This window comes from Rhizobium herbae (assembly GCF_019511375.1).
GTDB classification, from domain to species: domain Bacteria; phylum Pseudomonadota; class Alphaproteobacteria; order Rhizobiales; family Rhizobiaceae; genus Pararhizobium; species Pararhizobium herbae_A.
The window spans coordinates 280585-509787 of the sequence record NZ_JAEUAO010000001.1 but is presented as its reverse complement, the minus strand read 5'-3'; the positions used below and the strand labels follow the sequence as shown (position 1 = coordinate 509787).

Genomic DNA, 229203 nt, shown 5'->3' with positions numbered 1-229203 from the left:
CCGTAATAGACGATGAACAGCGTCAACAGTTCCGGCAGTCCGCGGAAGATGGTCGTGTAGATGTTGGAGGCAAGCCGAAGCGATTTTTCCTCGGACTGCTTGGCCAGCGCTATGAAGAAGCCGAACACGAGCCCGACCGGCAGCGTCGCGATCGCCAGCGTCGCGGTAACCATGAAGCCGTAGGAGATCTCGTCGCCCCAGCCGGCATTGTCGCAGGCGAGCAGCGTGCCGGAGCCGAACAACCGGAAAATTCCGATTGGACCGCATAGCGGGTCGATCACCGAGGCGAGCCACGCCACGGCCGAAGAGAGGGCGGCAAACAATCCGCTCATGCCAGAACATTCCCCTTTGAAGCGTTTTTTGATGAGCCTCTTTTTATATAGTTCTTGTCAGACAAAAACGGCGGAAGGGCAAGCTTCCGCCGTTGCATTTTCGTCATTGCTCGATGCTTTTCGCGAATGTGGGGTGCACAGCCGCGCTCCGGTTCAGCTGCCGTAAACGTCGAAGGGGAAATACTTGTCGTTGATTTCCTTGTACTTGCCGTTCTTGCGGATTGCGTCGATCGCGGCGTTGAATTTTTCGCGCAGCGCGTCGTCACCCTTGCGCACGGCAATCCCGGCACCTTCGCCGTTGATGACCGGGTCGATCGGCAGCACGCCGAGCAGCTTGCAGCAGGCGCCATCGGCCGTCTTCAGCCATTCCGACAGCACGACGACGTCGTCGATGACGCCGTCGATGCGGCCATTGGCGATATCGAGCTTGTATTCTTCCGAGGTCGGATAGAGCTTGAGTTCCGACTTCTTCAAATGCGCTTCCGCATAGTTGGAGTGAGTCGTCGCAGACTGCGCGCCGAGCGTCTTGCCGTCGAATGCATCTTCCGTCGCTTCGGTGATCGGCGAATCCTTCGGGACGACGATGGCCGGCGGCGTGTTGTAATACTTGTTCGTGAAGTCGACCTTTTCCTTGCGCTCGGCGGTGATCGACATCGAGGCGATGATTGCGTCGAACTTCTTCGAGATCAGCGCCGGGATGATGCCGTCCCAGTCCTGCGTCACGAACGTGCATTCGGCCTTCATCTCTTCGCAGAGCGCCTTGGCGATGTCGATGTCGAAACCGGTCAGCGAACCGTCCGACTCCAGGTTGTTGAAGGGCGGATACGCGCCTTCCGTGCCGATCACGATTTTTTCGCCTGCAGCCATGGCGCTGCTGGCCATCAATGCAACTACGGCTGCCGAAGCGGCCATGGCAAGACGTCTGGAAATACGCATATTGGTCCTCTCTGTTGGCTGGCGGGGCGTTTTTTTCTTCTTCGCGGCCGCCGATATGCCGGCCATCGTTGCGGCCGGGGTGCGCGGATATTCGTACGCTTTACGCGAAAAAATCAACAGGAAAGCAGCGGTGACCTCATGAAAACTCTGAACCTTATCGGGGCGAAGCCGTTTGTGATGATTGGCGGCGCATGCCTGGGAAAGATGAACGGTGCATTCATGCTGAGTTAATGCACATTTCGCTAATCCTCGTGGGCTGATTTGGCCGGTGTGCCTTTTTTTGACCGCCTTTGGACGGCTTGGGTCTGCCGAAACGGTGAAGAAAGAAGAAGGCCGGGACGTCCTACCGGTTGAAAACGACAACGGGACCTCTGAAGGAGGAAATACATGACCATTCGATCCAAACTCTTCGCGACCGTCGCATTTCCAATGCTGTCGATGTCGATCGCCATCCAGCCGGCTCTGGCCGACAGCCTGATGAAGCCGTTCGAGGTTGCGCAGGAAGACGGCATCGCCCAGGAAGGCGGCGAACAGTCACCGGAAGAGCTGCTGCGCAAGAAGCGCAAGCAGCGCGCGCAGCAGCAGCAGGAGCAGCAGGAACAGCAGCAGAGCGAAGAGGCCCAGCCGTCGCAGGAAGAGCAGCCGAGCCGCGCCGAACGCCGCAAGAAGCGGCAGGAGGCGGAGCAGCAGCAACAGCAGGAGGCCCAGCCTTCCGCCGACGACGAGGCAGCCCGCCAGGCGGCCGAGGAAAAGCAGCGCATCCGCGCCGAACGGCGCAAGAAGCGGCAGGAGGCCGAGCAGCAGCAGCAGGAGGCTCAGCCTTCCGCCGACGACGAGGCTGCAAAGGCTGCCGAGGAACGGGCAAAGATCCGCGCCGAGCGCAAGAAACGCCAGCAGGCCGAACAGCAGCAGCAGGAAGAGGCTCAGCCGTCAGCCGACGACGAGGCAGCGAAGGCTGCCGAGGAACGGGCAAGGATCCGCGCCGAGCGCAAGAAGCGCCAGGCCGAACAGCAGCAGCAGGAAGAAGCCCAGCCTTCCGCCGACGATGAGGCTGCGAAGGCTGCCGAGGAGCGGGCAAGGATCCGCGCCGAGCGCAAGAAGCAGCGGCAAGCCGAACAGCAGCAGCAGGAGGAAGCCCAGCCTTCCGCCGACGACGAGGCCGCGAAGACTGCCGAGGAGCGGGCAAAGATCCGCGCCGAGCGCAGGAAGCGCCAGCAGGCCGAACAGCAGCAGGAAGAAGGCCAGCAGCCCGCGACCGAGGACGCATTGCGCCCGGCGATTGACGGTGACGCCGAAGCGACCGAAACGCCTCGCAAGCGACGCGACCGCCGCCAGCCCATCCCGGAAATCGTCGATACGCGCAGCGAGGAAGAAAAGCAGGAGATTGCCCGCGATCCGGCTGCGACGGATGAAACGGTCGTCCTGCCGGTCGAGAAGGGCGCTGCGATTCTTGACAGCGACAAGGACGCCGACAACGCCGACAGCAATGCCCGTGAAAGACGCCGTAGGCTGCGTGAACGTGCCCGCGCCCAGGAAGCAAACGTCGAGGTTCCGAAGAGCGACGAGGAAGCCCAGTCAAGCCGCAGGGACCGCCGTCCGACCCAGGAGGAACTGGAAGCCAACATCAGGGAAGAAGGCCGTCGCGTCGAGCGGGTGCCGGAATTCAATGCGAATGACCTGATCGATGCCTTTACCGGCAGCGACAGCAGCCTCCGGCCGCGGATCGAGGAGACGCGTGACAGCCGCACCGTTCTCGATTTCGGCGACCAGATCATCGTGCGCGGCGACGATCGTCCGCGTCTGCGCCGCAATGCCCAGCAAACCTACTATGAAGAACTGTCGCGTAGCCGGTACCGCGAGGTCATCGAGCGGCCGAACGGGGTGCGCATCATCACGATCTACAATCGCTACGGTGACATCGTGCAGCGTTCGCGCATCGATCGGGACGGACGCGAATATCTGATGATCTACGCTCCGGAGGTCGATGCCGGCCCGCGTCCGCCGTTTTACGACGTCGGTGAGGATCTGCCGCCGATGCGCCTGCGCGTGCCGGTTCGCGACTACATCATCGATACGTCGAGCGAGCCGGACCGTGACTACTACGACTTCCTGGCCGAACCGCCGGTGGAGCAGGTCGAGCGCGTCTATTCGATCGACGAGGTGAGGAACTCGGCCCGTATCCGCGACAAGGTGCGCCGCATCGATCTCGATACGATCACGTTTGCGACCGGCAGCGCCGAAGTGCCGATGTCGCAGGCGAAAACCCTGCGCAAGGTCGCCGACGCCATGCTGCAGGTGATCGAGAAGGATCCGGGCGAGACCTTCTTCATCGAAGGTCACACGGACGCGGTCGGCAGCGACGAATCGAACCTCGTCCTCTCGGACGAACGGGCCGAATCGGTCGCCTCGCTGCTGACGGAGGTCTACGACATTCCGGCCGAAAACCTGGTAACCCAGGGCTATGGCGAGCGCTTCCTCAAGGTTCGCACGCTGGAAGCCGAACAGGAGAACCGCCGGGTAACGATCCGTCGGGTGACGCCGCTCGTCCGTCCGGTGGCCCAGAACTAACCATAGTCCGGCCTCTCATCGAGATGTGACGGCCCGGTGCATTAAGCACCGGGCCGTTTTGCATGCGCGCCGGTGCAGCCAGACGGGCTGACGTGGCCTTGCGAATCGAAGTGCGGGATCACTCCGGGTGTTTGGAAAGCCCGGTGGTGGCCTCGATGAAATCGGCGATCGCTGTCGTGTCGTTAAGATCGAACAGCTGCAGACCCTGATCCTTGACCGGATGGTCGGACGCAATGGCGACGATATGCGGATCGGTGGGGGCGAGCGGTTCGCGGTTTGCCGCTTCCAGTCGCCGCGCCTCGATCTTGGGTATCGGCTCGCGCTTGTAGCCCTCGATCAGGACGAGATCGCACGGGGCGAGGCGGGCTAGAATTTCCGCAAAACTCGGCTCGGGCGCGCCGCGCAATTCGTGCATGATGGCATAGCGGGTGCCGGAAACGATGGTTACCTCATGGGCGCCTGCCTCGCGATGGCGAAAGCTGTCGGCGCCGACCTTGTCGATATCGAAATCATGATGGGCGTGCTTGACGGTCGACACGCGGTAGCCGCGCCGCGTCAGTTCGGTGACCAACCGGACGGCGAGGCCGGTCTTGCCTGAATTCTTCCAGCCGGCGATTCCAAAGATCTTGGGTGACGTCATCTTTCCATGTCCTCGATGAGCGGCAGCCAGCGCTCGGCCGTTTCCAGGTCCGCCGGCGTATTGATGTTGAAGAAGGGGTCGACCGAGCCTTCCGTGGTGTCGATCAAAGGGAAATCGACCGCCGCCATGCTATGGCTCTCGATAAAGCTGCGCACGCGCCGCTTCTCGTCCGTCGGCAGCCAGTGTTCAAGCTCATCCGCCAGGCTGATCGGCCACAGCGCAGAGACCGGATGCATGATGCCGGCAGAACAGGCAACGGCGATCTGCGCCGGCTCAGTGAGCGCTCGTTGAAAGCGCTCGACCAGGTCGCGTGGGACGAACGGGGTGTCGGTCGGGACCGTGACGACATGGCTTGCGGCGGGAAAGCACGCAGCTGCGTGACGCATGGCCGAGAGCACGCCGGCCATGGGGCCGGCATGGCCGGGAACGGTATCGGCAAAGACCGCAATGCCGGGGGCGAAGTCCAATCGCGCGATGATGTTGCTGTTGATGCCGACCCCGGCAGCCTGTGGGGCGAGGCGATCGATGATGCGGCTGAGAAGCGGCCTGCCGCCCAGCAGTAAAGCCGCCTTGTCGCTGCCCATGCGCGACGACCTGCCACCGGCAAGGATCACGGCGGGCGGGCGATCTGGCGATGCGTTCATCGAATGCCTGTCGTTGAGTCCGCTCATTTCGGCGATCCGGGGTCCGATTGCTGCGCCACGGCCGCCGCCCGACGTTTGTTTTCGCGGGCGAAGGCGTAGAGGCCCGAGACAATGATAACCGCAACGCCGGTGACCATCCAGAAATCCGGTTCCTCGGCAAAGAACAGGACGCCGATGCCGATCGACCAGACGAGGCTGGTATAGCGGAAGGGAGCGACGATGGCGATTTCGCCGTTTCGCATGGCAAGCACGATGCACTGATAGCCGACGAGGAGCAGCAGGCTTGCGGCGCCGAGATGGCCGACGGATACCAGCGTCATGGGTTGCCAGCCGCCGAGCGGCACGACAAGGGCGGCGCCGACAAGGGTGATGACCACTGCGGTGACGACGGAGATGAAGAGGGATGGCACGGCCGGATCGATCCGCCGCGTGCACAGATCGCGGATCGCCGCGCAGACGACGGATGCGACCACGCTGAGTGCCGCGCCGGTAAACCCTTCGGGCCCGGGGCGAAGCACGATCAGCACGCCGACGAAGCCGGCAAGGATCGCCAGCCAGCGCCGCCAGCCGACCGGTTCCGACAAGAACAGGGCGCCGCCGAGCGTCACGGCAAGCGGCAAGGCCTGCAGAATGGCCGAGGCGTTGGCAAGCGGGATCTGGCCGAGCGCCATGATATAGGTGATGGAGGCAAAGACTTCGGCGACGATGCGCAGCGCGATGACGGGGTTCAGGACCAGGCGGACCGAACGCAGGGCGCCGAAATGACGGGCAAGCAGCAGCAGGAGCACGGAGGTGAAGAAGCCGCGCACCAGCATGATCTGGCCGACATTCATGACGCCGGTGACCGATTTCACCAAAGCGTCGTTGCAGGTGAAGCCCGCCATGGCGAGGCACATGAAGATCGCGCCGCGAAAATTGGCATTGGATCGCATTATTTTTATTGGCCTGTTCTCGCCGGCATCCAGCCTCGCGGTCATGGAATGCAGCTGATTCGAAAGCACATAGGGTGGCTTGCCCATCTCTAAAGCATCGGCCTGACTTTTGTGCAACGTCTATCGGGTGGCTGTCCCGTTTATGGGCATATCTGCAACAACAGCCGTTGCCATCAATATTCTAGAATATGCAAACAAGACTGGGCGCAATTTCGCGCCTCAGCCTAAGCCACCGGATTTTTTGGGGAAATATTAAGTTTCGCTGCCTATCGTGCCGATATTCCGCTGCCCTTCGCATGATGCGATATGGTTGATCGAGCGCTTCTGTTTCCGCTCCGGTCGCCGGGTGACTCGCCGGACACGCGCCATGGTCGCGCCCCGGCATGTTCGTTCTCCACCGTGAGAGCAGTCTGGCGGGAATGTCCGATTTGCTCAACACCTGGAGTTCGGAATGTCCCTGATCGATCGTTCGCTGCAGCGTCTTCGCATTGTCACCAAGGTTCTCCTGTTCGTCGTGCCGCTTGTGGCTCTCATCGCCGGGATCGGCCTTGTCGGCTATTTCACCGCAAGCACGCTCAACGGACACATGACCGTGACGCGCGAAACGATTAACAACCTCTCCGATTTCCAGGCGCTGCGCAGCGGACTGCAGAGCTTCGTCGACAATCCGACCGAAGAGACGCGCACAACGCTGATCGGCCGGATCGATGAGCAGCAAGGGGGCATCCGCGCGCTGAACGACCTGCTGACGGCTGAAGACGACAAGGCCAAGATCAGCTCTGTCGTTGCCCTTGCGGAAGCAATGCGCCAGCAGCAGGAGAAACTCTGGGCGATCAAGACCGAGCGGGACAGCGTCACGGCGTCCCTCGATGCCGCCCTTGCCGATATGACGGCGCAGGGCAATGCCGCCTTCAAGCAGATCGATATCCTGCACAAGCAATCCGGTGAGAAGGAGACCTTCGCCAAGGCGCTGCTGTTCGATGCTGCGGCCTATCAGGGGCTTGCCGAGCGCATCAAGAAATTCCGCCTGCCGGTGACCATGGCGATCGCGCCCGATGCCAAGGTGCAGCAGGCGACCAATCTTCTGCCGCATCTGTTGAAGCAGATTGCCGAAGCGGAGAAGATCGCATCCGACAAGGTGCAGAAGAAGATCGTTGAGGTGAGGGCGGACACGCAGAAAATCGAAGCTATCCTGAAGAGCACTGATACCAACGACGTCAAGAAGGGCCTGCTCAGCACGGCTTTGATCAAATTCTCCAAATACGAAGCCGATTTCGCCAAGGAGGCAGCGACCAATTCGGACACGGCTGCCAAGCGCTTCGTCAGCATGGACAGCGAGATCTCTCGGTTGAAGACGCTGATCGATCTGATGAATGAAACCTTCAAGGGGCTCGACGATACGCGTCTGCACATCAGCGAGCTGCATCGCAAACTCGATGAACCAAGCCGCGAGAACGTGATTGCCGACATTGCTGCGGTGCGTGCGACCGTCACCAGGCTTTCGGAAATGGGCGGCAAGAACGCGGCCCTGCGCGACCTTGCCAGCAAGCTGAAGCCTTCGCTTGAAGCCATCGACACGGGCACCGCACAGCTGATCGACGTCGGCGCACGCTGGCAGGCCGCCAAGGGCGAGGCTTCGACGCTGGTTGCCGATGCCAGCCAGACGCTGGAAAGCTTCGTCAGCAGCGCTCAGGAAGCGGGCAAGCAGGACAGCCAGCGCTCCGCCGATGTCTCGATCATCGCCATGGTCGCCGGCACGCTGCTGGCCATCATCGGCGGGCTGATGCTGATCGAAACCCTGCGTGGCCCACTGAAGCGCGTGACGGAGACGATGACGCGGCTTGCGCAAGGCGACCTCGAAGTCGCGATCGAAGGCCGCAACCGCGGCGACGAGATCGGCGACATGGTGCGCTCGGTGGCGGTGTTCCGCGACAATGCGGTGGAGAACGTCCGGCTCGGACAGGAAGCCGAGGCCGCCCGCACGCTTTCGGCAGAAGAAGAGGCCCGCCGCCGCCAGGAGCGGGCCCGCATCGAGGCCGAGCAGATGGCGGCGCTGACCGCTCTCTCCGACGTGCTGGCCAAGCTTGCCGATGGCAACCTGGAAGAAGGGATGGCCGAAAACCTCTCCGAGGACTACATCGTCATGGCCCGCACCTACAACAATGCCGTCGAGGCGCTGCGCGCGACGCTGATCGATGTGCGCATGGTGACCGACGAGATCACGGGCGGCACCGGCAATCTGGCCTCGTCGGCCGATGACCTTGCCCGCCGCACGGAGCAGCAGGCCGCCGCCCTGGAGGAAAGCTCGCGCGCTCTGGGCCAGCTGACCGAAATCGTCCGCTCGACCGCCGAAAGCGCCCGCAAGACGACGGTGTCTGTCGACGAGACCCAAAGCTACGCCAAGCATTCCGGCGAAGTCGTCGGCAAGGCGATCGAAGCGATGGCAGCAATCAATCGTTCGTCCGACAAGATCAGCACGATCATCGGCGTCATCGACGAGATCGCCTTCCAGACCAACCTGCTCGCGCTGAACGCCGGCGTCGAGGCGGCCCGTGCCGGCGAGGCAGGCCGCGGCTTTGCGGTCGTCGCTCAGGAAGTCCGCGAGCTTGCCCAGCGCTGCGCCGGTGCTGCCCGCGAGATCAAGGGGCTGATTTCCGAAAGCTCGGCGCAGGTCCGCGGCGGCGTCGAGCTGGTGCAGGAAACCGGCAATGCGCTGACCGTCATCAACGACCACATCTCGACGATCCACCAGCTCGTCAGCAATATCGAGGCGGCCGCCGCCGACCAGTATCGCGGTTTGAACGAGGTCAACCAGGCCGTCCACGAGGTCGAACTGCTGACCCAGCAGAACGCGGCGATGGTCGAGGAGAACACCGCCGAAATCCATGGCCTGCGCCATCAGGTGGAGGCGCTGAACGAGAAGATCGAGCGCTTCAAGACGGGGACCAGCCGTTCGATGGCCGGTGGCCGGGCCCAGGGATACGCCAGAAGCTACGCAGCCTAAAGTGCCCCTCAACGCAGATCAAAACCCGCGCCGGTATGCGCGGGTTTAGTCGTTCCAGCCTGGCGGCTGTGAGACTGGACCGCCGGGCGGCAGGCCGAAGAACACCTCGACCGAATGGATCTGGCCTTCCGATGCCTCGAAAAGTTCGGTGTTCCGCGCCCGGTTTCCGTTCCTCCACGTCGCATTGTAGGTCACGAAGCATCGGTTTTCAGAAACGACGAGATGCTGCAGGTCAAGCGATTCGAACGTGCCGGCGATGGGCCAGCAGCGCTCCAAATAGGTTTTACGGTCGATGTGGTCGTCGTAAGGGCTGGTGAAGGTGAAGTCCTGTGCGAGCAGCATTTCCAGACGAAGCCTGTCGGCCGTCAGGTAGCAATCGAAACAGCTGCGCACCAATTCCTCGATGGAAGCGAACATGGCGGCGTTCCACAGATTGCGTTGATCGGTTTTAACCCAACGTGATTGCAGAAAGGTTTGTTCCGTTTTTTGCATCCGTCGCCGCCGTGAGGGACGAGGTGGCTTTCCCTGTATCCTGGACGCTACTCTGGCCAGGCACGCTCAGCCGCCGGTGACGCTCATGTGGCGGGCGACGGCGGGTTTGTTGCGGGTGCGGTCGATGATGAAGTCATGGCCCTTCGGCTTGCGGGTGATCGCCTCGTCGATGACGCGCGACAGGTAGGCGTCGTCGTCGGAGGCGCGCAGCGGTGTGCGCAGGTCGGCGGCGTCATTCTGGCCGAGGCACATATAGAGCGTGCCGGTGCAGGTGAGGCGCACCCGGTTGCAGCTCTCGCAGAAATTATGGGTCATCGGCGTGATCAGCCCGAGCCGGCCGCCGGTCTCGGTGACGCTCAGATAGCGCGCCGGGCCGCCGGTCTTGTAGGCGATGTCCGAGAGGGTAAACTCGCGCGCGAGGCGATCGCGCATTTCCGAAAGCGGCATGTAGTGGTCGGTGCGGTCCTCGTCGATCTCGCCCATCGGCATGGTCTCGATCAGCGTCAGGTCCATGCCGCGACCGTGCGCCCAGCGCAGCATGTCTGGAATCTCGGCGTCGTTGAGGCCCTTCAGCGCAACGGCGTTGATCTTGACGTGGATGCCTGCGGCCTGCGCCGCGTCGATGCCTTCCATCACTTTCGACAGTTCGCCCCAGCGGGTGATCTGCTTGAATTTGGCGGCGTCAAGCGTGTCGAGCGAGACGTTGATTCGCCGGACGCCGCAATCGGCGAGTTCAGAGGCAAAGCGCGATAGCTGCGAGCCGTTGGTGGTCAGGGTCAGTTCATCGAGCGAGCCCGAATGGACGTGCTTGCCGAGCTCGCGGACCAGGAACATGATATTCTTGCGTACCAGCGGTTCGCCGCCTGTTAGTCGCAGCTTACGAACGCCCTTGGCGATGAAGGCGGAACAGAGCCGGTTCAATTCCTCCAGGGTGAGGAGGTCCTTCTTCGGGAGGAAGGTCATGTTTTCCGCCATGCAATAGGTGCAGCGGAAGTCGCACCGATCCGTCACTGAAACCCTGAGATAGGTGACGGCGCGGCCGAACGGATCGATCATCGGCGCTTTTGCGCCAATGAGCTTCTCAGCGCCGGCCTGGTCGATGGTGACGGTATTCAACGAAATTCTCCTGTTGCATCAATGTCGTGAGCAAAACGGGCGGCGTCAAGGCGAAAGCACTTAAAACCATCCGAAAACCGACGAAATACTTTCTTTCAGGCGAGGGAAGCAAGGTCATGATTTCCTCCGGCAAAAATCTGCGCTAGTGCTCGGATAAAGCAGGGAGACCGAAATCATGAGCGACATCTGGCCGACCGAATTGCGCGTCTCGAAGGACCGCCACCGGCTGACGGTGACTTTTAATGACGGCGCCTCTTTTGATCTTTCGGCGGAGATGCTGCGTGTGCTGTCGCCATCCGCCGAAGTTCAGGGCCATGGGCCGGGCCAGGGACTGACGGTGCCGGGCAAGCGCAATGTCTCGATCATCTCGATGACGCCGACCGGCAATTATGCAGTGCGGATCGGCTTTGACGATTTCCATGATACCGGCATCTTCACCTGGACCTACCTGCGCGAACTGGGAGAGAACGGCGAAACCCTGTTCGCCGCCTATGAGCGCGATCTCCTTGAAAAGGGCATGACCCGCGACAAGGCGGAAAAGCCGCGCTAACGGCCGGCACCGTCAGTCGAGATCGGTTTCCTCCTTCAACAGGCGGGCGATCAAACGCTCCATCGACTGGGCGACAATCAGGCACTCCTCGATCGGCTCGTTGTCCAGCGAATTGCCGATCAGCGTGGTCTGGATTTCCATCGCCTGCTCCGTCAGTTCCCGGCCGCTTTTGGTCAAGGACAGCCGCAAGACGCGCTTGTCCTTCTCGTCACCGCGCCGCTCGATCAACCCGCGTTTTTCGAGCTGGGGCAGAAGCATGCTCATGTTCGATCGCCCGACCAGAAGTTTTCGCGCGAGCTCCTGCTGCGAGATGCCCTCGAAGCGATAGAGGTTGATCAGAATGTCGAGATGCGGCGGCTTGATGTCGAGATCGGCAAGCGCGCGCGTCAGCGTCTGCTGCATCAGCTGGCAGGCGCGGGCGACTGCGATCCAGCTGCGGAAACGCGGATGGTCCCAGGGAAAATGATGCTGTTCGATCGTCGGCTGCTTCTTGTTCATGGTTATACAGCAATGTTCATAATTGAACATTTAAAGCGAATCCCACTATGGCATCCTTTGCGATCGAGGTCACCCGCCTCGCGCTCGAATGCACCTTGCTTGCTCAAGCCTGGCCCTGGCCGGACACCACGGCTGCCGTCATTCCGGAAGTCCCGCCAGCCGATAGCCTTCGATAAAATGCCGACGCACGTCTTCATCGCGGAAAGGTTGCGACGCGGACCAGTGCCGGATGGAGAAGCCCGGATTGCTCATCATGAACATTTGCGCCTCACGGCGGGCGTCGTCCAGCCGCCCGAGTTGCGCCAGGCTCGCCGCGAGAAAGCGGCGTGATGCGTTGCGATAGGTTTCGGGCCTGCGCAGCGTCTGGACTGCGGACTCGTAGTCGCGAAGCGCATATTGGGCCTGCCCCAGCATCCAATAGTACCAGCCGGGAGGATACGGATTGAGTCTCAGCGCCTTGCGCACGTATTCCACGGCCTCGGCCGGCTGGCCCTTCAGCGTAAGCAGATCGGAGCGCATCGCCCAGGCATCGGCGTAATTCGGGTCCAGCCTGACCGTGGCGTCGAACTCGGCATCCGATTCCGCCCAGCGGCGCTCATGCCCGAGAATGATAGCCAATACCCAGCGGTTCCCGGCGTCGTTGGGGTCCAGCGCCACGGCCCGTTGGGCCTCCGCCAGAGCCCTTGCCCGATTGGGATCAACCGGCGCGTCGAAGAATTCCCATCCCAGCCAGAGGTTCAAGGCCAGCCAGCGATGCGCCTCGGCATAGCGCGGATCGAGCGCGAGGGCCCGCTCCAGCAGGAAAATCGCCTCTCTCGCGGTGATCGCGGTTTGAAAGCTCAGCGCCCGCGCCCGAACACAGAGCTCATAGGCCTCCAGGTTCGCGGGGCGGTTGCGGGCCGCGTGCGTCGTCAAACGACCGACAAGGGCCTCGACGATCTTGCCGGTCACCTCGTCCTGCACGGCGAAGATATCCTCCAAGCTGCGGTCGAACCGTTCGGCCCACAGGTGGTCGCCTTCGATTGCATCGATCAATTGCGCATTGATGCGAACCCGTCCCGCAGCCCGCCGGGCGCTGCCCTCCAGGAGATGGCGCACGCCAAGTTCGCGCGCGATGCGGCGCACGTCCATGTGCCTGCCCTTGTACGCAAAGACCGAGTTGCTGGCGATGACGAATAGCCCGCTGCTCCGCGACAGGTCGGTAATCAGGTCCTCGGTCAGGCCATCGACGAATTCCTCCTGCATCGGGTCGTTGCTCATGTTTGTGAATGGCAGGACAGCGATGGAGGGTTTGGCGGGCAGCGGCAACGGCGCCCGCTCCGCCGGTCCGCGAGACGCCCAGCCAGCCAGCGTTTCGATGCGGTAGACGGTGACCGGCTCGGCGACGATCTTGATCGCTTGCGGGCCAAGATCGTCGAATTGGACGTCAAGCTTGCGCTTGACCTGGTCGTAGACGCTGCCGGAGATGCAGATCTCTCCAGGCCCGGCCATGGCCTGAAGCCGTACGGCGACAATGACGCCGTCACCGAAGAGATCGCCGTCTTCGACGACGACATCCCCCAGATTGACGCCGATGTGCAGGACAATCCGGCGGTCGTCGGGGCGATCCTCGTTCGCCGCCGCCATCCGCCTCTGGAGTTCGACGGAGCAAGCCACGGCGTTCACCGCGCTGGCGAACTCCACCAGAACGCCGTCACCCATCATCTTGACGATACGACCGTGATGCTGGCGAACGAGCGGCACGAGGATTTCCTTGCGCCTCTCCTTCAGCGCGACCAGCGTGCCCTGCTCGTCAAGATCGACAAGCCGACTGTAGCCGACCACATCGGCAGCCATTATAGCTGCGAGACGGCGCTGGGCGTGCTCTTCGGCCATGTCGCATTCGCTTTCACAGAATGCAGGACATTGAATTGTATGGGTGACCCTCGCAAAAGTCTATCGGATTGCAGGTGTCCCGCCGACCGAAGCGGCAGCGAAGCCGACGATGCTGTCAGCACTTGCTTTTTGTTCATGGTTGTACAATTATGTTCAACATTGAACATTTAAGGGGAATCCCACTATGGCATCCATTGCGATCGAGGTCACCCGCCTTGCCCTCAGATGCGTGTCGGCCTTTTCTCCGGAGACCGCGGGACGGCTGGCGTTCCGGCTGTTCAGCGTCACGCCCTCGCGCAAGCCGTCGAACGCCAAGGAAAAGGCAGCGCTCACGGCGGCGGAACCCGTCATGGCCGGCGCTCATCGAGTTACGCTTTCATATGCCGGCGGCTGGGTGGTGGCAAAGCGCTTTCGCGCGCCGAGCGACGGCGCGGCAAAGCGCGTGCTCCTCGTTCATGGCTGGGGATCGCGCAGCGACTATCTGGCGGCGATGATAAAGGGCCTTCTGGCAGGAGGCGCCGAAGTCATCGCGCTTGACTGGCCGGGACACGGCGCCTCACCCGGGCGAACGCTGACGATGCCGGCGGCGGTGCGCGCGATCGACGCCGCCTGGCGGCACTTTGACGGGTTCGATGTTGCCGTGGGTCATTCCTTTGGCGGTGCCAGTCTCGCCTGCGCTGCGGGCGGCCTGGTCTGCGACGTGCCGTCCCGTATCGCCGGAAGCATGGTGCTGATCGGTGCGCCGAGCGAGATGACTTGGCTTTTCAAAGGTTTCGGAAAGCTTCTTCGTCTTTCTCACAAGGCCCAGGCAGCGCTCGAAGGCATGGTCGTGCAGCTGTCCGGGCGGCGAATCGAGGACTTCGATGCAGCCCGTATTCTCGGCGTGCTCACCGTGCCGGTGCTGGTGATCCATGCGGAAGACGACAAGGAGGTTTCTGCCGACCATGCGCGCCGCTATGCTGCGGCTGGAGCGAATGTCGAACTCCATTGGGCCAACGGTCTTGGCCACCGCCGCATCGTTTCGGCGCCGCCCGTGATCGAGCGGATCAATGCCTTTATTCATGCGGAAGAGAGAAGGGCTGCAGCCTAGCAATTTTTTGCGGGTGCCGTCATGACGGCGTCATGCTATCCGTCGAAGGATCCTGATTTCTGGGAGAACGGCATGACGATCATTCGCTCGGTCGAGGAACTGAACACGCTCTATGGGGCAGCCGGAGAGGCGTCGCTGGTCAAGGTGACAAGCAAGCTGACGCCGGATTATGCGCGGATGATCGAGGCTTCTCCATTTGCCGCGCTTGCCACTGTTGGTCCCGAGGGGCTCGATTGTTCGCCGCGCGGAGACGACGGCAATGTCGTCAGGATAGTAGACGAGAAGACCGTGATTTTGCCGGACTGGCGCGGCAACAATCGAGTCGATTCGCTCGCCAACATCGTCCGCGACCCGCGCGTCGCGCTGATGTTCCTCGTTCCCGGCTCGAACACGACCATGCGGATCAACGGCACGGCCGTCGTCAGCGTCGATCCGGACCTAATCAAATCCTTCGAGGTCGACGGCAAGCATCCGCGTAGCGTCATCGTGGTTACCATCGGCGAGGTCTATTTCCAATGCGCCCGTGCATTGATCCGCTCGCAACTCTGGAACCCCGAGCGCTTCATCGATCCACGGTCGCTGCCGACGCCGGGGGCGCTGCTGAAGGCTGCCAAGGCCGATTTCGATCGGGAAACCTACGATCGCGAATGGCCGGAGCGTGCCGCCAAGACAATGTGGTAACCGCTGCTCAACTTCGAATGAAACGAGGCAACGTGCTGATAACGTGCAGGTCTTTCGCGGCGCCGGCGGTGATTATATCAATGTCACGCTCGCTTGACCGGGCGCTTGTCTTCGCCGCGATGCTGCTCTTGGCTGTCCCGGCTCAAGCGGACGAACTCAGTCTTGCGCGAAAGGTAAAGCTGCTCATCGACGCCTATCCGCAAACCCTTGTCGGGAGCGAGGGTGGATCAATCCTCTTTGGCGACGGCGAACCGGCCTTGCCGATCGATGACGGCACGGCCAAGGACCACGCGCGGAAACTCGCGTCCGGCGATATCGAGGACAGCCTGTCGCAAATCTATCCGGCGGGACCCTGCGAAACCCGCCCAACGGTCAATTTCGATCCGGGCCGCATTCGCAGCGAGGCCCTGATGAAGCGCCTTTACGGCGGATCGGCGCGCGAGGTGGAGGCGTCGCTGGTGGAGATCGACTGGTTCGGGGTTAAGTTGCCGGTGACGAAGAGGCAGGGCGTCGCGCAGGCGCTGGAGAAGGTTCGTGACGCGCTGAAAACAATGCCCGACCTGAAGATCTTTCTGACGCCTTCCGCCGGTACCTTCAACTGGCGCAAGGTTGCCGGCGCCTCGAACCTGTCCGTGCACAGCTTTGGTGCGGCGATCGATCTCAATAGCCGCTACGCCGACTACTGGATCTGGGCGGGCGGCAAGCCGGGCCGGGTGCAGCGACGCGACAACAAATTTCCGATGACGATCGTCGATGCATTCGAGCGCAACGGCTTCATCTGGGGCGGGCGCTGGTATCACTACGACACGATGCATTTCGAATACCGGCCCGAACTCCTGGCCATCGCCAAAGCGGCAGGTGCAACCGCCTGCCGCCAAACATCTTCAAACGCGAATTCGGTCAGTCGCGGACGATGACCCTGGTGCCGATCGTCACATTGGCGTACAGGTGCTCGACGTCCTCATTGGCCATGCGGATGCAGCCGGAGGACATCGCCTTGCCGATCGAGGACGGCTGGTTGGTGCCGTGGATGCGATAGATGGTCGAGCCGAGATACATCGCACGTGCGCCCAGCGGGTTTTCGATACCGCCCTTCATGCTGACGGGCAGGATGTGGCCTTTTCTGGCTTCGCGGGCGCGCATCTGTGCCGGCGGGTTCCAGGTCGGCCATTCGGCCTTGCGGCTCACCGTATTGGTGCCCGTCCAGATGAACCCCTCGCGACCGACGCTAACGCCGTATTGCATGGCGATGCCATTGCCGAGCACGTGGTAGAGGCGGCGGTCGGAATTGTCGACGATGATGGTGCCGGGCGCGACGTTTTCGCCGAAGGCAACCAGTTCACGCGGGATCGGCGATCGGTTGATGTTCTTCGTCGCGGTCTTTGCCTTTGTCTGCTTGCCCTGCGACAGAATCTGCAACCAGCCGGTCTTTTCGGCCGAGGACTGGAGCGAGGCGACTTCGAAGGATCCGCTCGCGCCGGCTGCCTGTGCAGAGGGGGCAAGAAGGGCGGTAGCGATCAGGGCTGCTATGATGGTTTTCATGTCGGTATCTCCCGGTTTGTGCGGGAGATTTTTCCGGTTTCCTCCGGCTGGCTCCCTTGTATGGAGCCTTTCTAGGCAATCACCGGGTGAGCGGCTGTTTCCTGGGGAACGCAAGAAGAGGACGGCGAAAGCGCCACTTGGGCACCTTCAGATTTGCTATTTGCGATAGATCAGCCAGCTCTTGCCGGTGTCTTTCTTCATGCCCTCTTCAAACAGCATGGATCGGTTGCGGCCGGCATTCTTGGCGCAGTAGAGCGCGATGTCGGCCTTGTTGTAGAGGTCGACCGGATCGTCGGCCTGCGTTGCCTGGCAGACGCCGACGGAGAGCGTGATCGGGCCGTAATTGACGCCGGTCTTGGAGTTCTTGAAGGGGGTCGTTGCAAGCGCGGTGCGGATGCGCTCGGCCACCTGCAGGCTTTCCTCGAGCGTGTTGTCGTTGAGAATAATGGCGAATTCCTCGCCGCCGGTGCGGGCGACGAAGACGTCTCGGCGAAGATTGGCGCGGATGACCGTGCCGACCGTCGCCAGAATCTTGTCTCCGACCGGATGGCCGTAGCTGTCGTTGATCTTCTTGAAATGATCGATATCGGCGACAAGAAGGCTCGTTTGCGAGCGGAGTTGCTCGGAATTGTAGATGGCGGCGAGCTTCTCGTCGAAGGCCCGGCGGTTGGCAAGGCGCGTCAGCGAATCGGTGTTGGCGATGCGCTTGTACTCATCCAGTTCCTGCCGGATGACCTCCATCTCGAAGGATTTCAGCGAGACGTTTTCGGCGCGTTCCTTGCCCTGGTAAATCGTGTCGGCCGTCGCTTCGGTCAGGATGCTGACGGCCTGTCGCAGGATTTCGGCACTGGCGTTGCTCCTGCCCGTTATGTTCTTATAGGTTTCGTCCAGCAGCCGATTGTAGTTTTCAAGCGCGTCCTGTTCCTCCCGCAGAAGCCTGAGAAGATCGCCCAGTTCGCTTGCCAGGTGCGTATGCGCCCGGTCGATGCCGGCGGCGTGGTGCACATGGGCGAAGTAGCGTGCGCCGATCTCGTCCAGTTCTTCCTGGTTGGCGCGGCTGCCGAGTGCTGCCAGTTCCTTGGTCAGCTTCGGATTGGAGCCGATATAGGCTTCGTAATAGAGCTCGTAGTTTCGCGGAAGGGGGGCAATTCCCATGATGCGCATCGCATAGGTCACCTGCGCGGCGATGTCCGGTATCTGCGCCTTGCTCAAAGCCGCCTGCATCACGGGCTCCTGTCTTATTGCTACCGCCTGCAAGTTTTAGGGGTAAAAGATTTTGGAAGGCTTAACATTTGGCAAAATCAGTCGGTAAGATTGAACGCATATGTGGCCCGCGGCCAACCGATATCTCGCCGCCTCAGATTGCTGACAAACCTCAAAACATCCGCGACGTCACCCTCGGCCTTGTGCCGAGGATCTGCCCGCTAAGCTGTTGAGTATGATAGCCCTCAAGCTCATTCACGCACTTGGATGCTCGGGACAGGCCGGAGCACGACGGAAGCGGGATATGGCCGACTTTGTCGCCTGTCAGGCAGCGATGTCTCGCTGCCTGACAGTATGTTGCTGAACAGCTTCCGGCGACGGCCTCAGGAAGGGCTGATCATCGTTTCGGGGCGGACGATGGCGTCGAATTCCGCGTCGGTGACATAGCCACCGCCGACGGCTTCCTCGCGCAGCGTCGTGCCGTTCTTGTGGGCGGTCTTGGCGATCTTGGCGGCATTGTCATAGCCGATCTTCGGGGCAAGGGCGGTCACCAGCATCAGCGAGCGATCCAGCGCCGCCTTGATGTTGGCCTCGCGGGCCTCGATGCCGACGACGCAATTGTCGGTGAACGACACGGCGGCATCGGCCAGCAGCTGCACCGACTGCAGGAAATTATAGGCCATCAGCGGATTGTAGACGTTGAGCTCGAAATGGCCCTGGCTGCCGGCAAAGGTCAGAGCCGCATTGTTGCCGAACACCTGCACGCAGACCTGTGTCAGCGCCTCGCACTGGGTCGGGTTGACCTTGCCCGGCATGATCGACGAGCCGGGTTCGTTTTCCGGCAGCGACAGTTCGCCGAGGCCGGAGCGGGGGCCGGAACCAAGCAGGCGGATGTCGTTGGCGATCTTGAACAAGGCGGCGGCAGCAGCGTTGATCGCGCCATGGCTGAACACCATCGAATCATGGGCGGCCAGCGCCTCGAACTTGTTCGGCGCGGTGACGAAGCCGATGCCGGTGATCTTGGCGATTTCGGCGGCGACCTTCTCGGCAAAGCCGATCGGCGCGTTGAGGCCGGTCCCGACGGCGGTGCCGCCCTGCGCCAGTTCGCAAAGGCCGGGCAGGGTCATTTCGATCCGCTTGATCGAGGAGGCGACCTGGGCCGCGTAACCGGAGAACTCCTGGCCAAGCGTGAGAGGCGTGGCGTCCTGCGTATGCGTGCGGCCGATCTTGATGATGTGATCGAAGGCCTTCACCTTCGCTTCGAGCGCCGCATGCAGATGCTTCAGGGCCGGCAACAGGTCGTGAACGACGCGCTCGGCGCAGGCGATATGCATGGCCGTCGGATAGGTGTCGTTCGACGACTGGCTCATGTTGACGTGGTCGTTCGGATGAACCGGCCTCTTCGAGCCCATGACGCCGCCGAGCATTTCGATCGCCCGGTTGGAGATCACTTCATTGGCGTTCATGTTCGACTGGGTGCCGGAGCCGGTCTGCCAGACGACGAGCGGGAAATGATCGTTGAGCTTGCCATCGATGACCTCCTGGGCCGCCTCGATGATAGCGTTGCCGATCGTCGGGTCGAGGCCCTGCAGTTCCATGTTGGCGCGGGCGGCGGCCTGCTTGACGATGCCGAGTGCGCGAACGATCGACAGCGGCTGTCTTTCCCAGCCTATCTTGAAGTTGCCGAGCGAACGTTGCGCTTGCGCGCCCCAATAGCGGTCGCTGGCGACTTCGATCGGGCCGAACGTATCTGTTTCCGTGCGCGTTGATGTCATGGTAATCCCTGCTTTCGTCATGCGGTCTCGAGACCGGAGGTGATGGGCCGTCGTCCGGCGGCCTTCTGAAGCTGTGATGCGGTTCTCTCTGGCCCAGGTGCGCGGTGCTTGTAAAGAGGTTGCGAGGGGCCGGCGCATGCTACAATCGTTTAAAATGCGGCCCTTTGCCCGAGCCACGCGTCTTGGGGTTGGCGGGCCGAGCCACGGCGGCGATGTGCCTTTTCAGACACATGTGCACGGATAGTTTCGTCGCGCTTGTCTGCAATTTTCCCGAGCTGTCGCAACCTTTTCAAGGTGCGGAAAAATAATTGAAGGAATTCAAATTTTTGGCGGTGCTCATCCGTCTTTTTGACCGAGATCTTTTGCGGACCACGAAGGGCCGCGACGGTCTCGAAAGGCGTGGCGTTTCCTTTTCATTCACCATCCTTTCTTATAAGTACCCAAGCTCGGTGACATGAAGGGCATCGGGCGCGGACCGCTGATGGCGGCAATGCGATACGGGGACGTGTGAGCCAATGAAATTGATGAAAACTGCAGCGATCGTGACACTCCTGGCCGGGTGCGCGTTCACCTCTTTCGGAGTACAGGGCGCAGAGGCGTATACCTTGATGGATCTCTTCCGCAGGAAGAGGCAGCCCGTGGAAGAGATGCAGGTGTGGCCGCGCTACGGCGGCATGCAGGAAACCCGCCCGGCGGAAAAGCCCGTTGCCCTGCCGCGCGTGACCTCGCCCCGTTACTATACCTACAAGGCCGAAGCGCTGCGGCGGATCGATACGGCAAAGCTCCTCGATCCGGTCGTGACCGGTTCCGTGGGCAGTGACGTGCAGCCGGCACAGGGCGCGTCGCTTGCTGATTTCCGCCGGTTTCTGCCCGATGTGACCGCCTATGCGCCGTCGGACGTGGCCAAGGCCGTCGAGGCGTTCTACGCAGGCCGGGAAGGATTTGTCTGGATTGACGCGAATGGCCCGAACGCAGCGGCAAAGGCTGCGCTCGCTGTCCTCGGTGATGCGGCCAGCGTCGGGCTTGATCCGCAGGATTACGCGGTTGCCGTGCCGTCCGATACGTTCGACAGCGCCGACACGACGGCGCGTGAGAAGTCGCTGGTGGATTTTGAGATCCGCCTGTCGGCTGCGACGTTGACCTATGTGCAGGACACCGTTCGAGGGCGCATCGATCCGAACAAGATTTCCGGCTACCACGACTTCAAGCGCAAGAGCGTCAATCTGAAGGGCAAGTTCGAGAACATTGCCCGCAGCCATGATGTTGCGGCCTACCTCAATTCCCAGACGCCATCCGGTCCGGAATTCCTGGCCCTGAAGCGGGAACTGCAAACGCTTAACGCAAAGGCGGGCGATGCGCCACGGATCGCGATTGCGCCAGGCACGCTGCTGAAGCCGGGAATCAGCAATCCCGAACTGGCCAACATCATCGCTGGCATCCGGCAAAAGGGTTCCGACGCGCTGAAGGTCGAGCACGCGCTCACACTTTCCGCCTATCAAGGAACGCCGGACTATACGCCGGAGTTGGTCGCACTGGTCGAAGGGTTCCAGAAGGAAAACGGCTTGAAGCCGGACGGCGTCGTCGGCAAGGCGTCGATCCGCATCCTGACCGGTGGCGATACGACCCAGAGCAAGATCGAGAAGGTGCGCATTGCCATGGAGCAGGCGCGCTGGCTGCCGGCCGACCTCGGCAGCCGCTACGTCTTCATCAACCAGCCCGCCTTCATGGTCTATTACCACGACCAGGGTGCCGAACAGTTCTCAATGCGCGTGGTTGTCGGTTCGAAGGCGAACCAGACCTATTTCTTCGAGGACGAGATCCAGACGGTGGAGTTCAATCCCTATTGGGGCGTGCCGCAGTCGATCATCATCAACGAGATGCTGCCGAAGCTCAGGAGCGACCCCGGCTATCTCGACCGCCTCGGCTACCAGGTGGAAGTGGGCGGCCGTGCCGTCTCGTCATATGACGTGAACTGGAACGGTTCGACCAACGGCGTTGCCGTGCGCCAGCCGCCCAGCAGCGACAATGCACTCGGCGAATTGAAGATTCTCTTCCCGAACAGCCACGCGATCTACATGCACGATACGCCGTCGAAGAGCTTCTTCAAGAAGGACCAGCGCGCGCTCAGCCATGGCTGTGTGCGTCTTGCCGATCCGCGCCGGATGGCCGCCGCCGTGCTCGGCACGACGGTCGACGACGTGGCCGCGCAGATCGCCGACGGTCGCAACAAGGGCGTTCAGGTGCCGCAGCGGATTCCGGTCTATGTCGCCTATTTTACCGCCTGGCCGAACAAGGACGGCGCGGTCGAATATTTCGACGATGTCTATGAGCGCGACATGTATATGGGGCGTGCGTTTGAAGCGACGCGGCTTGCGCGACGCGCCGAAGGCTGAGAGCGGAAGATCGATGACGCGGGAAAGGCGGCGAGAAGGCCGCCTTTTTCATGCCTGCGCGATCAAACGCTCGATCAGCTCCGGTGTCAGTTCGTTGAAATGGCGAATGACGAGATCGGGCGCCAGGCTTTCGACCGGCACATCGGAGTAGCCGAAGGGCACGCCGATCGAGCGGACGGATGCGTTGCGGGCAACGAGGATGTCGTTCAGGCTATCGCCGATCATCACCGATTTTTCCGGCGCACCGCCGGCAAGGCGGATGGTGGACAAGAGGTGTTCGGCATCCGGCTTGCGCACATGAAACGTGTCGCCGCCGGTGATTGCGGCGAAGCGAGAGGTGAGTGCGAGCCCTTCCAACAGGCTTTTCGCCAGCATTTCCAGCTTGTTGGTGCAGACGGCGAGGGTGTAGCCAGCTTCGGCGAGCCGGTCCATGGCCGCGATGACGCCGGGATAGGGGATGGACTCACCCGGCATCGAGCCGTGGTAGAAATCGACGAATTCCTTCATCTGCCAGTCGAGATCGTGGGCGCTCAGCGGCCTGCCGCGCAGGGTGAACGTGCGCTCGATCATCGCCTTGGCGCCGTGTCCGACGAGGTGGGTCAGGTCGTGATAGGTTACGGGCGCAAGGCCTGCCTGGGTAACAGCATGGTTGAGGCTTGCGACGAGATCCGGTGCGGTATCGACCAGGGTTCCATCAAGATCAAAGACGACAACAGGGGCGGACACGAAAACCTCTCACTGCGACAAGACAACTGTTCGGGTAGGGGAGCCGGCGGGAAAAAGCAATCGCCACTTTCCGATAAGCTGCGGTGGCATTTGTGTCTCGCCCGCTATTTGGGCTTTTGTTTGCCGTGGCAGCCGTGTAAACGTCTCATCGGAACAAGGGACCCGAGGCTTTTTGCCGGGTCCGTGGGATAAGATGTTGAGGAGTGCGTGGCGCATGGACGCCCGTGAAATGAAGATCAAGGCTGCTGCGGCAGCGCTCGACTATGTCGAAGACGGCATGCGGCTCGGCATCGGGACAGGCTCGACCGCGGAGGAGTTCGTTCGTCTGCTCGCCGAGAAAGTGGCGTCTGGCTTTCGCATCGAAGGCGTGCCGACGTCGGAACGGACCGCGCGGCTTTGCGTTGAACTCGGTGTGCCGCTGAAATCGCTGGACGAGCTTCCCGAACTGGATCTGACAATCGACGGCGCCGACGAGGTGGACGGCAGGTTGCGCCTCATCAAGGGCGGCGGCGGCGCGCTGCTGCGGGAAAAGATCGTTGCCTGCGCGTCCTCCAGGATGATCGTGATCGCCGACGAGACGAAGGTGGTCGACACGCTGGGCGCCTTCAAGCTGCCGATCGAAGTGAATGTCTTCGGACTTGCCGCAACGCGTATTGCTGTTGAAAAGCTCGCCTCGCGGCTCGGTCTTTCCGGCGAAATCGCGGTGCGCGCCTCCGGCGATGGAACTTTCATGACCGATGGCGGACATTTGATTCTCGATGCATCTTTTGGCCGTATTCCTGATGCAGATGCGCTGGCACACGAACTCAATGCTATTCCGGGCGTGGTCGAACACGGGCTTTTCATCGGCATCGCATCGCTTGCCATCATTGCCGGTGCGGCAGGGGCGAGGGTGATGACGGCTTAGCCTGTCTCTTCGCGCGCCAGGCGATGTTGGCAGAATTTCCGGTCGCGGCGCAAACAGGCCCGGCAGAGTGTTACAACAACGTTGCCGTCCCAAGGCGGGGCTGGGACCCGATGGTGGCGGCGGCTTTGAAATTGGATTATGCGGGGTTCGCAGGTGCAGGAGCGCACGCGGCCCGGCATCTAACTGACAGGAGCGTTTCAGATATGATCAATCTCGCAGGTCTCGGCCGCACAATGGCTGCAACTGCCATCATTCTTTCCGCCGTCATGGTTCCTGCCTTGCGGGCGCAGGATGTGACGGATGAGCAGGTCAAGGCTGCGCGCGCCGCGATCGAGGCGGTCGGCGCCACCAACGGTTTTGACAATATCCTGCCGAATCTGGCCGAACGCCTGAAGACGACCTTGATCCAGTCTTCGCCGAACCATCAGGAACTGATCACCAAGACCGTCGATGAAAAGGCGCTCGAGCTTGCCGTGCGCCGCGCTGATCTGGAACGCGAGGCAGCGACGATCTATGCCAAGACCTTTACCGTCGAGCAGCTGAATGCGATCACGGCATTCTATACGTCGGATGCCGGCAAGAAGCTCCTGAAGGATGGCCCGATCGCGTCCCGCGAAATGATGAAGGCTGCCGACATCTGGGCGGCGGGCATTTCTCGCGACCTCAATGCGGCTGCAACCAAGGAGCTTGACGCTACCCTGACGGCTGGACAGCAGCCGTTGCCGGGCGCCGAGAAGCCTGCTCAATAAGCAGCCTGCCGGTTGCGGCGCAAAGTTCACGTCGAATTGCAAAGCCCGGATCATTCCGGGCTTTTCATTTGATATCGCTCGACCCTATATCAGCGTCACATGGCGGGAATCGCTGCGATGGCGCCGTGTGGTCATCCGACCGCACCTCGCAGACGATCCGCTTCCTCGCTCACGACCCGTCCGGGAGTTTTTCAGCATGACGTCTTTCGACTATGACCTTTTCGTGATTGGCGGCGGCTCCGGTGGGGTGCGCGCCGGCCGCCTCGCAGCTGGCATGGGCAAGAAGGTCGCCATTGCCGAGGAATTCCGCTATGGCGGCACCTGCGTCATTCGCGGCTGCGTGCCGAAGAAGCTCTATGTCTATGCGTCGCAGTTTGCCGAGCATTTCGAAGATGCGGAGGGGTTCGGCTGGAGCGTTGGTGAGCGCGCATTCGACTGGAAGAAGCTCGTCGCCGCCAAGGAGAAGGAAATCACGCGGCTGGAAGGCCTGTATCAGAAGGGGCTCGCCAATGCCGGCGCGGAAATCCTCAACACGCGGGCGGAACTGACCGGGCAAAACAGCATCCGGCTCGTCGCCACCGGAAAGACCGTGACGGCGGAGCGTATCGTCATCGCTGTCGGCGGCCATCCGACGCCGCATGAGGCGCTGCCCGGCCATGAGCTGTGCATCACCTCGAACCAGGCCTTCGATCTGCCGGAACTGCCGAAATCGATCGTCATTGCCGGCGGTGGCTATATCGCGGTCGAATTCGCCAACATCTTCCATGGCCTCGGCGTCGAGACGACGCTGATCTATCGCGGCAAGGAAATCCTGTCGCGTTTCGACCAGGATATGCGGCGCGGCCTGCATGCCGCGATGGAACAGAAGGGCATCCGCATCCTGTGCGAGGACCTGTTGCAGTCCATCGCCAGGACCGCCGACGGCCGGCTGGCCGCCGAAACGATGAAGCACGGGACGTTGACTGTGGATCAGGTGATGCTGGCGCTCGGCCGCGTGCCGAACACCAGGGGGCTCGGCCTCGAGGCGGCGGGGATTGCGATCAACGAGCGCGGCGCGATCGTCGTCGATGCGTTTTCCCGCACCAGCGCGCCGGGCATCTATGCGCTCGGCGATGTCACGGACCGCGTTCAGCTGACGCCGGTCGCCATCCACGAGGCCATGTGCTTCATCGAAACGGAATACAAGCACAACCCGGTCTCGCCGGACCACGACCTGATCGCCACCGCCGTCTTCTCGCAGCCTGAAATCGGCACCGTCGGGCTCTCGGAGGAGGATGCGGCGAAGAAATACGACGAACTTGAAGTCTACCGCGCGGAATTCCGGCCGATGAAGGCGACCCTGTCGGGGCGCAGCGAAAAGACGATCATGAAGCTGATCGTCACCGCCGCCGATCGCAAGGTCGTTGGCGTCCACATTCTCGGCCATGAGGCGGGAGAAATGGCACAACTGCTTGGAATCACGCTGAAAGCCGGCTGCACCAAGGACGACTTCGATCGCACCATGGCCGTGCATCCGACGGCGGCGGAAGAACTGGTGACGATGTATGCGCCGAGCTACCGCGTCAAGAACGGCGAGAGGGTCGGCTAGGCCTTCACCTCGGCAATGGATGTGTTGCCGGCAAAGTGCGCGCTAAAATCCTGCGGCCCGCACTTTGCTGGAACAATCGCTTTTCAATCCCCATGTTAACGTTTATAAGCCCGCATCCGCGAAATCGGCGTTCCTCCCGCAGGGAGAAATGCGGGCGGGAATTGTTTCGCTGACAAGCGACCCAAATCCGGTTTATGGCGGCATTGTATGGGACGTTCCGGCGATGCGACGGCCGGGCGGACCTTGCGCAAGAGAACAGGTGATCGACATGGCACAGAATTGGACCCCGAACAGCTGGCGGCAGAAGCCCATCCAGCAGGTGCCGGACTATCCGGATTTGGCAGCGCTGAGCGCGACCGAAGCGCAGCTTGCGACCTATCCGCCACTGGTCTTTGCGGGGGAAGCGCGCCGCCTGAAAAGCGCACTTGCCAATGTTTCGGAAGGCCGCGGCTTCCTGCTGCAGGGCGGCGATTGCGCCGAGAGCTTCGCCGAACACGGCGCCGATACGATCCGCGACTTCTTCCGCGCGTTCCTGCAGATGGCTGTCGTGCTGACCTTCGGCGCGCAGCAGCCGGTCGTCAAGGTCGGCCGCATCGCCGGCCAGTTCGCCAAGCCGCGTTCGTCGAACATCGAACGCCAGGGTGACGTCGAACTGCCGAGCTATCGCGGCGACATCATCAACGGCATCGAGTTCAACGAGAAGGCCCGTGTCCCGGACCCGGAACGCCAGGTCATGGCCTACCGGCAGTCGGCTGCGACACTCAACCTGTTGCGAGCCTTCGCGATGGGCGGCTATGCCAACCTCGAAAACGTGCACCAGTGGATGCTCGGCTTCGTCAAGGATTCACCGCAGGCCGAGCGCTACCGCAAGCTCGCGGATCGGATCTCCGAAACCATGGACTTCATGAAGGCGATCGGTATCACCTCCGAGAACCATCCGAGCCTTCGCGAAACCGATTTCTTCACCAGTCACGAGGCACTGCTGCTCGGCTACGAGCAGGCGCTGACCCGCGTCGATTCCACCTCCGGCGACTGGTACGCGACCTCCGGCCACATGATCTGGATCGGCGACCGTACGCGTCAGCCCGATCACGCGCATATCGAATACTGCCGCGGCATCAAGAACCCGCTCGGGCTCAAATGCGGTCCGTCGCTGACGGGTGACGGGTTGATCGAACTCATCGATCTGCTCAACCCGCAGAACGAAGCCGGCCGACTGACGCTGATCTGCCGCTTCGGCCACGACAAGGTTGCAGAGCATCTGCCGCGGCTGATCCGTGCCGTCGAGAAGGAAGGCCGCAAGGTCGTCTGGTCCTGCGATCCGATGCACGGCAACACGATCACGCTCAACAACTACAAGACCCGGCCGTTCGAGCGGGTTCTGTCGGAAGTCGAGAGCTTCTTCCAGATCCATCGCGCCGAAGGCACGCATCCGGGCGGCATCCATGTCGAGATGACCGGCAACGACGTGACCGAATGCACCGGCGGCGCCCGCGCGCTTTCCGGCGCCGATCTCGCCGATCGCTACCACACGCATTGCGACCCGCGTCTCAATGCCGACCAGGCACTTGAACTGGCCTTTCTTCTTGCCGAGCGCATGAAGGGTGGCCGCGACGAGAAGCGGATGGTCGTCAACGGCTGATCTACTGCATGTTTCCTTAAATCGTTGCCGATTTAAGGACCAAACCATGCAGCAATTCAAAGTGCTACAGCGACCTTTGCGCGTCTGATAAGACGCGCGGCGCTGTAGGCTGATCAGCGCCGCTGATCATTGGCTGAATCTATTGAAATTGACAGAACCGGGCCCGCTCAAGATGCTGGCCCGGTTTTTTCATGCCCGCAAGACGGGCCAATAATAGTGTGAGGGATGAACATGGCGGAGGAACACAGCGGTTCGTGCAATTGCGGCGCGGTCCGTTTTCGCACGCGGGGGGAGCTGCGGGAGGTGATCGGCTGCCATTGCTCGCAGTGTCGCAAGCAGACCGGGCTCTATTATGCGGCCACCAACGTTCTCGACAGCGAACTGGACATCGAAGGGGCGGGCAATATCACCTGGTATCACTCGAGCCCGCAGGCGCAGCGCGGCTTCTGCAAAACCTGCGGTTCGGCGCTGTTCTGGAAAAGCGGTGGCCTCGACTATACCTCGATCATGGCCGGAGCCTTCGATCCCCCCACCGGTCTTTCGTTCGGCTACCACATTTTCTGCGCCGACAAGGGCGATTTCTACGAGATCGACGACGGGCTGCCGCAATACAGGCAGTCAAAGGCCTGAGGGGGTTGCGCCGGTACCCGTTGTTCCGGAGGCGTGGTTCTCAGCCTCGATCGAGCGGGCTGCTTCGCCGAAGGCCTGGTCCAGTGCGCAGAACTTGATCGACTGCCAGCGCTTGTAGTCTTCAACGAACGAAACCGTGACCCAGACCTTGTTGCGATTGTTGTTCCGGTCCTGCCAGCCCAGCGATCCAAGCGCTTCGGCACGCGTGAACAGGCGTCGGATATGCGTGCGCGACAGAGAATAGTGGGCGGACAATTCTGCAAAGCGCAGGTCTTCGACCCAATGGTAGCCGTCCTTTGGTACGGCATTGACGATCCGCGAGAAGAAATCGTCGAGAATCAAGCCGCCATATTCGGTCCAGACGAAACAGGAGATGCTGGGTGGCGGCTCCCGCCATGCCCTGTCGGCAATCAGGCGCTTGGCCGCGATCGGCTGGGCGCGGCGAAAAAGCTCCGGATTGGCCTCCAACCGAGCGACGCGCTCGCCGCCATCGAGAAGGTCAAGGCTGCGCATCTGCCCGCGAAACCACAGCATCATCGCCTCGTGGCTGATCTCCGTCGGCTCCAGGGGGCGGCTGCGCTTGCTGGGCGATCCCGGTGTATCGCGGATCAGCTTGTACGCAAGCAGCTCGGCCAGAAAGGCTGTCGCCGTGTTGCGGCTGGCCGCGCCGAATTCGCCGATGATGTCGAGAAGCCGCGACGCCGTGATGCCGGAGAGGGGATCAGCCGGATTACGCTGCAAGTGCAGCGCATAGGCGGCCTGCGTGAGGAGCCATTTCTGCTGGGCGGCAACCAGGCGACCGATCCGTGGAAAATGGTGATAAAGCTCGATCATGTGGCGTGCGCCCTGCTGCAGGACGGCAAACAGGGCCGGATTCGACGCAAATGCCTCGATCTGGGCGGCGGAGCCGGTCTGCGGGCTTTCAATCTCTGATGGTGGCACACCGGTCATGACTTTGTCGAAGGTCCAATGGATGGATGTATCCGTTTAGCACGAGAAGAGCGCACGTTACGTTGCTCGTCAAACGCGTAAAGTCCCTATTTCGTTCAGGATCCGGCCGATTTGGATACTGGGGCTGCTTTTGGCGACATGCATCATGCGTTTCTCCTGAAACAAGGCGAGCAAACGACGCTGGCTTGCTCCAGCCCGCGCGTCATCGTTGAAATTCGACAGGGGGGCGGCAGAAGCAAAACCTGACGCTTTCACCTGCCGAGAGCCCCTCTTGATCCATCATCACATTGGAGGATGGTACCTGCTCCTCTTACCACCTTTGGGAGTGTCCTGCAGACCGATTGCCAAGGTTTGTGACCGGTTAAAAGCTGGCAGGATGCGCTTTTAGAAGCTTGATATGGCCGGTCCATCTTGGGCCGCAGCTACGTGGTTTGAGAAATTCGACGCGGCCGCAAGGCCGACCAGACATCCCAACATCATCCAAACCGTCCGAGAAGCACCATGAGCCACACTCGCGAGATCGCTTTCATCGACCCCGCCGTAACGGATTTCGAGACACTGATTGCCGGTCTGCGGCCAGATGTCGAGCCGGTCGTGCTTTCGCCCGACGAACCAGCGTTGGCTCAGATGGCGCGAATGCTGGAGGGGCGGGCCGATCTCGACGCGATTCACGTGATCGCCCATGGCCGGCCCGGTGAACTGAGTTTTGCGGCAGGCGCGGTGTCGTATGAGACGATCGAGGACGATGCTGCCGATCTTCCCGCCTTCGGCGCCGCTCTTGGAACGGAAAAGGCCCTGCTGGTCTGGGCATGCGAGACCGGCGCCGGGAAACGGGGCGCCGCCTTCGTCGACACTCTTGCCGCTCGGGCAGGCGTTCGCGTTCTCGCTGCAAGTGGTATCGTCGGATCGGAACTTTGCGGCGGAACCTGGTCATTGGATCGCGGTGACGGTGCCGGTGGTCCGCCGCTGTCGGCGGAAGGCATGATCGCCTATTCCGGGATCATGGCGACGTTCACGGGTACCAGCGGCACCGACAGAGCGAACGCGACGACAGGAACGCTCACCGGCTTTTCCGGCGGCACGGTCGCTCAGCTTCAGGACGCCAGCGGCGATACGTTCACTGGCGGCGGTGGCGCAGATGAAATCGTCGCCGGTAGCGGCGACGACACGATCAACCTGGGTGCCGGCCAGTTCGTTGCCGGCGAGTCGATCGACGGCGGAGGCAACAGCGCCAGCGGCACGCGCGACCAGATTGTGCTGACGGCCGGCGGCACGACCAACCTTTCGGTCGGCACGGTTACCGGCATCGAGACGCTGACGGGAAGTACGAGCAGCGATACCGTCACGATGACCGCGTCGCAATGGGCCGGATTTGCCACGATCAATCTCGGCAGCGGCTTGCTGACGACAGACGTGCTGAACGTCCGGGCGAGCGGAAACATCTCGGCGCTCACCATGCCGACAGTCGACAATGTCGAAACCGGTAACCTCACCGGTACGTCCGGCACCGATACGGTGACGCTCAGCGGCGCCCAGTTGAATGCGATCCTCATCGGCTCCGGCACGGTCAATCTCGGCTCTGGAACCGGCGATACAATCAACCTGACCTCGACATCGAGCGACCTAAATACGCTTGGCGCGACGGATGGATCGATCCAGGGCGTCGAAGCGATCTCGGCCTCAGGCGCCGCAACCGGCGTCACGATCACGCTGGGCGGCCAGAGCGAAGCGATCGCGATTACCGGTAGCGCTCAGGCCGACACGGTCACCGGCGGGTCCGGGGGCAACACGATCGTCGGCGGCGGCGGAGCCGACACCCTAAGCGGCGGGGCAGGCAACGATACGATCACCTATGACGCCTCGGATGTGTCTATCGCCGGCGGGACAAACACCGACACCCTGGTGGTCACCGGAGCGGCAGCCATCAATCTCGCGTCTGCGGACCAGAGTTCCGGCGATACCGCGAACACGACCGGCTTTGAGAACGTGAATGCAGGCGGCTCAAGCGCGGCCGTCAGCCTCACCGGCGACGGCAATGCCAACGTCCTTACCGGTGGCGGCGGAGCCGATACGATAGTCGGCGCAGCCGGCGCCGACACGCTCAACGGTGGCGCAGGCAATGACATGATCACCTATGATGGCTCGGACGTGTCGATCGCCGGCGGGGCCGACATCGATACGCTGCTGGTCAACGGTGCAGCAACGATCAACCTGTCGTCCGTCGACCAGAGTTCCGGCGATACGGCCAATACGACCGGCTTTGAGAACGTCAATGCGAGCGGATCGAGTGCGGCCGTCAGCCTGACAGGCGGCAGTGGCGCCAATGTGCTCACCGGCGGGTCCGCAAACGACACGCTTAACGGCGGCGGCGGCAATGATACGATCGATGGCGGGGCCGGAACAGGTGACACCGTGATCTTCAGCGGCGCGCGGGCGAACTATACGATCTCGCTTTCGGGGGTCACTTACACGATTGCAGACACCCGCAGCGGCTCTCCAGACGGAGCAGACACAGTCACCGGTGTCGAGAATTTCCAGTTTTCCGATGGAACGCGCACTGCAAGCCAGCTCAACCCGGCCCCAACCACTACGAACAAGATTGTCCTGGAAAACCAGAAGCAGGGCAACCCTGTCAGCGAATGGGGCATCGATGGTGATGGCGACGGCAACATCCAGGGCTTTGCAACCGAGATCAGCACGAATATCGGCCAGACGGTCAGTTTCAAGATCGCGACCGATTCGACCAACTACCGGATCGATATCTACCGGCTCGGCTATTACGGCGGCGACGGAGCCCGCAAGGTGGCCACCGTTGACGTCAATCTCGCATCCGCGCAGGTCCAGCCACATCCGATCGTCGACATGTCGCGCGGCCTGATCGACGCGGGCAACTGGGCAGTCTCGGCGAGTTGGGCTATTCCCTTCGATGCCGTCTCCGGCGTTTACATCGCCAAGCTCGTCCGCGAGGACGGGACCGTGGGCGCCAGCCACATCCCCTTCATTGTCCGGGATGACAGTGCGGCCAGCGATATCGTCTTCCAGACGTCAGACACCACCTGGCAGGCCTACAATGAATGGGGTGGGGCGAGCCTCTATTTCGGCGACGTGCCGGTCGATCCCGCCAATCTGATCGGCTATCTGCCGCCCAATTGCGGCTGCGGGGTAAACTCGATCGGCCGTGCCACCGCGGTGAGCTACAATCGTCCGTTCGTCACCAACACGAGCGTGAAGGGCGGGACGCACGACTTCATCTTCGGGGCGGAGCATTCGGCGATCCGCTGGCTCGAGCAGAACGGCTACGACGTCTCCTACATCTCCGGCGTCGATGCGACGCGAAGCGGAAGCCTGTTGCTCAATCACGAGGCTTATCTTTCGGTCGGTCATGACGAGTACTGGTCGGCCGAGCAGCGCACCAACGTCGAAGCGGCGCGCGACGCGGGCGTCGACCTTGCCTTCTGGAGCGGCAACGAAGTCTACTGGAAGGTTCGCTGGGAAACCAGCATCGACGGCAATGGTACGCCTTACCGCACCATGGTCTGCTACAAGGAAACCTGGGGCGGGACACCCGACCCAACCTCGACGGGTACCGGTACCTGGCGAGACCCGCGATTTGCCGATCCCGGTCAGGAGCCGGAAAACTCGCTCACCGGCACCATGTTCACGGTCGACAGCTACCGGCTCGACACGATCACGATCCCTTACGACTATTCCAACCTTCGGTTCTGGCGCAATACCGACGTTGACGACTTGCAACCGGGCCAGACCTTCTCTCTCGTCCAGAACCTGCTGGGATACGAGTGGGATTCCGACGTCGAGAACGGTTACCGGCCCGCCGGGCTGATCAACATGTCGCTATCGACGGTTTCGGTCGATACCTATCTGCGCGACTATGGCACGTCGATCGGGCCCGCCACCGTGAACCACAGCCTGACCATGTACCGGGCCGAGAGCGGCGCGCTCGTCTTCGGTGCGGGTACCGTCTTCTGGTCATGGGGTCTTGATTCGAACCATGAGGGCGCGGCCACGCCAACCGATCCGAACGTCCAGCAGGCGATGGTCAACATGTTCGCCGACATGGGCATTCAGCCCGGAACGCTCGACGCAAGCCTGATCCTGGCGACGCAATCGACCGACACCCTCAAGCCGACCTCGACCATCACCTCTCCGAGCGTGGGCGCGAGCTTCGTCGAAGGGCAGAAGGTCACGGTCACCGGCACCGCACAGGATACCGGCGGCGGCATCGTCGCGGGCGTCGAGGTGTCGCTTGACGGCGGCCAGAGCTGGTGGAAGGCAACCGGCCGCGAAAGCTGGAGCTACAGCTGGGTCGTGCAGGCGTCCGGAACCTACAGCATCATGTCGCGCGCCGTGGACGACAGCCTCAACCTGGGCAATCCTTCGGCGAGTAGACAGGTCACGGTCAACCTGCCTTCGACGTCGAGCCTCTGGACCCTTGCCAGCAAACCGCAGGTGGAAACCAATCTCGATCGCGACGGCGTGGAACTCGGCGTCCGCTTCCAGGCGGCGACGGACGGCGTTATCAACGGCATTCGGTTCTACAAGGGTTTCTACAATGTCGGCCAGCACGTCGTCAGCCTGTGGACATCCACCGGGACGCGGATAGCCACCGGCACGTCCTCCGGCGAATCCATAACGGGGTGGCAGACGGTAACGTTCTCGAATCCCGTGCGGATTACTCCCGGAACGACCTATGTGGCGTCCTACCATACCGGTGGATACTATTCGTCGAGCGATACCTATTTCTCGTCAAGCTACACGAACGGCCTGCTCAATGTTCAACCCGGCGGCGGCGTCTATGCGTACAGTGCCGACAACAACGGTGTATTTCCGGGTAACAGTTCCAACGCAAATTACTGGGTCGATGTCGTTTTCACGCCCGATCCCAACCAGGCACCGACGGCGGTCGCCGATTCGGGGTTCTCGGTCGGCAAGGACGGGATGCTCCCAATCTCCTTCACGGCACTTGTGGCGAACGACACGGATCCGAACAACGACCCGCTGACCGTCAGCGCGGTCGGCAATGCGACCAACGGGACCGTGGCGCTCGACACGCAGACGGGCAATGTCATCTACACGCCGAACGCCGGCTATAGTGGGCCGGCAAGCTTCACCTACACGGTTTCGGATCAGCGCGGCGGCACGTCGACCGCCAATGTGACCCTGACGGTCGAACAGGACCCGGCCGGCGTCTCGCTGTTCCAGTGGACCGAGGGGCCCACAGGGGCGGCGGTCGTCGATAACGCACCGCTGGAGCTTGGAATGAAGTTCACCGCATCCGTCGTTGGGACGATCACGGGCATACGCTTCTACAAGCCGGCGAATGCGACCGGAGCGCATACAGGCTCGCTTTGGTCGTCGACGGGCACGCTGCTCGCCACCGTCAACTTCACCAACGAGTCTACCAGCGGCTGGCAGACCGCCACCTTCTCGAATCCGGTTGCGATCACGGCGGGGACGACCTATGTCGCCTCCTACCACACGACCGGGGTCTATGCGGCCACCGCGAACTATTTCAACAGCGCGAAGGTCAACGGATCGCTGACGGCTCCTTCCTCCGCGACAAGCGGCGGAAACGGGGTCTATACCTATTCGTCTGGCACCGCATTTCCGACGAGCAGCTTCCAGGCCTCCAACTATTGGGTCGACGTCGTCTACAAGCGCTCGACTGCCAACACCGTGCCAGTCGCCAGCAACGACAACGGCTTTACAGTCTCCAACAGCAACTCGATTAACATTGCCGCAGCGACACTGCTTGCCAACGACAATGATCCCGACGGCGATCCTTTGACCATCACCGGTGTGGGCGGTGCCACAAACGGCACGGTGGCGTTCAACAACCAGACCAATTCGGTGACGTTCACGCCGACTTCGGGCTATATCGGGCCTGCAAGCTTCTCCTACAACATATCGGACGGCCGGGGCGGAACGGCATCCGCAGTCGTGAGCCTGACGGTCGGCCAATCGCAGACGACGGTGAACCTGTTCTCTCCGTCCAATGCGCCCAGCGTCACTTCCGTCAACGACCCCGAGGCCGTGGAATTGGGAGTGAAATTCGTCGCCTCGTCGGCCGGCTTAATAACCGGATTGCGCTACTACAAGAGCGCCCAGGATACCGGCACGCATACCGGCTCGTTGTGGACCAGCGGTGGCAATCTGCTTGCGTCCGCAACATTTACCAACGAGAGCGCCAGCGGCTGGCAGACCGTGACCTTCGCCCAGCCGGTGTCGATTTCCGCAGGCACGACGTACGTTGCCAGCTATCATTCCAATGGCTTCTATGGGGTGACGCCGAATTTCTTCGCCACGAGCTACACGAACGGCCCGCTGTCGGCGCCGTCCAGTGCGTCGAGCGGCGGCAACGGCGTCTATGCCTATGGCGCGGGCGGACTTTTCCCGTCTGCGACCTACAGCGCAACGAATTACTGGGTGGATGTGCTCTACGAACAGGCGACGGGAAACCTCAGCCCTGTCGCACTGGACGATTCCGGGTTCTCGACTCAAGCCAACACGGCCTTTACTGTTCAGGCGAGCACACTGCTTGCCAATGACAGTGACCCGAATGGCGATCCGATAGTCATTACCGGTGTCGGAAATGCGGTGAACGGCAGCGTTGCCTTCAACAGCCAGTCGAACACCGTCACCTTCACGCCGACGAACGGCTACACCGGTGCCGCGAGCTTTACCTACTCGGTCTCAGACGGACAGGGCGGAACCGACACGGGCCTTGTCTCGCTCAATGTCGTTCCGCAGGATGAACAGAACCTGTTCTCGTCGAGCGCCACGCCGACGACCGTGACTGAAAACGACCCGGGCGATGTCAATCTGGGCATGAAGTTCCAGGCGGATGTTGCCGGTTGGATTACCGGGTTCCGCTTCTACAAGGGCCCAAGCAACACGGGCCCGCATACCGGATATCTCTGGACGTCGACGGGCACGCTGCTCGCGAGCGCAAACTTTACGAACGAAAGCTCGAGCGGCTGGCAATCGGTCAGTCTTGCCCAGCAGGTGGCGATCCAGGCAAACACGACCTATGTCGTCTCCTACAGCACCAATGGGTTCTATTCGGCGACCGGCAACTTCTTTGGTTCACAGGTCTCGAACGGCAATCTGCACGGGCTGTCATCGGCGCTCAGCGGCGGCAACGGCGTCTATGCCTACGGCTCGGCCGGGCTGTTCCCGACGAACAGCTACAATAGCAGCAACTACTATGTCGATGTGGCGTTCAGGCCGCAGTTGGCGGCGTAGGGGCGTTTTCATGGAAAAGGCCTGACGGTCGCGTGACTGATGGAGGAACCGATGAGCAGCGAACTGTACGTCGACGGCATCGGTGAAATCACCATCACCAACTCGATCGTCAGGATCGATATGATGAGCCTTTCGGCCACCGAAAAGGACGGAGAAAACAATCCGAAACCGGTTTTCCGCCAGCGGATCATCATGCCGACCGATGTCTTCGCCAACGGCGTCGAGCTGATGCAGCAGGCATTGAACGGCCTGGTCAATGCCGGTGCCGTTCACCGGTTTTCCGACGTCGAAAAAGTACCGCGGCTTGTCCCCACCAACGGTGTAGCCGGATCCTAGCCGCGACCGTACCGATCAACATCGTTGCGTCACGAACTCCAACGCGCCGCCGTGGAAGAATTGCCGCCGGTCGCCGCCTCTGACACATCGACGACCTTTCCAACGCGGACCAGGCCTGCGGGCTGGGAAATGCCTAGCTAGGGAGCAGCCGCAATGGCGTTCGCAAACAGATCCGCGTGCGACTGGAAGAACCGGTCGGTTCCGAACCGCTTACCGAACATCATGTCGTGCTGCAGGAAGCGATAGTCGCGGATAAGGGGCGGCGTGGTCTTCTGCCGCGACCATGCGGCGGTGTCCTTGCCGGCGTCATCTATGAGCATATAGCGATCGATGACGTGATACTGGTCAAAGACGTTGCCGAGGAAACCCGTGTAATAGGGATGCTCGAAGCCGCCCTGCTTGAGGATATGATAGGACAGGAAGGCCGGGCTGATCGTGCCGATATCCTTGACCGGGCCGGTCTTGTTCGACCAGACGACCAACGGTGTCTCGTGCTGGTCCTTCATCTGCTCGAGCGAGCCCTTGCGCGAGGCCGTGACGTCGTTCATGTAGCCGGTGTTCGGGTAGACCGTGTTTAGCGGCGGCAGATGGTCGCCGAAAAGCACGATGATCGTCTCGCGGTCGCGCTTCCTCGCCCATTTCATCAGCATCTTCAGGCTGTCGTCGGCTTCCTTGATACCTTGCGCATAGGTCGCCAGGACCTGCCTGTCGGCCTCCGGAAGGTTTCCTTCGACCTTGATGGTATTCCTTGCGTAGCGGTTGGCTTCATAGGGGCCATGGCCCTGCAGCGTGACGGTGAAGAAGAAGAACGGATCGCGCAGTTGATCTGCTTGGCGGATGATCTCCTTGGTCAGCGATTCATCCGAGGCGAAGATGCCGCGCTTCTGCATCACCGGCATGTTCTCTTCGGATTTGAACTGCTCGAAGCCGAAGGCCTTGTAGACGGCGCTGCGGTTCCAGAACCATTTCTGGAACGGATGAACGGCACGCGCAACATATCCTTCGCCACGGAAGAAGGTGGCAAGCGACGGGATCGGGTTGCGGATGTACTGCTGGTAGGGAATGCTGCCATAGGGCAGGAAGGCATTCGAAAAGCCGGTCAGTGCTTCGAATTCCACATTGGCGGTCATACCGCCGAACTCCGGCGAGAACACGTTGCCGGACTGCATCTTGCGAATGGTCGGCATCGGATCGGGCGACAGCTTGACGTTCGGCAGGCGCGTCGGATCCCAGAAGGACTCGCTCATCAGCACGATGACATCCGGCTTGCCGCGATGCGTCGTTCCGGCCGGCACCGGCTTCGTCGGGATCTTGTCGATGGCATCGGCCATATAGCCGGCCGGTGCCGTGACGTTGGCCATCGGCAGGTTGAGGGCGAAAGCCATGACGAAGCCGTTGTGGCGATAGTTTTCCGTCTGGTCCCACATGATCGGAATGACCTTCAGCCGGTCACGGATCCACGAGAAATTGTTGTAGTCCATGATGTGGTAGAAGGACGCGAGCAGCGGCAGGGCCACCGCCAGCCGGGTCAGCCGCTGGCGGCGCGTCATCACCGGAAAACGCCGCCAGGCAAAATGGGAAAGCCAGATCAGGCCAGTGATCGAGACGACGAGACCGATGACGATGCCGACCGCGGTCCAGGGGCGGTCCCGCACCAGAACGGGCATCAGTTCCATGATCTGTCGGCCGAACAAGAAGTCTGTCGGATAGAGCGGGTCGGAGAGGAAAATCTGCTTCTGGCGGCTGACCAGAGCCGGGATCAGCGCCAGCGGCGCAATCAGGATGACGCTGTAGTTTTCCCGTCCGAACGCAGCATCGACTGCAAGAAAGAGGAGGAAGAAAATGCCGGCCGTCGTCCAGGCCGGGCGCATCGGATCAAGGAAGTACGATAGCGACTCGGACGCCGAATCGCGGGTGATCCATTCGATCGCGAAGATCAGCGCCATAGACAGAAGCAGAGATAGGGAAAGGCGGCCCGCGATCGACAGCGCCCTGTTGTAGCGGGCGCCGAAAGCGATTTGCGGGCCGTAGACCTCGGTGGCGGTGGCAGCGCGCACTGCCGATTCGAAACTGGCCAAGGCCTTCTCCAATTTTCATAAAACTGTCGTCTCAATGTCATACAGGCGTCATGTTGAACGGGGGATGAATGAGTGTGTTAAGGCTTGCTGGCGCAATTTTTAGGGGTTCCCTGGCGTGAAAACCGCGTGCCGACGCGCCATGTGGTTGTGTCAACGGACTGAAATCAACGCGGACGCTTTTTTTCCATTTTCACGACAGGCACGGGTTTTTTTGGCGCGGAATGCGTTAGATATCTCTGCGCGGTTGTTGCTGCATCCGCGATAGGAAAATTCAGTACGGGCCTGTTTGATGACCGCGCAAAAGACCATTTCGACCACGTTCCGCATCGCCGTTGCCCAGCTCAACCCGGCTGTCGGCGATGTCGCCGGCAATTTAGCGAAAGCACGCGAGGCGCGCGCCGACGCGGCCCGCAGCGGGGCCGACCTGCTTCTCCTGACGGAACTCTTCATCTCGGGCTATCCGCCGGAGGATCTGGTCCTGAAGCCGGCCTTTCTCAAGGCATGCCAGAAGGCGGTCGATGCGCTTGCCGCCGACACGGCGGATGGCGGGCCGGGTGTCATCGTCGGTTTTCCGCGCCAGGGCGAAACGGGGCGCCACAACTCTGTCGCCGTTCTCGACGGCGGACAGGTTCTGGTCGTTCGCGACAAGGTCGATCTGCCGAATTACGGCGAATTCGACGAAAAGCGGGTCTTTACCGAGGGCGCGATGCCGGGACCGGTCAATTTTCGCGGCGTGCGGCTCGGCATTCCGATCTGCGAGGAAATCTGGAACGACATGGGGATCTGCGAAACGCTGGCGGAAAGCGGCGCAGAAATGCTGCTCGTGCCCAACGGTTCGCCCTATTATCGCGGCAAGATCGACGTGCGCCACCAGGTCGTGCTCCGCCAGGTGATTGAGACCGGCCTGCCGATGATCTTCGCCAATCAGCTCGGGGGCCAGGACGAGCTGGTCTTCGATGGCGCGAGCTTCGCCTTCAATGCCGATCGGCAGCTCGCTTTCCAGATGAGCCAGTTCGAAGAGGGCATATCCGTCTCCGAATGGAGCCGGACCAGTGAGGGCTGGGTTTGCCCGCAAGGAATGATGTCGCGTCTGCCGCAGCAGGAGGAGGCGGACTACCGCGCCTGCATGCTCGGCTTCCGTGACTACGTCAACAAGAACGGGTTCAAGAACGTCGTGCTCGGCCTCTCGGGCGGTATCGACTCGGCGATCTGTGCGGCACTTGCGGTCGATGCGCTCGGTGAGGAGCGGGTGCGCACGGTGATGCTGCCCTACCGCTATACGTCCTCGGATTCGTTCAAGGATGCGGAGGAATGCGCCAAGGCGCTCGGCTGCCGCTATGACGTCGTGCCGATCGAGGAACCGGTGCAGGGCTTCCTGGGCGCGCTTTCGGAGATGTTCGAGGGTACGGAGCAGGGCATCACCGAGGAAAACCTGCAAAGCCGCACCCGCGGAACCATCCTGATGGCGCTTTCCAACAAGTTTGGTTCGATGGTGGTGACGACCGGCAACAAGTCGGAAATGTCGGTCGGCTATGCAACCCTTTACGGCGACATGAACGGGGGCTTCAATCCGATCAAGGACCTCTACAAGATGCAGGTCTACAGCCTGGCGCGCTGGCGCAATACGACGGTGCCGCCCGGTGCGCTCGGTCCCTCCGGCGAGGTCATCCCGAAGAACATCATCGACAAGGCGCCGTCGGCAGAACTGCGCCCGAACCAGACCGACCAGGATTCACTGCCGCCCTATCCGGTGCTTGACGACATTCTCGAATGCCTCGTCGAAAAGGAGATGAGTACCGAGGAGATCGTTGCGCGCGGCCATGACGAGGCGACCGTGCACAGGATTGAGCATCTGCTCTATATCGCCGAATACAAGCGCCGCCAGTCGGCGCCGGGGGTGAAGATCACAAGGAAGAATTTCGGCCGCGACCGCCGCTACCCGATCACCAACCGCTTTCGCGACCGGTAAACGAGGAAGCAGGAGGCGACATGCGCAGTTCGGTCGAAATCCATACGCTTGAGACCGGCGAAAGCCGGGTCGTCTGGCAGACGGAACAACTGGTCGAGGCGCCGAACTGGTCGCCGGACGGACGGTCGCTCGTCATCAATGGCGACGGGCTGCTCTACCGGCTGCCGCTTGCGGGTGGCGAGCCGGCGTTGATCGACACCGGCTTTGCCCGCACCTGCAACAACGACCACGGCATCTCGCCCGACGGCAAGACGATCGTCATCAGCGACAAGACGCAGTACGGCGCCTCCACCATCTATACGCTTCCGGCGACGGGCGGCCAGCCGAGACAGATAACGCAGAACAGGCCGTCCTACTGGCACGGCTGGTCGCCGGATGGAAAGACGCTTGCCTATTGCGGTATCCGCGACCAGGTGTTCGATATCTACACGATCCCGGTCGACGGCGGCGACGAAACGCGACTGACCTTTGGCGAGGGCCGCAACGACGGGCCCGACTACAGCCATGACGGCGAGTGGATCTACTTCAACTCAAGCCGGACGGGGCGCATGCAGATCTGGCGTGTTCGCCCGGACGGTTCGGATGTCATGCGCATCACCGACAGTGAATTCGGCGATTGGTTTCCGCATCCGTCGCCCGACGGAAAGCACCTGCTCGTGCTGTCCTATGACGGCGAGGTCTTCGACCATCCGCGCGACCTTGACGTGCGGCTGCGGTTGATGGATCCCGACGGTGGCAATGCCCGCGTCCTGTTCGAGCTGTTCGGCGGGCAGGGCACCATCAACGTGCCCAACTGGTCGCCCGACGGCAAGGCGTTCGCCTTCGTGCGGTATCAGCCGGTGCCTCGAGAGGTATAAAATACGCCTTTCGGCGGTTGTGTCTGACCCTTGTACGCAATCATTCCTGATCCTATTGTTTCTAAAACAGGGGAACGGGAAATGCCCATTCATCACCGAGTGGCCGTACTGATCGATGCGGAAAATGTGCCCGGAGATTTCGCCCCGCCCGTTCTGCGGGAAGCCGGCGCATATGGAGCGACGGTGACACGCCGCGCTTACGGCGATTTTGCGCAAGGAAGATGCTCAGGCTGGCTTGTGGCAGCAGCGCCCTATGCGGTCGACACCATCCAGGTTTCAAGCCCGAACAAGGCCAAGAATTTCAGCGACATTCGCATGACGATCGACGCGGTGGAACTGATGCTTGCCGACAGGGTTGATGTTTTCTGTCTTGTGTCCTCGGATGGTGATTTCACGCCACTTGCCATCTATCTGCGTGGAGCCGGCAAGCTTGTCGTGGGCATCGGCGCGAAGCCGGCATCCGCATCGTTTCGTGAAAGCTGCGATGCGTTCCACATTGTCGGCCAGCAGGCAACCGCTCCGGCTGCAACAACCTCGAAGCCTCCAGCGAAACCGCGGGATCAGCCGGCCAAGCAAATGATGTCGCTGCCACTTTTGAGCAAGGCCTTCAAAAGACTGGGTGCTGGCGAAGGCGACGGATGGGTTTCACTTTGTGCGCTGGGAGTGGCGCTGCGCGAAGTTGAGCCGAACTTCACAGTGAAGTCGTATGGCTCAGCCGGTTTGAAGAAGCTTCTTCGTCAGGAGCCGTCGCTCGAATTGCAACGACATCGAGAGATTGACGTCGTCCGCGTGAGGCCCGGGATCGCAATGATGTCCGCGTCCCTTTCTTAAAGGCCGCATCGCCCGCCTGTGCCAATCATGGCCATGATCGCGTCGGGCGATCTAACGAACCCTTGCAGCTATGTTGCGCGGAGTGATCACTTCCACCGCCGGGAGGTGGCCCGTATAGTCAGGCCATCGAACGGCATCCGGCGGAGGAAAACGATGAAAACCGACGATGCCTGGAAACAGCGGGCGGACCGGGTGTGGCTGACGCAATCAGCCTGCGATCTGGAGGATTTCCGACGCGAGGTGGAGCGGACGACGCAGATTGGCGACTATCCACACGCAGCGGGCGTCGAGAAAAAGAAACTGACGGCAGCGCAGCCGGCATGGCAGACGTCCGGCCAGTTTCCGGGCGGACGTTTTTGACGAATCAACTGAAAACGGAGGAAACGGAATGAGCAAGGATTATGGCCGCCTCGACGGCAAGATCGCTATCGTGACCGGCGGCACACAGGGGCTTGGGGCGACGATTGCGACCCTGTTTGCCGAACGGGGTGCCGCGGGCATCGTCATCTGCGGGCGCAATACCAGGAAAGGCGAGGCCAAGGCGGCCGAGATCGGCAAGGCGACCGGCGCGAAAGTAATCTACGTGCAGGCGGATCTCGGCGAGGTGGAGGATGCCCGCAAGGTCGTCGCGGCCTGTGACGCCGAGTTCGGCCGTGTCGATGCACTGGTGAATGCGGCTGCGATTACCGATCGCGGCACCATCCTCGATACAAGCCCGGAACTGTTCGACCGCATGTTCGCCGTCAACGTGCGTGCGCCGTTCTTCCTGATGCAGGAGACGATCAGGATCATGCGGCGGGAACATATCGAGGGTACCATCGTCAATATCGGCTCGATGTCGGCCAAGGCCGGCCAGCCGTTCATCGCGGCCTATTGCGCCTCCAAGGGGGCGCTGGAAACGCTGACCAAGAACACCGCCTATGCGGTGCTGCGCAACCGCATTCGCGTCAATGGGCTCAACATCGGCTGGATGGCGACGGAAGGCGAGGATCGCATCCAGCGCGAATTTCATGGCGCGGCCAGGGACTGGCTGGAAAAGGCGGCGGCGAGCCAGCCCTTTGGCCGGCTGGTTGATCCCGCCGAGGTGGCGCGGGCCTGCGCCTATCTGTCGTCGGCGGAATCCGGCCTGATGACCGGCTCTGTCATCTGCTTCGATCAGTCGATCTGGGGCGCTTACGACGGCTCGCCGCATCCGGTTGCCGCCCTGTAAGTCGTATTGGCGGGCCGCTTGCATTCGGCGGCCCGCTATGCCTTTATCACGACAGTTCAGGTGCCCGTGAAAACGGGAGAATCGGGAATTCGGCGAAAATCCGGAACGTGCCCAACGCTGTGACGGGGACTGTCTTGCTACATTGAATTTCTGAATTTTTTCAGAAATGTGCCACTGAATCCTCGCGTGATTTGGGAAGGCGGCAAGACGGGTTGATCCGCAGTCAGAAGACCGGCCTGACGAGATAGACCAGCCCCGCGCGGACGGCGGGAGGTTTCGCATTGTTGGGGAGCAAACGATGCAAATGGAACCGCAAGACCGCCTTGTAAGGGCGGAGGCATTTTCACCGGACGAGCGCGCCGCCGTCTATCGCGTCATCGAAACCCGCCGCGACGTGCGCGATCAGTTCCTTCCGACACCGCTGCCGGACGATGTGATCGCGCGGCTGCTTGCCGCCGCCCACAGCGCGCCATCCGTCGGCTTCATGCAGCCATGGAACTTCATTGTCGTGCGCGATGAAGACAGGCGCCGGAAGGTGTTCGAAGCCTTTCAGCGGGCCAATGAGGAGGCGGCGCTGATGTTCGAGGGCGCCGCACGCGACACCTACCGCTCGCTCAAGCTCGAGGGCATCCGCAAGGCGCCGGTGAGCCTGTGCATCACCTGCGACCCGACCCGCGCCGGCAAGGTCGTTCTCGGCCGGACGCATAATCCGCGCATGGATGCGTTTTCGACGGTTTGCGCGGTGCAGAACCTCTGGCTTGCCGCGCGGGCGGAAGGTGTGGGGGTCGGCTGGGTCAGCATTTTCCATGAACAAGACGTCAAGGCGGTGCTCGGCATACCCGATCACATCGAGATCATTGCCTGGCTTTGCCTTGGCTATGTCGATCAGCTCTACGTGGAACCCGAGTTGGCCGTCAGGGGCTGGCGGCAGCGCGTGCCGCTCGACGAACTGGTCTTTGCCGATGCTTGGGGCATCAAACAGGGCGCTTGATCAGTTGGTCTGCTGCGGCTGGTATGCGGGGCCGGTCGGATGCTTCAGGTCGATCGACGATTCCTGAGGCAGGAAGCGCGGTCCGACAACGCGTACCCTGGTGTTCTGCGGGTCATAGGGACGGTCGGCAATCGTCGCCTTTGCCGGGGCCTTGTCAGCCTTGCGGGTCCGGATTTCAACAACGCCGCTGGCATCTGCCGGCGTGCTCTGATGCGTTACGGCCTGCCGGGCGGGTGCACAGCCGCACTGGCCGGGTTTGCCGAAGTCCCGTGTCTTATAGGCGAAAGCCGTCGGCAGCTCGCTGTAAGGCTCGCCCGTCGACGCCGAGACCATCTGATCAGTCTCTTCGGTCTCAAGCGCATGGTAGTAGAGCGCTGTTTGCGCACCCGGGCATCGGCGCTGGCAAGCCTCGGCATCACGCTGGAAATCGGCGGGCGTGGCGCTCGACGAGATCGGGAAGAATGCGCCGTCGCAGGTGCGAACGCACAATGTCCGCAGGCTGCCGCCATAGCCATCGCCCGGGTCGGTAATACCGGAGAAATCGGCACCGTCGCGCAAGGCCGGGTCGCTGCCGCTGATCGGCGGCAGGTCTCTGAGGATGTTGCGGTGGATTTCGGGTTCCGCCGCCGCCGCTCTCAGGATCTCGTCCTGCTCCTCGGCGCAGCGATTGACCTCGAGGGCATTCATGATCCGGCGACGGCTGATCTCGATGTCACCGCCGGCGGCGACATGGCGGCGGGCCTTCAGCGTTTCGAGATCCATCTCCATCCGATCGATCAACGAGTCCAGACTTGCGCAGGCCTCGTCGTTCGGGCCACCGACGACAAATACGCTGCCGGAACTGCATCCAAGACGTCGCCGGTCGCTGCGCGCCTTGCGCAGTTCGAGATTCTGCCGTGAAATGGCCGCGGCATAGTCGCGCAGATTGGCATTGGAGGCGACGACCTTCGGCAGATTGGACAGCCGCGCATTCAGCCGTTCGCACACCCTCGAGGCGTCGGCCGTTGCCGCCATGACCAAAACAAGCGGAGCGATGAGCGCCGCGAAGCGAACCGATCGGAAAATCACTGTTTTCTCTCGTCTGAGCGAAGTGGCAATCCAGCGGGCGCGGGCTTTCCGCGCTCCCAGCCATGTGCCTATCATACCGCCATTCGAAAGAGGCGCAACGCAGTCTGCTCGCCAGCGTTAACGCCAGCCCGAGGAACGTCCGCCGATGTGGCCGGAGAGCCGCGGTTGCCGCCCTCCGGGGCCGGCGTCAGGCCGCGCGAGCGTGTTCGAGCGACATCGGCCTTTCGAGAACCGATCCACCGATTTCGGCAACGGCTTTCATCGTCTCCAGCAGTTCGGTCGTTACCTCCCAGGCGACGGCGACGGCATGGACCGAACCGATGCGCTGCGGTTCGCCGATGCGCTCCCCCGGGCAGCCCATGCGGCGGAACATCCGCTCCAGGAAAACGTCCGTTACGGTGACGATATGGCTGAGGCCGGAGGACAGTCCGAGTTCTCCGACACCGCACATCAGCTCCGCCGCGGCGATGGTTACGTGGTTGGAGCCACGATCCTGCGAGATCGTCGGATCGATGCAGAATCGGCTGGATTCCCAGATGGCGGCGCTGCGAATCTCCGGATTGTCGCCGAGCAGGATCGGGAAGGTGTCGTCGAGCATGTTCGGCCCCAGTGTCGGAAGCAGCCTCAGCGCGCCGCGCAGCATTCCTGTCTCGTCCGAATAGGACAGGACATAAAGCGGGTTGGCGTCGTCGTAGTGGTCGATCTCCCAGTCGCCGCGTACCGACACATCCCATTTCAGCAGATCGTGGAAAACACGCTTGCGCAGCCTGAACATGGCGTCGATGTCCTGGGGAAACTGTTTGCGGCTGTTGCGGTTAAAGATCCTGATCATTTTTTTGCTCCTGTAATCGCCAATGCGAGGGGCAAATGCTGTCAGTGATCGGCGGCCGGCAAAACTGTCGGTAGTGACAGGTTTCGGATGCACGTCGCTATATGGTGAAATCCAGTGCGTCCTTTTGGACGCACTGAGGTGGCGATTCCGGCTTGGGGAAGGGATGGGGAGCGGCCTGGGAGACGCTCATCGGTCGCGTCAGAATGTCGGTATAAGATCGCGCCGGACGGCCTGGGCGACAGCCTGGGCGTTGGAGACAACGTTCAACTTGCGGCGGGCATTGGTCATGAAAAAGCGCACGGTGCGTTCGGAGATGCCGAGTATGGTACCGATTTCCCAATAGCTTTTGCCGGCCGCTGCCCAGCCGAGCACTTCCGTCTCCCGATGTGTCAGTGTCTTGTCGCCGTGCTCGGAGAGGTGGTCGTCGTTTTCCAGAAGGGAGGCATGAAAAAGATTGGCGAGCAGCTGGAAATCACGCAGATGGCAGCGCCGATAAGCCGGCCACTCTTCTGCGGGCACATCGGCGTGGATGGCGAGAAAGGCGAGGCGGCGCGTCGGTGTCGCGAGCGGCAGGGTCACGCCGTCGGTCCCAGCCCCGAGCCGCTTCAGCGCGCGAAAGAGCGGTTCGCTTTCGGGGTGAAGCTCGCGGGCGGTTGCCCAGTCCACCGGCCTGACCCCACTCATGATCGAGCGAAGGACCGGATCGATCCGCAGAAATCCTTCATCGAGATAGGTTCTGACCGCGCTGACGCTGAACGTATGGTGGAGCCTGTGCACGACGAAGCCCGATGTTAATATATCAACATCGGCGTAAAGTAGATTTGCAATACTGAAAGTGCTGCGCATCAGGGCGAAAAACCGTTTTGCTTCAACGAGTTTCTCGTTTTCCATAATGTCCAGCAGGTCAAAGAACGCCTGTTGGTCAGTCATGTTGCAAATACCCTGTTATTTAAAGGTATTTTACCATGATAACTGTTTATACTCTTTGTCTAGCGCAATCTTTGGTTAACGGAAAGTTTCCAGGTTTTTCAACGTAAAGTTGTGTTTTTGAGCGGATCCATTGTGTCGATCGAGCCGGGTGTGGTCCGGCTCAATCGATCTGCCTCACGCCGGATGCGAGGCTTCGACGACCGCGAGTGCCGCCATGTTGACGACACCGCGCGAGGTGACGGATGACGACAGGATGTGCGCTGGCAGGGCAGTACCGAGAAGGATCGGCCCGACATGCAGGCTGTCGGTCATGGTCTGGACGACACCGAGTGTAATGTTGGCGGCATCGAGATTGGGGAAGACGAGCAGGTTGGCTTCGCCGGTCAGCGTGGTGTTTGGCATCACGCGCTTGCGCAGGATCTCCGAAATCGCAGAATCACCGTGCATTTCGCCATCGGCTTCAAGGTCCGGCGCGAGCTCGCGCACCATCTGCATCGCCTTGCGCATCTTGGCGGCGCTGTCGGAATCCCTCGATCCGAAATTCGAATGGGAGACAAGGGCTGCGCGCGGCGTGATACCGAAGCGACGGATTTCCTGGGCGGCCATGACCGTCTTCTGCGCGATCTCTTCGGCCGTCGGGTCAAACGTCACGTAAGTATCGGTAAGGAAGGTCGTGCCGCGCTGCGAGATCAACAGGCTGAGCGCCGAGAAGTCGAGCACGCCTTCACGTTTGCCGATGATTTGAGAAACGGCACGCAGATGGGCGCTGTAGCGGCCTTCGACGCCGCATATCAGCGCATCGGCTTCGCCGCGCCGGACGGCCAGAGCCCCGATGACGGTCTGGTTGGTTCTGACGATCGTGCGGGCAGCCTCCGGAATGACGCCGAGGCGACCGACCAGCGAGAAATACTCGTCGACATAATCGCGGAAGCGCGGATCGCCTTCCGGATTGACGACCTCGAAGTCCGTGTCCGGCCGGATGCGCAGGCCGTAGCGCTTCAGCCGTGTCTCGATGATGTGCGGACGGCCGATCAGGATCGGCCGTGCCGTGCCGTCCTCGAGCAGCACCTGGGCTGCGCGCAGCACGCGCTCGTCCTCGCCTTCGGAGAAGATTACCCGATTCTTCTGGGCGTTCTTGGCGGCGGCGAAGATCGGCTTCATGATGAAGCCTGATCGGAAGACGAAGCGGTTGAGCTGGTCGAGATAGGCGTCGAAATCGTTGATCGGCCGGTTGGCAACGCCAGTGTCGGCGGCAGCCTTGGCGACGGCCGGCGCAATGCGCAGGATCAGCCGCTGGTCGAACGGCGAGGGGATCAGGTAGTCCGGACCGAAGACCGGCGTTTCGCCGGAATAGGCGCGCGCGGCGACGTCCGACGGCTCTTCGCGGGCAAGCGCTGCGATAGCGCGCACGGCGGCCATCTTCATTTCCTCGTTGATCGTGCGGGCGCCGCAATCGAGCGCGCCGCGGAAGATGTAGGGGAAGCACAGGACGTTGTTGACCTGGTTGGGGAAGTCCGACCGGCCGGTGCAGATCATCGCGTCGGGACGCGCAGCGCGGGCAACTTCCGGCATGATTTCCGGATTGGGGTTGGCAAGCGCCATGATCAGCGGCTTCTCGGCCATCTGCACCAGGAGTTCCGGTTTCAGGACGCCGGCTGCGGAGAGCCCGAGGAAGACGTCGGCACCGGCGATACTGTCGGCGAGCACCCGGTTTGCACTATCCTGCGCATAGATCGACTTCCACTGGTCCATCAGCACTTCGCGGCCGACATAGACGAGGCCTTCGAGATCGTGAACCCAGATGTTTTCGCGCCGCGCGCCGAGCCTGACGAGAAGGTTGAGGCAAGCAAGGGCCGCAGCCCCTGCGCCCGACGTGACGATCTTTGCCTTGGCGATATCCTTGCCGGCGAGTTCAAGGCCGTTGAGAATGGCGGCGGCAACGATGATTGCGGTACCGTGCTGGTCATCGTGGAAGACCGGGATGTCCATCGTCTCGCGCAATTGGCGCTCGACTTCGAAGCATTCCGGCGCCTTGATATCCTCAAGGTTTATGCCACCGAAGGTAGGTTCCAGCGCTGCCACGACATTGACCATCTGGTCGATTTCGGGTGCATCTATCTCGATATCGAACACATCGATGCCGGCGAACTTCTTGAACAGGACGGCCTTGCCTTCCATGACGGGCTTGGAAGCGAGCGGGCCGATATTGCCAAGGCCGAGAACGGCCGAGCCGTTGGAAACGACGGCGACCAGGTTGGCGCGGGCCGTGTAGTCGGCGGCCGTGGACGGATCGTCGCGGATGGCGAGGCACGGGGCCGCGACGCCCGGCGAATAGGCGAGTGCCAGGTCACGCTGGTTGCCGAGCGGTTTTGTCGGCTGGATCTCGAGCTTGCCGGGGCGCGGATAGCGGTGGAAGAAAAGCGCCTGTTCGTCGAGCTCGCCGCTTGCTGGAACCGTTGGGGTCTTGGCCTTGTCGCCAGTGCTCATATTCGTGAATCCCTACCTTATCGTCGAGGCTCTTTTTGCACGAAACGGACGCCCCGTACAGTTTGGAACTGCCCGATTATCCCTGGTTCTCCGCGACAGCCGTTTCAATCGAAAAATGACTATCCACCGTCTGTCATTCTCCTGAAACAAGAGTCTGTTTTTGACAGGGGAAGAGAGGCCCGATAGATCCGCGAGGCAGCATGACCGAGAAAGAGCAAGACCCGCCCGTCCGTCGTTTCAGGACCCTGTTCATTTCCGATGTGCATCTGGGATCGAAGGCTGCCAAGACCGACTATCTCCTGGATTTTCTGCGGGTCACGGAAGCCGAGACGATCATCCTCGTCGGCGACATCGTCGACGGCTGGCGGCTGAAACGCAGCTGGTACTGGCCCCAGTCGTGCAACGATGTTGTGCAGAAGCTGTTGCGCAAAGCCCGCAAGGGCAGCCGCATCATCTACATACCCGGCAACCACGACGAATTCATGCGCGATTTTCCGGGCGTGCATTTCGGCGGCATCGAGGTTGCCCAACGGCATATTCACGAGGGCGCCGATGGCAAGACATATCTGGTGCTGCATGGCGATGAATTCGATGTCGTGGTGCGCAATGCGCGGCTGCTCGCCTATCTCGGTGACTGGGCCTATGACATGGCGATCCTCATCAATGTCGGGCTGTCGGCCGTGCGCCGCCGTCTCGGACTGCCTTACTGGTCGTTCTCGGCCTGGGCGAAGCTGCAGGTCAAGCATGCGGTCAATTTCATCGGCGAATTCCAGCGCGTGGTCGCCGATGAGGCGCGACGCGAAAATGCCGATGGCGTTATCTGCGGTCACATCCATCATGCGGTGATGGAGGATATCGACGGTGTTCGCTATATCAATACCGGCGACTGGGTGGAAAGCTGTACGGCGATTGCCGAACATCACGACGGCACGATGGAACTGATCACCTGGCGTGAGCTGAGCGGCGTTCCTGTCGTTCGCGAGGATACGACCGAGGTCGAAGCGATGATGGCGCGGGCACTTTCGCAACAGGCGGCATAGAAGCGGCGCCGCAACGGCTGTAGGGAAATCTAGCTTCTAGCTTCGTTCGGCGGCGCTGTGATAAATCATGGACGTATAAATCAGGTCCCTCCATGATTCCCTCGTCCCCGCCTCCTTACCGAGAGGTTGCGCCGGCCTATTTCGTGCCGCGCATGGCCTTGCTCTTCTGCGCGCCATTGATCGTCAATGGTTTTGCCATGCCGTATTTTCCGGTATGGCTCAGCACGCTGTCGCTCAGCGATTTCGAAATCGGCATCGTTCTCGCGGTGCCGATGTTCATACGCGTCATTACGGCGCCGCTGGCCGGGCTTCTGGCGGACAGGATCGGCGAGCGGGCCCGCGTGCTGATCTGGTCGGCGATGCTGTCGCTGCTGACGGCGCTGGCGCTGTTCGTGTCCCACAGTTTCTGGTTCGTGCTGGTCATCTACGCGTTGCAGGGCGGGGTCTATTCGCCGTATCTGCCAATCGTCGAGGCGATTGCCCTGACCGGCGTGCGGCGCTGGGGATTCGACTACGCCAGCATGCGCCTCTGGGGTTCCGTTGCCTTTATCGGCGCGACGATGTTCGGCGGCGTCATGATCGGTGTGTATGGCGGTGCCATGGTGTTGCCGGCCATGGCCTGCGCTTTCCTGCTGATGATCCTGTTGACCCTCATTGCGCCGCGCGTCGGCCGGCCGCGGCGTCCCTCGACGCTGACGACGCTGACGGAGCCGCCGCCAAAGGCCTTGCGCAAACTCGACCTGCAAATGCTTCTGATCGGCGTGACCCTGGTCAACGGCAGTCATGCGATGCTGTTTGCCTTCTCGGCGATCTATTGGCAGCATATCGGCTTCAGCGGCACGCAGATCGGCCTGCTGTGGAGTGCCGGCGTCGCAGCCGAAGTGGTGATGTTTGCCTGCGCCAAGGCGATCATCCGGCGCTTCAGCCTGTGGACGATGATCTTTTCCGGCGGCGGCCTTGCGGTCGTGCGATGGATCATCTTCCCGATGGATCTCGGCTTCTGGGGCTATTTCGTGCTGCAGTGTTTTCACGCCTTCACCTACGCGATCATGCATACGGGCATGCAGATCATGCTGGTCCGGCGGGTGCCGGAGGAGCAGGAGGCTTCTGCGCAAGGCCTGTATTTCTTCTATACCGGCGTGTTTACGGCGATCTTCACCTTTGCCTCCGGCTATTTTTACAGCTGGTTCGGCGTTGAGGGTTTCTATTCGATGTCTGCGGTCGCTCTTGTCGGGTGCGGCTCGGTGTTGGCGGCCTGGTCTCTTCAGCCCCAGAGGGCTGCAAGCGGCGGAAAGACCTTGGAGGCTTCGTAAAGCAGGCCGGGCTCCCGGTCGCGGGAAAGAAGCAGCGGGCCGTCGAGATCGACGAATTCGGCTCCTTGTGCCAGCAGAACGGCCGGCGCCATCGCCAGCGAAGTGCCGACCATGCAGCCGACCAGGATCTTCAGGTTCAGGGCGCGCGCCGCGTCCCGCATGCGCAGCGCCTCCGTCAGGCCGCCGGTCTTGTCGAGTTTGATGTTCACGGCATCGTAGAGCCCGGCCAGTTTCGACAGGTCTTCGGTCTTGTGCACGCTTTCGTCGGCGCAAACGGGAACGGGACGGGACACGGACGCCAGCAGGCGATCGTGACCGGCGGGAAGGGGCTGTTCGATCAGAGCGATGCCCTCTCCGGCGCAGACGCCGAAATGATAGGCCAGATTGGCTTCCGTCCAACCCTCATTGGCATCGAGAATGATGGCGCTGTCGGGGGCTGCTGCTCGCACCGCGCGAATGCGGGAGGCATCGTCGGCGGTTCCCACCTTGATCTTGAGCAGCGCCCGATGGGCGTGTCGCTCGGCCTGGGCTGCCATTGCCTCCGGCTCGCCAAGGGAGATGGTATAAGCGGTGGTGAGCGGCGCCGGTTCGGCGAGATCTGCAAGGGCAAAGGCGCGTTTGCCGGAGGATTTCGCTTCAAGGTCCCAGAGCGCGCAGTCGACGGCATTGCGTGCCGCGCCGGCCTTCATGGCGCGCAGCAAGCCTTCGCGGTCAAGGTCCGCCTCGATTTCCGAACGGATCGCTTCGATTTCGGCGATCACGCTGTCGATGGTCTCGCCGTAGCGACCATAAGGCACGCATTCGCCGATGCCGGCAGCGCCGTCCTTTGAAATGCGGCAAGTGACCACAGAGGCCGTTGTCTTGCTGCCGCGCGAAATCGTGAAGCTTCCGGCGATCGGGAAGTGTTCGACGGCAGTGGCAAGCAAACGGGTCATCGGTGTCTCCTGTGGTATCCATAGCGCAGCGACCAACCGTTTGTTTCAGAAACGTTTCAATCGGTGACAGATGGGGCCCGAACGGCTATGAGTCGCTGACGTTTTATCAAATGCAGCCATCTCCGAAAGAGCCAACAGACGTGACGCGTTCGCAAATGAAAACCGGCACCGACGTGCAACTGGACGAGGCGGGCAAGAGCGGAACCCGGATCTACCGGTTCAGCGGCGATTGGCGCAGCGCATCCGTGCATACGATCATGTCGCGGTTGAGCGAGCTTGCTACCAAAGACGGCAAAGCGGCCGAATTCGATCTGAGTGACATCACGGCGATGGATACGGCCGGCGCATGGATCATCAGCCGCCTTATGTCCAGGATAGGCGACGTCAAGCTGACCAGCAACAATCCGCGTTATCTGGAGCTTCTGGGTGCCTTGCCTGACGAATTGCCGGAGCCGGGCGCCGAGCCGAAGCAATTCACCTCCCGTTTCGCGCGCTTCTTTGCCCCTATTGGCGAGGCTGTCTTGTCTGCCTGGGAAGATACCGTGGCGGCGATGTTCATTCTCGGCTCCGCCGTTCGCGGCGCGCAACTGAAGTTGGGACGTCACAGCGGCCTGTCTCCGGCTTCGATCGTCAACCAGATCGACCGGATGGGTGTGCAGGCCGTTCCGATCATCACGCTCATGTCATTTCTGATCGGCGCGATCATCGCCCAGCAGGGCGCATTCCAGCTTCGCTATTTCGGCGCCGAACTGTTCGTCGTCGATCTGGTTGGCATCTTGCAGCTTCGCGAAATTGGCGTTCTGTTGACGGCTATCATGATCGCCGGACGCTCCGGCAGCGCCATCACGGCCGAAATCGGCTCGATGAAGATGCGCGAGGAGATCGATGCGCTGAAGGTGATGGGGCTGAGCCCTATCGGGGTACTCGTATTCCCGCGACTGGTGGCGCTGACGGTGGCATTGCCGCTGTTGACCATCGTCGCCAATTTCTCTGCGTTGACGGGGGCTGCCATCGTCGCCTGGGGTTACTCCGACATTACCTTCGCTACCTTCCTGGCGCGGTTGCAGGAGGCGGTCGATTTCTCCTCCGTGCTGGCTGGCATGATCAAGGCGCCGTTCATGGCGTTGATCATCGGCGTCGTCGCTGCGGTGGAAGGCTTGAAAGTCGGCGGCAGTGCGGAATCGCTCGGCAGGCACGTGACGCAATCGGTGGTGAAGTCGATCTTCGTGGTCATCCTGGTCGACGGCCTGTTTGCGATGTTCTACGCATCGATCGATTTCTGATGGAAGAGGTTTGGCCGGTGGAGCCGAGAGACGACGCAACGATAAACGAGAAAGAGGCGCGCGGCGGAGATGGCGCGGAAATAATTCTGTCCGTGAAAGACCTGACGGTCGGGTTCGGTTCCAATATCGTGCTCGACAAGCTCAATCTCGATATCTATCGCGGCGAAATCCTCGGCTTCGTCGGTGCCTCGGGTACCGGCAAATCGGTGCTGATGCGCACGGTGCTGCGCCTGCTGCCGCGCCGATCCGGCTCGATCAAGATCCTCGGTGTCGAATATGACGAGGTCAGTGAAGAGGAGCGCATGGAACTCGATATGCGCCTCGGCGTGCTCTTTCAGCACGGCGCGCTGTTTTCCTCGCTGACGGTCATGGAAAACATTCAGGTGCCGATGCGGGAATATCTGAACCTGCCGCAGGACCTGATGGACGAATTGGCGCGGCTGAAGATCGACATGGTGGGTCTGGCGCCGGAGGCTGCGGACAAGTTTCCTTCGGAGCTCTCCGGCGGCATGATCAAGCGTGCAGCGCTGGCGCGGGCTCTGGCGCTCGATCCGGACCTGGTTTTCCTCGATGAGCCGACCTCCGGCCTCGATCCCATCGGCGCCGCCGAGTTCGACAACCTCATCGCCAAACTGCGCGACACCCTGGGATTGACGGTGTATATGGTGACTCACGATCTCGACAGCCTGTTCTCTGTCTGCGACCGGATCGCAGTGCTCGGGAAAAAGCGGGTTCTCGTCGAAGGCACGATTGAGGATATGCTGACCTGTGACGACGATTGGGTGAAGTCCTATTTCCGCGGCAAGCGTGCGCGCTCGATTGTCCGTGGCGGCGACAGGAAGGCCTCCTGAGTGCCGCTCATGATTTTGATTGAAGCAAGGAACCGCGCTTGCGGCCTCCTCGAAGGATACCGGTAGCAATGGAAACAAAAGCCAACTACGCGATCGTCGGTTTTTTCACCGTCATGGTCATCTTCGCGGCCTTCGGCTTCGTATACTGGATGTCGCAATACGGGCGCAGCGGCGAGATGGTGGAACTGGTGATCAGCATTCCCGGTTCGGCCAATGGATTGAGCGTCGGTTCTCCGGTGCGGTTCAACGGTATTCCCGTCGGTTCCGTACGCAGCCTGGCAATCAATTCCAACGATCCCCGCTATTCCGTTGCCGTGACCGAAGTCTCTGCGGACGCACCTGTTCTCAAATCAACGACTGCGACCCTTGAAATCCAGGGCCTGACCGGTGCGGCCTATATCGAGCTCAGCGGTGGCAACAAGGGCGAGGAAAACATCCTGCGCAAGGCGCTGGAAGAGGGCAGGTCGGCGCAGATGACCGCCGACCAGTCCAGCGTCACGAGCCTCCTGGCGACAGCCGACAAGATCATGGACCGGGCGAATGCTGCGATCGGCGATATCCAGGGATTCGTCAGGGATGTGCGTGGGCCGCTGACCAGCACGATCTCCAATGCCGACCGCTTTTCCAGAGCCCTGGCAGACAACTCCGATGGCATCGATGCGTTCCTGGAGAGCGTCAGCGCGTTGTCGACATCGATCACGGCGGCGGCCGGCAAGCTCGATTCGACGCTGACGTCAGCCGATGCTCTGGTGAAAGCCGTCGATACGAGAAAAATCGATCATATCGTCAGCAATGTCGAGAAGATGAGCGAGGACCTGCGCGCGGCCTCCGGCGGCGTGGCCGATACGATCGCCAGCTTCCGCAAGACCGCAGAGACCTATGAGCGCCTTGGCCAGAATGCCACCGCGACGCTGAGCCGCGTCGATACGCTGCTTGCGGCGGTAGACAGTCAGAAGGTGAATGGCGTCGTCAACGACGTGTCGGCCGCAAGCGCCGATGTCCGCAAGACGGCCGCCTCCATCAGCGACTTCGCCGAACGGATCAAGGGCCGCCAGAACGACATCGACCAGACGATCACCGACGTGACCCAGATGGCCAACAAGCTGAATGCCGCATCGAGCCGTGTCGATGGCATTCTGGTCAAGCTGGACGGTTTCCTCGGCGATGCCGACGCGCCGTCCCTGTCGGCCGATGCCCGTGCAACGCTCGCCTCCTTCCGCAAGATGGCGGACAATCTGACCGCGCAGATCGGTCCGATCGCCGACAATCTGAAACGGTTCTCCGGCTCCGGGTTGCGGGATGTCGAGGCGCTGGTCACCGAGACGCGCCGGACGGTCCAGAACCTCGATGCCACGATCTCGACGTTCGACAGGGATCCGCAGCGGCTGTTGTTCGGAGGCGAGACCGTCAAACAATATGACGGCCGCACTCGCCGTTAATCTCTGCATGTCGTTTCTGTTTTTGCTTCGATATTTCCCGCTGACTTAGCTCGCGAATCGCGTATGGCTTTCTACACGTCGATTGTGCGTGGCAAGGCTGCAAGCCTTGCCGGAATTCTGCCGTACCTGCGGAGGCTTGGCAGCAATTTGGCTTGTTTTGACCAGATGAGCCTTTACGTTGCTGCTGATTGGCGAAGGATAATGTTTGAAAATGAATTTTCCGGACGCGCTGTTTGGTCGAAAGGCAGGATTGATCCGGGCCTGCACCGTTTTTTTCCTGGCCGCCATGATCTCAGCCTGCGCCGGAAAACCCAGCAACGACACCTTTAGCCTTTCTTCCGCGCCGGTCATCGAGGGGCCGGCGTCTACCGGCAAGCAGATCCTCGTTCCCGAGCCGTCCGCACTGAAGGCGCTCGACGGCGATCAGATCGTTATCCGGCTGTCCGGCTCCGAAATCCAGTATCTGGCCAAATCCCAATGGAGCGACAGGCTGCCAAAAATGGTTCAGGCGAAGCTGGTCCAGACCTTCGAAAATACCGGCAAGGTCGCCGGCGTCGGCAAGCCGGGCCAGGGGCTTGCCATCGATTACCAGGTGATCACGGATATCCGGTCGTTCGAAATATCGACGGATGGCGCCGATACGGCCGTCGTCGAGATCTTCGCCAAGCTCCTTAACGACCGCAACGGTACGGTGACAAAGCAAAAGGCCTTTGCCGCGACGGTTCCCGTGCGTGGCAGCGGGCAGCTCGCTTTCGTCGCTGCGCTGGACGGCGCTTTTGCGCAGGTCGCCGCCGATATTGTTGCCTGGACGCTGACGGCGATCTGATCAGGCGACCGAGATGCTGTTGACGATTTCGTCGACGCCCTCGACGGTGCGCGCGGCTTCTTCAGCTCTTTCCACCTCTTCGATGGTCGAAACACTACCGGTCAGAAGGATCGTGTTTCCCTTGGCGATCACTGAGACATCCGAGGCGTCGAGCCCATCAACCGTTGCCAGGCAATTGGCGACGCGCGTCTCCAGGTCCGCCTGGTCCTGCGGAAAAAACTCTTCCGGCGTTTCGCCGTAAAACGTCCGCTCCTTGAACACCATTACGCCAATCCTCCGAAACAGGGCTAGCAAAACAACGCGCCAGCGGGGCTTTTGTTCGGCCCTGTTCCGTTCGAAACAGCGCAAATGCGTGCCGCATGAGAATGTTGGGTCACTGGATGAGACACACTCATCAGCAACCAACAGAGGAGAACATCATGCGCAAGTTCGTCATTTCCGCCACCGTCGCTGCAATCGCCGCCATCTCGTTCGCCGCGCCGTCCTACGCCGGCCACTATGGACACCATCGTCATCACCACGGGCACTACCATGGCGGCTTCTCGATCGGCTTCTATGACGGCGGCTACTACGGTGGTTACTACGAGCCGTCCTGCTACATCAAGAAAGTGAAGCGCTGGGACCGCTGGGGCAACCTGCGCATCAAGAGGATCAGAATCTGCGACTAAATACGCTTCCCATCAACGAAAAACCCGGCCGTCTGCGCGGCCGGGTTTTTCGTTCGCAGAACCGGACGTATATCAGGGCCAGCGCACCACCGGCGGCAGCGACGACAGGATCGACTCGACATTGCCTCCGGTCTTCAGGCCGAAGATCGTTCCCCGGTCGTAGAGCAGGTTGAATTCGACGTACCGGCCGCGGCGCACGAGTTGCTCGTCGCGGTCCTCCTCCGTCCATGGCTTGTTGAAGTTCGTCCGCACGATCTTCGGGTAGATCAGGCTGAAGGCCTTGCCGACGTCCTGGGTGAAGGCGAAATCGGCATCCCAGCCGCCTTTCTCTTCCTCCGAGTGCAGCCAGTCGTAGAAGATGCCGCCGATCCCGCGCGGTTCGTTGCGGTGTTTCAGGAAGAAATACTCGTCGCACCATTGCTTGAAACGCGGATAGTCGGCAACCGGGTGGCGTTTGCAGGCGATTTCCATGCCCTTGTGAAACAGCATCGTGTCCGGATCGGTCTGTGTTCGGCGGCGATCCAGCACCGGCGTCAGGTCGGCGCCGCCGCCGAACCAGTGGCTGGTGGTGACGACCATGCGGGTATTCATATGGACGGCCGGCACGTTCGGATTGACCGGATGGGCAATCAGCGAAATGCCCGACGCCCAGAACCGCGGATCCTCGTTCGCGCCCGGAATCTGGCTGCGGAATTCCGGCGAGAATTCGCCATGGACGGTCGAGGTGTGAACGCCGACCTTTTCGAAAACGCGGCCTTCCATCATCGACATGCGGCCGCCCCCGCCTGACCCTCCGTCACGCAGCCAGTCCTTCCCGACGAAGCGGCCGGGTTCGCGGTCGGACAAGGGACCCGTGAGGTCGTCCTCGACGGTTTCAAATGCGGCGCAAATCGTGTCGCGCAGGCTTTCGAACCAGGCTTTCGCCTTTGCTTTCTTGTCCTCGATATCCGCGGGCAGTCCCTGCGGCAGGTCCGGTCGTTCCATCGAAATCATCCTGTTTGGCGGGGATCGGGGGTTAAGCCCCGCCGATATGTCGCGATTCTGGGAAAGATCATATTTGTGCCATGCTTGGCAACGGCACCAGGCGGTTTAGGGTCAGTCTGCCACAGCGCATGCGGCTGAAATTCAGACTCGCAAAAACAGGACCATTTCCCTATCTTTGTTCCTGAAGGCTCGACTGGCGAAAGGAGGGCTTGATGGCAAAAATTCCAGCGGGGCCGCCACTCGAAGGCTTGCGACGCCAGATTGCCCGGCATCGCAGCGGCGGCACGCAAAGAAAAGACGGCCTGTTCGTGCGCGAGACATTCCGCCTCGATCGCGCCCACGCGCGGCAAAAGGCGCAGGAATGGTTCGATAGATGGCCCAAGGCCGCATACTGGACGGAGGTCGAAAGCTGGCGCCAACTCGAGGGCGATGAAATCGAGTTCACCATGCGGCGCCTGCCAAGCGCGGATTGATTGCAGGGCTGCTGGCTTTTCTACCGCCTGAGCGCATAATCGAATCGATCCTTCCCGCCCGATTCGGGCCGTTTCCAAAGATTTCGCTGTGGCTTTTCCGTGCTCGCCGATTACGCGCTCCGTTGTCATCCTTTCGATAACCCAGATCATCGGCTGGGGCGCGCTGTTCATGGCGATCTCGGTGACCGGCGAGGCGGTCGCCGCGGACCTTGGCCTCAGCCGTGCAACGGTCTTTCTCGGGCCGACGCTGATGCTGGTGACGATGGCGGTCTGCTCGCCGCCGGTCGCGGGGCTCTATCGGCGGTATGGCGCCCGGCTGGTGCTGGCCGCAGGCTCGCTTCTTGCCGTTCCGGGGCTCTTGATGCTCTCGGTCGCCGGCGGACCCGTCGGCTATTTCATCGCCTGGGCCATCTTCGGGATTGCCGGCGCCGCCTGCCTGACGACATCGGCGCATGTCTTTCTGGCAGAACTCGCGGGCGAGGGTGCCAGGCGGGCGATCAGCGCCCAGATGCTGTTCATGGCGCTGGCGCCCAGCCTGTCCTGGCCGGCGACCGGTTTGCTGGAGGCCCAGATCGGTTGGCGCGGCGTGTCGGTCGTCTACGGCGGCCTGATGCTGCTCGTCTGCGTGCCGCTCCATCTCTTTGCATTGCCGAAGATGCCAGTTGCTGCACCCTCTCGTGAAAGCAGAGGAACCGTCAGCCCAAGGCCAGGCAGAGGGCATCGCCGCATCATCGCGCTGATCACGGCCGCGATCGCACTCAACGGCTTCATCACCTGGGGTTTTCAGCTCGTCGTCGTCGATCTGTTCCGGAGTTTCGATGTTGCCGACTATCTGGCCGTCGGCTTCGGATCGGCGATCGGCGTCGTACAGATGTCGGCGCGGCTGTTCGATTTCCTGGGCGCCAACCGGTGGAACGGGCTGACGACCGGACTGGTTGCTGCCCTGATCATGCCGGTCTGTCTCACCGTCCTTTCGGTGGGCGGCGGGACGGCATGGTCGATCCTGGTTTTCCTGCTGCTCTACGGGCTTTCGAGCGGTGCGATGTCCGTCAGCCGGGCAACGCTGCCGCTGGTATTCTTCACGCCTGCCGAATATGCCAGCGTCGCCGCGCGTCTGGGTCTGCCGCTCAATCTCGCTTTCGCTGCGGCGCCGCCGTTCTTCACCTATGTGCTGAGCACCCATGGCAACGGCGCGGCGCTCGCCATCGCCTTCGTCGGTTCGCTCGGCACGCTTTTCAGCATGCTGGCACTGCAGCGCCTCGTTCAAAAAACTGCCGGCGCGTCGGCCTGACCATCATTCGCCGGCGTGTTCGATCAGATAGGCGCCGGTGCCTTTTTCCGACAGCGTGTCGTGTGGATTGCGCAGCGGACAATCGCGCATGGAAAGGCAGCCGCAGCCGATGCAGGAGGTGAGCTGGTCGCGCAAAGCGGTAAGCTTGGCAATGCGCTCGTTGAGATCCGCCTTCCAATTTTCCGACAAGCGTTCCCAATCGCTGGCCAGGAGCTGGCGGTCATCCGGCAGCGCGTAGAGCGCCTTCTGGATATCGGCGAGCGGGATGCCTGTGCGCTGGGCGATCTTGATGACGGCGATGCGGCGCAGCACGCTGCGGGGATACCGGCGCTGGTTGCCGCGGCTGCGCATGCTCTTGATCAGGCCCTTGGTCTCGTAAAAATGCAGCGTCGAAACCGCGACGCCGCTGCGGGCCGCGACCTCTCCGACACTGAGTTCGCGGGGCGGCAAATCGGCTTTGCTTTTTTCCATGGGGCGTATTGACCTCAAGTTTAGTTGAGGTTTTATACCAGTTGCTCCAACCGATCAACAACGGAGCAACCCCAAGTATGAACGAGAAAATGACCATCGCCGTCGTCTATGGCAGCGCGCGGCAGGGCCGCTTTTGTGACACGGTCGTCAACTGGGTCCTGAACGAGCTCTGGGGCGAAGGCGGCATAACGGTGACGCTGGTCGATCCCCGGCAGCTCAAGGGGCCGGCAGAAGAGGCGGCCGTCAATGTCGCCGCGCTGGAGGAGAAGATCGCCGAGGCGGACGCCTTCCTCGTCGTCACACCCGAATACAATCACGGCTATCCGGCGGCGCTGAAGGAGCTGATCGATTCGTGCTACGAACCGTGGCACGCCAAGCCTGTGGCGTTCATCTCCTACGGCGGCGTGTCGGGCGGGTTGCGAGCCGTCGAGCAGCTGCGCCAGGTCTTTGCCGAACTGCACACCGTGACCATCCGCGATACAGTGAGCTTCTCCAATGTCTGGTCGCAGTTCGATGCCGCCGGCAATCCGTTCAAGGCGGCAGAAGCCAAGGCCGGCCTGCTCGTCATGTTGCGGCGGCTCAAGTGGTGGGCAGGCGCTCTGAAGGCGGCCCGGGCTGAAAACGCCTATGGCGGTGTGGCCGCATGAGGGGCGCCGGCGGGCGTCAGATCGACATCTGCCGGATGGCTTCGCCCGCAATCATCGCCACCGACATGGCGACGTTGAGCGACCGCTGGCCCTGGATCATCGGAATTATGATCCGGCCGTCGGCCTTGTCATGGACGCAGTCGGGAACGCCGGCGCTTTCGCGGCCGAACAGCAGGGTGTCGCCGGGCAGGAAGCGGAAGCGCGTATAGGGTTCGGCGGCCTTGGTGGAGGCAAGCACCAGCCGCCGGCCCTGCGCCAGCCGCGCTTCCTCGAAGCGGTCCCAGCTGACGTGTCGCGTCAAGGTAACGGAGGCGATGTAATCCATGCCGGCGCGTTTCAGGTTCTTGTCCGACAGGTCGAAACCGGCGGGCTCGATGATATCGACGCCCAGGCCGAGACAGGCGGCAAGTCGCAGGATCGTGCCGGTATTGCCGGGAATGTCCGGCTGGTAGAGTGCGATGCGGAGTGGGTGTGCGGACATATCAACACGGCTTATGGCGTTCATCACCGGCCGTAATCAATCTGTGCCGTAATGGCAACAGAAACCGGCGCGAGCGGGAAAATGATGAAAAAAGTGCCTGCGACAATCTGGCATATCGGCGCAAAACATTCTAAGTCTTTTGCATCTTCAACGCGAACCGACGGAGGCATGCATGGATTACCGAATGATCGCCAGCCTCCAGGCTGTGTCTCCAGTCCTGATGGACTGACCGGTTTCGCGCTTTTCCTTCCTGGCATGATTGCGCACGACCGCCCGCTTTCCGGACGAACACGTCTCGCGTGCATCATTGCGCTGTCCCTCCGGTCTTAGAATTTCGAATCGATGAATGCGGGTTTTTCCCGCCTTCCTTCACTGGATTCCTGAAGGAGCTTGATAATGTTCGGCTGGTTTGAATCCCGCCTCAATCCCTATCCCGTCGAGGAGCCCAGGGTTCCGCCGCAGGGACTGTTTGCCTTCTGCTGGCACTATACGAGGCCTGCGGCGCCCTGGCTGCTGACCATGGCGGTCTGCACCATGCTGATCGCCATCGGCGAAGTGGCGCTGTTCCAGTTCCTCGGCAATGTCGTCGATTGGCTGTCTTCGGCCAGAACGGACACGTTTCTGGAGACCGAGGGTGCGAAGCTGTTCTGGATGGGCGCGCTCATCCTGATCGGCTTGCCGTCGATTGTCGCCTTGGATTCGCTGATCATGCATCAGATCCTGCTCGGCAACTATCCGATGATCGCGCGCTGGCAGATGCACCGTTACCTGCTGCGCCAGAGCATGACGTTCTTTGCCAACGAGTTTGCCGGCCGTGTCGCCACCAAGGTGATGCAGACCTCGCTTGCCGTGCGCGAAACGGTGATGAAGATCCTCGACGTCTTCGTCTATGTCGTCAGCTATTTCGCCTCGATGCTGGTGGTCGTTGCCGCGGCCGACTGGCGGCTCGTCGCGCCGCTGGTGATCTGGATCGCCATCTACGTCTCGATCGTCAGCTACTTCGTGCCGCGCCTGCGCAAGATCTCCAAGGATCAGGCCGATGCCCGCTCGATGATGACGGGCCGTGTCGTCGACAGCTACACGAACATCGCCACCGTGAAGCTATTTTCGCATGCCGGCCGCGAGGAGGTCTATGCCCGGGAAAGCATGGACGTGTTCCTGCAAACCGTGCACCGGCAGATGCGCAAGGTGACGCTGTTCCATGTGCTCGTCTACGCGAACAACTGCATTGCGCTGTTTTCGGTCTCGGCACTTGGCATCTATTTCTGGATGAGCAGCGGCATGTCGGTCGGCTCGATTGCGATTGCCGTGGCGCTTGCCATGCGCATCAACGGCATGTCGCAATGGGTGATGTGGGAAGTCTCGGCGCTGTTTGAAAACATCGGCACAGTCTATGACGGCATGGGCATGATGACCAAGGCGCACGACATCGTCGACAGGCCGGATGCGCCGGCACTCACGGCGCCGCAAGGGGCGATTACGTTCGAGAACATCCGCTTCCACTACGGCAAGAACAAGGGTGTCATCGACAATCTCTCGCTGGTCATCAAGCCGGGCGAGAAGATCGGTCTTGTCGGCCGCTCCGGCGCCGGCAAGACCACGCTGATGAACGTGCTGCTGCGGTTCTATGATCTCGAAGCGGGCACGATCCGTATCGACGGGCAGGATATTTCTGCAGTGGCCCAGGATAGCCTGCGCGCCAAGATCGGCGTCGTCACCCAGGATACTTCGCTGCTGCACCGCTCGATCCGCGACAACATCGCCTATGGCCATCCGGAAGCCACCGACGCCGACATCATCGCTGCCGCCAAGCGGGCCAATGCCTGGGACTTCATCGAGCTGCTCGAGGACAACCAGGGTCGCAAGGGATTGGACGCGCAGGTCGGCGAACGGGGCGTCAAGCTCTCCGGCGGCCAGCGCCAGCGGATCGCGATCGCGCGCGTCTTTCTGAAGGACGCGCCGATCCTCATCCTCGACGAGGCGACCTCGGCGCTCGATTCGGAGGTGGAAGCCGCAATCCAGGAGAACCTCTTCGCCCTGATGACGGGCAAGACGGTGATCGCGATCGCCCACCGCCTGTCGACACTGACCGAGATGGACCGGCTCATCATTCTCGAAGCCGGCAGGATCGTCGAGACCGGCAGCCACGCCGAACTGGTCGCCAAGCAGGGGCTCTATGCCGATCTCTGGTCCCGGCAGTCCGGCGGCTTCATCGCCGACGAGCCGGAAAAGGAAGAGGCCGCGGAATAGCGCGGCTCGTCCCTCTCCGTCATCGCGGGGAGGGACGATGGTTCGAAATGGCCGGCCGGTCGCATTACGCAATTGTAATCCGGCCGGCTCGCATTCCGCATTGCCGCATTTTTCAGAAGGGCTATATCGGACACATGCTGCGCGCCCTGTTTGCCTTTTTCGAGAACTGGATACAGCCTTTCGCGGCGCGCGAAGGACTGCAGCCGCCGGCCCGGCTTATCCCTTACGTCTGGTTCTATATCCGGCAGGCGAAAGCGCCGTTTGTCGCCATGCTTGTCCTCGGCGGCATGACGGCGGCGATCGAGGCAACGCTGTTCTGGTTCGTCGGCCGTCTGGTCGATATCCTTGCGACGGTCAAACCGGGCGAGGGCTGGAGCGGCCTGCTCGCGGCCCATGGAGCCGAGTTGTTCGGCATGCTGGTCCTGATCGGCATCGTGCGTTTCCTGGTTTCGCTGTTGATGGCGCTGGTCGACCAGCAGATCATTACGCCCGGTTTCTACAATCTGGTGCGCTGGCAGTCCTATCTGCATGTGGCGCGGCAGTCGCTGTCCTTCTTCCAGAACGATTTCTCCGGCCGCATCGTCACAAAGGTCTGGTCGGGCGGGCAGGCGGTCGGCGACGTCGTCACATCCTTGATGGAAAGCGTCTGGTTCGTCGGCATCTATTCCGTTTCGACGCTGGTGCTTGTCGGGCAGCTCGATACGTCGCTTGCCGTCGTCGTGCTGCTCTGGCTGATCGGCTTTGCGTTCCTCGCGCGCTATTTCGTGCCGCGTATCCGCGAGCATTCGCGCGAGACCGCGGAAACCGCCTCCATGCTGAACGGCCGCATGGTCGACGCCTACAGCAACATCCAGACGCTGAAGCTCTTTGCCCGCGATGAAGAAAATGACCGCTACATGCGGCAGGGCTTCGACATCTATCAGGATACGATCATCCGCTTCACCCGGTTCATCACAGGTGTGCGCGCCTCGATGGCGCTTTTGTCGGGGATCATGATCGTGACGATGGCGGGGCTGAGCTTGCACCTGTGGCTTGCCGGGCTGATAAGCTCCGGTGCCGTCGCCTTCACCATGGCGCTCATCCTGCGGCTGAATTTTCTCCTGAGCCGCATGATGGTTCAGTTCAACGGCATCATGCGTCATATCGGCACGATCCAGAATGCCGCCGACATGATCTCGCAATCGATCCAGCTGGTCGATCGGCCGGGCGCCGCAAATCTCGTCATCACCAGCCCCTCCATCCGTTTTGAGAATATCCGTTTCCACTACGGCAGGGGCAACGGCGTCATCGAGGATCTGTCGCTCGTCATCCGACCCGGCGAGAAGGTCGGCATCGTCGGCCGATCCGGGGCGGGCAAGACGACGCTCGTCAATCTGCTCTTGCGATTCTACGATCTGGAAGGAGGCCGCATTCTGATCGATGGACAGGACATCGCCGCGGTCCGGCAGGAGTCCCTGCGCAACCAGATCGGTGTCGTCAGCCAGGATACGTCGCTTCTGCACCGCTCCATCCGCGACAACATCCTCTTCGGACGACCGGACGCGACGGAGAGCCGCCTGCGCGATGCGGCAAGAAGGGCCGAGGCGCTGGAGTTCATCGAAAAACTGCAGGACCAGCGCGACCGCCGCGGCTTCGATGCCCATGTCGGCGAACGCGGCGTCAAGCTGTCGGGCGGCCAACGCCAGCGGGTGGCGATCGCCCGCGTGATGCTGAAGGACGCGCCGATTCTGGTTCTGGACGAGGCAACGTCCGCGCTCGATTCGGAAGTGGAAGCGGCGATCCAGTCCAATCTCGACCGGTTGATGCATGGTAAGACCGTGCTTGCGATCGCGCACCGGCTTTCCACCATCGCTGCACTCGACCGCCTGATCGTCATGGACGAGGGCAGGATCGTAGAGGACGGGACGCATGAACAGCTGATTGGCATCGGCGGTCTTTACGCGGATCTCTGGCTGCGCCAGTCCGGCGGCTTCCTTGCCCGCGACGCGGCTGCCGAATAAGCGCTTCGAAACCGGTCGTATGCAAGCGCAAGAACGCCGTGTCTCGACGGGGTCAGAGCGTGAAAAGCGGTTTGCGAACATTGGCTTCGGTTTTCCCGCGACATTGTGGCCCACCTGCCGCCCTGAAGGCTAGACATCCCTTGCGATCAAGCATAGAACGCGCCGGATTGCCGGGGAATCTGCCGTTTCTTCAACGCGTGGGATTCGCCCGGTTTTGATGCATGAGGTGGAGGGGCGAAAGTTTTCTTCAAATCGTGCATCGGCTTATTGATTTGGCGCTGTTCTTTCGCTCAAGTGGCAGCACAAGAGCGGGTCGACGCCGGGGACAGTGCGGTTTCCGCAAACATTGCGTGAGAGGATGGTTTAGCCGTGAGCGAACACGAGACATCAAGCGAAACCCTGGGCGAGCCCACTCGCCGCGACTTCCTATATCTGGCGACCGGCATGGCGGGCGTCGTTGGCGCGGGTGCGGTCGCATGGCCGTTCATCGATCAGATGCGGCCCGACGCTTCGACACTGGCGCTCGCTTCGATCGAGGTCGATGTCTCCAGCCTGCAGCCAGGCATGTCGCTGACGGCGAAATGGCGCGGCAAGCCGGTGTTCATCCGCAACCGCACCGACAAGGAAGTCGAAGAGGCGAAAGCCGTCGCTCTCGCCGACCTGAAAGACCCGGTCGCGCGCAATGCCAATCTTCCGGCCGATGCCGCGGCGACCGATCTCGATCGCTCCGCCGGCAAGGACAAGGAAAACTGGATCGTCATGATCGGCTCGTGCACGCATCTCGGTTGCGTGCCGCTCGGCCAGGCTGGCGATTTCGGCGGCTGGTTCTGTCCCTGCCATGGCTCGCACTACGATACGGCCGGCCGTATCCGTAAGGGCCCGGCGCCGGAAAACCTCGCCGTACCGACGTTTGCTTTCACTTCCGACACAGTCATCAAGATCGGTTGAGGGGAATACTGATTATGAGTGGTGATCATTCAACCTATATGCCGACGACCGGGATCGAGAAGTGGGTCGATTCGCGCCTGCCGCTGCCGCGGCTGGTGCACGACAGCTTCATTTCCTATCCGGTTCCGCGCAACCTGAACTACGCTTACACATTCGGCGCCATGCTGTCGGTCATGCTGATCGTGCAGATCCTGACAGGCGTCGTTCTGGCCATGCACTACGCGGCTGAGACGACGGTTGCCTTCAATTCCGTCGAAAAGATCATGCGCGACGTCAACCACGGCTGGCTGTTGCGCTACATGCATGCCAACGGCGCGTCGTTCTTCTTCATCGCCGTCTATCTCCATATCGGCCGCGGTCTCTACTACGGTTCCTACAAGGCGCCGCGTGAAATCCTCTGGATTCTCGGCGTCGTCATCTACCTGCTGATGATGGCAACCGGCTTCATGGGCTATGTCCTGCCCTGGGGGCAGATGTCCTTCTGGGGAGCCACGGTTATCACCGGCTTCTTCTCTGCCTTCCCATTGGTCGGAGAGTGGATCCAGCAGTTCCTGCTCGGTGGTTTTGCCGTCGATCAGCCGACGCTCAATCGCTTCTTCTCGCTGCACTATCTCTTGCCCTTCATGATCGCCGGCGTCGTCGTCCTGCACATCTGGGCCCTGCATGTCGTCGGCCAGACCAACCCGACCGGCGTCGAAGTCAAGACCAAGACGGACACGGTTGCCTTCACGCCTTACGCGACCCTCAAGGATGCGCTTGGTGTATCGGTGTTCCTGTTGGTTTACGCCTGGTTCGTCTTCTACATGCCGAACTTCCTCGGCCATCCGGACAACTACATCCCGGCCAATGCCCTGAAGACGCCCGCCCACATCGTTCCGGAATGGTATTACCTGCCGTTCTACGCGATGCTGCGCGCCATCACCTTCAACATCGGCCCGATCGACTCCAAGCTCGGCGGCGTTCTGGTGATGTTCGGTGCGATCATCGTCCTGTTCTTCCTGCCCTGGCTCGATACCTCCAAGGTGCGCTCGGCCGTCTACCGGCCGTGGTACAAGCTGTTCTTCTGGCTCTTCGTGATCAACGCCATCATCCTCGGCTGGCTGGGCTCGCGTCCGGCGGAAGGCCTCTACGTGGTGATGTCGCAGCTCGGTACCCTCTACTACTTCGGCTTCTTCCTCGTCATCATGCCGGTCCTTGGCCTGATCGAAACGCCGAAGCGCATCCCGAATTCCATCACCGAAGCGGTGCTGGAAAAGCAGGCTGCGAAGAAGAAGCCCGTTGCCGCGTGATGTCTGCGAAGTTTAAGGAACCCACAACAATGAAAAAGCTTGTTACAGGCATCTTTTCGCTCGCAGTCGTCGCCGGACTTGGTGCCGGTATCGTGTTCGCCCAGGAAACCGGCGAACACAAAGCCGAAGGCGCTGCGGCAGAGGAACATGCTGGCGGCACCCCGCATTTCCCGATCCATAAGCCGGAGCAGGTAGAATGGTCCTTTTCCGGTCCGTTCGGCCATTATGACAAGGGTCAGCTGCAGCGCGGCCTGAAGGTCTACACCGAGGTCTGTTCCGCCTGCCACTCGATGAACCTTGTCGCCTTCCGCACGCTCGAAGGACTTGGCTACTCCGAAGCGCAGGTGAAGACCTTCGCAGCCAACTACGAAGTCCAGGACGGCCCGAACGCCGACGGCGAGATGTTCACCCGCAAGGCCGTGCCTTCGGACCATTTCCCGTCGCCTTATCCGAACACCGAAGCAGCCGCTGCCGCTAACAACGGCGCTGCCCCGCCGGATTTCTCGCTGATCGCCAAGGCACGCGGCGTCGAGCGCGGCTTCCCGACTTTCATCTTCGACATGTTCACGCAGTATCAGGAAGGCGGCCCGGACTATATCCATGCGCTCCTGAACGGCTATCAGGAACCGCCGGCCGGTACCGAAGTGGCTGAAGGCACACACTACAATCCGTATTTCGCCAACGCCGCGGCGCTCGCCATGGCAAAGCCGCTCTCCGACGACCAGGTCACCTATGACGATGGTGCGCCGCAAACGGTCGAGCAGTATTCCCGCGACGTTGCCGCCTTCCTGATGTGGGCCGCAGAACCGCATCTTGAAGACCGCAAGCGCACCGGCTTCATGGTCATGGTTTTCCTGCTGATCTTCACCGGCCTGATCTACCTGACGAAGAAGTCGGTTTACGCCAACAAGGAACACTGATCCGGTCACGGATTTTCTGCCCACGATCCAGACCTCCGGCTCCGCCGGAGGTTTTTTTGATTCGGGGGGGTGTTCGGCCTCCTGCCGGACATTGCCGATGCGTGCAGCACGCGCAGATGCTTGGCGAAGGCCACGAGCCAAGCGTTGTCGGCGGCGGCCATGCACGCCGGTAGCAGGGTCGCAAAGGTCGGTCCCCTGGCGATGCTTGCCGGAACGATCCGCTTGCGCATCGGGCCGGTGCAGCAACCGTCGCGGCGGCATTTTCGAATGCGGCAGAAGGTGTGGATGTCCATGTCAGTCGCCGTTACTCGGCTGATCCGCTCGAATTCGACTTGCGTCAAGGGTTCGGTATTGTCCGGCCTGATTTCGTCCATTGGATTTTTCTCCTTTCGGCGGGCAACCGACGGCGTTCACGCGGCGGCTTTCCGTCCGTGTTTTGCTTCCCGTCTCTATGTCCCATGACCAAGATCGGCCGGGGCCCGGCATGTGCCGTGACAAAGAGAATTGAACTGACACGATGCCGTGCCCCGTTCGGTGTCTTTTGCCGCGCCTCTAGGTTCTTCTGCGTCCTTCGCCCTTGCGGCCAAGGATTTGTGTGCCCGTGGCAGGGGCCGCTTATCCGCCCCGCCTTTCCGTCGGTAGGCCATGCCCTGGACCAAGTTGGCGTGGCATGCCCGGCACGCCCGGCCTCTTGCATCTCGAGACCGGAGGAGAACCACCTTCCGCGCAGCCCCTGAAATCCGGCGTGCGTTTGCACCGAAATTCCAGGGCACCGGTCCCGCCTCGCCGGCAACGCTCACCGGTGTATCCGCGACAGGACACAGGCATTGTAGGCGCGGGCTGCGGGGCGGGGAAAACGGAAGGGTGCTTTTGTTGATTTTATTGAGTTGTTTGCAACGCCAGTGCTCGCGAAGTGGGCGCGGAGCCTCACCGTCGATAGGCAACGATACTCTCGCTCGTGTGATCCGGTGCGAACGCCGGTGAAATAGACTTTATCGGCGAAGCCGCAGCCAAAAGCGGCATACACCACGTACGGCCGATATTCCTCGACGGAGCGGCCTGCATTCTCCTGCGCACTCCGTGCAGCACCCATATCCGAAGCGGGGAAGTGCGGAGCATTTCGGCGCCAGCCGCCCCTTGTCCGGCGCTCGGCGGCCAGGGTGGCCGCCTTTTTTGTTGCGTTTGAAATATCGGTCTGCGCTGTACTCAGAAAAGAAAAAGGGCCCATCGTTTCAGATGGGCCCTTTGAGGTGATTGCGTTTTTGGCTGATGCTCAGCTGAACCGCCCGGCGGCATGTGCCAGCATCGTATAGACCTTGCCGGTATCAGACGTCAGGTAGCTCTGCGTTATCACCTTGTCGCGATCATTGCGCGACACGTCGCCGAGCAGTTTTTCGAAGTCGGCGATATAGCGGTCGACGGCGGTGCGGAACTCCGGTTCGCGGTCGTACTTGCGCTTGATCTCGTCGAAGGTCTGCTGGCCCTTCAGCGTGTAGAGGCGGCGGGTGAAGACGTCGCGCTCGCCGCGCTGGTAACGCCGCCACAGATCGACTGACGCGTCATGGTCGATGGCGCGGGCGATGTCGACGGACAGCGAATTCAGCGATTCCATCACATGGCGCGGATTGCGGGTGTCGCCGGCGCGGGCGGCAGGCTGCGCTTCACTTGGCCGTTGTGCCGGGACGGGCGCCGAGGCCTCCTCATCGCGGGATGCGCCGCGCAGCAGGTCACGCATCCAGCCGCTGCCTTCCGCGGACTGCGGACGCGCTGTTACCGCGGCCGGCTCCTGCTGCCGGAGAACCGGCTGCTGGGCGGCCGGGCGTGGCTGTTCAAGGCCGAGGCTTCCACGCAGCAGGGGCTCCTGCTCCGGGCGGCGCGGCTCTGGGGCCGGCTGCTGTGCCACGGTGCGGACCGGAGCCGCTGCCACCGGCTGCTGCTGTGCGACCGCCTGCTGGCGGGGCTGGGCGATCTCGAGCTGGCCGGAAGACTTGCCGATGATGTCGGAGAGTTCCTGCAGTGCCTTGATCTGTTCGGCAACGGCGCGGCGCATGACCGAGGCGTTTTCCTTGGCTTCTTCCGGCAGGTCGAAGGCGCCGCGCTTCAGTTCGTCGCGGGTCATGTCGAGCTCGCGGCGGATCTCGTTGGCCGCGCGGCGGATTTCGTCGGTTGCGCCGCTGAAGCGTTCGACCGCTTCTTCGACGGCCTGGCGGATAGATTCGCCTATCTGCCGGGCGGCACCGTCCGACTTCTTGCCGGTTTCGGTCATCATCCGGTCGATATCGGAGAGCGAGGCGCCGACGCTGCCGCGCAGGCGCGAGGCTACTTCCTTGGAACGTTCCTCGGCGCGGGTAAAGGCACCCTCGACGGCAAGGCCTGCGTCCTCGCTGGCCTTGGCGACTGCGGCGCGCATGGCCTCGCTCGCCGACGTTGCACGAGCTTCGGCCTCCGACAACGTCTTGCTGACATCGGTGAAGGAAGCCTCGACGCCGGCGCGCAGGTTGCTGGCGATCTCGCTCGAGCGCTCCTCGGCACGCACGAATACCGATTCGACCGACATGCTGGCCTCGCTGCCTGCCTTGACGACGGCATTGCGCATCGCCTCGGCAGCAGCGGCGGCGCGCTGTTCTGCGTCTGTCAGGATGCGCCCGACATCGTTGAAGGATGTCTGGATGCCCGAGCGCAGATTGCCGGCGATTTGCGCCGACCGCTCTTCCGCGCGCTGGAACGCGCCGTCGACGAAGCCTTCGAGGGCATGCATGGTCTTCTCGATCTCTTCCGAGCGGCTGACAAGGCCGACGGAGAGGGTGCGCAGCGCGTCCTGCCGCTCTTCGAGGGTGCTGACCAGATTGGACTGCGCCGCGCCCAGGAGATCGGATGCCTGGCTGAGCACCTTGGAATGGTCCTCGAAGCGACCGACGATGCCGCCGATCTGCGACAGGGTCGAACCTGAGATCTCGGCGAGCTTGGCGACCTTGCCTTCGAGAAGGCGGGTCGAGGTGGACAGCATCTCGGACGCGCGATTGGCCGATTCCGAGAACCGCGCTGTGGTCGATTCCAGCTGTTCGTCCATGGCGCCGAGGTTGGCGCTTGCCTGCTCGATGACGCCGGCGATCGACGAGTTGCTCGCCGCCAGCTGATCGATGAGCCCCAAGGCCGTCGATTGCAGTCGGTTCTCGACCATCTTCATTGCCTTGGCGGTTTCTTCCGCGCGGCTCGAGATGGCATTCAGCGTCTCGCCGGTGCGGGCGGTCAGGCTCTCGAGCAGCGTCGCATTCTCGGCGCGCAGACGTTCCGCGCTCTCGCGGGCGACCTCGCTGATGCGGTCGGCGGCTTCCTTGCCGGTGGCGGCATATTGATCGATGACCGGGCGGGCCTTCTCGTCGATCAGGCGCGACAGCTCGGCCGAACGGCCGGCGAGCATCGAGTTGAGTTCACGCGTGCTGTCGTCGAGGGTGGTGCGGATCGTGTTGCCGCGCGCCTCCAGGGCCTTCTCCACGTCGGTAAGGCTCTGCTGCAGCGACGATGCCTGTTCCGCCACGCGGGCCTGGGTCTGGGCGATCCGGGCGGCCGCACCATCGGTGGCTTCTCCGACGGAGCGCGCCAGTTCGGCGCTGCGCATCGCGGCGGTTGCGGCGGTCTGCTCGATGCTGGACTGGAAATCGGCCTGGCGTGCGGCCATTGCCTGGGCGAAATCGTCGCCAGCCTTGGCCAGGAGCTCGGCGGAGCGGACGGCTTCGGCGTCGATCCCCTGTGCCGCATCGCTGACGGCGCCGCGCAGGTTGGTGACGAGACCGGCGGCCTTGCCTTCGATCGTCCGGCTGACGTTGTCGAGACCGATCGACAGGGCACGGTCCATGGTGCCAAGCCGCTCTTCGATGCGGCCCGTACCGCCCTCGATGCTGGCTTCGATACGAGCGGCCGCTTCATCGCTGACCCGGCTGAGTTCAGCGGTGTGGCTGGACAGCGTATCGGCAATGCGGGTTGCGGCCGCGCCGCTGATACGGTCAATTTCCGAGGTGCGCCCGGCCAGGCTGTCGGTGATGCGGGCTGCCGCCGTCGCGCTGACCCTGTCCAGCTCCGCCGTGCGGTCCGACAGCGTTTCGGCGATCCGCGCTGCGGCACTATTGCCAATGCGGTCGATCTCTTCGGTGCGGCTGGCGAGGCTGTCGGCGATCATTGCAGCGGCAGCGGTGCTCACCTGATCGAACTCGGACGTGTGGTTGGAGAGAGCGTCTGCGATCCGGGCCGCAGCGACGCTGCCGATCCGATCGATTTCTTCGGCGCGTCCGGCAAGGCTGTCGGCAATGCGCGCGGCGGCCCTATGGCTGGCCTCATCGAATTCCGAAACTCTCTCGGAGAGGGTGTCGGCGATCTTCTGGCCGGCGGTGTCAATGAATTCGCTGACGCCGCCAACGCTGTTGCGAATCCTGCCTTCCAGCACACCAAGGGTGTTCTCGATGCGTGCCCCGGTTTCGTCGACGCTGCTGTTGATGTTGGAGAGGGACGTGTCCATCCGATGCGACAGCGTATCGGCGGCGCGGCTGATCTGATCGGCGCTCTCACCGAGCTGATTTGCCACGTGGCTGGTGCTTGCCAGCATGCGCTGTTCGAGTGCCGCGGCGCTCTTGTCGATGACGTTGCCGAGTTCCGCCTGGCGCTCCTCCAGCGTCATTTCCAGCATGCTGGCGCTGGTGGCGAGCGTCGTGGCAATGGAGGTCGCCTGTTCGCCGAGGACCTCGGAAAGCTGGTCGGTGCCATGCGTCACGGCAACATTGATCGCGTTGAGACGATCGTCCAGCGTCGCCCGGATCTGCTCATGGGTGGAGGCAAGCGATGTTGCCAACTGACCGGCCCGGCCGGACAGTGTCTGTTCGATATCGGACGCCTTGTCTGCCATCGACATGGCCAGCTCCGAGGCATGGCTGGAAAGGGCAGTGGCGATCTCGGCCGAAGTGCTGGTCATCGTGCCGGCGATCTCGCTGACGCGGCCGCTGAGGTTTTCGGCGATCGCTCCCACGCGACCGGAGAGCTGCTGCTCGATATCGCTGACCCGGTCGGCCATGGTCTCCGCGATCGCGCTGGCGCGATAGGACAGGCCATCGGCGATTTCTTCCGTGCGGCTGCTCAACGTATCGACCATTTCGTTTGCGCGAGCGGACAAGGTGCCGGTGATCTCCGCCGAGCGCTCGGAAAGAATGGTGTCGAGCGTCGCCGTCTGGCTGGCAAGCGTGTCGCCGAGCGTGCGGCTTTGTTCGGACAAGAGCGTTTCCAGCCGTTCCGTGGTGCCGCCGATTGCGCTTTCGATCGCGCCCGCCGATGAGGTGAGAACGTTGGCGAGCGAGCCGGTGCGCTGTGCCAGCATCGCATCGATGCGTTCGGCCGTGCCGTCGAAGGCACTGTCGATTGCGGTCGTCGACGAGGCGAGCACGTTTTCGAGCGCACCGGTGCGTTGCGACAGGATCGCATCGATGCGTTCGGCCGTGCCGTCAAAGGCGCTGTCGATTGCTGCCGTTGAGGAATTCAGCACGTTGGCGAGCGCGCCGGTGCGCTGCGACAGGATGGTATCGATGCGTTCCGCGGTGCCCTCGAAGGCGCTGTCGATGGATTCCGAGCTTGCGGCAAGCAGGCTCGAAAGTTCGACCGTGCGCTGCGAAAGCGTGTCGTCGAGGCGCAGCTGGCTTGCGGCGATTGCCGTGGTGATCTCGTCGGCGCGGTTGATCAGCGTGTCTTCGATACGGCCATGGATGGCCTGCAGCCCGTCGATGAGGCCGCTGGTTTGCGTAACGATATTGTCGGCAAGCTGCTGGTTGCTGGTCGTGATCGCATTCGTGCGGGCGTCAAGCGTTTCGGCGAGCCGCTCCTGGCTTTGCGTCAGAGCGGTTTCGAGCGAACCGGCGCGCTGCGCAAAGCCGGATTCGATCCGGTCCTGTGCCGCGGTGAGTGCGCTCATCAGCGTGCTGGAGCGTTCGGACAGGACGCTGTCGATGCGGGTGTGCGCATTGCCGATCGCATCGCTGAGCTCGGCGGTCTTGCCGCTGATCGTGTGCTCGATGAAGTCCTGTGTCGTACCGAGCGTGGTGGCGAGCGTCAGCGACTGTTCGGACAGGGCGGATTCGAAGCGCTCGATACCGCCGTCCAGCATGCTGCCGATCGATTCGGCACCGCCGCTCACCGACTGGTTGATGCGCGCGAGGCTTTCCATGAGCTTGGAATCAAGCATGCCGGCGCGCTTGTCGAAGGCGGTCGCGAATTCGTGGAAACGCGAATCGAAGGCCGTCGCCAGCTGTCCGACCGTCGTTTGCAGCTTCTCCTCGAAGAAGCCCGAGCGCAGGTCGAGATCCATGATCATGTCGTCGGAACTGCTCTTCAGGCTCTGGCGGAAGCTTGCGCCCTTTTCGTCCAGCGTGGCGTTCAGCGTGTTGAGAATATCATCGAGACCGCCGGTGATGGCCTGCTGGCCGACATTGAGGCTTTCGTTCAGATCGCGCGTGCGGGCAATCAGCGTCTCGTTGAGCTGGCGGGCGCGCTCGTTCAGCGCGGCATTGAGCTTCTCGGTATTGGCGTCGAGCGTCGAGGCGCGTGTTTCGAATTGACCAAGCAGTTGCTGGCCGCGCTTGGCCAGCGTCTGGCTGAGATTTTCGAGGCGGGTGTCGAACTCGTTGCTGAGCGACACGCCGGCGGTGGTGAGGCCCGAGAGCAAGGCATCGGTGCGGGTCGACAGCATCGCCCCGATCGTCTGCGTTGCGCTGTTCGAGCGCTCCATCAGGGCGGCGGCGCGAGTTTCGATCATCGAGGCGAAGGCCTCGCCCGACGTTGCGATACGGCTGGAAATTTCATCGCCTGCGGTTGCAAGCTCGTCCTTCAACTGCGTGTGGGCGCCGGCGATCGACGAGCGGATGCGCTCGGCGTGGCCGACGATGGCCTCCCGCTCCAGTCCAAGTTCCTGGACCAGCGTGCGCACCCTAAGCTCATTGTCGCTGTAGCTGCGCTCGAGCGCGTTGACCTCGGAATGCACCAGGGTTTCGAGCTCGGTGGCACGAGCGATGGTACGCTCGATGCCTTCGTTCATCGCGGAGACTTCGCGGCGAACCGCCTGGCCGACCGTCATGATGCGCTCGGTAGCCGCCGTTTCGGGTTCGGCAAGGCGCAGGGCGACCTCGGCCATCGACCGGGCGGCGCTGCGCAGTTCCTGCGCGCGCGAAATCATCATGGCGAAGGAGAAGAACAGCATCACCGGCAGGATGATGAAGATCGCCGCGCCGATGGCGCCCGGCATGGCCGACAGGTCGCCAAGCGAGCGAATCTGCCAGATTTCCGGGCCATAGAGCAGGTTGGCGACACCGAGGCCACCAATCGTCCAGAGCGCGGAGACGGCGGCTGCAATCCGCATCGCCGAGCGGCCGGAGCGCACGTCCAGCGAGCGCAGGATGGCGGCGGGCGTTCTGCGGCCATCGTCATTGGCAGGCGCGAAGGAAGGGGCCTTGGGGGCCGGTTCTGGAGCGAGGCTTCGTGGCGTTTCCGTCGTGCGTGCCGAGCGGGCTGCCTCATCCTTGGATTTGGTCGTCTTCGCCTGGCCGGGTGCCGGTGCCTGGCTCACTGCTTCAGACACTTTTCCCTCCGGATCATCCAGGGACGTCTTGTCGTTGAGGGCAGACTTAAGCTCGTCAAAGTCGATTTTCAAAGCGTCTTCCAACGCCTGAAATGCCTTGTCGTCGATCGACTCGTTGCTTTTATTTGTCGCCATGCGGATACGCCTCGTTACTAAACTGTCCCTTTCGGAAGGACCCTTTGCAACACCGCCTGCATTGGGAGCACCTCCGATACTCGGACGGTGACGGCAGGATACGCGCATCACATCTGCGCAGGACCCGACATGCACCCATTTCAACCACGCACCGACGGAACAGCACATCAGCCCCGTAGGTGCTTCATTCGATGCCGCTTTCCGTCAGGACTGTCTGCACCTTAAGGCATGAACATATCCCTCAACGTACCGTAGTGACACATTCACCGGTGTCTTACAATTAAACGCCCCGGGCATTCGTTAAAATCCTAACAAGTTCTTAATGAAAAATGGACCGATTTCCGGCAGAAACCCTTGTAATCAGGCGGTTTAATGGCCGTTAACCATGCCGAGAAAAACCTGCCCTCTTTGCGCCGCGTTTTAATCGGATAGCAGCGCCCGATCCGGCCTAATGGGCTCCTGAGACGAGCGCAAGGACAGCCGGACAGGCATCGGGAGGGTAACGCCCGCACCATCTTCGAGCCTCATGATAGCCTGACGGGTCAAGCACTTCCAGACAAACCGGCGGCAAATCCGGTCTGGTGGGAAGGCAGAACTGAAAAAACACGATGTCACCGGTGACGGGCCGGTTGCGTCAGAAAAAAACAGAGTAAGGATATTGGCACATGGCGGCACTCAAGATCGCGTTCGAAGCACCCGACAATCTCGGCGGGGCATGTCCCGCGAAGGCGCGGGCGATCGATCTGGTTCACCTTGCGAACCAGACAATGGGCGACAAGCTCCTGGAAATCGAAGTGCTGCAGATGTTTGCCCGGCAGGCGCGGCAGCTGATGAAGGAATTGTCGTCCGCCAGTGCCGACATGTCCGGGGCGATCGCGCACCGCCTCAAGGGGGCAGCCCTTGCCGTCGGTGCTTTCGGTGTTGCCGAGGCAGCCGGCGCTGTCGAGGCCGAGCCGGAGCAGGCCGACCATCTTGCAGCGCTGAGCGCGGCCGTGATCGAGGCCGAACTGTTCATCCTGAAGCTCTGCCGTTAGCGGCAGACTTTCCCGGAAACCCCGCAGCGACGAAGGGTCGCGGCAAGAGGCCGGATGCGAAGTCCCTTCGTGTTGACTGGTGTTGCGAATTGTTGGAAGAAACCGGATGAATTTGCCGCGCTCCGCCGCCGCCTCTGCTATGAGGGGCGGCGTGATTGTTCCTGCGGCATACCGATACAACGCCAAGCATCCGGAAAACCAAATGCCCAAACTGACCATCATCGCCTTCGACGGCACGCAGTATCACTTTGACGTTCAAAACGGCTCGACCGTCATGGAAAATGCCGTGCGCAATTCGGTTCCCGGCATCGAGGCCGAATGCGGCGGCGCCTGTGCCTGCGCGACCTGTCATGTCTATGTGGACGAAGAATGGTCGGCGACGGTCGGTGCCCCCGAGGCGATGGAAGAGGACATGCTCGATTTCGCCTACGATGTGAAGCCGACCTCGCGGCTCTCCTGCCAGATCAAGATGAGCGAAGGCCTGGACGGGCTCGTGGTTCACGTTCCCGAGCGCCAGGCCTGACCTTCGGGCGACCGTTCGGTCCTCCCAAGAAAGAGCCCCACTGGTCGCGATCGACGAGCGGGGCTAGGAGGGCGCATCGCAACAGATGAGGGAGGGGAACATCTGCTGCTTCATGACACGCCAGGAGAACGCCACATGCGCAATAACCCGCGCGGCTGAACAATCGGCCGAACACAACAGTCAAGCGCGAAACAATACTTCCAGTTCAAAGTGTCCCGCATGAATGCGGGCCAACCAGGTCCGGGGTGAAGGTGAAGACAGCTCGTTTTTTCTGTTCTTCACTCAATGGTTACACTATATCTGATTCGTTCCATGTTGTTGCATGGTAAAAATCACCAGTGATATTCTGTTGACACTGCAATTTTTTGTGCTGGCGGATGACCTGTGCGCCTGCAGGCTTTGGAACGCCCTAAGAGGTCCCGAAAAAGTGTCCAACGGTTTTCCGATCCAAACCCGCGACAAAACAGGAGAGCCAAGCAGATGAAGCGCTGGCTCGCCGACGACAGACCGCTCAGCGCCGGGCCTTCGTCATCCCGTCGAGTCGGTACTGCAGCAGCCGGATCATGCGGCGGTCGAAATTGGCCGCCTCGGTCCGGTCGAAGCGGGCTTGATCGCGGTCGTGCTGCTGGATCGCCGTCTCGCTCAACCGAGCGACACGCGCCTGCATCCGCTCGCAATCCGATTCCGGTTTCAGGGCCAGAAAATCCTTCTCCAGTTTGCGGGCATGGTTGCGGGCGATCTCGGCGTGACGCTCCTCATGGCGCTTGATATCGCTTGCCAACGTGTCCCAGACCAGCGCCAGATCCCGGTTTGCGGTTTTGCGGTTCTTCCAGCGCGGCAGGATGAGCCTGGTGCTGAGCGTCACCTTGGCGCTGCCGACGGCGCAGCGATTGCCGTGCTTGACATAGGTTACCGTGCCGCCGAACTTGATCCTGGTGGCGCCGGGATGTCGCGCGCCGGTCGAATTCATCATCGGACCGCGCTCCGAAAGCGCCTTGTCCAGTTCTTCGGCCGTGCGGCCCCCTACGGAGAAATAGGTGATGCTCTTGCTTATCACCGTGTCGCCGTATGCCGACGAGGAATGGCCCGCGACGATACTCAAAATCAGAAACGCGGCGAAGGAAATGCGGCCAGTCATCATAGCTTTACAGGTCTCGGCAGTTGAACTTCTCTGGAGCTTGGGGCATAGCCAGCCGCAGCGCAACAGCAAATAGCCGGCATCCCGGACAAAGCGGAAAACAAGAGAACAATCCGAGCCTTTGCCGCAAGGTGTGGCACATTGGCCCTCATTTGTGGTGACGTTGTGTCTGCTGAGGGTGAGGAGGGAGTGAAACCATCATGGACAACGCCTTCGATCCCTTTGAATGGAAACTGGCCCATGGCCGAAAACTCACCCTGGGGCCGGCCGGGCTGCTGATGGCAATCATCAATGTGACGCCGGATTCGTTTTCGGACGGCGGCGCCTATGACGATACGGAAGCCGCAGTCTCGCAGGCCCTGCACTGCCTTGATCAGGGCGCCGCAATCCTCGATATCGGCGGCGAGTCGACACGACCCGGCGCTGCCCCGGTCACGGCGGCCGAAGAGCAGGCGCGCGTCCTGCCGGTCATTGCGGCGCTTGCCGAGCGAACGGATGCGATCGTCTCCGTCGATACCTACAGGGCCGAGACCGCGCGGCTGGCGGTTGCCGCCGGTGCGCATATCATCAATGACGTCCACGGCCTGCAGCGTGAGCCCGATCTTGCGAATGTGGCCGCAGCGACCGGGGCAGGGCTTTGCATCATGCATACCGGCCGCGACCGCGAAAAACTCACAGATGTCGTGCGCGATCAATATCATTTTCTCGAGCGCTCGCTGGAGATAGCGGCTGCTGCCGGTGTCGCGCGTGACCGGATCGTTCTCGATCCCGGCTTCGGTTTTGCCAAGGACACCGACGAGAACGTCGAACTGATGACGCGTTTCAGTGAGCTGCGAGGTTTCGGACTGCCGCTTCTGGCCGGTACGTCGCGCAAGCGCTTCATCGGTGCGATCACCGGCCGCGACGCGCCGGAGCGGGATGTCGGCACGGCAGCCACGACCGCATTGCTGAGAATGGCGGGTGCAGCGGTTTTCCGGGTACATGATGTCGCAATCAACAGGGATGCGCTTCTGGTGGCGGATGCTATGGTGGCGATAAGAAGACGGGCGCAGGAAAAAAACGGGACGGAAAATCAGCCATGACAGCGATCTACACGATCACCCTCAAGAATTGCGCCTTCTTTGCCCGCCATGGCGTTCACGACGAAGAGGAATTTCTCGGGCAGCGATTCTTCGTCGATGCCGAGCTGGATGTCGAGCAGGGAACCGCTCTGATTGAGGATTCCATCGACGATACAGTGCATTACGGTGTCGCCTTCACCGAGATCGAGAAGATCATCACTGGCCGTCGGCGTTATCTGATCGAAGCGCTGGCGCTTGAGGTTGCCACCACGCTCTGTACGGTCTTTCCGCAGATTCGCCGCGCGAAAATATCGATCCGCAAGCCGAACGCACCGGTTCCCGGTGTTCTCGACTATGTCGAAGTGACGGTCGAGCATTTTGCCTGAGATGCCTTCCCATCTGGCGACGCTCGGCCTTGGCGGCAATATCGGTGATCCGGCCGCCTCGATGGCGCGCGCACTGGTGCTTCTCGACACGCGGCCGGACTGCCGGGTGACGCATGTCTCGAAGCTCTACCGGACACCGCCGTGGGGCAAGACGGACCAGGCCTGGTTTTTCAATGCCTGTGCTGCGGTCGAAACCTCGCTCCTGCCCGACGAGCTGCTCGATGCCTGCCTGTCGATCGAGCGCCAGATGAAACGGGAGCGGCTGGAGCGCTGGGGGCCGCGCACGATCGACATCGATGTGCTGACCTATGATAGCCTGAGCCAAAGTTCCCGGACGCTGGAAATACCGCATCCGCGCATGATGGAGCGCGGGTTCGTGCTGAAGCCGCTCGCCGATTTCGCCCCGGACCTTGTCGTGGCCGGCAAATCGGTGGCCGAATGGCTCGAGAGCGCCGATGTCGCGGGCATCGAAGTGGCCGATCCGCGCAGCGATTGGTGGCGGCAGGGCGCGCCTCAATCGGCCGTTTGAAACGCAAAAGAGCCGGACGAGCCGGCTCTCTGCAAACGCCGCTAAAACGCCGGCTATCTCTTGATCGAGCCGACGGCGACGGTATCGAGCTGGCGGTTAAGGCTGACGCCGATTACCGGCACCATCGTGTCCTCCACCTTCACCGAAATGGTGATGTTGAGCGTCGATTCGCCCTGCAGGCGGGCGATCATCGCGCCGTTCAGCTTCTTGCGGTTGATGCCGACGACGACCTTGTCCTTGCCGACATTGCCGGAGACGATATCAAGGCCCTTGCCGTCGGCGCCATCGAGGAACTTGCCACTATAGCTTTTGCCGGACTGGGTGATGACGGCGGACATCGGCTGCTTGAAGACGCCGACGCGGCAGAAGCCGTCGAGCTTGATGCCGGCGGAGCTTCCGTTTGCTTCACCGGTCAGGTCGCAAGTGAATTTCGTGCCCTTGTATTTTCCCGCGACGATCTCGCCCGGACCTTTCCACTGGCCGGAAACCTGCTCGAAAAACGCCTTGTCGTTGGCGCCCGCGAATGCCGGAGAAGCTGCGCAGGCGAGAGCTGCAAGCGAGGCTGCGGCAATGCCGCGAGCGATCAAAGAAGGGCGCGAAAACATAAACGATCCTTGATGGTCGATGTCAGGAATGTGAGGTTACATTTGCACTTAAATGGTTAATGGAGTGTTGCTTCGGCCCTTCGAAAGGTCGGCTTTGAGACTCACGAAATGTTTCATGCGGACTTTCTACCACGCCTGAAATCCTTGGCAATCCTGGGCTTTCACGCGCGCCTCACCGGGATGTGTGCGCGGGTGAGCGGAGTTGCGTTGAAACCGGATCAGGGTTTGTTACGTAGATGCTGATATACAGCGCCGCGCGTCTTATCAGACGCGCAAAGGTCGCTGTACCATTTGGAATCGCTGCATAATTTTATCCTTAGATCGAATAGGGTCTAAGGAATTATGCAGTAAGGAGGCTTGCCATGACCATCATCGACGACATCGAATCGCGTTTGACGCACCATGGTGGCAAGGGCAAGGTGATCTACCGCCACCGGATTGCCACGCGCATCACGCACTGGACCTGGGCGATCGCCCTGTTCTTTCTGCTTTTGAGCGGGCTGCAGATCTTCAATGCCCACCCGGAACTCTATATCGGCAAGCAATCGGGCTTCGAGTTCGACAACAGCGTGCTGTCCATGCGCGCCATGCAGGCCGCCGACGGCAAGATCGACGGTTACACCACGATCTTCGGGCAAAGCTACAGGACGACCGGTATTTTCGGAATGAGCGGACCGGCGGACAATCCCTCCTACCGCGGATTTCCGGCCTGGGCGACGCTGCCATCCTACCAGGATCTGGCGACCGGGCGGGTCATCCATTTCTTCTTTGCCTGGTTCTTCGTGGCGGCTTTCCTCGTCTGGTTCGTCGCCAGCCTGATCAGCGGCCACATTAGCCGCGATATTCTACCGTCCCGCGCGGATATCAGGGGCTTGCCGAAAAGCCTTTCCGATCACCTGCGGTTCCGCTTTCATCACGACGGCCGCTACAACGTCCTGCAGAAGATCGCCTATGCCGGCGTCCTGCTCGTCGTCTTCCCGCTGATCATCCTCACGGGCATCACCATGTCGCCGGGCATGAATGCCGCCTGGCCGTGGCTCCTCGACGTTTTCGGCGGACGGCAGACGGCGCGCACCATCCACTTCGTCTGCATGGCGCTGCTCGTGGCCTTCTTCCTGATCCACATCTTCATGGTCGTTGCAGCCGGTCCGCTTAACGAAATGCGTTCTATCATCACGGGCTGGTATCGCACCGACCCTGAAAAGGAAGAGGAGCACACGGCATGAGCGGGTTCATCATCAATCGCCGCAGGTTCCTCACGCTTGCCGGGGCGGCGGCCTCGACCGTCACGCTCTCCGGCTGTGACGCGTTGGACGGTTTCCTGTCCAGCCAAAGCCCCGTGCGGGATGTCCTTGCTTCGGCAAACAGCCTCACCTACCGGGTCCAGCGCATGCTGATCGATGCCGATGCACTTGCGCCGGAATTCTCGGCGAGCGAGGTGCGTCAGGGACAGCGGCCGAACGGCTCGACCGATCCTACCGATGCGGACTATCTGGGCCTCAAGGAGAAGCAGTTCGCCGACTACCGGTTGACCATCGGCGGGCTGGTCGAAAAGCCGCTGAGCTTCAGCCTGGATGAACTGCGCAACATGCCGGCCCGCACGCAGATCACCCGGCACGACTGTGTCGAGGGTTGGAGCTGCATCGCCAAATGGACCGGCGTGCCGCTCGCAACGATCCTCGACGAGGCCGGGGTGAAGCCGCAAGCGCGCTTCGTCGTCTTCCATTGTTATGACAGCATGGACCTCGGCCTGTCCGGCGCGGTGCGCTACTACGAATCGATCGACCTGATAGACGCACGCCATCCGCAGACCATTCTTGCCTATGGCTGCAACGACGAGGCGCTGCGTGTGGCCAACGGGGCGCCACTGCGAGTGCGCATCGAGCGGCAGCTCGGCTACAAGATGGCAAAATACATCAAGGGTATCGAACTTGCCTCGACGCTCGCGCCGTATGGCAGCGGCAAGGGGGGCTTCTGGGAAGATCTCGGTTACGAATGGTATGCGGGCATCTAAGCAGACTTTCGTTGGCAAGCCAACGATTCATCTGCTTAGCTTTTCTTGGTTGGTTGCAGGTTTTGATCGGAAAACCGTGGAACACTTTTCCGAAACCTGCTTAGCCACCGGTATCGTCGGCGGCTTTCGACCGGGCCGCCCCAGGCGCCAGATCGCCGATGAAATCGCCGATGCCGGGGCGTTTCAGCGCCCGAAACGGCATCGGCCGGCAGAGGTCCATCGCGGCGATGCCGATACGAGCCGTCATCAAGCCGTTGATGACGCCTTCGCCCAGCCGGGCCGACAGTTTGGAGGCCAGACCGTGGCCGAGCACCTGCTGGATCAGGCTGTCACCGACGGCGATCGAGCCCGTGACGGCAAGATGGGCGATGACGTCGCGCATCAGCCGCAGCAATCCGAACGTGCCTGGACGCCCACCGTAGAGGTCGGCCATCGCCCGGATCAGGCGGGCGGACTCATAGATGACGTAACCGAGATCGACCAGCGCACGCGGGCTGACCGCCGTGACGATCGAGACGCGTTTCGAGGCGTTGAGGATGAGCGTGCGGGCTTCGCGATCGAGCGGCGTCAGCAGTTCGCGCTCGGTCAGGTCAAGCAGGTGAGGGCCGTCGATGATTTCGGGTTCGGTTTCCTTGAGGCGCAGGCGTCCGCGTGCCGTCTGCGGTTTGGCGGCAAGCAGATGCGCGAGATGGGCCATCACCTTGCGCGCCGGCTTTGGCGTCGGCGCCAGGCGCGCGTCGATTGCTTCCTGCTTCAGCGCCTGGACGGCGTTCAACCGCATGATACCGGCCAGTTCCCGGGAAATGACGATGAGGAAAGCCAACAGGCCGATTGCGACGACGGCAATCGCGAGATAGCCAAGCCAATCGGCGCGGCTGAAGAGATCGCGCACCAGGCTGTCGAGCCAGAGCCCGACGGCCAGCGAAACCAGAATACCGAAGGCGCCCAGGGCGAGTTTGCCGAAGGAGAAGCGGCGGCGGCGCGGGGTCGCCTCCGCCGGCGCAGGCAGGGCGCTGGTGGTCGCAAGGAACGGGTCGTCGGCATCGGGTGTCATGACGATGTTTTGGTCGAAACTGGCCGGCGAGCGGCGCGCCGGTTCTCGCCGGGCGGGCGCCGTCGATGGTTCGCCTTCGACAGTAAAAACGGCCGGCTTTCGTCTTGGCGTTTTTGGCGTATCGCTCATGCCAGCCGGTCTCCGAACAAAAATTGCATAGTCCGGTCGAGCCTGATGTGCGGCACCGACAACTTCAGTCCGCCGCCGGTTTCCTCGATATGCGGTGGCCGGAAGCGCACGAAGCGCAGGTCGGGAACCAGGCTCTCTTCCGGTTTGGATTCAAGATCCTGAAAAAGTGAATCAGGATTCTCCGGTAAGTCTCCGGTAAATATGGCTGTTTTCCGTTCACCGTCAAAGGTTTCGCCGTTGATCGTCTCGCCGTTGATCGGCGTGCCGACGATAACCGGCAATACATGGCCATCGTGGTTGACCGTCGCCTCGCGGGTTGCCCGGACGGAGGCGATAGCCATCACCTCGAGCCCTGCGCCGCTCACGCCGATGCGCTCGATGGCGCGCTGCACGAGCCGGGCGGCGATCCGTTCCAGGCGATCATGGCTCTCATGGTGCAGATGATCGGCCTTGGTCGCGGCGATCAGCACCTTGTCGATACGCTTCGTCAGGAAGGACGACAGGAAGGAATTGGTACCCGGCCGGAAACTGGCGAGAACATCAGCCAGCGCACCTTCAAGGTCGAGCAGCGACTCCGGGCCGCGGTTGATCGCCTGCAGCGCGTCGATCAGGACGATCTGCCGGTCGATCCGGGCAAAGTGTTCGCGGAAGAACGGCTTGACCACATGGGTCTTGTAGGCCTCGTAGCGTCGCTCCATCATCGCCCAGAGCGAGCCTTTCGGGGCGCGGCCCTCGGGGAGGTTGGCGAGCGGCGAGAATGTGAGAGCCGGTGAGCCTTCCAGATCACCAGGCATCAGAAAGCGGCCCGGCGGCAGCGTTGACAACGAGCGCTCGTCGGATTTGCAGGCCTGCAGGTAGCCGGTGAAGGCTTCCGCCAGCCGCTGCGCGTCCGCCTCGACGGCGGGCGCCGTGAGGTCGAGCGAGGTTGCGAGTGAAAGCCAGTGGGCGGAGAGCTCGGCGCGGATGCCGGTTTTCGCCCGCCCCGCCGTCTTGTTGCTGTACGCGCGGAAGTCCTGGGTCAGCAGCGGCAGATCGAGCAGCCATTCACCCGGATAATCGACGATGTCGATCGAGAGCCGGCCTGGTGAGAACATCCGGTTCCAGCCGCTGGCGCTTTCGTAGTCCAGCGTGATGCGCAACTGCGAAATTGCGCGGGTGGAATCCGGCCAGACGCGATCGCGGACAAGGGCTGCAATATGATCCTCATACTGGAAGCGCGGCACCGCGTCGTCCGGCTGTGGCTCGAGCCTTATCTTCGACACGCGGCCGGAGCGGACAGCCTCGAAGATCGGCAGGCGGCCGCCATTCAGGAGATTGTGGACGAGGGATGAGATGAACACGGTCTTGCCGGCGCGCGAAAGCCCGGTCACGCCGAGCCGCAGCGTCGGATTGACGAAACCGGAAGCGCGATCTGTCAAGGTACCGAGTGCAAGCCGGGCGTCATCGGAAAGGCGGGTCAGGAGTGATGGCAAATTTCGGGCCTCGGAACGCGTTGGCATCTGGCCCGGAGGCCAGCCTGGTCATTTGCGATATAGGACGCCGAAGCGGCCGAAAAAAGTATTGCCACGCGGCATTTACCGGGCATGACATGCCGGATCGAGCCATGCCACAAGCTTACCTGGCGGCAAAATGCCGGCCTGTGGTCGGTCGGGGAAGTCAATCACCGCAAGCGCGCCGGGCGGATATCCGTAAGGGATCGCTGCGGCCTGTTCGCCGAGGACTTCGCGCAGGATTTCCTCGATCACCGGATTGTGCCCGACCACCATCAGCGACGCAGCACCGCTCTGCCCGAGGATGATGTCGCGATAGGCATCTTCGGCGCCGGTATAGAGGGCTTCGATATAGCGGATAGTTCTGTCTTCGCCCATTGCGCACCGGAAAGCCTCTGCCGTCTGCCGGCAGCGAACGGCGGGAGAGCTCAGAAGAGCCGCCGGCGCAAAACCGCGATCCGCCGCCATTCCGCCAATCATTTTCGCGGCGGCAAGACCATCGTCGTCAAGCGTCCTGTCAAAATCCTTCTGACCCGGAAGTGCCCAGCCGGCCTTGGCGTGTCGGAGAAGGTAGAGCCGGAAAGCCGGGGCAGGTGGGGTAGGCATAGGGCGGGATCCCGAAAATGGATCGACGGCAACCGCGTCGATCGCTCGGCTTCAGACGAACTTTGTCCGCTGGCCTTGCGCAAAGATCAAGCCACGGCGATTTGTTTTTCAACAGGCCGGTTATCAGTTGTGTGCCGGAGTGTCGGTTTCAGAACACTGATGCCCGATATGGCGCGTTGGCGTCTTCTTCAGCAGGGGAATTATGCGCCCGTTTTTTGGGCGTCTGCCGTGCCGAAATCGGGCTGTTGCGGATTTTTCCGATCCTGCGCCCGCAACTTTCGGCATGTATGGCTGCTATCGGTTGCAAGACAATTTCGCGAAAAATTTTGAACCTGTAATTTTGATGAAATATTAGCCCGTTAGCCTCGGCACTAAGCAAAGCTTAAAAAACGGTGTGGTATTTTTCAGAGACTTGAAACGGCGCCTGCATGGGTCTATACACCGCCGCAATGAGATGTTCTTCAGGAGAATCGCGTTGAGTGAGAAGATCGATCTTAGTTCCTTTGTCCTGTCCGAGACCGAGGAATTCATGAATACCAACCAGCGTGCATATTTTAGAGCAAAGTTGAACGCTTGGAAAAACGACATCCTGCGCGAGGCGCGTGAGACGCTCGGGCACCTCGCCGAGGAAAGTGCAAACCACCCCGATCTTGCAGACAGGGCATCTTCGGAAACCGACCGGGCGATCGAGCTTCGGGCCCGTGACCGGCAGCGCAAGCTGATTTCCAAGATCGATGCAGCCCTGCAGCGGCTGGATGAGGGAACCTACGGCTACTGTGAGGAGACGGGCGAGCCGATTGGATTGAAGCGTCTCGACGCACGGCCAATCGCCACACTCTCGATCGAAGCACAGGAACGCCACGAGCGACGCGAAAAAGTCTATCGTGACGAATAAGCTTCCGGTCCCAACATTAAAAAAACGGCGCGAACCTCGCGCCGTTTTTTGTTGTCCGGACTGTTGTGGCACGCAACCCGTCAGTTCTTCCGGTTGACGGCAATCTCGTTCAGCATCCGGTTCATCTCGTCTTCCAGCGTCGGTTCCGTCCTCGCGCCCGCAACGCTGCCCAGCCGTGGTTCCTGCCGGATCATGGCGCTCTGCGAAGCCGCGTTCGCGCGCTGGTCCTGATCAACGCGCACGTCGTCGGCCGTCAGCTTGCCAAGGTCACCGGTGATCTGGGCGTCGAGAATACGTTCGAATTCGGCGACGGAGCTGTCTCTCTGGCTCGGCGCGGGCTGGGTGGTTTGCGTGGCGGATGCGACCGGTACCGGGTTTGTCTGCGTCAAGGGACGCTGCCCGGAAGCCGGTGGTGTTGCGGCCAGCACACGTGTGCGCGCTGCATCCAAAATGTCCTCCGGTGACCCGGCCCGCTCGACCGCGACCGTCGGTATGGTATTCGAGGTCACGGGTTGAAGGCGCGGCTGGGCAACCATACGCTCGGGCACTGCCTCGCGAACCTCCGGCTGCGCCCGTAGCTGGGCGCCTCTGGCCGTCGGTGCCGGGACCTGGTCAATGTTTTCGCCATAAAGCACCTGGCCCATCGCAGAGACGGGCGCGGTCCGGGTTTCTGCCGCCGGTGCCGCACGACGTTCCGCGACCGGGCTCGCGGCGATGGCTTCGGGAAGAGACGAGGCGGCGCCGGCCTGCGGGGCTGGCTGGGCACCGATGCGGCTTTCGATGACGATGTCCGTCGGGCCGCCGATCATGATCAGGTGCTCGACATCGTCCCGGCGGACCAGAACCAGACGCCTGCGGGTATCGACGGCTGCGGCATCGAGCACGGCGAGCCGCGGCTGCCGGTTCTTGCCACCGCGGATGAAGGGAGAAGAGGGGCGGTTGCGGATGAACCAGAGCACCGCCACGAGGCAAAAAAGGCCAAGAGCCACAGCGCCCGCGGCAATGATGAAACGGGTACCGTTGTTACCAACGATATCTTCGATCATGTGCGTTCTCCTTCGTGATTATCCTGACCTGCGCCCATTTGACGGCTTTTTTCAGATCGAGACAAGCGATGTTGCTCTTTGTCCAAGTCTGATTGGTTTATCATAGATCTAGTGCCGTTGTGGGCTTTGGCGACATCAGGCTGGACATTCCCTGTGAATTCACGCCAATGGCTTTCATGCAAGTGCTTTCTGCACTTCCCTGCGGCTGTTAAAGATGATTCCTGCTTGGTGTTTCGCTGTCCGCCGGCGCGGATTGCAGATCCGCCCGAGCTGCCGCCAAGCGGAGCAGATGGACCGAACCCGCGCATTCATTCCGGAGGCGCGCGGCACCGGTTGCAAACGAGGGCCCTATGACGAAATTGCAGCAGGCAGGTGACTATCACATGCCGATCGTGGACCGTGGAAGCCGGCCGGGCACGGTACTGCGGATCATTCTGCTCGCCATCGTCCTGACCGGTTCAGCCGTTGCCTTCGTCGTCTTCAAGAACCAGCTCGAGAATGAGATCGTGCTCGGCATTCTCGGCGTGCTGGCGATGGTCGGTATTTTCTTCCTGGTGTCCTCGGTCATCGGCTTCATCGAGGTCATGCCGCAATCCCGCCCGGACGAGCTTGCCCGGGCCTTTCTCGACGGCCACCAGGACGGTACGCTGGTGACCGACCGCAAGGGCCGGATCATCTATGCCAATGCCGCCTATGGCGCGCTCACCGGGGCGACCAAGGCGACGGAAATCCAGTCGCTCGAAACGATCCTGTCGCGCAACAGAGAGGCGACCGAGGCGATATACCGCCTGACCAACGGCCTGCATGAAGGCAAGGCCGGCCACGAGGAATTCCGTCTGCTGAAGCCTTTGAACCCGGGCGGCGGTTCTGCCGGATCGGGCGCCCATTGGTTTAGGCTGAAGGCCCGCGTCTTGCCGCTCGAAGACGGTGGTCGCAACCCTCTCTACATCTGGCAGATTTCCGACATCACCTCCGAGCGTGACGATCAGGAGCGCTTCTTCAAGGAATTGCAGAACGCCATCGATTATCTCGATCACGCGCCGGCCGGGTTCTTCTCCGCCGGCAAGAAGGGCGAGATCTTTTATATCAACGCGACGCTCGCCGATTGGCTCGGCCTCGACCTGACGAAATTCCAGCCCGGATCGATGACCATCGCCGATCTGGTGGCGGGCGAGGGGCTGGCGCTCGTCCAGTCCGTACAGGCCGAACCGGGCCTGAAAAAGACCAAGACACTCGACCTCGATCTCAAGAAGGCCAACGGCCAGAGTTTTGCTGTGCGCATGATCCACCGCGTATCCTCGACCCGGGACGGTGCTCCCGGCGAGAGCCGGACAATCGTGCTTGCCCGCGCCACGGATGACGAAAGCGATCAATCGGCCTCGATAGCCGCCATGCGCTTCACCCGTTTCTTCAACAACACGCCGATGGCAATCGCCTCCGTCGATGGCAACGGACGGATCTTGAGAACCAACGCGCCCTTCCTCAAACTGTTTTCTGGCGTCGTGTCGCAGGACGACATGGAGCATGGGGCATTGCTCGAAGCCGTGGTGCATGAGATGGAGCGGCCGCAACTGCGCGAGGCGCTCGAGGCCGCCAAGGACCGGCAGGGCGATATCGCCCCGATCGATTCGCTGCATCCGACCGATGAGACGCGGCATTTCCGCTTCTATGTGAATGCCGTCATCGACCAGAGCGATCAGGCGCCGGAAGAGGCGGCGATCGTCTATGCGGTGGAGATCACCGAGCAGAAGGCGCTCGAGACCCAGATGGCGCAGACGCAGAAGATGAATGCCGTCGGTACGCTGGCAGGCGGCATCGCCCATGACTTCAACAACGTGCTGACCGCGATCCTGCTTTCTTCGGATCACCTGCTTCTCTCGGCCCGGCCCTCCGACGCGAGCTTTGCCGACCTGATGGAAATCAAGCGCAACGCCAACCGTGCTGCCGTTTTGGTTCGCCAGCTTCTCGCCTTTTCGCGCAAGCAGACCATGCGGCCAACGGTGCTCAACATGACCGACGTCGTCGGCGATCTGCGCATGCTGGTCGACCGCATGACTGGAACCAACGTCAAGCTGGAGGTCGACTACGGCCGCGATCTCTGGCCGGTGCGCACCGATCTCGGCCAGTTCGAGCAGGTCATCCTCAACCTTGCGGTCAATGCCCGCGATGCGATGCCCAATGGCGGCGTCATCACGCTGCGCACGCGCAACCTGCCGGCCGCCGAAGTCGCGGCGCTGAACCGGCGTGAACTGCCGGAGGAGGATTATGTGATGGTTGAGGTGTCCGACCAGGGCACCGGCATTCCACCCGAGATCCTCGACAAGATATTCGAACCCTTCTTCACAACCAAGGAAGTCGGCAAGGGGACCGGCCTTGGGCTGTCGATGGTCTACGGCATCATCAAGCAGTCCGGCGGCTATATCTATCCCGAATCCGAGGTCGGCAAGGGCACGACGTTCCGCATCCTGCTGCCGCGCTATGTCGAGGAAACGCTGCTGCCGGGCGAGGTGGCTGACGTGCCAGCCGCCACCATGCTCGGAACCAAGCCCCCCTCCAAGGCGGAGGAGCCGACCGACCTCACCGGCAACTCGGCAGTCGTGCTCTTGGTGGAAGACGAGGAAGCGGTTCGCCGGGGCGGCAAGCGCATGCTGGAGACCCGCGGCTATACCGTGCACGAGGCAGGCTCTGGCGTCGAGGCGCTCGAGATCATGGAGGAACTGAACGGCGCGGTCGATATCGTCGTCTCCGACGTCGTCATGCCCGAAATGGACGGGCCGACGCTGCTTCGGGAAATCCGCAAGAACTATCCCGACCTTAAATTCATCTTCGTCTCCGGCTATGCCGAAGACGCCTTCGCCAAGAACCTGCCGGCCGACGCCAAGTTCGGCTTCCTGCCGAAGCCGTTTTCGCTGAAGCAGCTTGCGGTTGCCGTGCGAGAAATGCTCGACAGCTGAGGAGAAAACGGCCGGACATCACTCCGGCCCAGACTGCTGATAAAGCCGGTTATCTGCCAATTCCGTCATGCTTGGGCTTGTCCCAGGCATCTAAGCCTGTCAGAATTTAAAAATAAATAATTAAGCTCAATAGCTTAACGGGCGTGAGGCAGATCCTCGGCACAAGGCCGAGGATGACGTCAGGGGGTGTTGTGAGGTTTGTCAGCGATCTGAGGCCGGACATCACTCCGGCCTTTGCTTTCTGCGTACCGGTGAACTATTCCAGCGCAACGGCGATTTCAGCGGCAAGCCGCGCATTGTTTTCGACCAGCGCAATATTGGTTTCGAGGCTTCTGCCATCGGTCAGCCCGAAGATGCTGTCGAGCAGATAGGGCGTGACGGCCTTGCCGGAAATCTCGTCGCGTTCGGCATTGTCGAGCGCGCGGGCGATGTAGATCTCCATTTCGTCGCGCGGGATCTCGCTTTCCTCCGGCACCGGATTGGCGATCAGCATGCCGCCGTCGACGCCGAGCAGGTCGCGCATCCTCTGGAAATTGGCGATTGCCGCCGGGCTATTGAGCATCAGCGGGCTCTTCAGTCCGGAATCGCGCGACCAGAAGGCCGGGAAGATGTCGCTGTCATAGGTGACGACCGGAACGCCTCGCGTTTCCAGCACTTCGAGCGTCTTGGGAATGTCGAGGATCGCCTTGGCGCCGGCTGAGACGACGATCACGCCGGTGCGCGCCAGTTCGTCGAGGTCGGCGGAAATGTCGAATGTCTCCTCGGCCTTGCGATGCACGCCACCGATGCCGCCGGTGGCAAAGACCCGGATGCCGGCGCGCGCCGCGGCAATCATGGTTGCGGCGACAGTCGTTGCGCCCGTGCGGCGTTCGGCAATCGCAAAGGCGAGGTCGGCGCGCGACAGCTTCATCGCGCCTTCGGTCTGGGCGAGCGTTTCGAGCTGCGCGTCTTCCAGGCCGATGTGCAGGATACCGTCGATGACGGCGATCGTCGCCGGTACTGCGCCTTCCTCGCGGATGATTGCCTCGACGCTGCGGGCCATGTCGAGATTGCCGGGGAAGGGCATGCCATGGGTGATGATTGTCGATTCCAGCGCCACCAGCGGCGCGCCGCGTGCCTTGGCGGCCGCGACTTCGTCGGAATATTCCATCGGCAGTAGGGGTGAAAACGGCTTGGTCATCGCATGTCCTTTGTGGCTCTCTCGGGCGCGTTCATGACAGGATTTCGGCTGGCGGCACAAGCCGAATTGCCTCCCCAAGCATCTCGCGCGACATTTTTTCCGATACGGCAAGCGGCGAGCGCACGGTGATGCCGGCGGCAGCGACCCCTGAACGCAGGCACATGTCCAGCGGTTCGCCGCCGAGGTATGCCGCCAGGAAACCGGCGGCCAGCGCGTCTCCGGCGCCGGTTACATCGCCGAGCGCATCGAGGGCAGGCGGGGTGACGGCAACGGCCTGCCCCTGGCGAAAGGCGAGCGCCCGCCTGCCGCCGCGGGTGATGACGCCGCCGGAAAGACCGGCAGCCTGCAGAAGCGCGGGCCATTCTGCCGCTTCCGTGACGTCGCTGCCCGTCAGGGCGCGCGCTTCCGCCTCGTTCATGAACAGGAAGCTGAGGCCGGCGAGACTGTTTGCAAGGCGCACCACCTTGGCCGGAGAAATGGCGATGGCCGCGATCGGCTTTGCTTCCTGCGCGGCCCGTTCGATGAGGCTCGCAAGCGTTTCCTCCGGCAGGTTGGCGTCGGTGACGATCAGATCGCTCGCGGAAACAAGCTCCCGCATGGCGCGCTGCTGCAGCCGCCGTGGGGAGAACAGCCGGTAGAGATCCATGTCGGCAAGCGCGATCACCAGATTGCCGTCGTTTTCGAGAATGGCCGTGTAGCTCGGCGTCTTGCGATCGAGGAAGACGAACGGGTTGTCGATCACGCCCGCTGCAGCGGCGGCTTCTGCGACCGTGTTGCCCGCAGCATCGCCGCCGCGCGGGCTGATCATGCATACCTCAAGCCCGAGCCGCGCCAGATTACGCGCCGCATTGAAGCCGCCGCCGCCAGCCTCCTCGAACCAGCTGCCCGGATTGCTGGCGCCCGGGGCCGTCGCGCCGGAGATGCGCCCGCGCCGGTCAATATGCGCGCCGCCGAAGATGGAAACTTTGCTGCCTGTCATGCGTTTTCCCGTGTGCCCCTGAGATCCGATTCGTTGTGTCCGTTATTCGAGGGTGTCCGCTATCCCGCTTTTTTATGGGCTTCTGAAAGAACGGGAACAAGAAACGAACACGCCGTCATTTTTTCCATGGAATCAGCTGTATAGGCGCCGCTTGCCAAATGAGAACAAAAAGTGTACATAGCTTTCATCGGCAGCTTCATTGCCTCGGCAGCTTCCATAACCTAAAGGTGGATCAAATGGCACAAAACTCTTTGCGGCTCGTAGAGGACAAATCGGTGGATAAAAGCAAGGCACTTGAAGCGGCACTTTCCCAGATCGAACGGTCGTTCGGCAAGGGATCGATCATGAAGCTCGGTGGAAAGGACAGCATCGTCGAGATTGAAACCGTTTCGACGGGCTCCTTGAGTCTCGACATCGCACTCGGCATCGGCGGACTGCCCAAGGGGCGTATCGTCGAAATCTACGGACCGGAAAGCTCGGGCAAGACCACCCTTGCGCTGCAAACGATCGCCGAGGCCCAGAAGAAGGGCGGCATCTGCGCCTTCGTCGATGCGGAACACGCGCTGGATCCGGTCTATGCCCGCAAGCTCGGCGTCGATCTGGAAAACCTTTTGATCTCCCAGCCTGATACCGGCGAACAGGCGCTTGAAATCACCGATACGCTGGTGCGCTCGGGTGCGATCGATGTTCTCGTCGTCGACTCCGTGGCGGCGCTGACGCCGCGAGCTGAAATCGAAGGCGAAATGGGTGACAGTCTGCCGGGTCTGCAGGCGCGCCTGATGAGCCAGGCGCTGCGCAAGCTGACCGCATCGATCTCCAAGTCGAACTGCATGGTGATCTTCATCAACCAGATCCGCATGAAGATCGGCGTCATGTTCGGTTCGCCGGAAACGACAACGGGCGGCAACGCGCTGAAGTTTTACGCCTCGGTGCGCCTCGACATTCGCCGCATCGGCTCGGTCAAGGAGCGCGAAGAGGTCGTCGGCAACCAGACCCGCGTCAAGGTCGTCAAGAACAAGATGGCGCCTCCCTTCAAGCAGGTCGAATTTGACATCATGTATGGCGAGGGCGTTTCCAAGACCGGCGAGCTTGTCGATCTCGGCGTCAAGGCCGGCATCGTCGAAAAGTCTGGCGCCTGGTTCTCCTATAACAGCCAGCGTCTCGGCCAGGGCCGCGAGAACGCCAAGTCCTTCCTGCGCGACAATCCGGATACGGCGCGCGAGATCGAACTCGCCCTGCGCCAGAATGCCGGTTTGATCGCTGAAAAATTCCTTGAAAACGGTGGACCGGAAGCCGGAGACGACGATGACGATGCGGCTTTGGCATAAGTTCGCGTGATTTTACTGAATGTCTTTGCCGGCCGCTCCTTGACAGGGCGGCCGGTTTGCTTTTGCCGTCTGGACAGGGGTTGGCGCGGACGATAAAAGCCTGTGTTCCAAACGGGCGGGAGCAGGATCGGCGAATATCGGCGATCGGCGATTTTCAAGAGTTTTCCGGTTCGCGGCTCGGCCAGGGCTGCGGACATCTGATGCAGAGGTAAGGGCGCACTATGAACGGCGTGAATGAAATCCGGTCGACGTTCCTCGACTACTTCAAGAAGAACGGCCATGAGGTCGTGCCGTCGAGCCCGCTGGTGCCGCGCAACGACCCGACCCTGATGTTCACCAATGCCGGCATGGTGCAGTTCAAGAACGTCTTCACCGGCCTCGAGCAACGGCCCTATTCCACGGCCGCCACCGCGCAGAAATGCGTGCGTGCCGGCGGCAAGCATAACGACCTCGACAATGTCGGCTATACTGCGCGCCATCACACCTTCTTTGAAATGCTCGGCAATTTCTCGTTCGGCGACTATTTCAAGGAGCGGGCGATCGAGCTTGCCTGGAACCTGATCACCAGGGATTTCGGCATTGACGCCAAGCGTCTGCTGGTCACCGTCTATCACACCGACGACGAGGCGTTCGGCCTGTGGAAGAAGATCGCCGGCTTCAGCGACGACCGGATCATCCGTATCCCGACCAGCGACAATTTCTGGGCCATGGGCGATACCGGTCCCTGCGGGCCCTGTTCTGAAATCTTCTACGACCACGGCGACCATATCTGGGGCGGCCCCCCGGGTTCGAAGGATGAAGATGGCGACCGCTTCATCGAAATCTGGAACCTCGTTTTCATGCAGTACGAGCAGGTGACGAAGGAACAGCGCGTCGATCTTCCGCGTCCGTCGATCGACACCGGCATGGGCCTCGAGCGGGTCGCGGCCCTCATGCAGGGCAAGCACGACAACTACGACATCGACCTGTTCCGCGCGCTGATCGAGGCGTCGGAAGAGGCGACCGGCGTCAAGGCCGAGGGCGACCGTCGCGCCAGCCACCGCGTCATCGCCGACCATCTGCGGTCCTCCGCCTTCCTGATTGCCGATGGCGTCCTGCCGTCGAACGAAGGGCGCGGCTACGTGCTTCGTCGCATTATGCGCCGTGCCATGCGCCATGCGCAGCTGCTCGGCGCCAAGGAGCCGTTGATGTGGAAGCTCCTGCCGGCCCTGGTCGGCCAGATGGGCCGCGCCTATCCCGAGCTGATGCGCGCCGAAGCGCTGATTTCCGAAACCCTGAAACTCGAGGAAACCCGCTTCCGCAAGACGCTGGAGCGGGGCCTCGGCCTTCTCGCGGATGCGACGGCGGATCTCTCGGAAGGCGACCGGCTGAACGGCGAAACCGCCTTCAAGCTCTACGATACCTACGGCTTCCCGCTTGACCTGACGCAGGACGCGTTGCGCGCCCGCGGCATCGGCGTCGATACGGACGCATTCTCCGCGGCCATGGAGCGGCAGAAGGCGGAGGCTCGCGCCTCCTGGTCCGGCTCCGGTGACAAGGCCACGGAAACCATCTGGTACGAACTCAAGGAAAAGCTCGGGGCAACCGACTTCCTCGGCTACGACACCGAGACCGCTGAAGGCGTCGTTCAGGCGATCGTGCGCGACGGCAAGGCGATCGAGACCGCTGCGAAGGGCGAGACGGTCCAGCTGGTGCTCAACCAGACGCCGTTCTACGGCGAGTCCGGCGGCCAGGTTGGGGATACCGGCGTGATCTCGACCGACGGCGCCAGGCTGACGGTGACCGACACGCAGAAGCGTGGCGAAGGCCTGTTCGTCCATGCCTGCGTCGTGGATGAAGGCATGGTGAAGGTCGGCGATGCCGCTGCGCTCACCGTCGATCATGCCCGCCGCTCGCGGTTGCGTGCCAATCATTCGGCGACCCATCTTCTCCACGAGGCGCTGCGCGAGGTGCTCGGCACCCATGTGGCGCAGAAGGGTTCGCTGGTCGCGCCCGAGCGCCTGCGCTTCGACGTTTCGCATCCGAAGCCGATGACGGCCGACGAACTGAAGCTGGTCGAAGACATGGCGAACGAGATCATCGTGCAGAACTCGCCCGTCACCACCCGCCTGATGAGCGTCGACGATGCGATCGCCGAGGGCGCGATGGCGCTGTTCGGGGAGAAATACGGCGATGAGGTCCGCGTCGTGTCGATGGGGCAGGGCATTCATGGCTCCAAGGCCAACCGGCCCTATTCGGTCGAACTCTGCGGCGGCACCCATGTCGGCGCCACGGGCGAAATCGGCCTGGTGCGGATCGTCGGCGAAAGTGCCGTCGGTGCCGGCGTTCGCCGCCTCGAGGCGTTGACCGGTGCGTCGGCGCTTGCCTACCTCAACGAGCAGGACGAGCGGGTCAAGTCGCTTGCCGCGACGCTGAAGGTGCAGCCGGCAGAGGTGTTGAGCCGCGTCGAAACACTGATGGACGAGCGCCGCAAGCTGGAGCGCGAGCTGAACGAGGCAAAGAAGAAGCTGGCGCTCGGCGGCGGCGACGCCAATGGTTCTGCCGATCAGGTGCAGCAGATTGGCGGCGTCAAGTTCCTCGGCAAGGTCGTGACCGGCGTCGAGCCGAAGGATTTGAAGAGCCTCGCCGATGATGGCAAGAAGAGCCTCGGCTCCGGCATCGTCACCTTTGTCGGCGTTTCCGCCGATGGCAAGGCGAGCGCCGTCGTTGCCGTCACCGACGACCTGACCGGTCGCTTCAGCGCCGTAGACCTGGTCCGCGTCGCCTCCGCAGCACTCGGCGGCAAGGGCGGCGGCGGTCGCGCCGACATGGCGCAGGCCGGCGGCCCGGACGGTGCCAAGGCCAAGGATGCCATCGATGCGGTCGGCGCGGCGCTGGCGGCGTAATAGCAACCTGCGCTGATATTGACCGATTTCGTGGGCCTGATGCGGTCGTCCGGCTAGGAGCAGAGCGACGTTTCAGGCATCGGTCGAGGATTGCGACGACGCCGGTGGCCGACATCCGGCCCACCCGAAGTGCCGGGCGCTTTTGGCCTCCGGGCAGCGTCGAAAATCCTCGCCGGACGGCTTCCTCCTTACCTGAAACCAGAATCGCTCCGGCGAAATCGGTCAATATCAGCGCAGGTTGGTATAAGCCGGCTTCAACGGAATTGTTTGAGAGACGAGAACCGGGCTGAGAGGTCCGGTTTTTTCTTTGGCCGATGCTCGCGCATGTTCAAATCTGCCGCTGCAACTTCGCAGGATTTGTCAAATCCCGATATGGTTCTGTCTCCCTGTTCGGCTTGCATGAGGATCGACATGAGGGAAGAGGGCATCTGGGCGGTTTACGAGCAGCGCTTGCGGCGCGTATCGGCCTATATCCACGACCATCTGGATGAGGAGCTCGATCTCGATCGGCTTTCGCAGATTGCTTGTCTTTCGCCGCATCACTGGCACCGGATCTACCGGGCCGTGCACGGCGAAACACTAGCCGCGACCGTCAAGCGGCTCAGGCTGCACAGGGCCGCCGGCGATCTCGTGCGCACCAACCTCTCCGTCGAAGAGATTGCAAGACGAACCGGCTATCCCAATCTCCAGTCCTTCAACCGGATTTTCAAATCTGTGTTCGGCATGCCGCCGGCCCGGTATCGCAGGGAGGGGAGCCACACGATCTTTGAATCTGTGTCGAAAAAAGGAATTGGCGACATGTATGACGTAACGACGAAAACCCTGCCGGCCCGCAAACTGGTCGGCGTCAGCCACACAGGCTCCTATATGGCAATCGGCCGTGCCTTCGAAACGCTTGGGGGCACGCTGCAGGCACGACACCTCTTCTCACCGGAGATGAAGATGATTGGCGTCTATCTCGATGATCCGGAACTGGTGCCGGAAGACAAGCTGCGGTCGTTTGCCTGTGTGACCGAAGGTGAGCATGTCCCGGCGGAAGCACCGTTGGTCCACCTGCATCTCGATGGCGGCGAATATGCCGTGCTGCGGCACAAAGGCCCCTACGCTGAACTGCACAGGGCCTATCGCTGGCTTTATGGCGAATGGCTGCCGCAGTCCGGCCGCGAAGTCCGTGACACTGTGATGTTCGAGGAATACATCAACAATCCGCGTGACGCCGCGCCGACGGAGCTGCTGACTGATATCCATCTGCCGCTGAAATGAGCGGATCGCAGCGCCCGGAGCGTGAGGCGGGTGCTGCGTATTTTATCCCGTCAGAGGCGCTCATGGATTTTTCGCGCCGAAGACACCCCAGTGCATCAGTCCTTCCAAGACGCCATCCGCCATCAACCCTTTGGCGCGATAGACATCCGGCCGTTCCGCGGCAATTTCCTGCAACTCCGGAAGGGCATTGCCGACGACGATACCGCGCACGCCCGGCAGGTCAAACATGGCGCGATCATTGTTGGTGTCGCCGGCAACGACGACATCGTCGTGCGAAAGTCCAAGCTGGCGGCAGAGCCAGGTGAGTGCCGCCCCCTTGTCGACGCCCGCCGGCAGAATGTCGAGATCGCGGTTGCTGGAATAGACCAGGCGGGCCGGTATCCCCGCAGCTGCCAACCGTTCCTCGATGCTCGCCAGCATCGCCGTGTCCGCGTCGGGCAGGTACCAGCTTGACTTGTGGGCGTGCTGATACGGGTCGGGCTGGACGACGACATCGGCGAGGTCGGCGAGTGCTGCGGCAATCAGCGTCCGGTCGAAACCGGCACCGATGGAGCGGGTATAGAGCATCGCGTGGGATGGATCCCTCTCATTGTGCAGCATGGTCCCGACGCCGCCGATATAGACATCCGGTGGGGGCAGGGCCCTGGTGGCGAAAAAGGCCCTTTGGTCCTCGATCAGCCGGCCGCTGTTGACGACGAGCAGTGGCCGATCTTCCTGCGGAAGGCTTTGCCAGGCCTCACAAAATCGCACCTCCGCGGCCTGGTCGCCTGCCAGCGTGCCGTCGATATCGCTGCAGAGCAGCCGCACGCGTCTCAATCTCCGTCCGTCCATGGCTCGGCCCATTCGTTGTCGTCGACAGCCTGCGGCATCGGGCGTCCCTCCACGACGCCGATGAGTTGCTGAGCAATTCCGGTCCAGGTGAAGAGGCTGCGTGCCTTGTGGGCGCCCATGCGCGACAGGCGGCCATAGAGCCGCTCGTGTTTCAACGGCTTCATCATGGTAATGCCGAGATCGTATTTATCGAAGGGATCAGCAAACAGCGCATGGCGCCCGTAGGTGACCGCTCGAAACAGCCCGCCATGAATGGTGATGATTGTCGGCGTGCCGCTGGCCATGGCTTCGATCGCCGTCATGCCGAAGGGCTCGTAGCGGCTGGAGAGAACGAAGATATCCGCGGCGCGGTAGAAGTCCGGCAAATCCTCGTCCGTCACGAAGCCTGAGAAGACGACCTTCTCCTGCAATCCGAGGGCGGCGACGCGATCTTTCAATTCCTGAAGCAGCCCCGCCTCGTGCTCGTCCATGTTCTCGCCGCCGACGGCGAGATGAAGCCGCGCCTCCGGTTCGCGCTCCGCGAGCACGGAAAATCCGTCGATCAAGAGATCGTAGCCCTTGTTGGTCGCAAGCCGCCCGAGCGCCATCACCACCTTGCCTTCGAAACCGAAGCGCTGGCGCGCCATGTCGCGGGTCGCCTTGGAGACGGGGTAGAAGCGGTTGTCGTCATAGCCGGGCGGGATCATGTGCACCCGGTCGCGCGGCAGGTTGTAGTCGTTGACGAGCACTTCCACCTGGATCGGTGTCGTGGCGATCACCATGCTGCACGAACGATAGATGATCAATTCGTGCTTGATGCGTTCGGAGAAGTTGAATTCCCTTTCGAAAGTATCCGCCTTGTCCGGGTAATCCGTCTCCATCTGCCGCTTCTTCCAGAGGCCGAGCGAATGCGGCGTATGGATGTGGGTGACGCCTAGCGCTTCCGACAAGCGCTGGCCGGCAATCCCGGCGTCCCAATAATGGCTGTTGATCAGCGTGTAGGTGAAATTATTCCGGCGGATGAAGCGCGCGGCATTCTCGCACCACTCCATCAGGTGCCGGTAGAGATATTCTTTCGCAATGAACTCTCTGCCGCCGCAGGGTATGCGGATGACGCGCACGCGTTCGTCGACTTGGTCGAATTCCGGCTGGTCCTCGAAGCGGCGCGTGTAGATATCGACCTCATGACCGAGGAGCGCCAGTTTGCGGGCGAGTTCGATGACGTAGACCACCTGGCCACCGGTATCGGCAGCGCCAAGCGGCGGTTCGGCGGCGACGTATCCGTGGGTTGATACAAGCGCGATGCGCGGAAGGTGCGAATGGGATCTGTCAAGAGCAACGGTCATTTATCAGCTGTCACGATCTTTTCTGGGAGGTGAAGCGTGCCCGGCACGCAGAAAGGTTCAGGTCGCGAACGATCGGGAGCGGAAAAGGTTCCAAATAAAAATGATGCGTGTGCTGGGGGATGTTGCGCAGCCTCTGGTTTAGAGTTTACTGTGTGCCGCGCGTTTATGGCAACGGCGGTTTGGAGAGCCGCTTGCAGTTGGGGAAAGATTCAATGACCGAGAACGCTCTGGCAATCCATCGATCGAAGACGAAGACGTTGCTGCTTTTTGGCGGTGCAGTGGCCTTCGTTGCGCTTGGCGCGTTCATTGCGAAGACAACCTATGCCGAACAGGGGGCCGGTGCCTTTGGGGTCTTCATCGGCCTTGTCTCCATCGTCTTTTTCGGTTTTTGCGGCATCCTCATCCTCGTGAAGGTCTTCGACGGGCGTCCGGCGGTCGAATTCCTGAAGGAAGGTCTGCTGGTGCCGGATATTTCGCCCAAGCCGATCAACTGGCCGGACATTATCGCCGCACGGCTGATCTCCTATCGCAACCAGCCCATCGTCGAACTGATCCTGTCTCCGCAGGCCGAGCAGTCTTTGCCCTTTACGCGCGTTGTGCGCTACACCCGGGCGGCAAACCGGGGACTGGGCATCAACGGCGTCTGCCTGAGCGCGGCGGGGCTTCAGATGCCGGCGCCGGATATCGTCGATCTGATCGGCGAGTGGGCGCAAAAGGCTCAGTCTGCCGAAACCTGACGTCCGAAATGAAGAACCCGGCACGGAGCCGGGTTTCTCAAGTCGCTGTTGTTGACCGCGATCAGGCGGCCATTGCCTTGCGCAGGTTCTCGTCGATCTTGTCGAGGAAGCCGGTGGTCGAGAGCCAGGGCTGGTCGGGTCCGATGAGAAGTGCCAGGTCCTTCGTCATGAAGCCTGCTTCCACGGTATCGACGCAGACCTTTTCAAGCGTATCGGCGAACCTTGCGAGCTCAGCGTTGTCGTCGAGCTTGGCGCGGTGGGCGAGACCACGGGTCCAGGCGAAGATCGAGGCGATCGAATTGGTCGAGGTTTCCTCGCCCTTCTGGTGCTGGCGGTAGTGGCGGGTGACGGTGCCGTGGGCCGCTTCGGCTTCCACCGTCTTGCCGTCCGGCGTCATCAGTACCGAGGTCATCAGGCCGAGCGAGCCGAAGCCCTGCGCGACGATGTCGGACTGGACGTCGCCGTCATAGTTCTTGCAGGCCCAGACATAGCCGCCGGACCACTTCAGCGCCGAAGCGACCATGTCGTCGATCAGGCGGTGCTCGTACCAGATCTTCAGTTCCTTGAACTTGTCGGCAAATTCCTCGTCGAAAACTTTCTGGAAGATGTCCTTGAAGCGGCCGTCATAGACCTTGAGGATGGTGTTCTTGGTCGACAGGTAGACCGGAACCTTGCGCTGCAGGCCGTAATTCAGCGAGGCGCGGGCGAATTCGGTGATCGATTCGTCGAGGTTGTACATGCCCATGGCAACGCCAGCCGCCGGCGCGTCATAAACTTCGTGCTCGATTTCCTTACCGTCGTCGCCGACGAACTTCATGTAGAGCTTGCCCTTGCCGGGGAACTTGAAGTCGGTGGCGCGATACTGGTCGCCGAAGGCGTGGCGGCCGACGATGATCGGCTTGGTCCAGCCGGGGACGAGGCGCGGCACGTTCTTGCAGATGATCGGTTCGCGGAAGATCACGCCGCCGAGGATGTTGCGGATCGTGCCGTTCGGCGACTTCCACATCTTCTTCAGCTTGAATTCCTCGACGCGGGCCTCGTCGGGGGTGATGGTCGCGCACTTGACGCCGACGCCGTGCTTCTTGATGGCGTTGGCCGCATCGATCGTCACCTGATCGTCGGTAGCGTCGCGGTTTTCCATGCCGAGGTCGTAATATTCCAGATCGATATCCAGATATGGATGGATCAGCTTATCCTTGATGAACTGCCAGATGATGCGGGTCATCTCATCGCCGTCGAGCTCGACGACCGGATTGGCGACCTTGATCTTTGTCATGATGCAAACCTCTGCATGGGGTTGGGATGGAAACGGGATTGCGCCCCTATAGCATCCAGTTCACGACAGGCAAAGGCATGGCGGCGTGATTTCGTCAGCGCTTCGTGCGGGGTGGGAGAGCCGCCTAATGACCGCGTGCAGCCCTTGGGAAATAGCCCGCGGGAGACTTTGGATAGCCGCGTTTCTCCTGCGCCAGGACGGCCGGCGCATCGAGGGAGGCGATCGGCGCGTCGCGGCCCGTCGGCACAAGTCCGTCCAGTTGCAGTGCAAGGTAACGCCCGCAGCAGACCCGCAGGAACGAGGTGAAGTTTTCAGGCGGATGTCCTTCCTCGAGCGATTCCGTGTAGAGCCGTCCGATCAGGCGGCCGACCGACATGCCATCGCGTTCGCCAATGTCTTCGAGGATCGACCAGAAGAAACTTTCAAGCCGGATGCTGGTCGCCACGCCGTCGATCCGCACCGAACGCGTCACACTCTGCCACAGCGCCGGATCGGCGCCGATGAATAGTCTGCACATCTATTCCTCCCAGGGCTCAGCCATGATGCCGCGCAAAAATGCTTTCGCGCGTTTCGAGCGGCATCAAGGCCCGGAGTGTCCGCCCTTTGCTGCGATCTGACAAGGCTTGTCAGGCCGCCGAGCGCGTCAGGGAGGGGCTATGGCTTATCTCGGTGCCTAGAACCTTGAGGAACTGGCCGATCCAGGCGGGATGGGCAGGCCAGGCGGGGGCCGTCACCAGATTGCCGTCGGTGACGGCCTGGTCGACCGGGATATCGGCGTAGCGACCGCCAGCGAGTTCGACATCGAAACGGCATGCCGGATAGGCCGAGCAGGTTCGCCCCTTCAGCACGTCGGCTGCAGAAAGAAGCTGTGCGCCATGGCAGATGGCTGCGACCGGTTTTCCGGCATCGAAGAAATGCCGAACCATGGCGATCACGGCCGCGTCGAGCCGCAGATATTCCGGGGCCCTTCCACCGGGGATCACCAGCGCATCGTAGCTATCGGCCCTGGCGTCGGCGAAGGTGGCGTTCAGCGTAAAATTATGGCCGCGCTTTTCCGAATAGGTCTGGTTTCCCTCGAAATCGTGGATCGCCGTGGCGATCTGCTCGCCGGCCGTCTTGCCGGGGCAAACGGCGTCGACGGTATGGCCGACGGCGAGAAGCGCCTGGAACGGCACCATGGTCTCGTAGTCTTCGGCAAAGTCGCCGCAGATCATCAGAATTTTCTTGCCGCTCATCTCATCCTCCATCGTGTTGCGTGCGAAAAAACAATGCCATGTGCGCCTTGCGGCCGGGTATTAGCCGGTTACTACATCGACAGGCGGCGTGCCGCCGTGGTGCGCAAGACTGGCCTCGCATGAGGCCAGGAAAATGGCTATGACCGTGACAGGACGGTGCTGGCCGCCGGTCAGCGACGGGAATCGGGAGAAAGTTATGAAACGCTTGGTACTGGTGCTTCTTGCCTCATGCGCGGTCTCGATGGCCGAGGCTGCCGATCCGGCAGCGCCCGTCAACGAGATCATGCAGGAAGCGGTCAGGGGCTGGGCGGAAGATGCGCAGACGGGCGAGGACTATTTTTCCGAGGCGCGCCTTCAACGCATCTACAGCCAGGATTTTGCCAAGGCCTACCGCGAAGCGGCGAAGTTTCCGGCCTATGACGAGGGCGATTCCCCCTTCGACTACGATGTTATCGTCAGCGGCCAGGACAGTTGCTCGATCAAGGACCTGAACGTTTCGGCCGGTCCCGCCGTGGAGGGCAAAAGCGATGTCGCCGTGACCTTCGACAACACCCATTGCCTGGGCGAGCGCGCGGCCGACTGGAAGCCGAGCGAATTGCATTTCCTCGTGATCGAAGAAGCCGGCCATCCGGTTATCGACGATATTGTCAGGCCGAACGGCGTGGGCTCGCTGAAGGTGGAACTAGAGGGCATTGCAAGCCAGGGGGCAGGCGAGCAGTAGCGGGCTCGATGGTGCGGCCTTCAAAATCGGCGTGTGGCCGGTTGTCGCCGATCGCCGATTCGCGCTAAACGCCTCTGGGTGCGGTGAGGCGAAAGCAGGAGCGCTGGATGAAGATGAAGGCGGCATGCATGGCGGCGTCGATCGTGCTGGCTGGACCGGCTCTCGCAGATGGGCGCGAGGACTTGGTCCGCAGCTATGTCGACCGGATCGTCGTCAATTCGCTGGACGAGCCGGATCGTTATGATCCCTATTTCACCGAGATCCAATTGCTGAACGACTTCAGCGGTAATTTCGTCAATGCTTACACCGAGGCGCTGAAGGAATCCCGCAAGCGGGGCGATGCGACGTTGTTCGAGACCGATCCGATGACGGGGGATGCCAACAGATGTCCCATCGGCAAAACCGGCATCGTGGACCGTACGCGCAGCGACACGCGCAACATGCTCGAGGCGACAATGGATCTGCCGGCTTGCGATGGAGCCCCCGCGCGTTCGATCCGCCTGATGTTCTTCCTTGAAAAGGACGGTTCGTCCTCAGGGACGTACCGGATCGACGACGTGCTGCGCTTCGTCGCGGAGGGAAAGTGGTTTTCGCTGCAGGCATGGCTGGAGCGGCGGGCGCGGCCCTGATGCAGCCTTTCATCATCCGTTTTGATTTTCTCGCTGCTTTGTGCCAGTGAAGCGCCCTGATCTGCGGGAAGGCGAAGGCATGGCAGGAACCAACAGCGAGCGCGAACTATTGACGGAGGGCCCGGCGATCATTCTGGTGCACCCGCAGCTTGGCGAGAACATCGGCATGGTGGCACGCGCCATGGCCAATTTCGGCCTTGCCGAGCTGCGCCTCGTCAATCCGCGTGACGGATGGCCGAGCGAAAAGGCGAAATCGGCCGCCAGCCGCGCGGATCACGTCATCGAAAACGCCAAGCTCTATGCTTCGACGGAGGAGGCCATCGCCGATCTGAATTTCGTCTATGCAACAACTGCGCGTGATCGCTATGGCTATAAGCCGGTCCGGTCTCCGGTTGTCGCGGCCGAAACGCTCCGCCAAAAATTCTCTGCCGGGCAGGCGACAGGCATTCTTTTCGGTCGCGAACGCACGGGTCTCACCAACGAGGAAATCGCGCTCGCCGACGAGATCGTCACCTTTCCCGTCAATCCGGCCTTCGCTTCGCTCAACCTGGCGCAAGCGGTCCTCCTGATGTCGTACGAGTGGCTGAAGACGAGCATGGCCTCGCCTGAGGAAACGTCGTTTCAGGCGCTCTCGCAGAAGCCGGCGACGAAGCAACATCTGCAAGGCCTGTTCGATCACGTCGAGGAAGCACTCGATGCCCGCGGATATTTCCGTCCCGTCGCCAAAAAGCCGAAATTGGTGGAAAATCTGCGCGCTGTCCTGACCCGCCCTGCCTTTACCGAATCTGAAATCCGTCTTGTGCGAGGCGTCATCTCATCGCTTGACCGCTTCACCCGCGAGGCACCTCGCGGTGCCGGAGCACCGGAAAACTCGCGCGCGAAAAAGGTAGACAATGCCGGTGACGACCTCTGAGCTGAAGCCCATCCTCGTCTTCGATAGCGGAATCGGCGGGCTCACCGTGCTGCGCGAGGCGCGCGTGCTGATGCCCGAGCGGCATTTCATCTATGTCGCCGACGACGCGGCTTTTCCTTACGGTGGCTGGGAAGAGCCGGCCCTGAAGGAGCATATCATCAAACTCTTCGCGCAGTTGCTTGCCGCGCACGATCCGGAAATCTGCATCATCGCCTGCAATACAGCATTCACCCTCGTCGGGGCGGATCTGCGCGCCGCCTTTCCGGACATGCGTTTCGTCGGCACCGTCCCGGCAATCAAGCCGGCAGCGGAGCGCACTCGCACAGGACTGGTTTCCGTGCTGGCAACGCCCGGGACGGTCAAGCGCGCCTATACGCGCGATCTCATCCAGTCGTTTGCCTCGCAGTGCAATGTTCGGCTCGTTGGCTCGGAAAATCTGGCGCGGATGGCGGAAGCCTATATTCGCGGCGAGGTGATCAGTGATGCGGCGGTACTCGCCGAGATCGAACAGTGTTTCGTCGAAGAGGACGGCCGCAAGACCGACATCGTCGTGCTGGCCTGCACCCACTATCCCTTCATGGCCAATGTCTTTCGCCGCCTCGCGCCCTGGCCGGTGGACTGGCTCGATCCGGCAGAGGCGATCGCGCGCCAGGCGCGCCGGCTGGTGCCGCTGCCGGACGGTTTTGAACCGCTGAACGGGATCGATCCGGCTCTATTTACGTCGGGCAATCCGGATTTCTCGACGCGTCGGCTGATGCAGGGCTTCGGACTTACCGTACGGTAAACGAAATCTTTCTTAGCTGTGGGTTTTGGTTGCATCGGGGCGAAAACCTGCCGAAACGGTGCTAAGGCTTCCTGCTTGCGGGTTCGTGGCGGCGCATTCGGCATGGCATTTGAAACGAGGTGGATATGAAAGTCGGCATCGATATGGGGACGGCGTCCGATGGCGCATCCGTTCCGCTCGATATCGAGGAGCTTCTGGCGACGCGCCTTCTGGTGCAGGGCAATTCAGGCTCAGGCAAATCGCATCTCCTGCGCCGCCTTCTCGAACAGTCGGCCCCCTGGGTGCAGCAGTGCATCATCGATCCCGAAGGCGATTTCGTCACGCTCGCCGACAAGTTCGGCCATGTCGTGATCGAGGGCGAGCGGACGGAAGCCGAACTGATCGGTATCGCCACCCGCATTCGCCAGCACCGCGTTTCCTGTGTCCTCTCGCTCGAAGGTCTCGATATCGAGCAGCAGATGCGCAATGCCGGTATCTTCCTCAATGCGATGTTCGATGCCGACCGCGACTATTGGTATCCGGTTCTGGTCGTCGTCGACGAGGCGCAGATGTTTGCGCCTTCCGTTGCAGGGGACGTCTCGGAGGAAGCGCGCAAGATCTCGCTCGGTGCCATGACCAATCTGATGTGCCGCGGCCGCAAGCGGGGGCTGGCCGGCGTTATCGCGACCCAGCGACTGGCAAAGCTTGCCAAGAACGTTGCGGCTGAAGCCTCGAACTTCCTGATGGGCCGCACCTTTCTCGACATCGACATGGCGCGCGCCGCCGACCTGCTCGGCATGGACCGGCGCACCGCCGAAATGTTCCGCGATCTGAAGCGCGGTTCCTTCGTGGCGCTCGGGCCGGCCCTTTCGCGCCGTCCGCTGCCGGTGACGATCGGCAATGTGGAGACCTCGGCCCGCTCCACCAGCCCGAAGCTGACGCCGTTGCCCGAGGCGGTCGCGGATGTGGAAGATCTGATCTTCACGCCGGACCCGGAAGAACTGATCCGCCCGATCGTCCGCCGTCCGAGCGCCCAGCCGCGGCCAGCCACAGATATTCTGGCGGAGTTGTCGCGACCGCGTCCGGAGCCAACGGCTTTGATCGAACCGAGGGCGCCGGTGCCGGAAATGCCCGCAGGAGAGCGTGAGGCCCTGCTTGACGGCCTGCTCGCAGAAATCCTCGAAAACCCGGAAGCCGCCTTTCGTGCCGATGCCGAACTGTTCCAGGATTTCCTGGTGCGCTGCCGCATCCGCCGTGTCCCCGGTGCGCCGCTGTCGCTTGCCGCTTTCCGTCGCAAGATGGCGGTTGCGCGTTCGGGCGTCGATGCGGAAACGGCCGAGAGCGAGATCTGGACGTCCGCGCTGGAACTGTCGCGGCAAGTGACCGAAGACCTGCAGGGCGTCTTCCTGCTCGTTGCGCAATCGGCCGTGCGTGGCCTGCCGTGTCCCTCGGACGCGATGATCGCCCGAGCCTACGGCACGCACTCCACGCGACGAGCCCGCCGCCTGCTCGGTTATTTCGAAGAGCAGGGGTTGATCGTCGTTCACAGCGACCTCTCCGGCAAGCGGATCGTGGCTTTTCCCGACCTGCAGGCGGAAACGGCCCCCGGCGCTGCCGACGCAGCCCATGATGACGCGAGAAGCCGCAGCGCTGCGGAATAGGGCGGATTTACGGGATTATTTCTGCCGGTCGTTGACAAATTTGTGAAACTTACCTAAAGACCCGCTCAACGCCGGGCCGAAATGCCCGGTGTTACTTTTTAATGGCGCATATGCCTTATCTTTCCGGCCGAGCCGGAAAGGGAAATGCGCGAACCGACATGTCCCGTGGCTTCTCCATTAGCGTAATGTGAGAAACCTGTCAGAGCTTCTAAAACGAGGTTCAGAGGAGGGCGTGTTTCCTTGATCCGGTTTGGCAACAGACCGGTGTAACCGTTTGAAAGGAAATGCGATGAGCAAGCGCGAATCGTCCAAGTACAAAATTGACCGCCGTATGGGCGAAAACATCTGGGGTCGCCCGAAGTCCCCGGTCAACCGTCGCGAATACGGCCCGGGCCAGCACGGCCAGCGCCGCAAGTCCAAGCTCTCCGACTTCGGCGTTCAGCTGCGCGCCAAGCAGAAGCTCAAGGGCTACTACGGCGACATCCGCGAGAAGCAGTTCCGCGCGATCTACGACGAAGCCAACCGCCGCAAGGGCGACACCTCGGAGAACCTGATCGGCCTGCTCGAATCGCGTCTCGACGCGATCGTCTACCGCGCCAAGTTCGTTCCGACGGTCTTTGCTGCCCGCCAGTTCGTCAACCACGGCCACGTCAAGGTCAACGGCGTTCGCGTCAACATCGGTTCCTACCGCTGCAAGGCCGGCGACGTCATCGAAGTCCGCGAGAAGTCCAAGCAGCTCGTTTCGGTTCTCGAAGCCGTCCAGCTCGCCGAGCGTGACGTTCCGGACTATATCGAAGTCGATCACAACAAGATGGTTGCGACCTACACTCGCGTTCCGGGCCTGACCGACGTTCCGTACCCGGTCGTCATGGAACCGAACCTCGTCGTCGAATTCTATTCGCGATAATTTCTTCTGGCCCCGGCCTTGTGAAATTCGGAAAAGCCACTCAGAGATGGGTGGCTTTTTTGTTGCGTTGCACTGATGCGGAGAATGACTGATGCCCGGCACCGAACCGTTGGACCTGCAGTCGATTGTCGATGATATCTACCGCGAGCTGACACCGCGGCTGGGCGAAGGCAAGGTTGCCGACTACATCCCGCAGCTCGCTCGCGTCGACCCGACACGTTTCGGCATGGCGGTCGTTACCGTGGATGGGAGCGTTTACCGCGCCGGTGACGCCGAGATGCCCTTCTCGATCCAGAGTATCTCCAAGGTCTTCACCTTGACGCTGGCGCTCGGCAAGCACGGCGAAAACATCTGGACGAGGGTCGGGCGCGAGCCCTCCGGTTCCGCCTTCAATTCGATCGTACAGCTTGAGCACGAGCATGGAATTCCGCGCAATCCCTTTATAAACGCGGGTGCGATCGCCATTACGGACCTCGTTCTGGCGGGCCATACGCCGCGCGAGGCGATCGGCGAGATCGTCCGGTTTGTCCGCTACCTCGCCGATGAGGAAGACATCGTCATCGACGCCGAGGTGGCGCGCTCGGAGGCTGCGACCGGCTATCGCAATTTCGCCCTTGCGAATTTCATGCGCTCCTTCGGCAAGCTCGACCACCCGGTCGAGCACGTTCTCGGTGTCTATTTCCATCAGTGCGCGCTGGCGATGAGCTGCGTCCAGCTGGCAAAGGCAGGGTTGTTCCTTGCAGCCTCCGGCAGCAATCCGCTGACCCGGCATTCCGTCGTCTCGCGCCAGAGGGCCCGGCGCATCAATGCGCTGATGCTGACCTGCGGCCATTATGACGGCTCGGGCGATTTCGCCTATCGCGTCGGTCTGCCCGGCAAGAGCGGCGTCGGCGGCGGCATCCTGGTCGCGGCGCCGGGCAAGGCCTCCGTCGCGGTCTGGTCGCCCGGGCTCAATCACAACGGCAATTCGCTGCTCGGCTCGCTGGCTCTGGAAATGCTGGCAAGCCGCACAGGCTGGTCCGTATTCGGCGGCTGAGATCGCCGTTGCGGAACTTTCACAGGGTCGCCCGCGCATTTTCCTTGATCTTGCGGGCGCAGACGGGCAAGTGCAGGGCATAATCTGCGCGTTTTCCAATCCGGGACTCTGTCATGGATATTTCCACCCAATCTCTGGGCGCCGATCTCGAGCGTTCAGCCGGCGGCGATCACGCCCTTGACGACGCGCTGCATCCGATTTTTGCCAAGATGCCGTCGTCGGTGTCGTTCAACAAGCTGCGCAAGCGTCTTTTGCGCCAGGTGCGGCAAGCGATCGAGGATTTCGGCATGCTGAAGGGCCAGAAGCGCTGGCTGGTCGGCGTCTCCGGCGGCAAGGACAGCTACAGTCTGCTGGCGCTTCTGATGGACCTGCAATGGCGCGGTCTGCTGCCGGTCGAACTCGTGGCTTGCAACCTCGATCAGGGCCAGCCGAATTTCCCCAAGCATGTCCTGCCGGAGTACCTGACCTCGATCGGCGTGAAGCACCGGATCGAATATCGCGATACCTATTCGATCGTGAAGGAAAAGGTGCCGGCGGGCGGCACCTATTGCGCGCTCTGTTCGCGCCTGCGCCGCGGCAATCTCTACCGGATCGCCCGCGAGGAAGGCTGCGACGCGCTGGTGCTCGGCCATCACCGCGAGGATATCCTCGAGACTTTCTTCATGAATTTCTTCCATGGCGGCAGGCTCGCCTCGATGCCGGCCAAGCTGTTGAACGACGATGGCGATCTGATGGTGCTCAGGCCGCTTGCCTATGCGGCCGAAGACGATCTCGCCAAATTCGCCGCGGCGATGGAATTTCCGATCATCCCTTGTGATCTCTGCGGTTCGCAGGACGGGCTGGAGCGCAATGCCATGAAGGCGATGCTGGCCGATATCGAACGCCGGATGCCGGGCCGCAAGGACACGATGCTGAGGGCGCTCGGCCACGTCAATCCGTCGCACCTGCTCGACCCGAAACTGTTCGATTTCAAATCCCTGTTCGCGGAGCCCAAAGCATGACATCTGCCATCGATATCGCAGCCATCGCCAACATCCTGCAGGAGGCTGCGGTCAGGGAGATTCTGCCGAAGTTCCGCAATCTCGGCAGCGGCGACGTGCGGATGAAATCGGAAGCCATCGACCTTGTGACCGAAGCCGACGAAGCGGCGGAGCGCCTGATCAAGGCGCGCATGGCCGAGGTCGCACCCGATGCGCTTTTCATCGGCGAAGAATCGGTTGCCGCCAATCCGGCGCTCCTCAACGGCCTTGCCGGCGCCGATCTCGCCGTCATCGTCGATCCGATCGACGGCACTTTCAACTATGCCGCCGGCATGCCGCTTTTCGGCGTCATGGCCGCCGTGGTCGCCAGGGGCGAAACCGTCGCCGGCCTCATCTACGACCCGATGGGCAACGACTGGGTGATCGCCGAGAAAGGTGCAGGCGCCTGGCTTTGCAAGGCTGATGGTTCGCAGGAGCGGTTGAACGTCACGCCGTCTTTGCCGCTCGAAAGCCTCGTCGGCTGCGCGTCGACCGGATTTTATTCGGCGGAAAACCGCCGCATCGTCATGAGCAACATGGCCAAGGTGCGGATCGCCACGAGCTACCGCTGTGCGGCGCATGAGTACCGCGCCTTCGCCAGCGGGTATTTCCATTTCCTGATGTATCAGAAACTGATGCCGTGGGATCACCTTGCCGGCACGCTGATCGCGCAAGAGGCGGGCGCTTATGCCGCGCGCTTCGATGGTTCACCCTATCGACCGGAACATGTGAATGGCGGCCTTCTGGTCGCGTCCAACAGGGATTGCTGGCAGGAGTTGCGCCGAGAGGTCTTTACCGTCTGAGGCGGCAAGGCAATGCAGACAAGATGGCCCGCCCGGCATCGGTCGAGCGGGCCTGTTCGTGACTGCGAGGTCACATATGACCGCCGCCTGCCTCCAGCGCGGCGCGATCGTCGCCCGGATGCGTGAAGAGTTTGCCTCTTTCCGCCCAGAGCGTCGCGATGATCGTTACCGCTCCGAAAGCGGTGAAACCGGCAAACAGCGGCTGCACCGTGCCGTTGAACATCTGGCCTACCGCGCCGCCCAACAGAGCCCCGCCGGTCGTCGAGACGAATCCGGTGATCGCCGTCGCCGTGCCCGCCAGATGTCCCATGGGCTCGAGCGCGATCGCCGTGAAGTTGGTGGCGATCACGGCAAACATCATCAGCAGCACGGAAAACAGCAGGTAGGCGAGCAGGAAGTCCGGCTTGCCGCCGAGCGAAATCAGCAGCCCCAGGCCGGACAGCAGAGTGAACAGAATCGTTGCCGCATGCGAGATGCGCCGCATGCCGAAGCTGCGGACGAAATAGCCATTGGCGAAGTTGGCGACTGCAATGCCTCCGGCGGTTCCGGCAAAGGCGATCGGCAGCCAGTCGCCGAGGCCGTAGACCTCGCCAAAGATCTGCTGGACGGTGACGATATAGGCGCAGATGACGGCGGTGAAGAGCGTCATGCCGATCATGTAGCCGCAGGTGACGCGATTGGCGAGCACCGTTTGGAATCCGGACGCGATGGACGCGATCGAGAGAGGCAGCCGTTCGTCCGATGGCAGGGATTCCTTCAGCCGCAGGCCCGCCCAGACGAAGAGGATCGCGCCGACGCAGCCGAGCAGGATGAAGATCCAGTGCCAGTTCGCGTAGTGGATCACCGCCTGTCCGAGCGAAGGAGCGACGATCGGCACGATCATGAAGACGATCATCACATAGGACATGACGCGCGCCATTTCGCGGCCGCCGAAACAGTCGCGCACCACCGCCATGGTGGTGATGCGAACCGCAGCAGCGCCGATGCCCTGCACGAATCGCAGGAGGAGGAGCATTTCAAAACTCTCGGTTGCGGCGGCTCCCAGCATCGTCACGGTGAAGAAGGCAAGACCGCCGAGCAGGATCGCACGCCGTCCGAACGTGTCAGACAGGCTGCCGAAGATGATCTGCGAGCAGCCGAAACCGAGGAAGAAGATGCCGATGACCAGTTGGGTGTCGTTGGTGTTGGCGACCTTGAGCGACTGGCCGATGGCGGGCAGGGCCGGCAGCATGATGTCGATGGCGATCGCCACGCTCGCGGTCATCAGCGCGATGGTGATGACGAATTCGAAGAAGCCGAGGCCTATTCGGGAGGAGCCGAGATTTTCGATGTGTTCAGCGGTGGTGGTGGCGGACATGAGAGGACCTATCGATGTCTTGGGAGGACGCAGTCGTTAATGAGACGGATTATGCGGGGTGAAAAGGCGGCCTTTTTCGGCGATCAGCACGAAAACCAGGCCGATGACGGAGACGGACAGAAAGCCCATGGCAAGCGGCGTCACGGTGCCATCGAAGGCCTGGCCGATCAGGGCGCCAATGGTCGCACCGCCGATTGTCTGGGTGAAGCCGAGCACCGAGGAGGCGGTTCCGGCAACATGCCCGAGCGGTTCCATCGCCATGGCGTTGAAATTCGGACCGATCAGGCCGAACTGGAACATGGCCGCGCCATAGAGCACGACGAAGAGCCAGAGAGGCAATACGCCGAACAACGAGGCCATGGCCCAGAGGAAACTGGCGAGGGCAAAACCGATCAGCGCGCCGTGCGACAGGCGGCGCATGCCGTATCGCTGGACGAGCCGCGAGTTGGCGAAGGAAGCGACGGCCATCATGCTGGCGAAACCCGCAAAGACCAGCGGGAACCAGTGGCCAAGCTCGTAGACGCCGACCAGAATCTGCTGCGCGGAATTGATGAAGCCGAACAGCGAGCCGAAGATGAAGGATGCGGCCAGCGAATAGCAGAGCGAGACGCGATTGCCCAGCACGATGCGGAACGCATCGACGATGGACGCGACCGTGAACGGGCGGCGATGTTCAACCGAGAGCGTTTCGGGCAGCCGCAGCGTCACCAGCGTCGCCACCAGAGCCGCAAACAGGCAGATGACCACGAAGATCATGTGCCATTCGGCAAAGATCATGATCAATTGGCCGACGCTCGGTGCAATGACCGGTACGATCATGAAGACCATCATGACCAGCGACATGACTTCCGCCATCATCCGCCCGCCATAGACGTCGCGAACGATCGAAATGGTGATGACCCGCGTAGCCGCGGCGCCGATGCCCTGCATGAAGCGCAGCACCAGAAGTCCGGCGAAGCTCGGGACAAAGACGATGGCGAGCGCGCAAAGGGCATAGACGCCGAGGCCGCCGAGAAGCGGCAGCTTGCGGCCGAACCGGTCGGAAAGCGGACCGAAGAACAGTTGCGCGCAACCCATGCCGATGAGATAGGCGGTTATGACATACTGGCGGGTATTTTCATCGGCAACGCCGAGGCTGGCGCCGATCTCCTGCAGGCCCGGCAACATGATATCGATCGAAATCGCGTTGATCGCCATCAGCATGGCCATCAGCGCAACGAATTGCGGTTTCGACAAGGCCGGAAGGCCCGGTGCTTCGGTGGTCACGGTCATCGGAATATTCCTGGGCAGAAGTGCCTGGCGCCTGAACCGAAAACGATGTGTTCCCAAACGCAGAGCAGACGCGGATGAAAATGCTGGAGCCGGTAGTCCCATATCTGGTCGAAAGCGAGGCTCCGACCGCTTTCGAACAATAAACCGGATGATCCGGGCTGGCTGGGTTGGCACTGGTTCGCGAGCTGGCGACGAATGTCTGCCTGCGGTGTGCTTACGCCCTTTTTTGCGACCATCCTGTGACAGCCGCTTCACATTGGCAGCGACTGTTAAAGGTCGCGCAATATTAGGGAGGCTTCACAATTGGTCGGAATCAAAAAAGGCGGTGACCCGCCTTTTTCAGGTTGCTCTGTAACCGAAGTCAGATTTCAGGCGGCGCCCTTGACGGCGATACCGGCTTCTTCGAAATGCGACTGGAGTTCGCCGGCCTGGAACATCTCGCGGACGATGTCACAGCCGCCGATGAATTCGCCCTTGATGTAGAGCTGCGGAATGGTCGGCCAGTTCGAATAGTCCTTGATGCCCTGGCGAAGATCGGCATCGGCAAGGACGTTGATGCCCTTATAGTCGACGCCGATATAGTCGAGCATCTGGACCACTTGGCCCGAGAACCCACACTGGGGGAATTGCGGCGTGCCCTTCATGAAGAGAACGACGTCGTTGCTCTTTACTTCGTTGTCGATGAATTCGTTGATTCCGCTCATATGTCGTCGTCCTTCGTGCTCCGGCGTCAAGGGCCGGGGGTGTCGATCCATTCTAGATAGCATGCAGGCCGGTGATTTTCATCACCCGATCCCAACAAAAATTGATGGCTTTGCCGGTGGCAACATGCCGCCGGCAAAATCAGCGCGTCTTGCTCCGCGAGGCGGACGTCCTGCGGCGGCTCACCTGCTTCTTCGCGGGCCTTACGGCTCTTTTCGCCGTCGCCTTCTTGAACCGGCCGGTGGTTGCCGACCGCGCCTGCCGTTTCTGGCGTTTCGTCGCCGCACGGCTGCCGGTCTTCTTGAGAATTTCGTTCAGGACGCTTTTGACAACGCCATTGACCAGTTCATTCATCAGGCCGGCCATAAAACCTCACTCCGGTGCAGATGTCTGAAGGGCGAGCGCGTGCAGAACACCGCCCATATTTCCCTTCAGCGCATTGTAGACCATCTGGTGCTGTTGAACCCGGCTCTTGCCGCGAAAGGCCTCTGCCACGACTTCGGCGGCATAATGGTCGCCGTCGCCGGCCAGGTCCCGGATTGTCACCTTGGCGCCCGGGATACCGGATTTGATCATGTCTTCAATATCGCCCGGTGTCATCGGCATGCGTCACTCCCTCAGTTCTTTCTTGCTCCACAGCGGCAATCCCGTCGATTCTGCCACATGAGGATCACTTGTATAGAGGCGAAAACCGCGTTCCAACAGTTCCATCAGGATTTTTACGTCGGTGTCGGAATGCAGCCTCTGCATTTTGAGGTCGTTGTAGACATGGCCGGCCGAAGAAGGATCGATCCCCGTGATGATGACGTCCGTTGCGCCGCTGTGAATGGCGTAGAGAACGGCAGTGATACCGTTCGAGAATTTGGATTCGTTGTCGCTCTCCGGCACGACGCGACCGAGCACGACCTCAGCCAGCCGGGTTCGGTGATACTGGTCGATGAGCCGCAATTCATTGAAGCCATAGTCGAAGGCGGCAAGACCTTCGCGCAATCGTGCCTCGCTCCTCGGCCAGCGCAGGACGTAGAGAATGCCGCAGCGCTTGCCCGACAGCGCGCGTCGCACGGCGACAGCGCGCTCGCCCTTGCCTTCGACCTGGTTGAATTGCAGGAACGTGACATCCGGCGCGTCGATACCCCAGCCCGCCGTCGCGGCCTGGGAACCGTTGACGCAAATAACGGCAAACCGGCTGTCAAATCCGTCTGGCAGGTTGGAAACCGGCGCAGAACCAACGATCAGCGCCGGGCCATGAAAAGGGGTGGGCCGTTTCGGCGCTTGCGGCCGCGTGAGCCGATAAGCCAGGCGATACCGCCACGAGCGGCGCAATTTGTTCAGCCGTGTGTACCAGTTCGCTTGACCTGTGCCCATGCGTTCCCCTGAACCCATCCGTATTCATGTGAGAGCCACCAGATAGGGCTCGGACAGGCGTCGGAAAGACCGCTGTTTCTTTCGTTCAGCATTCTTTCCGCGCACCGATAGATTGATGGTCGGTTCAGCGGGAAAGCCGGTGCGCAAGGACGCTGGATTCCGCGTCAGTTTGATTCCGGCAGGCTGCCTTCCATGAAATCCGGGAACCATGCTTCATGAACCGACCGCAATTGCGCGACGGCGAGCGGCTTGGCCGAGCCGAGCACGACTTCGGTACCGCCGGTCGTTCCGATCACGGGCGCCGACACGCCCGCAGCCCTTGCCCGCTCGGCGACGACGTCTGCATGCTCGGGCTTCACGGTGACGACGTAGCGTCCCTGGTCTTCTCCGAAAAAGACGGGGATCGGATCGCGGCCCGCGACTGCGGAAACCTTTGCACCGATGCCCGACGCCATCGCCATTTCGGCAATCGCCAGTGCAAGTCCGCCCGAGGAGCAATCATGCACGGCGGTCGTCAGGCCTTCGACAATGAGGCTGCGGACGAAGTCGCCGGTCTTGCGCTCATGGGCGAGATCCACATGCGGGGCGGGGCCGTCGGTGCGGCCGTGGATGTCGCGCAGGTAGACGGACTGACCGAGATGCGTTCCAAGGCCTTCCGGCGCACCGACGAGGAGGATCTGTTCACCTTCGGCCGCAAAACGGATGCGCGCCATCTGCGACCAGTTGGCGAGCAGGCCGACGCCGCCGATGGTAGGGGTCGGCAGGATGCCCTGGCCGTTCGTCTCGTTGTAGAGCGAGACGTTGCCGGAAACGATCGGGAATTCGAGCGCGCGGCAGGCTTCACCAATGCCCTTGATGGCATGGACGAACTGGCTCATGATTTCCGGTCGTTCCGGATTGCCGAAATTGAGGTTGTCGGTGGCAGCCAGCGGCAGAGCGCCGGTCGCGGTGATGTTGCGCCAGCATTCGGCAACGGCCTGCTTGCCGCCTTCGAACGGATCTGCCTCGACATAGCGCGGCGTCACGTCCGAGGAGAAGGCAAGCGCCTTGGTGGGATGTCCATCGACGCGCACGACACCGGCATCGCCGCCCGGCAGTTGCAGCGAATTGCCCTGGATCAGAGTGTCGTACTGTTCATAAACCCAGCGGCGCGACGAGTTGTTAGCGGAGCCGACGAGCGAGAGGACCGCATCGGCCACATCGGCCTGCGGAATATCGTCTGCAGCAAGCGGCGCAGCCGTTTTCGCCGGGGTCCAGGGACGATCATATTCCGGAGCCTGGTCGCCCAGTTCCTTGATCGGCAGGTTTGCCACTTCCTCGCCCTGATGGATGACGCGGAAACGCAGGTCATCGGTGGTCTTGCCGACGATGGCGAAATCCAGGCCCCATTTGACGAAGATCGCCTTGGCGACCTCTTCCTTGGCGGGTTCAAGCACCATGAGCATGCGCTCCTGGCTTTCCGACAGCATCATCTCGTAGGCCGTCATGCGCTCTTCGCGCACCGGAACCTGGTCGAGCTGCAACTCGATTCCGAGATCGCCCTTGGCGCCCATTTCGACGGCGGAGCAGGTGAGGCCGGCAGCACCCATGTCCTGGATGGCGATGACAGCACCGGTCTTCATCAGTTCGAGGCAGGCTTCGAGCAGGCATTTTTCGGTGAAGGGGTCGCCGACCTGGACGGTCGGGCGCTTCTCCTCGATCGACTCGTCGAATTCGGCTGACGCCATGGTTGCGCCGCCGACGCCGTCGCGGCCGGTCTTGGCTCCGAGATAGACGACCGGCAGGCCGACGCCCTTCGCTTCGGACAGGAATATCGCGTCGGATTTGGCGAGGCCGGCAGCAAAGGCGTTGACGAGGATGTTGCCGTTGTAGCGCGCGTCGAACTCGACCTCGCCGCCGACGGTCGGCACGCCGAATGAATTGCCATAACCGCCGACGCCGGCTACGACGCCCGAAACGAGGTGACGGGTCTTCGGATGATCCGGCGCGCCGAAGCGCAGGGCGTTCATGGCGGCGATCGGGCGGGCGCCCATGGTGAAGACATCGCGCAGAATGCCGCCGACGCCGGTCGCAGCACCCTGATAGGGCTCGATATAGGACGGGTGGTTGTGGCTCTCCATCTTGAAGACGACGACGTCGCCGTCGTCGATATCGACGACGCCGGCATTCTCGCCCGGGCCTTGGATGACGCGCGGACCGGTGGTCGGCAGCGTGCGCAGCCACTTCTTCGAGGACTTGTAGGAGCAATGCTCGTTCCACATCGCCGAAAAGATGCCGAGTTCCGTGAACGTCGGCTCGCGGCCGATCAGGTCGAGGATGCGCTGGTACTCATCCGGCTTCAGGCCGTGCGAGGCGATCAGGTCGGCGGTGATGGGGCGGCTATTGGAAATGGTCATCGGGGTCCATTCGGTCCGTTGGAGCACCCCGGACGGCAAAGGCTCCGTCTGCCAGTGGGGATGCGTCAAAACAAAGAGATCACGTCGGGGCTTCTTTAGCCGAAGCTACTCGGGGATGCGACAGGAAAATGCCGGAAAAACACAGGAGATCGTGCGCTTCTTGCCGCCCGGACCGATGGCCTGATCAGGCGAAGCTGTCGTAGCCGGTACGGCCGCTGTCGAGCAATCGCCGAAGCGTCAGGAATCCGCGCCGCACCTCGTTGCGGTCGGCGGGCGAGGAAAAGCCGATCCGCACCCGATGAAAGACGCTGTCGGTCCGCCCGGCCTTGAACTCGTCCTCGTCGTCGACCAGCACGCCCTCTTCGAAAGCCGCATGCTTGAAGGTTCCCGAGAACCAGGGTTCGGAGAGCTTCAGCCAGAGGAAAGGCACATGCGGATGCGAGTTGAATTCGATGCCCGAAAAGATATCACGCGCCATCTGCTCGCGTGCGCGGATCTCCTCGATGCTTCTCGAGCGCAGGATCGCGGCTTCACCGCTCAGCACGAGGCGTGCGCAGAGTTCGGCGAGCAGAAACGGCATGCCGCCGCTCACCATCTTGTGGGCGATACGGATCCGCTGACTGAAATGGGGAGGGCAGGCCACCCAGCCGCCGCGCACCCCGGCCGCCACCGACTTCGACAATCCGCCAACAAGAAACGTCCGCTCCGGCGCAAGCTCGGCCAGAAGCGGCGTCATGTCGCCCGTCATCGCGCCGTAGAGATCGTCCTCAAGCAGCCAGACACCGTAGCGGCGCGCTATGTCGGCGATCGCCTGCCGACGCTCCAGTGACAATGTGACGACCGTCGGGTTCTGCGCGGTCGGCATCAGGAAGGCGAGTTTCGGGTGCTGCTGGGCGCAGACGCGCTCGAAATCGTCCGGGTCGAGGCCGTAGTCGTCCGTGCGCAGAAGGATCGTGCGTCGACCGATCAGCCCGGCACTGCGGCTGATCTGCGAATAGGTGATGTTTTCGAAGGCGATCTTGTCGCCTGGAGCAGTGACGGCGGCGATGACGGCGACTGCACCCGCATGCGCGCCAAGGGTCGGCACGATGCGGTCCGGCTGCGGCCTGAACGTGCCCTTGGCAAGCCACTGGCTGCCCGCCTCGAACCAGTGCGCCGGAAAATCGCGGGCATAACTGGCGATGTCGGCGTGGTGTTCGCGGCTGATGTCAATCAGCACCTTTTCGAGCGATTTGCCCTGGCCGATATCCGGTGCCGCCGTGCTGTCGAAGCGGAGCTTGCCCGGTGGAGCCTTGATCGGGCGCGTGCCGGCAAGTGCCGCGGTCATCGGATCGGCCTGTTCAGCCGGCCGCAGTTCTGCATTGTCGAGCACGTAGGTACCGCGGCCAACCTCGCCGCTCACAAGGCCGCGTTCGCGCACCAGATGATAGGCCCGACCGATTGTGCCGATTGTCACACCGATATCGAAGGCGAGATTGCGCTGCGGCGGCAATTTCGTTCCGGCCGGCAGCATGCCACCGGCAATCGCCTGCTCGATCTGGTCGGCGATCCGCGCGTAAAGAGGGCCGTGGCCCAGGCTGGGGTCTGGCATCCAAGTTGTCATGGTAACAATTTCTACATTGCATCAATTTCTGTGTCAATTATTACAATACAACATTCCGAAGGTGACGGTGACAATTGATGGAGTAATGGCAATGGGTACAATTTGTGCTGCAGATGATGCAATTTGCTCGCTGAAGACCGATACAATCATGGCACCCATCGGCGCAACGTCACGGGCAAAGCGCCTGCTCTCACGGGTGATCTCATGGATTGCGGAGCGGGAGGAAAAGCGGCTCAGCCGTCTTGCTCTGGCAGAGCTGACGGATGATCAGCTTGCCGACATCGGCTTGACGCCGGCGCAGGCGCGGCGCGAAGCCGCGCAACCGTTCTGGAAGTGACCGTCGCCAGCCGGCTAGAGAAGGTCGAGAACCTTCGTCTTCGGCCGGCAGATGGCCACGCCTTTTTCGCTGACCACGATCGGACGTTCGATCAGTTCGGGGTGCGCCAGCAGGGCGTCGAGGATCTGCCGGTCCGTCTTGGTCTCGTCGTCGAGGTGGAGCGAGTGATAGACTTTTTCTTTCGTGCGCAACACGGCGCGTGGTGGCAAGTCCATGGCCAACAGAAGGCCCAGCATCTGCTCGTGGGTGGGCGGCGTCTTCATGTATTCGACGATGACCGGCTCGATGCCGGATTCGCGGATCATTTCGAGCACCGCCCGGGACGTGCTGCAGCGGTTGTTGTGATAAATCGTGACGCTCATGAATGTGCCCTTGACCGTTGACGCACGAGAATGACGGAATTCGTTGAAACAGCCGGTCTACGCGCTTGAGGGGCGTAACGCAAATTCGTGACACAGGTGAGAACGGCATTTCGGGATGAAACCCGCAAGCAAACATCCGGCGCCTTCAGGCAGGCTTCATCACCTGGTTCGCTCGAACTGGAGCGTGGAGTGCGAAAAAACCGGGAGAAGTAGCCGGTGATAAGAGTGCCTGCGGCTATCGGCAGCCGGTACCGCCAGCGGCCCAGCGTTTCACGTCCGTCGCCATTCTCGTTCCAACCGGTTCATTGAACAGCGGTCCGAAGGCCTGAAGCCGGGCCGGGTGTCCTTCCGCCTGGACGACGGCGAGCGGGCGTGATTCGGGTGAGTTTCGCTTGACGAGCAGGATGCGCGGGCGTCCGGAGAAGGAATTGAGTTCCGGCGCGAGGCGATATGGCTTGAAGGCTGCGTCGCCGGATTTGAACCAGCAAGCGTTGGCACCGAGCGCCACGCGTTCCATGGTGGGCAGAGCCGCCGTGTTCTGCGCAGGCGCTGGCGGTCTGGCCGATTGGCAGCCGGCGGCAAGCGTGGCGACCACGCCGGCAGTGGCAAGAAAACGGATGAAAGCTGTGCCGCGCATCGGAAGGCCCCTGTGATTCGTCTCGGTGGGAGCCTTCTATCAGGCGGATTGTTAAGCAGCTATTACATCCAGGGCGGAAGCAAAGAGACCGCGGCCGTCTGCGCCGCCGTGAGCAGCCTCGATCAGGTTTTCCGGATGCGGCATCATGCCGAGAACATTGCCCTTCGCATTGACGATACCGGCAATGTCGTTGATGGAACCGTTCGGATTGGTGCCGGCGGCATAGCGGAAAACGACCTGGCCGTTGCCTTCGATAGCCCTCAACGTCTCCGCGTCGGCAAAATAGTTGCCGTCATGGTGGGCGACGGGGCAGCGGATGATCTGGCCCTGCTCGTAGGCGCGGCTGAAATCGGTATTGGCGTTGACGACTTCCAGCTGGATTTCCTTGCAGACGAATTTCAGCGAGGCATTGCGCATCAGCGCGCCCGGCAGGAGGCCCGCTTCGACGAGAATCTGGAAACCATTGCAGACGCCCAGCACCTTGACGCCGGCCTCGGCCTTCGCCTTGATCGCCTGCATCACCGGCATGCGCGCGGCGATCGCGCCGCAGCGCAGGTAGTCGCCATAGGAGAAGCCGCCGGGGATGACGATCAGGTCGACATCCGGGATATCCGTCTCCGTCTGCCAGATCGTCACCGGCGCCTTGCCGGAAATCTTGGTGAGCGCCGCAATCATGTCGCGGTCACGATTAAGGCCTGGAAGCTGAACGACGGCTGATTTCATGGGTGCGGTTCAAACCTGGATTGGGCCTCGGCAAGCTCGCGCAGTTCGAGGCGGTTTTCTATTCTCTCCAAGCGTTCATCTATTTGATGAAGCATTGTGTATAGCGTGTTGATGTCGTTCTGGTGCGCGTGCAACGAAAGTCTTATGGAGCCTATTTCGCTTCGCAGATCGCGTATGCCGGTATCGGCCTTGTCAGCTCGCGCATGCACACGCCGCAGTATCTCGTGAATGAGTTCCTGAGTGACGTCAGCCATGCAATACGCCTGCTCGATCGAAGCGATCCCCGAACAGTGCCTGCTTCAGCGCTTCTGTTCGCGCCCGGCCTTCTGCCAGTTCCTGATTGGTCTCCTTCATGAAGGAGACCAATTCTTCAAGGGAACTCACGGTTTCGCCGAGACGCCGGTCAAGTTCCACGACTTCAGCGTAGATCATCTCCTTCGTCACGTCGCCCATGAGACTGCTCCTTCAACCCTCAGTCGAGAGCGATAGTGTAGTTCTCGATCACCGTGTTTGCCAGAAGTTTCTCGCACATGGCCTTCAGGTCGGCTTCGGCCTTTGTCTTGTCGGCGGTGTCGATCTGCAGATCAAAGACCTTCCCCTGGCGGACGTGGCCGATGCTGTCGAAGCCGAGGGCGCCGAGGGCGCCTTCGATGGCCTTGCCCTGCGGGTCGAGAACGCCGTTCTTCAGCGTCACTGTTACGCGTGCGTTGATCACTGTTGTCTTTTCCTGCTTATTTCACCAGCACGGGGCCGGTGCCGCGCGGCGGCTCGTTCTCGTTCATGATGCCAAGACGGCGAGCCACTTCCTGGTAGGCCTCGACGAGGCCGCCCATGTCGCGGCGGAACCGGTCCTTGTCCATCTTTTCCTTGGTTTCGACGTCCCACAGACGGCAGCTGTCCGGCGAGATTTCGTCTGCCAAGATGATGCGCATCATGTCGCCTTCGAACAGGCGGCCGCATTCGATCTTGAAATCGACGAGCTGGATGCCGACGCCGAGGAACAGGCCGGTGAGGAAGTCGTTGATGCGGATGGCGAGCGCCATGATATCGTCGAGTTCCTGCGGGCTTGCCCAGCCGAAAGCGGTGATGTGCTCTTCGGAGACCATCGGGTCATCGAGCGCATCGGCCTTGTAATAGAACTCGATGATCGAGCGCGGCAGGACCACGCCTTCCTCGATGCCGAGGCGCTTGGACAGGGAGCCCGCGGCCACATTGCGCACGACGATCTCCAGCGGAATGATTTCCACTTCCTTGATCAACTGCTCGCGCATGTTCAGGCGGCGGATGAAATGCGTGGGGATGCCGATCCTGTTCAGGTGCGTGAAGATATATTCGGAAATGCGGTTGTTGAGCACGCCCTTGCCGTCGATGACATCGTGCTTCTTCTTGTTGAAGGCGGTTGCGTCATCTTTGAAAAACTGGATCAGCGTACCCGGCTCAGGACCCTCATAAAGGATCTTGGCTTTGCCTTCGTAAATACGGCGGCGACGGTTCATCAATAGTGTTCTCTATAAGTTGTCGGCGCTCTTGGGCTGCGCCTTGGCATTTTCTAATCGGGTCCATAGCCCAAAAGAAACTATTTCACAATCGGCGTCTGATCCGATCCCCTGAATTAGCAGGAGCGTAACACGGAAAGTCGTCAAAGCGGAAAACTTCGCATTGCACTTTTGGCGGGCTTTTGGTTTATGGGGCGAAAAGCTGTTTACGGGATGGTTTCAGGGAGATCGACGGATGACCAGTATGCAGGACCGCGAAAAGGCGTTTGAGGCGAAATTTGCGCTGGATGAAGAGCTGCGGTTCAAGGCCGGGGCGCGCCGCAACAAACTGCTCGGTCTCTGGGCCGCCGGGCTTCTGGGCAAGAGCGATCCCGATGCCTACGCCACGGAGGTCATCGCCGCCGATTTCGAGGAAGCTGGACATGAGGACGTCGTGCGCAAGATCCGCGCGGATTTCGAAGCTGCCGGCATCGCCCAGACTGAAGACGACATTCGCCTGAAGATGCTGGAGCTTCTCTCCGAGGCAGTCACCCAGATCCAGAACGGCTGATACGGGTCACCGAAAGCCTGCGAGGCCGTCCGCTTGCGGGCGGCCTTTTTTGTTTTGGCGCCGACGTTGGCTGGCCTGATATTGCTTCGCTATCGGTAAACGCGCTCGGAAAATGCGCTCATGCCTGGACGAACCATCATTCGTAGAGCATCCGGCGGCTGATCGGGTTGTGGAGACGGGCAACCTTCGAGCCGAGAAGTCGCTGCGCAGGCTTGCGGCCGGCATTACAATCGTCGTAATCGGGTGATTCTATGCGTAGTAAGGGCGCTTGATGTCGGCTCAGGGGCGAAGGCGGCTGAGAAACTGGGCAAAGACCATCGTGCCTTCCGGCCACGGACCGTGACCCGATTCGGCGTTGATGTGGCCCGACTCGCCGGCATCGACCAGCAGCGCGCCCCAGGCGTTGGCGATATCGCCGGCATGATCGTAGGATCCGAACGGATCGTTGCGGCTTGCGATCACCATGCTTGGGAACGGCAGCGGATCGCGCGGGTAGGGGCCGAACGTCATCAGATGCCTTGGCCGGATTTTCGGGTTTGTCACTTCCGGCGGGGCGACGAGGAAAGCGCCGGCAATCTTCTTTTGGGCGTGCGGCAGGGCATGAATGGCTGTCGCGACGCCGAGCGAATGCGCCACGATGACAACAGGCCTGGTCGCCGCGTTGATATCTTCGATCATCCTCTTAACCCAGTCTTCGCGGACGGGCTTTGACCATTCTGCCTGTTCGACGCGCCGCGCCGTGGCAAGCTTGTTCTGCCACCGCGTCTGCCAGTGGTCAGGGCCCGAGTTGGTGTAACCGGGAACGATCAGGATATCTGCTTCAGATGCTTTCATAATAACCGCGATTTGTGCCCGAGGCCGGCGGAAGTCAAGTGAAAGAGACGCAGATCTGGTATATGCTCGCTGCACGGGATGATTGGTCACGACGTTCCGTGACGGCAAATGCCGCCAATATCGGGAGCATTGGATCAAGGTCAGCGAGGCCGAGATCCCCTCGAACGGAAATACTGATTGTTCTCGAATGACGTGACGACGCGTGTTCAAGGAGGAGAATTGGTCATGACAACATTCCATGTATTGGCAGGATCCAGCACCACTATCGAGCATCCGGTAGTTCGCAAGATCGGCGTAGCCGATGTCTTCGACGCGTTGCGTCTCGGCTGGCAGGACTTCAACGCCAAGCCGTCTCATTACGTCTTTCTCTGCCTGATTTACCCGATCGCAGGTGTCGTGCTTGCCACATGGAGTTCGGGCGCCAACATGCTGCCGATTCTCTATCCGCTGGCTTCGGGGTTTGCCCTGCTTGGCCCGGTGGCCGCCATCGGTCTCTATGAGATCAGCCGGCGGCGCGAAATGGGGATGAACACCTCTTGGCGGCACGCTTTCGACGTTCGCCGTTCGCCGGCCCTGCCATCGATCATCGCTCTGGCCTTCATGTTGTTCGTGCTGTTCATCGCCTGGCTGCTCGTTGCCCAGTCACTGTATGTGCAGATGTTCGGCGATGTGCCGCCGGCATCGATTTCCGCCTTCGCCAACCAGGTTTTCGGAACGGAACAGGGGTGGAACCTCATCCTGGTCGGCAACGCCGTCGGCTTCGTCTTTGCCGTGATCGTGCTGTCGACCGTCGTCGTATCGTTCCCGCTGCTACTCGACAGGGATGTCGGCGCCGTGGCAGCGGTCGAGACGTCGGTGCGGGCAACGCTGACCAATCCGGTTCCCGTTGCCGTGTGGGGGCTGATTGTAGCGGGAGGCCTCGTCGTCGGCTCGATCCCGGTCTTCGTCGGTCTTGCCGTCATCATGCCGATCCTTGGACATGCGACGTGGCATCTCTATCGCAAACTGGTGGTTGCGCCGGAGACCAAACAGGGCGCAGCGATCTGAAAAACCGAAGGTTGCCGCCCGGACGGCGGCACCTTCGGTCTGATGATTGCATCCGGCTAGCGGAAATACTTGAAATAGGAGGAAATCTGCGCCGCGGTTTTTGACGACGGGTCGAGGCGAATGCCGATCTTGTCGCCGCGATACCATTGCACGACGCCGGTGAGATGGCCGAATTCGTTGCTTTCGATCGAGACCTCCTGACCGGTCTTGGCATTGATGTCGAAATAGAGCTGGAAACAAATTCCGGCTGCCGAAAGGTCTTTGACGATCCCGCGGCTCGATCCTCCCTTGCACGTCACGGTGCCGGTGAATGCGGTTGTCGTGCGCGCCACCTTGCGCTCGATCGTCTGCGGCATGCCCCATCGCCTCCTGATAGTTTGCCCGTTTGCCGCAGCCTCGCACACAAGACTGACGAAAGGCTTGAGAAAACCGTTCAATATGGAGCGATGTGGGCCGAAACCGGACACTCTTCGAGGATGGAAAGGGGAGCCTGTCCGGCTCCCCTGACGGTGTCAACCGAAAACGCGATTGAAGATCGTATCGACGTGCTTCGTGTGATAGCCAAGGTCGAATTTCTCGCGGATATCCGCTTCCGGCAGGAAGGCCCGGACTTCGCTGTCGGCAAGCAACTCTTCAAGGAAATCCTTGCCCTGTTCCCAGACCTTCATGGCATTGCGCTGAACGAGGCGATAGGCATCCTCGCGTGAAGCGCCGGCCTGCGTCAGCGCCAGCAGGACGCGCTGGGAGTGAACAAGCCCGCGGAACTTGTTCATGTTCTTCATCATGTTGTCGGGATAGACGAGCAGCTTGTCGATGACGCCCGTCAGGCGCGCGAGTGCAAAGTCGAGCGTTACCGTGGCGTCCGGACCGATCATGCGCTCGACGGAGGAGTGGGAAATATCGCGCTCGTGCCACAAGGCGACGTTTTCCATGGCCGGCAGGGCGAAGGCGCGCACCATGCGCGACAGGCCGGTGAGGTTCTCCGTCAGCACCGGGTTACGCTTGTGCGGCATGGCCGACGAACCCTTCTGGCCCGGCGAGAAATACTCCTCGGCTTCCAGTACCTCGGTGCGTTGCAGGTGACGGATTTCCGTTGCCAGACGCTCGATGCTCGACGCAATGACGCCGAGAGTGGCGAAATACATCGCGTGACGATCGCGCGGGATGACCTGGGTCGACACCGGTTCGACCGCCAGCCCCATGGCCCTGGCGACGTGTTCCTCGACGCGCGGATCGATATTGGCGAAGGTGCCGACGGCGCCGGAAATGGCGCAAGTGGCGATTTCCTCACGGGCGGCTATTAAACGCTTCTTGCAGCGCTCGAACTCGGCGTAGGCGAGTGCCAGCTTTATGCCGAAGGTGGTCGGTTCGGCGTGGATGCCGTGCGAACGGCCGATCGTCACCGTGTCCTTGTGTTCGAAGGCCCGGCGCTTCAGTGCTTCCAGCAGTTTGTCGAGGTCGGCGAGCAAGAGGTCGCTGGCCTTGACGAGCTGCACGTTGAAGCAGGTGTCGAGCACATCGGAAGAGGTCATGCCCTGATGCACGAAACGCGCATCCGGACCGACGATCTCGGCAAGATGCGTGAGGAACGCAATGACGTCGTGCTTCGTAATGGCTTCGATTTCGTCGATGCGCTCGACGTCGAAGGTCGCCGCGCCACCCCGTTCCCAAATGGTCTTTGCCGCTTCCTTCGGGATCACGCCAAGCTCGGCGAGCGCGTCGCAGGCGTGCGCCTCAATTTCGAACCAGATGCGGAATTTGGTTTCCGGCGACCAGATGGCCACCATTTCCGGCCGGGAGTAACGGGGGATCATGGGCTTTCAGCTTTCGTCAAAGGTGGAGTTGGCTGAGCCTCTAGCAAAGATGGCAGCCAATCTCAACGCTGCTGATCAGGCATCTTGCGCGCCAGCCAGAAACTGGCGGCTGCCAGGACGACAAATCCGACCGGCAGATAGAGGCGAATGCCCATGACGATGAACTGATAGACGGCGCCGGCTGAGGTGAAACCGAACTGATAAAACCAGGTCAACGTACCGGCAGGGGCGTGCCAGCGGGCGTAGAAGCTACGGTAATCCAAGGCAAACAGGAAAGCCGTTGCAGCGATTGTGCAGAGGCTCAAGCAGAGAAAGAAGGCGGCAAAGCGCGTTTCGCTGGCGCGGCCCTGCGCACAGAAGCGGCCAAGAACGAGGGCGAAAGGCCAGGCGATCAGCCCGCCGAGGAAGAACAGCAGGAGAATGCTGTAGAAATGTGAGGTTTCGGCACCGTTGCGCAGATAGAGCGCTGCAAGCGCCGAAAGCGCCATCATCGCACCCCAGATCGGTGCGCCAAGGAGAATGTCCCGCGTGGCCGGAAGAGCTGCCAGAAACCTCCGGCCCGTGCGCCGCATCAAGCTTGGATAATGTTTTGCCCGGGAGACCTGAACTCGATTCATGGCGCCGCAGGCACCGGAACGGCGATCCAACGACCGTCGCTTCCCTCGAAACCGAAGCTCAATACCTGTACCAGAACGATATGGACGGGATCCCGGCCGGCCGGGTGGTGGATTACGACGCCGCCGATCCGGTAACCGGTCGGGCATCCGCGGCTCTCGGGGACGGCAGGATCGGTATGAAGGACGCGATCCGACGTCTGGCCATCTTCTGTTTCGAAGGCAAGGCCGAAGCCGAGCGATTGCGGCGTCACATCCTTGCAGCGCGCAGATGGCTGCAGCGCGATTTCCTTCAGCGTCAGCGTGAAGATGCCACCAACCGGCGGCTTGACGGCATATTGCCGATAGGCGAGCCGATGGGCCGGCGCTTCGGTCTCGGTGATGGGATTGAAGGCCGCAATCAAGCCCGGATTGGCTGTCATGTCGTGGCGAGCAACGAGAGCCGCCGCTTTCGCCTGCGTCTGCGCGCGAACGTTGGCAAGACCGGATTGCTCGTCGTCGATCCGCAGGCGGATCGGCGTGCCCGGCAGGAACGTATCCTTCCGCGTGTCGATGAAGAAGATGTTGGAGTAGGGAAAGCCGGAGCCGTCCTGGACGCCATATTCCTCAAAGGCGAAAACGCTGCCATCCGGTGAAAAGCCGACGGCCTGGAACGAGGCGATATCGCCGGCGCAGGCCACCTCGGCCATTAAGGCCGAGGCAAAAACCGCAGCAGCGATCCCGCCTGTGAATTTCACCCGCGTGCTCCCTCGGCATTGGCGCGCAGAGCGTCGATGGTTTTGCGATAGGCGTCAACATGGCCACCGCTGAAGACCGCCGAGCCTGCCACGAAGACGTTGGCGCCGGCCGATGCGGGAAAAGCGATCGTGTCGACGGTGATGCCGCCATCGACCTGGAGATCGATCGGACGATCGCCGATCATCGCCCGGATGCGGCGGATCTTTTCTTCCATCGGCGCAATGAACTTCTGGCCGCCGAAGCCCGGATTGACGGTCATCACCAGAATGAGGTCGAGCTTGTCGAGCAGGTAGTCGAGAACGCTTTCGGACGTTGCCGGATTGATCGAAACGCCGGCCTTCTTGCCGAGCGCCTTGATCGCCTGCAGCGAGCGATCGAGATGCGGGCCCGCCTCTGCATGCACGGTGATGCTGTCGCAGCCAGCCTTGGCAAAGGCCTCGAGATAGGGGTCGGCTGGCGCGATCATCAGGTGGCAGTCGAAATAGGCGTCGGTGTGCGGACGAAGCGACTTGATGATGTCCGGGCCGAAGGAAATGTTCGGCACGAAATGTCCGTCCATGATGTCGAGATGGATCCAATCGGCGCCGGCGGCGACGACATCGCGCACTTCCTGCCCGAGCTTGGCATAGTCGGCGGCGAGAATTGACGGGGCGATCCGGATAGGCAGGGGCATGATGCTGGGCTCCAAAACTGTTTTGCGGCCAATAACACTGCTCATCACTGCAAACAATGTTAGCGAACGCCGCCTCGACGTTATCTTGCGCTATCCCTGGTCGACCAGGCTGGCAGGAGATCGTTCTCGGCAGGGGTCGCATCGTGGACGCCACGCGCGATCGCGCGGGCCATGGTCGACGCCGCAGCGGCGCCGAGATCGACGAAGTCCTGCACGGAAACGGCCTTTCCGCTCGTGCCCGTTGCCAGCGCGAATACGAGATCGCCGTCGAGCGGCGTGTGCGATGGCCAGAGCGCCCGCGAAAAACCGTCATGGGCTGATATCGCCAGCCTCTTCGCTTCCGCCTTCGTCAGGAGCGCATCGGTGGCGATGACGGCGATGGTGGTGTTTTGCGTTTCGCGCTGCCCGGTGCGGAACTTGATGCGCAGGTCGCGGGCATCCTGCGGGAAGGGCTGCGGCATCCCGAGCCCGCCGAATTCCTCGCCTTCTTCGAACGGGGCCGCCCAGAAATGCGGGGTATCGCCGATGGTTGCGGAGCCGAGCGCGTTGACGGCAACCAGCGCGCCGATGGTGATGCCGTTGTCCATCACCGTCGAGGCAGTGCCGAGGCCGCCCTTGAAGCTCGCGGTAAGCGCGCCGGTGCCCGCTCCCGCAGTGCCCGTCATGAAATCGTCAGATGCCGCCTGCACCGCCTGGTAACCGAGTTCGCGATAGGGCGGATACCGGCCCCAGTCCTTGTCGCCGCCGTTGATCAGGTCGAACAGGATGGCGGCGGGAACGATGGGAATACGCACGGGGCCGACGGCGAAGCCGCGTCCCATTTCGCGCAAGCCCGCCTGAACGCCCGATGCCGCGTCGAGACCGAAAGCCGAGCCGCCGGCCAGGACCACCGCATCGACCGTCTCTACCGTGTTGTGCGGATCAAGCAGATCCGTCTCGCGCGTGCCGGGGGCACCGCCGAGCACCTGCACGGCGGCGACGGCTGGCTGATCGCAGACGATAACCGAAACGCCGGATTTCAGACGATGATCCTCGGCATTGCCGACCCTGAGGCCCTCGACATCGGCAATCGAATTTTTCGGGCCGGTGCGCATCATTCGATTCCCGTGGCGGTCGGAGCGGGGACGAAACGTCCGTCCCGCCACTCGAGAAGCCGGAAGGGATTGTCCGCCAGTTCATGGCCTGCGTTGAAGCGGATCGGGCCGATCGCCGTCGGATAGGGTCCCTTGAGAAGTGCCTCGATGAGCGGCGTGTCATCCTTGCCAGCCTGGTCCTTCACTTGCTCCAGAAGGGTGACGGCGGAAAATGCCGGCAAGACATAGCCTTCGGGAATAAGCTTGGCCGCCGTCATCGCGTCGCTTGCGACCTTCGCCTCCGGCAGGGCCGCGTAATCCGGCAATGCTACCGCCAGTACGCCGTTTGCCAGCGCGACATGCTGATCGGCTGCATTCAGGGCTTCACCACCCATCAGCGTCAGCGCAACCTGTTCGGAGGCGGCATCGCGGGCGATGATGGCCGTGTCAGCCCGATCGCCGCCGGTGAATACATGTGTCGCGCCGCTCTTTGCCAATCGCCGCACCAGGCTGACCTGCTGCTCCTGCGCCGGTCGGTAGGTATCGGAAAACACCGGCGTTAGTCCGACTTCGGCCAGTGCCACACGCACGCTCTCCACCAGCTCGCGCCCATGGATCGTCCCGTCCTCGATCAGCGCCAGCGGCTGGTTCTTCCAGCGCGACAGTATGATCTCGGTGACCTTGGTTGCTTCCATCCGGGCGCTGGGCACGAGACGGAAGAGCGGCCACTTCTTTTTCAGTGCGTCCTCCATCAGGACGTCGGACCGCACGCTCAGCGTCAATGCAGGAATACCGGCCTCGGCGAGCGCGGGGAGCGTTGCCTCGAGGCTTTCCGTGCACAGAAACCCGATCGCGGCTTCAGCGCCGCTGGCAAGCAGGGCCTTCCTGAGATTTTCCGCGTCGCTCGGTTCACAGGTTTCCGGGATCGAGATGATCTCCGACCCGCGATCATCCGCCTGGAAACGCGCGCCGTCGAGCATCTGCTTTCCGAGCAGCGCGAACGGTCCTTCAACCGGCGCGACGACCGCGATCTTCACGCCCGCCGCCGTCGCTGGAGCGGCCTGCACCGATCCGGCAATGAGGAGGCTTGCGACAATCGAACGGAACATGTGTTTTTCCAGGTGGATAATGCGCATGTTTTAAAGATGTGGCCGAAGGCGTCAAAGGAAAAGATCGAGACCTTCGCCGCCTGAACGGCAATTGCCGCGCGGAACCAAGAAAAATCGGCCGATGGCTTTCATATTTTGTCGCAGCGTCTATGTGTTAAAACGAACCCGATCTGGAGACTGCCGTGTTGGACAAGACCCAACTGGACCCCTTGACCTACCGCGATGCCATGAGCCGGCTGGCCGGCCACGTTCATATCGTGACTGCAGCGCATGAAGGCGAACGCCGCGGCGTGACGATCACTGCGGCATGCTCTGTGTCGGACAAGCCCGCGACCCTGCTTGTCTGCCTCAATGGGGCAAACCCGAGAAATGATATCTTCGCGCGCAGCGGCAGCTTTGCCCTCAATCTGCTCGGCGCCGACCAGATGGATCTCGCCGAGGTCTTTTCCGGCCGCAATAATATCGCTCCTGCCGCACGATTTGAACATGGCACATGGGATGAATTGAAAACCGGCTCGCCTATTCTTCGCGAGGCCGTCGCCGCCTTCGATTGCCGGTTGATCGACGTCAAGACGGTCGCTACGCATATCGTGCTGTTCGGTGAGGTCGTGGCCGTCACCCTCGGCGTACAAAAACCGGCACTCGTCTACCTCGATCGGGATTATCGCACGCTGTAGACGCCCTTTGGAGCCCGGGTAAACTGGCTGAAAGGCTGACGAAAAATGGACAATGCGGCAATCGAGGAGATGTTCGCAGCGCTTGGCCCGGTAACCGTCAAGCGCATGTTTGGCGGCAAGGGCATCTATTTCGAGGGTCGTATCCTGGCGCTGGAGGTGGATGGTGACATCCTGCTCAAGGCCGATGCCGAAAGCGCACCGGATTTCGAGGCTGCCGGTTGTTCACAATGGGCTTATGACGGCAAGGGAAAGCCGGTGAAAATGCCTTACTGGTCGGTTCCGGACGAAGCGTTCGATGATCCGCCCGTGATGGCCCGCTGGGTGCGGCTCGCCTATGAAGCCGCCTTGCGGGCTAAGAAGTAGCCATCGACTTCAGCGCCCTGACTGCGTCCTGCGCGAACACCGACAGCGGCTGCGGCAGGTCGTCGAGCGCATACCAACCGATTTCGGAGAGCTTGTCCGGCTCCATCAGCCGCGGCTCACCGGAGAAATCCTCAGTGACGTAGATCAGTGAGACCCAGTGCTGGCGGTCGGCTTCGACACGTTGTTCGCTGAGGCAGAGAAAACGCGCGGAATGGATCGAAAGGCCGCTTTCTTCTTCAGCTTCGCGGCGCGCGGCCTCTGCGGCCGATTCCATGTGATCCACCTTGCCGCCGACAATGCTCCAGTGGCCGGCTTCCGGTGCCTTCAGACGCTTGCAAAGCAAAAGCTTGCCGTCATTCAAGACGGCAAGCCCTGATCCCACACCGGGGAAATCGATGCCTGGATTCGCCATGCGACTGCCTGGATGATCAGGCTTTGCCGGCGATCAGCATGAAGGCGGGAATGTCATCGCCGAAGCCGATCGGGGTCGGACCGTCGTCGTGATCGCGGCGGTAGCGGTTGCGGCGGTCGCGATTGTCGTCGTTGGCCGGGTGCGGCTGCGGCGCAGGGCGGTTGCTGTGGCGGCCGGCATTCTGCGGTTTCGTGTCTGCCTTGCGTTCTGGTCTCACAGATTCTGCCTTTGCTGTAACCGGTTCCTGATCCGTCGATATGTCGTCTGATTTGATGTCCGATTTATGACTGGACACCGGACGGGGAGCGTGGTCACGGTCCCGGTCGTTGCGGCGGCCGCCGCGTTTGCCGTCTCGTCCGCCGCGCTCGGACCGGCCACTGTCGTGGCTTTCCATCGGGGCGGGCAGGGCGGAAAGGTCGCCATTCAGCCATTCGATCTTCTTGTCGATCAGTTTTTCGATGGCGTCCGCGAATTTCGTGTCACGCTTGGAAACCAGCGTGAAGGCGGCTCCGGAACGGCCGGCACGGCCGGTGCGGCCGATACGGTGGACATAATCTTCCGCGTGGATCGGCACATCGAAGTTGAACACGTGGCTCACATCCGGAATGTCGAGGCCGCGCGCGGCCACATCGGAGGCGACGAGCAGCTGGATGTTGCCGTCCTTGAAACTTGCGAGCATCTTCGTGCGTGAACTCTGGTCCATATCGCCGTGCAGTGCGCCGACCGAGAAGCCGTGGCGGCTCAGCGACCGGAAGAGGTCGGCCACGTCGAGCTTGCGGTTGCAGAAGATGATGGCGTTCTTCAGTTCTTCCTGCTTCTGGATCAGGTCACGCAGAACGGCGCGCTTCTCATAATCCTTGCTGTGGGTCGCAACAAAGCGCTGTGTCACGGTCGTTGCCGTCGAGGAGCGGACGGAGACCTCGACACGTTCCGGATTCTGCAGGAAGCGGTCGGCGAGCTTCTGGATTTCCGGCGGCATGGTGGCCGAGAAGAACAGCGTCTGACGGGTAAACGGGATCAGCTTGGCGATGCGCTCGATATCCGGGATGAAGCCCATGTCGAGCATGCGGTCGGCTTCGTCGATGACGAGAATTTCAACGCCGGTCATCAAAAGCTTGCCGCGCTCGCAGTGGTCGAGCAGGCGGCCGGGCGTGCAGATCAAAACGTCGGCGCCGCGTTCCAGCTTGCGGTCCTGCTCATCGAAGGAGACGCCGCCGATCAAAAGGGCGATGTTGAGCTTGTGGTTCTTGCCGTATTTTTCGAAGTTCTCGGCAACCTGGGCTGCGAGCTCGCGTGTCGGCTCAAGGATCAGCGTGCGCGGCATACGGGCCCTGGCGCGGCCCTTTTCGAGCAGCGTCAGCATCGGCAGCACGAACGATGCCGTCTTGCCGGTGCCGGTCTGGGCAATGCCGAGGATATCGCGCCGCTGCAAGGCTGGCGGAATGGCACCGGCCTGGATCGGCGTAGGAATCGTGTAGCCCGCGTCGGTAACTGCGGAAAGAACTTTTTGGCTCAGGCCAAGGTCTGAAAAAGTGGTCAAAGGGAAATCTGTTTCCGTTCCGGTTCGGTCGAACTCTGGTGACTCGGCAAATGCTTTCGTTGCCGTCGCTGGGGCTCATAGTCCCATAGGCAGACAAAGTCAAGAAAACCGGCGGTTTGCCCTGCAACAGGGTGAATAAACGGCCTGCCGTCGGCAGGATGGCTCCGGCATGCCTCTCAAGGGCACCTTGGCAAGACGGTATTTGTCAGTTGATATAGCGGCTGAGCCTGATCCCGGCATTCAGAAAGCGCATCGGATCGACAGCCTCGCCGTTCAGGCGGACCTCGTAATGCAGATGCGGCCCGGTCGAGCGACCGGTGCTGCCGGAGCGGCCGATCGCTTCGCCCGTCGAAATCGTGTCGCCGACATTGACGAGAATGGTCAATAGATGCGCATAGCGCGTCGTGATGCCGTTGCCGTGGTCGATCTCGACCATGTTGCCGTAGCCGCCGTTCTTGCCGGCCGTGATGACGGTGCCGGGCGCGGGCGCGACGATTCGCGTTCCGCTCGGCGCGCGAAAATCTATCCCGGCATGCAGGGCCAGCCGCCCGAGGAAAGGGTCGAGGCGATTGCCGAACCGGCTGGTGACGTCGCTCGCAGGGGAGGGATTGTTGAACGGCAGTTTCCTGGCCTGGTTGCGGACATGTTCGAGCCGGGCAAGCGCGGTGTCGAGCGCGACCAGGGAATTGTCGAAGGCTTCGGCGGTTTCCGGCTCGACGAACGGCCCCCCGACCGCCGCTTCGTCTTCCACCGTGCTTGCGGCCGCCGTCTGCGGTTCGTCGTCGACAACCTTGATACCCGTGCGGGCGACGATGTTGACGATGGCGTCTGTGGCCTGGGAAGCGCCGGCCGTCAGGCTTTGGATGCGATGCTTCTGGTCCTGCTCTATGTCCTTGAGCGAGAGGGTGACCTTCGAGAACAGCCGGTCGGCCCGATCGGATATGGTCTCCTGTCCTTTGGACGCGGATTGCGGGGCATAGGCGAGCGCCATTGGCTGTTGCGTCTGACGGCCGCCGATCCCCATCAGCCGCTCGATCGCCTTGATGCCGCCGCTTGCATCGGCACGCTTGTCATGGGCCTGTGGAGCCGTGACCTCCTGGTCCTCGTCCTGCGCGATGCCGGACTCCTCCGCCCGATCGAGAAGCGTGCCGAGCTTGCCGTGCCGGGATGTCAGCGCCATCTGCTGCTCGAGCAGTTTTTCGACCTTGTCCTCGACGATCTGCTGGTCGAGAAGCTGGCGGCTCGTCACCCGGTCGACCTGGGCGCGCAGAGCCGCGATCCGGTCCTCATATTCGTGCTGCATGCGCGCCTGGCGCGCCATGGTTCCGCCGATCAGGTCGTCACGCAGGACGAGATACGACGTTGCGGCAAGGTAGCCGATCGAAAACACCGAGACGAAGCAGATCGACAGCGCCGCCATCCAGGGCTGGAAGGTCATGTGGCGAACCTTGTCACCGCTTGCGACGATGATGATGTGCTTTTGTGCGCGCTTGCCGAAAACCCGGCTTTCCCTAGACACCAACTCACCCCCGCCGCGTGCGATTCTGCGCGTTTTGATGCGGTTGATTAGACACTGTTAAGGTTAATAAAGCCTTTGCCGAGCCAACGCCGGCGTGGCGTCAGGTGTTCACCGAGGCCGTCATCGAACGGTAGAATGACGGCGTCAGACCGGCCTCCGCCCGCGCTATGTCGTTGAACGGTGCCTTCAGCGGCCCACGGAAATTGGCCCGCACGAGCGCCTGAAATGCCGCGGCCGGGTCCTTCTTCTGGCGGGCGCAGAGAAAGCGAAACCATTTGGCGCCAACGGCGACATTGCCCTTTTCGTCTTCGTAGATGACATCGAGCACCGCCGCACTTTCCAGGTCGCCGGCTTCGCGCATCTTCGCCTGCAGGGCAGGCGTCACGTCGAGGCCGCGCGCCTCGAGAATGAGCGGCACGACAGCGAGACGTGCCGTGAGGTCGTTGCGGGTGTCATGGGCCGCCTGCCAGAGACCGTCATGGGCGGGCAGGTCGCCATAGTCCGCGCCGAGCTGCCGCAACCGGTCTCGGACCAGGCGAAAATGCTTGGCTTCCTCGAAGGCTACCCGCATCCAGCCGTCAAAGAACGAATTCGGCACCGGCTCACCGGCAAACCGGGCAACGATGTCGAGCGCGAGATCGACGGCATTGAGTTCGATATGGGCAATGGCGTGGAGCAGGGCGACCCGTCCCTTCTGCGTTGTCAGTGCCCGCTTCGGCACCTGTCTCGGCGGTATGAGATCCGGTTTTAGAGGGCGGCCCGGACGATCCGGGACCTGGGTATCGAGCGGCGACCGCAAGGACAGGCTGCGCGCATTCCAGCGGCGCGCGACTTCTTGCGTCAGAAGTGTCTTCACGTCGAGGTCGGCGGCGCAGATGGCGCGCGCCGCTCCGTCGCGCAGGCTCCGAATCGCCGGCAGTTCCGTCATTTTCCGCCACTTTCCGCAAGGCTTTTCACGGCGGCCAGCACCTCTTCGGCATGCCCCGGAACCTTCACCTTTCCCCAGACCCGCCGGACGATGCCGTTTGCGTCGATCAGCACGGTGGTCCGCTCGACGCCCATGTATTTCCTGCCATACATGCTTTTCTCGACCCAGACACCATAGGCGTTCAGGACTGACTTTTCCTCATCGGCAGCCAGAATGACGGAAAGATCGTATTTCTTCGCGAACTTGTCGTGCTTCTTGACCGAATCGGGCGACATGCCGATCACCACGGCGCCCGCGGCTGCGAAATCGCCCGCAAGCGCAGTGAAGGCGATGGATTCCGCTGTGCAGCCGCTGGTGTCGTCCTTCGGATAGAAGAACAGGACAACGGATTTCCCCCTGAATTGCGCCAGCGAGACGGTGCCGCCGCCATCACGGGGAAGCGTAAATTCCGGTGCCGATGCACCTTCTTCCAAATTCGCCATGGATAATCCTTTTTTCTGCGCCATGAGCTGCGTCGGTTATCGCAAGAGGCTTATCGAATCCGACCCCGCCGCGTCCAGCGCCGTGTGGAACGCGCAATCCGATCGGAGAGCGAGATGCCTGGCGGCAGACAGCGTTTGCCCTGCCGTTCTTCTTTAACTACTGTGAAACGGACATAAATGCCTCAGGGCGACGCAGTGCCTGGTGGCATTCCCGGACGGATGTCCGAATGAAATCAGCCACGAGAATGTGCGCAAGATGCTTGTGGCAGAGTCTTGCTGCCTGGCGTCGCGGGGCATTGCAACGGACTGGAAAAAGCGAGCGAATGAACTTTTTGACTATCCTGGGAGGCCGCCTCCCTGATGAGTGAAATCCGCGGCGAAAGGGTATCGTTTCGCAAGGAAGACATCGTCGCTTTGCATAACCTGCCATCGGCGCAGGCGTATGACCCGTGCATCCTGCATGCGCCGCGCAAGCGCGGCATTACACAACTGGTGTTGACGACAATCACCGTCGTGACAGCAATTGCCTTTCTTGTCGGGGCAGTGCTACTAGCGACGATCGAAGGCGGGTTGCTGGACGGACCGCTCAACGCGCGGGCTCAGACGGCACTGAACGCGGCGATCGGCGACGGCTATCATGCCGAGGTCGGCAGCACGGTGTTGCGCTTGACGTCGAATGGCGGCCTCGCGCTCAAGGCGCAGGATGTCGCCCTCGTCGAAAATGCCTCCAACAAACGGCTGGTGACCACCAATTCCGTCTTTATCGAGATCGATCCGATGGCGCTTTTAAGCGGGCGGGTTGCCGTGTCGAGGCTGGAGGCAGAGGGAGCGACGCTTGATGCCTCCTTGCTGCCGCAGGGTAAACCGATCGATCTCACGACGATACGTGTTGCCGATGTCGCCAGCGGACTGGAATTCGTTTTCAACCAGATGGACGGCATCGCGCAGTTGATCAGTCGCAGCAATACCGAATCCGTCAGGATCGCGGACCTGCAACTGTCTTTCTTAGGGCCACGCAACCGCGTCGTTCCGGTGGTCGTGGATGCCGTTGATTTCAAGCGCAGCAATGACGGCTCGATGCAGATCGACGGGGCCTTCTTTGTGGCTGGTGAAGCCGCTGAACTGCACCTGCGCGCCAGCCGGCAGGGCGATCGCATTGCGCATCTTGATGGCGCAGCGACCGGACTGCCGCTTTCGGCGCTTCTTCACCGGGATGAGACTGCAACGGAACCCGCCTTCGGCATCAGAAGTGGAGCCGATCTGAGCATCACCGCTACGCGCGCTGCCGATGGTGCGCCGCCTGCGCTGGAACTGAGAGCCCGGACTGGCGCGGGGGCGTTCTACGCTGGCGCATTCACCTCAGAGCTGAAGCAATCCGAGCTGAACGTCACCTACGACTTCGGCCGGGGCAGGATCGAAATTCTGCCTTCCATCGTACGGGTTGGTCGCTCGGCCTTTCCTTTTACCGGTGCGATCGCCGATCTCGACCACACCGCGCCGGCCGGCAAGAAGGGCTTTTTGCTGGATATTCTGCTGCAGTCTGCCAGTTCCGCGCCTGTCGATGTCGATGAACCGCCGCTGATCTTCGACGCCAAGGCGCAGGGCCGCTTTCTGTCGGAGAGCCATGAACTGATCTTCGACGAACTTGCGGTATCGAGCAGGCTTGGCGCCGCGGCCGGTTCGCTTGCCATGACCTTCGGCGAAATGTCGCCGCAGGTCAGCTTTGCGCTTGTCACGGACAAGTTGCAGTCGGCCGCGGTGAAGCAGCTTTGGCCGTGGTGGGTCGGAAAGAACGCTCGTCGTTGGGTCGTCAACAATGTCTATGGCGGAACCGTCACCAATGGCAGGATCGAAGTCTTCCTGCCGATGGGACGCGTTACCCGGACCGTCGGACCGATCGATCTGAACGGCGATGAACTCAACGTTCGCTTCGACATCGCGGACGCCCGCGTGAATATCACGGGCGACATCCCTCCGTTACGCGACGCGGCCGGAGCATTCACGCTGAAGGGCGAGCATCTCGACGTGCAGATCGAGCGGGGAACCGCCTATTTCCCATCCGGCCGCTCGGTCTCCCTGAAGGGCGGCAATTTCGTCATCCCGAACACCTATGAAAAGCCGCTGATCGCCGAAATGAAGGTGGACGTCGGCGGGCAGGCGGATGCGATCGCCGAACTCGTCAGCTACCGGCCCATCTCCGCCCTCCAGCGAACGCCGTTCAAGCCAGAGGACTTTGCAGGTAACATGACGGCGCAGGTCGGCGCACGATTTGGGCTTGTGCGAGCACAAAATCCACCCGAGCCGCAATGGCAGGCGCAGATGCTGCTCGACGGCGTAACGGTCAACAAGCCGATATCCGGGCGTGCGATCTCCAACATCCAGGGTACGCTGAGAATCGATCCGCAACAGGCTGTGCTGGAGGCGAAAGCCGACATCGATGGCGGGCCGATGGACATCTCGCTTGTCGAACCTGTCGGCGCTGGCGGTACCGTGGCGAGAAAACGCGAAATTTCAGGGACGCTTCGGGAAGGGATGCTCGCCAAGCTCGCCCCCGGCCTCACGCAGATCATCAGCGGACCGGTGTCGCTCGACATCCTGATCGACGAAAACGATCGCCACACGGTTTCGGCCGACTTCGGCAACGCGTCGATTTCGCTGCCCTGGATCGGCTGGTCGAAGGGACCGGGAATTGCCGCCAAGGCGACGTTTTCCGCTTCGACCATCGACAGCGTCACGCAGATCGACGACCTGAAGCTGGACGGCGGTAGTTTTGGCGCCGATGGCAGGCTGGTGATCGATAAATCGGGTCTGGTCTCCGGCCAGTTTTCGTCGGTGCGGCTGGCCCAGGACGACAATTACGCAGTGAGCGTCAAGCGCCAGAAGAATGGCTTTGCAATCAACGTCAGCGGCAACGCCGCCGATATCCGACCGGTCATCGAACGTCTGCGCACCTCTTCCGGCAACGACACGATGGATTCCACGCGGATCTCCTTGGAGGCAAACCTGCAGCGGGTGATCGGATTCCATTCCGAAACCCTGTCGAACCTCGATCTGAAATACGTCGCACGGGGCAAGCAGATCGACGCGCTCAATCTCTCCGCGGTTACCGATAGCGGCCAAGCGGTCGTGGCCAGGCTCACGCAAATCGGTCCGGACAATATCTTGGAACTGACCAGCGGCGATGCCGGATCGCTGGCCCGGTTCGCAAATATCTACGGCAATATGCGCGGCGGCCTGTTGAACGTGAAGCTGCGCGACAGGGGCGCCAGTTCCTGGCGTGGGATTGTCGATATCCGCAAGTTTTCGCTGGTCAACGAAGCCCGGTTGCAATCGATCGTTTCGACGCCGACCGGCGCTGACGGCCGAAGTCTGAACCAGGCAGTGAAGAGGGACATCGACGTCAGTTCGGCGCGTTTCGAGCGGGGTTTCGCAAATGTCATGCTCGACGGCGGGATAATCGCGGTCGACGGCGGGGTTGTGCGTGGCAATGATGTCGGCGCCACCTTCCAGGGGACGGTGCGCGACAAGAACGGCAACATGGACATGACCGGCACGTTCATGCCGGCTTACGGACTGAACCGGCTGTTTGGCGAACTGCCGCTGATCGGCGTGCTCCTCGGCAATGGCCGCGACCGCGGCCTGCTCGGGATCACCTTCAAGCTGACGGGACCGTTCGTAAAGCCGAACCTGACGATCAACCCATTGTCGATCATCGCGCCCGGGGTATTCCGCAGCATCTTCGAGTTTCAATAAAAAACCGGCGGGGTCGCCGCCGGTTTCGCAGTGGTCGCACGACGTTGCCGCCGATCAGGCGGGCCGGACGAGAATGTGCTTCTTCTTGCCAAGCGACAGCTTGATGACGTTTTCGGCGGTGATCTCGCCTGTGCCGATCACCTGCCGGTCGTCGCTGATCACCTTGTCGTTGACGCGGACTGCGCCGTCTTTCAGGAACTGCCGCACCTTGCCGTTGGATTCCGCCAGGCCGGCCCGGACGAACAGAGTGAGAACGCCGACGCCGGCCTCGAGCTCTGCCGCCGGCACGTCGATCGACGGCAGGTTTTCGGCAAGCGCGCCTTCCTCGAAGGTCTTGCGCGCGGTTTCGGCGGCTTCCTCGGCGGCAGCGCGGCCATGCAGCATCGCCGTGATCTCCGTCGCAAGGATCTTCTTGACCTCGTTGATTTCCGCGCCGCCAAGCTGCGACAGGCGGGCGATCTCGCTCATCGGCAGCGTCGTGTAGAGCTTGAGGAAGCGCGACACGTCGGCATCCTCCGTGTTGCGCCAGTATTGCCAGAAGTCGTAGGCCGACAGCATATCCGGGTTGAGCCAGATCGCGCCGTTGACCGACTTGCCCATCTTGGCACCGGAAGAGGTGGTAAGCAGCGGCGAGGTCAGCGCGTAGAGCTGCGGCGTGCCCATGCGGTGGCCAAGGTCGAGACCGTTGACGATGTTGCCCCACTGGTCGGAGCCACCCATCTGCAAGCGGCAGCCGGTACGCTTGTAGAGCTCGACGAAGTCGTAGGCCTGCAGGATCATGTAGTTGAATTCCAGGAAGGACAGCGACTGTTCGCGGTCGAGCCTCGTTTTGACGCTGTCGAAGGCAAGCATGCGGTTGACCGAGAAATGACGGCCGACATCGCGCAGGAATTCGAGATAGTTGATGCCGAGCAACCAGTCGGCATTGTTGATCATCAGGGCATCCCTCGGCCCTTCGCCGTAGGTCAGGTAGTTGGAGAACACCGACTTGATGCTGGCGATGTTGGCGGCAATCGTTTCGGGCGTCATCAGCTGGCGTGCCTCGTCCTTGAAGGACGGGTCGCCGACCATGCCGGTGCCGCCGCCCATCAGCGAGATCGGCCGGTGGCCGGTCGCCTGCAGCCAGTGCAGCATCATGATCTGGATGAGACCGCCGGCATGCAGGCTGGGTGCTGTCGGATCGAACCCGATATAGGCCGTCACGATCTCCTTGTTGAACAGCGCATCCAGCCCGGCGTCATCGGACGTCTGGTGGATGAAACCGCGTTCCTGGAGGGTGTGAAGGAAATCGGACTTGAACTCGGACATGACCTGTCTCTTTCGGTGGGCTGTTTGGATTAACGCTTGTTGGATATGTGCGGGGCGTTTAGCACTGTTTGTTGAAAAGTGCACCTGTCTGCGTCGGGAATGTTTAAGCCACGGCCTGCGAGTTTGGAACGCTGATGACCAAGACCATAAGAACGGCCATCGGCCTGATGAGCGGCACGAGCATGGATGGCATCGACATCGCGCTCCTTCGCACCGATGGCCAAAACGTCGTCGAACGCGGACCATCCATGGGCATAGCGTATGATCCGTCTTTCCGCGACCGACTGAAGCGGGCCCTGGTTGCAGCACGGGATTTGACCGACAGGACCGCGCGGCCAGGCGACCTTAGTGCGGTAGAGCGAACCCTGACGCTACGGCATGCCGTTGCCGTAAGCGATTTTCTGTATCGGCATGATCTGTCGCCTGGCGAGATCGATGTGATCGGCTTTCACGGGCAGACCGTTCTCCATCGTCCGGATGAGGCGCTCACCGTGCAGCTTGGCGACGGCGCACTTCTTGCAAAGACGACCGGCATCCCGGTCGTCTTCGACATGCGCGCCAATGACATGGTCCACGGCGGCCAGGGCGCGCCGCTCATCCCCGTCTACCACGCCGCACTCGCTGCAAGCGCCGGCCAGGCCTTGCCGACGGTATTCGTCAATATCGGCGGCATCTCCAATCTCACCTTCATCGGCAGGAACGGAGAGATCGTGGCCTATGACAGCGGGCCGGGAAATACGCTGATCGATCAGTGGGTGGAGATGCATACGGGCGCCGCTTACGACCAGGATGGGGAAATCGCCAGCACCGGAAAGGTGTTGCCGAGCCTCGCCGATCGCTATCTCGGCAGTTCCTTCTTTTCCTCCAACCAGCGCCGATCGCTGGATCGCAATGATTTCCTGCCGCCGCAGAAGGGGGAGGCCGGGCTGGCGGACGGTGCGCGCACGCTTGCCCATGTCACGGCCGCAGCCATTCTGAAATCGGCAAAGCATCTTCCCGAACCACCAGCGCTCTATATCGTCTGCGGCGGCGGGCGGTTGAACCGTGTCATCATGCAGGATCTCCTGGACCTTGCCCGGGTAGAGAACGCGAGGGTCATCGCTGCGGAGGAGGCCGGTTTCGACGGGGACGCCATGGAAGCGGAAGCCTGGGCCTATCTCGCTGTTCGCTCTTTGCTGAACTTGCCGCTGACCTTTCCAGGCACGACGGGCGTCGCCGCTGCGGTCACCGGCGGCGTCCTCAGCATGCCCGAAAATCAGGGCTCTTGCGCCCCGCCTAACGTTTTCCCTTGCCGGAAACCGCCAGGCTGAGGACTGATTGCTCGATGCAGATCACCGATCTTGAATCTGATTTGCAGCCCTTGGAAATCGCTTCGATCCGAGGGAAGATCATCCCGCTCTAACTCTTGGGGGTCTCATGGAAAAGCACGAGCCGTTTCTGCGCGAGGCGATTGCGCTCTCGAAATCCGCGATGGCCAACGGCGACGAACCGTTTGGTTCAGTACTGGTGAAGGACGGCGAAGTCATCCTGCGCGCCGAAAACAGCGTCTTCACCGGCCGCGACATGACAAATCACGCCGAGATGAACCTCATTAAACTGGCGGCACAGCATTACGACCCGTCTTTTCTCGCTGACTGCACGCTCTACGCAAGCACTGAACCATGCGCGATGTGCTCCGGGGCGATCTACTGGTCGGGCATTGGGCGCGTGGTGTTTGCGTGCTCCGAAACGCGGCTCGGCGAGATTGCCGGGATCGGGTTGAATGTGCCGAGCCGGGCAGTGTTGGAGAGCGGCGCGCGTGCCGTCACTGTGGTTGGCCCGACGAACCTGGAAGGCGAGGCCGCCGAAGTCCACCAGGAATTCTGGCCAAAGCATCTGGGCAAGGCTTAGACTCGGGGCTTATTGATCAGAGCCGGAAGAGACAGCGGCTGGGATGCAGATCGCCGAGAAGAAGGTGTGAGGGCGATATGCCAGTCCCTGAGCTTTGCGAACAGGCTCTCGATCTTGTGGCCGCGAACTGCGTCAGGCCCAGGCGTGACGATCATCAGCAAATGAAAAGGCCGGAAACGACCCGGCCTTTTGAGATCTCAGCGGATGCGCTTGGCCGCCGGCTCCGGCGTCAATTCGCCGTTCAGCCGCCGGTCGAGATAATCCTCGCATTCCGCCATCAGCGCATCGATCTGGCCGTTGAAGAAGTGGTTGGCGCCGGGCACGGTCCTGTGGGTGATCAGGATGCCCTTCTGCGCCTTCAGCTTGTCTACCAGGTTGTTGACGTCCTTTTCCGGCGCCACCTTGTCGAGATCGCCATTGATGATCAGGCCGGATGACGGGCAGGGCGCCAGGAACGAAAAGTCGTAGGTATTCGGCTGCGGCGCGATCGACATGAAGCCTTCGATCTCCGGCCGGCGCATCAGAAGCTGCATACCGATCCACGCCCCGAAGGAATAGCCGGCGACCCAACAGCTCTTCGAATCCGGGTGCATGCTCTGGACCCAGTCGAGTGCGGAAGCTGCATCGGACAGTTCGCCGGCGCCGTGGTCGAATTCGCCCTGGCTGCGGCCGATCGAACGGAAATTGAAGCGCAGTGTGGTGAAACCGCGCTTCTGGAACATGTAGAACAGCTGGTAGACGATCTGGTTGTTCATCGTCCCGCCGAATTGCGGATGCGGGTGCAGGACGATGGCGATCGGGGCGTTCTTCTGCTTGGACGGCTGGTAACGGCCTTCGAGGCGACCGGCCGGTCCGTTGAAGATGATTTCGGGCATTGGTTCTCCGGGCATGTTTATGGCACTAAAAAACGCGTTCCCGGGCTTCAGCAGTCTTGACGAAAGCAGTCAGCTTTTTTACAACGTAGTTTAGAACCATTCAAAACTTTGACACGGTCTTTCCGTGACGAGTGTCGTCTCTTACGGCAAGCGACGCGAAAATTTCAAGGAAAATGCACCGGCCGCTGCCTTTAACATGGCAACCGGTCATTCTTTGGCAAGGGAACATGAGGGAAGCGCGCATTTATATGGACTGGAATGCCACCGCGCCGCTTTTGCCGGCCGCGCGAGAGGCGTGCCTGTCTGCGCTCGACCTTGCCGGTAACCCGTCATCCGTCCATGGCGAAGGCCGCAAGATCCGCGCGCTGGTCGAGACTGCGCGGCGCGACGTGGCCGCACTGTGCGGCGCGCAGCCGGCCAGCGTGACGTTCACCAGCGGCGCGACCGAAGCGGCAAACTGGGTGCTGACGCCTGACTTCCGCATGGGCAAGACGCCGCTTTCGATCGGCCATCTCTATATGTCGGCCATCGAGCATCCCGCCATCCGCGAAGGCGGCCGTTTCAGCCGGAACGACATCAGCGAAATCGCCGTGACGCCCGCGGGCATGCTGGACCTGGCAGCGCTCGAGGCGGCACTTGCGGCACACGACCGCCAGACCGGCCTGCCGATGGTCGCCGTCATGCTCGCCAACAACGAAACCGGCATCGTCCAGCCGATCGAGGAGGTTTCGCATCTGGTCAAGGCGGCCGGCGGCATCCTGGTCGTCGATGCGGTTCAGGCCGCGGGCCGCATCGCGTTGTCGATCGAGAATCTTGGCGCCGACTTCCTGATCATTTCGTCGCACAAGCTCGGCGGACCAAAGGGCGCGGGTGCACTGATCGCACGAGGCGAAATCCTGATGCCTTCGGCGCTGATCCGTGGCGGCGGCCAGGAGAAGGGCCATCGCTCGGGGACGGAAAACCCTGCCGCCATCGCCGGTTTTGGGGCCGCAGTGCGCGCCGCGGTCGATGGGCTCGAGGGGCGAATGGCGGCCGTGTCGGCGTTACGCGATGATCTGGAAAGCGAAATGGTCGCCGCAGCGCCCGACGTCATCATCCATGGCAAAAGCGGGCCACGGCTCGGCAATACGACGTTCTTCACCTTGCCCGGCCTCAAGGCCGAGACGGGCCAGATCGCCTTCGATCTGGAAGGCGTCGCCTTGTCGGCAGGGTCGGCCTGTTCGTCCGGCAAGGTCGGCCAGAGCCATGTCCTGTCGGCCATGGGGCATGATCCGGGACAGGGCGCATTGCGGATATCGATCGGGTCGTCTACGACGCGGGCCGAAGTCGACCGGTGTGCCGAGGTCTTTGCAAAGGTCGCGGCGCGTCGCAGGCTCTCGGGTGCCGCCGCCTGAAAGCATTAAAATTGCGGAAATTCAATTTTCCGCTTGGCAAACGGGATGAAAATGGCCCCTTAGCCATTACATAAGCGGTGCGACGAAAATCGCATCGTACTGACAAGCTGCCGGACCTTGTATCCGGCGAGATTGGAGAACGACATGGCTGCCGTGCAGGAAACAATCGATCAGGTCGCCCTGATCGATGTGGACCAGTACAAATACGGGTTCGAAACGAAGATCGAGATGGACAAGGCGCCCAAGGGCCTGTCCGAAGAGATCATCCGCTTCATTTCGGCGAAGAAGCAGGAACCAGAATGGATGCTCGAATGGCGTCTTGGTGCCTATCGCCGTTGGCTGACGCTCGAGGAGCCGACCTGGGCGCGCGTCAATTACCCCAAGATCGACTTCAACGACATCTATTATTATGCCGCGCCGAAGAACCAGAGCGGACCGAAGTCGATCGACGAGGTCGACCCGGAAATTCTGAAGGTCTACGAGAAGCTCGGCATTCCGCTGCGCGAGCAGGAGATGCTGGCGGGCGTCGCGACGTCGAAGATCGCCGTCGATGCCGTGTTTGATTCCGTCTCGGTCGTGACCACCTTCAAGGAAGAGCTGAAGAAGGCCGGCGTGATCTTCATGTCGATCTCCGAAGCGATCCGCGAACATCCGGAACTCGTGCAGAAATATCTCGGCTCCGTCGTTCCGACGACCGACAACTATTATGCGACGCTGAATTCCGCCGTCTTTACCGATGGTTCCTTCGTCTTCGTGCCGAAGGGCGTTCGCTGCCCGATGGAGCTCTCGACCTATTTCCGCATCAACGAGAAGAACACCGGCCAGTTCGAGCGCACGCTGATCATTGCGGAAGAGGGCGCCTACGTCTCCTACCTCGAAGGCTGCACCGCGCCGCAGCGCGACGAAAACCAGCTGCATGCCGCGGTCGTCGAGCTGGTTGCGCTCGATGACGCCGAGATCAAGTATTCGACCGTCCAGAACTGGTATCCGGGCGACAAGGAAGGCAAGGGCGGTATCTACAACTTCGTGACGAAGCGTGGCGATTGCCGCGGCAAGAACTCGAAGATCTCGTGGACGCAGGTCGAGACCGGCTCAGCCATCACCTGGAAATACCCGTCCTGCATCCTGCGCGGCGATGGTTCGCGCGGCGAGTTTTATTCGATCGCCGTTTCGAACGGTCATCAGCAGATCGATAGCGGCACCAAGATGATCCATCTCGGCAAGAACACGTCGAGCCGCATCATCTCCAAGGGCATTGCCGCCGGGGTGTCGCAGAACACCTATCGCGGTCAGGTCTCGACGCACCGCAAGGCGGAAAATGCCCGCAACTTCACGCAGTGCGACAGTCTTCTGATCGGCGACAAGTGCGGTGCGCATACGGTGCCCTACATCGAGGCACGCAATGCCTCGGCCCAGTTCGAGCATGAGGCGACGACGTCGAAAATTTCCGAAGACCAGCTGTTTTACTGCCTGCAGCGCGGCATTCCGGAAGAGGCGGCGATCGCGCTGATCGTCAACGGCTTCGTCAAGGAAGTCATCCAGGAACTGCCGATGGAGTTCGCGGTCGAAGCGCAGAAGCTGATCGGGATCTCGCTGGAAGGCTCGGTGGGCTAAGCGGCTTCACACATTGAACCCGATGCGCGCAACGCTGCGCACGATGTCTATTCATTTCCCAAAGGGAAGATCGAAATGCTTGAAATCAAGAACCTCCATGCCCGCATCGCCGAAGACGGCACCGAGATTATCCGCGGCCTTGACCTGACCGTGAAGGCGGGCGAAGTCGCCGCGATCATGGGGCCGAACGGCTCCGGCAAGTCGACGCTGTCCTATATCCTGTCGGGCCGCGAAGACTATGAAGTCACCGAAGGCGACATCCTCTACAACGGCGAGAGCATTCTGGAACTCGACCCGTCCGAGCGCGCCGCCAAGGGGATTTTCCTTGCCTTCCAGTATCCGGTTGAAATTCCGGGCGTCGCAACGATGCAGTTCCTCAAGGTGGCGCTGAACGAGCAGCGCAAGTATCGCGGCGAGGAGGAGCTTTCGACGCCGGACTTCATCCGCCGCGTCAAGGAAGCCTCCGCCAGGCTGCAGATCAACCCCGACATGCTGAAGCGCCCCTTGAACGTCGGTTTCTCCGGCGGCGAGAAGAAGCGCGCGGAAATCCTGCAGATGGCCCTTCTTGAGCCGAAGCTCTGCGTGCTGGACGAAACCGACAGCGGCCTTGACATCGACGCCTTGAAGATCGTCGCCGACGGCGTCAACGCGTTGCGCTCGCCCGATCGCGCCGTCGTCGTCATCACGCACTACCAGCGCCTGCTCGAATACATCGTGCCGGACAGCGTTCATGTTCTCTACAAGGGCCAGATCATCAAGTCCGGCGACAAGTCGCTGGCGCTTGATCTCGAAGCCAACGGCTATGCCAACATCATCGACGCGGCGGCCTGAGGAGTGGTGGGGATGAACATGCAAACGGCGATAACGATGACGGCCGCCGAAACGGCCCTCGTCGATGCCTATACCGCCCAGATCGGCGAATTGCCCGGCGAAGGCGCCGTGCTTTCGGCGCGCGACACGCTGCTTGCCGATCTGCGCAAACAGGGCCTGCCGACGCGCCGCGTCGAATCCTGGCATTATACCGACCTGCGCGCACTTCTGCGCAGCGTTCCGGCTGTCGACCCAACCGCATTCGCGCAGCAGGTTGACCCGCTGGTCGCCGGTTCGTCGGTACTCGCTGTCCTGAACGGCAAGGCCGCTACCAAGGGTGCGCCCGCCGGCGTCAACGTCCGCTCCTATGCCGACAGCCTCGTTGAGGGCGTTGCGGCGGCCGATCTCGTGGAGCGCGATGCCGACGACGCGATCGGCCGTATCAACGGCAGCTTCGTGCGCGACGGTTTCGAGATCGAGGTTGTGGAAGGCACCGAGCTCGAACAGCCGCTGGAACTTCAGCTGGTGCAGAGCGCCGGCCAGAGCCACACCCGGTTCCCGGTAACGTGCGGCGCCAGCACGAAGGCCGTGGTCATCGAACGCCATCTTTCCGTCGGCGACGCGCCGAGCCTCGTGACGACCGTTTGCGACCTGATCCTCGACGAGGGCGCGGAAATCACCTGGATCATCCTGCAGCAGCAGGGTGATGCCGACAGCCATCTGGCGCAGGTCAATTTCGACCTTGGTACTAATGCCAGGCTGCGGCTGTTCGTCATCAATGCCGGCGGCAAGCTGGTTCGCCAGGAAGTTCATGGCGTCACGACAGGCGAAGGCTCGGATTTCAAGCTGCGCGGCATCAATCTGCTCGGCGGCGAAACGCATACGGATGTGACCTTCACGCTCGGCCATGACGTTCCGAACACGACATCGACGGAAATCATCCGCAACGTCCTTCTCGGCCGCGCCAAGGGCGTTTTCCAGGGGCAGATCCGCGTTGCTCCCGATGCCCAGAAGACCGACGCGAAGATGGCATGCAACACGCTGCTCCTCTCCGACGACGCCGATTTTTCGGCAAAGCCGGAGCTGGAAATCTTTGCCGACGACGTCCAGTGCGGCCACGGCGCAACGGTCATCGATATCAACGAGACGCAGCTTTTTTACCTGCGTGCCCGCGGCATTCCGGAAAACAAGGCGCGGGCCATGCTGGTCAATGCCTTCGTCGACGAGATCGTCGAGGAACTGGAAGACGAAGCCGTGATCGAGCCTTTGGAAGCGATCATCGCGGCCTGGCTCGAGACGCACGCCTGATTGGACAACGACATGGAACATACGGTGCCGGTGCCTGGCTACGACGTCGAAGCGATCCGCCGGGATTTTCCCATCCTGTCGCGGACCGTCTACGGCAAGCCGCTCGTCTATCTCGACAATGGCGCCTCGGCGCAGAAGCCGCAGGTGGTCATCGACGCCGTTGCCCATGCCTATGCCAACGAATATGCCAACGTCCATCGCGGCCTGCATTTCCTGTCGAATGCCGCGACCGATGCCTATGAGGGCGCACGCGAAAAGGTGCGTCGCTTCCTGAACGCGCCGTCCGTCGACAATATCATCTTCACAAAGTCCTCGACGGAGGCGATCAATGCGGTTGCCTATGGCTACGGCATGCCGAAGATCGGCGAGGGCGAGGAGATCGTCATCTCGATCATGGAGCATCACTCCAACATCGTGCCATGGCATTTCATCCGCGAACGGCAGGGCGCAAAGCTCGTCTGGGCGCCGGTAGACGACCAGGGCGTGTTTCATATCGATGATTTCGTCAAGTGCCTGAGCGACCGCACCAAACTGGTGGCTATCACGCATATGTCGAATGCGCTGGGAACGGTCGTTCCGGTCAAGGAGATCTGCCGCATTGCTCATGAGCGCGGCATCCCGGTTTTGATCGACGGCAGCCAGGCCGCGGTCCACATGCCGGTCGATGTCCAGGACATCGATTGCGACTGGTACGTGATGACCGGACACAAGCTCTACGGTCCATCGGGAGTCGGCGTGCTTTACGGCAAGGCGGACCGCTTGAAGGAAATGCGACCCTTCATGGGCGGCGGCGAAATGATCGTCGAGGTGACCGAAGACACCGTCACATACAACGATCCGCCGCACCGCTTCGAAGCGGGCACGCCGCCGATCGTCCAGGCGATCGGTCTCGGCTATGCGCTTGATTACATGGAAAAGCTCGGCCGCGCGGCCATTGCCGCCCACGAAGCCGATCTGGCGGCCTACGCGCTTGAACGCCTTTCATCCGTCAATTCGTTGCGCATCTTCGGGACGGCGCCCGGCAAGGGTGGTATCTTCTCCTTCGAGCTCGAAGGGATCCATTCCCACGACGTGTCGATGGTGATCGACCGGGCGGGGGTCGCTGTCAGGGCCGGAACGCATTGCGCCCAGCCGCTCTTGAAACGCTTTGGCGTCACCTCCACATGCCGTGCATCCTTCGGTCTCTACAATACGCGAGCCGAAGTGGATGCGCTCGTCGATGCGCTGGGTCATGCCCGCAAATTCTTTGCGTAAGGAATAGTCTGATGAGCCTTGATACGACCGAAGAGAAGATCGATGTCCGCGAAGGGATCGTCCATTCCGCAATCCCGGCCGACGAACTGGCGCGTCTCAGCGACGATATCATCTCGGCCTTGAAGACCGTCTATGACCCGGAAATCCCGGCCGACATCTTCGAGCTCGGGCTGATCTACAAGATCGATATCGAAGACGACCGGATGGTCAAGATCGCCATGACGCTGACCGCGCCCGGCTGCCCGGTGGCCGGAGAGATGCCGGGCTGGGTGGAGAATGCGGTCGGTGCTGTCGAAGGCGTGTCCGGCGTCGAGGTGACCATGACCTTCGATCCGCCATGGACGCCGGACCGCATGTCGGAAGAGGCGCAGGTGGCCGTCGGCTGGTACTGATCAGTCGGCAGGCGTATTGATCCCTTAACCGCCGCACATTACATTCTGGACTCGGGAAAGCATCAGGCCTTGAACCTGACTGCGCTAAGGAGAATGGCCGATGGGCTTTGCAGTGATGAGTTTGACCGATGCGGCCGCCAGTCGCGTCAAGGCGATCGTCGAGAATGCCGGCGGCGATGCGCAGGGTATTCGCGTGTCGATCAAGAAGGGCGGTTGCGCCGGCATGGAATACGCCATCGACCTGGTGACTACAGCCAATCCCAAGGACGATTTCGTCGAGCATCAGGGCGCCAAGGTCTGGGTCGCGCCGGAAGCCGTCCTTTACCTGCTCGGTACCCGCATGGACTTCGAAGTGACGACACTGCGCTCGGGCTTCACCTTCAACAATCCGAACCAGACCTCCGCCTGCGGCTGCGGCGAGTCGGTCGAACTGAAGCCGGCGGACCTCGCGGCGCTCGCGGCCAAGGGCGATGCGGTCGTGCGAGCCGGCTAGGCTTTCGGCGCAAGGGCAGACATTTGCACGAGAATTCCAAGGGAGACTGGTTTCCGCCAGTCTCTTTTTCTGTTTTTATGCACATCTGACAAACGCGGCCGGGCCTGGAATTGAGTAACGCGATGCCGATTGCGCAGAAACATTTCGTCCAGGCCCTCTACGGCAGCTTTCCCGATCCGGTTGTCGTTATCGATTCCGACTGGATCATCCTTTCCGCAAATCCCGCGATCACCAAGCAGTTCGGTTATACGGCGGATGAAATCGCCAACCGTCCGGCGCGGATACTTTATGCCACGGACGAAGACTACGACGCTTATCTCAGCCGGGACACGCGCGAACGCGCCGGCGAGGACGTTTCCGATGACGTCTACCAATACCGTCGAAAGGACGGATCGGTGTTTTCCGCCCGTCTGCGGGTCACCGCAATCCGCGGCGAGGATGGCACGGCGCAGGGCTTCATCGGGGTCGTGCAGGACATTTCGGATCTTCTCGAGCTCGACAGGGCGCGAAGGAAGACCGCCGAGATGTTCGACGCCGCCCTGCAAGCGATACCGGAAGGCTTTGCGATTTTCGACAGCCAGGAAAAACTGATCGCCTTCAATGAAGCCTATAGGCGCATACTGGGAAAGGCCGGTGACGGTCTCCAGATGGGCATGTCCGCCGAGGAAATCCTTGTAGCCGTCCACGACGCAGGCAACTATCCGTCCATGCCGAGCGGCTCGCCGGAGGCCTCGGCGTGGATCGAAAGCCGACTGCAGGATTTTCGCCAACCGAGCGGCAAGCCGCATTTGTTTCCCTTCGGTGACGGGCGCTGGATGCAGGCGGAGAACCTCAAGGCCGGTGACGGCAATACCGTCGTCCTGCGCATCGATGTCACGGCCCTGAAGGAGGCGGAACTGGCGCTCGACCGGCAGAGGCTGGAATATTACACGCTCGTCCAGAACCTGCCGGATTTCATTTGTCGGATTTCTCCGGACCTGACGTGCACCTTCGTCAACGAGACCTATGCCGAGTTCATCGGCAAGCCGGCGAGCGCGCTTGCCGGAAAGCCCTTTCTGGACCTTGTTCCGGAACGGGACCGTGAACGCATGGTCCGCCTTCTCAGGAACCTCTCGCCGGAGGATCCGATCTTCGCGCGCGAACAGCGCCGGTCTTTGGCCGATGGCAGTGACTTCTGGATCTTCTGGTCCAACATGGCGGTGTTCGACGGTGACAACCTTGTCGAATACATCACTGCCGGGCGCGACATCACCGAGTTGAAGCGACAGCAGGTGCGGATTGCCCAGCAAAGTGCCGAGCTGAAGCGCAAGAACGAAGCGCTCAGCCAGTTCACCGGCACGGTTTCTCACGACCTGAAGGCGCCGATGCGCCACATATCGATGTTTTCGGAGATGATCAGCGAAGATGTCGCGAGCGGCAATTTCGCAGATCTGCCGGTCTATGCCGACTATCTGCGCCAGAGCGCCCGGCGCATGGATCGACTGATCGACAGCCTCCTCGATTACGCCCAGATCGCCGACCAGATCACCCATTGGCAGACGGTTTCCATGTCGGACGTTGTTTCCGACGCCATCCTCAATCTGGACACGTTCATTCGGGAGGCAGACGCAAGGTTCGAGTTCGATGTCTTGCCGCAGGTCAAGGGCGATCCAGAACTGCTGAAGCGGCTCTGCCAGAACCTGATCGGCAATGCGGTCAAGTATCGCCGCGAGGGGGTCAAGCCGGTCATCAGCATCTATAGCGAAACGATTGACGATTGTGTCCGGATCTATTTCCAGGACAACGGCATCGGTATCGATCCACGGTTTTCGAAGAAGATCTTCGATGTGTTGCAACGCCTTCACCGGGACGAATCGGTCTATCCGGGCACAGGAATCGGGCTGGCATTGGCCAAACGGATCGCCGACAGCCATAACGGCTCGATCGAGCTCGACACGTCCTTTAGCCAGGGCGCGCGCTTTGTCCTGACCTTGCCGGACGCGGTTTAACGGTTCCGAGGCAGCCGGCAGGATTCACGCAACGACCGCAGCATGGGAAGGGGCGCATGAAGCGCCCCCTGGTTTCAAGCGTTACTCTGCCGCCTCGGCGTAGGCCTCCAGCGGCGGGCAGGTGCAGACGAGGTTGCGGTCGCCGAAGACATTGTCGACGCGGTTGACAGGCGACCAGTATTTGTCGACGCGAAAGGCGCCCGGCGGGTAGCAGGCCTGTTCGCGCGAATAGGGGCGGTCCCAGTCGCCGACGAGGTCTTCTACCGTATGCGGCGCGTTCTTCAGCGGATTGTTCACCCGGTCCATCCGGCCGTCCTCGATCGCCTGAGCTTCGGCGCGGATCGCCAGCATGGCATCGCAGAAGCGGTCGAGTTCGGCCTTGGTTTCCGATTCCGTCGGCTCGATCATCAGCGTGCCGGCGACCGGCCAGCTCATGGTCGGCGCGTGGAAACCGCAGTCGATCAGCCGCTTGGCGACGTCGTCCACGGTGACGCCGGCGCTGTCCACCAGTGGGCGCGTGTCGATGATGCATTCATGCGCCACGCGGCCCCTGGCTGACTTGTAGAGCACGCCGTAGGCGCCCTTCAGGCGTGCGGCGATGTAGTTGGCGTTGAGGATCGCCACCTTGGTTGCCTGCGTCAGCCCTTCGCCGCCCATCATCAGGCAGTAGCTCCACGAGATCGGCAGGATCGAGGCCGAGCCGAACGGCGCTGCCGACACGGCACCTTCGCCGCCGTCCGTTTCCGGATGTCCCGGAAGGAAGGGTGCCAGGTGAGCCTTGACGCCGATCGGTCCCATGCCCGGGCCGCCGCCGCCATGCGGAATGCAGAAGGTCTTGTGCAGGTTGAGATGGCTGACGTCGGAGCCGATATCGCCCGGCCGGGCAAGGCCGACCATGGCGTTCATGTTGGCACCGTCGAGATAGACCTGGCCACCGTGCTTGTGGACAATGTCGCAGACCTCGCGGACGTTCTCCTCGAACACGCCGTGGGTGGACGGATAGGTGATCATGCAGCACGAGAGGTTTTCAGCGTACTGCGCTGCTTTTGCACGGAAATCTTCCATGTCTATGTCGCCGTTGTCGCTGACCTTGACGACCACCACCTTCATACCGGCCATTTGCGCGGAGGCCGGGTTGGTACCGTGAGCCGAGGTCGGGATCAGGCAGACATCGCGGTGACCGTCGCCATTGGCAAGGTGATAGGCGCGGATCGTCAAGAGCCCGGCATATTCGCCTTGTGCACCGGAATTCGGTTGCATGGAGATCGCATCGTAACCGGTCACCGCGCAGAGCTTCTGCGACAGGTCGGTGATCATGTGGCGATAGCCTTCGGCCTGGTCCGCCGGCACGAACGGATGAATCTCCGAGAATTCCGGCCAGGTAATCGGCAGCATTTCCGCTGTCGCGTTCAGCTTCATCGTGCAGGAGCCGAGCGGGATCATCGAGCGATCGAGCGCCAGATCGCGGTCCGACAGGCGGCGGATATAGCGCGTCATTTCGCTTTCCGCCCGGTTCATGTGGAAGATCGGATGAGTGAGATATTCGCTGGTGCGCAGCAGCCCTCCCGGCAGACGATAGCCGGGTTCGAAGTCCTCGACGCTGAAATCGCCGCCGAACGCCCGCCAGACGGCCTCCAGCGTCACCGGCCGCGACCGCTCGTCAAGGCTGATGCCGATCTTGGTGGTGCCGATCCGGCGCAGGTTTACTTCCTCGGCGACAGCCGTCTTCAGGATGATCCCCTGCAGCTTGCCGACATCGACGGTGATCGTGTCGAAGAACACGTCAGGCTCGACGGTGTAGCCGAGCTTCTCGAGCCCCATGGCGAGCCGAACGGTCTTCTGGTGAACACTCTGCGCGATTGCCTTGATGCCCTTCGGACCGTGGAAAACCGCATACATCGATGCCATGACGGCGAGCAGCACCTGTGCCGTGCAGATGTTGGATGTCGCCTTTTCCCGGCGGATGTGCTGTTCACGCGTCTGCAGCGAAAGCCGGTAGGCGCGGTTGCCGCGGCTGTCGACCGACACGCCGACGAGGCGACCGGGCATCGAGCGCTTGTAGGCGTCCTTGACGGCCATGTAGGCCGCATGCGGGCCGCCGTAGCCGACGGGAACACCGAAGCGCTGGGTGCAGCCGATGGCAATGTCGGCGCCCATTTCGCCCGGCGACTTCAACAGAGCCAGTGCCAGCGGATCGGCGGCGATGACCGCGATCGCGCCGGCCTGATGCAGACGGGCGATCAGACCGGTGAAGTCGCTCACGTGGCCGTAGGTGCCGGGATACTGGAAGATCGCGCCGAAGACGCTTGCCGATTCCAGATCGGTATGGGGATTGCCGACGACGACCGTCCAGCCGAGCGGTTCGGCGCGCGTCTTGATCAGCGCGATCGTCTGCGGATGGCAATTCTCGTCGACGAAGAATGCGGTTTCCTTGGATTTCGACACGCGCTCGGCCATCGCCATGGCTTCGGCAGCGGCAGTTGCCTCGTCGAGCAGCGAGGCGTTGGCAACGTCGAGGCCGGTGAGGTCACAGACCATCGTCTGGTAGTTCAGGAGCGCTTCCAGGCGGCCCTGGCTGATCTCCGGCTGGTAAGGCGTATAGGCCGTGTACCAGGCAGGATTTTCGAGAATGTTGCGCTGGATCACTGGCGGCGTGATCGTGCCGTAATAGCCCTGGCCGATCAGCGACACGAGCTTCTTGTTGCGGTTGGCCGTCTCGCGCATCTTGTCGAGCGCCTCGCGCTCGGTCATCGCGGCCCCCCAGGCAAGCGGGCTCTTCTGGCGGATCGACGGGGGAACCGTGTCGTCGATCAACGCGTCGAGACTGTCATAACCGATTACCTGGAGCATCGCCGCCATTTCGTCGGGCGAGGGCCCGATATGGCGGCGGTTGGCGAAGTCATACGGCTTGTAGTCGGTGAAGGTGAAGTCTTTTGGCATGCTCATCAGGCGATCAGCTCCTTGTAGGCGGCCTCGTCGAGCAGCGCATTGGCGGCAGACGGATCGGCGAGCTTCAGTTTGAAGAACCAGCCGGCGCCCTGCGGATCGCTGTTGACCAGAGACGGGTCATCGACGATCGCCTGGTTGCTTTCGATAATTTCGCCGTCGAGCGGGCAATAGACGTCGGAAGCGGCCTTGACGGATTCGACCGTGGCCGCCGTTGCGCCCTTGTCGAGGCTCGTTCCGGTTTCCGGCAGTTCGACGAAAACGAGATCGCCAAGCTGTTCGGCTGCATGCGCGGTGATGCCGACGGTCGCCACGTCACCCTCGATTTTCAGCCATTCGTGTTCGTCGGTAAATTTCAGCATCGGGTTTTGCTCCGGATCAACGTTTGTAAGTCGGGGTGATGAAGGGAAGGGATGAGACGGTGACGGGCAGGTATCTGCCGCGCACCTCAGCGAAAAGTTGGGTGCCGTTTGCTATATGGGGAGCCGCGACGTAGCCCATGGCAACCGGATGATCGACACTCGGGCCGAAGCCGCCCGACGTGACGACGCCGGCTTGCGTGTGACCCTGCGCATCGGCATAGAGCATCGCGCCGCCGCGCACGGGGGCCTTGCCGTCCGGCTTCAGGCCAACGCGCCGGCGACCGGCGCCTTCGGCAAACTGGCCAAGGATGATCGGCGCGCCGGGAAATCCGCCTTCGCGCGCGCCACTGGCCCGGCGGGCCTTTTGCAGCGCCCATTCAAGCGCGGCCTCGACCGGGGTCGTGCCGGTGTCGATATCGTTTCCATAGAGACAGAGCCCGGCTTCCAGCCGGAGCGAATCGCGGGCTCCAAGGCCGATCGGCAGGACATCCGGATGCTCGAGGATGCGGCGCGTGACGTCTTCGGCGGAGGCGGCCGGGATGGAAATTTCAAACCCATCCTCGCCCGTATAGCCGGAGCGGGAAATGATGCAGGGCACATCATGCAGGTCGGCCTCGGCCACGTCCATGAAGCGCATGGTGGCGATATCCGCCCACAGTTCGGCAAGAACACATTCGGCGCGCGGCCCCTGCAGCGCGATCAGCGCGCGGTCATCGAGCAAGGCGAGATCGCAGGTCGCGCCGAGATGGTCCTGCAGGTGCGCGAAATCAACATCCTTGCAGGCGGCGTTGACGACGAGAAAAAGATGGTCGCCGCGATTGGCGATCATCAGGTCGTCGAGAATGCCGCCCTGGTCGTTGGTGAACAGCCCGTAGCGCTGGCGGTTTTCACCAAGGCCGAGCACGTCGACCGGCACGAGCTTTTCAAGCGCAAGGGCTGCGTCCTCGATCTTTCCGGATTTCGGCCGCAGGATGATCTGGCCCATGTGCGAAACGTCGAACAGGCCGGCAGCGGCGCGGGTGTGGAGATGCTCCTTCAACACGCCGGCCGCATATTGCACCGGCATGTCATAGCCGGCAAAGGGCACCATGCGGGCGCCAAGTGACACGTGCAGCGCATGCAACGGTGTCCGTTTCAGGGGAGAATGATCGTCCAAATCCGGCCTCCAGGTCTGGCGCAACGCGCCGGCTCATCTCCACGCGCATTGACTGCGGCGTATCCTCGAGCCCCCTCTGTCCCTTTGCCTGAGATTGTTATCCCTTCGGCGAGCGAAAACGCTTCTCTCCAGAGTCCTTTTGGCACCTTGCTGGTCCTTTGGCCTGAGAGTTTCCGGGGCGGTTGCTCCTTCGGCACCGGTATCAACCGGATTCTCCCAACAAGATCGGGTTCAGATAACGGCGATCCCAATTGCTTGGCAAGCGCAAAATGTCGCGCTCGAACAGATTTTTGCCGCAACTGTTTCAACATACCTCCTCGGTGCGTCAAAGTAGCCTTTGCTTTTTTCGTACCGAAACGATAACGCAGGCGGCCAAGACGAGGACAATCGATGGCCGGAGCCGGACGACAGTGGCAGATGATGGTGCGCGTGCTTTTAGCACTTGCCCTCCTGTTCCTGTCCTTTGCGCATCAGCCGGCGTTCGCCCGACAGCTTGCCCCGGAGATGGCGGCGAACTACGTCCTGCCGGATGGCACGATTGCCGACATCTGCTTCGGATCGGAGGGTGTCGATCACAATGGCCCGCGCAATGCCTCGCACGAAGGCGTTGTACCGCTCTGCGACTATTGCCGGCTCGCCGCTTCGATTGCCTTGCCGACGCCGCCGAGCGATGCCTATCTCATCCTCCGGGTGGCCGCGCCTGCCGAAGGCAGGGCGGATTTTCCGGCCATTTTCGTCGAGTATCCGCGCACCCTGCCGCAGTCGCGGGCACCTCCGGTGTCGATCTGACCTCATCGCTTCAGCGATCCTTCCATGTTTTTAGTCACTTCAGCCGCTTGATGCGGCGTTGACCGGATTGCCGCTGTAGCAATTCCGGTGCGGAGACCAGATCAATGACACAGACCAGAACAGCCCTTCTTGCATTCATCCTTTCGCTGGCCGGGGCCGCAGCTGCCCATGCGCATGCGTCTTTCGAAAACGACGAAGCTGCCTCGGAAAGCGGCTTCAAGGCCGTGCTGCAGATACCGCACGGTTGCGACGGAAAGGCGACGACCGAAGTCCAGGTGAAACTGCCGGAAGGCTTCGTCTTCGCCAAGCCGCAGCCGAAGGCCGGCTGGGAAATCGAGATCATCAGGGGAGACTACCAGAAGAGCTATGACAATCACGGCACGACGGTGACGTCCGGGCCGCTCGAAATCCGCTGGAAGAACGGCAATCTGTCGGACGACTATTACGACACCTTCGTCATCAAGGGGACGATCTCCGGCTTCGACAAGCAGACTGAGATCGCCTTCCCGGTAACGCAGCTTTGCGGCGCAACCGACAAGTTGGTCTGGGACGAGATTCCCGCTGTCGGCCAGGACGCCCATTCGCTGAAACATCCGGCGCCGACGGTCACCGTGACACCGGCCACGGCCGCAGGGCATCACGGCCACGACATGGCGGCAATGGCGGGGAGGGGCAACACGACGACGGTCAAGGCCGGATCGCTCGAGATTTCCGGCGGCGCCCTCAAGGCGATGCTGCCAGGCGCCAAGGTCGGCGGCGGCGGCTTTACGGTGAAGAACGACGGCAGCGAGGACGATACCCTGATCTCCGTCGAGAGCCCGGCGGCGGGCCGCGTCGAACTGCACGAGATGACGATGCAGAACGACGTGATGAAGATGCGCAAGCTGGAGCAGGGGATCGCCATTCCGGCCGGCGCAACCGTCGCGCTGACGAGCGGCGGCCTGCATCTGATGTTCATGGATGTGAAAAAGCCCTTTGCCGAGGGCGATAGCGTGCCGGTGACCCTGACCTTCGAAAAGGCCGGCAAGGTCGATTACATGCTTGCCGTCGGCGATGCCGCTGGCGGCACCCACAAGCACAACTGAGTATTTCCCGTCACGGGGCGGCGCGGAACACTGCGCCGCCGTCTTCCTCCTGCAAGGGACAGTCTATCCTTCGCGGGCCTCGGCGTTCTCGTCGGCTTCCGGTTCGTCTGGACCGAACTCCATGTAGCGGCGAACCACGTCGCCACGCGTGCCTTGCGGCTGGCGGCCGTTGGAACTCATCAGCATCAGCGACAGCGATGTCGGGCTGCGCAGAGCCGCGACCGAGGCATGCGTCTTGGCCACATCGTCCTTCGGCCGTGCCGACAGCAAGGTGATCGCTTCCTCGGCCGGGCCATCGCCGCTCATCCGCGCGGACGGCTTGACGGCCTGCGCCGCGTAAGCCGCCGTGGTGGCTGACATGGTAATGACCTGGCTCATGACGATCTGCCCGGTGACGGGGGCTCCTTCAGGTGTGCAATCCATTCGCATTAATCCAGGCGCCATTTCATTTACGTGAAATCGGGTGCTCGCATTTGAGACGAATTTTACCAATGCGTCGCAGCAGGCATCCTCCGTCCCGTCACGGCGCATCACGATGCGGTGACCGGGCGGCAAATCGTGTTGGCAGGGCTGTCTTGCGGCGTTGGAAACCGGCGCGAATAGCGGCATAACAATCGCGACCCGATTCTGCCCGACGAATCGCGATGGGGCGGCACCGGCCGACCGTCGTCCACCATCGTCAGGCAGGGACGGGGCTGCGTCACTGCAATGCGATCGATGGGGCTCATGACAATCGACAATCGTTTCTCCCGCCGGGGATTTCTCGCGGCGCTTGCGGCATCGGCTGGCACGCTTGCCGGCTGCACCACCGGTCCCTTGCGCCGACGCCCGGTACCGACGCCTGGCATCGTCCAGAGGCCGGTCGGGCCACCCTCGGAGGCTGAACTGCAGGTGATGTACGGGCCGGTGGAGGATGGTGGCTATCTGATCCCGGCGGTGCCCTATCAACAGATCGACCCGCAATTCTACCGGCAGCGCGTCTACGACCCGACGAGCGAGGCGCCCGGCACCGTAGTCGTCGACACGCCGTCGCGGCTCCTCTATGTCGTCGAGCCGGGCGGCACGGCGATGCGCTACGGCGTCGGCATCGGCCGCGAAGGCTTCGCCTGGCAGGGCGACGGCGTGATCCACTGGCGCCAGGCCTGGCCGCACTGGAAGCCACCCAACGAGATGGTCGCCCGCCAGCCGAGCCTTGCGAAATATTCGATCGAGAACGGCGGCATGCCGCCTGGGCTCGACAATCCGCTCGGCGCGCGGGCGCTCTACATTTTCCAGAATGGCGAGGACACGCTCTACCGGCTGCATGGCAATCCGGAGTGGCAGTCGATCGGCAAGGCGGTGTCGTCGGGCTGCGTGCGGCTTCTGAACCAGGACGTGATCGATCTCTACGAGCGGGTGCCGGCCAAGGCACGAATCGTCGTCTGGCAATGAGGTGCCGGCGGCTCCGCCGCAACAAGTCGTGCTTCTGATTAACGGAACGCTAACCGCTCCATCGGATTCTGTCCGTAGTCGGGGCGATCGGCACCCCGATTTCAAATCTTTCGACACAACTTTGGCACGTTTTCCGGCAATAGACGCTTTCATGCTTCCTTCGATTTCCCTTTCCGGCGCCGTGATGCGCACCGCCCGCCGCGTTCTCACCCGGACGGCCGCCGCCCTTCTCCTCGGCGTGGCGCTGTCCGGCTGCATGGGGCTGGACGACCTCTCCGAGGCGCCGCCGAAGCTCTCCGGCAAGATGATCGCCGAGATGTCGAAGAAGGGCATGAAGCCGGAAAGCCCGGTGCTGATCCGCATCTTCAAGCAGGAAAGCGAGCTCGAGGTCTGGAAGGTCGACAAGTCCGGCACATATGCGCTGTTCAAGACCTATCCGATGTGCCGCTGGTCGGGAAAGCTCGGCCCCAAGACAAGGATCGGCGACCGGCAGGCACCGGAAGGCTTCTATCATGTCTCGGCGGGCCAGCTTAATCCGAACTCGCAATATTACGTCTCCTTCAACCTCGGCTATCCGAACCGGCTCGAAGCGGCGCTCGGCCACACCGGCGAGGCGCTGATGGTGCATGGAGCCTGCTCTTCGGCCGGCTGCTACGCCATGACCGACCAGGGCGTCGGTGAGATCTATGCGATCGTGCAGAAGGCGCTTTCGAGCGGACAGGAGAATTTCCAGGTCCAGGCCTTTCCCTTCCGCATGACTGCGAAGAACATGATCGAACACCGCGACGATCAGAACATGCCCTTCTGGCGGACGCTGAAAGAGGGCTACGACGCCTTCGAGGTGACGCACCGGCAGCCGAAGGTGTCCGTCTGCGAAAGCCGCTACGTCTTCAACAAGGAATTCGAGGGCGGCGAACCCGCCGATCCGCTCGCCGCCTGCCCGGCGGTCGTCAACCAGCTCGAGCCGCAGGCGATGGCGAAGATCGAGGCGGAGGAGCGCAAGGTCGACGCGGCGATGACCGAGGCCCTTCCCGCGACGACGTCGATGAGCGCCTATGTCGATGGCGGCATGCATCCGCGATTCCGCACGCTGCTGAAGCGCGAAGGGCCGCAGAAGCTGGCGGCGAGCATTTCCGCCACCAAATACCCGATCAGCCGCCCGGAAGCGGCATTGGCCGACCCGTTCGCCGGACGGTGAGGGTGGGGCGTCGCATAGAAGGTGACATCGCCCATGCCGCGCTCGGCGGTTTTGCCCTGCGCCGGCGCTGACGGCCTCAGTCCGGCCCACGCGGCATGCGTCCGCGCGGCGAGGGGGTGGCCTTCCGCGCCAAGGCCCGGCATGCTATGCGGTGTTACCGGAGGTTTTGTCATGCGCCATCGTTACAGCCTCGACCATGTTGCACTGCTGGTCAGCGATCTCGAGCGCAGCGTCGCGTTCTACCGGGATGTCATGGGCTTCGAGCCGATCCCGCGCGAAGGCAGCGCCAATGTGGCCTGGCTGGAAATCGGCGGTGGTGATGCGATCCATCTCATCGCCGGCGATTTCGGCGCCACGCACGTGACGAAGGAGACCCATGTCGCGATCTCCACGGCCGATTTCGACGCCTTCGTCGCCCATATTGGCGCGCTCGGCATTCCCTTTACCGACTGGCCGGGCAATCCCGGTCGCATCGGCCGGCACCGCAACGGCTTCGCCCAAATCTACGTTCAGGATCCCGACGGATACTGGATCGAGATCAACGACCACCGGCCGCCCGGCGCGGTTTGACAGCCAGCCGCATGCGGACATGCACCTTCGTCCACGCGCGGGAAAACCGCCGTGGTTGTCAAGGAGCAGTTCGGACGGGGCGCTGAAAGCTGCCTCGTGAAAATAAAATAGGTGACACCTCTCAGCGCCCCGTTCGGCGGTTTGTGCCCGCAAACTCGTTCCGCTACGGCCTTGTCGGCCCTCTGTGCGATTGCACGCCCGCAGCAGCAGCATCGGCCTGCGGAGGGGAACCTTCTTGCGAACCCCGCTCCCAAGGACTTCCGTCCTTTCCCCGACCCCGGCGCCGGCCCCGCCTGACTGCCACGGCTGGCAGCGTATCCGAAGGCGGGACGGGAGGTAGTGTAAAGGCGGTTTCGGGGGCGGGGATATTCGGGGATTTGGCGCTTACCGCGAAGGTCACCTTAATCAACGAAATCAAATATTTAGTCGTTTTCTAACATGTTGGGTCATAACAAGAACTGCTCGAAATCGCACGCTAAGGCCGAACAGAGTATGAAAGTGAGGACGCCAAGCATGGCGAGCCGGCGCGGTAGAAGGTATTGAAGACGGCGAGACCTTGAGAAGACCGCTGGCGGCGGACTGATCTAAAAGCTAGGTGCTTGATCCTGCGTCTGTCGAGAGATAAAAAGTAGCTCTCGACTGGATTTCCGTGCATGACTTATAGTATTATTATCGGAAATACAGTTCGTCGCAATCTACTTCAAAATATGAACCATTTTATCATCCGTCGTCCTGTTGTCGGAGTTGCTAAGTGATCGTCTATTCTGACGAGAACGTCGAAGTGATCCACCGCCCCGGATCATCACCTTATCTTCTAGTGACCTTTAACGAGATGGAAATGCTGGCGAACGGCAGTCGTTTCTGGGGTCAGCGGTTCTGCGAAAAGGCGGACATCGCCGCGCTCGGTTTCATGAGCCGGCGTCCCAACTGGTTTCCGGCAGCGAGTATCGTCGAAGCGGTCGCTGCGGTCGCGCCGATCCTCCGAGCGGCACCGGAGCGCATTCTCTATGGACATTCGCAGGGAGGCTATGCGGCGCTTCGCTATCGCCGGCGCTTCGACGCAAGCGTCGCCATAGCGTTCTGCCCGCAGATTTCCATCGACCCAAATGCAGTGCCCTTCGACGGCCGTTTCAAGCGCCACTTCGCGCCGAGCCTCCATGCCAATATGGGGATCGCTCACGATCATGCGGCCGGCCGCGCCTATCTCTTCTACGATCCGTTCCATGCCGTCGATCGCCGGCATGCGGAGGAAATAGCGGCGCAACAGGCTGAGACACGCCTCGTGCCGGTTCCGATGACCGGGCACGGCACTGTCCGGGCCTTCGCGGGAACGGAGCGCTGCCTGTCGCTCCTTGCCGCTTGCCGTGCGGACAACCTCATGAGCCTGCGCGGGCTCGCCCGCGAGGTCCGGGTAGATGCACCCATGCGGCTTTACCAGATTGCAATTACGGCGATTGCCCGCCATCCCACCTGGGCAGACAGGCTCTTCGCGCAGTTCGGCCACGGCTTTTCGCCTATCGAACGGGTCAGCTATTTCTACCATCGGGCCAACCGTCACATCCGCGACGGCACGCTCGCGACCGCGCGCAACATGCTCGTCGAGGCCGTGGCCCTCCAGCCGAGCAATCTCGGCTTTGCCCGACGGCTGGAAGAACTCGAAATCCGCATAGCGCGCGCACCTGCGGTGACCGTTTCCTGAGGTGCTCCCGCAGTGCCCCAGATTATCGCGAATCGGAAATAGCGAGGAGCGACTAAAAGTCACCTAGGCAGTGACCGCATTACCCCTGCGTTACCTCGGCCCGATTTGGGGTTTGCCCATGACGTAAAGGTTTGTTTTAGATTCTGGTGAGCGCGCAGGGATTCGAACCCTGGACCTACTGATTAAAAGTCAGATTCCCGTGTATCCCGCTTATTCCTTTCTGATCCCGCAAGCGCCTAGATATATCGCATTTCTAGCACTTTATGTTCCTTTGCGTCACCCCATATTCCCTGTAGATTGGTAGCCACTTGGTTGCCAACCCTAATTGGCAACCATCTTGGAGATGGAACGTGCTTCAGAAAATCACAAAGCGGGTCGTGGATCAGCTAATGCCTGGGGAAACGGTGTGGGACTCGGAGGTAAAAGGCTTCGGTGTTCGTTGCCGCGCGTCCGGCGCGAAATACTATGGGCTCAAGACACGGATCGGCGGCCGCCAGCGATGGATTACCATTGGCCGTCATGGATCACCGTGTACGGCCGACAGTGCCCGCGCAGAGGCACTGCGTCTTCTCGGCCAGAAAGCCGCAGGTAAAGACCCGGCCAGCGAACGTGACCATAGGAAGCACGCCGTCAACGTCACGGAGCTCTGCGAGCGGTTCTTGGAGGATTACGTCGGGAGTCGCGTCAAGGAAAAAACGGCGAAGGACTACGAACACCTAGTTCGGAAGCTGATTATTCCCACACTGGGCCGCCATCGGATTGCCGACGTAAAGCGCCCTGATGTAAGTCGGTTTCACCACGACCTCCGAGACAGGCCATATCTTGCTAACCGCGCGTTGGCCGTGCTGTCAAAGATGTTTAACCTTGCCGAGCAGTGGGGCCTGCGGGATGACAACACCAACCCGTGCCGCCACGTGGCTAAGTTCCGGGAAAACAAGCGGGAACGGTACCTCACGGATGGCGAGCTGAAGCGCCTGGGTGAAGTGCTTACTGAGGCGGAGGCGTCAAATGCTGAAAGCCCCCATATGATCGCGGCGATCCGGCTTCTGATCCTCACAGGTGCTCGCCTGTCTGAAATAACCACGCTTCGATGGGAGTATGTTGACCTGGAGCACCGGCTGCTTCGCCTGCCGGACTCCAAGACAGGTAAGAAGGACATCGTGCTCAATGATGCCGCCCTCGACGTCCTCCGTAGACTGCCTCGGGCATTGGATAACCCGTACGCCATTGTCGGGGGGCGAAGCGGTCAGCACCTTGTCAATGTGAAAGGTCCCTGGGGGCGACTTCGGAAGAAGGCTGGCCTGGATGATCTGCGCATCCATGACCTTCGGCACAGCTTTGCATCGGTTGCTGCCAGTATGGGGGAAAGCCTGCCGATCATCGGCAAACTGCTGGGGCATACGCAGGCGCAGACAACGGCCCGGTACGCTCATTTGCAGATAGACCCCCTTCGCGCCGCATCTAATGCCATTGGCGTCGCCGTGAGTGCGGCGATGAATCCCGCGCCTGAATCCGTTAGCCGGCGAAAGAAGCGTCGCGTGCGGTTGAATGAGAACTAACTCTTTGATGAAGCTCGCTTATTCAAATTGATGTAGGCCGGGAAGAGAATTTAGGTGGGCCGGGAAGAAAGGACGGAATCGGGAAACGTATAGCTATGCAGACGCCAGCACGAAAAGGAGTTTGCCATGGCCCTAACCCGACACCACGATCAAACGGAAAAGCGCCCGAAGAAGACACGCGTTCGGCTCACGGGGGCCGAGACCGAGCGGAAACCAAAGGGGAAGCGGTGGCCGAAATATTTGCTCTTCACGGGACCAGGGAAATTCGCCCCGAGCGGAATCCATCTTAATACCCAACAGGCCGCCGACTATCTGAACTTGTCGGTGAAGACGTTGCAGAATTGGAGGGTTCAGAAACGCGGCCCCGCCTTTCGTAAGTACGAAAACGGTTCGGTGCGATACGACCTGAGAACTATCCAAAAATGGGCAGCAAGACAGAGCCGCACCAGCACGTCGGAGACGAAGTAAGGCCATGCCGGTTTATCTTACCTTCCCCGGCCTAGGCACGGCATGCATCGAGTTTGATCAGGTGAGGCTTGGATCGACGGTACCGCCGGTTCAACTTCGGGCAGCCCTGCCAATGTCAGAGTTGAACGCTGCGTTCTTCAAATTTGGCGTGCGGGCCAGCCCGCCCAATGGCAGCTACTGGTCAGAGATTAGGGCCACGTGTACGACAGGGGGCGGCGGTCTCGCCGCCCTTCTGCCGTATGCCGCATTACTGGGACGCCACGCTGCCACAGAGGTCGAAGTGGCAGTTGATTTCCCTTGCAGCTCAGCCAAAACAACAGCCGAGATGCTGCCCCGTGTCGTCGGGCAGCTTGACAAGCGCTATCACAGGCGAGGTCACCTGCGGGTGGTCGTTGACCCGGCGCAGATTACTGGCCCCCGTGGCTGCCTGCCATTGCCGACGTTCTACTTTGAAGACAGGTCGGCGAGAACCCGCCTCAAAGTGTATGGTCGTGAGCGGAAGTGTGCCGGTGGCGCCTTTAATGGCTACGCTGTTCGAGCCGAGTGGACCCTAAAAGGAGACGCGATCAAGGACCAACTGCGGCTTAGAGGGAAGCAGGTTCACGATTTACACGGTGCCGACTTGGCCGATTTCGTCCGGCGCAACCTTATCCAAGCCGAGATCGATCATTCCAAGCTGGGTCGCTTGTTCTTAGGGAAAGCGCAATTGCAGAGGCTTGGCTGCCAAAAAGCCGCCGGCCGGTTCGTGCCGGCTGGAATGACGGCTCAGGATTACTGGGCCATGCGAGCCGGAATGCTGTTCCTGCACGTTCGCGCGGCCCGTGATGTCGATCGGCTTGGCGGCGAGGAATGGGCGACCGAGGTCACCCAGAACAGCCCTGCCCAGGTTCGCGGCTATCTGAAAGAACTGCAACACCGTGAGGAAAAGCGACTGCAGCAATCAGGGCGCAAGGTTGGAAGAGCGCGCCGCCGTTTCAGCCGCCATCATCTGAAGCAGGTCGTTCGCAAGAAGCCGGGAAGCTAGCCTGCCCTATAATAGAGAGCCCCTATTTGCATAAACCCCAATTTAACACAGCCCATTCAACGACATAACAGCGAAAAATGCACACTACAACCTGAGCAGACAACCCACTGACTAGCCATTGATGAGGAAGCGATTGTTCTTCTGACAGGTATAACCCGACCATTGGACCCGGCTTTCGTAGTGGAGCCGGGTTCTTCGTCAAAACATGCAGATTGGGGCAATCGGCCTTGATCATCAGCACCGTCGTACTCTTTTCTACGCCGTTGAAAGGGGCTTGTGTGGCTGGGTCTGGCTATCTGTGCTCAGCGCGACATTTGACCGACAAGCGTGATCGATGTCTCGGGCGGCACTAGCGCCTAGCGAGCCAAAAAACGCGCTGGTGGCCTTATATGGCCGTGCCGTGCCACCACAGCGGCCTTACTGTGGATAGCCGTTCTTCAGATAAAATTCGAACGCGGTACAGAAAGTGTGTTGAATTCCGTTCTGGAGGACGTGGTCACGAATATGGCGGCCGCGCTTCGTTGCGCGGTTCATGACCTCCGCACGGGGAAGAGCGTACTCGATCATGGTACCTCCTACCGCCATCAAAATCGCGTCATCGGACACAGGCCGATCGCAAACGTCTCGATAGGTAGCCAGGACTGCCGCCATTTCAATCCAGAGCCCTTCCTTAGCGTTGGCTAATGAGGCGATCAGCATCTGAGCAAGGACGAGAAAGACACGAAGCATGTAAATCAAGCCTAACGGGATAGCAATTTCATGCAATCTGTGAAGACGAAATCCTGAAATTCATTCATTGCCCGTGACTGCATATCTTTTTCCTGATAGCGAGGATGTCTGAACACTTCGCTTACAATACTTCTATAGTATGTTCTGGCTGCGGGCGGCGCTTTGTACTTGGTTAGCATATTATTAGCAAGTGTTTGAGCTTCCTTGATCGACATGCCTGACTGCCTTCCCATCATAACAGCGTGAGCAAAGAAGGCTGCCGCGTCGCACTGATCCCTAACACCATCGGCTTTTGCAGTATTTTGTAGACCAAATTGGCAAAAGAACATAGATGCAACCACGGCGGATACGAAGAAGCGTCTCATAATGCGTTCTCCAAGCTATAAATGAATGCTTAAAAAGTCGGAATCGTAGAAGAAATCAATTTCAACGAAATTTCGTCGCTGTACTCAAGTGCACTTATCAAGATTTCTTGCCAGGCATTTTCGGTTGATACCCGTATTCAATCAACCTCTTACGCGCCCGAGCCAACTCATCCGACGTAAACAACCCATGCCATTTTGGATTTTCGGTCACCAGTGCTTCGACTGTCAGTTCGAGGTGCCCTCTTTCATATAAGTGCGTGTAGCCGTCTGATGGCTTCTGCGCGTTTATTAGCTGTTTGGCCGTTGCTAGCCCCTTTTTCACCGTCAACATCTGCAAAAATAGCGAGGCGTTATAATCCGCCTCCTGTTTCGCCCGACGATAAATGTCAAACATCGCGGCATCAAACTGTTCAAGTAAGCTCACGTTTCCGCCTTCTCTTATACTCATTCACGGCATGACGTGCCGTCAGTCGGGGGCTCTGGGCGCGAATTCGGGACACCCCTTCGGCTAATGCCAGCGGTGTGAAACTTCGTTAGCTGGATAGTTCCCTACGAGGCCGTCAAGTCGCTTGCGCCGAGTGACCGCGCCGCAGGATTCTAGCTGCCTGCATTCGCCATTAACCAGCTGCTGAGTTCGCTTTCCGTAGATCGCGAACGCCAGCTCACAATCAGACAATCCGGGGCGGCGTTCGATTATGAAACTGATGGTTTGACCGAGAGATTGCATTGGCACCTCCATATAACCGGGCTCAAACATTGGGATCATAATTCCCCGGACTGTCAATATTAGAAAACCGCTACCGCGATGCAAGCAGGCGAGGCAGGCCACAGCGACAAATTGACCGACAAGCATCTGACCGCCTGCCCGGTATCATGAGGCCTTGCAGAGCCATGAAACGTGCCAGCGGCCATATATGGCCGTCCATTGTGCCCGTCTGGCGACCGTGCCCCGCAGTGAACGGAGGGGCGGTCCCGATTCGGGCCTGGGAGGGGGAGGCGCGACTCGGTTGGGCCGCTTGGAAATCGCGCCAGATTTTTTAGGCACTTCTTGATGTCGCAACGCCCAACCGCCATCCCGCTTCCACGCGGTGGGCCGTAGCGACAAACTGGCGACCCCGCCGCGCCGCAGCGATAACCACTGCCGCGGTGTGGGCACGCCCTCAAGCCAGAAGGCCAACTCGTCAGTCTAGCGGGGAGCTTGGATCGCGACGCCTGCGATCTCAGATATCTCGGGAGCACCGGGAAGATGCCCGACGTATTCCATGATAATGGAAGCTATTGCCTGTTTTATGTAAACGAACAGCGAGTGCATCTGATCGTGCGAGAGCCGGATGGTTTTGTCTGCCTGAAACAATTGGCTCATCACCTTAAGCTTCCCGTACTCCTTTGCAGACATTATCCCCTTGTTGTGAATAATGGCATTTCGGACGATGCGAAGATCACCAAACGCATCCACTACTACTTTCTGAACTTCAACTTCCCTGATCCTGGCGATTTTCGGCCGAACTTCCTCATTCCAAAACGCGAACATGAAAACGATGATGGCCCAGCATGTCTGCTGATGATTGAAGCCCTTTTCGGAGTTCGCCGACATGTATTGATCGGTTGACGTGACGCTTATGTGGATGACTTTCGGGGAATTATGATCCTCAAAGCTCGTGTGCATCATTACTTCTTGGCCATCTTCTATCTGCTTACCGGTTCGGTGAAGCACCCTTGCAACCTGACGCTCAATCCTGATCTTGTTGCCGTCGTAGCTACTTACGCTGTCGGTGTAGACGCCGATTTGTCTGTTGATGAAATCGATAAAGTCGCGAAGAACCGGGAGTTCCGCAACAGCCTTGTTGTAATCAAACGGGCTTAATTGGCTCATGGCATCCGTGGGCTAATCCCGTGCAAGATCGATAGACACACGGTCTGGTTGGAAATTAGTTTGCGTCGTAATCAAACTTTTGAAAGCGATCCTGTTCGTTCTTTAGAACGGACCAATTGAATTCGTACAACTCGTCTTCCGCCCAATCGTCGGGAAACTTGATACGGAAGAGGCCGCCAAGCGCTGGCTCCAAATCATGGTAATCATCACCGCCAGCGCTTATGAGGTCCGCTCCCGATGAAAAGTCCTCTGTGATGAACTGGGACGACAATACCACTAACAAGCCAGCAACGGCTGAGATTAGCATTTCCAAGTTCGCTGATTTGAATGCTTCCTGCCTGTCGTGTTTGCTGGAATTGTATGCCTGATACCATGGCAGACCCTTAGCCTCCTGCTTCCATCCTTCAAAGGGCTTCCAAAATTTCTTGGGGCCATGCCAAATTGGTAACAGCACTTGATAAGAAGAAAGGTGATGTGTAACGTCAACCTTCTGATAGACCTTTATATTAAAGAATGGTTTTCCATATTTAATCTCTGGTGTATATGTATTGGCGTTTAGGATTGCTTTAAGGTTTGCCTCAACCTCAATGCAGGTACGCATCAATAATTCATGAATTCGATATGAATAAGAGCCTTTGCTTTCATCGCTTGGCTCCACATACTCAAATATACGCTGCAAGTCGGATTGAATGATGTTGAATGCCCTTATGTAATGGAGGGGGGAACTAGCGTATTCCTTGTCGCGCACGTAGGCCCGCTGGCTGTAGCCGGAATTGGGGCTCGGCTTCATTCCACGGAAAGTCCTGTAAAATGGCTTCGGATGTGGCATTGTTTCTCCGTCGTTGTCGCTCGACTTTATGGATGCGTATAGTTCTAACACACGCTCCGTCGTAGTCAGCCTTTGCGGCTTCTCTCCGGCAACAAAGCGGTCCTTTAATTGCGCCGAAAACTCCTTGACAGCTGACAGTCCCCTTACTGCTGTGGCTCACACGCAACTAGGAATCCGAAATGCGGGATCGCAACGAAGAAGCAAAACCCATGTATGCTACCTTGGATGAGTACGCGGCCCTTCGGACACAGGAGCTTTCCGAAATGCTGCGACCATACATAAACGTCACCGACCAGTATGGCGCGTTGATCTGCCGCATTACGCTGATGTTAGGAAAGACTCCCCCTCGCTCGAAACGGGATGCCGCCTTGCGGGACCTGATGGCTGATGTGTTCGATTTTCTCTACGAAGCACGACCATTGATCGTAAAAGGCAAGCTGGAAATAGCGTATCCGCTCGCGCGACGCGCCTACGAGTCGTTGTCGCTCATGGTGGCCTGCTTCTTGGACCCTCAAATTGCCGATATGTGGAGCGCAGGAAAGCAAATCGGCAATGCCGAAGTTCGCCGCGTGCTGGGTAAGCATCCGATGGGCGAATCCGAGGAGAAAATGCGGGATCTATACAAATTTTTCAGCATGGCCGCACATCCAAACCGCTCTCATGTGGCTCATCGCTTTCTCGGAGAAGGTAATGAATTCGTACTAGGCGCTGTGGGGCGTCCAAGTCTAGCGCTCCTCGCTGATTACGCTCTGAAGACCCTAAATCTCTGGAATTGGTTCGGGGTATTCGTCAGTTTCGTCTATTTGGATGTACTCGAAAAGAACGATCCAGAGATCATGAAGAACTATGAAAGTGCGAAGAAAATGGCTCAGGATGTAGCTTCTTGGCTGTCCGAACAATTCAACCGCGTGCTGCTCCAAGAGCAAGCGGAGTACCGCAACGCTTGAAGAACTGTCCCAAAAGGTAGCAAAGATCGTGGAGGGATCCAACAGCAGCCACCAGCCGAAGACCAGGAGGTAACGTTGACAAATTGGCAGACTGGCGAAGACGGTAATGTTTTTGAGATGATCAAGTCCAATGGCGGCCCCGGCCTTTGGATTCGACGCCTCACTTGGGGCAAAACCTGCGCGCGGATAGTTGCAGCGGGTGAGTTCACGGGCGCCGCCCCCTACTTTGGGAATCCGTCGGTTCTAATGGATGTTTTCACGCTCGATGGGGAACTCATGGATGAACTCGCGCCAGTGCCAGCGCCCGGGACGTTTAAGACGTGGCGTCGGTGGCCGGAGCCGGCATGGGCTGGAAAAATAGCGCTGCGATCGTTGGACGATCCACGGATTGCCGAAGCGCTTTATAGGCTCGACAAAAAGCGCCAAAAACTTCCAGGAATGCAGCATGCTCCCAAGGCTACCGATCAGGACCGGCTGTATTTGACCGTACCGTTTGCCCGAAAGGATGAGGCGAAGCTGCTAGGTGCTCGGTGGGCACCTCAACAAAGGTCCTGGTGGCTATCCAGTGAAAACGGCGCGGCCGTTGAACGGGCGAGGCAGCTTGGCTTTCTTACGAAAGCACAGGATTCAGATAGTTGACACGGGTTGGCGGAAGCCGCTGCAAGGAACCGCATGAATGATAAAAATGCGGCTCACAGAGTTGGGGTGGATGCTGGGCGTCAACCTTTAAGCATTTCTGTGACGGTTATCACGACGCCCTCCACACAAACTTACTCGCGTCGGAGGGCGGATCGGCGCCAATTTCCCCAAGCGATTTGATGTACGAATTGAAAGCCATCTTACTAAAGCTGAACGCATCTCGATAGTTGTCGAACGTAAAGGGCTTGCTACACAGCTCCACAGTTAAAGAGAAAACCTGATCAAAGTATTCGTGCGCGCTTATAATTAGATTCTCGGTCAATTGATCCTTTTGCGCGCTATGGACTATCGAATTACGCGCTCTATAAATTCGATGTAGTTGCTGCTCAGCCTTCTCAAGGTGACACTTTATTTGTATTTCAGCAGATTTTCCGCTTTTGTACTTCCGGTTCAGATCGAAAATTCTGAATTTTAACAGAGGGAAATCATGCATCTCGGCCAAAAGGGAGGTGCAGAGCGCATCATAAGCAGGATCGCAGATTAGCAAAAACGTTTTTTCGATTATTCCTTCGCCGCGCTCAATCCCTTTCATGGCCTCTCTAAATTTCTTTTTATCCCATCGCTTGATGTCCCTCGCTGCATTTAGGAATGTCCGCGAGATGTACTGAAGACCGATGATGGGAAGCAATCCTTCGCAGACGCTTCCAACTATGCTTTTCCCTTTAAGACTTGGCGCGATCGTTTCGAGGGACGTCCAAAGATTGATCAGTTGGTTTTCAGGGATAGGAGAGCTCAGGCTCATTCCATGGAAGTCAACGACGCGAAAAAACTTTTCACTGTCTTCTCCACGTGGAAGCCTTAGGGTTTTAATCATGGTCTCTAGCTTTCGGGCAGCTAGAGTACGGGGGTTGTCTGAGATCAATTGCATCAGGTTTTGATCAGAGCGCACCAGTACTGATGTGCCAGGTTCACCGGTCTTTGCAATCAATATGCATGGGCCAATTTCGTTTGACCCCTTATGATAAAAGAGCCCTAGTAGATCATGTATACGGACTACATTACGCTTCAAAAGCTTTGCAGCCGACTGGTAATCAGGCGACCCTACCTGGGTGAGAAAAAGAAGATGCTTCCCTTCGCTTTCAGTAACAAACTCTGGCGGGGCTACAAAATCGTCCGGTATCTGCTCAACAATTTCACTGCGGAAAAGCTTCAATACATCTGTGTTGAGTTCCACGATCCCTGCCTGGATGGGGATCAACGCAGAAAATGTAGGAATACCGCTTTCAAAAGCCCGGACAGATTCTAAAAATTTCTCGATACGGCGTCCCGCTTCCGGTTTCGCTTCGTTGAAGAATATTCTACATGATTCCTGATATATGTAATCTTGACTGACTCCAAGATTAATCAACGCGCAGGTTATTTCTGACGCAAGAAAATCAATCTTTGTCTTTTCTGCGTTTCCAGCAGATAAAGTAATGCTAGAGGCTTCCTTTAAGTACCTAATTGGAGTGAGTTGCTTAGAGAACACGCGAATCGAATCTTCGATTTTAGAAATATTGCTCAAATCATGATCAAAATAGAAATTAAGAGGTACATCTATTATTTTCTGAACTATGATGTTTTGGTGGCTTTTTCTTTTGAGTTCATCTAAGACGCGTTCCACTCCGGAGATATGGAGGCCAAATTGTCGGTGATCATCGATTACCGACAAGCACTCATACGCTAGGAAAGGCACCGTCGTAGTTGATACCCTGTAGCTCTCTTTCGTGTAAAGATACGAGAGCTCCGCTACTCGTTGGGCAAAAAGTAACTCTCCCTCGTTTTCGGGCAAGAGAAGATCTTCAGGCACTTCGAATTTACGCAAAAGTCTTTCCTTTGGGACGGGCTCTCATTTCTTGCCTGATTCCTAGCAAGATTCCTTTGCTGTGTTCAATGCCCGGTTTAGCCACAAAATGATGATTTCACCGATAGTTTGACGCCTGACAGCCACACGTTTCCGGGCTGAGTTGGATTTTGCACTGATAGGCAACAGACCCCATCGCCAGGGCATCAACGACCTGATTCTCGTGAGATGATGGGGCTGCTTGAACTGACGCTTCAGCCCAAGCCGCAACCAGATGGTTGCAGGGCGGAAGGCGCGGCAAGGTGTACCCTGATTTCATCTTTGCGGATTCACCGAAAGAAAACCTATCCAGAATGATCGGCGTGAGACCTAAGGGCGACCAATTGTGACAACCTTGATACAGCCTACAAGCGGGTACTGCTCAACGTCATCACCGACGGATGTCAATGGGACGCAACGGTACCCACTGGGACACTCAACCTCATCAAGAACAGCGGTGAAACCGTGGAATGTGTGCTGATAGTGACCGGCAGTTCCCGGTCATCAAGTTGCCATTTGGTTGCCAGGGCAGGATGGAATATTTTCTGGAATGCCGATATGTATTTGATTTCGTTGGTGAGCGCGCAGGGATTCGAACCCTGGACCTACTGATTAAAAGTCAGTTGCTCTACCGGCTGAGCTACGCGCTCCCTCAAAACCGGGGCGTTGCGTGCCCGGCGGAAGTGGGCGGACATATGCACAGCGGGCTTGTTTTGGTCAACCCAAAAAAACGGACGAAACTGCAAATTCGATGATTTGCATGGAGATCGCCAAAAGGTGATTGGTTTGGAGGGGCCATCGGCGCTAAGACGGCGCGAGCGTGTTGCAGGCTGGAGTTCTTAACGGGTGTCGATCGCTGATATTTCCATCTGGACCGCCATCGTGGCGGGCGCGCTGTCGTTTCTTTCGCCTTGTGTATTGCCGTTGGTGCCGCCCTATCTCTGTTACATGGCGGGCATTTCGGTCGATCAGTTTCGCGGTGGTAAAAGTGAGGCCGCCGTGGCCGGCACGCGGCGCGCGGTGTTCGGTGCGGCGTTCTTCTTCACGCTGGGCTTTGCCACCGTCTTCGTGGCGCTCGGGGCAGGAGCCTCCACCATCGGCCTCGTCCTGCGCCAGCACATCGATATCCTGTCGCGCGTCGGCGGTCTCGTCATCATCGTCATGGGACTGCATTTCCTCGGCGTCCTGCGCATCGGGCTGCTTGGCCGGGAAGCCCGCTTCCAGGGTGGCGGCAAGCCGGCAACGCTGTCAGGCGCCTATATCATGGGGCTTGCCTTCGCCTTCGGCTGGACACCCTGCATCGGTCCCGTGCTCGGCACGATCCTCGGGGTCGCCGCCGCACGCGACACCGTCGGCGATGGCGCGATCCTGTTGGCGGTCTATTCGCTCGGGCTGGCCGTCCCCTTCTGGATCGCCGCGGGCTTTTCCGGCGCCTTCATGCGGTTCCTGTCGCGTTTCCGCCGCCATCTCGGCCTGGTGGAAAAGCTGATGGGCGTTTTCCTGATCCTTGCGGGCCTTGCTTTCGTCTTCGGCTTCATCAGCTCCATGGCGATCTGGTTCCAGGAGACCTTTCCGGTACTGATGCAAATCGGCTAAGCAGACTTCGTCGGCAAGCCAACGAAAGTCTGTTTAGCTTTCCTTGTTTTGTCGCAGGTTTTGATCGGCAAACCGTGGAACACTTTTCCGAAACCTGCTTTGGCCAGATCGGTTCAGGCGCGCTGCCAGCCGATCTTTTCCTGCAAAGAGCTACGCAGCTTTTGCAGCGCGCTGCCGGGGTTCAGCCCCTCGTGCATCATGAGATTGCGCAGCAGCGGGACGCTGGCGAGAGCCTGCAGTCCTGCGGCGCGCAGCAACTGCACCGGCAGCAGCCCGGACAGCAGCGAACGGTTGAGCAGATCGACACTGAAGGTACGGGTCAGGACATCGGTCCGCCGCCTGCGGTCGTAGCGTGCACCAAAGTCGGCGGGGATGACCGGAAGATCGGAAAGCAGTGCGCTCGCCGCCATGATGTCGCGAAGACTGAGGTTGAGCCCCTGCGCGCCGATCGGCGGGAAGGCGTGCGCTGCCTCCCCGATCAGGATCGTTCGCTCCTTGCCGACAGCCCTGGCGGCCATGCCGGAGAGCGCAAAGGACTGGGCCGTGCCTTCGACAGTCACTTTTCCAAGAAGCGACTGCATCCGCCGCTCCACTGCAAGCGACAGTTCCTCGGCCGAAAGTGCCAGCGTCGCCGCGGCGGCGTCCGGCTTTTGCACCCAGACGAGGCTGGAGCGCGAGCCGGGGAGCGGGACCTGGGTGAACGGACCGTCCGGCGTGTGGAACTCGGTCGAGATGTTCTGATGCGGCAGCTGGTGGGCGAAATTGAGCACCACCGCGGTTTGGGGATAGGACCAGCTGTGCACATCTATGCCGGCGGCCGCGCGCACTGCGGATCTACGCCCGTCGGCACCCACGACCAGGTCGGCGGTGACGATACGGCCGTCATCCAGCGTCAGGGTCGGCCTGGAGCCGGTTTCAATCCGCGACAGGCTCGCGATGATCCGCACGAGCGACGGGCGCGTTCCAGCCTCCTTCTCCAGGAGCGCGAGGAAGGGCGCGTTGGGAATATTGTAGCCAAAGGCGTCGAGCCCTACTTCGGCCGCATGAAAGGTCACGGTCGGTGCCCGCAGCAGCCGGTCGGTCCCGTCGATGATGCGCATGGTGGCAAGCGGAGCCGCCAGGGGTTCGATCCTCTCCCAGAGCCCCAGTCGCCGCACGAGATCGAGCGAGTGATCCATCAGCGCCGTCGTGCGCCCATCGGGGCGTCCGGGCGCCGGCGCGATCAGCGCGACGCTTCGGCCCGAATCGGCTAGCGCGAGGGCGGCGAGCGACCCGGCAAGCCCGGCTCCGACGATCGCGATTTCGAAATGATCCATGGCGTGCGCTTCCTGCCTGTGCTTGCCGATATTGTCCCGATCTTAGCCGCCACCGCTCCCGATTGAAATGGGGTGAAGTGGCGCAGGCTGCCGCAGATGCGTCCACAGCTGAATCCGATGGTTTTTCAAGGGTCGGTGATTTTTGCTGGCAGCCAAACTGAAACGGTGCATATTACCGCCAACACCGCACGACAATGCGGGCAAGGAAGCGTGAGCTCTCGGCGCGGCCGGTCCGGAGCGCTTCGGGCAAGTGCAGAGTAAGGACGGGTGCGGCTGCTGATGAAGTTTTTCAATTACAAGCGCGTGCCCTACGCCGAAATCCGTGCCTTTTCCGTTCATATCCTTACGGCCTCCGGTTCGTTCCTCGCCTTTCTCGGCGTGGTTGCGGCAGCTGAACACCGCTTCGTCGACATGTTCTGGTGGCTGGGCCTTGCGCTGGCCGTCGACGGCATAGACGGGCCGATCGCCCGCAAGGTGCGCGTCAAGGAAGTCCTGCCGAACTGGTCGGGCGATACGCTCGACAACGTCATCGACTATGTAACCTACGTTCTCCTGCCGGCCTTTGCGCTCTATCAGAGCGGCATGATCGGCGAACCCTGGTCGTTCGTTGCTGCCGGCGCAATCGTGATGTCGAGCGCGATCTACTATGCCGACATGGGCATGAAGACGGACGAATATTTCTTCTCCGGCTTTCCTGTCGTCTGGAACATGGTGGTGTTCACGCTGTTCGTCATCGACGCCAGCGAGATTGCCGCTTCGGTCGTCGTGTTCGTGTCCGTCTTCCTGACCTTCATGCCGATCAACTTCCTTCATCCGGTACGGGTCAAGCGGTTGCGATCGCTCAATCTCGCCGTTTTTGCCATCTGGTCCGCGCTTGGCATTTATGCGCTGCTGTTGCATTTCAATACGCCCGGCTGGGTCGTCGCCGGCGTTGTCGGCACCGGGCTCTATCTCTACATCATCGGTTTCGTCTTGCAGCTATTTCCCCGTCTCGGGCGGGGGTGAGGAGGTTACATGGCACAGGCCATCGTCGTGCGCGCGCTTGGCGGGCCGGAGGTACTGAAAATCGAGGGAATCACGCTGTCGCCGCCAGGCCCGGGTGAAGTCCAGATTCGTCAGGTCGCCATCGGTGTGAACTTCATCGACGTCTACTTCCGCACCGGTCTCTACAAATCCGCCGAAGGCCTTCCCTTCATCCCGGGCAAGGAGGGCGCGGGTATCGTGACGGCGGTGGGCGATAACGTCAGCACCTTTGCCGTCGGCGACCGCGTCGCCTATGCCTCCTCCGACGGCGCCTATAGCAGCGAGCGCAACGTCGAGGTTTCGCAACTGGTGAAAGTGCCCGACGACATCACGCTGGAGACGGCGGCGGCGATGATGCTGAAGGGCATGACGGCGCAATACCTGCTCAACCAGACCTTCAAGGTCGGTCCGGAAACGACCCTGCTGTTCCACGCCGCCGCCGGCGGTGTCGGCCTGATCGCCGGACAATGGGCGAAGGCGCTCGGTGCGACCGTCATCGGCACGGCCGGTTCGCAAGACAAGATCGATCTGGCGCTTGCCCATGGCTATGACCATGTCATCAACTACCGTACAGATAATTTCGTCACGCGGGTCAAGGAGATCACCAACGGCAAGGGCGTCGACGTCGTTTATGATTCCGTTGGTCGCGATACCTTCCCGGCCTCGCTCGATTGCATCAGACCGCGTGGCCTGTGGGTCAGCTTCGGCAATTCCTCCGGGCCGGTCGAGGGCGTCAATATCGGCATTCTCGCACAAAAGGGATCGCTGTTCGCAACGCGACCGACCCTGTTCAGCTACGTTTCGACGCGCCCCGCTCTGGAGGCGTGTGCAAACTCGCTGTTTGATGTTGTGCAAAGCAACAAAGTGCGTATCAATATCAATCAGACCTATGCGCTCGCCGACGCAAGCAAGGCGCACGCGGATCTCGAAGCAAGAAAAACGAGTGGAACAACATTGCTGATTCCTTGAAAAAGGCCGAAAAGGCAGACAAGGCAGCAGGATAAGAAAATATGAGGGCGGCGTGTCGGCTGAGGGACAACCCGCCACCGGTCCATTGCTGACCGTTGGCCAACTGACGAAACTGTTCGGCACATTCGCTGCCTGCAACGGCATCGATCTCGAGATCAGACCGGGTGAAATTCACGCTCTTCTCGGGGAGAACGGTGCCGGCAAATCGACTCTCGTCAAGATGCTGTTCGGTGTTCTGGCGCCCACCAGCGGCGACATCGTCTGGCAGGGGCAAACCGTCCGGATAGCCAGCCCGAGTGCCGCACGCAAGCTCGGCATCGGCATGGTGTTCCAGCATTTTTCCTTGTTCGAGGCGCTGACGGTTGCCGAAAACATCGCGTTGTCGATGGCGCCCGGCATCTCGCTGAACCGCATCGCGGAGGAGGCGTCGGCGCTGTCGCGCAGCTACGGCCTGCCGCTCGATCCGAAGGCGCATGTGGCGGATCTTTCGGTCGGCGAGCGTCAGCGCATCGAGATCGTCCGCGCGCTGCTGCAGAACCCGAAGCTGATCATCCTCGACGAGCCGACCTCGGTGTTGACGCCGCAGGAAGCCGACCGGCTGTTCGAGACGCTGAACAAGCTGAAGGCCGAAGGCCGATCAGTCCTCTATATCAGCCATCGGCTGGAGGAGGTTCAACGCATCTGCGACCGTGCAACGGTGTTGCGGCACGGCAAGGTCACCGGCGCTTGCGATCCGCGCCGGGAAACGCCGTCTTCGCTGGCGCGCATGATGGTGGGCAGCGATGTCGCGCATGTGAGCGCGGAGGGGACGAGCACCAGGGGCGCCGTGAAGCTTGAGGCACGGCATCTATCGGCTCCCGCGAGGACACCGTTCGCGGTTGCGCTGAAAAACATCTGCCTCAAGGTCCATGCCGGCGAAGTGCTGGCCATCGCCGGCGTTGCAGGGAACGGGCAGGGGGAATTGTTCGACGCCCTGTCGGGTGAATATCCGGCCGCGATCGATGATGTCGTTCGCATCGCCGATAAACCTGTCGGAACACGCGGCATCAATGCGCGCCGGCTGATGGGCGCGGGTTTCGTGCCGGAAGAGCGCCATGGCCATGCGGCCGTGTCGGCCCTCTCGCTGTCCGATAATCTCATCCTCGCGCGCAGCCAGTCTGATCGCCGTGCCTTCCTCGGCGGTGGCGTGCTTGGCCTCATTCGCCAGGACGCGGTCAAGAGCGCAACCAGGCGTATCGCGCAAGCCATGGACGTGCGCAAGAGCGGCGACAATCCCCCCGCCGGCTCGCTGTCCGGCGGCAATCTGCAGAAATTCATCGTCGGCCGCGAACTCGACCGGCAGCCGACGGTGCTCGTCGTCAACCAGCCGACCTGGGGTGTCGATGCGGGCGCCGCCAGCCGGATCCGCCAGGCGCTGGTCGATCTCGCCAAATCCGGCTCGGCCGTACTCGTCATCAGCCAGGATCTGGACGAAATCTTCGAAGTTGCGACGGAGATCGCCGTGATCAGCGAAGGCAGGCTTTCGGACATCTATCCGGCTGCCGAGCTCTCGCGTGAAAAGATCGGCCTGCTGATGGGCGGCATGCATGGCAAGACCGAGACCGCGGAGACGGCACATGCGCATTGAACTGGAAAGACGCCCCGAAGTCTCCAGGCTTTTCTCGCTCCTGTCGCCCGTCATCGCTCTGGCGCTGATGATGATCTTCGGCGGCATCATGTTCCTGCTGCTTGGCAAGAACCCGATCACGGCCCTCTACAGTTTCTTCATCGAACCGCTGATGGAGGTGTGGTCGCTGCATGAACTGGCCATCAAGGCGGCCCCCTTGATCCTGATCGGAGTCGGGTTGTCGGTCTGCTACCGGTCGAACAATTGGAACATCGGTGCGGAAGGGCAGTTCATTGCGGGCGCTATCGCCGGCTCCATCCTGCCGGTGGTCTTCCATGAATGGCATTCGCCGCTGGTGCTGCCGCTGATGCTTCTCCTCGGCATGCTGGGCGGCGCGCTGTTTGCGGGTATTCCGGCCTTCCTCAAGGCGCATCTCAATACCAACGAAATCCTGACCAGCCTGATGCTCGTCTATGTCGCGCAGCTGTTCCTGGATTGGCTGGTACGCGGTTACTGGCGCAATCCGGGCGGCCTGAATTTTCCGGAGACCCGGACTTTCGATCCTGTTGCCGTCCTGCCCGAGATGATCGCCTCCGGACGAACCCATTGGGGCTTCGGTTTCGCCATCCTCGCCGCCGTCGCCATCTGGTTCATGATGCGCTACACGCTGAAGGGGTTCGAAATCACCGTGCTCGGCCAATCCGAGCGGGCAGGGCGATTTGCGGGGTTCTCGACGCGCAAGATGATCTGGTTTTCGATGCTGCTGTCGGGGGCGCTCGCCGGCCTTGCCGGCATCGCGGAGGTCAGTGGCGCGATCCAGCAATTGCGGCCGGTCATTTCGCCCGGCTACGGCTTCACCGCCATCATCGTCGCCTTCCTCGGACGGCTGAACCCGCTCGGCATCATCGTGGCCGGTCTCGTGCTGGCGCTGACGTACCTCGGCGGCGAGGCGGCGCAATTGTCCCTCGGTGTCTCCGACAAGGTGACACGCGTCTTCCAGGGGCTTCTGCTGTTCTTCGTGCTCTCCTGCGACACGCTCATCCGCTACAAGATCAAGCTCGTCTGGTCGAACCTGACGGGAACGGCCACGGAAGGAGCCCACTGATGGGTATTTTCGAGGCCATCCTCCTGACGGTCATTACCGCAGCGACGCCGCTGGTTCTGGCGGCCGTCGGCGAACTCGTGACGGAGCGTGCCGGCGTCCTCAATCTCGGCGTCGAGGGCATGATGGTCATGGGGGCGGCTTGCGCCTTCATCGCCACGCAGGTGACGGGATCGCCCTATCTCGGCATCCTCGCCGGCATCGCATCCGGAGCCTTGTTCTCACTGCTGTTCGGCTTTCTGACCCTGACGCTTGTCGCCAATCAGGTGGCCACCGGTCTCGCGCTGACCATCCTCGGCCTCGGCGTATCCGGCATGATCGGCGAGGCCTATGTCGGCCAGTCGGGCATCAAGCTGCCGCAGATCGTCTTTCCGGTCCTGTCGGACATCCCGTTCCTCGGCCCTCTCGTGTTCAAGCAGGACCTCATCTTCTATCTCTCGATTGCCGTCGTCGTGGGCGTGAATTGGTTTCTGTTCAGGAGCCGGGCGGGACTGAAGCTGCGCTCCGTCGGCGATAGCCACGCCTCGGCCCATGCCCTCGGCATCAATGTCATCCGCATGCGCTACCTTGCCGTGATGTTCGGCGGCGCCTGCGCCGGGCTCGCGGGAGCCCAGCTGTCGCTGGTCTACACGCCACAATGGGTGGAAAACATGTCGGCCGGGCGCGGCTGGATCGCACTGGCGCTGGTCGTCTTTGCCTCCTGGCGGCCGTGGCGGGTGGTCGCCGGCGGCTATCTTTTCGGCGCCGTGTCGATCAGCCAGTTGCACGCCCAGGCGTTTGGCATCGGGGTGCCCTCGCAGTTTCTTTCTGCTCTTCCCTATCTGGCGACGATTGTCGTACTAATCCTCATTTCGCACAATCGACGCACGACGTTGATCAACACGCCGGCATCACTCGGCAAGCCGTTTGTGCCGGACCGATAACAAGAACAACGACCGAAACTCTAAAACCTACAGGGGTCACAATGAAAAAAATCCTCTTTGCACTCGCAACCACGGCAGCCGTTATCGGCTTCTCCGCCGCGGCCAGCGCCGCCGACAAGGCAAAGGTCTGCTTCGTCTATGTCGGTTCCAAGACCGATGGCGGTTGGACGCAGGCCCACGACCTCGGCCGTCAGGAACTCGAAAAGGCGCTTGGTGACAAGGTCGAGACGCAGTTCCTCGAAAACGTTCCGGAAGGCCCGGACGCCGAACGCGCCATCGAGCGCCTGGCCCGTTCCGGCTGCGGCCTGATCTTCACAACGTCCTTCGGCTTCATGGATGCGACCGTCAAGATTGCCGCGAAGTTCCCGGACGTGAAGTTCGAGCATGCGACCGGCTACAAGACGGCTCCCAACCTTGCGACCTACAACAGCCGCTTCTATGAGGGCCGCTACATCCAGGGCCAGATCGCGGCCAAGATCTCGCAGAAGGGTGTCGCCGGCTACATCGCGTCCTTCCCCATTCCGGAAGTGGTGATGGGCATCAATTCCTTCGTCATCGGCGCTCGCACCATCAACCCCGACTTCAAGATCAAGGTCGTCTGGGCAAATACCTGGTTCGACCCCGGCAAGGAGGCCGACGCCGCCAAGGCGCTGATCGACCAGGGCGTCGACGTGCTGACGCAGCATACCGACACCACGGCGCCGATGCAGGTTGCTGCCGAGCGCGGCATCAAGGCCTTCGGCCAGGCCTCCGACATGGTCAAGGCAGGTCCGAAGACGCAGCTGACGGCAATCGTCGATACCTGGGGCGCCTATTACATCAAGCGCACGCAGGCATTCATCGACGGCAAGTGGGAATCCACGTCGAGCTGGGACGGCCTGAAGGACGGCATCCTGACGATGGCGCCCTACACCAACATGCCGGACGACGTGAAGGCGCTGGCCGAGGCAACGGAAGCCAAGATCCGCTCTGGCGAGTTGAAGCCCTTCACCGGCCCGCTGAAGAAGCAGGACGGTTCCGAATGGCTGAAGGCGGGCGAGACGGCTGATGACGGCACGCTGCTCGGCATGAACTTCTACGTCGAGGGCGTCGACGACAAGCTGCCGCAATAAATCCGGCATCATTTTGTGTGCAATCAGGGAGGGTGGCCGCAAGGCCGCCCTCTTTCGATTCCGGCTTTGGAAAAATTGCAAAAACGGCGCCAAACCCTGTTTACATAAATCATATAGTATGATTTTTTATCCTCGCTGCTGAGGAGCAGCTTTCTTTGGGAGGAAATCATGAAATTCAAGAATGCCCTTAGCTGTGCGACGATTCTGGCGGCCTGCATGTTCGGTTCGGCTTCCGCAGCCGATCTGACGATCGGTTTTTCGCAGATCGGGTCCGAATCCGGCTGGCGTGCCGCCGAAACCACGCTGACCAAGCAGCAGGCGGAAAAGCGCGGCATCGACCTGAAATTCGCCGACGCGCAGCAGAAGCAGGAAAACCAGATCAAGGCACTGCGCTCCTTCATCGCCCAAGGCGTGGATGCCATCCTGATCGCCCCGGTTGTGGCAACCGGCTGGGATGAAGTGCTGACGGAAGCCAAAGATGCCGAAATCCCGGTTATCCTGCTCGACCGTACAGTCGATTCGAAGGACGATCTCTACCTGACCGCAGTGACCTCCGACCTCGTTCATGAAGGCAATGTTGCCGGCAAATGGCTGGTCGACACCACCGCTGGCAAGCCATGCAATGTCGTCGAGCTTCAGGGCACTACCGGTTCATCCCCGGCAATCGACCGCAAGAGGGGTTTCGAGGAAGCGCTGAAGGGCCACGACAACCTGAAGATCATCCGCAGCCAGACCGGTGACTTTACCCGTACCAAGGGCAAGGAAGTCATGGAAAGCTTCCTGAAGGCGGAAGACGGCGGCAAGAACATCTGCGCGCTTTACGCCCATAACGACGACATGGCCGTCGGCGCGATCCAGGCGATCAAGGAAGCCGGCCTGAAGCCGGGCAAGGACATCCTCGTCGTATCGATCGACGCTGTTCCGGATATCTTCCAGGCGATGGCGGCCGGTGAGGCAAATGCGACCGTCGAACTGACGCCGAACATGGCAGGCCCGGCGCTCGACGCACTCGAAGCCTTTCTGAAGGACGGCACGAAGCCAGCCAAGTGGATCCAGACGGAATCGAAGCTCTATACCCAGGCCGACGATCCGCAAAAGGTCTACGAGGAAAAGAAGGGCCTCGGCTACTGATTGGCTGCCGGCATTGCTGGACGCTGACGCTTCCCGCCTGCGGGCAGGAAGCGCCAGCCGCAAAGCGATGCCGGCATGATCGCCTCAAGGCTGCTGGCTTGCCGCCAGTCCGACAGGCTTCGGATGTCCACTGCCGATGCCATTGCCTGCGGCAGCCCGTACTTTACGGGTGACCTACGTTTTCCTGGGACGCTGGTTTTCATGCTCAACAATACCAACGACATTCTGACGGCCGTCGGGATCGTGAAAACCTTTCCGGGCGCGGTCGCGCTCGACAAAGTCAATTTCTCGCTCCGTCGCGGTGAAGTCCATGCCCTTCTCGGTGAGAACGGGGCAGGCAAATCCACACTGATCAAATGCATGACCGGCGCCTACCGCCGCGATGCCGGGACGCTGACGCTCGACGGTACAGAGATCGATCCGCACGATACCCTTGATGCCCAGAAGCTGGGGATCGGTACCGTCTACCAGGAAGTCAATCTGCTCGGGAATCTGAGCGTCGCCGAAAATCTCTTTCTCGGTCGTCAGCCGCGCCGCTTCGGTCTTGTCCAGACTGGCGAGATGAAGAAGCGTGCCAACGCGCTTCTGGCGCAGTACGGCATCAATATCAACGTTTCCGCGGCGCTCGGCAGCTTTTCGGTGGCGATCCAGCAGGTCGTGGCGATCGCCAGGGCCGTCGACCTTTCCGGCAAGGTGCTGATCCTCGACGAGCCGACCGCCAGCCTCGATGCGCAGGAAGTGGAGATGCTGTTTCGCATCGTCCGCGACCTCAGGGCGCGGGGACTGGGGATCGTCTTCATCACCCATTTCCTCGAGCAGGTCTATGACCTCACTGACCGAATCACCGTGTTGCGCAACGGCCAGCTGGTCGGCACACGAGAGACCGCATCGTTACCGCGGCGCGAGCTCGTGACCATGATGCTCGGCCACGAGCTTCAATCCGCCGAGAAGGCCGTGGCGGAAGCCGAATCATCCAGCGGACCGGTTCAGTTTCGTTTTTCCAACTATGGCAAGGCCGGCACGATCAAGCCTTTCGATCTTGACGTACGCAAGGGCGAGGTCGTCGGTATCGCCGGCCTGTTGGGCTCGGGGCGCACCGAAACGGCGGAACTATTGTTCGGTGTCCACAAGGCCGACAGCGGCACCGCCGAAATCGGTGGCAAGCCCGCCAACCTGTCATCGCCGCGGGCCGCGATCGCCGCGCGGTTCGGCTTCTGCCCCGAGGACCGCAAGGTCGACGGGATCATCGGCGAATTGTCGGTGCGCGAAAACATCGCGCTTGCCCTGCAGGCGCGCCGCGGCTGGGCGCGTCCCCTGTCTGCGGCGGAACAGAACGCCCTGGCGGACCGCTACATCAAAGCGCTCGACATCCGCACCAGCGACCGCGAGAAGCCGATCAGACTTCTGTCCGGCGGCAATCAGCAGAAGGCCATCCTGGCGCGCTGGCTGGCGACGAATCCGGAGTTTCTCATTCTCGACGAACCGACGCGCGGCATCGATGTCGGCGCCCATGCGGAGATCATTCGGCTGATCCGCGAGCTGTGTGCACAAGGCATGTCGCTGATCGTCATTTCGTCCGAGCTCGAGGAGCTCGTGGCCTATAGTTCGCGGGTCCTCGTCCTCAGGGACCGTGCGCATGTGGCGGAACTGACCGGCAGCGAGATCACCACGGAACATATCGTCAATGCCATCGCCGCCGCGCCCGGCGCGGGAGAACATCCATGATTGAAAGTGCACTCCGCTTCGGCCACCGATTGCTTCCCCAGCTTGTCGCGCTGACAATCATCCTTTTGCTGATCTGGCTGGTTTTTCCCGGTTTCTTCGCCTTGGAAATCCAGAACGGCCGGCTCTACGGCAGCGTTATCGACATTCTCAACCGCGGCGCTCCCGTCGCTCTTCTGGCAGTCGGCATGACCGTCGTCATCGCCACCAAAGGGATCGACCTGTCCGTCGGTGCCGTCATGGCGATCTGCGGCGCCGTGGCCGCCGCCTCCAGCGTACGGGGCGATCCGCTGACAGTCACCTTGTTGCTCGCCATCGGCACGGGCCTTGTCTGCGGCGTCTGGAACGGCTTTCTCGTCTCGGTTCTCAACATCCAGCCGATCATCGCCACGCTCGTGCTGATGGTCGCCGGACGCGGCATCGCCCAGCTGGTGACCGAGGGGGCGATCCTCACCTTCAACGACCCGGGCCTCATCTTCATCGGCAGCGGCGCTTTCGCAGGCCTGCCGATGCCCGTCGTCATATGGCTGGTATTCGGCATTGCGGTCACGCTGCTGGTCCGGCGCACGGCGCTCGGGATGCTGATCGAAGCCGTTGGCATCAACCGCCGCGCCAGTACGCTCTCGGGCATCCAGACACCGCTTCTGCTGATGGCGGCCTATATGCTTTCGGGTCTCTGTGCGGCGATTGCCGGGCTGATCGTCACTGCCGATATCAAGGGCGCGGATGCCAACAATGCGGGGCTTTGGCTGGAACTCGACGCCATCCTCGCGGTCGTCGTCGGGGGCACATCACTGCTCGGCGGCCGGTTCAGCATCATCGCCTCGCTGGCAGGCGCGATGATCATCCAGGCGGTGAATACCGGCATCCTGCTCTCAGGCTTTCCGCCGGAGTTCAACCTGATCATCAAGGCCGCCATCATCGTCATCATCCTCGTCATCCAGTCGCCGCGTGTGCAGGCCGGCGTGACCTTCCTCAGCCGAAAATCCGTCCGATGAACCAGAAATACCTTCCGCTGATTGCGACCATCGTCATCTTCATCGTTTCCTATGCGGTTTGCGCGGCGCAGTATCCGAACATCCTGTCGACACGCGTGGTTGGCAATCTGCTGACCGACAACGCCTTCCTCGGTATCGCTGCCGTCGGCATGACCTTCGTCATTCTGTCCGGCGGCATCGACCTGTCGATCGGCTCGGTGATTGCCTTCACAGGCATCTTCCTTGCGGTCATGCTGGAAAGCACGAGCATACACCCGCTCGCGGCGTTCGCCCTGGTTCTGGTGATCACCACGCTGTTCGGTGCCATCATGGGCGCGATCATCCACTATCTGGAAATGCCGGCCTTCATCGTCACGCTCGCCGGCATGTTCCTGGCGCGCGGCATGGCCTTCGTGCTGTCGATCGATTCGATTCCGATCAAGCATCCGTTCTACGCCGCGATGAAGGGCTTCTACTACAAACTGCCGGGCGGCGGCCGGATCACCCTGATCGGCGGACTGATGGTTCTGGTCTTCGCCCTCGGCATCCTGCTTGCGCAGCGCACACGCTTCGGCACCAACGTCTACGCGCTTGGCGGCGGTGCACAGACCTCGGCTTTGATGGGCGTTCCGGTAGGGCGGACGACGATTCTGATCTATGGGCTCTCGGGCTTTCTCGCCGGGCTTTCGGGAATCGTTTATTCCCTATACACATCAGCAGGTTATTCGCTCGCCACGGTAGGGGTCGAGCTGGATGCGATTGCCGCGGTGGTAATCGGGGGAACGCTTCTGACAGGGGGCGCCGGCTTTGTTGGAGGAACACTCGTCGGCGTTTTGATCCAGGGACTGATCCAGACCTACATCACGTTCGATGGCTCGCTATCGAGTTGGTGGACGAAAATTCTGATCGGTGCTTTGCTGTTTGCATTTATACTGATGCAAAAGGCGATCCTGTTGTTGTCACGCCAGAACAAGAGGTATTCCTGAGGAGGGAGTTACTTGCGCAAGGGTCTGCTCGAAACCGTCATTACCGGCACCAAGACGCGCACAAGCCACGCGCAGGTGGTGGACGAACTGGGCAAAGCCATTGTCTCGGGAGAGTTTCCGGTTGGCTCCATCCTGCCCGGCGACCCGGAGCTTGCCATGCGGTTCAAGGTTTCCCGCACGGTGTTGCGCGAGGCAATGAAGACCTTGGCGGCAAAGGGCCTGATCGTGCCGCGCGCCCGCATCGGAACACGCGTCACCGCCAAGAACCAGTGGAACCTGTTCGATGGCGATGTGCTGACCTGGCATTTTCACCGCGGGGTCGATGAGGAATTTCTTTATCACCTCAGCGAGATCCGGATGGCCTTCGAGCCGCATGCGGCAGGTCTTGCCGCGGTCAATGCCACAGAAGCGCAAATCAGCGGCATGATGCGGCTGGCAGTTGCCATGGGTGACCCCGAGCACACCGCCGAGACGCTGGCCATGGCCGATCTGCGCTTACATCTGGCTATACTCGAGGCTTCCGGCAACCCGTTCATGCGTACCGTCGGCAGCCTGATCGAGGCCGCGCTGGTGGGCATCTTCAAGCTGAGCTCGCCTGCCTCTGACCGCGAGCTCATCGACGATGTCGCGCGTACCCATATCCGCATCGTCGAGCAGATCAGCCGGCGCGACGAGGCCGGCGCACGCGCGGCTATGGAGAATGTCATCCGCGTCGGCCGGGACCGCATTCGCGAGTCACTGCGGGACCATGGTGAAACGCAGTCCGCCAGCCGATAGGATGTAGCGTTCGGCAGCAAAACCCGGACGTGTTCGTTCCGACGATTTGCGCCTTTTGGCGTCAATTGTGCCGTTGCTGCCTTGCTGCAATGGCATCTTCCGCCTATTTGGTAGGACTACAGCATGTGCGCCGCGTATCCGTTGCGCAGATCTCCATCAATGGTGTCTGAGGGTTATGTTCGAACTGATCGTCATTTTCGTGCTCTTATTGATCAACGCTTTCTTTGCGCTTTCGGAAATGGCAATCGTATCGGCAAGCCGGCCGCTGCTGCGGCAGATGGCAAAACAGGGCAACGGCCGCGCTGAACTGGCTCTCCGACTTGCCGAAGACCCCGGCAAATTCCTCTCCACCGTCCAGGTCGGCATCACGCTGGTCGGGACGCTGGCAGGTACCTACGGTGGTGCCACCATCGCCGAAAAAATCGCGCCGTGGCTCAACGCCGTCAGTTGGATCAACCCCTATGGCAGCCCGGTCGCGGTTGCGGTTGTCGTGACATTCATCACCTATATGTCGGTGGTGATCGGCGAGCTTATCCCGAAGCAGCTGGCCCTGAAGAACTCGGAAGGCGTGGCGATGTTCGTCGCGCCGCCGATGCTGCTGCTCTCTCGGCTCGCGGCCCCAATCGTCTACCTGTTCGAAATGTCGGCAGCGCTTTTCATGCGGATGTTCGGCGTATCGAGCGACAGCGACCATGTGACGGAAGAGGAAGTCCAGGCGATCATGGCCGAGGGCGTCGAAAGCGGTGCAATCGAGAAGTCGGAACACGAGATGCTGAGGCGGATCATTCGGCTCGGCGACCGCAACGTCAAATCGATCATGACGCACCGCACCGAAGTGAGCTTCATCGAAGTGACCGATAGTCTCGATACGATCCGCGCCAAGATCGAGCAATCCTCGCATTCTCGCTATCCGGTCATCGACGCCAATGGTGAAGTGCTGGGCGCGGTCCTCGTCAAGGAAGTGCTGAACGCGCCGGGCAGGGGCTTCAATCTTCGCAACTTCATCAAGGATATTCACACCTTGCCGGAAACGGCCTCCTGCTTGAAGGCGCTCGAAGCCTTCAAGTCGTCGCATATCAACATGGCCATGATCGTCGACGAATATGGCAGCATCGAAGGGATCATCACCACGGCCGATATTCTTGAGGCGATCGTCGGGGTGCTGCCGTCCAACTACGACGACATCGAACACGCGCTGATTCGCCCTCGCGAGGACGGCTCCTACCTGGTCGACGGGCGTACGCCGATCGACGAAATCCATCTGACGATTGGCATCGATGAAATCGATTCGGACGGAAATTATGAAACGATCTCCGGTTTCCTCGTGCAGCAATTGCGCAAGAACCCGGAAGAGGGCGATGTGACGGAGGCCTTCGGCTACCGCTTCGAGGTCCTCGATATGGACGGCCGCCGCATCGACAAGATCCTCGTCTCGCGCGCTGCCCATTGAAGCGGAACTGTTTTCTTGAAAAGCAAAAAGGCCGGGACAGACCCGACCTTTCCTCGATTCGCCTTGGCGTATGACCTGCTAGTCCATCCGTAGTCAGATCAACTGGACGAATTATTCGACTATCTTGGTTAATAAAGCGTTGACGTGTCGATCTCATGACGGAAGCTGGACGACTATTTAGTTTTCCTGGATCGAAACGCCACCTTCGCCGATCTTCAATTCGATGCCTGATTGCTGGGTTTCCTTGTCATAAACATAAATCCCGAGGACCACGACGAGGACGGCGAGCCCCCCGATGATCATGTAGAGCGCATTGCGACTCACGGCGGTTCCTTCCCTGCGCGACCGTCATTTACCTGAGAGTAGATAGGCGCAGGCGGGCGTTCGGGAAGGGCGGAAAGTCGGGAAGAAAAGCGGTCAGCGAGCCGGGTGTCGCAGGATCATGATATCGCAGATGGTGCCGGCTGTCGCTTCCGGCGCAAAAGGCGCCCGGATGATCAGGCAATCGGACTGGGCAAAGACGTGCATCATCGAGGAATCCTGGCGCGCAAACGCCTCCGCCTTGAGTGTTCCATCGGTGTCGCGAGACAGCCGCGCGCGTACATAGTCCTGGCGCTTGTCGTTGGCGGGAAGCGTCGTCACCGTCTTTGCCTTGCCGCGACGGTCGCGCGCGGGCAGGGAGCCGAGATGGCACAGCAGCGGCTCGAGGAACAGCAGGGCGCAGACGAGGCTCGACACGGGGTTTCCCGGCAGGCCGAGCACCGTCATGCCGTCGAGCGTTCCGACCATCAGCGGCTTGCCGGGGCGCATGGCGATCCGCCAGAAATCGAGCGTCATGCCGCTTGCGACAAGCGTCGATTGGACCAGATCGTGATCTCCGACCGAAGCGCCGCCCAAAGTGACCAGCACGTCGGCTCCGGCGGCGCATGCCTGGGCGACTGCCGCCGCGATGGCCGCCTTGTCGTCGCGCACGATTCCGAGATCGATGACCTCGGCACCGTTGTCGCGCGCGATCGCAGCAATGCCATAGGTGTTGGAGCCGATGATCTGATCCGGTCCGGGAAGGCTTCCTGGAGGCACGAGTTCATCGCCGGTCGCGAGGATCGCCACTCTTGGACGCGTGAAGACCGAAAGTTCCGGATGGTTCATGCCGGCGGCGACCGTCAGCCGCCCCGCATCCAGCAGATCGCCTTTGCGAAGCACCACGTCGCCGGCGCAAAAATCCTGTCCTTTCGGGCGGATATGCCGGCCCTTGCCTGGATCGAACTTGGTGCGGATGCGCTGGTCGCCAATGATCTGCGCATCTTCCTGGATCAGCACCGTATCGGCGCCGGAAGGGACCGGGGCGCCGGTGAAGATACGGACGACCTCGCCGGGGCCGACATGGCCTGGAAAGGCGCGCCCTGCGGCCGACCGGCCGATGACCGTCAGCTCTGCGCCGACGACGGCAAAGTCCTCATGGCGTCCGGCATAACCATCCATGGCGGAGTTGTCGAAGGCGGGATGTGTGAGCCGTGCTGCGACGTCCTCCGACAGCACGCGCCCCGCCGCGGCATGCAGCCCGATCATTTCACTGCGCCGTACAGGCGCTGCTCCACGGAGCAACCTGTCCAGCGCTTCCGAAACAGGCAGCAACGCCATCAGTCCTCCTTGCGGACATACTCGCCCGAACGTCCGCCGGATTTCCGCGCAAGCCGGATGCCGCCGATCTCCATCTCCCGGTCGGCCGCCTTGGCCATGTCATAGATCGTCAGGCAGGCAACGCTTGCGGCTGTCAGCGCCTCCATTTCGACGCCGGTGCGGCCCGTCAGCTTGGCCATCGTCTCGATCCGAAGGCCGGGCAGGGCCTCATCCGGAGTAATCTCCACGGAGATCTTTGAAAGCATCAGCGGATGACAGAGCGGGATCAGATTGGCCGTCTGCTTGGCTGCCATGATGCCGGCGAGACGCGCGGTGGCGATCACATCGCCTTTCTTGGCATTACCCTTGAGAATGAGGCCGAGCGTTTCCGGCCGCATCCGGATGTATCCCTCGGCAACGGCAATGCGGACGGTTTCTTCCTTGTCGCCGACGTCAACCATATTGGCCTCGCCGCCGGCTCCGATATGGGTGAGGGAGGGCTTGGTCATCACTCGGCGGCCAGAATGTCGGCAGTACCGGTGAGAAGGGCACGCGTCGCGGCGGTGACATCGTCCTTGCGCATCAGGCTTTCGCCGACGAGGAAGGTCGAGATGCCGCTCTTTGCCAGGCGCTTGCAGTCCTCATGCGTGAAGATGCCGCTTTCGCCGACCAGCAGCCGGTCGGCGGGAACCAGTGGCGCCAACGCCTCGGAGAGCGCGATATCGACCTCGAAGGTCTTCAGGTTGCGATTGTTGATGCCGACGAGCGGCGAAGAAAGCTTTAGCGCGCGCTCGAGTTCTTCCTTGTCATGGACCTCGACAAGCGCGTCCATGCCCAGCGAAAACGCCTCGTCCTCGAGCCTTTGTGCATCGTTGTCGTTGAGCGATGCCATGATCAGCAGGATGCAGTCGGCACCCCATGCGCGGGCTTCGTGAACCTGATAGGTGTCGAACATGAAATCCTTGCGCAGCGCCGGCAGCGAACACGCGTTTCGCGCCGCCGTCAGGAACTCGGGCGCGCCCTGGAAGCTTGGGCTGTCGGTGAGCACCGAAAGGCAGGCAGCCCCCCCGGCTTCATAGGCCTTTGCAAGAGCCGGCGGGTTGAAATCGGCGCGGATGAGACCTTTGGAGGGGCTTGCCTTCTTGATCTCGGCGATGAGCCCGAAGCCGCCTTGGGCACGCTTCGCTTCGAGAGCCTTGAAGAACCCACGCGGCGCTTCCTGCTCGGCGGCCATCGATTTCAAGTCCGCCAGACTGACTTTGGCCTTGGCTGCGGCGATTTCCTCGCGCTTGTAGACCTCGATCTTCTGCAGAATGTCGGCCATCGAATTTCTCCCTACGCCGCGTTCGAGACGCGGATAAGCCGTTCCAGCGTTGCCTTCGCCGCGCCGCTTGTCAGCGAATGACGGGCGAGAACCATGCCTTCGCGCAGGTCAGCGGCGCGGCCGGCGATTACCAGCGAGGCGGCGGCGTTGGCAAGCGCGATATCACGGTAGGGCGTTGCATCGCCCTCGAGCACACCCTTGAGCGCCTCGGCGTTATGGGCTCCGTCGCCGCCCTTGAGATCGGCAAGCACAACGGTTTCAAGCCCGAAATCGCCGGGCCTCAATTCGAACGTGCGGATAGCGCCGTTTTCGAGCGCCGCAACCTGCGTCACGCCGGTCGTGGTGATCTCGTCCAGGCCTTCGCCATGCACGACCCAGACGCTCGTCGAACCGAGATCGCGCAGCACTTCCGCGACCGGAACAAGCCACTGCGGCGAAAACACGCCAACGAGCTGCCGCGTGACGCCAGCCGGATTCGACAGGGGGCCAAGCAGATTGAAGATCGTCCGCGTGCCGAGTTCGACGCGCGTCGGGCCGACATGGCGCATGGCCGAATGATGCTGCTGGGCGAACATGAAACCGAGGCCGGCTTGCGAAATGCAGCGCGAAATAGCCTCGGGGGCGATATCGAGCTTGACGCCGAGGCAGGACAGCGCGTCCGCCGTGCCGGACTTGGAGCTCAGAGCGCGGTTGCCGTGCTTGGCCACCGGCACACCGGCACCGGCAACGATCAGGGCCGCCAGCGTCGAGATATTGTAGGTCCCGGCACCATCGCCGCCGGTTCCAACGATATCGATGGCGTCTGCCGGTGCTTCAACGGTCAGCATGCGTGCCCGCATGGCGCCAACGGCGCCGACGATCTCGTCCACCGTCTCGCCGCGCACGCGCAGCGCCATCAGGAAGCCGCCGATCTGCGACGGCGTTGCTTCGCCCGACATGATGATCTCGAACGCGGCGCGAGCATCCTCGCGGTTCAGCGCCTCTCCCGCTGCGGCCTTGGCGACAAAGGGCTTCAAATCCGGCATGCAGGTTTTTCCTTTTGCTTTACCGCTACTGCGACAGGGCGACGTCTGCGAGTTGCTGATTGATGGCCACACCGTAACCCTTCTGAAGCTCGCTGACCATCTGATCGAGGATATCGTCGCCACTGGCCCGGGCGATGGCGTCGATCTGGCGGGCATCATTGTCGAGCGCATCGCCGGGATTGCTGTCGTCCACTCCTGTGACCTTGAGCAGGATCTGACCGTCGCCACCGACGCCGGGCGCGTTGGCAACGTGACCGTTTGGTCCGCCGAACGCGGCAGCGACCGCTGCGGGGCTCAGGGCTGCGCCTTCGCTCGACCGCCGCAGACCCGACTTCGTTTCGACGGCTATGCCGAGCTCGGCGGCAATCGCCGCCAGCGTCTCGCCCTTTTCGACCCGGCCCTTCAGTTCGGTTGCCTTGGCCGCAAGGGCGTTGCGCTGCTGCTCCGCCGTCCAGTCGGCGACGACCTTTTCACGGGCCTCGTCGAGCGTCTGGTCGCGCGCGGGCGTGATCGCTTCCACGTCGAACCAGACATAACCATCGCGGCCGAGATTGACCGGCAGGGTTTCCGCTCCCACCTCGGCCTTGAAAGCCTCGCTGAGCAGGGTCTTTGCTTCAGGAATGCCGGCGATTGCCTCACCTTCGGCATCATTGCCGCGCGCATCGACGGCGTTGAGGACGACGAGCTTGAGATTGGTCTGGCTGGCCGCCTCCTGCATCGACGCGCCGGAAACGCGGGCGTCCTCGAACTTGTCATGGATACCCATGATCTCATCGGCGGCGTTCGACAGGGCCAAATCCTTGCGCAGCTCTTCCTTGACTTCGTCGAAACTGCGAATGGCTTCCGGTTTGATGTTGGTTACGCGCAGGATGACCGGGCCGAAGGCGCCATCTATGACCGGTGTGGTCTGGCCGTCCGCCTTGACCGCAAAGGCGGCATCGGCGAGCTTGGCGTCGGGCATGCGGTCGCGGGTGAAATCGCCGAGCTGGACGTCGCTCGCGGTTTTTCCGGCATCGGTCACCAACTGGTCGTAACTGGTGCCTGTGGACAGTTTGACTGCCGCGGCGTCAGCTTCCGCACGTGAGGGAAAGGCAAGCTGTTCGACGGTGCGCGTTTCCGGTGTACGGAACCTGTCCTTGCGCTTTTCGTATTCGGCGCGGATTTCTTCCTCGGTCACCGATGCGGGATCGGCGATGTCGGAGGGTTCCAGCTTCACATAGCTGATCTTGCGGAATTCCGGCGCACGATAGTCTGCCTTGTGACTTTCAAACCAGGGCTTCAACACCTCGTCCGAGGGAGCCTTGACCGGATCGATATTGGCATTCGACAGTAGCAGATAGTCGATTGTCCGCGTCTCGTTGCGGTACTGGCGCAGCGCGTCGCCCAGTACCTTCGGGGGGATGTAGCCGTCGGACAGCGCTTCGACGATCTGCGAGCGCACGGCAACCTGGCTGCGATTGTTGATATAGTCCTTCTCGCGCAGTCCGGCGTTGCGCAGGACGCTCGAGAAGGTCAGGCGGTCGAACTGGCCGTTGACGCCGCGAAAGGCCGGGTCTTCGCTGATCAATGTTGCCAGCCGGTCCTGGGACAGGCCGAGGTTCAGGTCATTGGAAAGCTGGTCGAGCGTGGCACCCGCGACAAGCTGCGAATAGACCTGCGCTTCGGCGCCGAATGCCCTGGCCTGTTCGCGGGTCAGGCGCGTGCCGAACTGCCGGGAAAGCTGGGCAACCTGCCGTTCATAGGCGAGGCGGAAATCGCTCGGAGACACCTTGACGTCGCCAACCGTCACCACCGCATCGGCAGAACCCGAGACGAGCGACGTGGATACACCCCAGACACCGAACGACACAACGAGAAGGGCCAAGAGGCCTTTGACAACCCAGGTCTGGGCGGCTCTTCGGAGAAATTCAAGCATGGGACTGCATACCTCGTCGCAATTCAGGCCGCCGGACGGCTACCGGCTTCGTTCCTTAGAGCAATCCGGTGCGGAATTGAAGGGTCGAAACACGCAAAAAAATTCAGCAAAACCGGGCTCTGGTCGGCGCGAAATGGTGCGGCGCCGGTGGCCGGCTCTTGCGGCCGTGCATCGAGCACTTTCAGCCCGGCGCACGGCCTTCTCACCGCCCGCCGTTACGAGACCTTTCGATGTCGGAATTATTAGCCGGCAATTGAAAAATTTCTGTCACAATCCGCCATTGGACGCGTGATCGTGTGTCTGAAACTGCTAATGTTGATCCACAAGCGTATGCCGACTCGCCGTGTCGTGGAGCAGCCTTGGCGGGAAAGCCGGAGTGCCTTTATGGAATCGACAATCGTCATGATCAACCTGTTCGGAGCGGTCGCGCTGCTGCTCTTCGGCCTTTCCCAGGTCAAGGAAGGCGCCACGCGCGCGTTCGGGATCAGGCTCAGAACGGGACTAGCGCAGGGCACAAGCGGACAGGCGCGTTCGTTTCTGGCAGGGTTCGTCGCGACGATCGCGTTGCAGAGTTCGACCGCGACGGCGCTGATGATTGCCTCCTTCGTCGAAAAGGGGCTTGTGCGCGCACGGATGGCGCAGATCGTGCTGCTCGGCGCAAACGTCGGTACCGCGGTAACGGCGTGGATCGTTGCGACCGGTGTCGACTGGCTTTCGCCGCTGCTCATTCTCGGCGGTGTGATGCTTTACCGGGCAGGGCGGTCGAGCGCCAAGCAGGGTGCGGGAACCGCGCTCGTCGGTATCGGCTTGATGCTGTTGTCGCTGCACCTGCTCGGGCTGGCGACGGAGCCGATGCGGCAATCGCCGGCACTTGCCGCCTTCCTCACCATGCTCGACACGGCCTGGCCGGTCGCGCTGCTTTTTGCCGCGGCTCTGGCTTTCATTTCCTCATCGAGCCTGGCTGTCGTCGTTCTCATCCTGTCACTCTCGGCCGCGGGCATTCTGTCTTCGGGCCTGACGATCGCGCTTGTGCTTGGCGCAAATCTCGGCGGCGCAATCCCGCCCTTCATCGCCACGCTGTCAGCCTCGGCCTCGGCCCGTCGTGTGACGGCCGGCAATCTCACCGTTCGCGCAATCGGTTGCGCGATAGCTTTGCCACTTGCGGCGCCGGCCGCGGAGTTCCTGCAGACGCTCTCGCTTTCCCCGGCAAAACTGCCGGTCGACATCCATCTGTTGTTCAACATCGCGCTGGCCATTGCCGCTTGGCCGTTTTCGGCGCTCCTGTCCGGCGCCATGCTCCGGCTCATTCCGGACGAGCCGAGGGCGCAGACGGGACCGCTCCACCTCGATGATCGGGCGCTGACGACGCCTGTTATCGCGCTCTCGGGGGCGACCCGAGAGGTGCTGCGCGTCGGCGATTTGATAGAGAGGATGCTGATCGCGTCGATGAACGCCTTCCATCACAATGATCTCCAGGAACTCCGGGACGTCGCAGCGCTCGAGAAGCAGGTCGATGTGCTGCAGCAGGAGGTCAAGCTCTATTTGTCGCGCCTTGGGCGTAGCGGTTTGAACGACGAACACGGCCGGCGTTCCATCGTCATCATCGACTATGCGATCAACCTCGAGCATATTGGCGATATCATCGAGAAAAGCCTTGTCGAGCAGGTGAAGAAGAAGATCGACAACGGCCTGAAGTTTTCGGAAGAGGGCTACCAGGAACTGAAGACGCTCTTCAATCTGACGATCGACAATCTGCGGATTGCCCAGACCATATTCGTCACACGGGATGCCGATCTCGCCCGCCATCTCATGGAGGTGAAAGTCGACGTCCGTCACATGGAGAAGCGCTCGTCGGAGCGGCATCTGGAGCGTCTGCGCGACGGCCGCGCCGATAGCCTGCAGACGAGTTCGCTGCATCTCGACATCCTGCGCGATCTCAAGCGTATCAACGCGCATATCGTTTCGGTGGCCCATCCTATTCTCGACGAGAGCGGGCTTCTGATCGAGAGCCGGTTGCGGTTGCCCCGATAAGGATCAAGGTCCGGCGGCAAGTCCGCTGCGCACGAAGGCGTCGAAACAGGGTGTCAAGGTGATGCGGCGGTGACCGGCGGCGAGAGCCGGCTCGTAGAGTTTCAAAAGCTTCAGACGCGCCGCTGTCGGCGGGCAGGTCGGGTAAAGGGCAAGATCGACAGCGGCGACGGCGTCGCCGACGCGTTGATCAGGGGTAGGTACGGCGCGGTACGGATCGGCGCCGATGGCGATGTGTTTCGGGGCGTGGCGATCCATCAGCCAGGGGAAGGGATTGGTGAAATCGATCGTCATGATTGTCTCGAACCGGACCTTGTTGGCAGCCTCGTAGTCGCCGATCGCGGCGATCGCGCCATCCGTCGCCTGCAGCCAGAGCACCTGGAAATCCAGGTCGCTGTGGAGCAGGAATGAGGGCAGTTCGTTGGCCGATGCCAGGGCTTCGTAGGTTGAGCGATAGTCGACATAGTTCGCCCGCAGGCGTTGCGCCCGCTGGTTGAGGATGTCGCGAGCGCTGACGGCGCCCATGCCTTTCAGGTTGCTGTTTTCGACCGGTGCGGTGTTGACGGCGCCGATCCAGGCGCGTGCCGCTTTTTGGCAAACGGTGACCACTGGCGGCAGCGCTGCGCCCAACGTGGCGATCGCGATCACTGCAAATGCGACTGACGGCCCCTTGCGCCGGTAGCTTTCCAGCAGAATGGCGAGCAGCAGCGGCCAGAGGAAAATGAAGGCCTGGCTGCCGGTATTCTGGCTCTCGAAGAGAAGGCCCGCGACGACGAAACTCGCCAGCCAGAAGAATGATTGGTCTGCAACAGCCCCGAGCGAGGCAAACGCCGGCTTCGCGGCAAAAGTCCGCATCTTCTCGAGGAACGTGGCAAACTCATTGAACAGCAGGACGAAAGCGAGGATGAAGCAGCTGAGGATCACCCCGAAATTGAGTGAGGCAGCCTGCAGCAGGCGTGGCAACAGGCTGGCGTCGTTGAGCTGGATCAGAGACAGGATGTCCGCGGCATAAGCGGAAACGGCACCGGTGGCGACTTCGAGTAGACCGATCGTTGAAAAAAATACTGCTGCGGACACAAGTGCTGCGCGCAACGGCAAACGTCCGGCCAGAAACGCCATCAGGCAAAGGACAGTGCCGGCGGCGACGCCGGTCACCTTGGTGAAGAGAAGGGCAAGCATCGCAAGCGCCGTCGCCGCTGCCAGCGCTCCGTATCCGCGCACGAAGACCAGAGCCGCCGCAAGGACATAGAGCAGTTGGCAAATCTGGCGGTTATAGATCCCGAAGCCCTCCGAACCGGGATAAGGATAGAATTCACCGGTGTTGAAGGGCAGCAGCGAAAAGAACAGGAAGGGGAGAAGCAGGGCATAGGCGAGGGCTGGCGATCGCTTCTGCACGTCTGAGACAACCAGAGCCATCAGCGGCACGGTCACCGTCATCATCGACCAACTGGACAGGAGAAGCGCGTGTCCGTTTGGAAACAGGTAGAGCCATCCGGCAAAGAGATAGTAGCCGAGCCCGCCGACCGGGGCAAAGAAATCGATGGACGGGATCTGGCCGTCGAAGATGCGGTTTGCCGCGTCGAGATAGATGTAGTGGTCCCAGTACATGGGCCCGATCGGCATCACCAGGGTTCGGATCAGCGCCAGGGGCAAGCAGGCGAAGGTCAGCGCCAGGACGATCAGCGGCCTGCGGGCGATGATTGCGCCAAATCCCGGTAGTCTGCCGGACGACATTGCGTCGGTGTGAGCTTGCATCGTCCGTATCATTCCCGGCTGTTGGAGCTGTCAAACACGATCATCTCCCGCTTATGACATGATCGCGTTTTATCCCGGTTAACAGGACGTTGGCGGCCCGAATTATGTTCCTTGCAATATCTTCCTGCTATGTAACGGGCAGAATCGTGCCGGCTGCGAAGCGCGGGAAGCCATGAAAGCGGGAGAATTTGCGATGACACGAACATGCCTGGCGGTAATTCTGGCAGCGGGCGAAAGCACGCGGATGAAGTCCTCCATGTCCAAGGTGCTGCACCCGGTCGCCGGTCGGCCGATGATTGCGCATGTGGTCGAATCGCTCGTCGATGCCGGCATTTCATCGGTCGCGCTGGTGGTCGGGCGGGACGCGGATCCCGTGACCTCGGCGGCGAAACGCGCCGACATCGATATTTCGGCCTTCCTGCAAACCGAACGACTTGGAACCGGGCACGCGGTTCTGGCAGCGAGGCAGGCGATCGCCAAGGGATATGACGACATACTGGTCGTGTTCGGCGACACGCCGCTGATCACGGCCGGGCCGCTGACGGCCGCCCGAAGGGCGCTGGCGGAGGGTAATGATGTCGTCGTCATCGGCTTCCGGACGGCAGATCCGACCGGCTATGGCAGGTTGATCGTCGAAAACGGCGAGCTCCTGGCTATCCGCGAGCAGAAGGATGCGTCCGAAGAGGAAAAGCGCATAACCTATTGCAACGGCGGGCTGATGGCGATCAATGGCGAGAAGGCGTTGGACCTGCTTGACAAGATCGGCAATGCCAACGTCAAAGGTGAATACTACCTCACCGATATCGTCGAGATCGTTCGCGCCGGCGGGGGCAAGGCCATTGCCGTTGAGGCGCCCGAGGCTGAACTGATGGGCTGCAACAATCGCGCGGAACTGGCCCTGATCGAAGCGGCCTGGCAGAAGCGTCGCCGCCACGAATTGATGCTCTCCGGCGTTTCCATGATCGCCCCGGAAACCGTCTTCCTCGCTTTCGACACTGAGATCGGTCAGGATGTGATGATCGAACCGAACGTCGTCTTCGGCCCCGGCGTCACCGTCGAAAGCGGTGCGGTCATTCACGCCTTTTCCCATCTCGAGGGCGCCCATGTCAGCGCTGGCGCAACGGTCGGTCCCTATGCACGGCTGCGCCCCGGCGCCAACCTTGGGCGCGATTCCAAAGTCGGCAATTTCTGCGAGGTGAAGAAGGCGGAGATCGGCGCCGGCGCCAAGGTCAACCACCTGACCTATATCGGCGATGCTTTCGTCGGCGAGAAAACCAACATCGGGGCCGGCACGATCACCTGCAACTATGACGGCGTCAACAAACACGTCACCCGCATCGGCGCGAACGCCTTCATCGGATCGAATTCCTCTCTCGTTGCGCCTGTTGCGGTTGGCGACGGCGCGCTGGTTGCCTCCGGCAGCGTGGTGACGGAGGATGTCCCGGCTGATGCGGTCGCTTTCGGGCGCGCGCGTCAAGAGATCAAGCCGGGCCGGGCGACAATCCTGCGCGATCGCTATCAGGCCGAAAAAGCCGCCAGAAAGAAATAATCCGCCCGTTGTGCTACGGTTAAAGCGTGAAACCGAAAGTGACATTCGGCTCGATTGCGCATTTATGGAAATTCGCCAAAACGGCATCCAAGAAATGTACCTTAACCGGCGTCAGACAGGCACCGGTCTCACGAAAAAATTGCGGAGAATTCAGCTATGTGCGGCATTGTCGGTATCGTTGGAAATCAGCCTGTCTCCGAGCGTCTGGTCGATGCGCTCAAGCGGCTCGAATATCGCGGTTATGATTCCGCCGGGGTCGCCACGATCCACGACGGCGTTCTTGCCCGGCGCCGCGCCGAAGGCAAGCTGGTCAATCTCGAAACCAAGCTGCGTGCCGAGCCGCTTGCAGGAAAGACCGGCATTGCGCATACGCGTTGGGCGACGCATGGCGCGCCGACCGAAAACAATGCCCATCCGCATTTCACCGACGGGGTCGCCGTCGTCCACAACGGTATCATCGAGAATTTCTCCGAGTTGAAGGACGAGCTTGCCCATGCGGGCGCGACGTTCAGCACCCAGACCGACACCGAAGTCGTGGCGCAACTGCTCGCCAAGCTCGTCCGCGACGGAATGAGCCAGAAGGATGCGATGCAGGCCATGCTGCGCCGGGTTACCGGCGCCTATGCGCTTGCCGTTATTTTCCAGGATGCGCCGGGCACGATCATGGCCGCCCGCAGCGGTCCGCCGCTGGCTGTCGGCTTCGGCAAGGGAGAAATGTTCCTCGGGTCCGATGCGATTGCTCTGTCGCCCTTTACCAATGAAATCACCTATCTCATCGACGGTGATTGGGCGGTCCTGACTGCCGATGGTGTCGAGATCCTAGACCATGACGGCAAGCAGGTTGCCCGCCCGCGCCAGGTCTCGGTTGCCGCGGCCTATATGGTCGACAAGGGCAATCACCGGCATTTCATGGAAAAGGAAATCTACGAGCAGCCGGAAGTGATTTCGCACGCGCTTGGCCAATACATCGACTTCATCGAGAACAAGGTGAACCCGATGACTGCGGCGATCGATTTCGCCAAGGTTCCGAGCCTTGCCATCTCCGCCTGCGGCACGGCCTATCTCGCCGGCCTCGTCGGCAAATACTGGTTCGAGCGCTACGCCCGCCTCCCGGTCGAAATCGATGTCGCCTCGGAGTTTCGCTATCGTGAGATCCCGCTGTCGCCGCAGTCCGCCGCTCTGTTCATCTCGCAGTCGGGCGAAACGGCCGACACGCTGGCGTCGCTGCGATACTGCAAGGAACATGGTCTGAAGATCGGCGCCGTCGTCAACGTCAAGGAATCGACGATTGCGCGGGAGTCCGATGCGGTCTTCCCGATCATGGCGGGTCCGGAAATCGGCGTTGCCTCGACCAAGGCGTTCACGTGCCAGCTCTCCGTGCTGGCGACACTCGCGATCGGTGCCGGTCGGGCCCGCGGAACCGTGTCGGAGGCCGAGGAAAAGGCTCTCGTCCGCAGCCTTGCCGAAATGCCGCGCATCATGGGCAAGGTCCTGAACAGTATCCAGCCGACCATGGAGAGCCTGTCGCGCGAGCTGTCGAAATGCAAGGACGTGCTCTATCTCGGCCGCGGCACAAGCTATCCGCTGGCCATGGAAGGCGCGCTGAAGCTCAAGGAAATCTCCTATATCCATGCCGAAGGCTACGCCGCGGGCGAATTGAAGCACGGGCCGATCGCCCTGATCGATGAAAACATGCCGGTCATCGTCATCGCGCCGCATGACCGGTTTTTCGAAAAGACGGTGTCGAACATGCAGGAAGTCGCAGCCCGCGGCGGCCGCATCATCTTCATCACCGACGAGAAGGGTGCCGCAGCCTCCAAGCTCGAGACGATGAGCACGATCATCCTGCCGAACGTCGACGAGATCATCGCCCCGATGATCTTCGCGCTGCCGATCCAGCTGCTCGCCTATCATACCGCCGTGTTCATGGGCACCGACGTCGACCAGCCGCGCAACCTTGCCAAATCGGTCACCGTGGAGTGATGATTCGGCCCGAAAAGCCGGGGGATGTCGAAGCGATCCATTCCCTGACGCGGGAAGCCTTCAAGGATCATCCATACAGCGACGGAACGGAGCATTTCATCGTCGATCGCCTGCGCCACGCCGGCGCGCTCAGCCTGTCGCTGGTCGCCGAGGTTGAGGGCGAAGTGGTCGGCCATGTCGCCTTCTCGCCGGTAGAATTTTCGGACGGTTCGGCGGGATGGTTTGGACTTGGACCGGTGTCGGTTTTGCCATCACGGCAGGGCAAGGGCATCGGCGGCGCGCTGATCCGCAGAGGCTTGGAAATCCTGCGGGAGCGGAGGGCGGCAGGCTGCGTCGTGGTCGGCAATCCCGAGCTTTATCGCAAGTTCGGATTTCGGAACGATCCTCAGATCACATTCGCTGATTGTGCGCCGCAATATTTTTTGGCGCAGCCCTTGTCCTCGACTCCTGCCTCCGGCATTGTGACATACAACGCGGCTTTTTACAGCGGTGTAGACGGGTAAACAGGGCGGTATGACGGACAAACAGGCACGCGGATTTTTCGCCACGCGGTTGAGGAATTATTTCCTCACCGGTTTGATCATCTGCGCGCCGCTTGCCATCACCGCCTGGATCACGTGGTCGTTCATCCTCTGGGCGGACAGCTGGGTGAAGCCCTATCTGCCGTTCGATTACAATCCGGACAATTTCCTGCCTTATCCGGTCCCTGGTTTCGGCCTGCTGACTGCCTTGTTGCTGATCACGCTTGTCGGCTTCTTCACCGCCAATCTGATCGGCCGCAGCATCGTCGGTTTCGGTGAGTCGCTGCTGGTGCGAACGCCGCTTGTGCGCTCGATCTACAAGGGTTTGAAGCAGATATTCCAGACGGTGCTGCAGGACCAGTCGAACTCGTTCAAAAAAGCCGGCCTGATCGAGTATCCGAGCCCGGGTCTCTGGTCGCTGGTTTTCATTGCGACGGATGCCAAAGGCGAAATCGCCGTCAAGTTCAGGGAGCGGGGTCTCGATATGGTCACCGTGTTCCTGCCGCCGACGCCGGTTCCGACGGCCGGATTTCTCATCTTCGTACCGCGTGAAAAGATCGTGCCCCTCGACATGAGCCCCGAAGATGCCGCCAAGCTGTTGCTTTCCGGCGGTCTGGTGGCGCCTGACTATCTGCCGAAGGCCTTGCAGGTGCCGGGGGAGATGGTGCCAGCGGCGACAAAACGCGGCAAGTTCTTCAGCCGGCTCTGAGAAAGCGGATCGCCTCGTCGCGCCGGTAGAGATAAAGCAGCGTGCGCAGCGCTGTGCCGCGTTGCGATGTCAGTTCCGGATCGCGCTCGATGACATAGGCGGCATCCTTGCGCGCGATTTCGAGCAGATCACCGTGCGCCTCGAGGCTGGCAATGCGAAAACCGGGCGTGCCTGATTGACGCGTGCCGAGCAATTCGCCTTCGCCGCGCAGTTTCAGATCCTCCTCGGCAATCAGGAAGCCGTTTTCGGTTTCCCGCAGGATGGACAGCCGCGCCCGGCCGTTTTCGCTCAAGGGTCCCTTGTAGAGCAGGATACATGTGGAGGCTTCGTCACCACGCCCGACGCGGCCTCGCAACTGGTGCAACTGCGCCAGCCCGAAGCGCTCGGCGTGCTCGATCACCATGATCGTCGCATCCGGCACGTCGACCCCGACTTCGACAACGGTGGTCGCCACCAGAAGCCGGATTTCGCCGTTCTTGAAGGCAAGCATGACTGCGTCCTTTTCGGCGCCGTTCATGCGGCCATGCACGAGGCCCACCTCAGAGCCGAAATGGCTTTTGAGCGTCTGGAACCGCTCGTCCACCGACATCAGGTCGGAGGCGTCCGATTCCTCGACCAGCGGACAGATCCAATAGGCCTTTTTGCCGTCGCTGAGAGCCATATGCAGCCGCGAGACGATTTCTCCCGTTCGCTCGGTCGAGACGGTGACGGTCTGTATCGGCTTGCGGCCCGCCGGCTTCTCAGTGAGCTTGGAAACATCCATGTCGCCAAAGGCGGCAAGGACCAGTGTGCGCGGGATCGGCGTCGCGGTCATGACCAGCATATGCGGCGAAATCCCCTTGGCGGTGAGTCGCAGCCGCTGGTGCACCCCGAAACGATGCTGCTCGTCGACCACTGCAAGAAGCAGGTTGCTGTAGCTGACCGTGTCCTGGAACAGCGCATGCGTCCCGATGACGATCTGCGTTTCACCCGAGGCGATGCGCTCCAGAATGGCGTCGCGCTCGCGGCCCTTGGTGCGGCCGGTCAGGACATCGATCGCAACACCGGCCGGTGCTGCCATTTTCGAGAGCGTCGCGAAATGCTGCCGGGCAAGGATTTCCGTCGGCGCCATCAGCACGGCCTGGCCACCGGCCTCGACGGCCGCCAGCATCGACATCAGCGCCACCGCCGTCTTTCCCGAGCCGACATCGCCCTGCAGCAGACGCAGCATCCGCTCCGTTCCCGCCATATCCTTCAAGACCTCGCCGATCGCCGTCGCCTGGCTCACGGTAAGCGAAAAGGGCAGGGCGTCGCGCACCGGCTTGCTGAGTTTGCCGGTTGCATGCACCGGCGTGCCAGAGACCTTGCGCAATCGCTGGCGGACGAGCGAAAGGGATAGCTGTCCGGCCAGAAACTCGTCATAGGCAAGCCGGCGGCGAGCGGGCGCCTGCGGGTCGAGATCGGTTTCATCGCGTGGTTCGTGAAGGGCAAGGAAACAATCGCGGGCCGAGGCGAAGCTCTGCTTCTCCAGGAGCGCGTCATCGATCCACTCCGGGAAATCGGGAATCCGGGCCAGGGCCGCCTCGATCGACTTGCGCAGGATACGGGCCGAAAGGCCTGCCGTCAGCGGGTAGATGGGCTCCACGAGCGGCAGGTTTTCCGCTTCCGCTGCGCGCACCATGTAATCCGGATGCACCATCGAGGGGCGACCGTTGAACCAGTCGATCTTGCCGCTGACAGTCACGGTTTCGTCGAGCGGCAGCGCCTTCTCCAGCCAGTTTCCCTTGACCCGGAAGAAGGTCAGCGCCAGTTCGCCAGTGTCGTCGTGCAGGAAGACGCGGTAGGGCTGGCTGGTTCTGGGCGCCGGTGGCTGGTACCGGTCTACCCGGCCGGTGATCGTGACGATGGCGCCCTGCGGCGCGCGTGCGATACCCGGCTGGTGCCTCCGGTCGATCAGCGAATGCGGCGCATGGAAAACGAGATCGATCACCCGGCAATCGTCGATGCTTTCGCGTCCCAGCAGCCGCGCATAAAGCTCGCCCGCTTTCGGGCCGATGCCGGGAAGCGAATTCAGGGGGGCGAACAGGGGGTCGAGGAGGGCCGGGCGCATGCGCGCCAGACTGAAACGAGGATTAGGTCTTTGGCAAGGCTGACAATCGTCTTTTCAGCGTTTATAGAGCCACTGCAACGCGCGCTCCCAAACGACGCAGCGGCAGGAAGGACTTTCGATGACGGGCATCACACGCACGAGCGCCGATCTTGATCCGCGCCGCCGACGCATTCTTTTTCGTGCCTGGCATCGCGGCATCAGGGAAATGGACCTGGTGTTCGGGCAGTTCGCCGACAACGAACTTGCCGGGCTCGCGGACGCCGACCTTGACGAGCTCGAAACCATCATGGCGGAGGAGGACAACGATCTGGTCAAGTGGATCATCGGCGAGAGACCGGTGCCGCAACACTTCCGGACGCCGCTGTTTGAACGCATTGCTTCCTATCGCCCGGATTTCGACAAGCTGCTTGGCGCCGAGAATAAAGACGATCGATGATTGCCGGATTTGACCCCAGTAAAGTTGCCCGCGCAACCCGTGAACTGACCATCGGCCCGGTGCCCGCCGGCGTCGAGCCGCTTGTTCTTGCCGAACTGGCACGAGCCAATGGCCCCGTCGCCTACATTCTGTCAGATGGTCAGCGGATTGCCGACGTCGAGCAGATGCTCGGCTTTGCCGCGCCCGACATTCCGGTTCTCACGCTGCCCGGATGGGACTGTCTGCCCTATGACCGCGTATCGCCAAGTGCCGACATCTCGGCCCGGCGGCTGGCGACGTTGAGTGGCCTGATCGCGCATGCGAAGAAGCCGCATCCGGCCATCGTGCTCGTTACCGTCAATGCGGCACTTCAGAAGATGGTGCCGCAGGCGATCATCGAAAGCCTGGCCTTCTCCGCCCGGCCGGGCAACACGATCCGGATGGACGATGTCGCAGCGCGGCTTGCACGCAATGGCTTCGAGCGCGTCGCCACCGTTCGCGAAGTCGGTGAATATGCGGTGCGCGGCGGCATACTCGATGTCTTCGTTCCCGGCAGCGACGAGCCGGTGCGTCTCGATTTTTTCGGAGACACGCTCGAAACGATCCGTTCCTTCGATCCTGCCAGCCAGCGCACCACCGGCCAGGCCCGCTCGCTCGACCTCAATCCGATGAGCGAGGTGTCGCTCACGCCTGAGACGATCAGCCATTTCCGAACCCGGTACCTCTCGCTGTTCGGCGCGGCGACCCGCGACGATGCCCTCTATCAGGCGGTTTCCGAAGGCCGGCGCTATGCCGGCATGGAGCACTGGCTGCCGCTGTTCTATGACCGGCTCGATACTGTGTTCGACTACCTTGCCGGTTTCCATATCGTGACCGATCACGTGGCTCGCGAGGCCGCCGCCGAGCGCTCCAAGCTGGTCGCGGACTACTACGAGGCCCGTCAATCCTCCGCAGCACCAGGCAAGGCTCAGATATCGCAGGGTACGCCCTACAAGCCCGTGCCGCCGGAGTTGCTCTACCTCGGTACCGAAGACTTCAACGCCGCGCTGGTCTCGCGCAATGCCGTTCGCCTCTCGCCGTTCAGCGAGCACGAGGGCGAAGCACGCCAGGTCATGACCATCGATGCGCGGCTCGGCGTGCGCTGGGCGAAGAATGCGACGGAAGGGGCAAGCGACGCCGAGCGGGTCAACGTCTTCGACCAGGCAGTGAAATACATCGCAGACCGCCGCGCCAGGGGCGCCAGGGTTCTCATTTCGGCCTGGTCGGAAGGATCGCTCGACCGCCTGCTGCAGGTACTGGCCGAGCACGGGCTTGCAAACGTCAAACCGGTCAAGGCGCTTTCGGAATTGAAATCGCTGAAACCCGGCGAGGCGGCCTCCGCCGTTCTCAGCCTCGAGAGCGGGTTCGAGACCGGCGATCTCGTCGTCATCGGCGAGCAGGATATTCTCGGCGACCGCATGGTGCGCCGCTCGAAGCGCCGCAAGCGTGGTGCCGATTTCATCGCCGAGGTTGCCGGCCTCGACGAAGGCAGCATCGTCGTCCACGCCGAACACGGGATCGGCCGGTTCGTCGGTCTGCGGACGATCGAGGCGGCAGGGGCGCCACATGCCTGCCTGGAACTGGTCTACGCGGACGAAGCAAAGCTCTTCTTGCCGGTGGAGAACATAGATCTTCTGTCGCGCTACGGCTCGGAAGGCAGCGACGCGGTACTCGACAAGCTCGGCGGGGTCGCCTGGCAGGCCCGCAAGGCCAAGCTCAAGAAGCGCCTGCTGGATATGGCCGGCGGCCTCATCCGCATTGCTGCAGAGCGCCTGACGCGGCATGCCCCGGTGCTCGCCACGCCGGACGGGCTCTATGACGAGTTCGCGGCCCGCTTCCCCTATGACGAGACCGAAGATCAGCTGAATTCGATCGAGGCCGTGCGCGAGGATCTCGCAGCCGGCCGACCGATGGACCGGCTCGTCTGCGGCGACGTCGGTTTCGGCAAGACGGAAGTCGCGCTGCGCGCCGCGTTCGTGGCCGCGATGAACGGCGTTCAGGTGGCCGTCGTCGTGCCGACGACGCTGCTTGCCCGCCAGCACTTCAAATCCTTCACCGATCGTTTCCGCGGCCTGCCGGTACGCATCGCCCAGGCATCGCGCCTCGTCGGTTCCAAGGAACTGGCGCTGACCAAGAAGGAAGTGGCCGAGGGCAAGACGGATATCGTCGTCGGCACGCATGCGCTGTTGGGCGCCTCGATCAATTTTGCCAATCTCGGCCTTTTGATCATCGACGAAGAACAGCATTTCGGCGTCAAGCACAAGGAGCGGCTGAAGGAGCTGAAATCCGATGTGCACGTGCTGACGCTGTCGGCAACGCCGATCCCGCGCACGCTCCAACTTGCCTTGACCGGCGTGCGCGAACTGTCGCTGATCACCACGCCGCCGGTCGACCGCATGGCGGTGCGCACGTTCATCTCGCCCTTCGATGCGCTGGTGATCCGCGAAACGCTGATGCGCGAGCATTATCGCGGCGGCCAGAGCTTTTACGTCTGCCCGCGTCTTGCCGATCTCTCGGAAATCCATGATTTCCTGAAATCCGACGTACCGGAGCTGAAAGTCGCCGTTGCCCATGGCCAGATGCCGGCGACGGAGCTCGAGGACGTCATGAATGCCTTCTACGAGGGACGCTACGACGTTCTGCTCTCCACCACGATCGTCGAGTCCGGTCTCGACGTGCCGACGGCCAACACGCTGATCGTGCACCGCGCCGACATGTTCGGCCTGGCGCAGCTCTATCAGCTACGCGGCCGCGTCGGGCGCTCCAAGGTTCGCGCCTTTGCCCTGTTTACGCTGCCGGTCAACCGGACGCTGACGGGCACGGCCGAGCGCAGGCTCAAGGTGCTGCAGTCGCTCGATACGCTGGGCGCCGGCTTCCAACTGGCGAGCCACGACCTTGACATCCGTGGCGCTGGCAACCTGCTCGGTGACGAGCAATCCGGCCATATCAAGGAGGTCGGTTTCGAGCTGTACCAGCAGATGCTGGAGGAGGCCGTCGCCGAATTGAAGGGCGAAGAGGAAATCGCCGATACCGGCTGGTCGCCGCAGATCTCGGTCGGAACACCGGTGATGATTCCGGACGACTACGTGCCGGACCTGCATCTGCGTCTTGGCCTGTACCGCCGTCTCGGCGAGATCACCGAACTCCCGGAGATCGACGCCTTCGGTGCGGAACTGATCGACCGATTCGGCCCGCTGCCGCTCGAAGTCCAGCACCTCTTGAAGATCGTCTACATCAAGTCGCTCTGCCGCACGGCCAATGTCGAGAAGCTCGATGCAGGGCCGAAGGGCGTCGTGGTGCAGTTCCGCAACCGGGAATTCCCCAATCCGGGCGCACTTGTCGGCTATATCGCCAAGCAGGGCATCATGGCGAAGATCCGCCCCGACCACAGCATCTTCTTCCAGCGTGATTTCCCGACGCCGGAGAAGCGGCTGGCAGGCGCCGCCATTGTCATGACGCAATTGGCGGGTCTGGCGAAGGGCGCCTGAGCCCAAACAGAGTAGCCGCGCAAGATTTCGTGCGGCTTTCAAATCGGCAAAAACGTCAGTTGATCTGAGCCGTATTCTTCATCCTGGCGATATCCCGTAGCGCATCGGTCAGGACATCGACGGACTGGGCGCCCATCACCGCATATTTGCTGTCGATGATGAAGCACGGCACGCCGGTGACACCCATGCGCCGCGCCGCCTCGATTTCCTCGCCGACAGCGTCCTTGTCGGCATTGGAGGCGAGCAACGCAGCGATGACATGACGATCGAGACCAGCTTCAGTTGCGATGTCGAGCAGCACAGTGTGATCGCCGACATTGCGGCCCTGCTCGAAATTTGCCTTGAACAGCAGCGAAGCAACCTTGCTCTGGACTTCCGGCCCCTCGGTCAAAGCCCAGCGGATCAGCCGGTGCGCGTCGAGCGTGTTCGGGCTGACTTTCACGGCGTCGAAGTCAAATGCAATGCCGTCCTGCTGGCCAAGTCCGATCAACATCTGATGCGCGCGGTCGACGGCGGCCTGTCCTCCGAGCTTCGCGACAAGATGCGACCTGTGATCGACGCCTTCGGGCGGCAAGTCGGGATTGAGCTGAAAGGGACGCCAGTTCACCGTCACATGAATCTCGTCGGCCACATTGGCGATTGCCTGATCGAGCCGCGCCTTGCCGAGATAGCACCAGGGGCAGACGACGTCCGAGACAACATCGATATTTACGAGATCCATGGTGCCGATTCCTTCTGCTGCAGACCATCGGTCCGCGACATAGTCGCAGGCCTTTTCGGTTTCAATGCGTTACCAAAAGTATACCGGCCTCCGCATCACTGCACGGTTTCGTCCCACCAGGCAGGCAACTGGTAGCCATAGAGCGGCACGACGCTCGGCCGGCCGATATGCTTGGCACGCGCCACCCATTGGGCAGCGACATGGTAGAGCGGCACGAGATAGGAATTGTTGATCAGCAACCGATCGTGAGCCCGAACGGCGGCGACGAAATCCTCCGTCGTCCTGGCCTGGAGGATATTGCTGATCAGCCTGTCGACGTCCTTGTCCGCGACACCGGCGAAATTCGAACTGCCCTGCTGGTCGCGTGATTGCGATCCCCAGTAGGAGATTTGTTCGACCCCCGGCGAGAGAGAAGAGGGGAAGGACTTGATGATCACGTCATAGTCGAACGACTGGCTGCGCTGCTGGTACTGCGAATCGTCGACGGTACGCACCGATGCGGTAATGCCGAGGGCTGCAAAGAAGCGCTGGTAGGCAAGCGCCAGTTTTTCCTGGCCCTCGTTCTGGGTCATGATCTCGAAGGCGAGCGGCTCGCCCTTCTCGTTGATCATCTTGCCGTCCTTGATGCTGTACCCGGCTTCCCGCAGCAGTGTTACGGCTTCGCGCAGCACATTGCGATCGCGTCCAGAGGCATCGGTGACGGGCAGCCGGTAAGTCCCGTCGAGTATGGCCGGATTGATCCGGCTGCGGATGTCGCCCATCAAGCCTAGTTCGCGATCATCCGCCGGGACGCCGAGATAGGAGAGGGTCGAGTTCTGCCAGAAGCTCTGCGTGCGGGTATAGGCATTGTCGAACAGGTTCTTGTTGACCCACTCGAAATCGAAGACAAGCGCCAGCCCCTGGCGCAGCTTGATGTTCTCAAACATCGACCGGCGGGTGTTGAAGACGAAGCCGAGCATGCCGGACGGCGTCTTCGGCGTGAACGTATCCTTGATCACCTTGCCGGACTGCACCGCCGGGAAATTGTAGCTGCGTGTCCATTTTGTCGGGCTGCCCTCGGGGTAGATATCCACTTCGCCCTTCTTGAAGGCCTCAAACAGCGAATTGTCCTGAAGGAAATATTCGACCGAAATTTCATCGTAGTTGTCCAAGCCGACCTTGCTGGGGAGATCCTTTGCCCAGTAATCGGGGTTGCGCTTGTAGACGATCCGCTCGCCGGGCTTGACCTCCGCCACACGATAGGGTCCGGAACCCAAGGGAAATTTGAGCGTCGTCTGGTCGAAGCTCGCCACATCGGTCGCGTGTTTCGGCAGGATCGGCGTCATGGCGATCAGCAAGGGAAATTCACGGTCGGCCTCATCGTTGAAGGTGAAGCGGACGCTGCGGTCGCCGACCTTTTCCATCTTCTCGACCTTCGCCAGTCGCGTGCTGAACGGCACGCGGCCCTTATCGCGAAACAGTTCGAAGGTGAAAACGACGTCCTCGGGCGTCACCGGCTGACCGTCGGCCCATTTGGCCTTCGGATTGAGGTTGAACTGGATGAAGCTGCGGTCGTCGTCCCATTCGACAGTCTCGGCAAGCAGGCCGTAGAGCGAGAAGGCCTCGTCTCTGGAACGCTGCATCAGCGAATCATAGACGAGATTTCCGTATTCCGGGTCGAGCATGCCGCGCGCGGTGGTGCGCATGCTTTTCAGGATGAAGGGATTGAGGTTGTCGAAAGTGCCGACGACGCCATAGGCGACGCGGCCGCCCTTCTTCACGTCCGGTCTGACATAGGGGAAACTCTTGAAATCTGCGGGCAGGGCGGGCTGCCCGTGCATGGCGATGCCGTGGACCGGTTCGGCCCTAGCCGCGACGCCCGTGCCCAGCGCGGCAAGCAGCGAAATCAACCCTAAGAATAATGCCCGCAAGCCCGCCTCCTGCTGTCTTCTCTCGTATGAATCACGGCAAACTAGCACGTTGACAGGCATTTCCAACCGGCACAGACCGCAAAAATCCAGGTGTGGCCCAAGCGATGGCCGGAAAAAAATCAAGGAAAGACTGGATATCCGCGCCCGCTCGCTGTAACAGGTGTTCCCGGAGACGAGGGTCATGCAATTGCCTTATTTGCCCAACAGGAGAGCGGGCGGCTGACCATAGATGACGAGTGGCTTAAAGACTGCTCAGACACCGGAATTCAGGAGACGGATATCGTTATGATCTTCAAGTCGAACTTCACCAAAAAGGCCGCACTTTCGGCATTTGCCGGCGCTGTTGCCGTCGCCGCGATGCCCGTGGCGTCCTTCGCGCAGGAGCAGGCTGCCGGTCGTCCGCCACAGGGCTGGTTCAAGGTCTGCACCAAGCAGGAAGACAACGATGTCTGCATCGTGCAGAACCTCTTGTCAGCCAACAACGGCCAATTGATCACGGCCGTTGGCCTTATCAGCGTTCGCGGCAAGGTAGAACGCAAGGTAATGCAGGTTTCTGTCCCCTCCGCGCGCCTCATCCCGCCGGGCATCCAGATGCAGATCGACGGCGGCAAGGGCGTCAAGCTCGACTACGCTATCTGCATGCCGGACAAGTGCATCGCGGAAGTGCCGCTGAGTGATGCCGTGCTCGCCAGCCTGAAGAAGGGTGGCGAAGTGGTGTTCACCTCGGTCAACTTCCAGCGCGCGCCGAACCCGATCAAGATTTCGCTCAATGGCTTTACCGGCGTGTTCGACGGCGAGCCGATCGAGCAGTCGAAGCTGCAAGAGCGCCAGCGCCTGCTGCAGGAAGAAATGCAGAAGAAGGCCGAAGACGCCCGCAAGAAGCTGGAAGAAGCCCAGAAGGCCGCCAAGCAGAACTGATCGCAACGCGATACAGCAAAAACCCCCGGACTTGAACTGACCCCCGAAAGTTGGACATCAACCTTCGGGTGTCAGTTCATTTTCGTCGGGGGCTTTTTGTTACAGTGCGAAGCCGCCCGGGATGGTTGACGTCAGTGCTGGACGACAGCTTTCGGCTTATACTGGCCGGCTCCCTGCGGATCGAAGAAGGCATTCACTTGCGAATGGCGCATGGGCCTTCCACTGTCGTCCGAAACGAGGTTCTGTTCGGAAACATAGGCCACATATTCCGCTTCGTCATTTTCCGCGAGCAGATGGTAAAACGGCTGATCCTTGCTCGGGCGGACTTCAGCGGGAATAGCATTCCACCATTCCTCGGTGTTGGCGTATTCCGGGTCAACGTCGAAGATGACGCCGCGGAACGGAAACACACGGTGGCGAACAACCTGTCCAATCTGAAATTTTGCTTCTCTTTGTTTCATCATGAGAGGTTCCTTTCCCCCAATATGTGGTGGTCTTTCAACAAACATCAATAGGCAAGGTCGGCACGCCATGGCTGCGTAGCGGCCGGCGAGAAGGGCCACGGGTATGCGGATTGCCGTGCTTGCCTCCTCCGGAAATTCGTCGTACCTGAATTGAAGGGGAGTTATTCCGTGGCGGATCGGGCATGAGCAATCAGTGGGGCAGAAACAGCCAGGTGACGCGCAGCGGCGGCTCGTCCGGCTTCTTGCTGCCGGCCATTCTGTGCGCGGTGCTCATCGCCGCCAGCGGCTATTTCTGGTTCACCCGCCAGGCCATGCAGGCGGAAATTGCCGAATTGAAGGCGCAGGCAGGGTCGCTGACCGACCAGTTGGGCAAAGTGACCGCCGAGAGAGACAAGGTCACCGGCGACCTCGCCGAATTCCGCAAGAATTCCGGCAACTGGGCGGGAGAGCTTGAGCAGGAATATGCCGAACTGAAACTCAACGAAGTGCCAAAGCTCAACCGGCTGCTCGACAAGCGCGATGCGGACATTTCGAGGCTCGAAAAACTGCTTTCCACCGAAAGGGCCGCGGCGAAATCTGCTGCCGACGATTTCACCGCGACGATCGCCAAACTAGACGCCGATTTGACCGCCGCCAAATCGGATGCCGCGAGCGCTAAAAATGAGGCCGAAAGCCTAGCGGCCGAGAAGCTGGCCCTGAACACGCAGCTAACCAGTCTGCGCTCGGCCGTGGAACGGGCCATGGCCGACGCTGCTGCTGCCCGCAAGGCACTGGAACAAAAGCAGGCGGACGCGCAGGAGACAGCTGCCTTCAAATCGGCGCTCGAAGCGCGTGATGCCCGGATCGAGACGTTGGAGCAGAGCCTCGGCGAGGCGCGCCGTAGAGTGGCGGCACTGGAAAAACAGCTTGCCGACGACGCCGCCGCCGCCGCCGTTGCCAGGGAAACGAGCGAAAAACCCGACACGCCATTGTCCACCGATCTGCCGAGTACGGCCGGGGCCAATGCAGGCGCGCTAACGCCGCGCGACAGCCAGTTGGTAGAGAATGTCATCGGCACGACGCGCGGTCTTGGCTTTCTGGATGAGGAAAAGACGCAGCGCCTGAAGGACAAGCTCATCGCCGGCGCCTGCGTAACGGATGCCCTCGAGAGCGTCTTCGACAAGGTGCCGCTCGTCCTGATGCGCAACCTCATGCGTGATTTCAAAAGCGATTGCTGACATATTCCTCCGCTTGCCGAGCGCAAGCGGTTTTCGGGAGAGGAAAAATGGTGTTTCGACTGGCCTCCGTTGCCGCCGCGATCGTCGCGGCCTGTCTATTCGGTCCGGCATCGGCGGCCGAGTTTGAAAAAAACATCATGACCGGCGGACCGCAGGGCACCTATATCCAGATCGGCCGCGATGTCGCAGCACTCGGCAAGAGTTGCGGGCTGACCCTCAACGTCCAGGAATCCGCAGGCTCGCTGGAAAATTTTATCGGGGTGAGAAACCGCAAGAACACCCAGTTCGGTATCGTCCAGAGTGACGTGCTCGAATATCTGAAGACCTTCGAGGCGAACGACCCCGAGGTGCAGCAGGCGGTGCGTGGCGTGCGCATCATGTTCCCGCTCTATAACGAGGAAATCCACGTTCTCGCCCGCGCCGATATCAAGGATATGAAGGACCTGGACGGCAAGAAGGTTGCCGTCGGCGTGAAGGACAGCGGCACCTTCCTGACGTCCTCGCTCATTCTCGACATTCTGCAGGTGAAGACCGGCGAACGCGTCGCGATCAACCCGGATACGGCTTTGCCGAAACTGCTGGCCGGCGAGATCGACGCCTTCTTCTACGTCGCAGGGGCTCCGGCGGCGCTGTTCAAGAACAACCCGATCGACGGCGCGAAGTTTCATCTCCTGCCGATCACCGAGGCGCCGCTGCTTGCCACCTACACGGCCTCGCGCATCGATGCCGGGACTTACGCATTCCAGAAAGAACCGGTCGATCTGATCGCCGTGAAGGCCGTGCTGATGACCTATGACTACGATGTCAAGCGCAACGCCTATCAGCGCGAAAGCTGCAAGGCGGTGTCGGAGTTCTCAAGCCTCATTCTCAACAATCTCGAAAAGCTGCAGGCGACCGGACATCCGAAATGGAAGGATGTCGATCTGACCGCCTTGCCGCCCGGCTGGCAGGTCGGCGTTTGCGTCAAGGCAGGCATGGCGCTTGACTACAAGCCGGCCTGCAAGGCGCCGGAAGCCGCAACCGGGCAGCCGGATGGCAACGAGGAATATCTCGAACTGCTGAAGCAGCGCCTGAAGAAACAATAGCCGGTTCCAACCGTACAAATGAAAAGGCCGGTCTCACGCGAGACCGGCCTTTTGTTTGAGCCGGACCCGCTCGCGCGGGCCCAGAAGCCGCTTTTAGGCCGAGTAGTACATGTCGAATTCGACCGGATGCGGGGTCATCTCGAAGCGCATGACCTCGGTCATCTTGAGTTCGATGTAAGCATCGATCTGGTCGTCGTCGAAGACGCCGCCGGCGGTCAGGAACTTGCGGTCCCTGTCGAGGTTTTCGAGCGCTTCGCGCAGCGAGCCGCAGACTGTCGGGATCTTCCTCAGTTCCTTCGGCGGCAGGTCGTAGAGATCCTTGTCCATGGCCTTGCCCGGATGGATCTTGTTCTTGATGCCGTCGAGGCCGGCCATCAGCATGGCGGCAAAGCCGAGATAGGGGTTTGCCAGCGGATCGGGGAAGCGAACTTCGACGCGCTTCGACTTCGGACCGGTACCGAAGGGGATGCGGCACGAGGCAGAGCGGTTGCGGGCCGAATAGGCCAGCAGAACCGGCGCTTCATAACCCGGCACCAGACGCTTGTAGGAGTTCGTCGTCGGATTGGTGAAGGCGTTGATTGCCTTGGCATGCTTGATGATGCCGCCGATATAGAAGAGGCAGGTTTCCGACAGGCCGGCATATTCGTCGCCGGCAAACGTCGGCTTGCCGTCCTTCCAGATCGACTGGTGCACGTGCATGCCCGAGCCGTTGTCGCCGAAGATCGGCTTCGGCATGAAGGTTGCCGTCTTGCCATAGGCATTGGCGACCTGGTGCACGACGTACTTGTAGATCTGGATCTTGTCGGCGTTGCGCACCAGTGTGTCGAACTTGACGCCGAGCTCATGCTGGGCAGCGGCCACTTCATGGTGCTGCTTTTCGACGGTGACACCCATTTCGCTCAGCACCGTCAGCATTTCGGAGCGCATGTCCTGGGAGCTGTCGACCGGCGGAACCGGGAAGTAGCCACCCTTGACGCGCGGGCGGTGGCCGAGGTTGCCGGTTTCGTAGTCGGTGTCATCATTGGAGGGCAGTTCGGACGAGTCGAGCTTGAAGCCGGTGTTGTAGGGGTCGGCCTTGTATTTCACATCGTCGAACACGAAGAATTCCGGCTCGGGACCGACGAAGACGGTGTCGCCGATGCCCGATGCCTTGAGATAGGCTTCGGCTTTCTTGGCGATGCCGCGCGGATCGCGGTTATAGGCTTCACCGGAGACCGGATCGAGAATGTCGCAGACAATGACCATCGTCGACTGCGCGAAGAAGGGATCCATGTGCACGGTTGCCGGATCCGGCATCAGCACCATGTCGGACTCGTTGATCGCCTTCCAGCCGCCGATCGACGAACCGTCGAACATCACGCCATCGGCGAACATGTCCTCGTCAACACCGGATACGTCCATCGTGACGTGCTGCAGCTTGCCCTTCGGGTCTGTGAAGCGCAAATCCACGAACTTGACGTCGTTATCCTTGATTTGCTTGAGGATATCATTGGCAGTCGTCATGTTTTGAAAGTCCCTCTCTTGAGATGACGAGGTAGTAGCCCGGACCGAACGGCCAGGCTGATTAGATGGCGTCGATGCCCGTCTCACCGGTGCGGATTCGGATGACCTCTTCGATATTGGAGACGAAAATCTTTCCGTCGCCAATACGCCCGGTCTGGGCGGCGTTTCGAATGGCCTCGATTACTGCCTCCGCATTCTCGTCTGCCAGCACGACTTCGACTTTCACCTTCGGGAGAAAATCAACAACGTATTCTGCCCCACGGTAAAGCTCCGTATGGCCCTTCTGGCGCCCAAAGCCCTTCGCTTCCGTGACGGTGATGCCCTGAAGGCCAACCTCCTGAAGGGCTTCCTTTACTTCGTCAAGCTTGAAAGGCTTTATGATCGCTTCGATCTTTTTCATGAGAAAATTTCTCTCCGCTTCTCCCGTTATAGCAGGCTTATGCCGGCTTGCCCTCGATATGCATTTTACATGCCAGAATGGCAAATGCGATGCCGTTTTGGATGAAAACTCCTCCAACGGAGGCGATCATAGCCGTTTCTTCAGAATAATCAGCGCCTTTTGCCTATTTTTTATGAATTTTTGTACGGAAATAACGTTGCTGACGCGTTGTTCCGGTTCACGCTTCATAAAGTGTCACATTTGGGGGCTAAATATGTGCAAATGCATAAAAAATGGACATACTGCATCCGTGTTTTGAGCTTGCGACTGCCCCGGCTGCAAGGCATTTTGATGCAATGTCAGCCGATAGAAATCACACCGTCGTCACGCCCGCCGAAATCACTGCGATTGATGCCGATGCCGCGCGCTCGGGGATCGACAGTTTCGGCCTGATGACGTCCGCTGGAACGGCCGTTTCAGCGGCCGCTTTGCGGCTTTATCCCGGCGCCTTGCGGTTTGTCGTTCTATGCGGTCCCGGCAACAATGGCGGCGACGGCTATATCGCCGCCGCAGCCTTGCGGGACAGCGGCGCCGATGTCGACGTCCATGCCCTGGGTGATCCGGCAGCCCTGAAAGGCGACGCGGCCCGGGCCTGCACGGCGTTCGGAACGGCGGTGAAACCGCTTGCGGACTATGCCCCGACCGCCGGTGACGTTGTCGTCGATGCTTTGTTCGGTGCAGGCCTTTCGCGTCCCGTCCCGCCGGAAGCGGCAAGGGTGATGCGGACCGTTGCTAGCCAGGACCTTCCGGTGATCGCCGTCGACCTGCCCTCCGGCGTCGATGGCCGCAGCGGACAAGTTCTGGGCGCAGGCTTTCGGGCGCGTCACACCGTCACGTTCGTCGCCCGCAAGCCGGGACATTTGCTGATGCCGGGGCGGATGCTTTGCGGGACGCTGGAGGTGTTCGATATCGGCATTCCCGAACGCATCCTGTCCGCCCGCGCCGGCAGGCTTAGTGCAAACGGCCCGCATCTCTGGCGGAAATACGCGTTCACGCTGGACCCCGCCGCGCACAAGTTCAAGCGCGGGCACCTTGGCGTTTTTTCGGGCGGCCCGCTCTCGACGGGTGCGGCACGCCTGTCGGCCATTGCCGGTCTGAGGGCGGGCGCCGGATTGGTGACGATCGCTTCCCCGGCCGCGGCCTTGCAAGCCAATGCGTCCCATCTGACGGCCGTAATGTTGAAGCAGATCGAAGGCGAAGACGACCTCGCGCAGTGGCTGGCTGACAAACGCGTTGGCGCCTTCGTGCTCGGCCCGGGATTTGGCGATCTGCAGAGGGTGCGTCGGTACGCCCTGATGCTCGCTAGCCACAAACTGGTGCTCGACGCCGATGGCATCACGGCTTTCAAGGACGATTCGGGCCCGCTTTTCAAAGCCTGCGCCAAGGGTGAAACGCGACTGGTCATGACACCGCATGACGGCGAGTTCGCCCGGCTGTTTCCGGATATCGAGGCCGACGAGGCCCTTTCGAAGGTCGACCGCGCCATCGCCGCGGCCAAACGCAGTCATGGCGTCATCGTCTACAAGGGTGCCGACACGGTAATCGCCGCGCCCGACGGCCGCGCCGCGATCAACACCAACGCGCCGCCGTGGCTGGCGACGGCAGGATCGGGAGATACGCTCGCCGGTATCATCGGCGCCCATCTGGCGCAGGGCATGCCCGCCTTCGAAGCGGCCGCCGCCGGTGTCTGGCGTCATGGACGAGCCGGCGCGAAAGCGGGCGAGGGGCTGACGGCGGAAGATCTCGCAGCGGCCATCGAAGCGCTGCCGGCCTGATCAGTCGACGCGCTTCTGCAGTGCCCGCGCGCCGTTCGGTGCATTGACCTTGCCCTCGCTGATGAAGAAGGCAAAGACATCGCGAGGCTTCTTTTCAGGCTTGCGCGAGGGATCACCAAGGTCAAGCTCCGCCACCGCGCCACCCGACGCCCAGGTCTTCAGCCGATCGGCCCACAGATCGAGCCGCTTTTCGTCATAGCAAGTCTCGACATCGTCGCTGCCCGTCTGCAGGCGGGCATAGACGAAGTCCGAGGTGACGTCGGCGATCATCGGGTAGTCGGCGTGATCGGCGCAGACCACGGCCACGTTGTGTTTCGCCAGCAGCGCGATGAACTCCGGCGTGCGGAAGGATGGATGGCGCACCTCGACGACGTGCCGCAGAGTCAGGCCATCCTGCTTCTCCGGCAGCAGTGCCAGAAAGGCACCGAAATCATCGGCATCGAATTTCTTGGTGGGCATGAACTGCCATAGGATCGGGCCGAGATGCGGCCCCAGTTCCGTGAGCCCCTGGCCAAGAAACCGGTTGATCGAATCACCCGCCTCGGCCAGCACTTTCTTGTTGGTGGCAAAGCGGCTCGCTTTCAGCGAGAAGACGAAATCATCCGGCACTTCGGACGCCCACTTGGCAAAGGTTTCCGGCTTCTGCGAACTGTAATAGGTGCCGTTGACCTCGATGACCTTCAGTTGCCGGCTGGCATATTCCAATTGCCGCTTCTTCGACAGCGTCTCAGGATAGAACGTGCCTTCCCAAGGATCGAAGGACCAGCCGCCGATGCCACAGCGGATCGTGCCAGATTTGGTCATGCCGTCGCCCCCTTCGGTCCTGTCTTTTACTCCGCCGCTTCCGCCTTGCGAAGCGGACGCCGTTCCAGAAGCTCCTTCAGGAAAGCGCCGGTATGTGATCGCTTTTCCTTGACGATATCTTCCGGTGTCCCCGCTGCAATGACTTCGCCGCCGCCGTCGCCGCCTTCGGGTCCGAAATCGATCACCCAGTCGGCGGTCTTGATGACTTCCAGATTGTGCTCGATGACGACAACCGAATTGCCCTGGTTGACGAGCTCATGCAGAACTTCAAGAAGCTTCGCTACATCATGGAAATGCAAGCCAGTTGTTGGTTCGTCCAGAATATACAGCGTGCGCCCGGTCGAGCGCTTGGACAGTTCCTTGGCGAGCTTGACGCGCTGTGCCTCGCCGCCCGAGAGCGTGTTGGCCTGCTGACCGACCTTGATGTAGCCGAGGCCGACCTGGTTGAGCGTGACCAGCTTGTCGCGCACAGCGGGCACGGCGGCGAAGAACTCGACGCCTTCCTCGACCGTCATGTCGAGCACGTCGGCGATCGATTTGCCCTTGAAATGCACGTCCAGCGTCTCGCGATTGTAGCGTTTGCCGTGGCAGACGTCGCAGGTGACATAGACATCCGGCAGGAAGTGCATCTCGATCTTGATGACGCCGTCGCCCTGGCAGGCCTCGCAGCGGCCGCCCTTGACGTTGAAGGAGAAACGACCGGGCTGGTAGCCGCGCGCCTTCGCTTCCGGCAGGCCGGCGAACCAGTCGCGGATCGGAGTGAATGCGCCGGTATAGGTCGCCGGGTTCGAGCGCGGCGTGCGGCCGATCGGCGACTGATCGATGTCGATCACCTTGTCG

204 protein-coding genes, 1 tRNA gene, 1 pseudogene and 2 riboswitches (2 of these 208 cut by a window edge) are annotated in these 229203 nt (G+C 61.2%); of the genes and pseudogenes, 110 read left to right on the top strand and 96 right to left on the bottom strand.

Translation table 11 applies throughout. From position 1 onward, the window contains the following. Both JNB71_RS02475 and JNB71_RS02470 read right to left on the bottom strand, forming a co-directional pair. Positions 1–332: the start of an ABC transporter permease gene (locus tag JNB71_RS02475; RefSeq protein ID WP_220370250.1), read on the bottom strand. The gene continues 472 nt to the left of window position 1, outside the view; only the first 332 of its 804 coding nucleotides appear in the window; it begins with the start codon at positions 330–332; its stop codon lies off the left edge, out of view. A gap of 153 nt (positions 333–485) precedes the next feature. After that, positions 486–1268: an ABC transporter substrate-binding protein gene (locus tag JNB71_RS02470; protein WP_220370249.1), complete on the bottom strand. Its 783-nt coding sequence runs from the start codon at positions 1266–1268 to the stop codon at positions 486–488. On the opposite strand from JNB71_RS02470, the gene JNB71_RS02465 reads away from it, so the two are divergent. Beyond that, positions 1168–1410, top strand: coding sequence for a hypothetical protein (locus JNB71_RS02465; protein ID WP_220371182.1), 243 nt, complete (start codon positions 1168–1170; stop codon positions 1408–1410). The two genes, JNB71_RS02470 and JNB71_RS02465, sit on opposite strands and share 101 nt — an antisense overlap. Positions 1411–1655: 245 nt before the next feature. Next, the gene (locus JNB71_RS02460) at positions 1656–3836 is read left to right on the top strand and encodes an OmpA family protein (RefSeq protein WP_220370248.1); all 2181 of its coding nucleotides are present in this window, start codon (positions 1656–1658) and stop codon (positions 3834–3836) included. A gap of 118 nt (positions 3837–3954) precedes the next feature. On the opposite strand, the gene mobB is transcribed toward JNB71_RS02460, so the two are convergent. From mobB to JNB71_RS02445, 3 genes are read right to left on the bottom strand one after another with little or no spacing between them, the layout of a single operon-like run. After that, positions 3955–4476, bottom strand: coding sequence for a molybdopterin-guanine dinucleotide biosynthesis protein B (mobB, locus tag JNB71_RS02455; protein WP_220370247.1), 522 nt, complete (start codon positions 4474–4476; stop codon positions 3955–3957). Continuing rightward, positions 4473–5120, bottom strand: coding sequence for a molybdenum cofactor guanylyltransferase MobA (gene mobA, locus JNB71_RS02450; protein WP_220371122.1), 648 nt, complete (start codon positions 5118–5120; stop codon positions 4473–4475). The genes mobB and mobA overlap by 4 nt, the downstream gene beginning before the upstream one ends. Before the next feature lie 23 nt (positions 5121–5143). Next, on the bottom strand, positions 5144–6052 hold the full coding sequence (locus tag JNB71_RS02445; RefSeq protein WP_220370246.1) for a DMT family transporter: 909 nt from the start codon (positions 6050–6052) through the stop codon (positions 5144–5146). Positions 6053–6503: 451 nt separating this feature from the next. On the opposite strand from JNB71_RS02445, the gene JNB71_RS02440 reads away from it, so the two are divergent. Beyond that, positions 6504–9056 carry a methyl-accepting chemotaxis protein gene (locus JNB71_RS02440; RefSeq protein ID WP_220370245.1) on the top strand — a complete coding sequence of 851 codons (2553 nt, stop codon included), beginning with the start codon at positions 6504–6506 and terminating at the stop codon, positions 9054–9056. Between the two features lie 45 nt (positions 9057–9101). Here the strand turns inward: JNB71_RS02440 and JNB71_RS24345 are convergent, their stop codons facing one another. Continuing rightward, positions 9102–9473 carry a nuclear transport factor 2 family protein gene (locus JNB71_RS24345; protein WP_223215726.1) on the bottom strand — a complete coding sequence of 124 codons (372 nt, stop codon included), beginning with the start codon at positions 9471–9473 and terminating at the stop codon, positions 9102–9104. 141 nt (positions 9474–9614) lie between these two features. Beyond that, the gene (moaA, locus tag JNB71_RS02430) at positions 9615–10664 is read right to left on the bottom strand and encodes a GTP 3',8-cyclase MoaA (protein ID WP_431027947.1); all 1050 of its coding nucleotides are present in this window, start codon (positions 10662–10664) and stop codon (positions 9615–9617) included. A 175-nt stretch (positions 10665–10839) separates the two neighbouring features. On the opposite strand from moaA, the gene JNB71_RS02425 reads away from it, so the two are divergent. Then, positions 10840–11214, top strand: coding sequence for a gamma-butyrobetaine hydroxylase-like domain-containing protein (locus tag JNB71_RS02425; RefSeq protein ID WP_220370244.1), 375 nt, complete (start codon positions 10840–10842; stop codon positions 11212–11214). A 12-nt stretch (positions 11215–11226) separates the two neighbouring features. Here JNB71_RS02425 and JNB71_RS02420 read toward each other — a convergent pair whose 3' ends face one another. Next, the gene (locus JNB71_RS02420; protein ID WP_220370243.1) at positions 11227–11712 is read right to left on the bottom strand and encodes a MarR family winged helix-turn-helix transcriptional regulator; all 486 of its coding nucleotides are present in this window, start codon (positions 11710–11712) and stop codon (positions 11227–11229) included. A 138-nt stretch (positions 11713–11850) separates the two neighbouring features. Then, on the bottom strand, positions 11851–13587 hold the full coding sequence (locus JNB71_RS02415) for an adenylate/guanylate cyclase domain-containing protein (protein ID WP_220370242.1): 1737 nt from the start codon (positions 13585–13587) through the stop codon (positions 11851–11853). Between the two features lie 184 nt (positions 13588–13771). On the opposite strand from JNB71_RS02415, the gene JNB71_RS02410 reads away from it, so the two are divergent. From JNB71_RS02410 to JNB71_RS02400, 3 genes are all read left to right on the top strand, one after another. Continuing rightward, the gene (locus tag JNB71_RS02410; RefSeq protein WP_220370241.1) at positions 13772–14677 is read left to right on the top strand and encodes an alpha/beta hydrolase; all 906 of its coding nucleotides are present in this window, start codon (positions 13772–13774) and stop codon (positions 14675–14677) included. A 72-nt stretch (positions 14678–14749) separates the two neighbouring features. Then, positions 14750–15358, top strand: coding sequence for a pyridoxamine 5'-phosphate oxidase family protein (locus JNB71_RS02405; protein ID WP_220370240.1), 609 nt, complete (start codon positions 14750–14752; stop codon positions 15356–15358). A gap of 80 nt (positions 15359–15438) precedes the next feature. Next, a complete protein-coding gene (locus JNB71_RS02400) occupies positions 15439–16275 on the top strand; it encodes a M15 family metallopeptidase (protein ID WP_220370239.1) in 837 nt (278 codons plus the stop codon). Here JNB71_RS02400 and JNB71_RS02395 read toward each other — a convergent pair. The 3 genes from JNB71_RS02395 to fumC form a co-directional block, all read right to left on the bottom strand. Continuing rightward, a complete protein-coding gene (locus JNB71_RS02395; RefSeq protein ID WP_220370238.1) occupies positions 16259–16900 on the bottom strand; it encodes a L,D-transpeptidase in 642 nt (213 codons plus the stop codon). The two genes, JNB71_RS02400 and JNB71_RS02395, sit on opposite strands and share 17 nt — an antisense overlap. A gap of 156 nt (positions 16901–17056) precedes the next feature. Next, a complete protein-coding gene (locus tag JNB71_RS02390) occupies positions 17057–18127 on the bottom strand; it encodes a GGDEF domain-containing protein (protein ID WP_431027941.1) in 1071 nt (356 codons plus the stop codon). A 359-nt stretch (positions 18128–18486) separates the two neighbouring features. Then, entirely contained in the window at positions 18487–19899 is a 1413-nt protein-coding gene (gene fumC, locus JNB71_RS02385) for a class II fumarate hydratase (RefSeq protein ID WP_223215725.1), read from the bottom strand. A gap of 494 nt (positions 19900–20393) precedes the next feature. Here fumC and JNB71_RS02380 point away from each other — a divergent pair, with 494 nt between their 5' ends. After that, positions 20394–22271, top strand: coding sequence for a L,D-transpeptidase family protein (locus JNB71_RS02380; RefSeq protein ID WP_220370235.1), 1878 nt, complete (start codon positions 20394–20396; stop codon positions 22269–22271). A 48-nt stretch (positions 22272–22319) separates the two neighbouring features. Here the strand turns inward: JNB71_RS02380 and JNB71_RS02375 are convergent, their stop codons facing one another. Then, the gene (locus JNB71_RS02375; RefSeq protein ID WP_220370234.1) at positions 22320–22997 is read right to left on the bottom strand and encodes an HAD family hydrolase; all 678 of its coding nucleotides are present in this window, start codon (positions 22995–22997) and stop codon (positions 22320–22322) included. 214 nt (positions 22998–23211) lie between these two features. Between JNB71_RS02375 and rpiA the strand changes: the two genes are divergently transcribed. From rpiA to JNB71_RS02350, 5 genes are all read left to right on the top strand, one after another. Further along, positions 23212–23904, top strand: coding sequence for a ribose-5-phosphate isomerase RpiA (rpiA, locus tag JNB71_RS02370; protein ID WP_220370233.1), 693 nt, complete (start codon positions 23212–23214; stop codon positions 23902–23904). Between the two features lie 203 nt (positions 23905–24107). Next, positions 24108–24653: a DUF2059 domain-containing protein gene (locus JNB71_RS02365; protein WP_220370232.1), complete on the top strand. Its 546-nt coding sequence runs from the start codon at positions 24108–24110 to the stop codon at positions 24651–24653. A 196-nt stretch (positions 24654–24849) separates the two neighbouring features. Further along, positions 24850–26241, top strand: coding sequence for a glutathione-disulfide reductase (gene gor / locus JNB71_RS02360; RefSeq protein ID WP_220370231.1), 1392 nt, complete (start codon positions 24850–24852; stop codon positions 26239–26241). A 268-nt stretch (positions 26242–26509) separates the two neighbouring features. Then, the gene (locus JNB71_RS02355) at positions 26510–27883 is read left to right on the top strand and encodes a class II 3-deoxy-7-phosphoheptulonate synthase (protein WP_220370230.1); all 1374 of its coding nucleotides are present in this window, start codon (positions 26510–26512) and stop codon (positions 27881–27883) included. A gap of 231 nt (positions 27884–28114) precedes the next feature. Then, on the top strand, positions 28115–28513 hold the full coding sequence (locus JNB71_RS02350) for a GFA family protein (RefSeq protein WP_220370229.1): 399 nt from the start codon (positions 28115–28117) through the stop codon (positions 28511–28513). On the opposite strand, the gene JNB71_RS02345 is transcribed toward JNB71_RS02350, so the two are convergent. Continuing rightward, positions 28502–29464 (bottom strand): hypothetical protein, encoded by a 963-nt coding sequence (locus tag JNB71_RS02345; protein ID WP_220370228.1) that lies wholly within the window; start codon positions 29462–29464, stop codon positions 28502–28504. The two genes, JNB71_RS02350 and JNB71_RS02345, sit on opposite strands and share 12 nt — an antisense overlap. A 501-nt stretch (positions 29465–29965) precedes the next feature. On the opposite strand from JNB71_RS02345, the pseudogene JNB71_RS24340 reads away from it, so the two are divergent. The 3 genes and pseudogenes from JNB71_RS24340 to JNB71_RS02335 form a co-directional block, all read left to right on the top strand. After that, positions 29966–31582: pseudogene (locus JNB71_RS24340) on the top strand (DUF4347 domain-containing protein); the annotation flags it as partial. Between the two features lie 6 nt (positions 31583–31588). Further along, positions 31589–36727, top strand: a complete 5139-nt coding sequence (locus tag JNB71_RS02340) for a DUF4082 domain-containing protein (protein WP_431028302.1) — start codon at positions 31589–31591, stop codon at positions 36725–36727. Positions 36728–36778: 51 nt separating this feature from the next. Then, on the top strand, positions 36779–37063 hold the full coding sequence (locus tag JNB71_RS02335; RefSeq protein WP_220370226.1) for a hypothetical protein: 285 nt from the start codon (positions 36779–36781) through the stop codon (positions 37061–37063). Between the two features lie 137 nt (positions 37064–37200). Here JNB71_RS02335 and JNB71_RS02330 read toward each other — a convergent pair whose 3' ends face one another. Beyond that, positions 37201–39141 carry an LTA synthase family protein gene (locus JNB71_RS02330; protein WP_220370225.1) on the bottom strand — a complete coding sequence of 647 codons (1941 nt, stop codon included), beginning with the start codon at positions 39139–39141 and terminating at the stop codon, positions 37201–37203. Between the two features lie 289 nt (positions 39142–39430). Between JNB71_RS02330 and JNB71_RS02325 the strand changes: the two genes are divergently transcribed. The 6 genes from JNB71_RS02325 (at position 39431) to bluB (ending at position 44999) form a co-directional block, all read left to right on the top strand. After that, positions 39431–41110 carry an NAD+ synthase gene (locus tag JNB71_RS02325; protein ID WP_220370224.1) on the top strand — a complete coding sequence of 560 codons (1680 nt, stop codon included), beginning with the start codon at positions 39431–39433 and terminating at the stop codon, positions 41108–41110. A gap of 20 nt (positions 41111–41130) precedes the next feature. Beyond that, positions 41131–41967 (top strand): TolB family protein, encoded by an 837-nt coding sequence (locus tag JNB71_RS02320; protein WP_220370223.1) that lies wholly within the window; start codon positions 41131–41133, stop codon positions 41965–41967. A gap of 81 nt (positions 41968–42048) precedes the next feature. Beyond that, entirely contained in the window at positions 42049–42798 is a 750-nt protein-coding gene (locus JNB71_RS02315) for an NYN domain-containing protein (protein WP_220370222.1), read from the top strand. Between the two features lie 153 nt (positions 42799–42951). Further along, positions 42952–43158 (top strand): hypothetical protein, encoded by a 207-nt coding sequence (locus JNB71_RS02310; protein ID WP_220370221.1) that lies wholly within the window; start codon positions 42952–42954, stop codon positions 43156–43158. Positions 43159–43186: 28 nt separating this feature from the next. Then, positions 43187–44008 (top strand): SDR family oxidoreductase, encoded by an 822-nt coding sequence (locus JNB71_RS02305; protein ID WP_220370220.1) that lies wholly within the window; start codon positions 43187–43189, stop codon positions 44006–44008. A 41-nt stretch (positions 44009–44049) separates the two neighbouring features. Next, a riboswitch (cobalamin riboswitch) is annotated at positions 44050–44262 on the top strand. 44 nt (positions 44263–44306) lie between these two features. Beyond that, on the top strand, positions 44307–44999 hold the full coding sequence (gene bluB / locus JNB71_RS02300; protein WP_220370219.1) for a 5,6-dimethylbenzimidazole synthase: 693 nt from the start codon (positions 44307–44309) through the stop codon (positions 44997–44999). On the opposite strand, the gene JNB71_RS02295 is transcribed toward bluB, so the two are convergent. The 4 genes from JNB71_RS02295 to JNB71_RS02280 all read right to left on the bottom strand — a co-directional run bounded on the left by JNB71_RS02295 (position 45000) and on the right by JNB71_RS02280 (position 50316). Then, positions 45000–46142 carry a DUF2865 domain-containing protein gene (locus JNB71_RS02295; protein WP_431027933.1) on the bottom strand — a complete coding sequence of 381 codons (1143 nt, stop codon included), beginning with the start codon at positions 46140–46142 and terminating at the stop codon, positions 45000–45002. A gap of 112 nt (positions 46143–46254) precedes the next feature. Continuing rightward, entirely contained in the window at positions 46255–46899 is a 645-nt protein-coding gene (locus JNB71_RS02290; RefSeq protein ID WP_220370217.1) for an acyl-homoserine-lactone synthase, read from the bottom strand. Positions 46900–47097: 198 nt separating this feature from the next. Further along, positions 47098–47829, bottom strand: a complete 732-nt coding sequence (locus JNB71_RS02285; RefSeq protein WP_220370216.1) for a LuxR C-terminal-related transcriptional regulator — start codon at positions 47827–47829, stop codon at positions 47098–47100. A 174-nt stretch (positions 47830–48003) separates the two neighbouring features. Next, complete coding sequence (locus JNB71_RS02280) at positions 48004–50316, bottom strand: NADP-dependent malic enzyme (protein ID WP_220370215.1); 2313 nt, start codon at positions 50314–50316, stop codon at positions 48004–48006. Positions 50317–50516: 200 nt separating this feature from the next. Here JNB71_RS02280 and JNB71_RS02275 point away from each other — a divergent pair, with 200 nt between their 5' ends. Further along, positions 50517–51356 carry a UDP-2,3-diacylglucosamine diphosphatase gene (locus tag JNB71_RS02275; RefSeq protein ID WP_018324648.1) on the top strand — a complete coding sequence of 280 codons (840 nt, stop codon included), beginning with the start codon at positions 50517–50519 and terminating at the stop codon, positions 51354–51356. A gap of 92 nt (positions 51357–51448) precedes the next feature. Then, the gene (locus JNB71_RS02270) at positions 51449–52669 is read left to right on the top strand and encodes an MFS transporter (RefSeq protein WP_220370214.1); all 1221 of its coding nucleotides are present in this window, start codon (positions 51449–51451) and stop codon (positions 52667–52669) included. Here JNB71_RS02270 and dgcA read toward each other — a convergent pair. Beyond that, on the bottom strand, positions 52621–53604 hold the full coding sequence (gene dgcA, locus JNB71_RS02265; RefSeq protein ID WP_220370213.1) for an N-acetyl-D-Glu racemase DgcA: 984 nt from the start codon (positions 53602–53604) through the stop codon (positions 52621–52623). The genes JNB71_RS02270 and dgcA overlap by 49 nt on opposite strands. Before the next feature lie 140 nt (positions 53605–53744). Here dgcA and JNB71_RS02260 point away from each other — a divergent pair, with 140 nt between their 5' ends. The 4 genes from JNB71_RS02260 to JNB71_RS02245 all read left to right on the top strand — a co-directional run bounded on the left by JNB71_RS02260 (position 53745) and on the right by JNB71_RS02245 (position 58003). Further along, positions 53745–54887, top strand: a complete 1143-nt coding sequence (locus JNB71_RS02260) for an MlaE family lipid ABC transporter permease subunit (RefSeq protein WP_220370212.1) — start codon at positions 53745–53747, stop codon at positions 54885–54887. Further along, a complete protein-coding gene (locus JNB71_RS02255) occupies positions 54887–55738 on the top strand; it encodes an ABC transporter ATP-binding protein (RefSeq protein WP_223215724.1) in 852 nt (283 codons plus the stop codon). The genes JNB71_RS02260 and JNB71_RS02255 overlap by 1 nt, the downstream gene beginning before the upstream one ends. Before the next feature lie 68 nt (positions 55739–55806). Continuing rightward, positions 55807–57177: an MlaD family protein gene (locus tag JNB71_RS02250; protein ID WP_220370211.1), complete on the top strand. Its 1371-nt coding sequence runs from the start codon at positions 55807–55809 to the stop codon at positions 57175–57177. A gap of 211 nt (positions 57178–57388) precedes the next feature. Beyond that, positions 57389–58003, top strand: a complete 615-nt coding sequence (locus JNB71_RS02245) for an ABC-type transport auxiliary lipoprotein family protein (RefSeq protein WP_220370210.1) — start codon at positions 57389–57391, stop codon at positions 58001–58003. Here the strand turns inward: JNB71_RS02245 and JNB71_RS02240 are convergent, their stop codons facing one another. Further along, positions 58004–58267, bottom strand: coding sequence for a BON domain-containing protein (locus JNB71_RS02240; RefSeq protein ID WP_220370209.1), 264 nt, complete (start codon positions 58265–58267; stop codon positions 58004–58006). Positions 58268–58422: 155 nt separating this feature from the next. Here JNB71_RS02240 and JNB71_RS02235 point away from each other — a divergent pair, with 155 nt between their 5' ends. Further along, positions 58423–58671: a hypothetical protein gene (locus JNB71_RS02235; RefSeq protein WP_220370208.1), complete on the top strand. Its 249-nt coding sequence runs from the start codon at positions 58423–58425 to the stop codon at positions 58669–58671. A 72-nt stretch (positions 58672–58743) separates the two neighbouring features. On the opposite strand, the gene hemF is transcribed toward JNB71_RS02235, so the two are convergent. Further along, entirely contained in the window at positions 58744–59655 is a 912-nt protein-coding gene (gene hemF / locus JNB71_RS02230) for an oxygen-dependent coproporphyrinogen oxidase (RefSeq protein WP_220370207.1), read from the bottom strand. 212 nt (positions 59656–59867) lie between these two features. On the opposite strand from hemF, the gene JNB71_RS02225 reads away from it, so the two are divergent. Both JNB71_RS02225 and JNB71_RS02220 read left to right on the top strand, forming a co-directional pair. Next, positions 59868–60128, top strand: coding sequence for a hypothetical protein (locus JNB71_RS02225; RefSeq protein ID WP_018324658.1), 261 nt, complete (start codon positions 59868–59870; stop codon positions 60126–60128). 88 nt (positions 60129–60216) lie between these two features. After that, positions 60217–61419 carry an MFS transporter gene (locus tag JNB71_RS02220; protein ID WP_220370206.1) on the top strand — a complete coding sequence of 401 codons (1203 nt, stop codon included), beginning with the start codon at positions 60217–60219 and terminating at the stop codon, positions 61417–61419. Between the two features lie 3 nt (positions 61420–61422). On the opposite strand, the gene soxR is transcribed toward JNB71_RS02220, so the two are convergent. Continuing rightward, positions 61423–61890, bottom strand: coding sequence for a redox-sensitive transcriptional activator SoxR (gene soxR / locus JNB71_RS02215; RefSeq protein ID WP_220370205.1), 468 nt, complete (start codon positions 61888–61890; stop codon positions 61423–61425). Between the two features lie 77 nt (positions 61891–61967). Between soxR and JNB71_RS02210 the strand changes: the two genes are divergently transcribed. Further along, positions 61968–62537 (top strand): NADPH-dependent FMN reductase, encoded by a 570-nt coding sequence (locus JNB71_RS02210; protein ID WP_220370204.1) that lies wholly within the window; start codon positions 61968–61970, stop codon positions 62535–62537. Positions 62538–62553: 16 nt separating this feature from the next. On the opposite strand, the gene JNB71_RS02205 is transcribed toward JNB71_RS02210, so the two are convergent. Then, the gene (locus JNB71_RS02205; RefSeq protein ID WP_220370203.1) at positions 62554–63018 is read right to left on the bottom strand and encodes a tRNA (cytidine(34)-2'-O)-methyltransferase; all 465 of its coding nucleotides are present in this window, start codon (positions 63016–63018) and stop codon (positions 62554–62556) included. A 396-nt stretch (positions 63019–63414) separates the two neighbouring features. Here JNB71_RS02205 and JNB71_RS02200 point away from each other — a divergent pair, with 396 nt between their 5' ends. The 5 genes from JNB71_RS02200 (at position 63415) to JNB71_RS02180 (ending at position 70425) form a co-directional block, all read left to right on the top strand. Next, positions 63415–65268 (top strand): ABC transporter ATP-binding protein, encoded by a 1854-nt coding sequence (locus JNB71_RS02200; protein ID WP_220370202.1) that lies wholly within the window; start codon positions 63415–63417, stop codon positions 65266–65268. 134 nt (positions 65269–65402) lie between these two features. Further along, the gene (locus JNB71_RS02195) at positions 65403–67268 is read left to right on the top strand and encodes an ABC transporter ATP-binding protein (protein ID WP_220370201.1); all 1866 of its coding nucleotides are present in this window, start codon (positions 65403–65405) and stop codon (positions 67266–67268) included. 369 nt (positions 67269–67637) lie between these two features. Beyond that, the gene (gene petA, locus JNB71_RS02190; protein ID WP_112857598.1) at positions 67638–68216 is read left to right on the top strand and encodes a ubiquinol-cytochrome c reductase iron-sulfur subunit; all 579 of its coding nucleotides are present in this window, start codon (positions 67638–67640) and stop codon (positions 68214–68216) included. 14 nt (positions 68217–68230) lie between these two features. Then, complete coding sequence (locus JNB71_RS02185) at positions 68231–69505, top strand: cytochrome b (RefSeq protein WP_220370200.1); 1275 nt, start codon at positions 68231–68233, stop codon at positions 69503–69505. A 29-nt stretch (positions 69506–69534) separates the two neighbouring features. Further along, complete coding sequence (locus JNB71_RS02180; RefSeq protein WP_220370199.1) at positions 69535–70425, top strand: cytochrome c1; 891 nt, start codon at positions 69535–69537, stop codon at positions 70423–70425. A gap of 5 nt (positions 70426–70430) precedes the next feature. Here the strand turns inward: JNB71_RS02180 and JNB71_RS02175 are convergent, their stop codons facing one another. Together JNB71_RS02175 and JNB71_RS02170 are read right to left on the bottom strand one after the other, a co-directional pair. Continuing rightward, positions 70431–70799: a hypothetical protein gene (locus JNB71_RS02175; RefSeq protein ID WP_220370198.1), complete on the bottom strand. Its 369-nt coding sequence runs from the start codon at positions 70797–70799 to the stop codon at positions 70431–70433. Between the two features lie 899 nt (positions 70800–71698). After that, a complete protein-coding gene (locus JNB71_RS02170) occupies positions 71699–78169 on the bottom strand; it encodes a kinesin (protein WP_220370197.1) in 6471 nt (2156 codons plus the stop codon). A 665-nt stretch (positions 78170–78834) separates the two neighbouring features. Here JNB71_RS02170 and JNB71_RS02165 point away from each other — a divergent pair. Together JNB71_RS02165 and JNB71_RS02160 are read left to right on the top strand one after the other, a co-directional pair. Beyond that, positions 78835–79203, top strand: a complete 369-nt coding sequence (locus tag JNB71_RS02165; protein WP_220370196.1) for an Hpt domain-containing protein — start codon at positions 78835–78837, stop codon at positions 79201–79203. Between the two features lie 202 nt (positions 79204–79405). After that, positions 79406–79726, top strand: a complete 321-nt coding sequence (locus JNB71_RS02160; protein ID WP_220370195.1) for a 2Fe-2S iron-sulfur cluster-binding protein — start codon at positions 79406–79408, stop codon at positions 79724–79726. 511 nt (positions 79727–80237) lie between these two features. Here the strand turns inward: JNB71_RS02160 and JNB71_RS02155 are convergent. After that, entirely contained in the window at positions 80238–80867 is a 630-nt protein-coding gene (locus tag JNB71_RS02155; protein WP_220370194.1) for a DUF922 domain-containing Zn-dependent protease, read from the bottom strand. 197 nt (positions 80868–81064) lie between these two features. Between JNB71_RS02155 and folP the strand changes: the two genes are divergently transcribed. The 3 genes from folP to folK are packed head-to-tail and all read left to right on the top strand — an operon-like array spanning position 81065 to position 82840. Next, complete coding sequence (folP, locus tag JNB71_RS02150; RefSeq protein ID WP_220370193.1) at positions 81065–81946, top strand: dihydropteroate synthase; 882 nt, start codon at positions 81065–81067, stop codon at positions 81944–81946. Continuing rightward, positions 81943–82311, top strand: a complete 369-nt coding sequence (folB, locus tag JNB71_RS02145; RefSeq protein ID WP_220370192.1) for a dihydroneopterin aldolase — start codon at positions 81943–81945, stop codon at positions 82309–82311. Before folP ends, folB begins: the two co-directional genes overlap by 4 nt. 1 nt (position 82312) lies before the next feature. After that, on the top strand, positions 82313–82840 hold the full coding sequence (gene folK / locus JNB71_RS02140) for a 2-amino-4-hydroxy-6-hydroxymethyldihydropteridine diphosphokinase (RefSeq protein ID WP_220370191.1): 528 nt from the start codon (positions 82313–82315) through the stop codon (positions 82838–82840). A gap of 53 nt (positions 82841–82893) precedes the next feature. Here folK and JNB71_RS02135 read toward each other — a convergent pair whose 3' ends face one another. Beyond that, entirely contained in the window at positions 82894–83445 is a 552-nt protein-coding gene (locus JNB71_RS02135; protein WP_220370190.1) for a hypothetical protein, read from the bottom strand. A gap of 362 nt (positions 83446–83807) precedes the next feature. On the opposite strand from JNB71_RS02135, the gene JNB71_RS02130 reads away from it, so the two are divergent. Next, positions 83808–84671, top strand: coding sequence for a cytochrome b/b6 domain-containing protein (locus JNB71_RS02130; protein ID WP_220370189.1), 864 nt, complete (start codon positions 83808–83810; stop codon positions 84669–84671). Continuing rightward, entirely contained in the window at positions 84668–85459 is a 792-nt protein-coding gene (locus JNB71_RS02125) for a molybdopterin-binding protein (protein WP_220370188.1), read from the top strand. Before JNB71_RS02130 ends, JNB71_RS02125 begins: the two co-directional genes overlap by 4 nt. Positions 85460–85559: 100 nt before the next feature. On the opposite strand, the gene JNB71_RS02120 is transcribed toward JNB71_RS02125, so the two are convergent. From JNB71_RS02120 to JNB71_RS02110, 3 genes are all read right to left on the bottom strand, one after another. Beyond that, positions 85560–86642: a YcjF family protein gene (locus tag JNB71_RS02120; protein WP_220370187.1), complete on the bottom strand. Its 1083-nt coding sequence runs from the start codon at positions 86640–86642 to the stop codon at positions 85560–85562. Continuing rightward, positions 86639–88114 (bottom strand): YcjX family protein, encoded by a 1476-nt coding sequence (locus tag JNB71_RS02115; protein WP_220370186.1) that lies wholly within the window; start codon positions 88112–88114, stop codon positions 86639–86641. The genes JNB71_RS02120 and JNB71_RS02115 overlap by 4 nt, the downstream gene beginning before the upstream one ends. A gap of 102 nt (positions 88115–88216) precedes the next feature. Next, positions 88217–88738, bottom strand: coding sequence for a SixA phosphatase family protein (locus JNB71_RS02110; protein WP_220370185.1), 522 nt, complete (start codon positions 88736–88738; stop codon positions 88217–88219). Between the two features lie 475 nt (positions 88739–89213). On the opposite strand from JNB71_RS02110, the gene dksA reads away from it, so the two are divergent. Continuing rightward, positions 89214–89633: an RNA polymerase-binding protein DksA gene (gene dksA / locus JNB71_RS02105; RefSeq protein ID WP_018324683.1), complete on the top strand. Its 420-nt coding sequence runs from the start codon at positions 89214–89216 to the stop codon at positions 89631–89633. 80 nt (positions 89634–89713) lie between these two features. Here the strand turns inward: dksA and JNB71_RS02100 are convergent, their stop codons facing one another. Further along, positions 89714–90679, bottom strand: coding sequence for a flagellar biosynthetic protein FliO (locus JNB71_RS02100; RefSeq protein ID WP_220370184.1), 966 nt, complete (start codon positions 90677–90679; stop codon positions 89714–89716). Between the two features lie 350 nt (positions 90680–91029). Here JNB71_RS02100 and cckA point away from each other — a divergent pair, with 350 nt between their 5' ends. Further along, positions 91030–93633: a cell cycle histidine kinase CckA gene (gene cckA / locus JNB71_RS02095; RefSeq protein ID WP_220370183.1), complete on the top strand. Its 2604-nt coding sequence runs from the start codon at positions 91030–91032 to the stop codon at positions 93631–93633. Between the two features lie 256 nt (positions 93634–93889). Here cckA and JNB71_RS02090 read toward each other — a convergent pair whose 3' ends face one another. Together JNB71_RS02090 and JNB71_RS02085 are read right to left on the bottom strand one after the other, a co-directional pair. After that, on the bottom strand, positions 93890–94813 hold the full coding sequence (locus JNB71_RS02090) for a pseudouridine-5'-phosphate glycosidase (RefSeq protein ID WP_220370182.1): 924 nt from the start codon (positions 94811–94813) through the stop codon (positions 93890–93892). 31 nt (positions 94814–94844) lie between these two features. Then, positions 94845–95792, bottom strand: a complete 948-nt coding sequence (locus JNB71_RS02085) for a carbohydrate kinase family protein (RefSeq protein ID WP_220370181.1) — start codon at positions 95790–95792, stop codon at positions 94845–94847. Positions 95793–96028: 236 nt separating this feature from the next. On the opposite strand from JNB71_RS02085, the gene recA reads away from it, so the two are divergent. The 3 genes from recA (at position 96029) to JNB71_RS02070 (ending at position 101268) form a co-directional block, all read left to right on the top strand. Further along, the gene (gene recA, locus JNB71_RS02080) at positions 96029–97120 is read left to right on the top strand and encodes a recombinase RecA (RefSeq protein ID WP_220370180.1); all 1092 of its coding nucleotides are present in this window, start codon (positions 96029–96031) and stop codon (positions 97118–97120) included. A 221-nt stretch (positions 97121–97341) separates the two neighbouring features. Beyond that, positions 97342–100005, top strand: coding sequence for an alanine--tRNA ligase (alaS, locus tag JNB71_RS02075; protein ID WP_220370179.1), 2664 nt, complete (start codon positions 97342–97344; stop codon positions 100003–100005). Between the two features lie 411 nt (positions 100006–100416). Then, entirely contained in the window at positions 100417–101268 is an 852-nt protein-coding gene (locus tag JNB71_RS02070) for an AraC family transcriptional regulator (protein WP_220370178.1), read from the top strand. 60 nt (positions 101269–101328) lie between these two features. On the opposite strand, the gene JNB71_RS02065 is transcribed toward JNB71_RS02070, so the two are convergent. Beyond that, on the bottom strand, positions 101329–102084 hold the full coding sequence (locus JNB71_RS02065; RefSeq protein ID WP_223215723.1) for an HAD-IIB family hydrolase: 756 nt from the start codon (positions 102082–102084) through the stop codon (positions 101329–101331). Next, positions 102081–103424 (bottom strand): glycosyltransferase family 4 protein, encoded by a 1344-nt coding sequence (locus tag JNB71_RS02060; protein ID WP_220370176.1) that lies wholly within the window; start codon positions 103422–103424, stop codon positions 102081–102083. Before JNB71_RS02060 ends, JNB71_RS02065 begins: the two co-directional genes overlap by 4 nt. A 212-nt stretch (positions 103425–103636) precedes the next feature. On the opposite strand from JNB71_RS02060, the gene JNB71_RS02055 reads away from it, so the two are divergent. After that, on the top strand, positions 103637–104161 hold the full coding sequence (locus tag JNB71_RS02055) for an STM3941 family protein (protein ID WP_220370175.1): 525 nt from the start codon (positions 103637–103639) through the stop codon (positions 104159–104161). Between the two features lie 61 nt (positions 104162–104222). Here JNB71_RS02055 and JNB71_RS02050 read toward each other — a convergent pair whose 3' ends face one another. The 3 genes from JNB71_RS02050 to JNB71_RS02040 all read right to left on the bottom strand — a co-directional run bounded on the left by JNB71_RS02050 (position 104223) and on the right by JNB71_RS02040 (position 106672). Further along, positions 104223–105437 (bottom strand): NADP-dependent isocitrate dehydrogenase, encoded by a 1215-nt coding sequence (locus JNB71_RS02050; RefSeq protein WP_112846738.1) that lies wholly within the window; start codon positions 105435–105437, stop codon positions 104223–104225. 124 nt (positions 105438–105561) lie between these two features. After that, positions 105562–105954: a ribbon-helix-helix domain-containing protein gene (locus JNB71_RS02045; RefSeq protein WP_112855157.1), complete on the bottom strand. Its 393-nt coding sequence runs from the start codon at positions 105952–105954 to the stop codon at positions 105562–105564. A gap of 109 nt (positions 105955–106063) precedes the next feature. Beyond that, positions 106064–106672, bottom strand: coding sequence for a DJ-1/PfpI family protein (locus tag JNB71_RS02040; RefSeq protein ID WP_220370174.1), 609 nt, complete (start codon positions 106670–106672; stop codon positions 106064–106066). A 196-nt stretch (positions 106673–106868) separates the two neighbouring features. Between JNB71_RS02040 and JNB71_RS02035 the strand changes: the two genes are divergently transcribed. From JNB71_RS02035 to JNB71_RS01995, 9 genes are all read left to right on the top strand, one after another. Next, on the top strand, positions 106869–107393 hold the full coding sequence (locus JNB71_RS02035; RefSeq protein WP_220370173.1) for a hypothetical protein: 525 nt from the start codon (positions 106869–106871) through the stop codon (positions 107391–107393). A 107-nt stretch (positions 107394–107500) separates the two neighbouring features. Next, a complete protein-coding gene (locus JNB71_RS02030; RefSeq protein ID WP_220370172.1) occupies positions 107501–108022 on the top strand; it encodes a hypothetical protein in 522 nt (173 codons plus the stop codon). A 79-nt stretch (positions 108023–108101) separates the two neighbouring features. After that, the gene (locus tag JNB71_RS02025) at positions 108102–108935 is read left to right on the top strand and encodes an RNA methyltransferase (RefSeq protein ID WP_220370171.1); all 834 of its coding nucleotides are present in this window, start codon (positions 108102–108104) and stop codon (positions 108933–108935) included. After that, positions 108922–109719 (top strand): glutamate racemase, encoded by a 798-nt coding sequence (gene murI / locus JNB71_RS02020; protein WP_220370169.1) that lies wholly within the window; start codon positions 108922–108924, stop codon positions 109717–109719. Before JNB71_RS02025 ends, murI begins: the two co-directional genes overlap by 14 nt. Before the next feature lie 125 nt (positions 109720–109844). Then, the gene (locus tag JNB71_RS02015) at positions 109845–111359 is read left to right on the top strand and encodes an ATP-binding protein (RefSeq protein WP_220370168.1); all 1515 of its coding nucleotides are present in this window, start codon (positions 109845–109847) and stop codon (positions 111357–111359) included. Positions 111360–111648: 289 nt separating this feature from the next. After that, positions 111649–112266 carry a 30S ribosomal protein S4 gene (gene rpsD / locus JNB71_RS02010; RefSeq protein ID WP_220370167.1) on the top strand — a complete coding sequence of 206 codons (618 nt, stop codon included), beginning with the start codon at positions 111649–111651 and terminating at the stop codon, positions 112264–112266. Between the two features lie 91 nt (positions 112267–112357). Further along, positions 112358–113302, top strand: coding sequence for a glutaminase (locus JNB71_RS02005; RefSeq protein WP_220370166.1), 945 nt, complete (start codon positions 112358–112360; stop codon positions 113300–113302). Between the two features lie 113 nt (positions 113303–113415). Beyond that, entirely contained in the window at positions 113416–114303 is an 888-nt protein-coding gene (gene ttcA / locus JNB71_RS02000) for a tRNA 2-thiocytidine(32) synthetase TtcA (RefSeq protein WP_220370165.1), read from the top strand. Next, on the top strand, positions 114300–115124 hold the full coding sequence (locus JNB71_RS01995) for an inositol monophosphatase family protein (RefSeq protein ID WP_220370164.1): 825 nt from the start codon (positions 114300–114302) through the stop codon (positions 115122–115124). Before ttcA ends, JNB71_RS01995 begins: the two co-directional genes overlap by 4 nt. A gap of 70 nt (positions 115125–115194) precedes the next feature. Here the strand turns inward: JNB71_RS01995 and JNB71_RS01990 are convergent, their stop codons facing one another. From JNB71_RS01990 to JNB71_RS01955, 8 genes are all read right to left on the bottom strand, one after another. Next, a complete protein-coding gene (locus JNB71_RS01990; RefSeq protein ID WP_220370163.1) occupies positions 115195–116481 on the bottom strand; it encodes a multidrug effflux MFS transporter in 1287 nt (428 codons plus the stop codon). A 36-nt stretch (positions 116482–116517) separates the two neighbouring features. Next, positions 116518–117753, bottom strand: a complete 1236-nt coding sequence (locus JNB71_RS01985; RefSeq protein WP_220370162.1) for a multidrug effflux MFS transporter — start codon at positions 117751–117753, stop codon at positions 116518–116520. 368 nt (positions 117754–118121) lie between these two features. Beyond that, positions 118122–118457 carry a Grx4 family monothiol glutaredoxin gene (gene grxD / locus JNB71_RS01980; protein WP_018324710.1) on the bottom strand — a complete coding sequence of 112 codons (336 nt, stop codon included), beginning with the start codon at positions 118455–118457 and terminating at the stop codon, positions 118122–118124. 139 nt (positions 118458–118596) lie between these two features. After that, a complete protein-coding gene (locus tag JNB71_RS01975; RefSeq protein ID WP_220370161.1) occupies positions 118597–118821 on the bottom strand; it encodes a hypothetical protein in 225 nt (74 codons plus the stop codon). Between the two features lie 6 nt (positions 118822–118827). Beyond that, complete coding sequence (locus tag JNB71_RS01970) at positions 118828–119061, bottom strand: BolA family protein (RefSeq protein WP_018324712.1); 234 nt, start codon at positions 119059–119061, stop codon at positions 118828–118830. Positions 119062–119064: 3 nt separating this feature from the next. Then, positions 119065–119820, bottom strand: a complete 756-nt coding sequence (locus JNB71_RS01965) for a membrane-anchored protein (RefSeq protein ID WP_220370160.1) — start codon at positions 119818–119820, stop codon at positions 119065–119067. Between the two features lie 164 nt (positions 119821–119984). Then, positions 119985–122216, bottom strand: a complete 2232-nt coding sequence (purL, locus tag JNB71_RS01960; protein ID WP_220370159.1) for a phosphoribosylformylglycinamidine synthase subunit PurL — start codon at positions 122214–122216, stop codon at positions 119985–119987. 184 nt (positions 122217–122400) lie between these two features. Then, a complete protein-coding gene (locus JNB71_RS01955) occupies positions 122401–123819 on the bottom strand; it encodes a PLP-dependent aminotransferase family protein (protein ID WP_220370158.1) in 1419 nt (472 codons plus the stop codon). On the opposite strand from JNB71_RS01955, the gene JNB71_RS24335 reads away from it, so the two are divergent. Continuing rightward, a complete protein-coding gene (locus JNB71_RS24335) occupies positions 123818–124156 on the top strand; it encodes a DUF1127 domain-containing protein (RefSeq protein WP_223215722.1) in 339 nt (112 codons plus the stop codon). The two genes, JNB71_RS01955 and JNB71_RS24335, sit on opposite strands and share 2 nt — an antisense overlap. A 14-nt stretch (positions 124157–124170) precedes the next feature. Here the strand turns inward: JNB71_RS24335 and arsC are convergent, their stop codons facing one another. The 7 genes from arsC to purC all read right to left on the bottom strand — a co-directional run bounded on the left by arsC (position 124171) and on the right by purC (position 127374). Then, positions 124171–124518: an arsenate reductase (glutaredoxin) gene (gene arsC / locus JNB71_RS01945; RefSeq protein WP_220370157.1), complete on the bottom strand. Its 348-nt coding sequence runs from the start codon at positions 124516–124518 to the stop codon at positions 124171–124173. Positions 124519–124753: 235 nt separating this feature from the next. Next, positions 124754–125155 (bottom strand): hypothetical protein, encoded by a 402-nt coding sequence (locus JNB71_RS01940; RefSeq protein WP_220370156.1) that lies wholly within the window; start codon positions 125153–125155, stop codon positions 124754–124756. 51 nt (positions 125156–125206) lie between these two features. Continuing rightward, complete coding sequence (gene purQ / locus JNB71_RS01935; RefSeq protein WP_220370155.1) at positions 125207–125878, bottom strand: phosphoribosylformylglycinamidine synthase subunit PurQ; 672 nt, start codon at positions 125876–125878, stop codon at positions 125207–125209. Further along, the gene (locus JNB71_RS01930; protein WP_112855174.1) at positions 125875–126132 is read right to left on the bottom strand and encodes a hypothetical protein; all 258 of its coding nucleotides are present in this window, start codon (positions 126130–126132) and stop codon (positions 125875–125877) included. The genes purQ and JNB71_RS01930 overlap by 4 nt, the downstream gene beginning before the upstream one ends. Next, positions 126125–126331 (bottom strand): hypothetical protein, encoded by a 207-nt coding sequence (locus JNB71_RS01925; protein ID WP_112855175.1) that lies wholly within the window; start codon positions 126329–126331, stop codon positions 126125–126127. Before JNB71_RS01925 ends, JNB71_RS01930 begins: the two co-directional genes overlap by 8 nt. Before the next feature lie 19 nt (positions 126332–126350). Further along, a complete protein-coding gene (gene purS / locus JNB71_RS01920; RefSeq protein ID WP_220370154.1) occupies positions 126351–126593 on the bottom strand; it encodes a phosphoribosylformylglycinamidine synthase subunit PurS in 243 nt (80 codons plus the stop codon). Positions 126594–126609: 16 nt separating this feature from the next. Next, positions 126610–127374, bottom strand: coding sequence for a phosphoribosylaminoimidazolesuccinocarboxamide synthase (gene purC / locus JNB71_RS01915; protein WP_018324721.1), 765 nt, complete (start codon positions 127372–127374; stop codon positions 126610–126612). A gap of 235 nt (positions 127375–127609) precedes the next feature. Here purC and JNB71_RS01910 point away from each other — a divergent pair, with 235 nt between their 5' ends. Next, entirely contained in the window at positions 127610–127924 is a 315-nt protein-coding gene (locus JNB71_RS01910) for a DUF1476 domain-containing protein (protein WP_220370153.1), read from the top strand. 279 nt (positions 127925–128203) lie between these two features. Here the strand turns inward: JNB71_RS01910 and JNB71_RS01905 are convergent, their stop codons facing one another. Further along, positions 128204–128758, bottom strand: a complete 555-nt coding sequence (locus tag JNB71_RS01905) for an RBBP9/YdeN family alpha/beta hydrolase (RefSeq protein WP_220370152.1) — start codon at positions 128756–128758, stop codon at positions 128204–128206. 225 nt (positions 128759–128983) lie between these two features. Here JNB71_RS01905 and JNB71_RS01900 point away from each other — a divergent pair, with 225 nt between their 5' ends. Continuing rightward, the gene (locus JNB71_RS01900) at positions 128984–129805 is read left to right on the top strand and encodes a DUF2189 domain-containing protein (RefSeq protein ID WP_220370151.1); all 822 of its coding nucleotides are present in this window, start codon (positions 128984–128986) and stop codon (positions 129803–129805) included. Between the two features lie 56 nt (positions 129806–129861). On the opposite strand, the gene JNB71_RS01895 is transcribed toward JNB71_RS01900, so the two are convergent. The 7 genes from JNB71_RS01895 to JNB71_RS01865 all read right to left on the bottom strand — a co-directional run bounded on the left by JNB71_RS01895 (position 129862) and on the right by JNB71_RS01865 (position 135826). Further along, the gene (locus tag JNB71_RS01895) at positions 129862–130161 is read right to left on the bottom strand and encodes a PilZ domain-containing protein (protein ID WP_220370150.1); all 300 of its coding nucleotides are present in this window, start codon (positions 130159–130161) and stop codon (positions 129862–129864) included. Positions 130162–130317: 156 nt separating this feature from the next. Beyond that, a complete protein-coding gene (gene purB / locus JNB71_RS01890; protein WP_220370149.1) occupies positions 130318–131619 on the bottom strand; it encodes an adenylosuccinate lyase in 1302 nt (433 codons plus the stop codon). 62 nt (positions 131620–131681) lie between these two features. Further along, the gene (locus JNB71_RS01885) at positions 131682–132191 is read right to left on the bottom strand and encodes a hypothetical protein (protein WP_220371118.1); all 510 of its coding nucleotides are present in this window, start codon (positions 132189–132191) and stop codon (positions 131682–131684) included. Between the two features lie 41 nt (positions 132192–132232). Beyond that, the gene (locus JNB71_RS01880) at positions 132233–132970 is read right to left on the bottom strand and encodes a DUF2259 domain-containing protein (RefSeq protein ID WP_220370148.1); all 738 of its coding nucleotides are present in this window, start codon (positions 132968–132970) and stop codon (positions 132233–132235) included. Continuing rightward, on the bottom strand, positions 132967–133644 hold the full coding sequence (gene rpe / locus JNB71_RS01875; protein ID WP_220370147.1) for a ribulose-phosphate 3-epimerase: 678 nt from the start codon (positions 133642–133644) through the stop codon (positions 132967–132969). Before rpe ends, JNB71_RS01880 begins: the two co-directional genes overlap by 4 nt. Before the next feature lie 80 nt (positions 133645–133724). Beyond that, positions 133725–134741 (bottom strand): P1 family peptidase, encoded by a 1017-nt coding sequence (locus JNB71_RS01870; protein ID WP_220370146.1) that lies wholly within the window; start codon positions 134739–134741, stop codon positions 133725–133727. Then, positions 134738–135826 carry a branched-chain amino acid ABC transporter substrate-binding protein gene (locus tag JNB71_RS01865; protein ID WP_220370145.1) on the bottom strand — a complete coding sequence of 363 codons (1089 nt, stop codon included), beginning with the start codon at positions 135824–135826 and terminating at the stop codon, positions 134738–134740. Before JNB71_RS01865 ends, JNB71_RS01870 begins: the two co-directional genes overlap by 4 nt. Before the next feature lie 227 nt (positions 135827–136053). Here JNB71_RS01865 and JNB71_RS01860 point away from each other — a divergent pair, with 227 nt between their 5' ends. After that, positions 136054–136503 (top strand): flavin reductase family protein, encoded by a 450-nt coding sequence (locus tag JNB71_RS01860; RefSeq protein ID WP_223215768.1) that lies wholly within the window; start codon positions 136054–136056, stop codon positions 136501–136503. Between the two features lie 45 nt (positions 136504–136548). Then, positions 136549–136866, top strand: a complete 318-nt coding sequence (locus JNB71_RS01855) for a TfoX/Sxy family protein (protein ID WP_220370143.1) — start codon at positions 136549–136551, stop codon at positions 136864–136866. Here the strand turns inward: JNB71_RS01855 and JNB71_RS01850 are convergent. From JNB71_RS01850 to JNB71_RS01830, 5 genes are all read right to left on the bottom strand, one after another. Continuing rightward, entirely contained in the window at positions 136856–137278 is a 423-nt protein-coding gene (locus JNB71_RS01850; RefSeq protein WP_220370142.1) for an NUDIX domain-containing protein, read from the bottom strand. The genes JNB71_RS01855 and JNB71_RS01850 overlap by 11 nt on opposite strands. 16 nt (positions 137279–137294) lie before the next feature. Further along, a complete protein-coding gene (locus JNB71_RS01845; RefSeq protein WP_220370141.1) occupies positions 137295–138818 on the bottom strand; it encodes a DEAD/DEAH box helicase in 1524 nt (507 codons plus the stop codon). 205 nt (positions 138819–139023) lie between these two features. Next, positions 139024–140340 (bottom strand): M23 family metallopeptidase, encoded by a 1317-nt coding sequence (locus JNB71_RS01840; protein WP_220370140.1) that lies wholly within the window; start codon positions 140338–140340, stop codon positions 139024–139026. Positions 140341–140437: 97 nt separating this feature from the next. After that, positions 140438–141265: a ferritin-like domain-containing protein gene (locus JNB71_RS01835; RefSeq protein ID WP_220370139.1), complete on the bottom strand. Its 828-nt coding sequence runs from the start codon at positions 141263–141265 to the stop codon at positions 140438–140440. Then, positions 141262–141747, bottom strand: coding sequence for a peroxiredoxin (locus JNB71_RS01830; protein ID WP_220370138.1), 486 nt, complete (start codon positions 141745–141747; stop codon positions 141262–141264). Before JNB71_RS01830 ends, JNB71_RS01835 begins: the two co-directional genes overlap by 4 nt. 360 nt (positions 141748–142107) lie before the next feature. On the opposite strand from JNB71_RS01830, the gene JNB71_RS01825 reads away from it, so the two are divergent. Beyond that, entirely contained in the window at positions 142108–145500 is a 3393-nt protein-coding gene (locus tag JNB71_RS01825; RefSeq protein WP_220370137.1) for a DUF3971 domain-containing protein, read from the top strand. 54 nt (positions 145501–145554) lie between these two features. Here JNB71_RS01825 and tyrS read toward each other — a convergent pair whose 3' ends face one another. Beyond that, positions 145555–146808 (bottom strand): tyrosine--tRNA ligase, encoded by a 1254-nt coding sequence (gene tyrS / locus JNB71_RS01820; RefSeq protein ID WP_220370136.1) that lies wholly within the window; start codon positions 146806–146808, stop codon positions 145555–145557. Positions 146809–146942: 134 nt separating this feature from the next. Here tyrS and JNB71_RS01815 point away from each other — a divergent pair, with 134 nt between their 5' ends. Together JNB71_RS01815 and JNB71_RS01810 are read left to right on the top strand one after the other, a co-directional pair. Beyond that, a complete protein-coding gene (locus tag JNB71_RS01815; RefSeq protein ID WP_220370135.1) occupies positions 146943–148118 on the top strand; it encodes an anhydro-N-acetylmuramic acid kinase in 1176 nt (391 codons plus the stop codon). A gap of 106 nt (positions 148119–148224) precedes the next feature. Then, positions 148225–148698, top strand: a complete 474-nt coding sequence (locus tag JNB71_RS01810) for a nucleoside deaminase (protein WP_220370134.1) — start codon at positions 148225–148227, stop codon at positions 148696–148698. 197 nt (positions 148699–148895) lie between these two features. On the opposite strand, the gene JNB71_RS01805 is transcribed toward JNB71_RS01810, so the two are convergent. After that, a complete protein-coding gene (locus tag JNB71_RS01805; protein ID WP_220370133.1) occupies positions 148896–149573 on the bottom strand; it encodes an alpha/beta hydrolase in 678 nt (225 codons plus the stop codon). A gap of 227 nt (positions 149574–149800) precedes the next feature. Here JNB71_RS01805 and JNB71_RS01800 point away from each other — a divergent pair, with 227 nt between their 5' ends. The 8 genes from JNB71_RS01800 to JNB71_RS01765 all read left to right on the top strand — a co-directional run bounded on the left by JNB71_RS01800 (position 149801) and on the right by JNB71_RS01765 (position 158826). Next, entirely contained in the window at positions 149801–150967 is a 1167-nt protein-coding gene (locus JNB71_RS01800) for a cysteine desulfurase family protein (protein WP_220370132.1), read from the top strand. Between the two features lie 144 nt (positions 150968–151111). Beyond that, positions 151112–152581: a Fe-S cluster assembly protein SufB gene (gene sufB, locus JNB71_RS01795; RefSeq protein ID WP_220370131.1), complete on the top strand. Its 1470-nt coding sequence runs from the start codon at positions 151112–151114 to the stop codon at positions 152579–152581. A gap of 75 nt (positions 152582–152656) precedes the next feature. Next, a complete protein-coding gene (sufC, locus tag JNB71_RS01790) occupies positions 152657–153412 on the top strand; it encodes a Fe-S cluster assembly ATPase SufC (protein ID WP_220370130.1) in 756 nt (251 codons plus the stop codon). A gap of 12 nt (positions 153413–153424) precedes the next feature. After that, positions 153425–154699 (top strand): Fe-S cluster assembly protein SufD, encoded by a 1275-nt coding sequence (sufD, locus tag JNB71_RS01785; RefSeq protein ID WP_220370129.1) that lies wholly within the window; start codon positions 153425–153427, stop codon positions 154697–154699. A 12-nt stretch (positions 154700–154711) separates the two neighbouring features. Next, on the top strand, positions 154712–155953 hold the full coding sequence (locus JNB71_RS01780) for a cysteine desulfurase (RefSeq protein ID WP_220370128.1): 1242 nt from the start codon (positions 154712–154714) through the stop codon (positions 155951–155953). Positions 155954–155964: 11 nt separating this feature from the next. Beyond that, positions 155965–156345 (top strand): SUF system Fe-S cluster assembly protein, encoded by a 381-nt coding sequence (locus JNB71_RS01775; RefSeq protein WP_220370127.1) that lies wholly within the window; start codon positions 155965–155967, stop codon positions 156343–156345. A gap of 100 nt (positions 156346–156445) precedes the next feature. Further along, on the top strand, positions 156446–156838 hold the full coding sequence (sufA, locus tag JNB71_RS01770; RefSeq protein WP_220370126.1) for a Fe-S cluster assembly scaffold SufA: 393 nt from the start codon (positions 156446–156448) through the stop codon (positions 156836–156838). Between the two features lie 122 nt (positions 156839–156960). Further along, positions 156961–158826 (top strand): PAS domain-containing sensor histidine kinase, encoded by a 1866-nt coding sequence (locus JNB71_RS01765; RefSeq protein ID WP_220370125.1) that lies wholly within the window; start codon positions 156961–156963, stop codon positions 158824–158826. Positions 158827–158907: 81 nt separating this feature from the next. Here the strand turns inward: JNB71_RS01765 and gcvP are convergent, their stop codons facing one another. From gcvP to gcvT, 3 genes are read right to left on the bottom strand one after another with little or no spacing between them, the layout of a single operon-like run. Next, entirely contained in the window at positions 158908–161772 is a 2865-nt protein-coding gene (gene gcvP, locus JNB71_RS01760) for an aminomethyl-transferring glycine dehydrogenase (RefSeq protein ID WP_220370124.1), read from the bottom strand. After that, positions 161772–162134 carry a glycine cleavage system protein GcvH gene (gene gcvH / locus JNB71_RS01755; RefSeq protein ID WP_220370123.1) on the bottom strand — a complete coding sequence of 121 codons (363 nt, stop codon included), beginning with the start codon at positions 162132–162134 and terminating at the stop codon, positions 161772–161774. Before gcvH ends, gcvP begins: the two co-directional genes overlap by 1 nt. Before the next feature lie 16 nt (positions 162135–162150). Beyond that, a complete protein-coding gene (gene gcvT / locus JNB71_RS01750) occupies positions 162151–163290 on the bottom strand; it encodes a glycine cleavage system aminomethyltransferase GcvT (RefSeq protein WP_220370122.1) in 1140 nt (379 codons plus the stop codon). Between the two features lie 141 nt (positions 163291–163431). Beyond that, positions 163432–163519: riboswitch (glycine riboswitch) on the bottom strand. A gap of 161 nt (positions 163520–163680) precedes the next feature. Here gcvT and JNB71_RS01745 point away from each other — a divergent pair. Both JNB71_RS01745 and JNB71_RS01740 read left to right on the top strand, forming a co-directional pair. Continuing rightward, positions 163681–164079: a DUF2946 family protein gene (locus JNB71_RS01745; RefSeq protein WP_220370121.1), complete on the top strand. Its 399-nt coding sequence runs from the start codon at positions 163681–163683 to the stop codon at positions 164077–164079. Positions 164080–164183: 104 nt separating this feature from the next. Next, positions 164184–165164: a copper chaperone PCu(A)C gene (locus JNB71_RS01740; RefSeq protein WP_220370120.1), complete on the top strand. Its 981-nt coding sequence runs from the start codon at positions 164184–164186 to the stop codon at positions 165162–165164. 63 nt (positions 165165–165227) lie between these two features. On the opposite strand, the gene JNB71_RS01735 is transcribed toward JNB71_RS01740, so the two are convergent. Next, positions 165228–165587, bottom strand: coding sequence for a hypothetical protein (locus tag JNB71_RS01735; protein WP_223215721.1), 360 nt, complete (start codon positions 165585–165587; stop codon positions 165228–165230). Positions 165588–165890: 303 nt separating this feature from the next. Here JNB71_RS01735 and JNB71_RS01730 point away from each other — a divergent pair, with 303 nt between their 5' ends. The 7 genes from JNB71_RS01730 to JNB71_RS01700 all read left to right on the top strand — a co-directional run bounded on the left by JNB71_RS01730 (position 165891) and on the right by JNB71_RS01700 (position 173113). Continuing rightward, positions 165891–166595: a L,D-transpeptidase gene (locus JNB71_RS01730; protein WP_220370119.1), complete on the top strand. Its 705-nt coding sequence runs from the start codon at positions 165891–165893 to the stop codon at positions 166593–166595. A gap of 151 nt (positions 166596–166746) precedes the next feature. After that, a complete protein-coding gene (locus tag JNB71_RS01725; protein WP_223215720.1) occupies positions 166747–167793 on the top strand; it encodes a L,D-transpeptidase family protein in 1047 nt (348 codons plus the stop codon). Positions 167794–167964: 171 nt separating this feature from the next. Then, on the top strand, positions 167965–168363 hold the full coding sequence (locus JNB71_RS01720; RefSeq protein WP_220370118.1) for a VOC family protein: 399 nt from the start codon (positions 167965–167967) through the stop codon (positions 168361–168363). Positions 168364–169114: 751 nt separating this feature from the next. Next, the gene (locus tag JNB71_RS01715) at positions 169115–170062 is read left to right on the top strand and encodes a lysophospholipase (RefSeq protein WP_220370117.1); all 948 of its coding nucleotides are present in this window, start codon (positions 169115–169117) and stop codon (positions 170060–170062) included. A gap of 350 nt (positions 170063–170412) precedes the next feature. Next, a complete protein-coding gene (locus JNB71_RS01710) occupies positions 170413–171621 on the top strand; it encodes a tyrosine-type recombinase/integrase (RefSeq protein ID WP_220370116.1) in 1209 nt (402 codons plus the stop codon). 126 nt (positions 171622–171747) lie between these two features. Continuing rightward, the gene (locus JNB71_RS24775) at positions 171748–172089 is read left to right on the top strand and encodes a helix-turn-helix domain-containing protein (RefSeq protein WP_220370115.1); all 342 of its coding nucleotides are present in this window, start codon (positions 171748–171750) and stop codon (positions 172087–172089) included. Between the two features lie 4 nt (positions 172090–172093). Further along, a complete protein-coding gene (locus JNB71_RS01700) occupies positions 172094–173113 on the top strand; it encodes a hypothetical protein (protein WP_220370114.1) in 1020 nt (339 codons plus the stop codon). A gap of 417 nt (positions 173114–173530) precedes the next feature. Here JNB71_RS01700 and JNB71_RS01695 read toward each other — a convergent pair whose 3' ends face one another. The 5 genes from JNB71_RS01695 to JNB71_RS01675 all read right to left on the bottom strand — a co-directional run bounded on the left by JNB71_RS01695 (position 173531) and on the right by JNB71_RS01675 (position 176909). Further along, on the bottom strand, positions 173531–173842 hold the full coding sequence (locus JNB71_RS01695) for a hypothetical protein (protein ID WP_220370113.1): 312 nt from the start codon (positions 173840–173842) through the stop codon (positions 173531–173533). An 11-nt stretch (positions 173843–173853) separates the two neighbouring features. After that, complete coding sequence (locus tag JNB71_RS01690; RefSeq protein WP_220370112.1) at positions 173854–174207, bottom strand: hypothetical protein; 354 nt, start codon at positions 174205–174207, stop codon at positions 173854–173856. Positions 174208–174304: 97 nt separating this feature from the next. Then, positions 174305–174631 carry a hypothetical protein gene (locus JNB71_RS01685; RefSeq protein ID WP_346657231.1) on the bottom strand — a complete coding sequence of 109 codons (327 nt, stop codon included), beginning with the start codon at positions 174629–174631 and terminating at the stop codon, positions 174305–174307. Positions 174632–175393: 762 nt separating this feature from the next. Beyond that, positions 175394–176080, bottom strand: coding sequence for a hypothetical protein (locus JNB71_RS01680; RefSeq protein WP_220370110.1), 687 nt, complete (start codon positions 176078–176080; stop codon positions 175394–175396). Positions 176081–176135: 55 nt separating this feature from the next. Then, positions 176136–176909 (bottom strand): hypothetical protein, encoded by a 774-nt coding sequence (locus tag JNB71_RS01675; protein WP_220370109.1) that lies wholly within the window; start codon positions 176907–176909, stop codon positions 176136–176138. A gap of 179 nt (positions 176910–177088) precedes the next feature. On the opposite strand from JNB71_RS01675, the gene JNB71_RS01670 reads away from it, so the two are divergent. Together JNB71_RS01670 and JNB71_RS01665 are read left to right on the top strand one after the other, a co-directional pair. Next, positions 177089–177856, top strand: coding sequence for a hypothetical protein (locus JNB71_RS01670; RefSeq protein ID WP_220370108.1), 768 nt, complete (start codon positions 177089–177091; stop codon positions 177854–177856). Between the two features lie 75 nt (positions 177857–177931). Next, positions 177932–178495, top strand: a complete 564-nt coding sequence (locus tag JNB71_RS01665; protein WP_220370107.1) for a DUF5710 domain-containing protein — start codon at positions 177932–177934, stop codon at positions 178493–178495. Positions 178496–178604: 109 nt separating this feature from the next. Here the strand turns inward: JNB71_RS01665 and JNB71_RS01660 are convergent, their stop codons facing one another. Both JNB71_RS01660 and JNB71_RS01655 read right to left on the bottom strand, forming a co-directional pair. Continuing rightward, positions 178605–180359 carry a hypothetical protein gene (locus JNB71_RS01660; protein ID WP_220370106.1) on the bottom strand — a complete coding sequence of 585 codons (1755 nt, stop codon included), beginning with the start codon at positions 180357–180359 and terminating at the stop codon, positions 178605–178607. A gap of 592 nt (positions 180360–180951) precedes the next feature. Further along, positions 180952–181027: transfer RNA gene (locus JNB71_RS01655), tRNA-Lys, on the bottom strand. Positions 181028–181223: 196 nt separating this feature from the next. On the opposite strand from JNB71_RS01655, the gene JNB71_RS01650 reads away from it, so the two are divergent. Further along, a complete protein-coding gene (locus tag JNB71_RS01650) occupies positions 181224–181973 on the top strand; it encodes a cytochrome c biogenesis CcdA family protein (protein WP_220370105.1) in 750 nt (249 codons plus the stop codon). Between the two features lie 113 nt (positions 181974–182086). On the opposite strand, the gene JNB71_RS01645 is transcribed toward JNB71_RS01650, so the two are convergent. After that, positions 182087–183289, bottom strand: coding sequence for a UbiH/UbiF family hydroxylase (locus JNB71_RS01645; protein WP_220370104.1), 1203 nt, complete (start codon positions 183287–183289; stop codon positions 182087–182089). A 279-nt stretch (positions 183290–183568) separates the two neighbouring features. On the opposite strand from JNB71_RS01645, the gene pcsA reads away from it, so the two are divergent. The 12 genes from pcsA (at position 183569) to JNB71_RS01585 (ending at position 197067) form a co-directional block, all read left to right on the top strand. Then, a complete protein-coding gene (gene pcsA / locus JNB71_RS01640) occupies positions 183569–184294 on the top strand; it encodes a phosphatidylcholine synthase (protein ID WP_220370103.1) in 726 nt (241 codons plus the stop codon). A gap of 9 nt (positions 184295–184303) precedes the next feature. Then, complete coding sequence (locus tag JNB71_RS01635; RefSeq protein ID WP_220370102.1) at positions 184304–185281, top strand: quinone oxidoreductase family protein; 978 nt, start codon at positions 184304–184306, stop codon at positions 185279–185281. Positions 185282–185333: 52 nt separating this feature from the next. Beyond that, positions 185334–186908, top strand: coding sequence for an ABC transporter ATP-binding protein (locus JNB71_RS01630; protein ID WP_220370101.1), 1575 nt, complete (start codon positions 185334–185336; stop codon positions 186906–186908). Continuing rightward, the gene (locus tag JNB71_RS01625) at positions 186898–187992 is read left to right on the top strand and encodes an ABC transporter permease (RefSeq protein WP_220370100.1); all 1095 of its coding nucleotides are present in this window, start codon (positions 186898–186900) and stop codon (positions 187990–187992) included. The genes JNB71_RS01630 and JNB71_RS01625 overlap by 11 nt, the downstream gene beginning before the upstream one ends. Next, positions 187992–188912, top strand: coding sequence for an ABC transporter permease (locus tag JNB71_RS01620; RefSeq protein ID WP_220370099.1), 921 nt, complete (start codon positions 187992–187994; stop codon positions 188910–188912). The genes JNB71_RS01625 and JNB71_RS01620 overlap by 1 nt, the downstream gene beginning before the upstream one ends. A gap of 41 nt (positions 188913–188953) precedes the next feature. Next, a complete protein-coding gene (locus JNB71_RS01615; protein ID WP_220370098.1) occupies positions 188954–190024 on the top strand; it encodes a BMP family ABC transporter substrate-binding protein in 1071 nt (356 codons plus the stop codon). A gap of 168 nt (positions 190025–190192) precedes the next feature. Next, entirely contained in the window at positions 190193–191155 is a 963-nt protein-coding gene (gene ytfQ, locus JNB71_RS01610; protein ID WP_220370097.1) for a galactofuranose ABC transporter, galactofuranose-binding protein YtfQ, read from the top strand. A gap of 201 nt (positions 191156–191356) precedes the next feature. Continuing rightward, the gene (gene ytfR, locus JNB71_RS01605) at positions 191357–192880 is read left to right on the top strand and encodes a galactofuranose ABC transporter, ATP-binding protein YtfR (protein WP_220370096.1); all 1524 of its coding nucleotides are present in this window, start codon (positions 191357–191359) and stop codon (positions 192878–192880) included. Continuing rightward, positions 192877–193875: an ABC transporter permease gene (locus JNB71_RS01600; protein WP_220370095.1), complete on the top strand. Its 999-nt coding sequence runs from the start codon at positions 192877–192879 to the stop codon at positions 193873–193875. The genes ytfR and JNB71_RS01600 overlap by 4 nt, the downstream gene beginning before the upstream one ends. Next, positions 193872–194840 (top strand): galactofuranose ABC transporter, permease protein YjfF, encoded by a 969-nt coding sequence (yjfF, locus tag JNB71_RS01595; protein WP_220370094.1) that lies wholly within the window; start codon positions 193872–193874, stop codon positions 194838–194840. The genes JNB71_RS01600 and yjfF overlap by 4 nt, the downstream gene beginning before the upstream one ends. A gap of 12 nt (positions 194841–194852) precedes the next feature. After that, positions 194853–195617, top strand: a complete 765-nt coding sequence (locus JNB71_RS01590; protein WP_220370093.1) for a FadR/GntR family transcriptional regulator — start codon at positions 194853–194855, stop codon at positions 195615–195617. A 175-nt stretch (positions 195618–195792) separates the two neighbouring features. Next, positions 195793–197067 (top strand): hemolysin family protein, encoded by a 1275-nt coding sequence (locus JNB71_RS01585; RefSeq protein ID WP_220370092.1) that lies wholly within the window; start codon positions 195793–195795, stop codon positions 197065–197067. 177 nt (positions 197068–197244) lie between these two features. On the opposite strand, the gene JNB71_RS01580 is transcribed toward JNB71_RS01585, so the two are convergent. The 6 genes from JNB71_RS01580 to JNB71_RS01555 form a co-directional block, all read right to left on the bottom strand. After that, entirely contained in the window at positions 197245–197391 is a 147-nt protein-coding gene (locus JNB71_RS01580; RefSeq protein ID WP_220370091.1) for a hypothetical protein, read from the bottom strand. Between the two features lie 93 nt (positions 197392–197484). Beyond that, complete coding sequence (locus JNB71_RS01575) at positions 197485–198708, bottom strand: molybdopterin molybdotransferase MoeA (protein ID WP_220370090.1); 1224 nt, start codon at positions 198706–198708, stop codon at positions 197485–197487. Beyond that, on the bottom strand, positions 198708–199196 hold the full coding sequence (moaC, locus tag JNB71_RS01570; RefSeq protein ID WP_220370089.1) for a cyclic pyranopterin monophosphate synthase MoaC: 489 nt from the start codon (positions 199194–199196) through the stop codon (positions 198708–198710). Before moaC ends, JNB71_RS01575 begins: the two co-directional genes overlap by 1 nt. Beyond that, on the bottom strand, positions 199196–200011 hold the full coding sequence (gene trpC, locus JNB71_RS01565; RefSeq protein WP_220370088.1) for an indole-3-glycerol phosphate synthase TrpC: 816 nt from the start codon (positions 200009–200011) through the stop codon (positions 199196–199198). The genes moaC and trpC overlap by 1 nt, the downstream gene beginning before the upstream one ends. Before the next feature lie 11 nt (positions 200012–200022). Then, complete coding sequence (trpD, locus tag JNB71_RS01560; protein WP_220370087.1) at positions 200023–201036, bottom strand: anthranilate phosphoribosyltransferase; 1014 nt, start codon at positions 201034–201036, stop codon at positions 200023–200025. 25 nt (positions 201037–201061) lie between these two features. Continuing rightward, positions 201062–202951, bottom strand: a complete 1890-nt coding sequence (locus tag JNB71_RS01555; RefSeq protein ID WP_220370086.1) for a peptidylprolyl isomerase — start codon at positions 202949–202951, stop codon at positions 201062–201064. 384 nt (positions 202952–203335) lie between these two features. Here JNB71_RS01555 and JNB71_RS01550 point away from each other — a divergent pair, with 384 nt between their 5' ends. Next, positions 203336–204982 carry a Na/Pi cotransporter family protein gene (locus JNB71_RS01550; protein ID WP_220370085.1) on the top strand — a complete coding sequence of 549 codons (1647 nt, stop codon included), beginning with the start codon at positions 203336–203338 and terminating at the stop codon, positions 204980–204982. Between the two features lie 3 nt (positions 204983–204985). On the opposite strand, the gene JNB71_RS01545 is transcribed toward JNB71_RS01550, so the two are convergent. Then, positions 204986–206734 carry a hypothetical protein gene (locus tag JNB71_RS01545; RefSeq protein ID WP_220370084.1) on the bottom strand — a complete coding sequence of 583 codons (1749 nt, stop codon included), beginning with the start codon at positions 206732–206734 and terminating at the stop codon, positions 204986–204988. A 193-nt stretch (positions 206735–206927) separates the two neighbouring features. Here JNB71_RS01545 and glmU point away from each other — a divergent pair, with 193 nt between their 5' ends. From glmU to JNB71_RS01525, 4 genes are all read left to right on the top strand, one after another. Beyond that, positions 206928–208283 carry a bifunctional UDP-N-acetylglucosamine diphosphorylase/glucosamine-1-phosphate N-acetyltransferase GlmU gene (gene glmU, locus JNB71_RS01540; RefSeq protein ID WP_220370083.1) on the top strand — a complete coding sequence of 452 codons (1356 nt, stop codon included), beginning with the start codon at positions 206928–206930 and terminating at the stop codon, positions 208281–208283. Between the two features lie 156 nt (positions 208284–208439). After that, positions 208440–210266 (top strand): glutamine--fructose-6-phosphate transaminase (isomerizing), encoded by a 1827-nt coding sequence (gene glmS, locus JNB71_RS01535; RefSeq protein WP_220370082.1) that lies wholly within the window; start codon positions 208440–208442, stop codon positions 210264–210266. Then, positions 210263–210769: a GNAT family N-acetyltransferase gene (locus tag JNB71_RS01530; RefSeq protein WP_220370081.1), complete on the top strand. Its 507-nt coding sequence runs from the start codon at positions 210263–210265 to the stop codon at positions 210767–210769. Before glmS ends, JNB71_RS01530 begins: the two co-directional genes overlap by 4 nt. 10 nt (positions 210770–210779) lie before the next feature. Then, complete coding sequence (locus JNB71_RS01525) at positions 210780–211496, top strand: DUF502 domain-containing protein (protein ID WP_018324788.1); 717 nt, start codon at positions 210780–210782, stop codon at positions 211494–211496. On the opposite strand, the gene recG is transcribed toward JNB71_RS01525, so the two are convergent. Then, positions 211483–213585: an ATP-dependent DNA helicase RecG gene (gene recG, locus JNB71_RS01520; RefSeq protein WP_220370080.1), complete on the bottom strand. Its 2103-nt coding sequence runs from the start codon at positions 213583–213585 to the stop codon at positions 211483–211485. The two genes, JNB71_RS01525 and recG, sit on opposite strands and share 14 nt — an antisense overlap. A 118-nt stretch (positions 213586–213703) precedes the next feature. On the opposite strand from recG, the gene JNB71_RS01515 reads away from it, so the two are divergent. Together JNB71_RS01515 and mfd are read left to right on the top strand one after the other, a co-directional pair. Next, positions 213704–214021, top strand: a complete 318-nt coding sequence (locus JNB71_RS01515) for a succinate dehydrogenase assembly factor 2 (RefSeq protein WP_220370079.1) — start codon at positions 213704–213706, stop codon at positions 214019–214021. After that, entirely contained in the window at positions 214018–217527 is a 3510-nt protein-coding gene (gene mfd, locus JNB71_RS01510; RefSeq protein WP_220370078.1) for a transcription-repair coupling factor, read from the top strand. Before JNB71_RS01515 ends, mfd begins: the two co-directional genes overlap by 4 nt. Positions 217528–217582: 55 nt before the next feature. Here the strand turns inward: mfd and JNB71_RS01505 are convergent, their stop codons facing one another. Both JNB71_RS01505 and JNB71_RS01500 read right to left on the bottom strand, forming a co-directional pair. Beyond that, positions 217583–218248, bottom strand: a complete 666-nt coding sequence (locus tag JNB71_RS01505; RefSeq protein ID WP_220370077.1) for a DsbA family oxidoreductase — start codon at positions 218246–218248, stop codon at positions 217583–217585. A gap of 95 nt (positions 218249–218343) precedes the next feature. Then, positions 218344–220218, bottom strand: coding sequence for an extracellular solute-binding protein (locus JNB71_RS01500; RefSeq protein WP_431027872.1), 1875 nt, complete (start codon positions 220216–220218; stop codon positions 218344–218346). Positions 220219–220443: 225 nt separating this feature from the next. Here JNB71_RS01500 and JNB71_RS01495 point away from each other — a divergent pair, with 225 nt between their 5' ends. After that, entirely contained in the window at positions 220444–221076 is a 633-nt protein-coding gene (locus JNB71_RS01495) for an invasion associated locus B family protein (protein WP_220370075.1), read from the top strand. A gap of 131 nt (positions 221077–221207) precedes the next feature. Here the strand turns inward: JNB71_RS01495 and hspQ are convergent, their stop codons facing one another. Further along, complete coding sequence (gene hspQ / locus JNB71_RS01490; protein WP_220371115.1) at positions 221208–221537, bottom strand: heat shock protein HspQ; 330 nt, start codon at positions 221535–221537, stop codon at positions 221208–221210. 185 nt (positions 221538–221722) lie between these two features. On the opposite strand from hspQ, the gene JNB71_RS01485 reads away from it, so the two are divergent. Together JNB71_RS01485 and JNB71_RS01480 are read left to right on the top strand one after the other, a co-directional pair. Continuing rightward, positions 221723–222757 carry a hypothetical protein gene (locus JNB71_RS01485; RefSeq protein WP_220370074.1) on the top strand — a complete coding sequence of 345 codons (1035 nt, stop codon included), beginning with the start codon at positions 221723–221725 and terminating at the stop codon, positions 222755–222757. A 47-nt stretch (positions 222758–222804) separates the two neighbouring features. Beyond that, a complete protein-coding gene (locus tag JNB71_RS01480) occupies positions 222805–223842 on the top strand; it encodes a TAXI family TRAP transporter solute-binding subunit (RefSeq protein ID WP_220370073.1) in 1038 nt (345 codons plus the stop codon). 93 nt (positions 223843–223935) lie between these two features. Here JNB71_RS01480 and glnA read toward each other — a convergent pair whose 3' ends face one another. Together glnA and JNB71_RS01470 are read right to left on the bottom strand one after the other, a co-directional pair. Further along, positions 223936–225345 (bottom strand): type I glutamate--ammonia ligase, encoded by a 1410-nt coding sequence (glnA, locus tag JNB71_RS01475; RefSeq protein ID WP_220370072.1) that lies wholly within the window; start codon positions 225343–225345, stop codon positions 223936–223938. Positions 225346–225406: 61 nt separating this feature from the next. Continuing rightward, a complete protein-coding gene (locus JNB71_RS01470; RefSeq protein WP_018324798.1) occupies positions 225407–225745 on the bottom strand; it encodes a P-II family nitrogen regulator in 339 nt (112 codons plus the stop codon). Between the two features lie 335 nt (positions 225746–226080). Between JNB71_RS01470 and JNB71_RS01465 the strand changes: the two genes are divergently transcribed. Continuing rightward, positions 226081–227559 carry an NAD(P)H-hydrate dehydratase gene (locus JNB71_RS01465; RefSeq protein ID WP_220370071.1) on the top strand — a complete coding sequence of 493 codons (1479 nt, stop codon included), beginning with the start codon at positions 226081–226083 and terminating at the stop codon, positions 227557–227559. Here JNB71_RS01465 and JNB71_RS01460 read toward each other — a convergent pair whose 3' ends face one another. Both JNB71_RS01460 and uvrA read right to left on the bottom strand, forming a co-directional pair. Then, positions 227560–228363, bottom strand: coding sequence for a DUF72 domain-containing protein (locus JNB71_RS01460; RefSeq protein WP_220370070.1), 804 nt, complete (start codon positions 228361–228363; stop codon positions 227560–227562). A 26-nt stretch (positions 228364–228389) separates the two neighbouring features. Continuing rightward, positions 228390–229203, bottom strand: the final stretch of a protein-coding gene (gene uvrA / locus JNB71_RS01455) for an excinuclease ABC subunit UvrA (protein WP_220370069.1). 2108 nt of this gene lie beyond the right edge of the window; only the last 814 of its 2922 coding nucleotides appear in the window; its start codon lies beyond the right edge, outside the window; it ends in the stop codon at positions 228390–228392.

What these genes read in the sequence shown, in the direction of transcription:
- JNB71_RS01775 (WP_220370127.1), top strand. Translation starts at nt 155,965, where the DNA reads ATGAGCCTTGATACGACCGAAGAGAAGATCGATGTCCGCGAAGGGATC.
- alaS (WP_220370179.1), top strand. Translation starts at nt 97,342, where the DNA reads ATGAACGGCGTGAATGAAATCCGGTCGACGTTCCTCGACTACTTCAAG.
- JNB71_RS02445 (WP_220370246.1), bottom strand. Translation starts at nt 6,052, where the DNA reads ATGCGATCCAATGCCAATTTTCGCGGCGCGATCTTCATGTGCCTCGCC.
- JNB71_RS01700 (WP_220370114.1), top strand. Translation starts at nt 172,094, where the DNA reads ATGCCGGTTTATCTTACCTTCCCCGGCCTAGGCACGGCATGCATCGAG.
- JNB71_RS01695 (WP_220370113.1), bottom strand. Translation starts at nt 173,842, where the DNA reads ATGCTTCGTGTCTTTCTCGTCCTTGCTCAGATGCTGATCGCCTCATTA.
- mfd (WP_220370078.1), top strand. Translation starts at nt 214,018, where the DNA reads ATGATTGCCGGATTTGACCCCAGTAAAGTTGCCCGCGCAACCCGTGAA.
- JNB71_RS02280 (WP_220370215.1), bottom strand. Translation starts at nt 50,316, where the DNA reads ATGAGCACTGGCGACAAGGCCAAGACCCCAACGGTTCCAGCAAGCGGC.
- JNB71_RS02355 (WP_220370230.1), top strand. Translation starts at nt 26,510, where the DNA reads ATGGCACAGAATTGGACCCCGAACAGCTGGCGGCAGAAGCCCATCCAG.
- JNB71_RS02400 (WP_220370239.1), top strand. Translation starts at nt 15,439, where the DNA reads ATGTCACGCTCGCTTGACCGGGCGCTTGTCTTCGCCGCGATGCTGCTC.
- folP (WP_220370193.1), top strand. Translation starts at nt 81,065, where the DNA reads ATGGACAACGCCTTCGATCCCTTTGAATGGAAACTGGCCCATGGCCGA.
- JNB71_RS02305 (WP_220370220.1), top strand. Translation starts at nt 43,187, where the DNA reads ATGAGCAAGGATTATGGCCGCCTCGACGGCAAGATCGCTATCGTGACC.
- moaC (WP_220370089.1), bottom strand. Translation starts at nt 199,196, where the DNA reads ATGACCAAGCCCTCCCTCACCCATATCGGAGCCGGCGGCGAGGCCAAT.
- soxR (WP_220370205.1), bottom strand. Translation starts at nt 61,890, where the DNA reads ATGGAAAAAAGCAAAGCCGATTTGCCGCCCCGCGAACTCAGTGTCGGA.
- JNB71_RS01930 (WP_112855174.1), bottom strand. Translation starts at nt 126,132, where the DNA reads ATGGCTGACGTCACTCAGGAACTCATTCACGAGATACTGCGGCGTGTG.
- JNB71_RS02055 (WP_220370175.1), top strand. Translation starts at nt 103,637, where the DNA reads ATGACCGAGAACGCTCTGGCAATCCATCGATCGAAGACGAAGACGTTG.
- JNB71_RS01470 (WP_018324798.1), bottom strand. Translation starts at nt 225,745, where the DNA reads ATGAAAAAGATCGAAGCGATCATAAAGCCTTTCAAGCTTGACGAAGTA.
- JNB71_RS24345 (WP_223215726.1), bottom strand. Translation starts at nt 9,473, where the DNA reads ATGTTCGCTTCCATCGAGGAATTGGTGCGCAGCTGTTTCGATTGCTAC.
- JNB71_RS02175 (WP_220370198.1), bottom strand. Translation starts at nt 70,799, where the DNA reads ATGGACGAAATCAGGCCGGACAATACCGAACCCTTGACGCAAGTCGAA.
- pcsA (WP_220370103.1), top strand. Translation starts at nt 183,569, where the DNA reads ATGAAGTTTTTCAATTACAAGCGCGTGCCCTACGCCGAAATCCGTGCC.
- JNB71_RS02315 (WP_220370222.1), top strand. Translation starts at nt 42,049, where the DNA reads ATGCCCATTCATCACCGAGTGGCCGTACTGATCGATGCGGAAAATGTG.
- JNB71_RS01910 (WP_220370153.1), top strand. Translation starts at nt 127,610, where the DNA reads ATGACCAGTATGCAGGACCGCGAAAAGGCGTTTGAGGCGAAATTTGCG.
- recA (WP_220370180.1), top strand. Translation starts at nt 96,029, where the DNA reads ATGGCACAAAACTCTTTGCGGCTCGTAGAGGACAAATCGGTGGATAAA.
- JNB71_RS02340 (WP_431028302.1), top strand. Translation starts at nt 31,589, where the DNA reads ATGATCACCTATGATGGCTCGGACGTGTCGATCGCCGGCGGGGCCGAC.
- bluB (WP_220370219.1), top strand. Translation starts at nt 44,307, where the DNA reads ATGCAAATGGAACCGCAAGACCGCCTTGTAAGGGCGGAGGCATTTTCA.
- trpC (WP_220370088.1), bottom strand. Translation starts at nt 200,011, where the DNA reads ATGGCCGACATTCTGCAGAAGATCGAGGTCTACAAGCGCGAGGAAATC.
- JNB71_RS02250 (WP_220370211.1), top strand. Translation starts at nt 55,807, where the DNA reads ATGGAAACAAAAGCCAACTACGCGATCGTCGGTTTTTTCACCGTCATG.
- purB (WP_220370149.1), bottom strand. Translation starts at nt 131,619, where the DNA reads ATGATCCCCCGTTACTCCCGGCCGGAAATGGTGGCCATCTGGTCGCCG.
- JNB71_RS01895 (WP_220370150.1), bottom strand. Translation starts at nt 130,161, where the DNA reads ATGCCGCAGACGATCGAGCGCAAGGTGGCGCGCACGACAACCGCATTC.
- hspQ (WP_220371115.1), bottom strand. Translation starts at nt 221,537, where the DNA reads ATGAAACAAAGAGAAGCAAAATTTCAGATTGGACAGGTTGTTCGCCAC.
- JNB71_RS02100 (WP_220370184.1), bottom strand. Translation starts at nt 90,679, where the DNA reads ATGATCGAAGATATCGTTGGTAACAACGGTACCCGTTTCATCATTGCC.
- JNB71_RS01585 (WP_220370092.1), top strand. Translation starts at nt 195,793, where the DNA reads ATGTTCGAACTGATCGTCATTTTCGTGCTCTTATTGATCAACGCTTTC.
- glmU (WP_220370083.1), top strand. Translation starts at nt 206,928, where the DNA reads ATGACACGAACATGCCTGGCGGTAATTCTGGCAGCGGGCGAAAGCACG.
- JNB71_RS02125 (WP_220370188.1), top strand. Translation starts at nt 84,668, where the DNA reads ATGAGCGGGTTCATCATCAATCGCCGCAGGTTCCTCACGCTTGCCGGG.
- JNB71_RS01865 (WP_220370145.1), bottom strand. Translation starts at nt 135,826, where the DNA reads ATGTTCCGTTCGATTGTCGCAAGCCTCCTCATTGCCGGATCGGTGCAG.
- JNB71_RS01805 (WP_220370133.1), bottom strand. Translation starts at nt 149,573, where the DNA reads ATGCCCGAAATCATCTTCAACGGACCGGCCGGTCGCCTCGAAGGCCGT.
- JNB71_RS02155 (WP_220370194.1), bottom strand. Translation starts at nt 80,867, where the DNA reads ATGATGACTGGCCGCATTTCCTTCGCCGCGTTTCTGATTTTGAGTATC.
- JNB71_RS02410 (WP_220370241.1), top strand. Translation starts at nt 13,772, where the DNA reads ATGGCATCCATTGCGATCGAGGTCACCCGCCTTGCCCTCAGATGCGTG.
- JNB71_RS01730 (WP_220370119.1), top strand. Translation starts at nt 165,891, where the DNA reads ATGACAATCGACAATCGTTTCTCCCGCCGGGGATTTCTCGCGGCGCTT.
- JNB71_RS02015 (WP_220370168.1), top strand. Translation starts at nt 109,845, where the DNA reads ATGAAAGTCGGCATCGATATGGGGACGGCGTCCGATGGCGCATCCGTT.
- JNB71_RS02195 (WP_220370201.1), top strand. Translation starts at nt 65,403, where the DNA reads ATGCTGCGCGCCCTGTTTGCCTTTTTCGAGAACTGGATACAGCCTTTC.
- JNB71_RS01855 (WP_220370143.1), top strand. Translation starts at nt 136,549, where the DNA reads ATGGACAATGCGGCAATCGAGGAGATGTTCGCAGCGCTTGGCCCGGTA.
- tyrS (WP_220370136.1), bottom strand. Translation starts at nt 146,808, where the DNA reads ATGTCCGAGTTCAAGTCCGATTTCCTTCACACCCTCCAGGAACGCGGT.
- folB (WP_220370192.1), top strand. Translation starts at nt 81,943, where the DNA reads ATGACAGCGATCTACACGATCACCCTCAAGAATTGCGCCTTCTTTGCC.
- JNB71_RS02310 (WP_220370221.1), top strand. Translation starts at nt 42,952, where the DNA reads ATGAAAACCGACGATGCCTGGAAACAGCGGGCGGACCGGGTGTGGCTG.
- rpiA (WP_220370233.1), top strand. Translation starts at nt 23,212, where the DNA reads ATGGACGCCCGTGAAATGAAGATCAAGGCTGCTGCGGCAGCGCTCGAC.
- JNB71_RS02470 (WP_220370249.1), bottom strand. Translation starts at nt 1,268, where the DNA reads ATGCGTATTTCCAGACGTCTTGCCATGGCCGCTTCGGCAGCCGTAGTT.
- JNB71_RS01620 (WP_220370099.1), top strand. Translation starts at nt 187,992, where the DNA reads ATGGGTATTTTCGAGGCCATCCTCCTGACGGTCATTACCGCAGCGACG.
- JNB71_RS02005 (WP_220370166.1), top strand. Translation starts at nt 112,358, where the DNA reads ATGCCCGGCACCGAACCGTTGGACCTGCAGTCGATTGTCGATGATATC.
- JNB71_RS02235 (WP_220370208.1), top strand. Translation starts at nt 58,423, where the DNA reads ATGCGCAAGTTCGTCATTTCCGCCACCGTCGCTGCAATCGCCGCCATC.
- gcvH (WP_220370123.1), bottom strand. Translation starts at nt 162,134, where the DNA reads ATGCTGAAATTTACCGACGAACACGAATGGCTGAAAATCGAGGGTGAC.
- sufD (WP_220370129.1), top strand. Translation starts at nt 153,425, where the DNA reads ATGAACATGCAAACGGCGATAACGATGACGGCCGCCGAAACGGCCCTC.
- JNB71_RS01740 (WP_220370120.1), top strand. Translation starts at nt 164,184, where the DNA reads ATGACACAGACCAGAACAGCCCTTCTTGCATTCATCCTTTCGCTGGCC.
- JNB71_RS01870 (WP_220370146.1), bottom strand. Translation starts at nt 134,741, where the DNA reads ATGATGCGCACCGGCCCGAAAAATTCGATTGCCGATGTCGAGGGCCTC.
- JNB71_RS02170 (WP_220370197.1), bottom strand. Translation starts at nt 78,169, where the DNA reads ATGGCGACAAATAAAAGCAACGAGTCGATCGACGACAAGGCATTTCAG.
- sufA (WP_220370126.1), top strand. Translation starts at nt 156,446, where the DNA reads ATGGGCTTTGCAGTGATGAGTTTGACCGATGCGGCCGCCAGTCGCGTC.
- JNB71_RS01745 (WP_220370121.1), top strand. Translation starts at nt 163,681, where the DNA reads ATGGCCGGAGCCGGACGACAGTGGCAGATGATGGTGCGCGTGCTTTTA.
- JNB71_RS01940 (WP_220370156.1), bottom strand. Translation starts at nt 125,155, where the DNA reads ATGCGCGGCACAGCTTTCATCCGTTTTCTTGCCACTGCCGGCGTGGTC.
- JNB71_RS02335 (WP_220370226.1), top strand. Translation starts at nt 36,779, where the DNA reads ATGAGCAGCGAACTGTACGTCGACGGCATCGGTGAAATCACCATCACC.
- JNB71_RS01925 (WP_112855175.1), bottom strand. Translation starts at nt 126,331, where the DNA reads ATGGGCGACGTGACGAAGGAGATGATCTACGCTGAAGTCGTGGAACTT.
- JNB71_RS01965 (WP_220370160.1), bottom strand. Translation starts at nt 119,820, where the DNA reads ATGGGCACAGGTCAAGCGAACTGGTACACACGGCTGAACAAATTGCGC.
- JNB71_RS01975 (WP_220370161.1), bottom strand. Translation starts at nt 118,821, where the DNA reads ATGGCCGGCCTGATGAATGAACTGGTCAATGGCGTTGTCAAAAGCGTC.
- JNB71_RS24335 (WP_223215722.1), top strand. Translation starts at nt 123,818, where the DNA reads ATGGTAACAATTTCTACATTGCATCAATTTCTGTGTCAATTATTACAA.
- JNB71_RS01995 (WP_220370164.1), top strand. Translation starts at nt 114,300, where the DNA reads ATGACATCTGCCATCGATATCGCAGCCATCGCCAACATCCTGCAGGAG.
- JNB71_RS01525 (WP_018324788.1), top strand. Translation starts at nt 210,780, where the DNA reads ATGACGGACAAACAGGCACGCGGATTTTTCGCCACGCGGTTGAGGAAT.
- JNB71_RS01780 (WP_220370128.1), top strand. Translation starts at nt 154,712, where the DNA reads ATGGAACATACGGTGCCGGTGCCTGGCTACGACGTCGAAGCGATCCGC.
- JNB71_RS01800 (WP_220370132.1), top strand. Translation starts at nt 149,801, where the DNA reads ATGAGGGAAGCGCGCATTTATATGGACTGGAATGCCACCGCGCCGCTT.
- JNB71_RS01690 (WP_220370112.1), bottom strand. Translation starts at nt 174,207, where the DNA reads ATGAGACGCTTCTTCGTATCCGCCGTGGTTGCATCTATGTTCTTTTGC.
- JNB71_RS01675 (WP_220370109.1), bottom strand. Translation starts at nt 176,909, where the DNA reads ATGCCACATCCGAAGCCATTTTACAGGACTTTCCGTGGAATGAAGCCG.
- purC (WP_018324721.1), bottom strand. Translation starts at nt 127,374, where the DNA reads ATGAACCGTCGCCGCCGTATTTACGAAGGCAAAGCCAAGATCCTTTAT.
- JNB71_RS01515 (WP_220370079.1), top strand. Translation starts at nt 213,704, where the DNA reads ATGACGGGCATCACACGCACGAGCGCCGATCTTGATCCGCGCCGCCGA.
- fumC (WP_223215725.1), bottom strand. Translation starts at nt 19,899, where the DNA reads ATGACGAAAGCAGGGATTACCATGACATCAACGCGCACGGAAACAGAT.
- gcvP (WP_220370124.1), bottom strand. Translation starts at nt 161,772, where the DNA reads ATGAGCATGCCAAAAGACTTCACCTTCACCGACTACAAGCCGTATGAC.
- JNB71_RS01905 (WP_220370152.1), bottom strand. Translation starts at nt 128,758, where the DNA reads ATGAAAGCATCTGAAGCAGATATCCTGATCGTTCCCGGTTACACCAAC.
- JNB71_RS02210 (WP_220370204.1), top strand. Translation starts at nt 61,968, where the DNA reads ATGAACGAGAAAATGACCATCGCCGTCGTCTATGGCAGCGCGCGGCAG.
- grxD (WP_018324710.1), bottom strand. Translation starts at nt 118,457, where the DNA reads ATGAGCGGAATCAACGAATTCATCGACAACGAAGTAAAGAGCAACGAC.
- JNB71_RS02425 (WP_220370244.1), top strand. Translation starts at nt 10,840, where the DNA reads ATGAGCGACATCTGGCCGACCGAATTGCGCGTCTCGAAGGACCGCCAC.
- recG (WP_220370080.1), bottom strand. Translation starts at nt 213,585, where the DNA reads ATGCGCCCGGCCCTCCTCGACCCCCTGTTCGCCCCCCTGAATTCGCTT.
- JNB71_RS01600 (WP_220370095.1), top strand. Translation starts at nt 192,877, where the DNA reads ATGATTGAAAGTGCACTCCGCTTCGGCCACCGATTGCTTCCCCAGCTT.
- JNB71_RS02180 (WP_220370199.1), top strand. Translation starts at nt 69,535, where the DNA reads ATGAAAAAGCTTGTTACAGGCATCTTTTCGCTCGCAGTCGTCGCCGGA.
- JNB71_RS02090 (WP_220370182.1), bottom strand. Translation starts at nt 94,813, where the DNA reads ATGACCAAGCCGTTTTCACCCCTACTGCCGATGGAATATTCCGACGAA.
- ttcA (WP_220370165.1), top strand. Translation starts at nt 113,416, where the DNA reads ATGGATATTTCCACCCAATCTCTGGGCGCCGATCTCGAGCGTTCAGCC.
- mobA (WP_220371122.1), bottom strand. Translation starts at nt 5,120, where the DNA reads ATGAACGCATCGCCAGATCGCCCGCCCGCCGTGATCCTTGCCGGTGGC.
- rpsD (WP_220370167.1), top strand. Translation starts at nt 111,649, where the DNA reads ATGAGCAAGCGCGAATCGTCCAAGTACAAAATTGACCGCCGTATGGGC.
- JNB71_RS01810 (WP_220370134.1), top strand. Translation starts at nt 148,225, where the DNA reads ATGGAAAAGCACGAGCCGTTTCTGCGCGAGGCGATTGCGCTCTCGAAA.
- JNB71_RS02245 (WP_220370210.1), top strand. Translation starts at nt 57,389, where the DNA reads ATGAATTTTCCGGACGCGCTGTTTGGTCGAAAGGCAGGATTGATCCGG.
- JNB71_RS02320 (WP_220370223.1), top strand. Translation starts at nt 41,131, where the DNA reads ATGCGCAGTTCGGTCGAAATCCATACGCTTGAGACCGGCGAAAGCCGG.
- JNB71_RS01670 (WP_220370108.1), top strand. Translation starts at nt 177,089, where the DNA reads ATGCGGGATCGCAACGAAGAAGCAAAACCCATGTATGCTACCTTGGAT.
- JNB71_RS02290 (WP_220370217.1), bottom strand. Translation starts at nt 46,899, where the DNA reads ATGATCAGGATCTTTAACCGCAACAGCCGCAAACAGTTTCCCCAGGAC.
- JNB71_RS01985 (WP_220370162.1), bottom strand. Translation starts at nt 117,753, where the DNA reads ATGACCGTGACCACCGAAGCACCGGGCCTTCCGGCCTTGTCGAAACCG.
- JNB71_RS02460 (WP_220370248.1), top strand. Translation starts at nt 1,656, where the DNA reads ATGACCATTCGATCCAAACTCTTCGCGACCGTCGCATTTCCAATGCTG.
- JNB71_RS01765 (WP_220370125.1), top strand. Translation starts at nt 156,961, where the DNA reads ATGCCGATTGCGCAGAAACATTTCGTCCAGGCCCTCTACGGCAGCTTT.
- JNB71_RS02185 (WP_220370200.1), top strand. Translation starts at nt 68,231, where the DNA reads ATGAGTGGTGATCATTCAACCTATATGCCGACGACCGGGATCGAGAAG.
- JNB71_RS02135 (WP_220370190.1), bottom strand. Translation starts at nt 83,445, where the DNA reads ATGTTTTCGCGCCCTTCTTTGATCGCTCGCGGCATTGCCGCAGCCTCG.
- JNB71_RS02205 (WP_220370203.1), bottom strand. Translation starts at nt 63,018, where the DNA reads ATGTCCGCACACCCACTCCGCATCGCACTCTACCAGCCGGACATTCCC.
- sufB (WP_220370131.1), top strand. Translation starts at nt 151,112, where the DNA reads ATGGCTGCCGTGCAGGAAACAATCGATCAGGTCGCCCTGATCGATGTG.
- JNB71_RS02440 (WP_220370245.1), top strand. Translation starts at nt 6,504, where the DNA reads ATGTCCCTGATCGATCGTTCGCTGCAGCGTCTTCGCATTGTCACCAAG.
- JNB71_RS01480 (WP_220370073.1), top strand. Translation starts at nt 222,805, where the DNA reads ATGGTGTTTCGACTGGCCTCCGTTGCCGCCGCGATCGTCGCGGCCTGT.
- JNB71_RS02130 (WP_220370189.1), top strand. Translation starts at nt 83,808, where the DNA reads ATGACCATCATCGACGACATCGAATCGCGTTTGACGCACCATGGTGGC.
- gor (WP_220370231.1), top strand. Translation starts at nt 24,850, where the DNA reads ATGACGTCTTTCGACTATGACCTTTTCGTGATTGGCGGCGGCTCCGGT.
- JNB71_RS01825 (WP_220370137.1), top strand. Translation starts at nt 142,108, where the DNA reads ATGAGTGAAATCCGCGGCGAAAGGGTATCGTTTCGCAAGGAAGACATC.
- JNB71_RS02270 (WP_220370214.1), top strand. Translation starts at nt 51,449, where the DNA reads ATGATTCCCTCGTCCCCGCCTCCTTACCGAGAGGTTGCGCCGGCCTAT.
- ytfR (WP_220370096.1), top strand. Translation starts at nt 191,357, where the DNA reads ATGCTCAACAATACCAACGACATTCTGACGGCCGTCGGGATCGTGAAA.
- JNB71_RS01720 (WP_220370118.1), top strand. Translation starts at nt 167,965, where the DNA reads ATGCGCCATCGTTACAGCCTCGACCATGTTGCACTGCTGGTCAGCGAT.
- JNB71_RS02120 (WP_220370187.1), bottom strand. Translation starts at nt 86,642, where the DNA reads ATGAGCGATACGCCAAAAACGCCAAGACGAAAGCCGGCCGTTTTTACT.
- JNB71_RS24775 (WP_220370115.1), top strand. Translation starts at nt 171,748, where the DNA reads ATGGCCCTAACCCGACACCACGATCAAACGGAAAAGCGCCCGAAGAAG.
- JNB71_RS02225 (WP_018324658.1), top strand. Translation starts at nt 59,868, where the DNA reads ATGGCAAAAATTCCAGCGGGGCCGCCACTCGAAGGCTTGCGACGCCAG.
- JNB71_RS01545 (WP_220370084.1), bottom strand. Translation starts at nt 206,734, where the DNA reads ATGCAAGCTCACACCGACGCAATGTCGTCCGGCAGACTACCGGGATTT.
- sufC (WP_220370130.1), top strand. Translation starts at nt 152,657, where the DNA reads ATGCTTGAAATCAAGAACCTCCATGCCCGCATCGCCGAAGACGGCACC.
- JNB71_RS02325 (WP_220370224.1), top strand. Translation starts at nt 39,431, where the DNA reads ATGACCGCGCAAAAGACCATTTCGACCACGTTCCGCATCGCCGTTGCC.
- JNB71_RS02070 (WP_220370178.1), top strand. Translation starts at nt 100,417, where the DNA reads ATGAGGGAAGAGGGCATCTGGGCGGTTTACGAGCAGCGCTTGCGGCGC.
- JNB71_RS01680 (WP_220370110.1), bottom strand. Translation starts at nt 176,080, where the DNA reads ATGAGCCAATTAAGCCCGTTTGATTACAACAAGGCTGTTGCGGAACTC.
- glnA (WP_220370072.1), bottom strand. Translation starts at nt 225,345, where the DNA reads ATGACGACTGCCAATGATATCCTCAAGCAAATCAAGGATAACGACGTC.
- yjfF (WP_220370094.1), top strand. Translation starts at nt 193,872, where the DNA reads ATGAACCAGAAATACCTTCCGCTGATTGCGACCATCGTCATCTTCATC.
- JNB71_RS02030 (WP_220370172.1), top strand. Translation starts at nt 107,501, where the DNA reads ATGAAGATGAAGGCGGCATGCATGGCGGCGTCGATCGTGCTGGCTGGA.
- JNB71_RS02050 (WP_112846738.1), bottom strand. Translation starts at nt 105,437, where the DNA reads ATGACAAAGATCAAGGTCGCCAATCCGGTCGTCGAGCTCGACGGCGAT.
- JNB71_RS01645 (WP_220370104.1), bottom strand. Translation starts at nt 183,289, where the DNA reads ATGGATCATTTCGAAATCGCGATCGTCGGAGCCGGGCTTGCCGGGTCG.
- JNB71_RS01625 (WP_220370100.1), top strand. Translation starts at nt 186,898, where the DNA reads ATGCGCATTGAACTGGAAAGACGCCCCGAAGTCTCCAGGCTTTTCTCG.
- hemF (WP_220370207.1), bottom strand. Translation starts at nt 59,655, where the DNA reads ATGGAACGACCGGACCTGCCGCAGGGACTGCCCGCGGATATCGAGGAC.
- JNB71_RS02035 (WP_220370173.1), top strand. Translation starts at nt 106,869, where the DNA reads ATGAAACGCTTGGTACTGGTGCTTCTTGCCTCATGCGCGGTCTCGATG.
- JNB71_RS01970 (WP_018324712.1), bottom strand. Translation starts at nt 119,061, where the DNA reads ATGCCGATGACACCGGGCGATATTGAAGACATGATCAAATCCGGTATC.
- JNB71_RS02255 (WP_223215724.1), top strand. Translation starts at nt 54,887, where the DNA reads ATGGAAGAGGTTTGGCCGGTGGAGCCGAGAGACGACGCAACGATAAAC.
- JNB71_RS01885 (WP_220371118.1), bottom strand. Translation starts at nt 132,191, where the DNA reads ATGCGGCGCACGGGCCGGAGGTTTCTGGCAGCTCTTCCGGCCACGCGG.
- purL (WP_220370159.1), bottom strand. Translation starts at nt 122,216, where the DNA reads ATGACCATTTCCAATAGCCGCCCCATCACCGCCGACCTGATCGCCTCG.
- JNB71_RS01725 (WP_223215720.1), top strand. Translation starts at nt 166,747, where the DNA reads ATGCTTCCTTCGATTTCCCTTTCCGGCGCCGTGATGCGCACCGCCCGC.
- JNB71_RS01485 (WP_220370074.1), top strand. Translation starts at nt 221,723, where the DNA reads ATGAGCAATCAGTGGGGCAGAAACAGCCAGGTGACGCGCAGCGGCGGC.
- JNB71_RS01505 (WP_220370077.1), bottom strand. Translation starts at nt 218,248, where the DNA reads ATGGATCTCGTAAATATCGATGTTGTCTCGGACGTCGTCTGCCCCTGG.
- cckA (WP_220370183.1), top strand. Translation starts at nt 91,030, where the DNA reads ATGACGAAATTGCAGCAGGCAGGTGACTATCACATGCCGATCGTGGAC.
- JNB71_RS02350 (WP_220370229.1), top strand. Translation starts at nt 28,115, where the DNA reads ATGGCGGAGGAACACAGCGGTTCGTGCAATTGCGGCGCGGTCCGTTTT.
- JNB71_RS02165 (WP_220370196.1), top strand. Translation starts at nt 78,835, where the DNA reads ATGGCGGCACTCAAGATCGCGTTCGAAGCACCCGACAATCTCGGCGGG.
- JNB71_RS02295 (WP_431027933.1), bottom strand. Translation starts at nt 46,142, where the DNA reads ATGATAGGCACATGGCTGGGAGCGCGGAAAGCCCGCGCCCGCTGGATT.
- JNB71_RS01615 (WP_220370098.1), top strand. Translation starts at nt 188,954, where the DNA reads ATGAAAAAAATCCTCTTTGCACTCGCAACCACGGCAGCCGTTATCGGC.
- JNB71_RS01735 (WP_223215721.1), bottom strand. Translation starts at nt 165,587, where the DNA reads ATGGATTGCACACCTGAAGGAGCCCCCGTCACCGGGCAGATCGTCATG.
- dgcA (WP_220370213.1), bottom strand. Translation starts at nt 53,604, where the DNA reads ATGACCCGTTTGCTTGCCACTGCCGTCGAACACTTCCCGATCGCCGGA.
- JNB71_RS02380 (WP_220370235.1), top strand. Translation starts at nt 20,394, where the DNA reads ATGAAATTGATGAAAACTGCAGCGATCGTGACACTCCTGGCCGGGTGC.
- JNB71_RS02025 (WP_220370171.1), top strand. Translation starts at nt 108,102, where the DNA reads ATGGCAGGAACCAACAGCGAGCGCGAACTATTGACGGAGGGCCCGGCG.
- JNB71_RS01860 (WP_223215768.1), top strand. Translation starts at nt 136,054, where the DNA reads ATGAGCCGGCTGGCCGGCCACGTTCATATCGTGACTGCAGCGCATGAA.
- JNB71_RS02415 (WP_220370242.1), bottom strand. Translation starts at nt 13,587, where the DNA reads ATGGCCGAAGAGCACGCCCAGCGCCGTCTCGCAGCTATAATGGCTGCC.
- folK (WP_220370191.1), top strand. Translation starts at nt 82,313, where the DNA reads ATGCCTTCCCATCTGGCGACGCTCGGCCTTGGCGGCAATATCGGTGAT.
- JNB71_RS01550 (WP_220370085.1), top strand. Translation starts at nt 203,336, where the DNA reads ATGGAATCGACAATCGTCATGATCAACCTGTTCGGAGCGGTCGCGCTG.
- JNB71_RS01990 (WP_220370163.1), bottom strand. Translation starts at nt 116,481, where the DNA reads ATGTCCGCCACCACCACCGCTGAACACATCGAAAATCTCGGCTCCTCC.
- JNB71_RS02405 (WP_220370240.1), top strand. Translation starts at nt 14,750, where the DNA reads ATGACGATCATTCGCTCGGTCGAGGAACTGAACACGCTCTATGGGGCA.
- rpe (WP_220370147.1), bottom strand. Translation starts at nt 133,644, where the DNA reads ATGCCCCTGCCTATCCGGATCGCCCCGTCAATTCTCGCCGCCGACTAT.
- JNB71_RS01635 (WP_220370102.1), top strand. Translation starts at nt 184,304, where the DNA reads ATGGCACAGGCCATCGTCGTGCGCGCGCTTGGCGGGCCGGAGGTACTG.
- JNB71_RS01575 (WP_220370090.1), bottom strand. Translation starts at nt 198,708, where the DNA reads ATGGCGTTGCTGCCTGTTTCGGAAGCGCTGGACAGGTTGCTCCGTGGA.
- JNB71_RS02040 (WP_220370174.1), bottom strand. Translation starts at nt 106,672, where the DNA reads ATGAGCGGCAAGAAAATTCTGATGATCTGCGGCGACTTTGCCGAAGAC.
- JNB71_RS02160 (WP_220370195.1), top strand. Translation starts at nt 79,406, where the DNA reads ATGCCCAAACTGACCATCATCGCCTTCGACGGCACGCAGTATCACTTT.
- JNB71_RS02200 (WP_220370202.1), top strand. Translation starts at nt 63,415, where the DNA reads ATGTTCGGCTGGTTTGAATCCCGCCTCAATCCCTATCCCGTCGAGGAG.
- purQ (WP_220370155.1), bottom strand. Translation starts at nt 125,878, where the DNA reads ATGAAATCAGCCGTCGTTCAGCTTCCAGGCCTTAATCGTGACCGCGAC.
- JNB71_RS01900 (WP_220370151.1), top strand. Translation starts at nt 128,984, where the DNA reads ATGACAACATTCCATGTATTGGCAGGATCCAGCACCACTATCGAGCAT.
- JNB71_RS02045 (WP_112855157.1), bottom strand. Translation starts at nt 105,954, where the DNA reads ATGTGCAGACTATTCATCGGCGCCGATCCGGCGCTGTGGCAGAGTGTG.
- JNB71_RS01830 (WP_220370138.1), bottom strand. Translation starts at nt 141,747, where the DNA reads ATGGCGAATTTGGAAGAAGGTGCATCGGCACCGGAATTTACGCTTCCC.
- JNB71_RS02345 (WP_220370228.1), bottom strand. Translation starts at nt 29,464, where the DNA reads ATGACCGGTGTGCCACCATCAGAGATTGAAAGCCCGCAGACCGGCTCC.
- JNB71_RS01495 (WP_220370075.1), top strand. Translation starts at nt 220,444, where the DNA reads ATGATCTTCAAGTCGAACTTCACCAAAAAGGCCGCACTTTCGGCATTT.
- JNB71_RS01555 (WP_220370086.1), bottom strand. Translation starts at nt 202,951, where the DNA reads ATGCTTGAATTTCTCCGAAGAGCCGCCCAGACCTGGGTTGTCAAAGGC.
- JNB71_RS01500 (WP_431027872.1), bottom strand. Translation starts at nt 220,218, where the DNA reads ATGCCTGTCAACGTGCTAGTTTGCCGTGATTCATACGAGAGAAGACAG.
- JNB71_RS02110 (WP_220370185.1), bottom strand. Translation starts at nt 88,738, where the DNA reads ATGCCTACCCCACCTGCCCCGGCTTTCCGGCTCTACCTTCTCCGACAC.
- JNB71_RS02420 (WP_220370243.1), bottom strand. Translation starts at nt 11,712, where the DNA reads ATGAACAAGAAGCAGCCGACGATCGAACAGCATCATTTTCCCTGGGAC.
- JNB71_RS02085 (WP_220370181.1), bottom strand. Translation starts at nt 95,792, where the DNA reads ATGACAGGCAGCAAAGTTTCCATCTTCGGCGGCGCGCATATTGACCGG.
- JNB71_RS01460 (WP_220370070.1), bottom strand. Translation starts at nt 228,363, where the DNA reads ATGACCAAATCTGGCACGATCCGCTGTGGCATCGGCGGCTGGTCCTTC.
- JNB71_RS02285 (WP_220370216.1), bottom strand. Translation starts at nt 47,829, where the DNA reads ATGACTGACCAACAGGCGTTCTTTGACCTGCTGGACATTATGGAAAAC.
- JNB71_RS01835 (WP_220370139.1), bottom strand. Translation starts at nt 141,265, where the DNA reads ATGACGGAACTGCCGGCGATTCGGAGCCTGCGCGACGGAGCGGCGCGC.
- JNB71_RS02395 (WP_220370238.1), bottom strand. Translation starts at nt 16,900, where the DNA reads ATGAAAACCATCATAGCAGCCCTGATCGCTACCGCCCTTCTTGCCCCC.
- JNB71_RS01465 (WP_220370071.1), top strand. Translation starts at nt 226,081, where the DNA reads ATGTCAGCCGATAGAAATCACACCGTCGTCACGCCCGCCGAAATCACT.
- arsC (WP_220370157.1), bottom strand. Translation starts at nt 124,518, where the DNA reads ATGAGCGTCACGATTTATCACAACAACCGCTGCAGCACGTCCCGGGCG.
- JNB71_RS02240 (WP_220370209.1), bottom strand. Translation starts at nt 58,267, where the DNA reads ATGGTGTTCAAGGAGCGGACGTTTTACGGCGAAACGCCGGAAGAGTTT.
- JNB71_RS01850 (WP_220370142.1), bottom strand. Translation starts at nt 137,278, where the DNA reads ATGGCGAATCCAGGCATCGATTTCCCCGGTGTGGGATCAGGGCTTGCC.
- JNB71_RS02060 (WP_220370176.1), bottom strand. Translation starts at nt 103,424, where the DNA reads ATGACCGTTGCTCTTGACAGATCCCATTCGCACCTTCCGCGCATCGCG.
- trpD (WP_220370087.1), bottom strand. Translation starts at nt 201,036, where the DNA reads ATGCCGGATTTGAAGCCCTTTGTCGCCAAGGCCGCAGCGGGAGAGGCG.
- glmS (WP_220370082.1), top strand. Translation starts at nt 208,440, where the DNA reads ATGTGCGGCATTGTCGGTATCGTTGGAAATCAGCCTGTCTCCGAGCGT.
- JNB71_RS02275 (WP_018324648.1), top strand. Translation starts at nt 50,517, where the DNA reads ATGACCGAGAAAGAGCAAGACCCGCCCGTCCGTCGTTTCAGGACCCTG.
- mobB (WP_220370247.1), bottom strand. Translation starts at nt 4,476, where the DNA reads ATGACGTCACCCAAGATCTTTGGAATCGCCGGCTGGAAGAATTCAGGC.
- JNB71_RS01955 (WP_220370158.1), bottom strand. Translation starts at nt 123,819, where the DNA reads ATGACAACTTGGATGCCAGACCCCAGCCTGGGCCACGGCCCTCTTTAC.
- JNB71_RS02365 (WP_220370232.1), top strand. Translation starts at nt 24,108, where the DNA reads ATGATCAATCTCGCAGGTCTCGGCCGCACAATGGCTGCAACTGCCATC.
- JNB71_RS01815 (WP_220370135.1), top strand. Translation starts at nt 146,943, where the DNA reads ATGACCAAGACCATAAGAACGGCCATCGGCCTGATGAGCGGCACGAGC.
- ytfQ (WP_220370097.1), top strand. Translation starts at nt 190,193, where the DNA reads ATGAAATTCAAGAATGCCCTTAGCTGTGCGACGATTCTGGCGGCCTGC.